The sequence below is a fragment of the Nitrobacter sp. CN101 genome (assembly GCF_055390255.1).
Window position 1 is genome coordinate 115,109 of record NZ_AP038833.1, and the last position, 228,672, is coordinate 343,780.

The 228,672-nt window shown below is 61.1% G+C and carries 204 protein-coding genes, 2 tRNA genes and 1 pseudogene (2 of these 207 only partly in view); 111 read left to right on the plus strand and 96 right to left on the minus strand.

Going from position 1 to position 228,672, the window contains the following annotated elements; genetic code table 11:
* The 3 genes from ACZ5IL_RS00515 to ACZ5IL_RS00525 all read left to right on the plus strand — a co-directional run.
* Positions 1 to 3,512, plus strand: the 3' portion of a protein-coding gene (locus tag ACZ5IL_RS00515; protein WP_464594524.1) for a S8 family serine peptidase. It extends 46 nt beyond the left edge of the window; only the last 3,512 of its 3,558 coding nucleotides appear in the window; its start codon lies beyond the left edge, outside the window; the stop codon is at positions 3,510 to 3,512.
* Between the two features lie 148 nt (positions 3,513 to 3,660).
* The gene (locus tag ACZ5IL_RS00520) at positions 3,661 to 4,971 is read left to right on the plus strand and encodes an MBL fold metallo-hydrolase (RefSeq protein WP_464594525.1); all 1,311 of its coding nucleotides are present in this window, start codon (positions 3,661 to 3,663) and stop codon (positions 4,969 to 4,971) included.
* A 41-nt stretch (positions 4,972 to 5,012) separates the two neighbouring features.
* Positions 5,013 to 6,122 (plus strand): T6SS phospholipase effector Tle1-like catalytic domain-containing protein, encoded by a 1,110-nt coding sequence (locus tag ACZ5IL_RS00525; protein ID WP_464594526.1) that lies wholly within the window; start codon positions 5,013 to 5,015, stop codon positions 6,120 to 6,122.
* Positions 6,123 to 6,390: 268 nt separating this feature from the next.
* Here ACZ5IL_RS00525 and ACZ5IL_RS00530 read toward each other — a convergent pair whose 3' ends face one another.
* Together ACZ5IL_RS00530 and ACZ5IL_RS00535 are read right to left on the minus strand one after the other, a co-directional pair.
* Positions 6,391 to 6,711, minus strand: a complete 321-nt coding sequence (locus ACZ5IL_RS00530) for a hypothetical protein (protein ID WP_464594527.1) — start codon at positions 6,709 to 6,711, stop codon at positions 6,391 to 6,393.
* Positions 6,650 to 6,952, minus strand: coding sequence for a hypothetical protein (locus tag ACZ5IL_RS00535; RefSeq protein ID WP_464594528.1), 303 nt, complete (start codon positions 6,950 to 6,952; stop codon positions 6,650 to 6,652). The genes ACZ5IL_RS00530 and ACZ5IL_RS00535 overlap by 62 nt, the downstream gene beginning before the upstream one ends.
* A gap of 24 nt (positions 6,953 to 6,976) precedes the next feature.
* On the opposite strand from ACZ5IL_RS00535, the pseudogene ACZ5IL_RS00540 reads away from it, so the two are divergent.
* Positions 6,977 to 7,114 (plus strand): annotated as a pseudogene (locus ACZ5IL_RS00540) (IS110 family RNA-guided transposase); the annotation flags it as partial.
* 381 nt (positions 7,115 to 7,495) lie between these two features.
* Here ACZ5IL_RS00540 and ACZ5IL_RS00545 read toward each other — a convergent pair.
* The 3 genes from ACZ5IL_RS00545 to ACZ5IL_RS00555 all read right to left on the minus strand — a co-directional run bounded on the left by ACZ5IL_RS00545 (position 7,496) and on the right by ACZ5IL_RS00555 (position 9,223).
* The gene (locus tag ACZ5IL_RS00545) at positions 7,496 to 8,197 is read right to left on the minus strand and encodes an ImmA/IrrE family metallo-endopeptidase (protein ID WP_464596966.1); all 702 of its coding nucleotides are present in this window, start codon (positions 8,195 to 8,197) and stop codon (positions 7,496 to 7,498) included.
* Between the two features lie 67 nt (positions 8,198 to 8,264).
* Positions 8,265 to 8,696: a hypothetical protein gene (locus ACZ5IL_RS00550; protein ID WP_464594529.1), complete on the minus strand. Its 432-nt coding sequence runs from the start codon at positions 8,694 to 8,696 to the stop codon at positions 8,265 to 8,267.
* Positions 8,693 to 9,223: a hypothetical protein gene (locus tag ACZ5IL_RS00555; RefSeq protein WP_464594530.1), complete on the minus strand. Its 531-nt coding sequence runs from the start codon at positions 9,221 to 9,223 to the stop codon at positions 8,693 to 8,695. The genes ACZ5IL_RS00550 and ACZ5IL_RS00555 overlap by 4 nt, the downstream gene beginning before the upstream one ends.
* A gap of 174 nt (positions 9,224 to 9,397) precedes the next feature.
* On the opposite strand from ACZ5IL_RS00555, the gene ACZ5IL_RS00560 reads away from it, so the two are divergent.
* Together ACZ5IL_RS00560 and ACZ5IL_RS00565 are read left to right on the plus strand one after the other, a co-directional pair.
* Positions 9,398 to 10,534, plus strand: coding sequence for a ComEC/Rec2 family competence protein (locus tag ACZ5IL_RS00560; protein WP_464594532.1), 1,137 nt, complete (start codon positions 9,398 to 9,400; stop codon positions 10,532 to 10,534).
* Positions 10,535 to 10,536: 2 nt separating this feature from the next.
* The gene (locus tag ACZ5IL_RS00565) at positions 10,537 to 12,792 is read left to right on the plus strand and encodes a ThiF family adenylyltransferase (protein ID WP_464594533.1); all 2,256 of its coding nucleotides are present in this window, start codon (positions 10,537 to 10,539) and stop codon (positions 12,790 to 12,792) included.
* 783 nt (positions 12,793 to 13,575) lie between these two features.
* On the opposite strand, the gene ACZ5IL_RS00570 is transcribed toward ACZ5IL_RS00565, so the two are convergent.
* From ACZ5IL_RS00570 to ACZ5IL_RS00580, 3 genes are all read right to left on the minus strand, one after another.
* Positions 13,576 to 15,456, minus strand: coding sequence for a hypothetical protein (locus ACZ5IL_RS00570; protein ID WP_464594535.1), 1,881 nt, complete (start codon positions 15,454 to 15,456; stop codon positions 13,576 to 13,578).
* Complete coding sequence (locus ACZ5IL_RS00575; RefSeq protein WP_464594537.1) at positions 15,456 to 17,060, minus strand: hypothetical protein; 1,605 nt, start codon at positions 17,058 to 17,060, stop codon at positions 15,456 to 15,458. Before ACZ5IL_RS00575 ends, ACZ5IL_RS00570 begins: the two co-directional genes overlap by 1 nt.
* 116 nt (positions 17,061 to 17,176) lie before the next feature.
* Positions 17,177 to 18,325 carry a tyrosine-type recombinase/integrase gene (locus ACZ5IL_RS00580; protein ID WP_464594538.1) on the minus strand — a complete coding sequence of 383 codons (1,149 nt, stop codon included), beginning with the start codon at positions 18,323 to 18,325 and terminating at the stop codon, positions 17,177 to 17,179.
* Between the two features lie 504 nt (positions 18,326 to 18,829).
* Here ACZ5IL_RS00580 and ACZ5IL_RS00585 point away from each other — a divergent pair.
* Positions 18,830 to 19,786: a hypothetical protein gene (locus ACZ5IL_RS00585; RefSeq protein ID WP_464594539.1), complete on the plus strand. Its 957-nt coding sequence runs from the start codon at positions 18,830 to 18,832 to the stop codon at positions 19,784 to 19,786.
* 566 nt (positions 19,787 to 20,352) lie between these two features.
* Here ACZ5IL_RS00585 and ACZ5IL_RS00590 read toward each other — a convergent pair.
* On the minus strand, positions 20,353 to 21,201 hold the full coding sequence (locus ACZ5IL_RS00590) for a hypothetical protein (protein ID WP_464594540.1): 849 nt from the start codon (positions 21,199 to 21,201) through the stop codon (positions 20,353 to 20,355).
* A 158-nt stretch (positions 21,202 to 21,359) separates the two neighbouring features.
* Between ACZ5IL_RS00590 and ACZ5IL_RS00595 the strand changes: the two genes are divergently transcribed.
* The 5 genes from ACZ5IL_RS00595 (at position 21,360) to hemA (ending at position 26,789) form a co-directional block, all read left to right on the plus strand.
* On the plus strand, positions 21,360 to 21,671 hold the full coding sequence (locus tag ACZ5IL_RS00595; protein WP_464594542.1) for a hypothetical protein: 312 nt from the start codon (positions 21,360 to 21,362) through the stop codon (positions 21,669 to 21,671).
* Between the two features lie 85 nt (positions 21,672 to 21,756).
* Positions 21,757 to 23,025: a tyrosine-type recombinase/integrase gene (locus ACZ5IL_RS00600; RefSeq protein WP_464594543.1), complete on the plus strand. Its 1,269-nt coding sequence runs from the start codon at positions 21,757 to 21,759 to the stop codon at positions 23,023 to 23,025.
* Positions 23,026 to 23,446: 421 nt separating this feature from the next.
* Positions 23,447 to 24,133 (plus strand): outer membrane protein, encoded by a 687-nt coding sequence (locus ACZ5IL_RS00605; RefSeq protein WP_464594545.1) that lies wholly within the window; start codon positions 23,447 to 23,449, stop codon positions 24,131 to 24,133.
* A gap of 176 nt (positions 24,134 to 24,309) precedes the next feature.
* Positions 24,310 to 25,335 (plus strand): biotin synthase BioB, encoded by a 1,026-nt coding sequence (gene bioB, locus ACZ5IL_RS00610; protein ID WP_464594546.1) that lies wholly within the window; start codon positions 24,310 to 24,312, stop codon positions 25,333 to 25,335.
* A gap of 224 nt (positions 25,336 to 25,559) precedes the next feature.
* A complete protein-coding gene (hemA, locus tag ACZ5IL_RS00615; protein ID WP_425907463.1) occupies positions 25,560 to 26,789 on the plus strand; it encodes a 5-aminolevulinate synthase in 1,230 nt (409 codons plus the stop codon).
* Between the two features lie 193 nt (positions 26,790 to 26,982).
* On the opposite strand, the gene ACZ5IL_RS00620 is transcribed toward hemA, so the two are convergent.
* Both ACZ5IL_RS00620 and ACZ5IL_RS00625 read right to left on the minus strand, forming a co-directional pair.
* A complete protein-coding gene (locus ACZ5IL_RS00620; protein ID WP_464594547.1) occupies positions 26,983 to 27,633 on the minus strand; it encodes a response regulator transcription factor in 651 nt (216 codons plus the stop codon).
* A gap of 268 nt (positions 27,634 to 27,901) precedes the next feature.
* Positions 27,902 to 28,429, minus strand: a complete 528-nt coding sequence (locus ACZ5IL_RS00625) for a hypothetical protein (RefSeq protein WP_464594548.1) — start codon at positions 28,427 to 28,429, stop codon at positions 27,902 to 27,904.
* A 423-nt stretch (positions 28,430 to 28,852) separates the two neighbouring features.
* On the opposite strand from ACZ5IL_RS00625, the gene ACZ5IL_RS00630 reads away from it, so the two are divergent.
* From ACZ5IL_RS00630 to ACZ5IL_RS00650, 5 genes are all read left to right on the plus strand, one after another.
* Entirely contained in the window at positions 28,853 to 29,236 is a 384-nt protein-coding gene (locus ACZ5IL_RS00630; protein ID WP_079445314.1) for an AtpZ/AtpI family protein, read from the plus strand.
* A gap of 68 nt (positions 29,237 to 29,304) precedes the next feature.
* Positions 29,305 to 30,048 carry a F0F1 ATP synthase subunit A gene (locus ACZ5IL_RS00635; RefSeq protein WP_464594549.1) on the plus strand — a complete coding sequence of 248 codons (744 nt, stop codon included), beginning with the start codon at positions 29,305 to 29,307 and terminating at the stop codon, positions 30,046 to 30,048.
* Positions 30,049 to 30,105: 57 nt separating this feature from the next.
* A complete protein-coding gene (locus ACZ5IL_RS00640; RefSeq protein ID WP_009796340.1) occupies positions 30,106 to 30,333 on the plus strand; it encodes a F0F1 ATP synthase subunit C in 228 nt (75 codons plus the stop codon).
* Between the two features lie 63 nt (positions 30,334 to 30,396).
* Positions 30,397 to 30,954 (plus strand): F0F1 ATP synthase subunit B family protein, encoded by a 558-nt coding sequence (locus tag ACZ5IL_RS00645; RefSeq protein WP_464594550.1) that lies wholly within the window; start codon positions 30,397 to 30,399, stop codon positions 30,952 to 30,954.
* A 7-nt stretch (positions 30,955 to 30,961) separates the two neighbouring features.
* On the plus strand, positions 30,962 to 31,447 hold the full coding sequence (locus tag ACZ5IL_RS00650; protein WP_464594552.1) for a F0F1 ATP synthase subunit B family protein: 486 nt from the start codon (positions 30,962 to 30,964) through the stop codon (positions 31,445 to 31,447).
* 198 nt (positions 31,448 to 31,645) lie between these two features.
* Here ACZ5IL_RS00650 and ACZ5IL_RS00655 read toward each other — a convergent pair whose 3' ends face one another.
* From ACZ5IL_RS00655 to coxB, 10 genes are all read right to left on the minus strand, one after another.
* Positions 31,646 to 32,341, minus strand: coding sequence for a hypothetical protein (locus ACZ5IL_RS00655; protein ID WP_464594553.1), 696 nt, complete (start codon positions 32,339 to 32,341; stop codon positions 31,646 to 31,648).
* 134 nt (positions 32,342 to 32,475) lie between these two features.
* Positions 32,476 to 33,060 carry a GNAT family N-acetyltransferase gene (locus tag ACZ5IL_RS00660; RefSeq protein ID WP_425907453.1) on the minus strand — a complete coding sequence of 195 codons (585 nt, stop codon included), beginning with the start codon at positions 33,058 to 33,060 and terminating at the stop codon, positions 32,476 to 32,478.
* Positions 33,061 to 33,096: 36 nt separating this feature from the next.
* Positions 33,097 to 34,386, minus strand: coding sequence for a M16 family metallopeptidase (locus tag ACZ5IL_RS00665; protein ID WP_464594555.1), 1,290 nt, complete (start codon positions 34,384 to 34,386; stop codon positions 33,097 to 33,099).
* Positions 34,383 to 35,813, minus strand: coding sequence for a threonine synthase (gene thrC / locus ACZ5IL_RS00670; protein WP_464594557.1), 1,431 nt, complete (start codon positions 35,811 to 35,813; stop codon positions 34,383 to 34,385). The genes ACZ5IL_RS00665 and thrC overlap by 4 nt, the downstream gene beginning before the upstream one ends.
* A 317-nt stretch (positions 35,814 to 36,130) precedes the next feature.
* The gene (locus ACZ5IL_RS00675) at positions 36,131 to 36,985 is read right to left on the minus strand and encodes a cytochrome c oxidase subunit 3 (RefSeq protein ID WP_464593596.1); all 855 of its coding nucleotides are present in this window, start codon (positions 36,983 to 36,985) and stop codon (positions 36,131 to 36,133) included.
* 95 nt (positions 36,986 to 37,080) lie between these two features.
* Positions 37,081 to 37,731: a cytochrome c oxidase assembly protein gene (locus ACZ5IL_RS00680; protein ID WP_464593598.1), complete on the minus strand. Its 651-nt coding sequence runs from the start codon at positions 37,729 to 37,731 to the stop codon at positions 37,081 to 37,083.
* Between the two features lie 6 nt (positions 37,732 to 37,737).
* Positions 37,738 to 37,908, minus strand: a complete 171-nt coding sequence (locus tag ACZ5IL_RS00685; RefSeq protein WP_079448469.1) for a CoxF protein — start codon at positions 37,906 to 37,908, stop codon at positions 37,738 to 37,740.
* Positions 37,909 to 37,923: 15 nt separating this feature from the next.
* Positions 37,924 to 38,862 carry a heme o synthase gene (locus ACZ5IL_RS00690; RefSeq protein WP_464593600.1) on the minus strand — a complete coding sequence of 313 codons (939 nt, stop codon included), beginning with the start codon at positions 38,860 to 38,862 and terminating at the stop codon, positions 37,924 to 37,926.
* A gap of 54 nt (positions 38,863 to 38,916) precedes the next feature.
* A complete protein-coding gene (gene ctaD / locus ACZ5IL_RS00695; RefSeq protein WP_464593602.1) occupies positions 38,917 to 40,542 on the minus strand; it encodes a cytochrome c oxidase subunit I in 1,626 nt (541 codons plus the stop codon).
* A gap of 114 nt (positions 40,543 to 40,656) precedes the next feature.
* The gene (gene coxB, locus ACZ5IL_RS00700; protein ID WP_464593604.1) at positions 40,657 to 41,511 is read right to left on the minus strand and encodes a cytochrome c oxidase subunit II; all 855 of its coding nucleotides are present in this window, start codon (positions 41,509 to 41,511) and stop codon (positions 40,657 to 40,659) included.
* A gap of 452 nt (positions 41,512 to 41,963) precedes the next feature.
* On the opposite strand from coxB, the gene ACZ5IL_RS00705 reads away from it, so the two are divergent.
* From ACZ5IL_RS00705 to ACZ5IL_RS00720, 4 genes are all read left to right on the plus strand, one after another.
* Positions 41,964 to 42,500: an invasion associated locus B family protein gene (locus ACZ5IL_RS00705; protein WP_464596967.1), complete on the plus strand. Its 537-nt coding sequence runs from the start codon at positions 41,964 to 41,966 to the stop codon at positions 42,498 to 42,500.
* 149 nt (positions 42,501 to 42,649) lie between these two features.
* Complete coding sequence (gene tldD / locus ACZ5IL_RS00710) at positions 42,650 to 44,077, plus strand: metalloprotease TldD (protein ID WP_464594558.1); 1,428 nt, start codon at positions 42,650 to 42,652, stop codon at positions 44,075 to 44,077.
* 362 nt (positions 44,078 to 44,439) lie between these two features.
* Entirely contained in the window at positions 44,440 to 44,961 is a 522-nt protein-coding gene (locus ACZ5IL_RS00715) for a hypothetical protein (RefSeq protein WP_464594559.1), read from the plus strand.
* A gap of 232 nt (positions 44,962 to 45,193) precedes the next feature.
* Positions 45,194 to 46,114 carry a pirin family protein gene (locus ACZ5IL_RS00720; RefSeq protein ID WP_464594561.1) on the plus strand — a complete coding sequence of 307 codons (921 nt, stop codon included), beginning with the start codon at positions 45,194 to 45,196 and terminating at the stop codon, positions 46,112 to 46,114.
* 63 nt (positions 46,115 to 46,177) lie between these two features.
* On the opposite strand, the gene ACZ5IL_RS00725 is transcribed toward ACZ5IL_RS00720, so the two are convergent.
* Positions 46,178 to 47,179, minus strand: coding sequence for an adenosine kinase (locus tag ACZ5IL_RS00725; RefSeq protein WP_464594562.1), 1,002 nt, complete (start codon positions 47,177 to 47,179; stop codon positions 46,178 to 46,180).
* Positions 47,180 to 47,292: 113 nt separating this feature from the next.
* Here ACZ5IL_RS00725 and murJ point away from each other — a divergent pair, with 113 nt between their 5' ends.
* The 4 genes from murJ (at position 47,293) to ACZ5IL_RS00745 (ending at position 51,401) form a co-directional block, all read left to right on the plus strand.
* Positions 47,293 to 48,852, plus strand: coding sequence for a murein biosynthesis integral membrane protein MurJ (gene murJ, locus ACZ5IL_RS00730; protein ID WP_464594563.1), 1,560 nt, complete (start codon positions 47,293 to 47,295; stop codon positions 48,850 to 48,852).
* A gap of 98 nt (positions 48,853 to 48,950) precedes the next feature.
* The gene (trpS, locus tag ACZ5IL_RS00735) at positions 48,951 to 49,994 is read left to right on the plus strand and encodes a tryptophan--tRNA ligase (RefSeq protein ID WP_464594565.1); all 1,044 of its coding nucleotides are present in this window, start codon (positions 48,951 to 48,953) and stop codon (positions 49,992 to 49,994) included.
* 135 nt (positions 49,995 to 50,129) lie between these two features.
* On the plus strand, positions 50,130 to 50,624 hold the full coding sequence (locus tag ACZ5IL_RS00740) for a universal stress protein (RefSeq protein WP_464594567.1): 495 nt from the start codon (positions 50,130 to 50,132) through the stop codon (positions 50,622 to 50,624).
* Between the two features lie 213 nt (positions 50,625 to 50,837).
* A complete protein-coding gene (locus ACZ5IL_RS00745) occupies positions 50,838 to 51,401 on the plus strand; it encodes a NifU family protein (RefSeq protein WP_079445072.1) in 564 nt (187 codons plus the stop codon).
* A 129-nt stretch (positions 51,402 to 51,530) separates the two neighbouring features.
* On the opposite strand, the gene ACZ5IL_RS00750 is transcribed toward ACZ5IL_RS00745, so the two are convergent.
* Positions 51,531 to 52,625, minus strand: a complete 1,095-nt coding sequence (locus ACZ5IL_RS00750) for a DUF2778 domain-containing protein (protein WP_464594569.1) — start codon at positions 52,623 to 52,625, stop codon at positions 51,531 to 51,533.
* A gap of 302 nt (positions 52,626 to 52,927) precedes the next feature.
* Here ACZ5IL_RS00750 and tsaB point away from each other — a divergent pair, with 302 nt between their 5' ends.
* The 18 genes from tsaB (at position 52,928) to pnp (ending at position 73,022) form a co-directional block, all read left to right on the plus strand.
* Positions 52,928 to 53,626: a tRNA (adenosine(37)-N6)-threonylcarbamoyltransferase complex dimerization subunit type 1 TsaB gene (tsaB, locus tag ACZ5IL_RS00755; RefSeq protein WP_464594570.1), complete on the plus strand. Its 699-nt coding sequence runs from the start codon at positions 52,928 to 52,930 to the stop codon at positions 53,624 to 53,626.
* Positions 53,623 to 54,105, plus strand: a complete 483-nt coding sequence (gene rimI, locus ACZ5IL_RS00760; RefSeq protein WP_464594572.1) for a ribosomal protein S18-alanine N-acetyltransferase — start codon at positions 53,623 to 53,625, stop codon at positions 54,103 to 54,105. The genes tsaB and rimI overlap by 4 nt, the downstream gene beginning before the upstream one ends.
* A 144-nt stretch (positions 54,106 to 54,249) precedes the next feature.
* The gene (locus ACZ5IL_RS00765) at positions 54,250 to 54,699 is read left to right on the plus strand and encodes a Fur family transcriptional regulator (RefSeq protein ID WP_464594573.1); all 450 of its coding nucleotides are present in this window, start codon (positions 54,250 to 54,252) and stop codon (positions 54,697 to 54,699) included.
* Positions 54,700 to 54,907: 208 nt separating this feature from the next.
* On the plus strand, positions 54,908 to 56,329 hold the full coding sequence (miaB, locus tag ACZ5IL_RS00770; protein WP_464594574.1) for a tRNA (N6-isopentenyl adenosine(37)-C2)-methylthiotransferase MiaB: 1,422 nt from the start codon (positions 54,908 to 54,910) through the stop codon (positions 56,327 to 56,329).
* A 4-nt stretch (positions 56,330 to 56,333) separates the two neighbouring features.
* A complete protein-coding gene (locus ACZ5IL_RS00775) occupies positions 56,334 to 57,383 on the plus strand; it encodes a PhoH family protein (RefSeq protein WP_464594576.1) in 1,050 nt (349 codons plus the stop codon).
* A gap of 83 nt (positions 57,384 to 57,466) precedes the next feature.
* Entirely contained in the window at positions 57,467 to 57,955 is a 489-nt protein-coding gene (gene ybeY / locus ACZ5IL_RS00780; protein WP_464594577.1) for an rRNA maturation RNase YbeY, read from the plus strand.
* Entirely contained in the window at positions 57,956 to 59,083 is a 1,128-nt protein-coding gene (locus tag ACZ5IL_RS00785) for a hemolysin family protein (protein WP_464594578.1), read from the plus strand.
* A 2-nt stretch (positions 59,084 to 59,085) separates the two neighbouring features.
* Complete coding sequence (lnt, locus tag ACZ5IL_RS00790; protein WP_464596968.1) at positions 59,086 to 60,687, plus strand: apolipoprotein N-acyltransferase; 1,602 nt, start codon at positions 59,086 to 59,088, stop codon at positions 60,685 to 60,687.
* Positions 60,688 to 60,898: 211 nt separating this feature from the next.
* Positions 60,899 to 61,315 carry a helix-turn-helix domain-containing protein gene (locus tag ACZ5IL_RS00795; protein ID WP_309773349.1) on the plus strand — a complete coding sequence of 139 codons (417 nt, stop codon included), beginning with the start codon at positions 60,899 to 60,901 and terminating at the stop codon, positions 61,313 to 61,315.
* 19 nt (positions 61,316 to 61,334) lie between these two features.
* Positions 61,335 to 62,084 (plus strand): tRNA (guanosine(46)-N7)-methyltransferase TrmB, encoded by a 750-nt coding sequence (gene trmB / locus ACZ5IL_RS00800; RefSeq protein WP_464594580.1) that lies wholly within the window; start codon positions 61,335 to 61,337, stop codon positions 62,082 to 62,084.
* A gap of 386 nt (positions 62,085 to 62,470) precedes the next feature.
* On the plus strand, positions 62,471 to 63,250 hold the full coding sequence (gene rimP, locus ACZ5IL_RS00805) for a ribosome maturation factor RimP (RefSeq protein ID WP_464594581.1): 780 nt from the start codon (positions 62,471 to 62,473) through the stop codon (positions 63,248 to 63,250).
* Positions 63,251 to 63,253: 3 nt separating this feature from the next.
* Entirely contained in the window at positions 63,254 to 64,861 is a 1,608-nt protein-coding gene (gene nusA / locus ACZ5IL_RS00810) for a transcription termination factor NusA (RefSeq protein WP_464594582.1), read from the plus strand.
* 262 nt (positions 64,862 to 65,123) lie between these two features.
* Positions 65,124 to 65,789, plus strand: coding sequence for an RNA-binding protein (locus ACZ5IL_RS00815; RefSeq protein ID WP_464594584.1), 666 nt, complete (start codon positions 65,124 to 65,126; stop codon positions 65,787 to 65,789).
* 68 nt (positions 65,790 to 65,857) lie between these two features.
* A complete protein-coding gene (gene infB, locus ACZ5IL_RS00820) occupies positions 65,858 to 68,476 on the plus strand; it encodes a translation initiation factor IF-2 (RefSeq protein ID WP_464594585.1) in 2,619 nt (872 codons plus the stop codon).
* Between the two features lie 152 nt (positions 68,477 to 68,628).
* Complete coding sequence (gene rbfA, locus ACZ5IL_RS00825) at positions 68,629 to 69,042, plus strand: 30S ribosome-binding factor RbfA (protein WP_464594586.1); 414 nt, start codon at positions 68,629 to 68,631, stop codon at positions 69,040 to 69,042.
* A gap of 5 nt (positions 69,043 to 69,047) precedes the next feature.
* A complete protein-coding gene (gene truB, locus ACZ5IL_RS00830) occupies positions 69,048 to 70,274 on the plus strand; it encodes a tRNA pseudouridine(55) synthase TruB (protein WP_464594587.1) in 1,227 nt (408 codons plus the stop codon).
* Positions 70,275 to 70,276: 2 nt separating this feature from the next.
* Complete coding sequence (rpsO, locus tag ACZ5IL_RS00835; RefSeq protein ID WP_079445085.1) at positions 70,277 to 70,546, plus strand: 30S ribosomal protein S15; 270 nt, start codon at positions 70,277 to 70,279, stop codon at positions 70,544 to 70,546.
* A 322-nt stretch (positions 70,547 to 70,868) separates the two neighbouring features.
* Positions 70,869 to 73,022, plus strand: coding sequence for a polyribonucleotide nucleotidyltransferase (pnp, locus tag ACZ5IL_RS00840; protein WP_464596969.1), 2,154 nt, complete (start codon positions 70,869 to 70,871; stop codon positions 73,020 to 73,022).
* Between the two features lie 195 nt (positions 73,023 to 73,217).
* Here pnp and ACZ5IL_RS00845 read toward each other — a convergent pair whose 3' ends face one another.
* Entirely contained in the window at positions 73,218 to 74,132 is a 915-nt protein-coding gene (locus ACZ5IL_RS00845; RefSeq protein ID WP_464594588.1) for a LysR substrate-binding domain-containing protein, read from the minus strand.
* A gap of 253 nt (positions 74,133 to 74,385) precedes the next feature.
* On the opposite strand from ACZ5IL_RS00845, the gene katG reads away from it, so the two are divergent.
* The gene (katG, locus tag ACZ5IL_RS00850) at positions 74,386 to 76,578 is read left to right on the plus strand and encodes a catalase/peroxidase HPI (RefSeq protein WP_464594589.1); all 2,193 of its coding nucleotides are present in this window, start codon (positions 74,386 to 74,388) and stop codon (positions 76,576 to 76,578) included.
* A gap of 250 nt (positions 76,579 to 76,828) precedes the next feature.
* Positions 76,829 to 77,425: a glutathione S-transferase family protein gene (locus ACZ5IL_RS00855; RefSeq protein ID WP_464594591.1), complete on the plus strand. Its 597-nt coding sequence runs from the start codon at positions 76,829 to 76,831 to the stop codon at positions 77,423 to 77,425.
* Between the two features lie 53 nt (positions 77,426 to 77,478).
* Here the strand turns inward: ACZ5IL_RS00855 and fabI are convergent, their stop codons facing one another.
* The 3 genes from fabI to fabA form a co-directional block, all read right to left on the minus strand.
* Positions 77,479 to 78,312 (minus strand): enoyl-ACP reductase FabI, encoded by an 834-nt coding sequence (gene fabI / locus ACZ5IL_RS00860; protein ID WP_425907395.1) that lies wholly within the window; start codon positions 78,310 to 78,312, stop codon positions 77,479 to 77,481.
* 177 nt (positions 78,313 to 78,489) lie between these two features.
* Positions 78,490 to 79,713 carry a beta-ketoacyl-ACP synthase I gene (fabB, locus tag ACZ5IL_RS00865; protein WP_079445090.1) on the minus strand — a complete coding sequence of 408 codons (1,224 nt, stop codon included), beginning with the start codon at positions 79,711 to 79,713 and terminating at the stop codon, positions 78,490 to 78,492.
* An 82-nt stretch (positions 79,714 to 79,795) separates the two neighbouring features.
* Entirely contained in the window at positions 79,796 to 80,320 is a 525-nt protein-coding gene (gene fabA, locus ACZ5IL_RS00870; RefSeq protein WP_464594594.1) for a bifunctional 3-hydroxydecanoyl-ACP dehydratase/trans-2-decenoyl-ACP isomerase, read from the minus strand.
* A gap of 494 nt (positions 80,321 to 80,814) precedes the next feature.
* On the opposite strand from fabA, the gene irrA reads away from it, so the two are divergent.
* Positions 80,815 to 81,321: an iron response transcriptional regulator IrrA gene (gene irrA, locus ACZ5IL_RS00875; protein ID WP_464594596.1), complete on the plus strand. Its 507-nt coding sequence runs from the start codon at positions 80,815 to 80,817 to the stop codon at positions 81,319 to 81,321.
* A gap of 109 nt (positions 81,322 to 81,430) precedes the next feature.
* Here the strand turns inward: irrA and ACZ5IL_RS00880 are convergent, their stop codons facing one another.
* Positions 81,431 to 81,934, minus strand: a complete 504-nt coding sequence (locus ACZ5IL_RS00880; protein WP_464596970.1) for an SH3 domain-containing protein — start codon at positions 81,932 to 81,934, stop codon at positions 81,431 to 81,433.
* A 394-nt stretch (positions 81,935 to 82,328) separates the two neighbouring features.
* On the opposite strand from ACZ5IL_RS00880, the gene ACZ5IL_RS00885 reads away from it, so the two are divergent.
* Positions 82,329 to 83,330 carry a 2-hydroxyacid dehydrogenase gene (locus ACZ5IL_RS00885; protein ID WP_464594598.1) on the plus strand — a complete coding sequence of 334 codons (1,002 nt, stop codon included), beginning with the start codon at positions 82,329 to 82,331 and terminating at the stop codon, positions 83,328 to 83,330.
* Positions 83,331 to 83,487: 157 nt separating this feature from the next.
* Here ACZ5IL_RS00885 and ACZ5IL_RS00890 read toward each other — a convergent pair whose 3' ends face one another.
* Positions 83,488 to 84,288, minus strand: coding sequence for a HesA/MoeB/ThiF family protein (locus ACZ5IL_RS00890; RefSeq protein ID WP_464594599.1), 801 nt, complete (start codon positions 84,286 to 84,288; stop codon positions 83,488 to 83,490).
* 117 nt (positions 84,289 to 84,405) lie between these two features.
* On the opposite strand from ACZ5IL_RS00890, the gene ACZ5IL_RS00895 reads away from it, so the two are divergent.
* Entirely contained in the window at positions 84,406 to 85,740 is a 1,335-nt protein-coding gene (locus ACZ5IL_RS00895; RefSeq protein ID WP_464594601.1) for a serine protease, read from the plus strand.
* Positions 85,741 to 85,772: 32 nt separating this feature from the next.
* Here ACZ5IL_RS00895 and mutM read toward each other — a convergent pair whose 3' ends face one another.
* The gene (gene mutM, locus ACZ5IL_RS00900) at positions 85,773 to 86,654 is read right to left on the minus strand and encodes a bifunctional DNA-formamidopyrimidine glycosylase/DNA-(apurinic or apyrimidinic site) lyase (protein ID WP_464594603.1); all 882 of its coding nucleotides are present in this window, start codon (positions 86,652 to 86,654) and stop codon (positions 85,773 to 85,775) included.
* Positions 86,655 to 86,686: 32 nt separating this feature from the next.
* Positions 86,687 to 87,067 carry a glyoxalase superfamily protein gene (locus ACZ5IL_RS00905; RefSeq protein ID WP_464594604.1) on the minus strand — a complete coding sequence of 127 codons (381 nt, stop codon included), beginning with the start codon at positions 87,065 to 87,067 and terminating at the stop codon, positions 86,687 to 86,689.
* 122 nt (positions 87,068 to 87,189) lie between these two features.
* Between ACZ5IL_RS00905 and ubiE the strand changes: the two genes are divergently transcribed.
* The 4 genes from ubiE to dut all read left to right on the plus strand — a co-directional run bounded on the left by ubiE (position 87,190) and on the right by dut (position 91,471).
* A complete protein-coding gene (gene ubiE, locus ACZ5IL_RS00910; RefSeq protein WP_464596971.1) occupies positions 87,190 to 87,948 on the plus strand; it encodes a bifunctional demethylmenaquinone methyltransferase/2-methoxy-6-polyprenyl-1,4-benzoquinol methylase UbiE in 759 nt (252 codons plus the stop codon).
* Positions 87,945 to 89,513, plus strand: coding sequence for a 2-polyprenylphenol 6-hydroxylase (gene ubiB / locus ACZ5IL_RS00915; protein WP_464594606.1), 1,569 nt, complete (start codon positions 87,945 to 87,947; stop codon positions 89,511 to 89,513). Before ubiE ends, ubiB begins: the two co-directional genes overlap by 4 nt.
* A 66-nt stretch (positions 89,514 to 89,579) precedes the next feature.
* The gene (coaBC, locus tag ACZ5IL_RS00920) at positions 89,580 to 91,016 is read left to right on the plus strand and encodes a bifunctional phosphopantothenoylcysteine decarboxylase/phosphopantothenate--cysteine ligase CoaBC (RefSeq protein WP_464594608.1); all 1,437 of its coding nucleotides are present in this window, start codon (positions 89,580 to 89,582) and stop codon (positions 91,014 to 91,016) included.
* Positions 91,013 to 91,471 (plus strand): dUTP diphosphatase, encoded by a 459-nt coding sequence (gene dut, locus ACZ5IL_RS00925; protein WP_464594610.1) that lies wholly within the window; start codon positions 91,013 to 91,015, stop codon positions 91,469 to 91,471. Before coaBC ends, dut begins: the two co-directional genes overlap by 4 nt.
* 2 nt (positions 91,472 to 91,473) lie before the next feature.
* Here dut and ACZ5IL_RS00930 read toward each other — a convergent pair whose 3' ends face one another.
* Positions 91,474 to 91,734, minus strand: a complete 261-nt coding sequence (locus tag ACZ5IL_RS00930; RefSeq protein ID WP_464594612.1) for a hypothetical protein — start codon at positions 91,732 to 91,734, stop codon at positions 91,474 to 91,476.
* 370 nt (positions 91,735 to 92,104) lie between these two features.
* Between ACZ5IL_RS00930 and ACZ5IL_RS00935 the strand changes: the two genes are divergently transcribed.
* The 7 genes from ACZ5IL_RS00935 (at position 92,105) to trxA (ending at position 104,705) form a co-directional block, all read left to right on the plus strand.
* Positions 92,105 to 94,621 (plus strand): sensor histidine kinase, encoded by a 2,517-nt coding sequence (locus ACZ5IL_RS00935; RefSeq protein WP_464594613.1) that lies wholly within the window; start codon positions 92,105 to 92,107, stop codon positions 94,619 to 94,621.
* Positions 94,618 to 96,141 carry a tRNA (adenosine(37)-N6)-threonylcarbamoyltransferase complex ATPase subunit type 1 TsaE gene (gene tsaE / locus ACZ5IL_RS00940; protein ID WP_464594614.1) on the plus strand — a complete coding sequence of 508 codons (1,524 nt, stop codon included), beginning with the start codon at positions 94,618 to 94,620 and terminating at the stop codon, positions 96,139 to 96,141. Before ACZ5IL_RS00935 ends, tsaE begins: the two co-directional genes overlap by 4 nt.
* Positions 96,142 to 96,243: 102 nt before the next feature.
* Positions 96,244 to 96,564, plus strand: a complete 321-nt coding sequence (locus ACZ5IL_RS00945) for a PilZ domain-containing protein (protein WP_425907372.1) — start codon at positions 96,244 to 96,246, stop codon at positions 96,562 to 96,564.
* A 275-nt stretch (positions 96,565 to 96,839) separates the two neighbouring features.
* Positions 96,840 to 97,562 (plus strand): nucleotidyltransferase family protein, encoded by a 723-nt coding sequence (locus tag ACZ5IL_RS00950; protein ID WP_464594615.1) that lies wholly within the window; start codon positions 96,840 to 96,842, stop codon positions 97,560 to 97,562.
* A gap of 75 nt (positions 97,563 to 97,637) precedes the next feature.
* Entirely contained in the window at positions 97,638 to 100,790 is a 3,153-nt protein-coding gene (gene addB, locus ACZ5IL_RS00955) for a double-strand break repair protein AddB (protein WP_464594616.1), read from the plus strand.
* Positions 100,784 to 104,287: a double-strand break repair helicase AddA gene (gene addA / locus ACZ5IL_RS00960; RefSeq protein WP_464594617.1), complete on the plus strand. Its 3,504-nt coding sequence runs from the start codon at positions 100,784 to 100,786 to the stop codon at positions 104,285 to 104,287. The genes addB and addA overlap by 7 nt, the downstream gene beginning before the upstream one ends.
* A gap of 97 nt (positions 104,288 to 104,384) precedes the next feature.
* On the plus strand, positions 104,385 to 104,705 hold the full coding sequence (gene trxA, locus ACZ5IL_RS00965) for a thioredoxin (RefSeq protein WP_011313390.1): 321 nt from the start codon (positions 104,385 to 104,387) through the stop codon (positions 104,703 to 104,705).
* A 163-nt stretch (positions 104,706 to 104,868) separates the two neighbouring features.
* On the opposite strand, the gene ACZ5IL_RS00970 is transcribed toward trxA, so the two are convergent.
* The 11 genes from ACZ5IL_RS00970 to ACZ5IL_RS01020 all read right to left on the minus strand — a co-directional run bounded on the left by ACZ5IL_RS00970 (position 104,869) and on the right by ACZ5IL_RS01020 (position 115,030).
* Positions 104,869 to 106,197, minus strand: a complete 1,329-nt coding sequence (locus ACZ5IL_RS00970) for a bifunctional folylpolyglutamate synthase/dihydrofolate synthase (RefSeq protein WP_464594619.1) — start codon at positions 106,195 to 106,197, stop codon at positions 104,869 to 104,871.
* Positions 106,194 to 107,153 carry an acetyl-CoA carboxylase, carboxyltransferase subunit beta gene (accD, locus tag ACZ5IL_RS00975; RefSeq protein WP_464594620.1) on the minus strand — a complete coding sequence of 320 codons (960 nt, stop codon included), beginning with the start codon at positions 107,151 to 107,153 and terminating at the stop codon, positions 106,194 to 106,196. Before accD ends, ACZ5IL_RS00970 begins: the two co-directional genes overlap by 4 nt.
* Positions 107,154 to 107,492: 339 nt before the next feature.
* The gene (gene trpA / locus ACZ5IL_RS00980) at positions 107,493 to 108,323 is read right to left on the minus strand and encodes a tryptophan synthase subunit alpha (RefSeq protein WP_079445108.1); all 831 of its coding nucleotides are present in this window, start codon (positions 108,321 to 108,323) and stop codon (positions 107,493 to 107,495) included.
* Entirely contained in the window at positions 108,320 to 109,564 is a 1,245-nt protein-coding gene (gene trpB, locus ACZ5IL_RS00985) for a tryptophan synthase subunit beta (RefSeq protein ID WP_464594622.1), read from the minus strand. The genes trpA and trpB overlap by 4 nt, the downstream gene beginning before the upstream one ends.
* Positions 109,565 to 109,714: 150 nt before the next feature.
* Complete coding sequence (locus ACZ5IL_RS00990) at positions 109,715 to 110,392, minus strand: phosphoribosylanthranilate isomerase (protein ID WP_464594623.1); 678 nt, start codon at positions 110,390 to 110,392, stop codon at positions 109,715 to 109,717.
* 172 nt (positions 110,393 to 110,564) lie between these two features.
* The gene (locus ACZ5IL_RS00995) at positions 110,565 to 110,912 is read right to left on the minus strand and encodes a LapA family protein (RefSeq protein WP_464594624.1); all 348 of its coding nucleotides are present in this window, start codon (positions 110,910 to 110,912) and stop codon (positions 110,565 to 110,567) included.
* A gap of 85 nt (positions 110,913 to 110,997) precedes the next feature.
* Positions 110,998 to 111,303 carry an integration host factor subunit beta gene (locus ACZ5IL_RS01000; protein ID WP_009796612.1) on the minus strand — a complete coding sequence of 102 codons (306 nt, stop codon included), beginning with the start codon at positions 111,301 to 111,303 and terminating at the stop codon, positions 110,998 to 111,000.
* Positions 111,304 to 111,469: 166 nt separating this feature from the next.
* On the minus strand, positions 111,470 to 112,447 hold the full coding sequence (gene sppA / locus ACZ5IL_RS01005) for a signal peptide peptidase SppA (RefSeq protein WP_464594625.1): 978 nt from the start codon (positions 112,445 to 112,447) through the stop codon (positions 111,470 to 111,472).
* A gap of 175 nt (positions 112,448 to 112,622) precedes the next feature.
* On the minus strand, positions 112,623 to 113,360 hold the full coding sequence (locus ACZ5IL_RS01010; protein ID WP_464594626.1) for a sulfate transporter family protein: 738 nt from the start codon (positions 113,358 to 113,360) through the stop codon (positions 112,623 to 112,625).
* 231 nt (positions 113,361 to 113,591) lie between these two features.
* Entirely contained in the window at positions 113,592 to 114,080 is a 489-nt protein-coding gene (locus ACZ5IL_RS01015; protein ID WP_464594627.1) for a peroxiredoxin family protein, read from the minus strand.
* Complete coding sequence (locus ACZ5IL_RS01020) at positions 114,077 to 115,030, minus strand: YiiX/YebB-like N1pC/P60 family cysteine hydrolase (protein WP_464594628.1); 954 nt, start codon at positions 115,028 to 115,030, stop codon at positions 114,077 to 114,079. Before ACZ5IL_RS01020 ends, ACZ5IL_RS01015 begins: the two co-directional genes overlap by 4 nt.
* A 324-nt stretch (positions 115,031 to 115,354) precedes the next feature.
* Between ACZ5IL_RS01020 and ACZ5IL_RS01025 the strand changes: the two genes are divergently transcribed.
* Together ACZ5IL_RS01025 and ACZ5IL_RS01030 are read left to right on the plus strand one after the other, a co-directional pair.
* Positions 115,355 to 116,791, plus strand: coding sequence for a flavin monoamine oxidase family protein (locus ACZ5IL_RS01025; RefSeq protein ID WP_464594629.1), 1,437 nt, complete (start codon positions 115,355 to 115,357; stop codon positions 116,789 to 116,791).
* Entirely contained in the window at positions 116,788 to 117,456 is a 669-nt protein-coding gene (locus tag ACZ5IL_RS01030) for a Dph6-related ATP pyrophosphatase (protein ID WP_464594630.1), read from the plus strand. Before ACZ5IL_RS01025 ends, ACZ5IL_RS01030 begins: the two co-directional genes overlap by 4 nt.
* A gap of 51 nt (positions 117,457 to 117,507) precedes the next feature.
* Here the strand turns inward: ACZ5IL_RS01030 and pheT are convergent, their stop codons facing one another.
* From pheT to infC, 6 genes are all read right to left on the minus strand, one after another.
* Positions 117,508 to 119,946, minus strand: coding sequence for a phenylalanine--tRNA ligase subunit beta (pheT, locus tag ACZ5IL_RS01035; protein WP_464594631.1), 2,439 nt, complete (start codon positions 119,944 to 119,946; stop codon positions 117,508 to 117,510).
* A complete protein-coding gene (pheS, locus tag ACZ5IL_RS01040) occupies positions 119,943 to 121,049 on the minus strand; it encodes a phenylalanine--tRNA ligase subunit alpha (protein ID WP_464594632.1) in 1,107 nt (368 codons plus the stop codon). Before pheS ends, pheT begins: the two co-directional genes overlap by 4 nt.
* A gap of 5 nt (positions 121,050 to 121,054) precedes the next feature.
* On the minus strand, positions 121,055 to 121,555 hold the full coding sequence (locus ACZ5IL_RS01045; protein WP_464594633.1) for a DinB family protein: 501 nt from the start codon (positions 121,553 to 121,555) through the stop codon (positions 121,055 to 121,057).
* Between the two features lie 33 nt (positions 121,556 to 121,588).
* Positions 121,589 to 121,948, minus strand: coding sequence for a 50S ribosomal protein L20 (gene rplT / locus ACZ5IL_RS01050; protein WP_079445120.1), 360 nt, complete (start codon positions 121,946 to 121,948; stop codon positions 121,589 to 121,591).
* A 71-nt stretch (positions 121,949 to 122,019) separates the two neighbouring features.
* Positions 122,020 to 122,220 (minus strand): 50S ribosomal protein L35, encoded by a 201-nt coding sequence (gene rpmI, locus ACZ5IL_RS01055; protein ID WP_011508684.1) that lies wholly within the window; start codon positions 122,218 to 122,220, stop codon positions 122,020 to 122,022.
* A 407-nt stretch (positions 122,221 to 122,627) separates the two neighbouring features.
* Positions 122,628 to 123,167, minus strand: a complete 540-nt coding sequence (gene infC, locus ACZ5IL_RS01060) for a translation initiation factor IF-3 (RefSeq protein WP_425909852.1) — start codon at positions 123,165 to 123,167, stop codon at positions 122,628 to 122,630.
* Between the two features lie 202 nt (positions 123,168 to 123,369).
* On the opposite strand from infC, the gene ACZ5IL_RS01065 reads away from it, so the two are divergent.
* Entirely contained in the window at positions 123,370 to 124,146 is a 777-nt protein-coding gene (locus ACZ5IL_RS01065; protein ID WP_464594634.1) for an alpha/beta hydrolase, read from the plus strand.
* A gap of 99 nt (positions 124,147 to 124,245) precedes the next feature.
* On the opposite strand, the gene ACZ5IL_RS01070 is transcribed toward ACZ5IL_RS01065, so the two are convergent.
* Together ACZ5IL_RS01070 and ACZ5IL_RS01075 are read right to left on the minus strand one after the other, a co-directional pair.
* On the minus strand, positions 124,246 to 126,486 hold the full coding sequence (locus tag ACZ5IL_RS01070) for a DUF2235 domain-containing protein (RefSeq protein ID WP_464594635.1): 2,241 nt from the start codon (positions 126,484 to 126,486) through the stop codon (positions 124,246 to 124,248).
* Positions 126,487 to 126,714: 228 nt separating this feature from the next.
* Positions 126,715 to 128,403 (minus strand): PAS domain-containing protein, encoded by a 1,689-nt coding sequence (locus ACZ5IL_RS01075; protein WP_464594636.1) that lies wholly within the window; start codon positions 128,401 to 128,403, stop codon positions 126,715 to 126,717.
* 138 nt (positions 128,404 to 128,541) lie between these two features.
* On the opposite strand from ACZ5IL_RS01075, the gene ACZ5IL_RS01080 reads away from it, so the two are divergent.
* The 6 genes from ACZ5IL_RS01080 (at position 128,542) to ACZ5IL_RS01105 (ending at position 135,672) form a co-directional block, all read left to right on the plus strand.
* On the plus strand, positions 128,542 to 129,039 hold the full coding sequence (locus tag ACZ5IL_RS01080; RefSeq protein WP_464594637.1) for a hypothetical protein: 498 nt from the start codon (positions 128,542 to 128,544) through the stop codon (positions 129,037 to 129,039).
* Positions 129,040 to 129,157: 118 nt separating this feature from the next.
* Positions 129,158 to 130,432, plus strand: coding sequence for a tyrosine-type recombinase/integrase (locus ACZ5IL_RS01085; RefSeq protein WP_464594638.1), 1,275 nt, complete (start codon positions 129,158 to 129,160; stop codon positions 130,430 to 130,432).
* Complete coding sequence (locus ACZ5IL_RS01090; protein ID WP_464594640.1) at positions 130,425 to 131,075, plus strand: hypothetical protein; 651 nt, start codon at positions 130,425 to 130,427, stop codon at positions 131,073 to 131,075. Before ACZ5IL_RS01085 ends, ACZ5IL_RS01090 begins: the two co-directional genes overlap by 8 nt.
* A 47-nt stretch (positions 131,076 to 131,122) precedes the next feature.
* The gene (locus tag ACZ5IL_RS01095; protein WP_464594641.1) at positions 131,123 to 131,380 is read left to right on the plus strand and encodes a helix-turn-helix transcriptional regulator; all 258 of its coding nucleotides are present in this window, start codon (positions 131,123 to 131,125) and stop codon (positions 131,378 to 131,380) included.
* A gap of 127 nt (positions 131,381 to 131,507) precedes the next feature.
* A complete protein-coding gene (locus ACZ5IL_RS01100; RefSeq protein WP_464594642.1) occupies positions 131,508 to 133,760 on the plus strand; it encodes a VapE domain-containing protein in 2,253 nt (750 codons plus the stop codon).
* Between the two features lie 619 nt (positions 133,761 to 134,379).
* Complete coding sequence (locus ACZ5IL_RS01105; protein WP_464594643.1) at positions 134,380 to 135,672, plus strand: hypothetical protein; 1,293 nt, start codon at positions 134,380 to 134,382, stop codon at positions 135,670 to 135,672.
* 330 nt (positions 135,673 to 136,002) lie between these two features.
* Here ACZ5IL_RS01105 and ACZ5IL_RS01110 read toward each other — a convergent pair whose 3' ends face one another.
* The 7 genes from ACZ5IL_RS01110 to ACZ5IL_RS01140 form a co-directional block, all read right to left on the minus strand.
* Entirely contained in the window at positions 136,003 to 136,707 is a 705-nt protein-coding gene (locus tag ACZ5IL_RS01110; RefSeq protein ID WP_464594644.1) for a M48 family metallopeptidase, read from the minus strand.
* A 3-nt stretch (positions 136,708 to 136,710) separates the two neighbouring features.
* Positions 136,711 to 139,911, minus strand: coding sequence for a type I restriction endonuclease subunit R (locus ACZ5IL_RS01115; RefSeq protein ID WP_464594646.1), 3,201 nt, complete (start codon positions 139,909 to 139,911; stop codon positions 136,711 to 136,713).
* Positions 139,908 to 141,101: a restriction endonuclease subunit S gene (locus ACZ5IL_RS01120; RefSeq protein WP_464594648.1), complete on the minus strand. Its 1,194-nt coding sequence runs from the start codon at positions 141,099 to 141,101 to the stop codon at positions 139,908 to 139,910. The genes ACZ5IL_RS01115 and ACZ5IL_RS01120 overlap by 4 nt, the downstream gene beginning before the upstream one ends.
* Positions 141,094 to 142,644, minus strand: a complete 1,551-nt coding sequence (locus ACZ5IL_RS01125; protein WP_464594650.1) for a type I restriction-modification system subunit M — start codon at positions 142,642 to 142,644, stop codon at positions 141,094 to 141,096. The genes ACZ5IL_RS01120 and ACZ5IL_RS01125 overlap by 8 nt, the downstream gene beginning before the upstream one ends.
* Before the next feature lie 85 nt (positions 142,645 to 142,729).
* Positions 142,730 to 143,026, minus strand: a complete 297-nt coding sequence (locus tag ACZ5IL_RS01130) for a hypothetical protein (RefSeq protein WP_464594652.1) — start codon at positions 143,024 to 143,026, stop codon at positions 142,730 to 142,732.
* An 89-nt stretch (positions 143,027 to 143,115) separates the two neighbouring features.
* Entirely contained in the window at positions 143,116 to 143,658 is a 543-nt protein-coding gene (locus ACZ5IL_RS01135) for a restriction endonuclease subunit S (protein WP_464594653.1), read from the minus strand.
* A 604-nt stretch (positions 143,659 to 144,262) separates the two neighbouring features.
* Positions 144,263 to 144,337 (minus strand) — tRNA-Gly (locus ACZ5IL_RS01140).
* 284 nt (positions 144,338 to 144,621) lie between these two features.
* Between ACZ5IL_RS01140 and ACZ5IL_RS01145 the strand changes: the two genes are divergently transcribed.
* The 3 genes from ACZ5IL_RS01145 (at position 144,622) to ACZ5IL_RS01155 (ending at position 146,788) form a co-directional block, all read left to right on the plus strand.
* On the plus strand, positions 144,622 to 145,557 hold the full coding sequence (locus tag ACZ5IL_RS01145) for a tetratricopeptide repeat protein (RefSeq protein ID WP_464594655.1): 936 nt from the start codon (positions 144,622 to 144,624) through the stop codon (positions 145,555 to 145,557).
* Between the two features lie 214 nt (positions 145,558 to 145,771).
* Complete coding sequence (locus tag ACZ5IL_RS01150) at positions 145,772 to 146,446, plus strand: LON peptidase substrate-binding domain-containing protein (protein ID WP_079445126.1); 675 nt, start codon at positions 145,772 to 145,774, stop codon at positions 146,444 to 146,446.
* Between the two features lie 141 nt (positions 146,447 to 146,587).
* A complete protein-coding gene (locus ACZ5IL_RS01155) occupies positions 146,588 to 146,788 on the plus strand; it encodes a Trm112 family protein (protein ID WP_079445127.1) in 201 nt (66 codons plus the stop codon).
* A gap of 112 nt (positions 146,789 to 146,900) precedes the next feature.
* Here the strand turns inward: ACZ5IL_RS01155 and ACZ5IL_RS01160 are convergent, their stop codons facing one another.
* From ACZ5IL_RS01160 to tesB, 5 genes are all read right to left on the minus strand, one after another.
* Positions 146,901 to 148,250: an ammonium transporter gene (locus ACZ5IL_RS01160; RefSeq protein ID WP_464594656.1), complete on the minus strand. Its 1,350-nt coding sequence runs from the start codon at positions 148,248 to 148,250 to the stop codon at positions 146,901 to 146,903.
* 37 nt (positions 148,251 to 148,287) lie between these two features.
* Positions 148,288 to 148,626 carry a P-II family nitrogen regulator gene (locus ACZ5IL_RS01165; protein ID WP_464594658.1) on the minus strand — a complete coding sequence of 113 codons (339 nt, stop codon included), beginning with the start codon at positions 148,624 to 148,626 and terminating at the stop codon, positions 148,288 to 148,290.
* A gap of 371 nt (positions 148,627 to 148,997) precedes the next feature.
* Positions 148,998 to 150,314, minus strand: a complete 1,317-nt coding sequence (locus ACZ5IL_RS01170) for an ammonium transporter (protein ID WP_464594659.1) — start codon at positions 150,312 to 150,314, stop codon at positions 148,998 to 149,000.
* A gap of 168 nt (positions 150,315 to 150,482) precedes the next feature.
* Positions 150,483 to 150,821, minus strand: coding sequence for a P-II family nitrogen regulator (locus ACZ5IL_RS01175; RefSeq protein ID WP_425907325.1), 339 nt, complete (start codon positions 150,819 to 150,821; stop codon positions 150,483 to 150,485).
* A gap of 283 nt (positions 150,822 to 151,104) precedes the next feature.
* Positions 151,105 to 151,965 (minus strand): acyl-CoA thioesterase II, encoded by an 861-nt coding sequence (gene tesB, locus ACZ5IL_RS01180; protein WP_464594660.1) that lies wholly within the window; start codon positions 151,963 to 151,965, stop codon positions 151,105 to 151,107.
* 166 nt (positions 151,966 to 152,131) lie between these two features.
* On the opposite strand from tesB, the gene ACZ5IL_RS01185 reads away from it, so the two are divergent.
* From ACZ5IL_RS01185 to ACZ5IL_RS01205, 5 genes are all read left to right on the plus strand, one after another.
* Complete coding sequence (locus ACZ5IL_RS01185) at positions 152,132 to 153,352, plus strand: ubiquinone biosynthesis hydroxylase (protein ID WP_464594661.1); 1,221 nt, start codon at positions 152,132 to 152,134, stop codon at positions 153,350 to 153,352.
* Between the two features lie 254 nt (positions 153,353 to 153,606).
* The gene (locus ACZ5IL_RS01190) at positions 153,607 to 154,857 is read left to right on the plus strand and encodes an aminotransferase class I/II-fold pyridoxal phosphate-dependent enzyme (protein ID WP_464594663.1); all 1,251 of its coding nucleotides are present in this window, start codon (positions 153,607 to 153,609) and stop codon (positions 154,855 to 154,857) included.
* 12 nt (positions 154,858 to 154,869) lie between these two features.
* Positions 154,870 to 157,356: a DNA translocase FtsK gene (locus ACZ5IL_RS01195; RefSeq protein WP_464594664.1), complete on the plus strand. Its 2,487-nt coding sequence runs from the start codon at positions 154,870 to 154,872 to the stop codon at positions 157,354 to 157,356.
* 512 nt (positions 157,357 to 157,868) lie between these two features.
* Entirely contained in the window at positions 157,869 to 158,621 is a 753-nt protein-coding gene (locus ACZ5IL_RS01200; protein ID WP_464596972.1) for an outer membrane lipoprotein carrier protein LolA, read from the plus strand.
* Positions 158,622 to 158,850: 229 nt separating this feature from the next.
* Positions 158,851 to 159,666, plus strand: coding sequence for an exodeoxyribonuclease III (locus ACZ5IL_RS01205; RefSeq protein WP_464594666.1), 816 nt, complete (start codon positions 158,851 to 158,853; stop codon positions 159,664 to 159,666).
* A gap of 83 nt (positions 159,667 to 159,749) precedes the next feature.
* On the opposite strand, the gene ACZ5IL_RS01210 is transcribed toward ACZ5IL_RS01205, so the two are convergent.
* Together ACZ5IL_RS01210 and ACZ5IL_RS01215 are read right to left on the minus strand one after the other, a co-directional pair.
* Positions 159,750 to 160,199, minus strand: a complete 450-nt coding sequence (locus ACZ5IL_RS01210; protein ID WP_464594668.1) for a cyclic nucleotide-binding domain-containing protein — start codon at positions 160,197 to 160,199, stop codon at positions 159,750 to 159,752.
* Positions 160,200 to 160,352: 153 nt separating this feature from the next.
* Positions 160,353 to 161,039, minus strand: a complete 687-nt coding sequence (locus ACZ5IL_RS01215; protein ID WP_079445151.1) for a response regulator transcription factor — start codon at positions 161,037 to 161,039, stop codon at positions 160,353 to 160,355.
* Positions 161,040 to 161,276: 237 nt separating this feature from the next.
* On the opposite strand from ACZ5IL_RS01215, the gene ACZ5IL_RS01220 reads away from it, so the two are divergent.
* Positions 161,277 to 161,825 carry a L,D-transpeptidase family protein gene (locus tag ACZ5IL_RS01220; protein ID WP_464594670.1) on the plus strand — a complete coding sequence of 183 codons (549 nt, stop codon included), beginning with the start codon at positions 161,277 to 161,279 and terminating at the stop codon, positions 161,823 to 161,825.
* A 42-nt stretch (positions 161,826 to 161,867) separates the two neighbouring features.
* Here ACZ5IL_RS01220 and ACZ5IL_RS01225 read toward each other — a convergent pair whose 3' ends face one another.
* Together ACZ5IL_RS01225 and ACZ5IL_RS01230 are read right to left on the minus strand one after the other, a co-directional pair.
* Complete coding sequence (locus ACZ5IL_RS01225) at positions 161,868 to 162,542, minus strand: YggS family pyridoxal phosphate-dependent enzyme (protein WP_464594671.1); 675 nt, start codon at positions 162,540 to 162,542, stop codon at positions 161,868 to 161,870.
* Positions 162,539 to 163,243: a glutathione S-transferase N-terminal domain-containing protein gene (locus tag ACZ5IL_RS01230; RefSeq protein ID WP_464594672.1), complete on the minus strand. Its 705-nt coding sequence runs from the start codon at positions 163,241 to 163,243 to the stop codon at positions 162,539 to 162,541. Before ACZ5IL_RS01230 ends, ACZ5IL_RS01225 begins: the two co-directional genes overlap by 4 nt.
* A 142-nt stretch (positions 163,244 to 163,385) precedes the next feature.
* Here ACZ5IL_RS01230 and leuS point away from each other — a divergent pair, with 142 nt between their 5' ends.
* The 3 genes from leuS to holA are packed head-to-tail and all read left to right on the plus strand — an operon-like array spanning position 163,386 to position 167,632.
* A complete protein-coding gene (gene leuS / locus ACZ5IL_RS01235) occupies positions 163,386 to 166,022 on the plus strand; it encodes a leucine--tRNA ligase (protein WP_464594673.1) in 2,637 nt (878 codons plus the stop codon).
* The gene (gene lptE / locus ACZ5IL_RS01240; RefSeq protein WP_464594675.1) at positions 166,009 to 166,593 is read left to right on the plus strand and encodes an LPS assembly lipoprotein LptE; all 585 of its coding nucleotides are present in this window, start codon (positions 166,009 to 166,011) and stop codon (positions 166,591 to 166,593) included. Before leuS ends, lptE begins: the two co-directional genes overlap by 14 nt.
* Positions 166,594 to 166,603: 10 nt before the next feature.
* Positions 166,604 to 167,632 carry a DNA polymerase III subunit delta gene (holA, locus tag ACZ5IL_RS01245; RefSeq protein ID WP_464594676.1) on the plus strand — a complete coding sequence of 343 codons (1,029 nt, stop codon included), beginning with the start codon at positions 166,604 to 166,606 and terminating at the stop codon, positions 167,630 to 167,632.
* A gap of 64 nt (positions 167,633 to 167,696) precedes the next feature.
* Here holA and ACZ5IL_RS01250 read toward each other — a convergent pair whose 3' ends face one another.
* The 5 genes from ACZ5IL_RS01250 to mnmE all read right to left on the minus strand — a co-directional run bounded on the left by ACZ5IL_RS01250 (position 167,697) and on the right by mnmE (position 173,926).
* A complete protein-coding gene (locus ACZ5IL_RS01250) occupies positions 167,697 to 168,578 on the minus strand; it encodes a ParB/RepB/Spo0J family partition protein (RefSeq protein WP_309773413.1) in 882 nt (293 codons plus the stop codon).
* Between the two features lie 148 nt (positions 168,579 to 168,726).
* Entirely contained in the window at positions 168,727 to 169,584 is an 858-nt protein-coding gene (locus ACZ5IL_RS01255; RefSeq protein ID WP_464594677.1) for a ParA family protein, read from the minus strand.
* Positions 169,581 to 170,279 carry a 16S rRNA (guanine(527)-N(7))-methyltransferase RsmG gene (gene rsmG / locus ACZ5IL_RS01260; protein WP_464594678.1) on the minus strand — a complete coding sequence of 233 codons (699 nt, stop codon included), beginning with the start codon at positions 170,277 to 170,279 and terminating at the stop codon, positions 169,581 to 169,583. Before rsmG ends, ACZ5IL_RS01255 begins: the two co-directional genes overlap by 4 nt.
* A gap of 238 nt (positions 170,280 to 170,517) precedes the next feature.
* Positions 170,518 to 172,392 carry a tRNA uridine-5-carboxymethylaminomethyl(34) synthesis enzyme MnmG gene (mnmG, locus tag ACZ5IL_RS01265; protein WP_464594679.1) on the minus strand — a complete coding sequence of 625 codons (1,875 nt, stop codon included), beginning with the start codon at positions 172,390 to 172,392 and terminating at the stop codon, positions 170,518 to 170,520.
* A 163-nt stretch (positions 172,393 to 172,555) separates the two neighbouring features.
* Positions 172,556 to 173,926, minus strand: a complete 1,371-nt coding sequence (gene mnmE / locus ACZ5IL_RS01270; RefSeq protein WP_464594680.1) for a tRNA uridine-5-carboxymethylaminomethyl(34) synthesis GTPase MnmE — start codon at positions 173,924 to 173,926, stop codon at positions 172,556 to 172,558.
* Between the two features lie 104 nt (positions 173,927 to 174,030).
* On the opposite strand from mnmE, the gene ACZ5IL_RS01275 reads away from it, so the two are divergent.
* Entirely contained in the window at positions 174,031 to 176,061 is a 2,031-nt protein-coding gene (locus tag ACZ5IL_RS01275) for a thioredoxin domain-containing protein (protein ID WP_464594682.1), read from the plus strand.
* Between the two features lie 172 nt (positions 176,062 to 176,233).
* Here the strand turns inward: ACZ5IL_RS01275 and rho are convergent, their stop codons facing one another.
* Both rho and hemJ read right to left on the minus strand, forming a co-directional pair.
* The gene (rho, locus tag ACZ5IL_RS01280; protein ID WP_009796565.1) at positions 176,234 to 177,499 is read right to left on the minus strand and encodes a transcription termination factor Rho; all 1,266 of its coding nucleotides are present in this window, start codon (positions 177,497 to 177,499) and stop codon (positions 176,234 to 176,236) included.
* A gap of 279 nt (positions 177,500 to 177,778) precedes the next feature.
* Entirely contained in the window at positions 177,779 to 178,201 is a 423-nt protein-coding gene (hemJ, locus tag ACZ5IL_RS01285; RefSeq protein WP_079445165.1) for a protoporphyrinogen oxidase HemJ, read from the minus strand.
* Positions 178,202 to 178,627: 426 nt separating this feature from the next.
* Here hemJ and ACZ5IL_RS01290 point away from each other — a divergent pair, with 426 nt between their 5' ends.
* The 4 genes from ACZ5IL_RS01290 (at position 178,628) to dnaQ (ending at position 181,561) form a co-directional block, all read left to right on the plus strand.
* A complete protein-coding gene (locus tag ACZ5IL_RS01290; protein WP_464594684.1) occupies positions 178,628 to 179,470 on the plus strand; it encodes a pyruvate, water dikinase regulatory protein in 843 nt (280 codons plus the stop codon).
* A gap of 7 nt (positions 179,471 to 179,477) precedes the next feature.
* Complete coding sequence (locus tag ACZ5IL_RS01295) at positions 179,478 to 180,086, plus strand: Maf family protein (RefSeq protein ID WP_464594685.1); 609 nt, start codon at positions 179,478 to 179,480, stop codon at positions 180,084 to 180,086.
* Positions 180,087 to 180,102: 16 nt separating this feature from the next.
* Entirely contained in the window at positions 180,103 to 180,702 is a 600-nt protein-coding gene (gene coaE / locus ACZ5IL_RS01300; protein WP_464594686.1) for a dephospho-CoA kinase, read from the plus strand.
* 124 nt (positions 180,703 to 180,826) lie between these two features.
* The gene (gene dnaQ / locus ACZ5IL_RS01305; protein WP_464594688.1) at positions 180,827 to 181,561 is read left to right on the plus strand and encodes a DNA polymerase III subunit epsilon; all 735 of its coding nucleotides are present in this window, start codon (positions 180,827 to 180,829) and stop codon (positions 181,559 to 181,561) included.
* A gap of 49 nt (positions 181,562 to 181,610) precedes the next feature.
* On the opposite strand, the gene secB is transcribed toward dnaQ, so the two are convergent.
* Positions 181,611 to 182,096: a protein-export chaperone SecB gene (secB, locus tag ACZ5IL_RS01310; RefSeq protein WP_079445169.1), complete on the minus strand. Its 486-nt coding sequence runs from the start codon at positions 182,094 to 182,096 to the stop codon at positions 181,611 to 181,613.
* Positions 182,097 to 182,517: 421 nt separating this feature from the next.
* On the opposite strand from secB, the gene ACZ5IL_RS01315 reads away from it, so the two are divergent.
* The 3 genes from ACZ5IL_RS01315 to ACZ5IL_RS01325 are packed head-to-tail and all read left to right on the plus strand — an operon-like array spanning position 182,518 to position 185,283.
* The gene (locus ACZ5IL_RS01315) at positions 182,518 to 183,219 is read left to right on the plus strand and encodes a Tim44/TimA family putative adaptor protein (protein WP_464594689.1); all 702 of its coding nucleotides are present in this window, start codon (positions 182,518 to 182,520) and stop codon (positions 183,217 to 183,219) included.
* Positions 183,143 to 184,705 (plus strand): murein transglycosylase A, encoded by a 1,563-nt coding sequence (gene mltA, locus ACZ5IL_RS01320; RefSeq protein WP_464594690.1) that lies wholly within the window; start codon positions 183,143 to 183,145, stop codon positions 184,703 to 184,705. The genes ACZ5IL_RS01315 and mltA overlap by 77 nt, the downstream gene beginning before the upstream one ends.
* On the plus strand, positions 184,702 to 185,283 hold the full coding sequence (locus ACZ5IL_RS01325) for a Smr/MutS family protein (protein WP_464594692.1): 582 nt from the start codon (positions 184,702 to 184,704) through the stop codon (positions 185,281 to 185,283). Before mltA ends, ACZ5IL_RS01325 begins: the two co-directional genes overlap by 4 nt.
* A gap of 219 nt (positions 185,284 to 185,502) precedes the next feature.
* Here the strand turns inward: ACZ5IL_RS01325 and hslU are convergent, their stop codons facing one another.
* On the minus strand, positions 185,503 to 186,804 hold the full coding sequence (hslU, locus tag ACZ5IL_RS01330) for an ATP-dependent protease ATPase subunit HslU (protein ID WP_079445173.1): 1,302 nt from the start codon (positions 186,802 to 186,804) through the stop codon (positions 185,503 to 185,505).
* A 147-nt stretch (positions 186,805 to 186,951) separates the two neighbouring features.
* Positions 186,952 to 187,506 carry an ATP-dependent protease subunit HslV gene (hslV, locus tag ACZ5IL_RS01335; protein WP_464594694.1) on the minus strand — a complete coding sequence of 185 codons (555 nt, stop codon included), beginning with the start codon at positions 187,504 to 187,506 and terminating at the stop codon, positions 186,952 to 186,954.
* Positions 187,507 to 187,870: 364 nt separating this feature from the next.
* On the opposite strand from hslV, the gene hisB reads away from it, so the two are divergent.
* From hisB to coaA, 7 genes are all read left to right on the plus strand, one after another.
* Positions 187,871 to 188,464 carry an imidazoleglycerol-phosphate dehydratase HisB gene (gene hisB / locus ACZ5IL_RS01340; RefSeq protein WP_079445175.1) on the plus strand — a complete coding sequence of 198 codons (594 nt, stop codon included), beginning with the start codon at positions 187,871 to 187,873 and terminating at the stop codon, positions 188,462 to 188,464.
* Between the two features lie 26 nt (positions 188,465 to 188,490).
* Positions 188,491 to 189,015 (plus strand): DUF2628 domain-containing protein, encoded by a 525-nt coding sequence (locus tag ACZ5IL_RS01345; RefSeq protein WP_464594695.1) that lies wholly within the window; start codon positions 188,491 to 188,493, stop codon positions 189,013 to 189,015.
* Entirely contained in the window at positions 189,012 to 189,662 is a 651-nt protein-coding gene (gene hisH, locus ACZ5IL_RS01350; RefSeq protein ID WP_464594696.1) for an imidazole glycerol phosphate synthase subunit HisH, read from the plus strand. Before ACZ5IL_RS01345 ends, hisH begins: the two co-directional genes overlap by 4 nt.
* Positions 189,650 to 190,399 carry a 1-(5-phosphoribosyl)-5-[(5-phosphoribosylamino)methylideneamino]imidazole-4-carboxamide isomerase gene (hisA, locus tag ACZ5IL_RS01355; RefSeq protein ID WP_464594697.1) on the plus strand — a complete coding sequence of 250 codons (750 nt, stop codon included), beginning with the start codon at positions 189,650 to 189,652 and terminating at the stop codon, positions 190,397 to 190,399. The genes hisH and hisA overlap by 13 nt, the downstream gene beginning before the upstream one ends.
* A gap of 15 nt (positions 190,400 to 190,414) precedes the next feature.
* The gene (gene hisF, locus ACZ5IL_RS01360) at positions 190,415 to 191,191 is read left to right on the plus strand and encodes an imidazole glycerol phosphate synthase subunit HisF (protein WP_079445179.1); all 777 of its coding nucleotides are present in this window, start codon (positions 190,415 to 190,417) and stop codon (positions 191,189 to 191,191) included.
* A 77-nt stretch (positions 191,192 to 191,268) separates the two neighbouring features.
* Complete coding sequence (locus tag ACZ5IL_RS01365; RefSeq protein ID WP_079445180.1) at positions 191,269 to 191,592, plus strand: phosphoribosyl-ATP diphosphatase; 324 nt, start codon at positions 191,269 to 191,271, stop codon at positions 191,590 to 191,592.
* 83 nt (positions 191,593 to 191,675) lie between these two features.
* Positions 191,676 to 192,632 (plus strand): type I pantothenate kinase, encoded by a 957-nt coding sequence (coaA, locus tag ACZ5IL_RS01370; protein ID WP_464594699.1) that lies wholly within the window; start codon positions 191,676 to 191,678, stop codon positions 192,630 to 192,632.
* 63 nt (positions 192,633 to 192,695) lie between these two features.
* Here coaA and ACZ5IL_RS01375 read toward each other — a convergent pair whose 3' ends face one another.
* From ACZ5IL_RS01375 to rsmI, 5 genes are all read right to left on the minus strand, one after another.
* On the minus strand, positions 192,696 to 194,954 hold the full coding sequence (locus ACZ5IL_RS01375; RefSeq protein ID WP_464594701.1) for a response regulator: 2,259 nt from the start codon (positions 194,952 to 194,954) through the stop codon (positions 192,696 to 192,698).
* A gap of 243 nt (positions 194,955 to 195,197) precedes the next feature.
* Positions 195,198 to 196,736, minus strand: coding sequence for a YifB family Mg chelatase-like AAA ATPase (locus ACZ5IL_RS01380; RefSeq protein ID WP_464594702.1), 1,539 nt, complete (start codon positions 196,734 to 196,736; stop codon positions 195,198 to 195,200).
* Between the two features lie 92 nt (positions 196,737 to 196,828).
* On the minus strand, positions 196,829 to 197,770 hold the full coding sequence (gene gshB / locus ACZ5IL_RS01385) for a glutathione synthase (protein ID WP_464594703.1): 942 nt from the start codon (positions 197,768 to 197,770) through the stop codon (positions 196,829 to 196,831).
* Between the two features lie 48 nt (positions 197,771 to 197,818).
* A complete protein-coding gene (locus ACZ5IL_RS01390) occupies positions 197,819 to 198,226 on the minus strand; it encodes a YraN family protein (RefSeq protein WP_464594704.1) in 408 nt (135 codons plus the stop codon).
* On the minus strand, positions 198,213 to 199,166 hold the full coding sequence (gene rsmI, locus ACZ5IL_RS01395; RefSeq protein WP_464594706.1) for a 16S rRNA (cytidine(1402)-2'-O)-methyltransferase: 954 nt from the start codon (positions 199,164 to 199,166) through the stop codon (positions 198,213 to 198,215). The genes ACZ5IL_RS01390 and rsmI overlap by 14 nt, the downstream gene beginning before the upstream one ends.
* A 268-nt stretch (positions 199,167 to 199,434) precedes the next feature.
* On the opposite strand from rsmI, the gene ACZ5IL_RS01400 reads away from it, so the two are divergent.
* The gene (locus ACZ5IL_RS01400) at positions 199,435 to 200,655 is read left to right on the plus strand and encodes a penicillin-binding protein activator (RefSeq protein ID WP_464594707.1); all 1,221 of its coding nucleotides are present in this window, start codon (positions 199,435 to 199,437) and stop codon (positions 200,653 to 200,655) included.
* Positions 200,656 to 200,885: 230 nt separating this feature from the next.
* Here the strand turns inward: ACZ5IL_RS01400 and hemW are convergent, their stop codons facing one another.
* The 3 genes from hemW to rph form a co-directional block, all read right to left on the minus strand.
* On the minus strand, positions 200,886 to 202,046 hold the full coding sequence (hemW, locus tag ACZ5IL_RS01405; RefSeq protein WP_464594708.1) for a radical SAM family heme chaperone HemW: 1,161 nt from the start codon (positions 202,044 to 202,046) through the stop codon (positions 200,886 to 200,888).
* Positions 202,033 to 202,668 (minus strand): RdgB/HAM1 family non-canonical purine NTP pyrophosphatase, encoded by a 636-nt coding sequence (rdgB, locus tag ACZ5IL_RS01410; RefSeq protein ID WP_464594709.1) that lies wholly within the window; start codon positions 202,666 to 202,668, stop codon positions 202,033 to 202,035. The genes hemW and rdgB overlap by 14 nt, the downstream gene beginning before the upstream one ends.
* Positions 202,669 to 202,816: 148 nt before the next feature.
* A complete protein-coding gene (gene rph, locus ACZ5IL_RS01415; RefSeq protein ID WP_079445208.1) occupies positions 202,817 to 203,530 on the minus strand; it encodes a ribonuclease PH in 714 nt (237 codons plus the stop codon).
* A gap of 172 nt (positions 203,531 to 203,702) precedes the next feature.
* Between rph and hrcA the strand changes: the two genes are divergently transcribed.
* Positions 203,703 to 204,791 (plus strand): heat-inducible transcriptional repressor HrcA, encoded by a 1,089-nt coding sequence (hrcA, locus tag ACZ5IL_RS01420; protein WP_464594710.1) that lies wholly within the window; start codon positions 203,703 to 203,705, stop codon positions 204,789 to 204,791.
* Positions 204,792 to 204,892: 101 nt separating this feature from the next.
* Entirely contained in the window at positions 204,893 to 205,486 is a 594-nt protein-coding gene (gene grpE / locus ACZ5IL_RS01425; RefSeq protein WP_464594711.1) for a nucleotide exchange factor GrpE, read from the plus strand.
* A 201-nt stretch (positions 205,487 to 205,687) separates the two neighbouring features.
* Here grpE and ACZ5IL_RS01430 read toward each other — a convergent pair whose 3' ends face one another.
* Positions 205,688 to 206,626 carry a hypothetical protein gene (locus ACZ5IL_RS01430; protein ID WP_464594713.1) on the minus strand — a complete coding sequence of 313 codons (939 nt, stop codon included), beginning with the start codon at positions 206,624 to 206,626 and terminating at the stop codon, positions 205,688 to 205,690.
* A 396-nt stretch (positions 206,627 to 207,022) separates the two neighbouring features.
* Here ACZ5IL_RS01430 and dnaK point away from each other — a divergent pair, with 396 nt between their 5' ends.
* From dnaK to ACZ5IL_RS01460, 6 genes are all read left to right on the plus strand, one after another.
* Complete coding sequence (gene dnaK, locus ACZ5IL_RS01435) at positions 207,023 to 208,921, plus strand: molecular chaperone DnaK (protein WP_464594714.1); 1,899 nt, start codon at positions 207,023 to 207,025, stop codon at positions 208,919 to 208,921.
* A 154-nt stretch (positions 208,922 to 209,075) separates the two neighbouring features.
* The gene (dnaJ, locus tag ACZ5IL_RS01440; protein WP_464594716.1) at positions 209,076 to 210,212 is read left to right on the plus strand and encodes a molecular chaperone DnaJ; all 1,137 of its coding nucleotides are present in this window, start codon (positions 209,076 to 209,078) and stop codon (positions 210,210 to 210,212) included.
* Positions 210,213 to 210,304: 92 nt separating this feature from the next.
* On the plus strand, positions 210,305 to 210,907 hold the full coding sequence (locus ACZ5IL_RS01445; RefSeq protein ID WP_464594717.1) for a class I SAM-dependent methyltransferase: 603 nt from the start codon (positions 210,305 to 210,307) through the stop codon (positions 210,905 to 210,907).
* Positions 210,908 to 211,175: 268 nt separating this feature from the next.
* Entirely contained in the window at positions 211,176 to 211,754 is a 579-nt protein-coding gene (locus ACZ5IL_RS01450; RefSeq protein WP_079445291.1) for an NADPH-dependent FMN reductase, read from the plus strand.
* 94 nt (positions 211,755 to 211,848) lie between these two features.
* Entirely contained in the window at positions 211,849 to 212,661 is an 813-nt protein-coding gene (dapB, locus tag ACZ5IL_RS01455) for a 4-hydroxy-tetrahydrodipicolinate reductase (RefSeq protein ID WP_079445215.1), read from the plus strand.
* 24 nt (positions 212,662 to 212,685) lie between these two features.
* Complete coding sequence (locus ACZ5IL_RS01460; RefSeq protein WP_464594719.1) at positions 212,686 to 213,309, plus strand: 2,3-bisphosphoglycerate-dependent phosphoglycerate mutase; 624 nt, start codon at positions 212,686 to 212,688, stop codon at positions 213,307 to 213,309.
* A 113-nt stretch (positions 213,310 to 213,422) separates the two neighbouring features.
* Here ACZ5IL_RS01460 and ACZ5IL_RS01465 read toward each other — a convergent pair whose 3' ends face one another.
* Positions 213,423 to 214,322 carry a methylated-DNA--[protein]-cysteine S-methyltransferase gene (locus tag ACZ5IL_RS01465; RefSeq protein ID WP_464596973.1) on the minus strand — a complete coding sequence of 300 codons (900 nt, stop codon included), beginning with the start codon at positions 214,320 to 214,322 and terminating at the stop codon, positions 213,423 to 213,425.
* 53 nt (positions 214,323 to 214,375) lie between these two features.
* Positions 214,376 to 214,900: a DUF2244 domain-containing protein gene (locus tag ACZ5IL_RS01470; protein WP_464594720.1), complete on the minus strand. Its 525-nt coding sequence runs from the start codon at positions 214,898 to 214,900 to the stop codon at positions 214,376 to 214,378.
* A 23-nt stretch (positions 214,901 to 214,923) separates the two neighbouring features.
* On the opposite strand from ACZ5IL_RS01470, the gene nth reads away from it, so the two are divergent.
* On the plus strand, positions 214,924 to 215,814 hold the full coding sequence (nth, locus tag ACZ5IL_RS01475) for an endonuclease III (RefSeq protein ID WP_464594722.1): 891 nt from the start codon (positions 214,924 to 214,926) through the stop codon (positions 215,812 to 215,814).
* A gap of 160 nt (positions 215,815 to 215,974) precedes the next feature.
* On the opposite strand, the gene rpsA is transcribed toward nth, so the two are convergent.
* The 3 genes from rpsA to aroA all read right to left on the minus strand — a co-directional run bounded on the left by rpsA (position 215,975) and on the right by aroA (position 220,081).
* Positions 215,975 to 217,678, minus strand: a complete 1,704-nt coding sequence (rpsA, locus tag ACZ5IL_RS01480) for a 30S ribosomal protein S1 (protein WP_464594724.1) — start codon at positions 217,676 to 217,678, stop codon at positions 215,975 to 215,977.
* Positions 217,679 to 218,099: 421 nt separating this feature from the next.
* Positions 218,100 to 218,738 (minus strand): (d)CMP kinase, encoded by a 639-nt coding sequence (gene cmk, locus ACZ5IL_RS01485; protein WP_464594725.1) that lies wholly within the window; start codon positions 218,736 to 218,738, stop codon positions 218,100 to 218,102.
* The gene (gene aroA, locus ACZ5IL_RS01490) at positions 218,735 to 220,081 is read right to left on the minus strand and encodes a 3-phosphoshikimate 1-carboxyvinyltransferase (protein WP_464594727.1); all 1,347 of its coding nucleotides are present in this window, start codon (positions 220,079 to 220,081) and stop codon (positions 218,735 to 218,737) included. The genes cmk and aroA overlap by 4 nt, the downstream gene beginning before the upstream one ends.
* A 145-nt stretch (positions 220,082 to 220,226) precedes the next feature.
* Here aroA and ACZ5IL_RS01495 point away from each other — a divergent pair, with 145 nt between their 5' ends.
* From ACZ5IL_RS01495 to ilvD, 5 genes are all read left to right on the plus strand, one after another.
* Positions 220,227 to 220,643, plus strand: a complete 417-nt coding sequence (locus ACZ5IL_RS01495; protein ID WP_079445221.1) for a TIGR02300 family protein — start codon at positions 220,227 to 220,229, stop codon at positions 220,641 to 220,643.
* A gap of 69 nt (positions 220,644 to 220,712) precedes the next feature.
* A tRNA-Ala gene (locus ACZ5IL_RS01500) sits at positions 220,713 to 220,788 on the plus strand.
* Positions 220,789 to 221,135: 347 nt separating this feature from the next.
* Positions 221,136 to 221,561: an Hsp20 family protein gene (locus ACZ5IL_RS01505; RefSeq protein ID WP_464594729.1), complete on the plus strand. Its 426-nt coding sequence runs from the start codon at positions 221,136 to 221,138 to the stop codon at positions 221,559 to 221,561.
* Positions 221,562 to 221,660: 99 nt separating this feature from the next.
* A complete protein-coding gene (locus tag ACZ5IL_RS01510; protein ID WP_079445222.1) occupies positions 221,661 to 221,927 on the plus strand; it encodes a BQ00720 family protein in 267 nt (88 codons plus the stop codon).
* Positions 221,928 to 222,103: 176 nt separating this feature from the next.
* Positions 222,104 to 223,948: a dihydroxy-acid dehydratase gene (gene ilvD / locus ACZ5IL_RS01515; protein WP_464594730.1), complete on the plus strand. Its 1,845-nt coding sequence runs from the start codon at positions 222,104 to 222,106 to the stop codon at positions 223,946 to 223,948.
* 317 nt (positions 223,949 to 224,265) lie between these two features.
* Here ilvD and ptsN read toward each other — a convergent pair whose 3' ends face one another.
* From ptsN to ACZ5IL_RS01535, 4 genes are all read right to left on the minus strand, one after another.
* A complete protein-coding gene (ptsN, locus tag ACZ5IL_RS01520; RefSeq protein ID WP_079445225.1) occupies positions 224,266 to 224,727 on the minus strand; it encodes a PTS IIA-like nitrogen regulatory protein PtsN in 462 nt (153 codons plus the stop codon).
* Between the two features lie 238 nt (positions 224,728 to 224,965).
* Positions 224,966 to 225,562, minus strand: a complete 597-nt coding sequence (gene hpf / locus ACZ5IL_RS01525) for a ribosome hibernation-promoting factor, HPF/YfiA family (protein ID WP_079445226.1) — start codon at positions 225,560 to 225,562, stop codon at positions 224,966 to 224,968.
* Between the two features lie 56 nt (positions 225,563 to 225,618).
* Entirely contained in the window at positions 225,619 to 227,259 is a 1,641-nt protein-coding gene (rpoN, locus tag ACZ5IL_RS01530; RefSeq protein WP_464594732.1) for an RNA polymerase factor sigma-54, read from the minus strand.
* 88 nt (positions 227,260 to 227,347) lie between these two features.
* On the minus strand, positions 227,348 to 227,737 hold the full coding sequence (locus tag ACZ5IL_RS01535) for a DNA-directed RNA polymerase subunit N (protein WP_464594734.1): 390 nt from the start codon (positions 227,735 to 227,737) through the stop codon (positions 227,348 to 227,350).
* A 164-nt stretch (positions 227,738 to 227,901) separates the two neighbouring features.
* Between ACZ5IL_RS01535 and ACZ5IL_RS01540 the strand changes: the two genes are divergently transcribed.
* Complete coding sequence (locus ACZ5IL_RS01540) at positions 227,902 to 228,198, plus strand: hypothetical protein (protein WP_464594735.1); 297 nt, start codon at positions 227,902 to 227,904, stop codon at positions 228,196 to 228,198.
* A gap of 58 nt (positions 228,199 to 228,256) precedes the next feature.
* On the opposite strand, the gene lptB is transcribed toward ACZ5IL_RS01540, so the two are convergent.
* Positions 228,257 to 228,672: the final stretch of an LPS export ABC transporter ATP-binding protein gene (gene lptB, locus ACZ5IL_RS01545; RefSeq protein ID WP_464594736.1), read on the minus strand. 601 nt of this gene lie beyond the right edge of the window; the window shows 416 of its 1,017 coding nt (coding positions 602-1,017); its start codon lies off the right edge, out of view — the gene reads right to left on this strand; it ends in the stop codon at positions 228,257 to 228,259.

A 228,672-nucleotide genomic window follows, 5' to 3' on the forward strand; every position in this document is an offset into this window, starting at 1 on the left:
AGGGGCCTGTATCCGAAATGCCTATGGCACTCGGCCTAAATGGCCCGCCGGTCAGATTCAAGGTCAAGCCTCTTTTCGAGAGCATCGGCACGACCGATGCGAAGGGGGCTGCACCGGCATCCGAATGGCACATTGTGGAAACGGAGCTGCCTGCATCTGGTATGAGCCAATGGGAGCTTTGTCACGCCATGATGCGGCATGGCCAGTCCCTAGCACCCGGAGGGATCGAGATCGTCGAGCCTGATCTGGAACAGCGTTGGCCGATCGGCCCCACCGCTCGCCTCGAAGCGAACTTCGCCGTAAGGGACGGAGATCCGCACCCGCAAGATCCAAGTTTTCCGCATGAGCGAAACGACTATTGGTTCAGGGATAAGACGCACGGTCAGTTCGATGATTTGGGACAGCTTACAGATCCCGGCCCGGGCAACCGGATCCGCATTGCGCATCTGGATACGGGGTTCGATCCAACGCATTCGACGGTGCCACAATTCGTAAGCGTTCGCGAGCAACGGAATTTCGTCGACGAGGATTATCCGAACGACGCCACGGACCGTTCAAGCGGCATATTCAACAACTTCAGCCATGGCACTGGGACGCTGAGCATTTTGGCAGGCTCGGCAGCGACGGGGGAGAAGAAGTTCGGCTGCGCGCCAACAGCCGAAATCATCCCAATTCGCGTCGCCAACCGGGTCGTACTGTTCAGAAACAGCGCCGTGGCAAAGGCATTGGACTACGTTCATAGCCTGTGCCGCAAGAAAGAAACGTTTGTACACGTCGTGACCATGAGCATGGGCGGACTTCCGTCCCAAGCCTGGGCCGACGCAGTCAACGCGCTTTACGACGCCGGCGTCTTCGTTGTGACCGCCGCCGGCAACAACTATGGCAATCTACCGTCCCACTTCATCGTTTATCCCGCGCGCTTCAACCGGGTCGTCGCCGCCTGCGGTACGATGGCTGACGGAAATGCATATGCGGACCTTCCTCTCACCCAGATGGCTGGTGATTACGGTCCGGACCGAAAGATGGAAACCGCCATCTCGGCCTATACTCCTAACACCCCTTGGGCGAGGTTTGGCGAAGCCAAAGTGATCGATTTTGACGGCGCCGGCACTTCCGCCGCGACGCCGCAGATCGCGGCGGCCGCCGCCGTGTGGATCCAAAAGAATCGCACGAAATACGAAGCGTACGATAAACCCTGGAAGAGGGTTGAAGCGGTGCGCGCCGCATTGTTCGCGACCGCGGACATGAAGCACGCCGGCAAAGATCATTTCGGAGCGGGCCGGCTCAAGGTAAACGATGCTGCTGGTCACGTACCGGTCGAGCCGCGGGAGATGCAACCACCCGACGACGCGGGCGGAGGCTTCCTGGACGTTCTGCTAGGTACGGGGGTTACGAGTCCTAATCCTATGATCGCGCTCGAACTTGCGCAGGTGCTGCAGGCGACGGGACTCGAAGCCAAGCTTGAAAAAGCCGGTGCCACGCCAGCAGACCGTGCGGCGGTGCTTGCACAGGTCCTTTCCATTCCAACGATTTCCTCGCAACTTCGATCGGTGCTGTCACATGCGGACGTGACTGTGCAATCAAGGCCGGCGGTTCCTGACGCTCTACCACCGAACGCGAGACCTTCCGAGCGCCTCAACGCCGAACTTGCCATGGCGCCTGAGATCCCGGCACCGCACTCGAGGAAGCTTCGGGTGTTCGCGTACGACCCCTCGCCGCAGACCGATCCTCAGTTATTTGGAATCAACGAGGCGGTGGTTTCAGTACCTTGGGAAAAGGATCTTAAGCCCGGCCCGATCGGCGAATACATCGAGGTCGTAGACGTGGATCCCGCCAGCCGCTGCTGCTACGCGCCGGTTGACCTCAACCATCCACATCTGCTGGCGAACGACGGCCACGCGCCGTCAGAGGCCAACCCGCAATTCCACCAGCAAATGGTCTATGCGGTAGCCATGAGGACTATATCCCGGTTCGAGCGCGCACTGGGCCGCAGGGCGCTTTGGGCGCCAAAGTACTTCCGCGATGCAAATGGAAACTTCGTGAACAGCACTTACGTTCAGCGCCTGCGCATCTACCCGCACGCGATGCGCGAACGGAACGCGTATTATAGCAGTCAACGCATGGCGCTTCTGTTCGGTTACTTCGTGGCCGACACAAACTATGCAGGCAACGCGCTGCCAGGATCGCAAATTTTCACCGCGGTATCGCACGACATCATCGCCCATGAGACGACGCATGCGTTGCTAGACGGACTGCACCCGAGATTCCAGGAGGGCACGAATCCAGACGTACTCGCCTTTCATGAGGCTTTTGCAGACATCGTGGCGCTGTTCCTGCACTTCACCATGCCGGAGTCGCTACTGCAGCAGATAAAGCGGACTCGGGGCGACCTTTTCCAAGAAAGTTTGCTGGGGCAGCTCGCCGTCCAGTTCGGCGAATCCAGCGGAATGCACGGTGCGTTGCGAAGCGCCATAGGAAGCGAAGACGATAACCACCAATGGCAACAAGCCAAGGCGAGCCGGTCCGATTACGATGACGCAAGGACGGAAGGCGAACCACACTCGCTCGGATCCATTCTCGTCTCGGCCGTGTTCGCCGCTTTCGTCACGATCTACCAGGCGAGAAGCGCTGATCTCATGAGACTTGCAACAAACGGCACCGGCATCCTGCCGGCCGGCGAGATCTCGCAAGACCTTGCGACGCGATTGGCACGTGAGGCCTCATCCGTGGCCGACCAGGTACTCAATATTTGCATTCGTGCCCTCGACTACGTCCCTCCGACGGATATCACCTTCGGAGAATACTTAAGGGCGCTCGTCACAGCTGACCGCGATCTCGTTCCTAACGACGAAAGGGGCTACCGAGTGGCGTTCATCGCCGCATTCCGCGATCGAGGAATTTTCCCCACCGACGTCCGGCATCTTGCGGAAGACAGTCTCGTCTGGCTACAGCCTCCGATCAATGCCGGCTGGGCCAGTGAATTCGCCTCGTTGGTGGCGAAGCTGAAGCTTGACTGGAATCTCAATTCCGATCGGCGAACAGCGTACCTGACCTCGCAGGAAAATCAGAAGGAGGTCTACAGATGGATTGTTCAGGAGGCCAGAAAGCCTTTCTTAGACGCCATGGGATTCGAGCCGGCAGCTAAGAACACGAGGCTCGGGACCATGAACGGCGAAATGAGGCCGATCGAAGTCCATTCGGTCAGGCCGACCCGACGAACAGCCCCGGATGGGTCCAGTCACGCGTGGCTCATAGTCGAGATCACGCAAACATTCAGGACGGAGCCCGAAGGCGAAAGATATCGCGGAGGCTGCACGCTCATTGTTGACTTGAACACCAACGAGCCGAAATATTTTATCCGCAAACGACTGCGCGGATCCGCCGGCGCTGAGGTCCAGCGTGCGGCAAGAGAAGTCGCTGCGGCGCGTGCGGCTGAACGAGGCGTGGGCTACGTTTCGCCAGGCGATGCCGCCGCAAATCGTGAAGCCTTCGCGCTTCTTCACCGCGCTTGAGGAAAAATCGATGGCGAAGAAAGCAAAGAAAGCAAAAAGCAAAGCTAAGAATAGGAAACAGTCCGAGAGCTCGAGGAAGTCCAAACCCGCATCGAAAACAGGTGCCTCCCCCGTTCGATCCGGTCGCGCAACGAAGCGCGACCCGGAAATGGGTGCCCTTCGGCCAACAGTCCGCATCTACCGCCAAGGATTGGGCGACTGCATTCTAGTCCGGCTCCCCAGAAAGGACGAACCGGATTTCACGCTGATGATCGATTGCGGCGTCGCGGTAGCCACGCGGAATGCGTCCGAGATGATGACGAATGTCGTCAAAAACATCCTAGACACCGTTGGCACGCCGGCGAAAGTCGACGTGCTGGCTGTGACGCATGAGCATTGGGACCATGTTTCCGGCTTTCAGCAGGCTGCCGACGCATTTGGAAGACTCGGTGCCGACGAAGTCTGGCTTGCATGGACCGAGGACTCGAAGGATCAACTGGCGAAAAAGCTCAAGAAGGATCACGCACAGGCATTTGCAGCACTCTCGCGAAGCGCAGCCGTGCGCGCGATGTCGGGAGATCCCGCTGGCGGCGCGGATCTTCTTCAGATGGCGGGGATGCTCGGCGCAGCTGGCGAGAAGACGAAGGCGGCACTCGACATCGCGAAGGCGAAGGCGGATCCGCGTTATCTCAAACCCACAGATATGCCTATTCCGGTCCCCGGTACGGGTGCGCTCATCTACGTCCTTGGTCCGCCGCACGATGAAAAGGCGATAAAGAACTTCAAGCCTTCCAAACGGAACCCTGAGGTGTATGAGCTCGCGCTTGACGGCTCCGGCATCCTGGGTGCCGGCGTGTTTACAGCGCTGGCAGTGGGTGAAGATGTTCGACCTTTCGCAGACTCGTATAGCATTTCTGTAGAATCAGCGCAGGCGATACCGTTCTTCCAGCAAAGTTACTGGGGCACGCCCGGCGACGCATCGGGATGGCGGCGGATCGAAGGCGACTGGTTGGGCGGTACCGACGAGCTGGCACTGATGCTGCAGGCCGCGACAAACAACACGAGCCTCGTCCTCGCCATCGAGCTGGAGGACGGAGACGTGCTGCTATTCGCGGGCGACGCGCAGGTTGGAAACTGGTTGTCTTGGCAGGATCTCACATGGACTTTACCGGACGGACGCGTTGTGACTGGACCGGACCTGCTGGCTAGAACGGTGTTTTACAAAGTGGGACACCACGGAAGTCACAACGCCACACTGCGCCAGCAGGGATTAGAACAGATGAAGCGCCTGAAGACCGCTGTCATTCCTGTAGACGAGGTAGTTGCCAAGAAAATGAGATGGGGCGCCATGCCGTTGAAAGGGCTCATCGCGGTACTCGATGATAAGACGGGAGGCCGCACTTTCAGAACCGACATTGACGCTGCGGATGGCACTCCTCAACTGACGGCGGACCCGCTTTTCTTCGAGTTCCAAATCTAGGAGTCGTTCCATTTGAACACAGCAGCGGATTAGGACGCAAGATGACCGATAAAGGTCCCAGAAACATCGTTCTTTGTTGCGACGGTACCGCCAACGAGTTCGCGGCCGACCGCACGAACGTCGTAAAATTGTATTATTCGCTGGTGCAGGGCCAGAGCCAACAGCTCACATATTATCATCCGGGTCTTGGCACCATGGAACCCCCCGGCGCTCTTACGGCAGTGGCGAGAAGGACGACGCGGCTCCTTGGAAAGGCTGTCGGTTACGGGCTGGAAGCGGATATCCGTGACGCATACGTCTTCCTGATGAACAATTTTCAGCCAGGCGATCGTGTATTTCTTTTCGGGTTCAGCCGAGGTGCCTATACGGTCCGATCCGTGGCGTCGCTGCTCAAGATGTTTGGTCTTTTGCCACCTGATAACGATCCATTCGTCCCCTATGCGATCCGCATGCTTACGGCTCTCGATCGGTCGGAAAATGCAGACAATAACCGTTACTTTTCCCTAGCCGGCCAATTCAAAGAGGCCTTCGACGCGGCTGGATCCTGCAGACCGCATTTCGTGGGAGTTTGGGACACGGTGAGTTCGGTGGGATGGATCGAGAACGCGCTCCATCTTCCCTATACGGCCAGCAATTCCGACATTGCGATCGGACGCCATGCGATCGCTATCGACGAGCGCAGAGCTTTTTTCCGGACGAACCTGTGGCGTCCTTCCACCTCCGGTGTATCGGGGCCGAAAGACCTCAAGCAAGTCTGGTTTCCCGGAGTGCACGCCGACGTGGGCGGTGGATATCCGGAGGCGGAAAGCGGCCTATCCAAAATCGCTCTCAAGTGGATGATCGAAGAGGCGGAAACGGCTGGTCTTTTATTCGACAACGAGCGGCGCGAGAAGATCCTAGGCAACCGCGGCGCCCCTTATGTACAGCCAAATCCTAAGGCAGATATTCACGTCTCGCTCGATGCCGGATGGTGGCCTGCAGAGTTTATCTGGAAGAAGCACTACGACCAAGCTACAGGAAAGATCGGCCGACAGATGAACCTCGGACGGCCCCGGACCATTCCGCCGCGCTCGCTGATTCACTCTTCTGCCTATCAGCGCAGCGATGCGTACACATCGAAACTCCCGAAGGACGGTATAAAGATCGTTTAGGTGTCGGCGTTTAACTCCACACCGGGAAGCGCGAAGACGCCGGCTAAGTCTTCAGCCGCGGCTCCATGCGGCTGAAGAGACCGTAGCGAATATGTCTCTTGCCCTGTCATCCTGCGTCACGTCCACAGCGCGCATCTTGTCGTCTAAACGTCGGCCCGGGCAGCCATCCTCGCTGTTCAAGTATGGACGCCGCACATGCGAATTTCGGACAGCCGTATCCGCAACTAAGGTCGCCAGCATCTGCACTCGCTGTGCATGACCGTCGAATTCATACTCGTGCATGGCTCCGAGACTGATTATCTGCGCTTACCTCTGAAGCCGGCGCCGTATTCAGCCTTGTGCCAGTCGCGGCAAGGATTCGATAAACCTCATCACCGGTGATGCGGCGGTACTTCATCAAGCGCTCGGCCACATTCCTCAACGCCGGCCTATGGTTTTTAAGGATCCGCATCGTTTCGTCGAAGGCGGATGACAGCTCCTGATGCACGGCGGCCCGCACGTGATGATAGGCGATGATATCGGTGGTCTCACGGTAATCCGCGAGATAGAGCAGCGGATGGGGGCCGCCATGACCAAAACTGCCGATCATAGCGGCGGGCAACACGAGTCGCATTTGCCAAGTCTGATCCCGCCACACCTCCAGCACCGTTGCCGGCCGATCCAAATTCGAGCTCTTCCGCCGCGCGACCAGCCATGCCTATTTGTATCAGACGACGACAGTCTTCAGCCGTACCGGCATTGACGTTATCGTTGAACGAAGCGACGAAGCCTCGTGATTCACGACCGTTCGCGATGACTGCGTGAGTGTTCGACGGCCCGTTGTGCAGCACGCTGACGAGGATATGGCCGGCCTCGCTTGGGGGATGAAGCTCGCAAAGCGGGTCGGCATGAAGAAGGCAAAGGTTGCCGTTGCCCGCAAGATCGCCGTCATTCTGCACTGCATCTGGGTTGATGGTACTTCCTTTGAATGGGGACAGGCCGGCGCCGCCTGATCTCTACCGGCAAGTTCCTGGCCCGGCTTGCTGGGCTGGCGATGTCCCCGCTGGGACGGCAGTTGCGGCGACCTCGTTTATTCGGCTGGTGGCGGCTCGTCCGCACCCCGCTGCAGACGTTGAGGCGTCCGACCCGGACATCATCATGAGGCGCTTGGCGACCTCGGAAAGGACCATGACCCCAGTGCCGGCATCTCGAGGAAGCTTGACAACATCACGCAATAAAAGGGCCGAATAACAGGATTCTGCGTGAGTTTGTTGACTGCTGTATCTTTGTCGACGCGTCCGACACCCCGATGGGGGAATCTTGACTGCGAATTCTGGCGCAGGAATATCTCGCCGCCGACCTAAACCTCGGCGTCACTCCACCCCTCAGGTCTTTTACCCGTAGATATTGATCATCTTTGCGTCGAGAATACGTAGCAACGTGAGCGCTTCGCCCTCAGCCGTGCGCACGCTCTGCACCCGGACGTCAAATTGCTCGACGTGCCTCCGATCGAACCAATAGCTGGCTGGCTCCTTCTTCGAGGCGCCGATTTTAGTTACGCCTGCCAGCGCGACGGACACGCTTGATCGTAAATCGATGTCTTCGCGCACTCTCAGACTTCCGACGGTTATGCTGGGCCATTGCCATCGTTCTCCAGCCATATCTTGAGCGACCAATATAAGGGGCTCGCGCGTCATCCTCATCACCCGGATCGCGGCCGCGGTAAGGCTCGTCTTGAACTCCTGCGAGAGACCGATGATTCCATCCAGCGTCACCTCACCCATCCCCTGCAACCGCGGCACGATCATGAACGGCGGAAGAATGAGGTCAGCGGAATAGGCATCCGCGACGCGTTCGGCGTTTTTCGATCGATCGTCCGTGGGACGACCGATGTCTTCGGAACGGCAGACGAACGATTGACCACGGTGATGGTGCCAGTGGCCAAGCTCATGCCCGGTGCTGAACCGGCGCCTTTGAGGCTTCGTCGCGTCGCTCACGTATATGATGGCCCGGTCCTTGAAACCGATGATCTCGGCTTCGCATCCGACTAGGCGTCGGAATTGGACTTCCGCTCCCACACAGTGGGCGATCGCCACCAAGTCAATGTCCTTAGCTTCGGAGATCCCAAGCTCAAGCAGCAATCGTTCGGCGGGACGCAACAGGTCATTCCTTCAGGTTGCCGCTTTCGTCGATGACTCCGAGACGGAGCCAAGCCTCAAGCAGGCTGTCTAAGTCATCCTCCGACTCGATTCGTCGATTTCGAGCGGCAATCGTCATGTCGCCGGTCGCATCGGCGCGCTTCTTGACCGTAGCGAAGATTTCGCGCTTCCGCGCGGAGTCGAAAGAAAGTATCGAGGGGTTCGGCGCGTCGGTCGCGGCCTGCGAGCGCCTTCTGGCGACCTCAAACATTCGGCGCTTTGCAGCTATCTCGGGATCCTGAAAGACGGCATCGAAGCTCGCCAGCAAATCATCCGGATCTAGGCCCAGTTCGAGTAAATACGCATCCAGTTCTGACCCATTAAGCAAAAGCAGATTCTCAACTATCCCGTCCAAGAGCTCTTCGCGGAGGGATGATTCCCGATCGGTCTTCATCATATCTTCCCTTCCTTGAATAGGCGCGCGCCCCACTTCTTCATCCTCTTCTTGACGGTTTCATACCGGGTAATGTTCCATCCGAGTTCAGAAAGGATTTCTGCGCGGGACGCGTTATCGTCCTGAAGGAGCAGAAGCTCTTGCACTTCATCGTCCTCGCAGAGCGCATAAATCTGTTCGCGGAGGTAGGCATCCTCTGGGGAGGCTCCCCTATCCGCCGCAGCTTCGACCGGATCTGGGCTGTCGACGGACACTGCCACGAGCCGCTGCCCCTCCATTCGGCGAACCGTTGCCTGACGGCGCCAATTGTTAGATGCGACACTGTTGATCGCGCCTATAAGGAATTCGAAGGTCGCATCTGCGCCTTCGGCCGGCATGTCGGAATTCAACCACCGCTTACGCGCTTCCTGCAGAAGATCGTCCGGCTCGAGCAAACTACCGCGCGCTTTCACACGCGCCAGCGCGGCCAGCTTCTTTCGCTGGTCTGGGGTCAGCATCAACAACGCAGTCGACTTGATAGACTGATCCACCAATTTGCCTCCTTCCGAAAAGCATAGCTCGCGAATCTCGCCGAGTCGGAACGAAGATTATTCGAAATTTTGCTTCCGACTCTGCGTGGGTCGCGAGCTTTTGGGTTTAGAGGCCAACTTTGGGCCGAAAACCTCGTAGAGCCGCGCACCGTAAGCGGAGCAAAGGAGACCTAAATGACCGCAAAACTGACCTTTCACCCGCTGGGCAACGCCGATTGCACCCGCATCGACATGGCGGACGGCCGCAAGATGCTAGTCGACTATGCCGATATGCGGAATCCCGACGACATGTGGGATGCCCGCATCGACCTTCCCGAAGTGCTCAAGGCAGATCTGCGTGCCGCCAAGCGCACCGATTACGACGTGGTCTGCTTCACCCATCTCGATGATGACCACTGCTGCGGCTCCGGCGACTTCTTCTGGCTGGAACATGCACGCAAGTATCAGGGCGAAGGTCGGATTAAGATCAAGGAGATGTGGGTCCCAGCCGCGGCAATTCTGGAGGACGGATGCGAGGACAGCGCCCGCATCATCCGTCAGGAGGCACGGCACCGCCTTCGTGAGGGAAAGGGTATCCGCGTTTTCTCGCGCCCAACCAAGCTCAAGAAATGGCTTGAGGAGCAAGGCCTAACGCTGGAATCCCGCGCTCATCTGATCACAAATGCCGGCCAGTATGTCCCCGGCTTCTCGATGTTCGGTGCCGAGAGCGTCCAGTTCTTCATTCATAGCCCGTTCGGGTGGCGGCAGAATGAAACGGAAGTCCTCGACCGCAACCAGGACAGCGTCGTGTTCCAAGCAACCTTCCTCGAGGGTGGCCGTGAGACCCACGCGCTCTTCATGTCGGATATCAACTACGATTCCATCAACCAGATCGCGGCCACTTCCAAACGCCACGGTAATGAGGATCGGTTGCTGTGGGACATCTTCAAGGTGCCCCACCACTGCTCGTACACAGCGATCGGACCGGAGAAAGGCAATGATGTCACCAAGCCGACCGATGAGGTTAAGTGGCTGTGCGAGACACAAGGCCGCGAACGCTCGATCATTATGTCTACGAGCTGGTCGATCCCGTCCAAGGGGAGCGCGGAGGACGAGGATCCGCAGCCGCCGCATCGTCAGGCTGCGAACTACTACAAGACCGTCGCCGAGCTTAAGGACGGACAGTTCAAGGTCACTATGGATCTGCCGTCCAAGAGCAAGCCCAAGCCGAGCACGATCGAGATCACCGCTCGCGGGGCTCAATTGCTGATCGTTTCCGCAGTTACCACCGGTGCCGTCAGCGTCGCGGCGACCCCAGTCCGCGCGGGCTAGGTATGTCGATCCATGGATGGTGGACCGCCTTCGGCCAAGCGACGACAATAGACGCTTTGGCCGCAGGTCGGGCTCGCTCGTTCGCCGAGCACGTGCTCGCCGGCATGCCGGCGATTACGCTCGTCGAGATCAAGGAAGACAAGCCAACCGGGTATGTCGCCCTCCATGTCGAAGTCGATGTGGAGCGTCCCCAAGATCTTGCCTACCCGATCCGCGCCCAGGAGCCCATCGGCATCCTCTTCGCTCCTCGGCAAATCCGCCCGTCAGTGCTCGCCTTGCGGGATGGCTTTCCTCACACGATGCATCAGAACGGCGTGCCGCCGGGCATGCCGTTCTCGCTTTGCGTGGACGACCGTCCTTGGTCCGAGGCCTGCCTGACTTACACGCCGGCTGAGCTCTCGCGTCTCATCCAGCTCTGGCTTGCTAAGGCGGCGCGCGGGGAGCTCCATGATCCCGCCCAACCGCCCGACCCCTTCTTCTACGCCACCGAAATGTCCTTACTGCTGCCGCGTAGCGTGTTTGATGCTGGCGCCGCGGCGGCCGAGTTCGCCGGTTTTATGCATCGCGAAAACCCAGGCTTGGTCATCGCGCGTCCGGTCACTACGCAGGGCGGCATCCATTTGACGGTCATGGCTTTCGCGCTGCCACCGCAAGCCATGACCTTGATGAGGCATTTGCCCCAAACCCTCGAAAGCTTGGGAGAGGAGCTTGCGCCTACAGGCCTCCAACTCCTCGACGAGATCAAGGACAGGTTGAAAGCGTGGACAGGCATTGGGGGCGAAGGAGCAAGACGGATGGCAGGACGTCTGGCGATAGTCGTCGGCCTCCCCGTCGCCGCCGACGGCGGCCGGACGGCCAATGATTTCCGTGCCTTCGTCACGGACAATACAGCAGGCGAAATCGGGATCCTTTTGGGTGTGCTGCATGAAAACAACAGTAACGTCGGCAAGGGGTACGTCCGCGCAGTCATCGAAAACCCCATTGCGGGTGCCTCGTTGCCGGTCGTGCCGGCGCACGTGCATCTCGCCTTCGACCGCGACCTTGCGGCCTCGATTGCCGGCACGGAGGTCGCGGACCGACGCAAAGCGGTCCTGGTTGGCGCCGGCTCACTTGGCTCCCAGCTCGGCATGTATCTCGCCCGAGAAGGGGCATACGAGTGGACCGTCGTCGATAACGACGCGCTGCTTCCGCACAATCTGGCGCGGCACGCTCTCCTTGCCCCGGAGATCGGCTCCCCAAAAGCGACCGCTCTGGCCCGCCAGATTGGGCTCCTTCTGAACGAGAAACAGTCCGCAATCGTTGCCGACGTGCTCAGGCCAGATGCCAACCAGCAGAAGGAGCTTGAGGCAGCCTTTAGCGCCGCCTCTATTATCATTGATGCATCCGCTTCGGTGGGAGTCGCGCGCCATCTGAGCGATCTGCCCTGTACGGCGCGTCGCGTTTGCGCGTTTTTCAATCCCTCAGGCACGTCGGTCGTGCTGCTTGCGGAAGACGCACAGCGCAACATCACTATGCGGGACCTGGAAGCGCAGTATCACCGCCTCATCCTCACCGAACCTTCTCTGGCCAAGCATCTCAATGCGTCGCACGGAGTGCGCTACAGCGGCTCGTGCCGTTCCGTGACTAACAAGATTCCAGCCACGCGTGCCGCTATTCTAAGCGCGTTGGCAGCCCGCGGCATCGCCGACGCACTTCAGAGTGATGACGCCCAAGTGACGGTCTGGACCATGGAGGCCGATGGGTCGGTAGCGATCGTACGGCGCGCCGGCGAACCCACCACCTGTATTACGATCGGCAATTGGCAAGTAAGTTACGATCGGGGCTTTCTCGCCCAACTTTCAACGTTGCGCGATCAACGTCTGCCCAACGAGACCGGCGGTGCAATCGTGGGGATTGCCGACACGAGCCGCAACACCCTTCATCTAGCACATGCGTTTCCCGAGCCAGAAGATAGCCGGAGCAGCCCGACACGCTTCGAGCGCGGTGTCGTCGGTTTGGTTGAGTCGATCGATGACGTGACCCAGCGTTCGATGCATCAGGTCCGCTATCTTGGCGAATGGCATTCCCATCCGCGCTACGCGAATGCCCTTCCGAGCGGTACTGACCTTGCCCAGCTCGCACACCTGGGCGGTGAGCTTGCAGCCGATGGCTTGCCCGGCCTGATGGCAATTGCCGCCCACTATGGAGATTTCTCCATAATCAGCTTCGATCCGACGCAGCGTCCGCCAGGCCGAGCCCACAGGGCGCATTCTCTATGACGTCCGCATCCTGCTCCGCCGAAGCGGTATCCACAATTTCCTGATTTCCCACTCTGGCGCGCGACCTCGGTGCTGCCAGCCTGCGCAACGTCGCTGGCTGGCTCGCAGGGGTCAACAGTTCATCGCGCTTGGCGGCACATCCTGATATTTTTATAGACTGCGGCCATGGTTCATAGGACCACGCCGGGTCCCGGCAATGTTTGGGGAACGGGTCGGCCGGCGCGATTTGGAGGTTCGACCGAGACGAATGCCGGCGTGGGAAAGGAGTTCTTCAATCTGTTGCCGCGCTTCTCGAAGTTCGCTCGAAAGCTTGTCGATCTCCGTCTGCTTGCGAATGCGAACTGCTTCCGCCTCCTGAGCGTTGACCGAAATGCGCTCATAATAGGTCTGGCGTTGAGGCCTGATGGGGACCGCTTTCCCTAACGCTGCGTGAGCTCGCTTCAAGAATTGATCGACTAGGACCAACTTTTCCGCCTGCGCTTTTCCGAAGAGAGTTTTACGATCCACCCCTGCGCGCCTGATTATGTCCGCATAGGTCGGAATTCGATCGAGTTCGCCTCCAACAAGCTGCGCTTCGAACTTGTCGAGAGCCTTTTGGATACGTTCGGACGTCGCCGTAGCCCGCGATCGCGCACCGGCCTGCTGCCACGGAAGAGCCTCGATTCGCCCTACAGCCCTCGCCATCTTTCTCCGTTTTTCCGGCATTTACACCACCCTCCGCACGATGCACATGTACAGATGCATGTATATTGTTTTGCTCACAAGGAGGACCTGTCGGCTTGGTTAACCGAACGCTCCCGCGCTTTCCCGAGTGTCCAAACAGAGGGTCTCAAGGAGACCGCCAAGCCGTGCCGATAAGTCATTTTCGGCGCCGGGGTGATGGATCGAGATCCTGATGGCTTCGCTTTCGAACCAACTGGCCAAGATCGGACGGCTTCGCACGTCCCTGCGCAAGGCGCGCTCAAGCGCGTAGCGAAGGGCTCCCGGATCGGAGGGCGCTTTTGCCTCGATGTCTGCGGACGACTCTGCAAAGGCGATGACGTCAGGAGCGAGAATTCTTGCGACCATGCCACGTGCCTGCTGGTCTATGAGAATATTCTCGAGCGTTGCGACATCCAGGTCGCCATCGCGCCGTTCGATACGAAGGTCACCGGTGTCCGTATGCGGCAGCTCTCGCAGGCCACGAAGTGCTATTGCGAGGTCAGCCTGCAGGTAAGGATTCATCTGAAGATAACTGAGCGTGGTCTCAAGGTTTCCGTGCCCCAACGCTCGTTTTACGAGATGCGGATGGCCCTTCTCTGCGGTCATCAGAAGCAGTGCCATTGTCGGTCTGAAACGCTGCACGTATGCCGTGCCACCAGGGCCGACATCAAGCTCGTGGGCCATTGCAAACCTTTGGACCTTGCCGGCAGTCCCCGATCCGAGACGGCCATCGATCCTCTTGAACGGCATGCCGAGCCAAAGGTAAGGACTATCTGCTGCCGCAGCAAGACGCTCCTGTGTTTTGACGGCTCGTGCGGAGGATGTGCTCACCGGCCAGCCGATGGAGTCACCCCCTGGGACGGACGAATTCTTGTATCGGCGCGAAGAGATGAAATCGACTTCCGCACTCCCCAGCAGGATTTTCGATAGGCAGCCCTGCTCCATCCAGAGCAACTCGCCTTCGCGACCCGCGTTGCTCATCGCCACGCGCTGCAAATTTCCGATCTGCAGCATCATCGCAAGAGTGATCAGGTCAACCGAATTGACGACGGGATAGCGATAGTGATGAACAAAAGGAAGACTCTCGGCCCGGAACGGATTCTCCTTTAGGAATTCTTTATAACGCTGGCGTGCCAGGTATTTGCTGCGGGCATAGAGTTTGCCGAACTGTTTCACAAATTCTGGCTCTTCTCTCTGGTATTTGGCGAGTTCAGAAATGTGAAGGCAGATATCCTCTGCCAAGCTGGACATATAGAAGTCGTGAATCTCCAAGAAGCTTAGACAGTATTCGTTGGAGAAGGGTCGAGCGCTGAATCCGTTAGGATCCTCGTCTTTCTTCGGCTTGTCCGCAGCACCATCAGGGTATTCCTCCCCCGTCAGCATCATTATCGCTGCGTATGTCTTTTCGTCGAACCTGTCGTGGATGTAACCCTCGACGCCGAGCCTCTGAATTTCCTTTATGCGCGAGCCCAAACGTTCGAGTGTTTTCGAACCAGGGCGCCAATTGGTGCTGACCGAACGCACGAAAGCTTCCCCATCCTGCGGGGTAAGCGCGGCCAAGGTTTTCCGGCCTTCCTTCCATGGCCCGCTTGCGACGAAAGCGACCAAGTCCAGCACCACAGCGAGATTGGCCTTAACCGTGGCCAGCGATAGATGTCTAAACCGACCCAACTTGTTCATGAACGCAACGCCGAGACTCTTGGATAGTCTCAAAAGATCGTCATATTGAGGGGCGGTTAGACAGCCGTCGCAGATCCTTACATCCCATTCAATCCGTCGGAGCCATTGGTTCGGCGATCCCGTGAGCCGCTGGTCGAAGTACCACACGTTATCTCCGACCACGGAACCCTCCGGTTTCTCCGGAGTCGCTCCAGACGTCTTTTGCACCAAGAACGCGGGATCATGCGCGTCACTGTTCAGCCTCATCCAGATCTTACGAGTCTCACTGACGATCTTGCTCATCAACTCTTCCTGTCCGTCCGAACATCGGCCTCAACTCCGCTGAGCAGCCCAGCGTCTCTCGCCCACTCCACGCCCTTCGGCATTACCAGAACCGTCATACCGCGGCCGCACGGTGGACTGCAGACCTCCGCGTCCACTCGTTCAGGCCAATACGATGCACGTGTTGCGGGATTATCAGTAAGCTGGGCAACTCTTTCGTAGATCATCAAGCTCTGCTCGATGGTGAGTTCGGGCTGCTCGAGATACCAAGCGGCCGTCCCCACTCTCTTGTGCTTCAACTTCCTCTGAAGCGCCTTGTACGAGAAATTCGAGCTCACGTGCACTTTTGCAGCGAAGTCGTCGCGCACACGCTTGGCGCTCCACCTCACGGGCTCGCCGTTTTCCAACACCTCGTGCCGCCGAAGAATCTCGCTGGCGATGTCGTGAAAGGGGTCGCGTTCCGGATTCATTCCGATCGGACCGATATGGGCTACGTTGAAGCCCACCCAGACGAATCCCCTCAATTCCAGCAACCGATCGATCTTGGCCTTCAACTTCAGTGTTTTGGGAGCTGCCGAGAGTTTCGCTAGTTTCGCTTCGACGTACTCGTGCATGACTTCAGTCAACTCGATTGCGCTCTTAATGATGTTATAGAGCGAGTTGGGATCGTCGATCGATGAGTCCCATTCCACGTTCTCCCCCCGCGATCGCGCCTTACGCGAGTAGACGACCACCATTCCGGGGCGCGGGCCCATGCGGTACCAATCGTGCCGGTCGATATCGAGAATGGAGGCGAGATTGCCGCCCGTGATGTGGACGGCTTCCGTGATGAAAGGCACGAGATCAAACTGAGCCGGCAGAAACCAACGATACAGCGCGGCAAAGCCGAAGCCGGAACCGTCTTCCCTACGCAAGGCGGACTTTGGGTTCGCCTTCTGCGTGAGTCTGACAGGCATGGCGTCGGGCGGCTGACCCATCTTTCGCGGCTGGAATCCGTAGCAATCCACGAACTCGGTGAAGTTCGGAATCCACGAAAGGAGCTCGTGCTTCACGAAATGCAAGACGTTCGGACGCGTAACAGACGGGCGGTATTCGCGGAACGACCAGTCGTCGCGCGAGATGTAGTCTAAAAGATTGTCGGTATGATCAGCCGCGAGTTCGTTGGCCAACTTGACTCTGGCCTGGACGCGCTGCCGCTCCTGTCTGAAAACCTCTACAATCTTGGCATTCATATCTTCGGAATAAGGGACTTCAACAGCACGTCGCTTACTCGGAACCTTTGTATCGTGATAATTTACAGGAAGTCTGACCTGCACGCCAGCTTTCGAACACGCGTCTGTGACTGTATCGCTACAAAGGATGTAGATTTCGGCCTTCTTCGTGATCTCATCATCGTTGTCTAGATGCTCACAAAATGCGTCCCATATCTCACCGGGAATGCGGCATACATCGTCGACACGCTTGATCGTCGGGTTGGATGCCTCAATGACATCTAGCGTGTGCCACAAGTATGAAAGCGAGCGAGCCCACGCATCTGCGCTCTTGCGTCCGCGCATCGCCATGGATTGCCGCTTTGCGGAGACGCACTGTTTGGCAAGTACGGGGCGACCGGTGTGGCCGCGCATGTTCGTCCCGGCCGCTTTGCGGCCCTTGCTAAGATGACTGAGGTCTAAAACTTTCGCGCGGTAATGCCGACCGGAGCGCGAACGCCGACTCCTGATGGAGATGGTTAGTTCGTGAATCACGGTTCGATCTCCAGGGAGGCTAGTGCGTGCGTGATGGCGTGCCGGACGGTTGTGAGGTAGATCGAGGTCGTCTCGATCTGCGCGTGGCCCATAAGCGTCATGAGTTCGACCTGGCCGACCGTCATCAACGCGTCGATGTCGGTCTGCCCCACGGTCCCGCCTGCGTGGAGGAGCGCCTTGAGCCGATCGACCACGACCTTGGCCATGTGGTCGCAGGCGTAAGCATGACGAGCCCAGTGGAGGCGCGCTTTCACACCGACGATGCCACACGCCTTGGAGAACGCTGCGTACAGACCCTGGTACGAGATCGGTTCGCCGAATTTGCCGTTCAAGAGAAGGTGGGTGGATTCGGTGCCATGCCTTTCACGGAATTTTCGAGCTCGCGCAGAACGCACCTCGAAACGGTAATGGTTGATGTCATCTAAGAGCGTTGGATCGATTTCGGGGTATCGTCGTTTGTCGCCCTTGCCCATTACTGAAAAGGTGTCCCGCCGGTAAGCCGAGGCGTTCGAACGATGGGGCATGTCGCCATCCTCAATGACACCGGGTTCGAACGGTCGAAGCCCGCTGCCAAAGCCCAGCCTTACGGCTATCCGATATGCGGGGTCCGGAATGGCGTTCCAAATGGCGTGGGCTGTCTCCGGATCGATGTACTCGATGGGACGCGCGCGCCGCTGCTTACGGACAACAGGATTGCTCACACCCTGATGTCCCGAGATGGGGTTAGAGGTCATTTCGAGCGGCGGACGCTTCCCCTCCCATACCGCCCATTGGGCGCAGTACATGATGCTCGACTGAATAGCCCCAATGGTTCCGGTCTCAAGCTTTTGATGCTCGAGGTCCTCGCCGAGTTCGTCGAGGTTTTCTTCGGTGACGTTCAGGATGGAGAGATTGCGAGCTTCGAGCCAGCGTAGGCCGCGTGACAGATCGCCGGCGTGGGCGCGAAGCGATCGGGGTTTCGGGCGAAGTTTCCTGCCCCTGCCCATCCACGCAGGCGCTTCCTGACGTCTCTTCTGCGCGAACTTCCTTGTGTAGCGGGCGTAAAGGTATGCGTTGGCCTCGGATCGATCACAGCCCGTCTCACACAGGAAGTACGCTCCCTCCAGATTCGGATCGACCCCGCAGGCAATACCTGCACGCCCCATGCGAAAGACAGCTTGCGCGTGGCGACGGCACGAGTGCTTGGTCGAAGATCGGGACTCGACCTTACTGCGAGATCTGCCCGGCATTTTCCGCGCCCAATTCTTGGGACCGACGCGCTTCGAGCTGCAGCATCAACATCCGGGACGGGCTGCGACGGGCAGCGTTGAACTCTGTGCAGATCGCCGTCGCCGGGTGCGCGATTCGGATTGGTGCGAACCGCTTATAATCTCGGTCTTGCTTCAGATTGAGATTGCTTGACATGCCTGCTGCTTTTTATGCATCGCTACATTATTGATGCACATTCTGCACAGCATCGCTAGTTTTACAATGCAGATGCGATGGTATAGTTAAAGTTTCGTTGGCATGAATTCCAAAAATCGACTTCCGGTTACGCCAAATGGCTCAAAAACAACGGAAAAGTCGTGAGACCTCTGTTGCGGCTTGCAAGACCTCGGCGTAACGCAGGTTTACGGTGCTAATGTGCATTCTGGTGCAGGAGGGCTGCGATGACCGATCCAATCGAGGCGTTGCGAGGAGCAAAGAAGGACCGAAGGTCTTGGATGGACGTCGCCGCCACTTTTCGTGCAATCGGAAAGGACGGTGGAACGGACCGACACCGGTTGGAGCGGGCAGCCGCGATCGCGTCGGGTTACACCACCGGCATCCTGAAGAGGTTTGTGGTTGCGCTCAATTTTCTAGAATCCGGGATTGTGGCACACGAAAGCCGGCCCAAGCAGCACGTGCTCGACTCCTCCTTCACCGCCATTGAGCTTATCGAGCGGATTTCGCGTCAGAGTCCCGGACGGGCCATGGAATTAATGGCCGAGATTGGAGAGCGACGTCTCAGGGTCGAATTCTTGAGGCGCGAACTCTCGGAATTGCGCGGATCGCTCGAGCCGGCGCTGATGCCGATCTCACCGATCTCCGGGCGCGACCAGTCGGTGCGCGTTGGTACGGTGTCCCAACCGCCGAGGGCCTACGCCGCTTCTGCGCGGCGCGTGCGTGAAGAGACGACGTTCACCCGCGTTGAGGAACTCCTACCCAAGGTGAGCGGTCGGATCGAGCTGTTTCATCGGCCGCTCGGAGTGCCGGTCGCCCCCCTCCGCTGCGATGCTATCGCGTGGATTGATGATCGTTATCAGGAAGCCGACGGCTTCGAATTCATCTACGCGCCTACTTCCATGACCGAGGTCCTGTTTTCCGATCAGCTTGACCGAGCGATTGTGGCCTCAAGCTTTTTCCGGCGACACTACGTCGTGTTCACTGACGACTCGGATCCCAAGTTCGCTGCCCGGGCGGAAAGCATCATCCACATGCTCGGCATTCGTTCGATGGGTGTGATTGCCCTCGATGACAAGAAGCCGGTTCGGCTTGCTGCCCAAGCGAAGGCCGCTCCAGAGCCCGACCGCCGACATCTTCTGAAGACATTGTGCCCGAAGGGACGGTGGGCCGACGTCTACTGAGTAAATTGGGACGCCGCCGCGCGCAAGGTGAACCAAAGATTCTCCAGTCACCTTTCGTGTGGATTGATAGCCGATACGCGGCGCACTTACCCTTCGATATCGAAAGTCGAGTGGAAGCGTGTACCCCGCTTGGCGACCGCCAATCCTTGCAAGAATCCTCTCCGCCCGCTTTTCCCGCAGCGCCGGCTTACGCACTTCTCGCGGCGATCTAACCCGCGTAGGGAATCCTGTAAAACCCCTGCAAATTACTGTTTTCCTCATTGGCAACATAAACAAAGTCTACTTTGTTTATGTTGTGAGCACTTTGAGGAAATCAGCATTTCTAAGCGCCGGCCAGATCAACGCGCGAACGGATGGTCGCGTTGCCCGGGGATGGGGTGGTCAAATCCAACGCGCCGCCGTCGAACTTGCTCATCAAAATTAAAGCTGTGGCCGCTACAAGACCATGGAGAAATCAATTGAGGGTTAGGCGCGGTGTCGCAACAACGCAGGAGCGAGGATCCTGAGGTTTATGCAGAGAAGCGGAATACTTGTTCGCACGCCTCAACCGCCTTGTGGATCAAGCATCACATCTTCAACTGATCCAACCGGGCGGAATCCCTAGGATCGAGTGAATCAACTTCGATGTGAACGGCCTCGACTCTCGGGCCTCTAGCCTCGTCAGACGTCGCACCAACACGATATCGATGTGCCGCCTGCGCAACCGATCTCGCGCGATCCCTGTATGCCTCGAGATACTCCACAACCGGCAGCGCAAGGATCACACGGTCAACGACCCAAGCAAGCCCGAATGCGCGCGCAATCCACTCGTCGCACCTATCTCGGTACAGTTTCCTGTTTGTGTAGGGGCCGACAATGAGAACGACAATTCTCTCACGCCGGTCTTGCGAGGAGACTTCGAATAAGAAATCGAATTTAAGCCCGGAGGCAGGATCTCGGTCCCGTTCTCTCAGTGAATCGATCTCTGAACCTGTCAAATCCCTGATGACTAAAGTCACGGGCTTAAGCGCAGATGCCCGGTACGCGCGATCGCGGGCCCCCCCGACCTTCCCTCCGTGCCCTTTCGGCAAAGCTTCTTCCATTGCCCTGCGCAGCGATTGGACAGTCCCCCGACCCTGTGCCCAATTCCTCGCCGCGCCCAAGGCTTGCTTCTGATTGGACGCGTACCACCGTGCGATTAGCTCGGCGATGGAGAGCGGCACTCCCGCAAGGCCCTCGTATTCTTGCGGATGCGCCACCCGCAACTTCTCAAGAAACTCGAAGGCTCCGATCGCACGTCGCAACGAGGACGGGTCGTCGGATTTATTGCCGAAACGATGTGCGAGCGCCCGCAGCCCAGATTCGCGATCGCCATACTTGGCGTCTTGAAGCTCCTCGATCGCAGTCTGGGCCTCCTTCCGCCAATTTCGACGCATCGCTTGTCTCACGTAAATGGCGCGCCGTTAACGTCTATTAACTAAGCGCGAATCGCCGTTGGGAGAATGCCACCTCTTGCTTGACATGTAAATCACTTGATTCTAGTTATAATTGCATAAACGGATGCGTAGACTCTGGTCATCAGGGAGGACGGGACTTGCTTACGGCTCGACAGGTCGCAATTCGGCTCGGGACTTCCATCTCAACGCTAAACGGGTGGCTGGCCGACGACGAGATGCGGGAGCAGCCTCAGCGGCTGTTCGAGTTTCACCGATGGCGCGGCAACAAGCGGATGTGGAGCGAAGAAGGCTTCGAAAAACTCGAAATGGCCATCCACCGGGAGAGCCAAAGAGGAATCCTCGCCCATGGCCGTACGCGTGAGAAGACCGGGCGTGAATCTCCACCTGATCCAGATGCCGAAGCCGCCCTTGAGGAAGTGCTCGGTGCGAAGCACACGAGAACGTATTGATGCAAGCGACCCGGGCGTCCCGAACGACGTTGACCACTGGCCGGAGCGTTTCGCGCCCTCCCAACTAACCGCGCGAAATCCGAAGATGAAACGGCCCAAGAAATCCAATTCGAAAATCGAGCCGTGGCAATGCGGTGGCCTGCTCATTTCGGTGCGCAACAACACCTTCAGAGCCACAGGCACACTCAAGGTCCCCGGACGAGGTAAGAAACTTGTCCGGGAGTCGCTGCATATACCTGCGGCAAAGGACAACAAGGCCACCGCCGAGCGGCGAGCGAGAGAGCTCGAGGCGACGTACCGTGCCGAACTTGGCGGAGGCGTCGTTCGCAGGAGCGTCGCCACCTTGGCGTCAGAACGTTTGAAATCGTCCATCGGGCCGAGCGATGCCCGTATCCTGAGAGACTTCACGGCTGAGTTCACCACCCGCATCCTTTGGGACGTACCTCCCGAAGAGATCATCGCCTTCGTCGACCGGCGCCAAAGCGGCAACACGGCTGGAACACGTGAGCGTTACATCTCGGGGCTTTGCGCGTTCCTGGTGCTCAAGATCGCGGGCGGCCAGTATCCGGCGTTGCCGGCCTTCGTGCGCGATCAGAAGGCGCGCAACCCGCAACGCCGGACTCGGCGGGCCGTGGTGCAGTTTCGCATCGACCTCGTGGAGGCTCTTGTGGAAGCCGCGCACCTATCACTCGCGATCCAAATCCGGGTGGCATGGGTAGGCGGCACCCGAGTGTCATCGATCCTGCAGGGCTGCTCTTTGGGCGATCTCGACTTGGGGACGATGACGTTGACCTTCCGCAACACCAAGAACGGCGACGACGTGCCGGTGGCGTTGCCTGAGTCCATCCGGACGCCGTTTATCGACTACCTGCAGTGGCGCACGTTGCAGGTGAGGCGGGGGAAGATCGGTCCCGGCTCCGACGAACCGTTGTTCCTGCACTACAAGGGTAAGCCCTACAAACCCAATGGAGGCGCGTGGGGGACCCAGAACAAGACCGCCTTCAACGCGGCGAAGCGACGAGCGCTCAAGAAGATCGAAGCAGACTACGACGAGAAGATCGCCGCTATGCGGTCCGCCGGCGACCGCACCGAAGTCGACCGCCTCAGGCGAATGAAGGCAGACGACCTGAAGATACTGCGCGCCATCACCCAGCACTGGTTTAGGCACAAGTTCGCCACCGACGTCGGACGCCGCGATCCTCGCGCAGCGATGAACCAGGGCGGATGGCGCGACATCCGCTCACTCAATGGTTACATGATCTGCGACGCGGAGCATCAACGCGCGCTCGTGGACGAACGCGGTTCGCCTGGCACGAATTTGGCACAGGCACAGACCAAAAAATCAGCTAAGTAATTGATCGGACAGTCGATCCTTGGGGTCCGACCACTCCATTGGTAATGGAGAGGTCGACAGTTCAATCCTGTCTGGCAGCACCATTCTTTATCTTTCTTGAAGAGCGCGAACGATCCTCAAGTAGCGCGAATCGAAAGGTGATTCGCAGAGTTGCGGCTCCGAGACCGCCCGAGGAAAAGCTTCAGCAGCCTTGTTGCTTGCCCAAAATTGGCGGAAAGGCACGGGAATTAAGGCTCCATTTAGCTTTTATTAGGGCGGCATTAAGCTTACAAGATCCGATGCCTTCTTGCTGCCCCTCAACGGATTGCGAACGTTTCAGAGTGTGGCGTCTCAGTGACAGCTTTTTTCGGCAAATCGATCTAGGGTCCAAATGACGGGGCCGACGAACGGCTGCTCGGAACTTGAATTCCTGGAGAATACAATGAAAAAGATTTTGCTCGCTTCTGTAGCCTTCCTCGGTATGGCCGCGATCGTGCCAGCACAAGCCGCCGATCTCGCGGCGCGCCCCTACACCAAGGCACCGGCCTACACGCCCGCGCCGATCTATAACTGGACCGGCTTCTACATCGGTGGTCACATCGGCGGCGCTTTCGGTGGCAGCAATAACGTCCTTGCACCGGGCTTTATCACCAACAACAACGATGGCCGGTTCATGGGTGGTGTGCAGGTCGGCTACGACACGCAGTTCTCCCCGAACTGGGTGTTCGGCATCGAAGCCAACTACAGCTTCCTCGACACCGGCAGCAATTTCGCTAACCGTGGCCTCGGATCGGTCACTGGCCGGCTCGGCTACACCTGGGGTCCGGCGCTGCTGTACGTCAAGGGCGGCTACGGCTGGGCTGACTCGCGCTTCTCCAACGGTTTCGGCGGCAACGGTGGCCGTGACGGCTACACCGTTGGCGGCGGTCTTGAATACCTGTTCACCCAGAACTGGTCGGGCAAGGTCGAGTACCAGTACTACGATTTCGGCACTGTGAACTTCGTCGGTCCGGCTCCGGCTTTGGTCGCCGGCAGCTTCCGCAACGACCAGCACACCATCAAGGTCGGCCTGAACTATCGTTTCAACTGGGGTGCTCCGGTGGGCGCTCCGCTTGCTCCGGGATACTGATCACTTCCGAACCTCACGGTTCTGAAGTACGAGAAAGGCCGGCATCTTATGCCGGCCTTTTTTGCTCTCGGGGCTTGATCTCATTCGCGATTCGCAGCGCACATGGTATCTGTGCCAAGCGGCAAACCGGTTCAAAGACCCGATTCCGCATGACGAGAGCACACGGGAATCGCGCCATGGACTCAGCCTCGGTTTCGTTCGACAGCACCCATGATTCGGTCGCGCGCACGCGCCACGATTGGACGCGGCTCGAAGCCGAAACACTTTATAATCTCCCGTTCCCAGATCTGCTTTTTCAGGCACAGACCATCCATCGCCGCAATTTCGATCCTAATCACGTCGAGACCGCGAGCCTGCTCAGCATCAAGACCGGCGGCTGCCCGGAAGACTGCGGATACTGTGCGCAAAGCGCGCATTACGACGCCGGGGTCAAAGCCACGAAGCTGATGGATAGGGAAGCGGTCATTGACACCGCCCGGCGGGCAAAGGATGCCGGCGCCGGCCGGTTCTGCATGGCGGCGGCCTGGCGCAATCCGAAGGACAGGGATCTCGATCGGATCTGTGACATGGTCAGCGCCGTCAAGGAACTGGGCATGGAAACTTGCGCGACGCTGGGGATGCTCACCCCCGAGCAGGCGCGGCGGCTGCAGAAGGCCGGACTCGATTTCTACAACCACAATGTCGATACTTCCCCCGAATTCTACGGCCAGATCATCACCACCCGCACCATGCAGGACCGTATCGACACGCTCGCCAATGCACGCGAGGCTGGGCTGAAGCTCTGCTGCGGCGGCATCATCGGCATGGGAGAGCAGATCGGCGACCGCCTCGGCATGTTGATGCTGCTGGCCAATCTCCCGGCGCATCCGGAAAGCGTTCCTATCAACATGTGGAACGAGGTCCAGGGGGTGCCGGTCAACGCCACGGCCGAGCGACCGGATCCGATAGCGCTGGTCCGCATGATCGCGGTGGCGCGGATCATGATGCCGAAGAGCGTGGTAAGGCTGTCAGCGGGCCGGCAATACATGACCGATGAACTGCAAGCCCTGTGCTTCGTGGCCGGCGCCAACTCCATTTTCATAGGCGACCTTTTGCTCACCACGAAGAATCCGCAGACCGTGCGCGACGCGGCATTGCTCGACCGCCTCGGCATGAGGTCCCCGCTGGACAGTGCGAAAGCGCCTGCCGCCTCGCTGATCTGATCGGGAGAACTACCTCGGTTGCGGCGCAACGAGGGGTCATCAGCTTGCTCGCATGACGCGAGCGGGCAGCCGGTTGCAGGGCCGCTTTGTTCCAGCGCAAAATTAATGGCGATTTTTAACCCTCAAGCCGGCGCTTTTGCGGATTCGGCTCGACAGCCCCGCTGGAAAGGCTCTAAAAAGGTTCTGATCGGTCCGGCGTACCGGGCTTTTATCCGGATGTTGTCATGGATTATAGCAAGTTCTTCAGTAACGCGCTGGATCGCCTTCATGACGAGCGGCGCTACCGTGTTTTCGCCGATCTTGAGCGCATCGCCGGTCGGTTCCCCTATGCCACGTTGCACACGCCCAAGGGCCCGCGCAACGTCATCATCTGGTGTTCGAACGACTATCTCGGCATGGGTCAGCACCCGAAGGTGGTCGGCGCCATGGTCGAGACAGCGACCCGTATCGGCACCGGCGCCGGAGGCACCCGCAATATCGCTGGAAACCATCATCCTCTGGTCCAGCTCGAACAGGAGCTTGCCGATCTGCACGGCAAGCCGGCGGCGCTCGTGTTCACGTCCGGTTATGTCTCGAATCAGACCGGTATTTCGACGCTCGCAAAGCTGATTCCGAACTGCCTGATCCTCTCTGACGCACTCAACCACAATTCGATGATCGAAGGCATCCGGCAGTCCGGCTGTGAACGTGTGGTTTTCCGCCACAACGACCTTGCCCATCTCGAGGAGCTGCTTCGCGCCGCCGCCCCAGATCGTCCCAAGCTGATCGCCTGCGAAAGCCTGTATTCGATGGATGGCGATGTCGCGCCGCTTTCGAAGATCTGCGACCTCGCCGAACGCTACGACGCCATGACTTATGTCGACGAGGTGCACGCCGTCGGCATGTATGGCCCGCGCGGCGGCGGCATCGCAGAGCGCGAAGGCGTTATGCACCGCATCGACGTCCTTGAAGGCACGCTCGCCAAGGCCTTCGGCTGCCTCGGCGGCTACATCGCCGGCAATTCCGAGATCATCGACGCCGTGCGTTCCTATGCGCCGGGCTTCATCTTTACCACCTCATTGCCGCCCGCGATCTGCTCCGCGGCGACCGCCGCGATCCGACATCTCAAATCATCAACTTGGGAACGCGAACGCCATCAAGAGCGGGCCGCGCGAACCAAGGCGAGCCTGATCGCGGCAGGTCTGCCGGTGATGGTCAGTTCGACGCATATCGTTCCGATTTTCGTCGGCGATCCCGAGCGCTGCAAGCAGGCCTGCGATATGCTGCTGCACGACCACAACATCTATATCCAGCCAATCAACTATCCGACCGTTGCCAAGGGAATGGAGCGGTTACGAATCACGCCGTCGCCGTACCACGACGACGCGCTGATCGATCAGTTGGCCGAAGCACTGCTTCAGGTGTGGGAGCGTCTCGATCTGCCGCTGCAGGCAAAATCCATGGCAGCCGAGTAAGAACCTGTCGGAACGTTTCGCGTTTAACGGAAACACAAACGCGTTCTCGTTCGAGGTGGGGTATTTTTCCGCGTGAACCGCTACCCCTCCTCCGCTAAGCGGAGGAACGGCTGAGCTGGAAACTATCCAGCTGAGGGGGTGCGATTGCCGCAAAGTTTTTTCAAGCAGAACCCGCCTCAGCAGCGGAAGGGCTCTAGGACGCGGAAAGCTGCCGCCGAGAACTCGCCTCCGAGAACACGATCCGAATCAGATCGGCGGTGTTTTTCGCCCCGAGCTTGTCCATGATCCGCGCGCGATGAACCTCGACGGTGCGCGGACTGATGCCAAGTCTCCTCCCCGCTTCCTTGTTCGAAGCACCCCTGGCCACCTGGGATAGAACCTCGCGCTCTCGGCAGGTCAATAGATGGCGGCCGGGAAAGCTGGCGAGGCCGCCGTTCTCGCTCCCGCGCGTCTCTCGCCAAACCTTCACCGCGGCACGAACACGGTCGACGATGGCATCGGAGGAAAACGGCTTCTCCAGGAAGTCAAGCGCGCCATGCTTCATGACTTCGACAGCCATTGCAATGTCGGCTGCGCCCGAGATCACGAGGATAGGCGAGGCAACTTTTTCGGCGGCGAGCCTGCGCAGGACTTGAAATCCCGATTCGCCGGGAAGATGCAGGTCGAGAATGACACAGGCGGGAGATGCGCTGCGAACCTCCTCAAGAAACGAAGCGCCGTCGCTAAAGCCTTGCGCGGCATACCCCTCGATTTTCAAAAGGAGAACCAGCGTTTCACGTACCGACGAATCATCGTCGACGACAAAAACCGGGACATCCGACACAAAAGGCAAAAGCTTTCCCATCCGCGGCTTCCTCACGAGCGAAAGGCGAGTTACCGCAACTTATACGTGTATAATCTGATTCGTGTGGGGTCCGCAATCATCTCGGCAGAGTGGTCCGCGAGGCAGTTTGATTTTGACGGTGAGAGCAGCGGCCATCAGAAGCAGGCTTCAAGGGCAAGCCCTGCGACACACAATGTGGGACTGGCGTGATCGCCGCCGCCATCGGCTATATCGGCGAACGGCAGCGCAAGCCTTGATTCGAATCAAATGCCTTCAGCTGACCCGGGCATTAGATTCCTGAAGTATCGCGCTGGACGCGGCTCGCCATCTCGATCAGCCGCCGCCAGGCGCGCTCAACGAATGACATCAAGCGGCCCATATCGCGATCGCTCGGGAGTGGAATCTCAATGCTGTTACGGTTGACGTCCGCGGATTTCGGTCCGTCAGCCTTTGGCGCAGCCGGCCCCGGCTCACCCGACCCCTGTTGTTGAGACAAATCTTTCTGAATCTTGCCGGCCAGCTCGCGCGCAGCGAGCTGCGCCTTCAATTTTTCGTTCTCCGCCTGCAGCCGGCCGATTTCCTTATCCAGCGCGGCATGCTCTTCAGGCAATACGTAGCACGCCCAACCCGAGCCCTTGTTCTCGCAATGGGAAACCACGCCGGTAAGCGTATCCAGCCTGACAAAGCCGCCGCTCATCGGCACGAGCGTATAGCGTCCTTTCTCCGCCTCCTGCGCAAGCGCCGGAACAACCAGGCAAAAGAGCACCGCGGTGATCGCGGAAATCCGCAACAGTCTGAACGGTATCGCCGCGTACATGCACTGCTCCGTCGAGACCGAATTCGCTTCACCCGAGCGGGCGCTCTGTCATCGACCTATAGCGCCCACCACCCGATTTCAACGCGTCGGCAGTCCGTTTCGGTCCACGTCCACCCTCAACTATCCTGCCGCTGCGGCGCGTCAGACAACCCTCGAGATACCCCAAGTCGCCAGCTTTCTTGCGTTGCGAGCGCGCCCGCAACGCTTAGCCAGCCCGCCGCCTTTCGCGAAGACCGCTTTTGCAGCGCGGCAACTAAGCGCAGCCGCTTTGATTTTCTAGAATAAAGCCAGCCAATTCAACGCTATAGTCCACCGCGACACAATCTTGACTTGACCTTGGGCCGTCAGTATGGTCCGCGCGGCTTCTGAGGGTAACGGGCGTAATTTCCTGAAGATCGCGGCGTTGTGTCGGGTGTCGAGAGCATGGCTGACGGCACGGACAAAAACAGCAGCGGGCACGGAGATCGCGAGCATTCGGCTCCCGACGAAGCTGCGCTTTCCGAAAGGCTCGGAAATCTCGATCAACGGCTGTCCAAGCTTCGTGGGCACCGCAAGAACGAGACTGACCAATCCGGTGATGGAAGCGGAGACGGAGCTGCCAGGGCCTCGGCAATGGCGCGTGGTTTCCGCCTATCCTCCGAATTGATCGCGGGCGTTGCTGTCGGGGCGTTGATAGGCTGGGGATTCGACCGCTTGCTGTCGACCTCGCCCTGGGGGCTGATTGTGTTTTTCCTGCTTGGCTTCGCAGCCGGCGTGATCAACGTGATGCGGTCGGCGGGCGTGATTCCCGAGCAGACAGACCGATGACGGATGGCCGTCTGGACGATTGAGTTGCTTGAACGCCGGCCTGCCGGCAGACTGAAAGTTGCACGCGGATGATGGACCCGATCCACCAGTTCAACATCGAGAAGATTTTCACGATCGGCCATATCGGCGGCCAGGAAATCGCCTTCACCAATTCCTCCGCCTACATGCTGCTCGCCGTCGTGCTGACGTCGCTTTTGATGCTGGGCACCGGTCGCAAGCTCGTGCCCGGGCGCATGCAATCGATCGCCGAGATCAGCTACGAGTTCGTCGCCGACACCATACGCACCACCGCCGGCAAGGACGGCATGAAGTTCTTCCCCTTCGTGTTCTCAATCTTCATGCTGGTGACCGTCTCAAACCTCGTCGGCATCATCCCCTACACCTTTACGATCTCGAGCCACATCATCATCACGGCCGGGCTGGCATTCCTCGTCTTCTTCACCGTGCTGATCTACGGCTTCTATAAGAACGGCCTGAGATTCTTCAAACTGTTCGTGCCGTCGGGCATTCCGATCGCGATCCTGCCGCTGGTGGTGGCGATCGAGATCATCTCGTTCTTGTCGCGGCCGGTCTCGCACAGCGTGCGTCTGTTCGCCAACATGCTGGCGGGTCACATTACGCTGAAAGTGTTCGCGAGCTTCGTCACCATGCTCGGCGCCATGGGAATCGTCGGCGTGTTCGGCGCCGTGCTGCCGCTGGCGCTGGTGGTGGCGCTCACCGCGCTCGAGTTATTGGTCGCGTTCCTTCAGGCCTACGTCTTCACAATTCTCACCTGCATCTACATCAACGATGCGATTCATCCCGGTCACTAAGACCGGTACACCCCCCTCCAAAGTCACTCTCACAAGCCTCAGCAAGGAGTTTGTTTCATGGATCCGATTGCCGCGAAGTACATTGGCGCTGGTATTGCCTGCATCGGCATGGGTGGCGCCGGCGCCGGCGTGGGCATCATCTTCGGCAACTATCTTGCCGCCGCGGTGCGCAATCCTTCGGCCGCCCAGGGCCAGTTCGGCAACCTGATCTTCGGCTTCGCGGTGACGGAAGCGCTCGGCATCTTCTCGCTGCTGATCGCCCTGTTGTTGCTGTTCGCACTTTAAGATCACTGACCGGCTGACGGGACCTGGAAAGCCGGGTCCCGATCGACCGCAAAGGAGAAGCCCGTGGCTGAAAGTCATGGCAACGCACAGGGCACGACGGCCCACACCGAAGCCGACGGCGGCCACAAGGCTCCGTTCCCGCCGTTCCAGAAGGATACCTTCGCGTCCCAGCTGGTATCGCTGACGATCACGTTCGTTGCGCTCTATATGATCTCGTCGCGAGTGGCCTTGCCGCGCGTCCGCCAGACCATCGATGACCGGCAGAACACGATCGAGGGCGACCTCACGCGGGCACAAAAGCTGAAGGACGAGTCCGACGGCGCATTGAAGGCCTATGAGACCGAACTCGCGGCCGCGCGGACACGAGCGCAGGCGATCAGCAACGACACCCGCGAGAAGCTGAATGCAGCGGCAGACGCCGAACGCAAGGCTCTCGAGGAACGGTTGTCCGTCAAGCTCGCCGACGCCGAGAAGACCATTGCCTCAACACGCGCGGCGGCGATGAGCAACGTCCGTGGCATTGCAAGCGATGCGGCAACGGCTATCGTGCAGCAACTGACCGGCGCAACGCCCGATCCCAAGCTCGTTGACGGCGCCGTCGAAGCCTCGATGAAGGGATGACGAGACCATGTTTGCCCAACCGGAAACCTGGGTTGCCATAGCCTTCCTGATCCTGATGGGCGTCTTCGCCTATGTGGGGGTACACCGCACGGTGCTGGCGACGCTCGATCGTCGCAGCGCGCGCATCAAGGGCGAGCTCGACGACGCGCGTCGCCTGAAGGATGAAGCCGCGAAGCTGCTCGCCGACTACAAAGCCCGCCATGCGAGCGCCGAGCAAGAGGCGCAGGACATTATCGCCTCGGCCAAAGCCGAAGCCGAGCGCATCGCGGCCGAAGCAAAGGTCAAGATGGAAGATTTCGTTGCACGCCGCACCAAGAGCGCGGAAGGCAAGATCGCCTCGGCAGAAGCCCAGGCTATCGCGGATGTCCGCGCCGCCGCTGCCGACGCCGCTGTCGCTGCTGCCTCCTCAATCCTGTCAAATTCGGTAAAGGGACAGCTTGCCGACGATTTGCTCGCCAAAGGCGTCAGCGAAGTTCGGACCAAGCTCAACTGAGTTCTTTACAAACGCGACGAAAGCCGGCGCGACGTGCTCCGCCGGCTTTTTTGTTTCCCGGACTGTCGCCGGTGAGCTGTCAAACGGGTATCATCAAACACGGAAGCGTGGCCACAATCGCAACGACCGCTGCGTATTGAATATCCGCGTGCGCGAATTGCTGCCGACGGATCGCGCGCAGCGCAACCGCTGTGTCCGTTATCTCTGCGATTTCGGCCGTTTGCGATCCGAGTGCGGTTCAGGCTTCAGCGCCTGCGGATCGAATCCGACGTAAAACACGTAGCGGTCGGCGGCCGCGCTCTGCGGCGCCGGATACGAAATGTCGTCCGAAACAAAACTGTAGGTTCCGCCTTCGTTGCCCGACAGGCTCACCGTAATCGTATAGGCCTTGGTGGCGATCGTTTTCGCGGAAACGCCATCCTCAACCACCGCGATGCGCAACGGCACCTCCACGGACGGCGGCGCCCCCGCCGGCCCCACGATGACCCGCCCGCGAATACCGACCTTGATTGCGATCTGATGCGTGTCGGTGTTGTAGTCGCATTCTCGCGCGGTATCGCCGATAGTCGCCTGATAGCGGACATCGGTACCACTCGCCGGCTGGCCCGAGGCGCCGACCGTGTAGGTCGATGCGCCGGCACGGATGGAGACGGTCGGACAGGTAAGATCGCCGGGCACAGAAGCCACGTCGCCGGATGCCGGCGCCGCTCGCTCCGGCTGCGATTTGACGCCGAACATTTCCTTGAAACGATCCCCGAGCGACTGCGATTGCGCTGGGGAAGCGGCAACTATCCAGCAGCCTGCGGCCATAGTCATCAGGCGCAACGGAAAGCTGACCAAGTGCCTGACAGGAACTGGTTCATCCACCTCGGTGGTGCCCGCAACATTAAGCATTCACGTCGTCCGATCATTGTTTCCACGCGCGGCTTTATAACAAGCCAATGGCCGCAAGCCAAAGGTGGGGGCTTCGTCAGACGGAAATGACGGGCGATCTCGGATCGACTCCGATTCTTTCAGAAAGAAAATGTCTAGCCGTGGAAATCGTCGTGCAACATGCCGAACAGCAGGTGATCCTGCCAGATTCCGTTGATGCAAAGATAGCGGCGCGCCAGCCCCTCCCGCGTGAAGCCGCACTTTTCCAACACGCGAATGGACGGCATATTGCTGGGAATGCAGGCAGCCTCAATGCGATGCAGGTTCAGTTCGCCAAACAGGATCGGAAGCAGCACCCGCAACGCCGCGGTCATATAGCCTCGCCCCGCATAGGGCTCGCCTATCCAGTATCCGATGGTGCCTGCCTGCGAGATGCCGCGACGGACATTGGCGAGCGTGACCCCACCCAACATGATGCCGTCGGATTCGCGAAACACAATGAATGGGTAGGACCTGTCGCCGGCGATATCCTCTGCGTAGCGGCGTAACCGCCGCCGAAATCCCGCGCGGGTCAGGTCGTCCGATGGCCACATCGGTTCCCATGGAGTCAGATAGGCGCGGCTGTGCTCACGAAGCTGTCTCCATTGCAAAAAATCGGACATCTCAGGCGCGCGCAGCAACAGACCGTGCCCTCGCGGCACAAGCGCTGGCGCGCTGGACGGCAAACGAAATAGAGCCATGGCCGTTCCTCGACCCCGAATCCCACCAGCCTGTGGCTAGTGGAGCAAAATTCGGGCCTTCGACTGCGACAATCCTTCCGCAAAAGCGACCGCGGAGTCCAGCCCCCTGCCGCTGCCAAGCGCGACGACCGCGGGACGGCTGCGCGCCAGCAGGACGCGCGCCGCGTCGCGCGTTGAGTCGACGCTGACAGCATCGATCCTAGCCATCAATTCGGGAACGCCCTGGGGCCGTCCATAGACGAGCATATGCCGCGCCAATTGTTCGGCGCGGGCGCTGCAACTCTCCAAAGCCATCAGCAGGCCGGCTTTCATCTGCGCTTTCGCGCGCGCGATCTCAGCTTCCTTCAGCGTTTCCACAGCCTCGCTGATAACGTCGACGACGACTTCCATCATTTCCGGCGCGTCGCTCGGATCGGTGCCGGTGTAGAGCCCAAAGAAGCCAGTGTCGGCATAGGGTGCATGGAAGGTGTAGATTGAATAGCACAGACCGCGCTTCTCACGGACTTCCTGAAACAATCGCGAGGACATGCCGCCCCCCAGAACATTGGTGAACACCTGCAACGAGAATAGCGAGGCATCGGTCTGCGACACCCCTTCCAGCGCAAGCGTCAGATGCGCCTGCTCGAGGTCGCGATGCACCACTTTGGAGCCACCGCTGCCGAATTTCGCCGCCGGCGGCTGCGGAGCCGGCGCGGCATCCAAACTTGCAAAGCAACGCTCGACCTCGGCCACGACCGCCTTGTGCTCGATCGCACCCGCCGCCGCTACCACCATGTCCGGCCCGCGATAATGCGTTTTGAGATACCCATGCAGCATGTCGCTGTTGAACCGCTTCAGCGTCTCCGGCGTGCCGAGCAGCGAACGCCCGATCGACTGGTCCGGATAGCAGAGCTCGTTGAGATGCTCGAAAACGACGTCGTCAGGAGTGTCTTGCGCCGCACCCATTTCCTGCTCGATGACGCCTTTCTCGCATTCGAGTTCCTTCGCGTCGAAGCTAGGATTGGACAGGATATCGCTCAGCACGTCGAGCGCGAGCGGAACGTCAGCCTTCATCACCCGCGCGTAATAAGCCGTCGTCTCAACACCGGTAGCGGCATTGAGATCGCCACCGACTGCCTCGATCTCCTCGGCGATCTCTCGCGCCGAACGCCTAGTGGTTCCTTTAAATGCCATGTGCTCAAGTAAATGCGAGATGCCATGCTCGTTTGGCTTCTCGTCGCGACCGCCAACCCCAGTCCAGACTCCGAGCGCTGCGGTTTCCAGATGCGGCATGGCATCAGTGATGACCGTGAGGCCGGAAGACAGTTTCGTCATATCGACACTCATCCGGCAACTCCGTGCTTGGCGGCGCGGCTGACGGACAGCGCGAACCGTTCGATTTCTGCCTGATCGTTGTTCACGACCGTGATCCGCTCGGGCCGAGTCATCAAGCCGTCGAGCCAGGCCGGTAATGGAGGCCGCACGCCGCAGGCGGCTTCAACCGCGTCAGGGAACTTTGCGCCATGGGCGGTCGCCAGCACGATATTAGGAACACGCGAGTCGGGCGCGTCGCGATCGGCCACTGTCAGCGCAACAGCCGTATGCGGGTCGACCAGATCTCCGGCTTCGCGCCACGCTGTGCGGATCGAGGCAGCGGTCTCTGTTTCGTCGGCGCGCCCGGCATCGAAGTCGGCGCGCATCGCGGCCAGCACCGAATCCGGCAGCGCGAAGCGACCGGATTGCTGCAGCGACGCCATCATCGCGCGCACCTGCGCGGCGTCGCGCCCCGTCGCCTCGAACAACAGCCGCTCGAAGTTCGACGACACCTGAATGTCCATCGACGGCGAGGTGGTAGCGTGAACTTCGCGCACTTCGTAGATGCCGGTCTTTAGCGTGCGCGGCAAGATATCGTTGATGTTGGCGGCGATACGCAACCAGCGTATCGGCAGACCCATGCGCTTTGCGACGTAGCCGGCAAAGATGTCACCGAAGTTGCCGGTCGGCACGGTAAAATCGACGGCCCGTGCCGGCGCGCCCAGTGCGACCGCCGAGGTGAAGTAATACACCACCTGCGCAACAATTCGTGCCCAGTTGATCGAGTTGACACCGGAAAGCGACACCTCGTCACGAAAGCGGTGGTTGTTGAACAACCCTTTCACGATCGCCTGGCAGTCGTCGAAGGTGCCTTTGACGGCGAGCGCATGAACATTTGGCGCGGCCGTCGTCGTCATCATGCGCCGCTGCACTTCGGAGATGCGGCCGTCCGGGAACAGCACGATCAGATCGACATTGGTGCTGTTGGCGAATGCGTGGACCGCAGCGCCGCCGGTGTCGCCCGAGGTTGCGACGACGATCGTGGTGCGCTGGCCTCGTTGTGCCAGAACATGGTCCATCAGCCGCGACAACAACTGCATCGCCACGTCCTTGAACGCGAGCGTCGGACCGTGAAACAACTCCAGCATGAACTGTTGAGGACCGATCTGATCGAGCGGCACCACCGCCGGGTGCCGGAACGTCGCATAAGCCTCGTTGGCCATGCGGCCGAGATCGGCCTCAGCGATGTCTCCAGCCACGAACGGCCGAACTACCTCCACGGCCACCTCCCAGTACGGCCGGCCGAAGAAGCCTGCGATCGTGTCGGGCGTTAGCTGCGGCCAGACTTCGGGCACATAAAGACCGCCGTCACGAGCGAGGCCGGCCAGCATCACATCGGAAAAGCCGAGTTTCTGGGTTTTCCCCCGTGTCGAGAGATAATGCGTCAAGCCGGCCTCCAACGGCGGAGTATGTTGCGAGATATTTGATACTGCGAGTTATCCATGTCGCCATCGGCGATGGTCGCCGCGTACCATAAAGCGTTTCGGGACAAAGAGGAAATCGAAGGGAGAAAAACCGCGCCGCCCAATGCAGCTAAACGTTGCGTTGAAGCGTCTCGCGCCTGGAGGTCAGCGCGGGCATTTGCAGGCGAGCCCGCCCAGGATGGTCTGGGACAATGTCGGCCGAGCGAGATGGGACATCAGCGTTTCTTCCGAAAGAGAAAAGGGCGGCCCGTCGGCCGCCCTTGATCTTGATGTATTGAGCGGGCTGGTCCCGGTCAGTGCGCGGCGTGCGCCATGGCCGCGGCGCCGTTGCCCCAGACATAGATACAGACGAACAGGAACAGCCACACCACGTCGACGAAATGCCAGTACCAAGCGGCGAATTCGAAGCCGAGGTGCTGGGAGGGCGTGAAGTGGCCCGCATTGGCGCGGAACAGGCAGACGATCAGGAAGATCGTGCCGACCAGCACGTGGAAGCCGTGGAAGCCGGTCGCCATGAAGAAGGTGGCGCCGTAGACGTTGCCGGCGAAGCTGAAGGCGGCGTGATGATACTCATAGGCCTGCACGCAGGTGAAGACGGCGCCGAGCGCAATGGTCAGGATCAACCCCCACTTCAACCCCTTGCGGTCGCCATTGAGCAGGGCATGGTGCGCCCAGGTCACGGTGGTGCCCGAGGTCAGAAGGATCAGGGTGTTGAGCAACGGCAGGTGCCAGGGATCGAAGGTCTGGATGCCCTTGGGCGGCCAGACACCGCCGAACAGCGCGTCGCGCGTCATATGCACGGGATCGCCCGGGAACAGCGCGGAGTTGAAGAAGGCCCAGAACCAGGCGACGAAGAACATCACCTCGGAGCAGATGAACAGGATCATGCCGTAGCGATGGCTGATCTGCACCACGCGGGTGTGATCGCCCTTGTGCTGGGCTTCGCGGATCACATCCGCCCACCAGCTCGCCATGGTGTAGAGCACGCCGATCAGGCCGGCGCCGAAAATGATCGGAGCCGCCGCGGTCAGATGATGCATCCACAGGATCGCGCCGACGGCCATGATGAAAGCCGCGGTCGCGCCTACGATCGGCCACGGACTCGGGTCGACCAGGTGGTAATCGTGCTTGACTTGCGCCGTAGCCATTGCGGTCTCTCTCCGTTAGCGGTGCCGGCGGTATTGGGCACCTATTGATCTCAAAACAAAACGCGTCGGTAACAAAACGCGTCGGCCCTCAAAGCTCAGATGCTTCCCCCTGGCCTGTCCGGCTCGTTGGCCGCCACCGGCTTGGGCGCGGCCTTCTTCACCGGAAAGAAGGTATAGGACAGGGTGATGGTATTGACGCCGTCGTTCTCGCTGTCGGCGGCGAAAGCCTGATCGACATAGAAGACAACGGCCATCTCCCGCTTCTCACCGGGCGCCAGGGTTTGCTCGGTGAAACAGAAGCAGTTGATCTTGGTGAAATAGGATCCGACTGTCAGCGGCGTGACGTTATAGGCCGCCTGCCCCATGGTGGTCGCCGCCACCTCGTTGGTGATGGTGTAATGGACGGTGGTGACCTCGCCGACCCGGACCTTTATCTCGGTCTGTTCCGGCTCGAACTTCCAGGGCAGCCCGCCGGAGACGTTGGAGTCGAAGCGTACGGCTACCGTGCGCTCCAGCGGCTTGGACCGGGGGGCCTCCCCCGCCACCTGCGTCGTTCCGTTGAAGCCGGTGACGCGGCAGAACCAGTCGTAGAACGGCACCGACGCATAGGCAGCGCCGACCATCAGGGCGACCACCAGGCCGCAGGCGGCGCCGACCTTCACGTCGCGACCAACGCGCGACGTCGCCTTCGGCCGGGCCGAGGCTGCGGTGGCGGGTTGCTGCGGGTGCTGCGGCGCGTCCGTCATCTCAAATCACATCGGACGGACGAGAACGCCCGGCCCCTTGATGAAGGTGACCGCGAAAAACAGCAGGACCATGAGCCCCAGCGCCCAGGCGATCGCGATCGACCGTTCGCGCCGGCGCTTCTTCTGGGCCTCGGTGAGAACGATCCCGTCTCCGTCCGGCTTGTTGTTGCTGTCCATCGGTCCATGCGCCCTCTACCAGATCAACGGCGCGATGGCCTTCGCAACCACATCGAGCAGCAGAACGGCAAACAGCGCGAACAGATAGAGGATCGAAAAGGCGAACAACCGCCGCGTGGCGCGCAGCGCTGTGCTGCCGGTGCGATGGCGATAGACATTGATCGCGAACACCAGCATGCCGGCGCCGAGGATCAGCGAAGTGACGCCATAAATCCAATCGAAGTAGCCAAGCGGCCAGGGCGCGGCGGCGACCGCCACCAGCACGATGGTATAGAGCAGGATCTGCAGCCGGGTCGCATCGGGACCGGCAACCACCGGCAACATCGGCACGCCGGCGCGGGTGTAGTCGTCGTTGCGGAACAGCGCCAGCGCCCAGAAATGCGGCGGCGTCCAGAAGAAGATGATCAGGAACAGAAGCAGCGGCTCCACCGACAGCGACCCCGTCGCAGCCGCCCACGCCACCACCGGCGGCAGCGCACCGGCGGCGCCGCCAATCACGATGTTCTGCGCGGTCCGCCGCTTCAGTCCCATCGTGTAGATCACAACATAAAAGAAGATCGTGAAGGCGAGCAGGCCACCGGCATACCAGTTGACCAGAGCGCCGAGCGTCATCACCGAGAAGAACGACAGCGTGAGGCCGAACCCCATCGCCTCGCCGCGGGTGATGCGGCCGCGCGGGATCGGCCGGTTGGCCGTGCGCGACATCAGCACGTCGATATCGCCTTCCAGCGCCATGTTCAGCGCGCCAGAGGCACCGGCTCCGACCGCGATGCAGAGGATCGAGATGAAGCCCAGGACCGGGTGAACATGGCCCGGCGCGATCATCAGCCCAACCAGCGCGGTGAAGATCACGAGCGACATCACCCGTGGCTTCAGCAGCGCGAAGTAATCGGCGACACTCGCCTCCGAGATCCGGGGCGGCAGTTCAACGGCTTTTTGATCAACAACCGACACGATACACCCGCTTGTTGGGTGCGCGGCGCGTCGAGCGCGCCGCGCACAGTCACATTACTGCACCTTCGGCAGGGTGGAGAACTGGTGGAACGGCGGCGGTGACGACAGCGTCCATTCCAGCGTGGTTGCACCTTCGCCCCACGGATTGTCCGCCGCCTGCTCCTTGCGAGCGAAGGCGTCGACCAAGCCGTAAAGGAAGACCACAGCGCCAAACCCAGCGATAAAGGCACCGTAGGACGAGATCTCGTTCCAGCCCGCGAACGCATCCGGATAGTCGACCGAGCGCCGCATCATGCCCTGCAGCCCAAGGAAGTGCTGCGGGAAGAACAGGACGTTGGCGCCGATGAACATCAGCCAGAAGTGCAGCTTGGCGATGGTCTCGTTGTACATGTAGCCGGAGATCTTCGGGAACCAGTAGTACCAGCCCGCGAAGATCGAGAACACCGCGGCAATGCCCATCACGTAGTGGAAGTGCGCGATGACGTAGTAGGTCTCCTGCATCACCCGGTCGACGCCCGCATTGGCCAGCACCACGCCGGTCACGCCGCCAACCGTGAACAGGAAGATGAAGCCGATCGCAAACAGCATCGGCGCCTTGAACTCGATCGAGCCGCCCCACATGGTGGCGATCCACGAGAACACCTTCACGCCGGTCGGCACCGCGATCACCATCGTGGCGGCGACGAAGTAAGCCTGCGCCGTCGACACCATGCCGACCGTGTACATGTGGTGCGCCCACACGACGAAGCCGATGCCGCCGATCGCGACCATCGCATAGGCCATGCCGAGATAGCCGAAGATCGGCTTCTTCGAGAACGTCGAGATCACATGGCTGATCATGCCGAAGCCCGGCAGAATCAGGATGTACACCTCGGGATGACCGAAGAACCAGAACAGGTGCTGGAACAGCACCGGATCGCCGCCGCCGTCGGCAGCGAAGAACGTGGTGCCAAAGTTACGATCGGTCAAAAGCATGGTGATCGCGCCCGCCAGAACCGGCAGCGACAACAAGAGCAGCCACACCGTCACCAGGATCGACCAGACGAACAGCGGCATCTTGTGCAAGGTCATGCCAGGTGCGCGCATGTTGAAGATCGTGGTGATGAAGTTGATCGCGCCCAAAATCGAGGAGGCGCCGGCCAAATGCACCGCGAGGATCACGAAATCCACCGACGGTCCGGGATGGCCGCTCGTCGACAGCGGCGCATACAACGTCCAGCCCGTGCCCGCGCCCGACGCGCCCGGCTCACCTTCCACGAACGTGGAGGTCAACAACAGCGCAAACGCCGCTGGCAGCAGCCAGAACGAGATGTTGTTCATGCGCGGAAACGCCATGTCGGGCGCTCCGATCATCAACGGCACGAACCAGTTGCCGAAGCCGCCGATCATCGCAGGCATCACCATGAAGAAGATCATGATCAGGCCGTGCGAGGTCACAAAGACGTTGTAGGTATGCGCAGGATCAAAAACCTGCACGCCGGGATACATCAGTTCCGCCCGGATGCCCATCGACATCAGGCCGCCGATGATCCCCGCGACGATGGCGAACACCAGGTACATAGTCCCGATGTCCTTGTGATTGGTCGAATACGCAAAGCGCCGCCACCCTGTCGGGTGGTGCGCATGGTCGCCATGATCGTCATGGCCGTGGTCGTGAGCATGTGCTGCGGTTGTTGCCATTGTCTAATCCTGTCTTTCGTCCCTTGAAGTCCTTCGAACGAACCTTGGCGATGTCCCTTGGGGCGAACGTCCCTTTAGCGGTTGTCGCCCCGTCGAAATCGCCCAACGCGACGCCTAGCGCATCACGTCGGCAGCTGACGCCACCGCGTTCGCCGGGTTCGAGGCAAACTTCTTCTTCGCGGTTTCAATCCAGGCCGCAAAATCCTGCTCGCTCACCACACGAACCGCAATCGGCATGAAGGCGTGATCCCGCCCGCACAGTTCCGAGCACTGGCCGTAGAACACGCCCGTCTTGGTGGCCTTGAACCAGGTCTCGTTGAGACGGCCCGGGATCGCGTCCACCTTGATGCCGAACGCCGGAACGCCAAACGAATGAATGACATCGGCCCCGGTCACCTGAACCCGGACAATCTTGTTCACAGGAACAACCAGCTCGTTGTCCACCGCAAGCATCCGCGGCTGCTTCTCATGCGCCATCAGCGAGTCAAACTCGAACTTGCCGTTGTCCGGATACGCGTAGCTCCAGTACCACTGCTTGCCGACCGCCTTCACCGTCAGATCGGCCTTCGGAAGGTCAAGCTGCTGAAACAAAAGCCGGAACGACGGAACCGCAATGCCAACCAGGATCAAAACCGGAATGATCGTCCACGCAACTTCGATCATCGTGTTGTGGGTCGTCTTCGACGGAACCGGATTGGCCCGCGCGTTGAAACGCAACATCGCCACAACCAGCAGACCCGTCACAAACAGCGTGATCAGCGTGATCACAATCAGAAGCCCGCTATGCATGCTCGCGACGCTCTCCATGACAGGCGTCACACCCGTCTGAAGTCCAAGCGCCCACGGATGCGGCACACCCAGCTCCTCCGCCGATACCGCACCACTCGCGGCAAGCGCCGCTCCGCCAAACGCTAATCCCAGAAACCGGCGGCCAAACCGGCGGCCAAACTGGCCCATCGACATCTTCATGCCGCTCGCGCTCCTTGTCATAAATAAACCCTAAACAAGCCCCTAAGCAGTTCCCGCCGAGGGCGAGCCTGCCGCTCCTCTGACACTTCCGCAAACAGCCTGCGCGCCGTTTAGCTAGAATGCGTCCAAAGCCGCCCCTCTCAAACCATAATTTGTCGCGCCTCGCAAGGACCAAGGACAGCGAGTTGAGCGATGCTTAAAATTGCCGTGCGGCGCGTGGGCTATAAACGCATCGGGCCGACGAAGCGGAGCGCAACACGGGGTTCACGGCAGGGCGCCGCTTGACAGGCGGATTGTCCGATGTAGGCACAGGCACGGCCGCTTCGCAGATTCGGCCGTGGTTCGGGCTAATCCGGGCCGGGACCGCCTTCAAGGCGCCGTCATTGACCGTCAGGCGGCGAGGCATGGTCGAAAGCAGGGGATCGACCCGGATGGAGCCTTCTAAACAACATATGAGATATGCATTCCCGCGCATGGCGGCCCGGCGGCCGCCACTCCGCGCTTTGGCGGGCTTCGCCGCCGCACTTCTCGTGGTCGGCTTTACCAATGCGGCCGAGGCCCAGGGAGCCGTCAAATCTGTTCATGGCGATTGGCAAATCCGCTGCGATACTCCTCCCGGAGCGAAGGCCGAGCAATGTGCCTTGATCCAGAGCGTGGTGGCGGAGGATCGCTCCAATGCCGGTCTGACCGTGATTGTGCTCAAGACTGCCGACCAAAAAAGCCGGCTGATGCGCGTGGTGGCGCCGCTCGGCGTGTTGCTGCCCTCCGGCCTCGGGCTGAAGCTCGACAACGTCGACGTTGGCCGCGCCGGTTTCGTGCGCTGCCTCCCAAACGGCTGCGTCGCCGAGGTCGTTCTGGACGACAAGCTGCTTGGGCAATTGCGCAGCGCAAAGACAGCGACATTCATTATCTTCGAAACGCCCGAGGAAGGCATTGGCTTTCCGCTCAGCCTGAACGGGCTCGGCGAAGGTTACGACAAGCTGCCCTAAGCCCGAATCTGAAGCTCGCCTCAGCGAGTAGCGCGACGCCACTCGAGAAGTTCGGCAGAAAAAGCCTCCCATCTGGCGGTAATCATACCTATCTTGAACTTCTGTCCGCCTGAACCATACGGAACGGGCACGTTGCACCTGGAGTTCGCATGACCAGCCCCACTAGCACATCTCTGCTCGAGCGCGCGGATCTCGACCGCGATTCCGTACGCAACGAAGTTGCGCGGGGCCTCAAAGGCGCGGACGATGGCGAACTGTTTCTCGAATATAACCAGAGCGAAGCTCTGATGTTCGACAACGGCCGGCTCAAGCAGGCGACCTATGATACCTCGCAAGGCTTCGGCCTTCGCGCCGTCAAGGACGACGCCGTCGGCTACGCCCATTCGTCCGACGTTTCGCTGCCCGCTCTGATCCGCGCCGCCGACGCCGTCGGCGCCGTGCGCGGCGGCTATCAGGGCACTTTCGCGGCCGCTCCCTCCCATACCAACGTACGGCTTTACGGCGATGACAATCCGCTCGATGGCCTCGGCTTCGAGACCAAGGTCAAGCTGCTTACTGAGATCGACGCCTATGTCCGCGATAAGGATCCGCGGGTGCGCCAGGTGTCCGTCAGCCTCGGCGCGACATGGCAGGTCGTTGAAATCATGCGGCCGGACGGCGAAAGCTATCGCGATGTCCGTCCGCTGGTGCGAGTGAACATCTCCGTCGTCGCCGGACAGGGCGACAGGCAGGAAACCGGCAGCCAGGGCTATGGCGGCCGCGAAGGCTATGCCCGCTTCATCGAGACCAAGGCATGGCGGTCAGCTGCGGAGGGCGCGATCCGTCAGGCGCTGATCAATCTGGAATCGATCCCTGCGCCCGCCGGCGAGATGGACGTGGTGCTCGGCCCGGGCTGGCCCGGCGTGATGCTGCACGAAGCGGTGGGACACGGCCTCGAAGGCGACTTCAACCGCAAGAAGACGTCCGCTTTCGCGGGGCTGATGGGTCAGCAGGTCGCGGCCAAAGGCGTCACCGTGGTCGACGACGGCACCATTTCGGCCCGACGCGGCTCCCTTTCCATTGATGACGAGGGCACGCCGACCAACCGCACCGTGCTGATCGAGGACGGCATCCTGGTCGGTTACATGCAGGATCGTCAGAACGCGCGGCTGATGGGAATGAAGCCGACCGGCAATGGCCGCCGTCAGGACTATGCCCACGTACCAATGCCGCGCATGACCAACACCTATATGCCGGCGGGCGATCGCGATCCGGCGGAAATCCTCGCGTCGGTGAAGAACGGCATCTATGCGGTCAATTTTGGCGGCGGCCAAGTCGACATCACCTCGGGCAAATACGTGTTCCAATGCACCGAGGCCTACCTGATCGAGAACGGCAAGATCGGCGCTCCGCTGAAAGGCGCCATGCTGATTGGCAACGGGCCAACCGATTTGCACCGCATCACCATGGTCGGCAACGATGTCGCGCTGGACGACGGCATCGGCACCTGCGGCAAGAACGGTCAGGGCGTACCCGTTGGCGTCGGTCAGCCGACCTTGCGAATGGAGCGAATAACGGTCGGAGGAACGGGCGGATAACGCGGATACGTCCGCATCCGCCGATGACGCCAATCAGCCAGAGCATTTTCGCTTCCGATTGAACCAGAGGCGAAGCTCCAGATTGTTGTTTTGACGCGCTTTCTTCACGCGAACTGAATCCACTTCGTTCGAAAACGCGATAGCCGCGTGCGAACATGAGCAAACGGCGACGCTCATCTGCATCACAAGGATTGCCGTCGGTCATCCGACAACTGGCGGCTCGCGGTCGTAAGTCGTTGTTCCCGGCGACGAACACGCGCGTGTGAACCATATTTCCGATATTCGCTTGAACCCGAACCCATCATCAGGAACCTAATCGTACGGATCGCGTTTTTGGTTCTGAGTGTGCGTTGGTGGGTATGATGCCGATCTTCCGTTATTTTGTGGTAATGGGTTGCTGCCTTGCAGGCCTGCTTTTTGTCGCTGGCTTGCTGTGGCCCAGTGATCGCGTGGAGATTGCTGATACCCCCGCAGCGGTCATTAACGCGGAAGCGTCATCGACAGAATCCGGATCTGCGAGCCAGGCATCGTCCGAAGGACAGACGGTTCTCAATACGATAGAGAATTGGCGCCGGTCCGAGAAACGTTTCGAGCGGGCGAAGCAACATCCCCACCCTGTCTTCTATCCGAACGTCGCCACGCTGGCGCCAACCCCCGATCGTCTGCAGTGGGAGCGCCACCTCCGTTATCTGCCGGCGGACCACGTCTACGAAGCGCGGGCGGAAATGCCGAAGGAAGCGACCGCGGAACGGTCCAAGGTCGCCGCGAAGCCAGCGACGCGTAAGCATGTTGCCCATGCCCGCCCGGCAAGGATCGCGCAAGAGGGCGAGCGCCCACGCTATGCCCGCAACGCCGCGTGGAATCCGTTCGGTCTGTTCGACTGATGCCGGGGGCCGGCGGCCTCACGAGCCCGCCGTTATCCGTTATCGCAATAGCCACCGGAAGGCGCGGCGCAACCGACCGACCGACCGCTCACGATAATTCAGAGCATGGCCCCGAGAAGTAGAAACCGGTTTTCGGACAAGATCATGCTCGGTCAAAGAATCAAAAGAGTTTGATTTCAACGCAGCTGAATCGACCTTTAGGGTTCAATCGTTATTGCCTGATGGAGACATCATGAGCTGGCTTCCTTCCAACGATCCCACCCTCGGCGATCCCAAATCCTGCGATGCGCTCGAACTTGTCATCGTGCCGCGCACCCGAGATCTCGGCGACGGATTCGCCGTGCGCCGAGCGCTGCCTCATGGCAGGCGGCAGATGGTCGGCCCGTTCATCTTCTTCGATCATTTCGGTCCGGTGCAGTTCGTCTCCGGCAAGGGCATGGACGTGCGGCCGCATCCGCATATCGGACTGGCCACAGTCACTTACCTGTTCGACGGCAGCATCATGCACCGCGACAGCGAGGGTAACATCCAGGAAATCCAGCCGGGCGCCATGAACCTGATGACCGCGGGACGCGGCATCGCGCATTCCGAACGCACGCCCGATGCGCAACGTGCCAGCGGGCAGATGATGCTCGGCCTGCAAAGCTGGATCGCGCTACCGCACAACAAGGAGGAGATCGCGCCGTCCTTCCAGCACTACGGCGCTGCCAGCCTGCCAACGGTGCAGGACAAGGGATTCCGCGCCCGCATCATCGCCGGCCGTTCGTTTGGCGCAACCTCGCCGGTCGAGATGGTGTCACCGTGGTTCTACGTCGAGGTCGCTCTCGAGGCCGGCATGAGCGTGCCGCTCGACGCGGACCACGAAGAGCGCGCGATCTATATCGTTGACGGCGAGATCGAGATCGCGGGCGACCGATACGAAGCGCCGCAGCTGCTGGTTTTCCGCCCCGGCGACCGCATCACGGTACGCGCGACAAAGCCCGCGCGTATGATGTTCCTCGGCGGCGACGCGCTCGAAGGACCGCGGCACATCTGGTGGAACTTCGTCTCCTCCAGCAAGGAGCGTATCGAACAGGCGAAAGACGACTGGAAAACCGGCCGCTTCGCACCCGTGCCGAACGAGCACGAGTTCATTCCGCTGCCGGAAAACTGATCTTTGTTTTGACGCGTTTTCGTTACGCGAACAGGTCACCACTTCGCTTGAAAACGCTATAGCTTACACCGGCAAGCCGTTCGCTTGTGCCAGTTCCTTGAGCGACACCTGCGGCCGTGCGCCGATGTGCTGAATGACCTCTGCCGCGGCGAGCGCGCCGAGCCGCCCCGCGTCTTCGTGGCTCGCGCCGCGCACCAGCCCAAACAGGAAACCCGCGGCGAACAGATCGCCGGCTCCCGTGGTGTCGACCAGCGTGTCGATCGGGCACGCCGGGACCGCCGTTGTTTCATCCTTCGTCACGACGACGCAGCCCTTCTCGCTGCGGGTGACAATGCCGAGCCCAATGTCCTCGCGCAATTGCGCCAGCGCCGTTTCGAAGTCGGAGGTCTGGTAGAGCGAATGCAGTTCGGTCTCGTTGGCGAAGATCAGATCGACGGCGCCGCTTCGCATCAGTTGCAGAAATTCGTCCCGGTAGCGATCGACGCAAAACGCATCCGATAAGGTCAGCGCGACTCGTCGCTTGGCGTCATGCGCGATCTGCGATGCCTTGAGAAACGCCTCCTTGGCGGCTTTGGGGTCCCACAGATAGCCCTCGAGATAGAGGATCGAGGCGGCGGCGACGGTGTCCGGATCAATGTCCGCCGGCGACAAATCCTGCGCCGCGCCAAGATAGGTATTCATGGTGCGCTCGCCGTCCGGCGTCACCAGTATGTAGGAACAGCCGGTGGCGGAGCCGTCGGATGCCGGCGGCGTATCGAAGGCCACCTTGGCGGCGCGAATATCATGGGTATAGAGACGGCCGATTTGATCGTCCTTCACCTTGCCGACATAGGCGGTGCGAGCCCCGAACCCCGCAAGACCGACGATGGTATTTGCGGCCGAGCCGCCCGACATCTCGGTCGCGGGTCCCATGTCGGCATAGATCGAGGCCGCGCGCGCCTCGTCGATCAACGCCATGCCGCCCTTGGTCATGCCGTGGGCGGCGAGAAAGCCCTCATCGGTCCGCACCAGAACGTCGAAAATCGCATTGCCGATCGCAAGCACGTCGTATTTCGCTGCAGCCATTAAGAATATCCTGTCGCGGCAATTGCGGGAAAGCGAGGAATCCGGTCAACCTGTGAAGGTGCCGCGTATCACGGCACCTCCATGCCATCAAGCACGGTACGGCCAACCTCGCGATGATCCGCTCCGTCCTCACAGTCTCCTCAGGCACCCTGGCCTCGCGGCTGCTTGGTTTCGCGCGCGATGCGCTGACCGCGGCACTGCTCGGCGCGGGCCCGGTCGCCGACGCTTTTCTGATGGCGTTTCAGCTCATCAACGTGATCCGCCGGATGCTCGGTGAAGGTGCCCTGAATGCGGCGCTGGTGCCGGCGTGGATGCGCCTGCGCGACGGCAGCGGCCTCGCCGCCGCATCGGCCTTCGCCGGCGCTGTGCTCGCAACCGTAAGCGCAACACTGATTGTGCTGGCCGTCATCGCCGGCGTGGCGATGCCGCTTCTCATGAGGGTGCTCGCGCCGGGTTTTGTCGGTAGCGAGAGCTTGCAACTCGTCGTCACCGACGCACGGCTGATGCTGCCCTATCTCGCTTTCGCAGGTCCCGCGACGGTCATCATGAGCCTGCTGAACGCAAGACATCGTTTCGCGCTCGCCGCGTTCTCGCCGCTGCTGTTCAACGTCGCCCTGATCCTCGTCGCCGTGCTGCTGCTGTTATTGCATCGGGACTCACATTTTGCCGCGGTGGCGATGGCTGCAACTGTGGGCGCGGCGGGATTGCTGCAACTCGCGGTGCTTGCGCTCCTGACCCGCCACGACGATCTCGCAAGTCCCTTACGAATATCGTTCGACTCCGGGATGCGGGATTTTGCCCGTAAGGCCGTCCCCGGCATGATCGCGAATTCAGGGCCGCAACTGCTGATCATAGCCGGCGCGATCATCGCGTCGACATCGCCGTCGGCCGTGGCGTGGCTTTACTTCGCAAACCGCCTGATCGAGTTGCCGCTAGGAATGGTGGGCGTCGCCATCGGCACCGTGCTGGTGCCCGAAATGACCCAAGCGCTCAACAAGGGCGACAGAGCGGCGACGGTCAATGCCGAGTCACGCGGAATCGAGCTGGCGGGAGCTCTCGCCTTGCCCGCGGCGGTCGGCTTGATCGTCCTCAGCGAGCCGATCGTGCGGGTGCTGTTCGAGCACGGCGCGTTTACTGCGGCCGACACGAGCGCAACGGCGCTCGCGTTGGGCTGTTTTGGCTTCGGCCTCCCCGCCTATGTCCTGATCAAGGCGCTGTCTCCGGCGTTCTTCGCACGCGGCAATACAATGACGCCGCTTATGGCCGCACTGAAGGGCGTGGCCGTCGCGATGGTACTCGCGTTCGTATTCGGACGGCTGTTCGGGGTCGCGGGAATAGCTGTCGCCGTCGCGCTCGGTGCATGGAGCAACGCGGTGAGCCTCGTCCGCAGCATTGCTATAACCTTTGGATTTTCCATCGATGCCGAAGCGCGTCGGCGTCTGCCACGCATTGGGCTGGCGGCGCTCGGGATGGGTGGCGTTTTGTGGTTCGCCGTTCGGCTACTATACCCAATGTCCAGCGCGCACGGGTTGCTCCAGGCCGCCACGCTGGTCGTCCTGATCGCCGCAGGCGTCGCGATCTACGGCCTGCTGCTGTTGACGTTCAGGGTCATCGATCGGAACGACATACAAGCCGCGCTGATGCGATCGCGATCCGGCGACTTGCGCGCTTAGATTCCGCGTGGCAATGGACGGCGCGCCGGACCGAAGGCATGAACCCCGCGTTTCGCCGCATGTTTCCGAATCGCGCGCGGGCAAGCAGGAACCAAACGATGACGACACGGGTTTTTTCAGGCGTTCAGCCGACCGGCAATCTGCATCTCGGCAACTATCTCGGCGCCATCGTTAATTTCGTAAAATTGCAGGCTGACCACGAGTGTCTCTATTGCGTGGTCGATCTTCATGCCATCACCGTGCCCGTCGCCGTCTGGGGCGGGCCCAATGAGCTCCGCCGCGCCACCCGCGAAGTGACGGCAGCCTTCATCGCGAGCGGGATCGATCCGAAGCAGCACATCATCTTCAACCAAAGTCAGGTGGCCGGGCACGCCGAGTTGACGTGGGTGCTCAACTGCGTGGCACGGCTCGGCTGGCTCAACCGCATGACCCAGTTCAAGGAAAAGGCCGGCAAGGATCGCGAGAACGCGTCGGTCGGGCTTTACGATTACCCGGTTCTGATGGCGTCGGATATCCTCGTCTATCGCGCGACGCACGTTCCGGTCGGCGAGGATCAGAAACAGCACCTCGAACTCAGCCGCGACATCGCGCAAAAATTCAACAACGACTTTTCGGAATCGATCGCCGCCAACGGTCATGGCGACACATTTTTTCCGCTGCCGGAGCCCGTGATCACGGGACCTGCGACGCGCGTGATGAGCCTGCGCGACGGCACCAAGAAAATGTCGAAGTCGGATCCGTCCGATTATTCGCGCATCAATCTGACTGACGACGCCGATGCCATCGCGCAAAAGATCCGCAAGGCGAAGACCGATCCCGAACCGCTGCCGTCGGAGGAAAAGGGGCTGGAAAACCGCCCCGAGGCCGACAACCTGGTCGGCATCTATGCGGCGCTCTCAGGGAAGCCCAAATCCACGCTCCTCGCAGAGTTCGGTGGCGCGCAGTTCTCGGGCTTCAAATCCAACCTCGTCGATCTTGCGGTCGCAAAGCTATCGCCGATCGCTCGCGAGATGAAACGGCTCACCGACGATCCGGCCCATGTCGACCAGATTCTGATCGAGGGCGCCGAGCGCGCCAGCGTGATCGCATCGGAGACCGTGGACGCGGTGAAGGACATCGTCGGTTTCATCCGCAGGCGCTAGAGCCTTTGCGTTTGCGAACCGATACCCACTTCGCTTGAAAACGCTATAGCATATCGCGGTCCGGAACCTGCTTGTCGAGGCAGCCGGTGCCGTGGCAGCATAGCGACGGGTTGCTGATTCAGCATCGGGACATGCATGAGCGCACAACGTCGAAGCTACGAGAGCGGTCACAAGCCAAAATATCTGGTCGTGGTCGATGACAGCGCTGAATGGGATCGCGCCGTTTATTACGCAAGCCGCCGCGCCATCCGCGTCGGCGGAGGCATCGTGATGTTGCGGGTGGTGGAGCCGGAAGACCGCAATCAGGAATGGCTCGGTGTCGCCGAAGTGATGCGGGCTGAGGCCTACGAAGGTGCGGATGCGGCGCTCGATCGCGCCTCTGGCCGGGCCAACGGGATCGCCGCGATTACGCCCGAACGAATCATTCGCGAAGGCGATCCGCTTGAACAAATTCTGGATGTCATCGAGAAGGACGTGGATATTTCGATGCTGGTGCTCGCCGCCGCCGGCGGTCCCGAAGGTCCCGGCCCGATCATCACGACGCTGGCCAAGACCGCTGGAAACTTTCCGATTCCAGTGACGATCGTGCCCGGCACCCTGACTGACGACACGATCGACGCGCTGTCCTAGAGCATGATCCCGAAAAGCAGGAACCGGTTTTCGGACAAGATCATGCTTAATCAAAGAAGGGTGATTCCACGAAGTCGGATCAGGCTCCAGGCTATTTCCGTCCATTCGGCCGCGGAACGGCTGCCCCGCTGGCGCCCTTGATCGTGCCTTCGTGATCGCTATCTGCTAGAGAACCCACGCGCCGGCCTTGAACCGGCGGCGACGGAGAGATCGATGTTCATTCAGACCGAAGTCACCCCCAATCCCGCCACCTTGAAGTTCCTCCCGGGCCGCACCGTGCTTGGCAAAGGAACAATGGAATTCACCGACCCCAGCACGGCCGGCCGCTCAATGCTCGCCGTAAAGCTGTTTGCCGTGCACGGCGTCACCGGCGTTTTTTATGGCTCGGATTTTATCACGGTGACGAAGGACGACAGCGACTGGCAACATCTCAAGCCGGCCATCCTCGGCGTCATCATGGAACACTACATGTCGGGCGCGCCGCTGTTGACGGACGGCGAGGGCGAGACGAACACAGACAACGACGTTGAATTTTTCGATGAAGCAGACGCCGAGACTGTAACCTTGATCAAGGATCTGATCGAGACGCGGGTGCGGCCGGGGGTCGCCGATGACGGCGGCGACATCACCTTCCGCGGCTTCAAGGATGGCGTCGTCTACGTGAACATGAAGGGTTCGTGCTCGGGATGCCCGTCATCGACCGTGACCTTGCGGAACGGCATCCAGAACCTTCTGAAACATTTCGTGCCCGAGGTCGTCGAAGTGCGGCCGGTATAGAAGAGAGCCTCTTTTCGCAGACGGCTTTGGCCTTTCCGCTTTCTGATGAATTAGAAGCGGGCTCTCTGATTTTTATTGGATGCGTTCTTCACGCGAGGCGACACAGTCTGGCTCGAAAACAGCTATAGTTCAGAGTTTGGCAACGACAACCAGCCGCTTGATTTTGCCGCTCTTATAGGCGTTCAGAAACGCGTGGTAGTTCTTGAACGACACGCAGCCGTTGGAGGCGCCGCTCGGCCCAAGCATGTAGGTGTGTGCCAGCAGCCCGGTGCGCCCGTATATCTTGTCCTCGCCGCCGATCGGTTTCAGCCTGATCGCTTCCACGCCGTGGAAAAGGCGTTCACGCAACGACAGATCGTAGGTGTGTGGCGGCGTCACGCCGCGCATTCTCCTGTCGGCAGAACGCGGATCGTCCATCATGTTGCCAAGCCCGGAATGCGCCTCAAGTGTATTGCCGTCCGGGAGGTAGACCTTACGCGCAGAAATATCATAGACGGCGGTGAATTGGTTGTATTGCGGGATGCGGCCGAGCGTCAGGCTCTCACCGTCGCTGGTCACCCCGCCGTCCGGTGCAGCGAACGCCAGTTGCAGGCCGGCCGCGGGCCTGCCGAACAGTCTCTCGAAGATCGACGGTTTCTTCGGCTCCGGCTCGGCAGCGGCTTGCGCGACCTCGCGGGAAGAGCTGGCAGCCTGCAGCTGACGCAGTTCGGACGGACGCGGGGCCGGCATCGGAACAATCGCGGCGACTTGGGGTGCCGGCGGGAGCGGCAGGGTCTCAGGTGCGGTCTCGACCGGAATTGAGGCTACGGTCTGCGGGGCATCCTGAGCCGGCTCAAATGAGCCGGGCGGCGGCCCGAGGAAGCGCGGACCATAGAGCCATGCCGTGCGGGCCCGCGCTTCAGGATCTTGAGCACGGACCTTGGCCACAGGCGTTCCGGTGGTCGCCCTCGCCACACGCGGCGCGGGCATTTCCCCCAATGCCTCGTAGGCCGCCGCGATGCGACGAACCGGTTCCACCGAAAGCCTGGATGCAAGCGGCGGTAACGATGCGGTAACCAACTCCGTGGGTCCGCCGGACACATGGGTATAAAGGGTCCAGGCGCAGGCCAGCCCGATGCAGGCGAGCGCGGCGGCGCCCAGAATATTTTGCGGGACCGCCTTGCGGGGCGAGTCGGCGGAATAGGCCGCCACATCATAGTAACGTCTGCCCGTAACGTATGTCATTCGCCCCACGTCCAGAGACACTCTACTTCCGATCCCTGCAGGCAGTGCTCGATAGTCTGCACGCCGCCGGCATGTCCGGATCAAGACTGCGCATGGCTGATTCGGTAACCCCAAGTTCCAGCGAAGCTGTTTGCAGACTCGCTGAGCGCCATTAAGGCGACTTTTAGTTAAATGCGGATTAAATCTGAGCCGGACCCCGAGACCACGGTAAACAGCCTGATCGCGGCAATCTGGTGTCTAAAACTCGGGTTCCTTCGTCCAAACCGCAGGTAAATCCTGGGCAGAGGTGCTAATCTGGCCCCATGCTCGTCCTTGCGATCGACACCGCACTCGATGCCTGCGCCGCTGGCGTCCTGGACACAGACGCCGGCCGCCTGATCGCTCAGGAAACGCTACCGATGAGGCGCGGCCACGCAGAAACTCTGATGCCGCTGATCGCCAGGGTCATCGAATCTGCCGGGATCGCCGTTGCGGCGCTGGACCGCATCGTCGCGACCACCGGTCCCGGCAGCTTCACCGGCCTGCGGGTGGGGCTGTCGGCCGCGCGCGGCATCGCGCTTGCCGCCGACAAACCGGTGGTGGGCGTGACCACCCTGGCAGCCTTTGCCGCACCTGTTATCGGCGAAAACCGCAAGCCGCCGGTGATCTCCGCGATCGATGCCCGACATGATCAGGTTTATTTTCAAACGATAAGTGGTGACGGTGCCACGCTGGTCGAACCGCGTGTCGCGCCGATCGAGGAGGCGCTCTCTGAGTCGCGCTTCGGCGCGCCGCATCTGGTCGGGAATGCCGCAAAACTTCTCGCCGACCGCTGGCCGACGCACCTAGCGCCCCCGGTCGCGGTGGATCCGCAGCCCGCACCTGATATCGCCTGGGTGGCATGGCTCGGCGCAGCAGTCAGTCCGAACGCCGCGCCGCCCCGCCCGTATTACCTGCGCGCGCCCGACGCTAAGCCGGCCGGCAATTTCTTGCTTAAAACACAGACGCTGGCCGCATCATGATGAATTGGTTCCCAGGCAAAGAGCGCGCCGCTCCAGTTGTCGAGCCCGCGAGCCCAAACGACACGGCGCGCCTTGCGGCGATTCACGGCGCATCGTTTCACCGCGGTTGGGGCGAAAGCGAATTCGAGGCCATGCTCGCCGAGCGCAACACGCTGGTTCAGCGTCTGCGCCTGCGATCGAACGTGATCGGGTTTGCCGTGTCACGCATCGCTGCGGACGAGGCTGAAATCCTGTCGATCGCAATCGACGCCGGCTATCGCGGCCAGGGATTTTCGCCCGGTCTGCTGTTCACGCACCTTGGCCACCTCGCCGGACGCGGAGTGCGGACCGTATTTCTCGAAGTCGAGGAAAATAATCAGCCGGCGCGACGTCTCTATGAACGCGCGGGCTTTGCCGTTGTCGGACGCCGCGAACGCTACTATCGCGAGGCGGGTGGTCAGGAACTGAACGCATTGGTGTTGCGCCGTAACTTGTCGTAATATCCAAGCGGTGGCAAAAGGAACTAGGAAAACCATCGGCAACGGTGCATCGGTTTTTTGTCCGGTCGCACTCCCTTCTATCGTTCGCGCGCATTATCTACGTTTCTGTGAGCGGATCATGCGCCATCGGAACCGGACACTTTGATGACGGCTCTTAAATCAACGTCCGTGCAGAAGCCTACCAAAATTGAGGAGCGTTGCGCGGCGACGGGAATGCGTATGACCGAACAGCGCCGGGTTATCGCGCGCGTGCTGGCGGAGGCCTCCGATCACCCGGACGTCGAGGAACTCTATCGACGCTGCGTCGCGGTAGATGACAAGATCTCGATCTCGACAGTCTATCGCACGGTGAAGCTGTTTGAGGACGCCGGCATCATCGAGCGGCACGATTTTCGCGAAGGACGCGCCCGCTATGAGACGATGCGCGACAGTCACCACGATCATCTGATTAATCTGCGCGACGGCAAGGTTATCGAATTCACGTCGGATGAAATCGAGGAGCTGCAAGCTGAAGTCGCGCGCAAACTCGGCTACAGGCTGGTCGATCATCGTCTCGAGCTCTATTGCGTTCCGATGGACGACGATAAGTCCTGAGTGCCTGTCGAAACGATGCTACGCCGTATAAGCTCCTCAAGTGCGAAGTCATTTCGAGCGGGGCTCGTGCCGCCATGTTGACGCAAAGACAAGCGTCGGGCGCGACTTCATCGGTATCGGACAAGGGACGGGCGCTGGATTTTCGCTGCCCTCGCCTATAAGTGAACAGGGCGCCAATAAGCGCGCCGGGTCCACCGAGCCAGGTTCCATGACGCCGCCGCGCAAGCTGCACATCAAGTCTTACGGTTGCCAGATGAACGTCTACGACGCCCAGCGCATGGCGGACACGCTGGCGCCGGAGGGATATGTCGAGACAGCCAGCGTTGAGGATGCCGACCTCGTCATTCTCAACACCTGCCACATTCGCGAGAAGGCGTCCGAGAAGGTCTATTCCGAACTCGGCAGGCTGCGCGCCGCCAAAGATCAGGCGGCGCGTGATGGCCGCGGCATGAGCGTTGTCGTCGCCGGTTGCGTCGCGCAGGCCGAGGGCGAGGAGATCATTCGGCGCGCGCCGGTGGTCGATGTGGTGGTGGGTCCGCAGAGCTACCATCATTTGCCGCAATTGCTCTTGCGCGCAAAGACCGACGGCCGCGCGCTGGAGACCGAATTTCCGGTCGCGGACAAATTCGGCTTTCTGCCGCAGCCGTCACGGCAGGCAATTCGTTCTCGCGGTATCTCGGCGTTCGTGACGGTGCAGGAAGGCTGCGACAAGTTTTGCACCTTCTGCGTCGTGCCTTATACGCGCGGCGCCGAAGCGTCACGTCCGGTGGCGAAGATCATCGAGGACGTGGAGCGCCTGGCAGGCAACGGCGTGCGAGAGATCACCCTCATCGGGCAGAACGTCAACGCCTATCATGGCGACGGTCCCGACGGGCAACCCTGGCCTTTCGGCAAGCTGCTGTATCGTCTCGCCGAAATTCCGGGCATCGTCCGGTTGCGCTACTCGACCAGCCATCCGCGCGACGTCGAGGACTCTCTCATCGATGCCCACCGCGATCTCGACGCGCTGATGCCGTTCGTGCATCTGCCGGTGCAGTCCGGGTCCGACCGCATCCTCGCCGCCATGAACCGCAGACATACCGCTGATGACTATCGCCGGGTGATCGACCGGTTTCGTCATGTCCGGCCGGACATCGCGTTCTCGTCGGACTTCATCGTCGGCTTCCCGGGCGAAACCGAGGAAGATTTCGCCGCGACCCTCGCGCTCGTCGGCCAAATCGGATACGCTGCCGCCTATTCGTTCAAGTACTCGCCGCGGCCAGGAACGCCGGCGGCGGAAATGCAGGAGACGGTGTCAACGGCCGACATGGACGAGCGACTGGTGCGGCTTCAAAACCTGATCGACAGCCAGCAATCCGCCTTCAACCGGACCGCGCTGGGCAAGACGGTTGACGTGCTGTTCGACCGTGCCGGACGCAAGCCGGGCCAGATCGCCGGCCGCACCCCCTATCTGCAGCCCGCCCATGTAGATGCATCCGACGCCATCATCGGACAGGTGCTGCCCGTAACCGTGGCGAGCCTGGAACGTTACAGCCTGCTCGGAACGCTGGCGCCCATGCCGGCATTCCACGCGCAGTTAAAGGATGCCGCGCCGGCCGGCGCACAGTTCCAGACAACCGCCGGAGTCTGAACCCTTGCCCAAGAGCGCATCGGATTCCCCTCCACTTGCTCCCAGCCGGAAACCCGACATGCACGGCCCGCCCGAAACGCAGGTCGTCATCGATTTCGAGGACAATCGTGCGGTATCCGCGCTGGTCGGCCCTTATGGACAGAATCTCGCACAGCTTGAACGGCGACTCGGAGTGGTCGTCGATTCGCGCGGAAACCACATCACCATCACCGGATCGCGCGACGGCTGCGACGCGGGACGGCGCGTGCTGGAAATGCTCTACACCCAGGCGGCGCAGGGCCATGATCTCTCGCAAGGCGAGGTCGAGGGTGCGATTCGCGCCGTGATCGCACAAGGCTCGCTGTTCGAATACGATGCCAAGGCGCCACCCTCGACGTTTGAGGCCATCAACCTGCGCAAGCGCCCGGTGCGGGCCCGCACAGCCGCGCAGGACCTCTATATCCGTGCCCTGAAACGTCATGAACTGGTATTCGGCATCGGTCCCGCGGGCACCGGCAAGACCTGGCTCGCGGTGGCGCAGGCCGCGCAACTGTTCGAGCGCAAGGAGGTCGATCGCATTATCCTGACGCGCCCCGCAGTCGAGGCCGGCGAACGGCTGGGCTTCCTGCCGGGAGATCTGCGCGAAAAGGTCGACCCGTACCTGCGGCCGATCTACGACGCACTATATGATCTGATGGACTCCCGCATCGTCGAGCGCGCGCTGCAAAGCGGCGAGATCGAGATCGCTCCGCTCGCCTTCATGCGTGGGCGCACCCTGACCAATGCGGCGATCATCCTCGATGAGGCGCAGAACACCACCTCGATGCAGATGAAGATGTTTCTGACACGACTGGGCGAAAACAGCCGCATGATCGTCACGGGCGATCCCTCGCAAGTCGATCTGCCGAACGGTCAAACATCGGGACTGGCGGAAGCGACACGGCTGCTCGAGGGTGTCGAGGGCGTAGCACAGGTGAGATTTACCGCCGAGGACGTCATCCGTCATGAACTGGTCGCACGGATCGTCGCCGCCTATGAAGGGTTGTCACGGCGGCCGGCCACCGGAAAAACCTGATGCCGGACATGAGTGTAGAGAAGGGCCGGCCTGCGCAAGGCGCTGGCGGCGAAAAACATACAATGATCTGCTCCGCTTCTCCCATGACTGAAATCCTTGTGGTCGCCGATTGCTGGCGAGCGGAGGCGGATGCCGAGGCTATCATTCACCGCGCCATCGAGACCGCTGCCGGGATGGTCGATGAGGACACCGGCGATGCCGAGCTCGCGATCATGCTGACCGACGACGCCGGCATCCACACGCTCAATGCCAACTGGCGCGGCATCGACAAGCCGACCAATGTCCTGTCATTCCCGGCGCTACAGCCTGCGGGTCCGTCCCTTCCCGACGATCCGCCGCGTATGCTCGGGGACATCGCGATCGCCTATGAAACTCTGCGCCGCGAGGCCGATGACGAACACAAACCGTTCAGCCATCACCTCAGCCATCTGGCTATCCATGGGTTTCTGCATCTGATCGGTTACGACCACGAAACCGATGGAGAAGCAGGAGAAATGGAAAACCTCGAGCGGAGAATTCTGGCGCGGCTCGGGATCCCAGATCCCTACGCGCCCCAAGAACGGACGACGTGAGTGCCTTCGGAGGACCAACCCAGCGATAACCCACCGGCGCAGGATAATCGCAACCTGCCGGTACCCGTACATAATGGCGAGGTGCTGCGCCCGGCCCCCGAGCGCTGGCTGATGCGTGCGATCCGCTCGCTGTTTGGATGGAAGGCGGGATCGGTCCGAGCCGACCTTCAGGTGGTGCTTGACGCCTCGACGCCGGACGAGGCCAGCTTCACCGCCATTGAGCGCACCATGCTGCGCAATATCCTCAGCCTGCACGAACGGCGCATCGCCGATGTGATGGTCCACCGCGCCGATATCGTCGCGGTCAGGCGCGACATTCCGCTCGGCGAACTGATCAACCTCTTCGAAAGCGCGGCCCATTCCCGTCTGGTGGTTTATCACGAGAACCTCGACGATCCCGAAGGCATCGTTCACATTCGCGACCTGCTGGCTTTCATGGCTGCGCGCGCGCGCGCCACACTGCCGTCCACGGCGAAACGCAAAAAGAAACCGCCGCCTGCCGGTCTCGATTTGCGCGCCGTTGATTTGGCGCTGCCGCTGAGCGAAGCCAACATTATTCGCAAGTTGCTTTACGTGCCGCCGTCCATGCCTGCGATCGACTTGCTCGCGCAGATGCAGGCCTCGCGAATCCATCTGGCGCTCGTGGTCGATGAATATGGCGGCACCGACGGCCTGGTGTCGATCGAGGACATCGTCGAGCAGATCGTCGGCGAAATCGATGACGAGCACGATGGCGATGAGCCGCCATCGATCGTGCGCCAGACCGAGAATTCCTTCATTGCCGACGCCCGCGCCAGCCTCGAGGACGTCTGCGCCATGATCGGCGAGGCGTTCGAAACCGGCGAAGCGGGCGAGGAGGTCGACACGCTCGGGGGCTTTCTCGTCACGTATGTCGGTCGCCTGCCGGTGCGGGGGGAGGTCATTTTAGGGCCGGGACCGTTCGAGATTGAAGTGCTCGATGCCGACCCTCGCCGCGTCAAGCGGCTGCGGATCGGACTGCGCAAGGAGCGTCCCCCCGTTCGACCGCGCGACGGGCGACGACGAGAGAACGCGTCGGATATAACCTCTCAACCGCACGGCGATTCGGCCTCTCTTTCACCGCCGGGCGATGGAGGCGAAACCCCGTGAGCATGAGCATCGCAGGCAGCGCCAGAACGGCGGGCCTTGCCATCACGTTGTCATGGGGTTGGAAGCGTGCCCTCGTTGCGCTTGTCTCCGGCGCCCTCTCCTCGCTTGCCATGGAGCCTTTCAACGTCTGGCCGTTGCTGTTCATAACCTTCCCGGTCGTAACCTGGCTGATCGACGGATCGGCCGCCGGCCGTCTCGGCGGCGTGCCGGCCGCGGCGCTCGCCGGCTGGCTGTTCGGGTTCGGTTATTTCGTTCCGGGACTCTACTGGATCGGTAACGCCTTTCTGGTCGATGCACAGACTTTCGCATGGCTGATGCCGTTCGCCGTCATTGGCCTGCCGGCCTATCTCGCACTCTTTACGTCGCTTGGTTTCGCCCTCGCGCGTTTGATTTGGCCCAAGGACGCTTCGCGCATTCTCGCACTCGCCGCCGCGCTTACGGTCGGCGAATGGCTGCGCGGACACGCTCTGACAGGGTTCCCTTGGAATGCATTCGGCTATGCGCTGACTGAGCCGCTGGCCCTGGCGCAAACCGCCTCACTGATCGGCCTGTGGGGTTTGACGTTCCTTAGCGTCGCCATCTTCGCGAGCCCCGCCGTACTGATCGATGGCTGGAGCCGCGGTCGCCGGCCATGGCTCGCCCCGGTCATCGCGGGCCTGCTGCTCGTCGCCATGAGCGTCTACGGTTCAGTCCGACTATCGCAGCATCCGACGGAATTCACGGATAACGTCAGGCTGCGCATCATGCAGCCCAATTTGGCGCAGGACGCGCGGTTCAACTATGCCGCCAAGCAAGCGGTGATGCAGAGATATCTGGCACTCTCGGACCGTGCCACCGGACCGCAGTCGACCGGCGTCAGCGGCGCAACCGTTCTGATCTGGCCGGAATCGGCTTTCCCGTTTTTTCTTACCCGCGAAGCCGACGCGATGGCGGAGATCGCCGATCTCTTGCCGAAAGGAACGATCCTTATTACCGGTTCGGTCCGCGCGCCCGACCTGCCGCCAGGCGCCAGGATCACACGGGCGTATAACTCGATCTATGTTATCGGCGATGATGGCGGCATCCTGTCGATCTACGACAAGCTCCACCTGGTGCCGTTCGGCGAATTCTTGCCGTTTCAGGGGCTGATGGAAAAGTTGGGCTTCGTTCAACTCACCAAGGTCCAAGGCGGTTTCATTCCGGGAACCGGCCGACGTACCATCGAACTTCCAAACGCGCCGAGCATGCTTCCGCTGATCTGCTACGAGGCGATCTTTCCGGGTGATACCGGATCCAGAGGCGGCCGGCCGGGCTGGATCGTCAACCTCACCAATGACGGCTGGTTCGGGATCAGTACTGGTCCTCACCAGCACCTTCAGCAGGCGCGGCTGCGGGCCATCGAGCAAGGTCTGCCCCTTGTGCGAGCGGCAAACACCGGTATCTCGGTGGTCACGGACCCCGTAGGACGTATTGTCGCACAGCTCGATCTCGGCGTGGAAGGCATACTGGATTCCCGCCTGCCCGCTGCCGTTACGGCAACACCCTACGCCCGCGCTGGCGATATTCCCGCCGCAATCATGGTGATCATCGCGTTTGTTCTGGTGATTCGACGGCGTCGCGACTAGCCGCGGCGCGTGAATAATTTCATGCGAGTTCCGCTACAGCGCTTCCAATCGCACGATCGATATAGTTCGTGTAACAATTTGCGCGAGTGGTATAATGCAGCCGACTGAGGGATTAACTTCGAATTTTTATCATGTGACTGAGTTGAGTTTGACGATCATGGCACCGGGAGCGTATTCAAAGATCGCGGCCCCCTTCGAGGAGACCCAGGAGATGTCGACCAAGGCGCCCAATCCTGTTGACAAGCATGTCGGCAGCCGTGTGCGCATGCGCCGCATCATGCTTGGCATGAGCCAGGAGAAACTCGGCGAAGCTCTGGGACTGACATTCCAGCAGGTTCAGAAATACGAAAAAGGCACTAATCGCGTCGGTGCCAGCCGCATCCAGCAGATTTCCGAGATACTTCAGGTTCCGGTTTCGTTTCTGTTCGAGGGTAGCCCCACGGGCATCTCCAAGGCCGAGGGTCTGAGCGAGGCGCCATCCCCTGCTTACGTCTCCGATTTTCTTGCAACATCCGAAGGTCTCGCGCTGACCCGCGCATTTACCCGGATCACCGATGCAAAGCTGCGCCGCAGCATCGTTGATATGGTTGAACAAATTGCGGCCAAGGAACCGTTAGACCAGCGCTAGGCCTTCACCGAGCGTTGTGATGATGGCTGCCGCTTCCGACCTTCACGATCCGTGTCGTATTGCCGACGATACATCGCTTCGCCGTGAGTCCGGTCACGGCTCGTTTTTCGGACGCCGCAAGGGACACAAGCTGCGATCACACCAGAGCGACCTGATCGCGCATCTGTTGCCGCGCCTTAGTTTCGATCCCGCCAAGATCGGACTGCCCAACCTGACCGCGCTGTTCGGCGGCCGGGTTGATGAGATGCGCATTGAGATCGGTTTTGGCGGCGGCGAGCATCTCATCGCCGAAGCGCTAGCCTTTCCGCATACCGGTTTCATCGGTTGCGAACCCTACGTCAACGGCATGGCCAAGATCCTCGCGCAGATCGAAGCGCGCGGTATCAGCAATATCCGCCTGTTCGCCGGCGATGCATCGGAACTGCTGGCGTGGTTGCCTGAAAGCTCGCTTTCGCGGATCGATCTGATCCATCCCGATCCGTGGCCGAAGCGCCGTCACTGGAAACGCCGTTTCGTCCAGGACGCGACCATTGCGGCGATAGCGCGCGTACTCCGGCCGGGCGGCGAATTCCGCTTCGTCAGCGACATCGCCGACTACTGCGCATGGACGCTATCGCATCTGGCGCGATCGCCGGATTTCCTCTGGCTCGCCGAACGTGCCGCCGACTGGCGCAACCCATGGCCGGGCTACACCATGACGCGCTACGGTCGCAAAGCCACGCGCGAAGGCCGCCGCGCAACGTATTTGCGCTTTCGGCGTACAGACTGATCATTACGGACGTCGCTGGCGCCTGAGGGCAGAGCGTAGGTTTTCTTTGGCGGGATTGGCTGGGGGGTATCCCGCCTTATCTCCAGTTATCTCCAGCGCCGGCCGAAGAGCCGCAAACGATGAAATTCGCCTCTCACGCCCTCGCCGGCCTTGCCGGGGAGCACGAACACGGCTATATTTGTGGAAACTTTCTCATACGAGCGCGTATCGAGAGTGGGACCCGTCGGGACCCGCTCTTTTTTATTACCTGAACGGGCCTCATGCGCCGCGGCGTATCCAGGTTCCATCAGTCAACAACGCCGACCCGGACGACAGGAGTGGGCGGCACAGCCCGTGACCGGCAGCCCCCTTATTTATACCTTGCAGAGCGATCCTTGAACTTGGATATGACCGATCCCGTTGCCCAGATCCCGGATCACGACCTGCTCGACGAGCCTCGTCTCGTGGTCGAGCCGGGCGTCGCCGCGCGGGTCTCGTCGGTGGTCGCCCCGGTTCTGCAAGGCATGGGGTACCGTCTGGTCCGCATCAAGGTGTCAGGTGAAGCCGGCTGCACGGTGCAGATCATGGCCGAGCGGCCAGACGGATCGATGCAGATCGAGGATTGCGAGGCGATCTCGAAGGCGCTGTCGCCGGTGCTCGATATCGCCGATCCAATCGACAAGGCCTATCGGCTGGAAATCTCGTCGCCCGGCATCGACCGGCCGCTGGTGCGCCGATCCGACTTCGAACGCCACACCGGTCACCTCGCGAAGGTCGAGATGGCGGTCGCCCATCAGGGTCGCAAGCGGTTCCGCGGCATTCTTCGGGGCGTCGAGGATAACGCGGTGCGCCTCCATCGGGACGACGTCCAACAGGGCGACGATGCCGATGTCCTGCTGATCATGGAGGATATCGCCGACGCGCGGCTGGTTCTGACCGACGAGTTGATCGCGGAATCGATGCGGCGGGGCAAGGTCGCGGAGCGCGAGATGAAACGGAATCTCGGCGTTCTGCCTCCGCCTCCGCCGCACGCGAAAAACGATCTATCGAAACGCAATGCGCCGAAACGGAAACTCAAAAACGGCTCAAAAACCCCCGGGAAAAAGCCGCCGAAGAACACCAAGGAACATCGCCTGACCGCAGAAGGACTGCGGCGCGGCGACATTGATCCCATCGAAGGAGACTAAGTGATGGCCGCTGTCAGCGCCAATAAACTCGAACTGCTGCAGATCGCGGACGCAGTAGCGCGAGAAAAATCCATCGACCGAGGCATCGTGATCGCCGCGATGGAAGACGCGATCGCCAAAGCGGCGCGGGCGCGGTACGGCAGTGAGACCGACGTTCATGCGGAAATTCATCCGAAGACCGGGCAGCTCCAGCTCACCCGCCACATGCTGGTGGTCGATCAGGTCGAGAACGCCGCGAACCAGATCTCGCTGAAGGACGCTCAGCGAGCCAATCCGGGCGCGCAGATCGGCGACACCATCGCCGACACGCTGCCGCCGCTGGAATATGGCCGCATCTCCGCGCAATCCGCTAAACAGGTGATCGTGCAGAAGGTGCGCGAGGCTGAGCGTGACCGGCAATATCAGGAGTTCAAGGATCGCATCGGCGATATCGTCAACGGCATCGTCAAGCGTGTCGAATACGGCAGCGTGATCGTTGACCTCGGCCGCGGCGAGGCCGTCATACGCCGCGACGAGATGCTGCCGCGCGAGGTTTTCCGCAACGGAGACCGCGTCCGGGCCTATATCTTCGACGTGCGCCGCGAAACTCGCGGTCCGCAAATCTTCCTGTCGCGCACTCATCCGCAGTTCATGGTGAAGCTGTTCGCGCAGGAAGTGCCGGAAATTTACGACGGCATCGTCGAGATCAAGGCGGTGGCGCGCGACCCGGGTTCCCGCGCGAAGATCGGTGTGGTGTCGAGGGATTCCTCAGTCGATCCGGTTGGGGCTTGCGTCGGAATGCGTGGCTCGCGCGTTCAGGCGGTCGTCAACGAGTTGCAGGGCGAAAAGATCGACATCATCCCGTGGTCGCCCGATATCGCGACGTTCGTCGTCAACGCGCTGGCGCCGGCGGAGGTCGCGAAAGTCGTGATCGACGAAGATCGGGAGCGGATCGAGGTTGTAGTCCCCGATACCAACAACCAATTGTCGCTCGCGATCGGGCGGCGCGGACAGAATGTGCGGCTCGCCTCGCAACTGACCGGCTGGGATATCGACATCCTGACCGAGCAGGAGGAATCGGAGCGACGCCAAGCGGACTTCGAGAATGCGACTCGCATGTTCATGGAAGCGCTCAACGTCGACGAGGTCGTCGGCCAATTGCTGGCGTCGGAAGGTTTTACCTCTGTTGAAGAACTGACGCTGGTCGATACGCGGGAACTCGCCGGCATTGAGGGATTCGACGATGAAACCGCGGGCGAATTGCAGAACCGCGCCCGCGAATATCTCGAACAACTCGAGGCTGAACTGGAAAGCAGGCGAAAGGAACTCGGCGTGGACGACGCTCTGAAGACGGTACCTGGCGTGACATTGAAGATGCTGGTCAAACTTGGCGAGAACGACGTCAGGACAGTCGAGGATCTGGCCGGTTGCGCCACCGACGATCTGGTCGGCTGGACCGAACGCAAGGAAGGCGAAGCGGTCAAGCACACGGGTTATTTCGACGGCATCGAGATTTCGCGCGAGGATGCCGAGGCCATCATCATGCAAGCCCGCCTGATGGCCGGCTGGATCAGCGAAGCTGACCTGGCGAAACCGGCAGAGGCCGCCGCCGCTGAAGATCAGCCGGCATAGCGCATGATCCTGAAAAGTGGGAACCGGTTTCGATAGATCATGCTCGTTCGTAGGATTTAGGCTGGAGTCTGATCTCAATGCAGGGATTCACACTCCAGAACATTTTCCGGCTAAGTGGGTTTGGTTAGCGTGAAGAAAATGCTCACAACCAGTAACTTGCAGTCACCGCTTCTGCGGAACGTGCGCCAGGACCTCTTCCGCGAAAGCAGACTCGGCTTCGCGGGAAGACCTCGCCGCTGATGACAAGGGGAATGTTCACGACATGCTCGCCATCGCCGACCCGGCAGATCTTGACGACGGACCGCGGACCAACAAATCCGCGACGACGCGGATGTGCGTGGTTACGCGCGAGGTGCGCCCGATCGGCGACTTGATCCGGTTCGTGGTCTCGCCCTCGGGCGAGGTTATCGTGGATCTGAAACGCAAGCTTCCCGGCCGGGGCCTCTGGATTTCAGCCTCGCATGCTGCTGTTGCAGAGGCGGTCCGCCGCCACCAGTTTAGCAAGGGCTTCAAGCGGGACGTTCACGTATCGGCCTCTCTGGTTGAGAAGACCCGGCAGTTGATGGTCCGCAGCGCAATCGACGCGCTGGCGGTCGCCGCCAAGGCCAGTCAGGTCGTCGCCGGTTTCGCAAAAGCGGAGGACGCGCTGCTTCGTCATCAGGCGGTTGCCCTGCTTCACGCCGCAGACGGCGCCGCAGACGGAATTCGGAAATTGGATGCTACCGTCGCGAAAATAGCCGTTCAGTCCGGTAAAACGCGGGAAATCCCGGTTGTCACCAGCCTGACGTCGGCAGAATTGGATTTGGCACTTGGCAGGGCAAATGTGATACATGCAGCCCTGCTCGCAGGCCCGGCGAGCAAGACTTTCCTGCAGCGCAGCCAGATCCTGGTTCGATACCAGGATGGCGGGCAGCGGCAAGGCAGCTGAACACGGCAAGAATTCTAACGACACCACCTGTGCGATCGCGTACAGCGCAACAAGATTGGGACCGCTGAATGGTTGATACGAAAAATCCTGGCGACAAGACTCTGAGCGTCAGCCCGTCCAAGACCTTGACGCTCAAGCCTCGCGTCGAGCAGGGCACCGTGCGCCAGAGCTTCAGCCACGGCCGTACCAAACAGGTGGTGGTCGAAAAACGCGGCAAGCGTCGAATCGGCGGCGACTCTCCCGGCCCGGAACCGACGGGAACCTCGGAGCCGGTCGCCCCCAGGGCGCAGGCTGCCAAGACTCCACCGGCTCGCGCCGCGACACCCGCCGCTCCGCGCTCGGGTTCAGGCGTCGTGTTGCGGAAACTGACCGAGGACGAGCGTAGCGCGCGCGCGAGCGCCCTGGCGGGAGCCAAAGTGCGCGCCGAAGAAGAGCGTCGTATTGCGGAAGCCGAAGCTGCGCGGCGCAACAGCAAGGAAGGCATCGAACAGGCCGAGCGCGAGGCCGCCGAGGCTCGCCGCAAGGCCGAGGAAGAGCGCCACCGTCAGGAAGAGGAAGCCAAGCGCAAGGCCGAACTCGAAGCCAAGCGCCGGTTCGGCGAAACTGAGACCAAGGCTGCACCGGCCAAAACCACGACCACCACCACGCGCGCAGCGCCTCCGGCGCGGCCGGCCGCTGTCGCCGCCGACGGCAGCGACGAGGACGAGGCTCCGCGCCTGGTCCGTCGTCCCGGCGGCGGCCCCGCCCGTCCTGTGATCGCACCGAAGCCGGCTGCCAAACCGGCGCCCGCCAAGCAACGCGGCCGTCTGACGCTAGCGACGGCATTGAGCGCCGACGACGTGCGCGAACGATCGATCGCCTCGTTCCGCCGCCGCACCCAGCGCCTGAAGGGTCATGCCTCGAATGAACCGAAGGAAAAGCTGATTCGCGAGGTCATCGTGCCGGAAGCGATCACCATCCAGGAGCTCGCCAACCGCATGGCCGAGCGCGCGGTCGACGTGATCCGGATGCTGATGAAGCAAGGCGCGATGCACAAGATCACCGACGTGATCGATGCCGACACCGCGCAACTCATCGCTGAAGAACTGGGCCATACCGTCAAGCGCGTCGCCGCGAGCGACGTCGAGGAAGGCTTGTTCGATGTGGTCGACGATTCCACCGATACCGAGCCGCGCTCGCCGGTCGTCACCGTGATGGGCCACGTCGATCACGGCAAAACCTCGCTGCTCGATGCGCTGCGTCACGCCAATGTGGTGTCGGGCGAAGCCGGCGGCATCACCCAGCACATCGGCGCCTATCAGGTCGCCTCGCCGGAGAGCGGCAAGAAGATAACCTTCATCGACACGCCAGGCCATGCCGCGTTCACCGCAATGCGCGCCCGCGGCGCCAAGGTTACAGACATCGTCATCCTCGTCGTCGCTGCGGACGACGGCGTCATGCCGCAGACCATCGAGGCCATCAATCACGCCAAGGCCGCCAAGGTCCCGATGATCATCGCGATCAACAAGATCGACAAGCCCGACGCGAAGCCGGAGCGCGTGCGCACCGAATTGTTGCAGCACGAGGTACAGGTCGAATCGATGGGCGGCCAGGTCGTCGACGTTGAGGTATCAGCGAAGAACAAGACCAACCTCGACAAGCTGCTTGAAATGATCTCCCTGCAGGCGGACCTGCTCGACCTCAAAACCAATGCCATGCGCCCCGCCGAAGGCACCGTGATCGAGGCCAAGCTGGATCGCGGCCGCGGCCCTGTGGCCACCGTGCTGGTCCAGCGCGGCACCCTGCGGGTCGGCGACATCATTGTCGCCGGCGCCGAAATGGGCCGTGTCCGCGCACTGATTTCGGATCAGGGCGAAACGGTCGACGAGGCCGGCCCGTCGGTACCGGTCGAAGTGCTTGGATTCAACGGACCGCCGGAAGCCGGCGACCGCCTTGCCGTCGTCGAGAACGAAGCCCGCGCCCGCCAGGTCACAAGCTATCGCGCTCACCAGAAGCGCGAAAACGCCGCCGCCAGCGCCTCCGGCATGCGCGGCTCGCTCGAGCAGATGATGTCGCAGCTCAAGACCGCGGGCCGCAAGGATTTCCCGCTGATCATCAAGGCCGATGTGCAGGGCTCGCTGGAAGCCATCCTCGGCTCGCTGGAAAAGCTCGGCACCGACGAAGTCGCCGCGCGCATCCTCCATGCGGGCGTCGGCGGCATCAGCGAATCCGACGTCACGCTGGCGGAGGGTTTCAACGCCGCGATCATCGGCTTCAGCGTTCGTGCCAACAAGGAAGCCGCGGCCGCAGCCAAGCGCAACGGCATCGAGATCCGCTACTACAACATCATCTACGACCTCGTGGACGACGTGAAGAAGGCGATGAGCGGACTGCTCGCGCCGACGCTGCGCGAAACCATGCTGGGCAACGCTGAGATCCTGGAAGTGTTCAACATTTCGAAGGTCGGCAAGGTGGCTGGTTGCCGCGTGACCGACGGAAACGTGGAACGCGGCGCCAACGTCCGTCTGATCCGCGACAATGTCGTGGTGCACGAAGGCAAGCTGTCAACGCTGAAGCGTTTCAAGGACGAAGTGAAGGAAGTCCAGTCGGGCCAAGAGTGCGGCATGGCGTTCGAGAACTACGGCGACATGCGCGCCGGCGACGTTATCGAGTGCTATCGCGTGGAGACCATTCAGCGCTCGCTGTGAGTCCGAATCTCACAAGAGAGCTGCGTTAATTGGGATACGGCGTCATGGCCGGACGCGTTCCGGCCATCCACGTCTAAAGCCAGATATCTCGAGAAAGACGTGGATGCCCGCGACAAGCGCGGGCATGACGACTGTTTGAAAGACGCCGTTTCATGCCGCGCCATCATCAGCAAGCTAAACAACCCGGTGCCTCGCAACGCCAGTTGCGCGTCGGTGAGACCGTGCGTCACGCGATCGCCGAAATTCTCACGCAGGGTCACGTGCATGATCCCGTGCTTGAAGGACATCTCATCACGGTGCCCGAAGTCCGCATGTCACCCGACCTCAAGCTCGCGACGATCTACGTGATGCCGCTCGGCGGCCGCGATACCACCGACGTGATCGAGGCGCTCGACCGCAACAAGAAATTCCTGCGCGGCGAGATTGCGCGGCGCGTTAACCTGAAATTCGCACCTGATATCCGCTTCCGCGCCGACGAGCGATTCGACGAAGCGGAACGTATCGAGAAATTATTGAGAACACCTGCGGTGCAGAGAGACCTCGCACCGGATTCGGACGAAAGCTGACGATCATGACGACGCAAAACGGCGCATTCGATTCGCCAATTGGCGAATCGGACGGGCCCGAGAAAAATAATTCTGATCGCGGAAATAATTTTTCCGACACATCGCCACATGACGAGGACACCTCCCTCTCCCGCTCGGAGCCCGAGGAGAGCGGAACTCGCTCCGAGCGGATTGGGGTGGGGGAGTTTTCCTCGGCGACCCATCGCACGAGTGAGGTTCGCCACCCCACCCCGCAAGCGGGAGAGGGAAGAAAGAAACAGAACAACCAGCCGCGCCGCGACAGGCGCGACGTGCATGGCTGGGTGATTCTCGACAAGCCCATCGGCATGACATCGACCCACGCGGTGGCGGTTGTGAAGCGGCTGTTTTCGGCCAAACGCGCCGGGCACGCCGGCACGCTCGATCCACTGGCCTCGGGCGGTCTGCCGATCGCGCTTGGCGAAGCCACCAAAACCGTTCCTTTCGTCATGGACGGCCGCAAGCGCTACCGCTTCACGGTGCAATGGGGCGAGGAGCGCGATACCGACGACAGCGAGGGCCGGGTTACGGCGACGAGCGCGAACCGCCCCGACGCGGACGCGGTCCGGGCGCTGCTGCCGCGCTTCACCGGCACGATCGAGCAGACCCCGCCGCAATATTCCGCGATCAAGATCCAGGGTGAACGGGCCTATGACCTCGCCCGCGACGGCGAGACCGTCGCTTTGCAGCCGCGACAGGTCGAAATTCACCAACTGACCGTTGTGGAACACACCGATGATGGCCGGTCCGCGTTCGAGGCCGAGTGTGGCAAGGGTACCTATGTGCGGGCGCTGGCCCGCGACATGGGACGGATTCTTGGCTGTTACGGCCACATCAGCTCGCTACGGCGGACGCTTGTCGGCCCGTTCGGCGAGGCGGACATGATTCCGCTGGAAGAATTGGAAGCTTTGTGCAATAGAGCCGCGTCCGGCGAGGGAAACCTCGCGGACGCTCTTCTGCCCGTTGAGACCGCGCTGGACGACATCCCGGCGCTGGCCGTCACTCGGGCTGATGCGGCAAGGCTCCATCGGGGCCAGGCCGTTTTGTTGCGCGGACGGGATGCACCCCAGAGTAGCGGCGTTGTCTATGTCACGGTGGCGGGCCGGTTGCTGGCCCTCGCCGAACTGGGGCACGGCGAACTCATCCCCAAGCGCGTATTCAACCTGACCGGGCTGACAGCCAGTTCCGGCCGCAACGAAAACGAAAGAGGCTGACGATGTCGGTGACCGCCGAACGCAAAGCGGAAATCATCAAGTCCAGCGCCCGCAAGTCGGGCGATACCGGTTCGCCGGAGGTTCAGGTCGCGATCCTGTCGGAACGCATCTCCAACCTTACGAACCATTTCAAGAGCCACACCAAGGACAATCACTCCCGTCGTGGTCTCCTGAAGCTCGTCTCCACGCGTCGTTCCCTTCTCGATTACATCAAGAAGAAGGACGAGGCGCGTTACAAGGCTCTGCTCGAGAAGCACAATATCCGTCGTTGAGCAAAGTCCGCGCGCATCCTTGCGCGCTTGATGCGTGGACTGAATGTCCGCGCCATGTGTGTGACCTGCAAAAAACGGAATGCGCTTTTTGCAAACAGATCACGCCCAAGAAGAGCGTGTCCAGCAGCAATCCGGCGGCTGGGCGATGACGGGTCAAATGCCCGTACCATCGGAAGGATGGACGCCATTCAAGACCTGAAGACCATGGCAGGATCGCCGGACGCTGACACAGCTACGATCGTTGTGGCCAGCGTCCCGCAATCTTGCGCATGGTCTTTGCGTCTGGCGTCCGTGCTTTCGTGAACCCATGAAAGACAACAAGATGTTCAACAAGCATTCAGTCGAGATCGACTGGGGCGGGCGTCCGCTCAAACTCGAAACCGGCAAGATCGCCCGTCAGGCCGACGGCGCCGTGATCGCCACTTACGGCGAGACCGTCGTGCTCGCTACCGTCGTCGCGGCCAAGGCGCCGCGCGAAGGCGTCGATTTCCTTCCGCTCACAGTCGATTATCAGGAGAAGACCTACGCCGCGGGCCGCATTCCCGGAGGCTACTTCAAGCGCGAAGGCCGGCCGACCGAAAAAGAGACGCTGGTTTCCCGCCTGATCGACCGCCCGATCCGTCCGCTGTTCGCCGACGGCTGGCGCAACGAGACCCAGGTCATCGTCACCGTACTGTCGCACGACATGGAGAACGATCCCGACGTCCTGGCAATGGTGGCCGCGTCCGCCGCGTTGACGCTTTCCGGCGCCCCGTTCAAGGGGCCGATCGGCGCGGCGCGCGTCGGCTTCATGAATGACGAATACGTGCTCAACCCGACGCTGGACGAAATGGTTGATACCCGGCTCGAACTGGTTGTCGCCGGCACCGCCGACGCCGTGCTGATGGTTGAGTCCGAAGCCAAGGAGCTGAGCGAAGACATCATGCTCGGTGCCGTGATGTTCGGCCACCGTCACTTCCAGCCGGTCATCAACGCCATCATCGAGCTGGCCGAGAAGGCTGCGAAGGAGCCGCGTGAAGTCAGCCAGGCCGACGACAGCGCGCTCGAGAAAGACATGCTCAGCCTGATCGAAGCCGACCTGCGCCCAGCTTACGCCATTGCCGACAAGCAGCAGCGCCAGAATGCCGTTGCCGCCGCCAAGGCCAAGGTCATCGCGCATTACTTCCCGGAGGGCCAGGAGACGAAATACGACAAGCTTCGCATCGCCGGCGTGTTCAAGCACCTCGAGGCCAAGATCGTGCGCTGGAACATTCTCGATACCGGCAAGCGTATCGACGGCCGCGACGTCAAGACCGTGCGCAACATCGTCGCCGAAGTCGGCGTATTGCCGCGCGCCCACGGTTCAGCGCTGTTCACCCGCGGTGAGACCCAGGCGATGGTCGTGACGACGCTCGGCACCGGCGAGGACGAGCAGTACATCGACGCGTTGTCGGGAACGTACAAGGAAACCTTTCTGCTGCACTACAACTTCCCGCCCTATTCGGTCGGCGAGACCGGACGCCTCGGCGGCACCAAGCGCCGCGAGATTGGTCACGGCAAACTGGCGTGGCGCGCGATTCATCCGGTGCTGCCGCCGCATCACGAGTTCCCCTACACCATCCGCGTCGTCTCCGAGATCACCGAGTCCAACGGGTCATCGTCGATGGCCTCGGTCTGCGGCGCCTCGCTGGCGCTGATGGATGCCGGCGTTCCCTTGAAGCGGCCGACAGCGGGCATCGCCATGGGTCTCATTCTCGAAGGTAGCCGCTACGCGGTGCTGTCGGACATTCTCGGCGACGAGGACCATCTCGGCGACATGGACTTCAAGGTGGCAGGCACCGAAAGCGGCATCACCTCGCTGCAGATGGATATCAAGATCGCCGGGATCACCGAGGAGATCATGAAGGTCGCGCTCGGTCAGGCCAAGGACGGGCGCATCCACATCCTCGGCGAGATGGCGAAAGCTCTGACCAACGCCCGCGCTGAGCTCGGCGAATACGCGCCGCGCATCGAGACCTTCAAGATTCCGACCGACAAGATCCGCGAAGTGATCGGCACCGGCGGCAAGGTGATCCGCGAGATCGTCGAAAAGACCGGCGCCAAGGTCAACATCGAGGACGACGGCACCGTGAAGGTGGCCTCGAACGACGGCGAAGCGATGAAGGCCGCGATCAAATGGATCAAGTCGATCGCTTCCGATCCGGAGGTCGGCCAGATCTACGAGGGCACCGTGGTCAAGGTGATGGAGTTCGGCGCCTTCGTGAACTTCTTCGGCGCCAAGGACGGCCTCGTCCACATCAGCCAACTCGCGGCTGGCCGCGTGCAGAAAACCTCCGACGTCGTCAAGGAGGGTGACAAGGTCAAGGTCAAGCTGCTCGGCTTCGACGATCGCGGCAAGACTCGGCTGTCGATGAAGGTGGTCGATCAAGAGACCGGCGAAGATATCGAGGCCAAACAGAAAGCCGAGGCGCCGGCACGCGAGGCCGCAGGCGAGTAAGGCGTCGGCAGGCGTAGCCAAAGTTACGAAAGGGCGGCTTTCGAGCCGCCTTTTTTGTTCCACTAATGTGTTTTCAGGCGAAGTGGGCACCGGTTCGCGTAATGACACCGCGTCAGAAAAATCATAGAGCGCTTCTTTCGATGGAAACGCTTCATCGGAATACAGCCAGCTCCCTCTCCCGCTTGCAGGGCAGGGTTAGGAGCCGTTCGTCGCAACACAATCCTTAACCACATCGCCCAACGCCTCGAAATCAGCCTTGCGCGGAGAGGTCTTGCGGAAGGCCAGTCCGATGCTGCGGCCGGGTTGCGGCTCTTCCAGCCGTAGAAATTTCACGCGGCTGTCGCGCGCCTCGACATCGGCGGCGATCTGCGGGATCAGCGTCACGCCATAACCACCAGCGACCATCTGCATCACCGTGGCAAGGCTGGAGGCGCCGAATGTCATGCCGGTCGCGCCCGGCGTCGGCCCACGCGGGATCGTGGCGCAGAACGCCAGAGCCTGATCGCGCAGGCAATGGCCGTCCTCGAGCAGGATCAGGCGCGACTGATCGATGTCGCGCGCCGCCACGCGGCGTTCGCAAGTGCGCGGATCGCTTGCCGGCACCGCCAGCAGGAACAGGTCGTTGAAAAGTTCGAGCGTATCGATGTCCGGCTCGCCGAGCGGCAGCGCCAGCATGGCGGCATCGAGCACGCCACCTTTGATCTCCTCGACAAGCAGCCGCGTCTGCGTTTCCCGCAGTTCAAGCTGCAACTCGGGAAACTTCGATTGCAGCGCGGGCAGGATATGCGGCAGCAGATACGGCGCCAGCGACGGGATGATGCCAAGCGTCAAGCGTCCCGTCAGAGGGCTTGCACGATGGCGGGCGAAATCGACGAGATCGCGCGCTGACGCCAGCACGTCCTCCGCACGGCGGGAAATCTCCCGGCCGAGCTCGGTCAGCAACACCTCGCCGGGACGCCGTTCCACCAGCGTGACGCCAAGGAACTGTTCCAACTCCCGAATCTGCATCGACAGCGCCGGCTGGGTGATGGCGCAGGCCTCCGCGGCGCGTCCGAAATGACAGTGGCGCGCGAGCGCGGCAAGGTAGCGGAGCTGTCTGAGCGTGACCATTTCCGATCAGATTAGCTTATCACGGTGTGAAGGCAAATCGACTGGACCTTATCAAAAACTTCTCCCAAACTGCGCTCATCCTCGTGTTGCCGGAGGACTGCGGCACCGTCGGGTCTAACCTTTGTCACCATCAGCGCCGGCGCACCCGAACGGACAAGCATGGTTCCGCGTTGACGCCTCCATCGGGTGACCGCGGCTTCTGGGTTGCCAAGGCGGCCATCGGCAACACGACAGCACAGCATCGGAGACAATCATGGACGCAAAGACCAATGACAAAGGCGCGGGCAAGTGCCCTTTCGCAGGCGGTCGCGGACACAGCAATCGTGACTGGTGGCCGGAGCAACTGGACGTTCAGGTTCTTCATCAGAAATCGAACCTGTCCGACCCGATGGGCAGGGACTTCGACTACGCCAAGGAGTTCGCCAGCCTCGACCTGAGCGCCGTCATCAACGACTTGAAAGCACTGATGACCGACTCCCAAGATTGGTGGCCGGCCGATTTCGGCCATTACGGCGGGCTGATGCTCCGCCTGGCATGGCATAGCGCGGGAACATACCGCATCACCGATGGCCGCGGCGGCGCCGGTGGCGGTCAGCAGCGTTTCGCGCCGCTCAACTCGTGGCCGGATAACGTGTTGCTCGACCGCGCGCGACGTCTGTTGTGGCCGATCAAGCAGAAGTACGGCCGCAAGATTTCCTGGGCCGATCTCTACGTTCTCGCCGGCAACGCCGCGCTGGAATCGATGGGCTTCAAGACCTTTGGGTTTGCCGGTGGCCGTGCCGATGAATGGGAGCCGCAAGAACTGTTCTGGGGTCCGGAAGGAACGTGGCTGGGCGACGAGCGCTACAGCGGCGAACGCGAGCTTGCCGAGCCGCTCGGCGCCGTGCAGATGGGCCTGATCTACGTCAATCCGGAAGGACCGAACGGCAAGCCAGACCCGATCGCAGCCGCCAAGGACATCCGCGAAACCTTCTTCCGCATGGCGATGAACGACGAGGAGACCGTCGCGCTCATCGCAGGCGGCCACACCTTCGGCAAGACCCATGGCGCAGGCGATGCATCGCTGGTCGGCCCGGCACCGGAATCGGCCGCGATCGAGGATCAGGGCCTCGGCTGGAAAAGCAAATTCGGCTCAGGCAAAGGCGCCGATTCAATCGGCAGTGGCCTGGAAGTCACCTGGACGCAGACGCCGACGAAGTGGGACAACAACTTCTTCGATACGCTGTTCAAATACGAATGGGAGCTGACCAAGAGCCCGGCTGGCGCTCATCAATGGCAGGCGAAAGACGCGCCCGCGATCACGCCTGATGCCTTCGACGGATCGAAGAAGCACGTGCCGACCATGCTGACCACGGACCTCTCGCTGCGCTTCGATCCCATCTACGGGAAAATCTCAAAGCGCTTCCACGAGAACCCGGAGCAGTTCGCGGACGCCTTCGCTCGCGCCTGGTACAAGCTCACCCATCGCGACATGGGACCGCGCCAGCGTTATCTCGGTCCGCTGGTGCCGAAGGAGGTGCTGATCTGGCAGGATCCGATTCCTGCCGTGGACCACGAAGTCGTCAACGACAACGACATCGCCGACCTAAAAGCGAAAATCCTCTCATCCGGTTGCACCGTGGCGCAACTGGTTTCGACCGCCTGGGCCTCGGCCTCGACCTTCCGCGGCTCCGACAAACGTGGCGGCGCCAATGGAGCGCGCATCCGCCTCGCTCCGCAGAAGAACTGGGAGGTCAACCAGCCGGCCCAACTAAAAGCAGTGCTGGCGAAGCTCGAAGAGATCCAAACCAAATTCAATGGCGCGCAGACGGGCGGCAAAAAGATCTCGCTCGCCGACCTGATCGTGCTCGGCGGATCGGCTGCGGTCGAGAAGGCGGCCAAGGATGCCGGCATCGACGTGAAGGTGCCGTTCACCCCAGGACGCATGGATGCATCGCAGGACCAGACCGACGTCGACTCGTTCGCTCCGCTCGAGCCGCGAGCCGACGCCTTCCGCAACTACACCAACAGCAAGAAGCAGCAGTTCATGGCGCCCGAGGAAGCGATGGTGGACCGCGCGCAATTGCTGAAGCTGACGGGCCCCGAGCTGACCGTGCTGATCGGCGGTCTGCGCGTGCTCGGCGCCAATGCCGGCGACTCCAGGCACGGCGTCTTCACCACCCAGCCGGGCAAGCTAACGAACGACTTCTTTGTCAACCTGCTCACCATGAATACCGAGTGGCAACCGGTTGCCGGTCAGGATGGCGTGTTCGAAGGCCGCGACCGCAGGACCAATACGCTGAAATGGACCGGCACCCGCGTCGATCTGATCTTCGGCTCGCACTCCCAGCTCCGCGCGTTTGCAGAAGTCTATGCCTGCGCCGACTCCAGCGAGAAGTTCGCGAACGACTTCGCCGCCGCATGGGCCAAGGTGATGAACGCCGACCGCTTCGATCTGAAGCCCTGATCGCAGCGATCACGCGGCGCGGCGATTCTTGTCGCGACATGAAGTTCAATACGAAGCCCCTGTGATCTCATCGCAGGGGCTTCGTCATCGATTTCGATATTTGAGAGCGGGATGCGGGCGGAAAACCGCTGCACACTTTTCCTCATCCCGCTCCAGTGTCGCGATATGGCCATCCCGTTCACGTACAAGGGGCTATCCAGCCCGCCACACCAATGGCCAAACGATCGCTGGAGAAGAGGATAACTATTCGATGATGAAACTCTACTGGTCGCCGCGCTCGCGTTCGTTCACCACGCTATGGCTTATGGAGGAAACCGGACAACCCTACGAGCGGGTTTTGATCGACATCTCGACCGGCGCGCAGAAAGCGCCGGAATTTCTCGCCATCAATCCGATGGGCAAGGTGCCCGCACTGACTGACGGCGACATTGCGACCGCCGAGGTGGCGGCGATCTGCGCCTATGTCGCCGAGCGTTTTCCGGATGCGAAGCTGGCTCCGCCGCTCGGCGATGCGCGCCGGGCAAAATATCTGCAATGGCTGTTCTTTGGACCGAGCTGCATCGAGCCGGCATTGATCCAAATTTTCACCAAGCTCGAGGTGCCGTCGAGCACGGCCGCGTGGGGGAACGCCACTCAGGTGTTCGATGTGCTCGACAAGGCGCTGGAAAAGGGGCCGTGGATTCTCGGCAACGACTTCTCCGCCGCCGACATCGTAATCGGCTCCGGACTGAACTTCGCGATCTGCCAGTTCAAGATGGTGCCATCGCGGCCAGCCTTCGATCGCTACATCGACCGCTGCATGGCGCGGCCGGCGTTTCAACGTGCGGAGAAAATCGCGGCAGGATGATTCAGCTTTTCCGCTTGTGAGCGAAGACGCGACTGACGCGCCGCTTCAGAGCCCTACTTCGCCGCATCGTTCGACGCGCCGTTGCTCATGCCATCGCCGCGCAGCGCGTCGGGCTGCGGCATCGCAATGATGTTGTAGCCGGAATCGACGAAATGAATCTCGCCGGTAACCCCGCCGGACAGATCCGACAACAAATAAAGCCCGGCGCCGCCAAGCTCATCGAGACTGACGCCACGTCCGCGCGGCGAATGCTTCTGCTGGAACGCAAACATGAAGCGTGCATCGCCGATCCCGGCCCCGGCCAGCGTGCGGATCGGACCCGCCGAAATGGCATTGACGCGGATGTTCTGCCCGCCGAAATCGACCGCCAGATAGCGCACCGATGCTTCCAGCCCTGCCTTGGCGACGCCCATCACGTTGTAATTCGGCATCGCGCGGTCGCCGCCGTTATAGGTCAGCGTGAGCATGCTGCCACCGTCCGGCATCAGGGCAGCGGCGCGTTTCGCGGCTTCGGTGAAGGCGAAACACGAGATCAGCATGGTGCGCGCAAAATTCTCGCGCGTGGTGTCGGCGTAACGGCCATTCAGTTCGCTCTTGTCGGAGAACGCGATGGCATGAACCAGGAAATCCATTTTGCCCCAGGCCTTGCCGATATCGGCGAACACCTTGTCGACAGAGGCGATGTCCTCGACATCGCACGGCAGCACCATTTTGCTGCCAACCGATTCGGCGAGCGGCCTGACCCGCTTGGCCAGCGCCTCGCCCTGGTAGGTGAAGGCCAGTTCCGCGCCGTGCGCAGCCAGTGTCTTGGCGATACCCCAGGCGATCGAGTGGTCGTTGGCGACCCCCATGATCAAGCCGCGCTTGCCTTGCATCAGGTGTGTCATGCGAGACTCCGTCATGCCCGGCCCCGTGCCGGGCATCCACGTCTTAGCGACGTGGACAGGTTAAAAGGTTTGGATGGCCGGGTCATCCGCGCAAGACATGCTTCGCGCTACGCCCGGTCTTGACAATATCGATATCGCCGCGACGCCGTAGATCTTCAGCGCCGCCGCTCAAACCGATTACGCATCTAGTCGTTTGAACACCAGCGTGGCATTGGTCCCGCCGAAACCAAACGAGTTCGACATCGCCGTGCCAATTTTGGCGTTGTCGATACGCTTACGCACAATCGGCATATCCGCGAACACCGGATCAAGTTCGGTGATGTTGGCGCTTTCGCAAATGAAGCCGTTGTTCATCATCAGAAGCGAATAGATCGCTTCCTGTACGCCAGTCGCGCCGAGCGAATGTCCCGTCAGCGACTTGGTAGCGGAAATCGGTGGGCACTTGTCACCCGTGCCGAACACCTTGCGGATCGCCTCGATTTCCGGCGGATCCCCCGCTGGCGTCGAGGTCGCGTGCGGGTTGATGTAGTCGACTTTCGTTTTCACCGTCGACATCGCCATTTTCATGCAGCGCTCGGCGCCCTCGCCCGACGGCGCGACCATGTCGTAGCCGTCAGACGTGGCGCCATAGCCGACGACTTCGCCGTAAATGCGTGCGCCGCGGGCCTTCGCGTGCTCGAGTTCTTCCAGAACCACGACACCGGCGCCGCCGGCGATCACGAAGCCGTCGCGACTGACGTCATAGGCACGCGAGGCTGTCGCCGGCGTATCGTTGTATTTCGAGGACATCGCGCCCATGGCGTCGAACAGCACCGAGAGCGACCAGTCGAGTTCCTCACAACCGCCGGCGAAAATGATGTCCTGCTTGCCGATCTGAATGGTCTCATAGGCGTTGCCGATACAGTGGTTGGACGTCGCGCAGGCCGATGAAATTGTGTAGTTGACCCCCTTGATCTTGAACCAGGTGGCGAGCGTCGCCGACGCGGTGGATGACATCGCCTTGGGCACCGCGAACGGACCGACGCGCTTGGGGCCTTTGCTCCGCGTGATATCAGCCGCTTCCACGATTGTACGAGCGGACGGGCCACCGGAACCCATGATGATTCCGGTTCGCTCGTTGGAGATGTCATTCGGCTCCAGACCCGAATCGCGGATCGCCTGCTCCATCGCAACGTGATTCCATGCCGCGCCTTCGGCGAGGAAGCGCATCGCGCGACGATCGATCACGTCGGCTGGATTCAGCGTCGGCGCACCCTGCACCTGAGAGCGAAAACCGAGCTCCGCATACTTCTCCGCGCGCGTGATGCCGGATTTGGCCTCGAAGAGACTGGACAGCACTTCCTGAGTATTGTTTCCGATCGACGAGACAATGCCCATCCCCGTGACGACCACCCGCCTCATGATCGCCTCGCATCAAAGTCATGTTGTCTCATGAAACGTCCTCGTCAAAAACCCAACCTGCATCATCCGGCGACCTCGGCCGTCACGTCCCCGGTTTTGCATCCTGCTTGAACAGGCCGACCTTCAGGTCTTTCGCGCGGTAGATAATCTCATCGTCGGCGGAAAGCCACCCGTCCGCGATTCCGAGCACGAGCTTCGAGCGCATCACCCGCTTGACGTCGACATTGTAGACGACCTTGCGAATGTGCGGCAGCACCTGACCGGAGAACTTCAGGTCGCCGATACCGAGCGCACGTCCACGGCCTTCACCGCCCGTCCAGCCCAGAAAAAATCCGACCATCTGCCATAGCGCATCGAGGCCAAGGCAGCCGGGCATCACCGGATCGCCCTTGAAATGGCAGCCGAAGAACCAGAGGTCGGGTTTGACGTCGAGTTCGGCGCGAATCAATCCTTTTCCAAACTCCCCGCCATCTTCAGTGATGTCGGTGATGCGATCGAACATCAGCATCGGCGGCAAAGGCAACTGGGCGTTTCCCGGCCCGAACAGCTCCCCCCGGCCGCAAGCCAGCAAACCCTCGTAATCATAGCTGCTGCGCCGGTCCTGCATGCTGCGTGGCCTTTCTCTCTGTTGGGCAATGATGGTTGGAAAGGCGCACGAGACGTGTGCTTTTTCAACTGAGACGGGACACTGATCCTAACGATCAGTGGCCATCGTGGCTCTCTAACACAGGGTCCGGAGGGGGCAAAGAGCGCCCGTTTCGCGTGAGCGTCTGGCGATCATATGTGATGCTGGCGATGATTCGAGAGAGGCGGGCAACCGTGCGATTCGCCTGACCTGCCAAGCCAATCGTAAGGTGGCGGTTACGGGGACCGCTAACCTTCGTCCCAACTTGCGATCCGGTCAAAAACAGTAACTTTTTGATAAATATATATAATTTTTACTCCGCCGGCGTCAGGCCCGCTGAAAAGCGCGGAACTCGAATACGAGTTTTGAGCCGTTCTAGTTGCGAAAAACTTGCATCTAAGGACCTTCTTTCCTATAGTTAGGTGAGAGTGAGCTCCCTTGGGGAACGGTTGACGGTTGGATTAAGAGTTTTTCGGATGCATGGCGTGAGTACAAGCGAGAACATCGTAGTTGTGACCGAGGACGAACATGATGTATCGGCGGTCGGTCATGGGCGGCAGCCGACTCTGACCGGCTGTCCTTGGCACGATGTCAACGAAATGCTGCAATCAGTCGGGCTGCGGCCGACACGGCAGCGTATGGCGCTTGGCTGGCTGTTGTTCGGCAAGGGCGCGCGCCATCTTACGGCGGAAATGCTTTACGAAGAAGCGACTCTCGCCAAGGTTCCTGTTTCGCTTGCCACCGTTTACAACACGCTCAATCAGTTAACCGACGCCGGACTGCTGCGCCAGGTCAGTGTCGACGGCACCAAGACGTATTTCGATACCAACGTCACCGCCCATCACCACTTCTATCTTGAGAACAATCACGAACTCGTCGACATTCCAGATCCGCATCTCGTGATGCCGAAGATGCCGAACGTGCCGGAAGGTTACGAGATTAGCCGTATCGATATGGTTGTGCGTCTGCGCAAGATGCGCTGATCCGACTCGCAGTTTCGAATGATGTTTCTGCTGCCCGGCTTTGCGCCGGGCATTTGTTTTTATGAGAGGTGCTCAGTCCAACGTTCCGGCGAACGCGGCCGGACGACGATCAGTTGATTTTCTCGTCGGCATAGACGCCCCAGAGTCGCTGCTGCTCGATCCAGCCGTCGAAGCCGTCACCCGCAACATGGCACCATCCCGACGCGCAATGTTTGACCTGCGCCACGACGCCAGCCTGCAAGCGGGCCGCCACATTGCCTTGAACATCCGCGCGATCATACAGCAGCGCGAAGTCGTTCTTCGTCTTCATCGTGACGACTGCGGTGCGACGGCCTGACAGCAGCGAGTGATAGACCCAACCCTCGGCTCCCTCGGAGTCCCGGATGCGGCGCCAATTCTCGAATTCCGCAGTGATTTCGACGGGGAGGCCGGCCTTGGTATAGACCCAGGCGACGTCGTTATCCTTGGTCGGACCGGCGCGGACGTTCACGTGGTCGGACTTCAGGCTCACATAACGCGGAACCGGCAGCCCGCTGGTGGATAGCGCGGAGTCCTTGGCGGCGGCGGTGGTTTCGACCCCGGCCGCACACAGCATCGCTGCTGCGAACACCATGGAAATAGTGCGCCATTTCACCATCATCACCTGCCCCCGAGACGTCCACCATACCACCCGAACCGGCCGCCCCGTCTTCCGGACCCGTCTTGCCTTGGCACGACCTTCTGCTAGAGAGGATCAAACCCAGGATGACCGGGGAAAGTGCACGGAAGATGCGAGGGACCCGGGATACCAGGGAGACAGCCGATATCAGCCAGCGACTGCAGTTTCGAACGTGTGGGTTAACAGGGACTGAACGGTATGTCCGCAGAACCTGATTCGCTTGGATTGTGGGTTTACACAGGCAGTTTCCGAACTCGAACGCGTGGTGTCACCGCGTCACTCCGACGTTTCATCAAAGGTTGCCGCAGGGGTCTACGAATTTCGAAAATCGGAAACTAGAGAGCATCAAATGTCGATCAAGAAAAAGCCTCTGGTTGTCGTCACGCGCAAGCTGCCGGACTCGGTCGAGACCCGAATGCGCGAACTCTTTGACGCGCGGCTCAATCTTGACGACCGGCCGATGACGGCTGAACAGCTCATGGACGCCGTCCGCACCGTCGACATCCTGGTCACGACGGTGACCGACGATATTAACGGGACCGTGCTGAAACAGCCGGACTGCAAGCTGAAGCTGATCGCGCAGTTCGGCAACGGCGTCGATAATATCGATGTTGTCGCCGCGCACGAGCTCGGCATCACCGTCACCAACACGCCGAACGTTCTTACCGAAGACACCGCCGACATGACCATGGCGCTGATTCTCGCAGTCCCGCGCCGCTTCATTGAGGGTGCCGCGCTGCTGACCGCGGGCGGCGACTGGCCGGGCTGGTCGCCGACATGGATGCTCGGCCGGCGGCTCGGCGGCAAGCGGCTCGGCATTATCGGCATGGGCCGCATCGGTCAGGCCGTGGCGCGCCGGGCCCACGCCTTCGGCCTGCAAATCCACTACCATAACCGCAAGCCCGTGACGCCGAAGATCGCCGACGAACTCGGTGCGACCTATTGGGATTCGCTCGACCAGATGCTGGCACGGATGGACATCATCTCGGTGAACTGTCCGCACACCCCGGCCACCTTCCACCTCTTGTCGGCGCGCCGCCTCAAGCTGATCCGCAAGGACGCCTACATCGTCAACACCGCGCGCGGCACTGTCATCGACGAGGACACGCTGACAAAACTGATCGAGGCCGGCGAAATCGCCGGCGCGGCGCTCGACGTGTTTGAGCACGAACCCGCCGTCAACCCCAGGCTGGTCCGCCTCGCCAAGGCCGGCAAGGTCGTGCTGCTGCCGCATATGGGGTCCGCCACCATCGAGGGCCGCGTCGAGATGGGCGAGAAGGTCATCATCAACATTCGCACCTTCCTCGATGCGCACAAGCCGCCGGACCGCGTGTTGCCGAGCACGTTGTGAGACAGCGCGCCTTGCTTTTTCCTCTCCCATTGCACGAAGGGAAGAAGCTCTGCGACTAGATTCTTTCACCGCTTCACGGAAACGGTGAAAGAATCTAGCTATTTGATTTGACGCGTTTTCTTCACGCGAACCGAATTTCACTTCGCTCGAAAACGCTCTAGCGATACGCGCTTAAATCCCTGATGCTCGGATGATCGCCGTTGAGCGGATTCGACGGATCGCGCCTGTAATTCAGCGTCTCGAACCGCATCGCGCGCGCATCCACCATCAATAAACGCCCGACCAGCCCCTCGCCGAATCCAACGATCTCACGGATCACTTCCAACGCCGTCATCGAGCCGAGCACGCCGGCCAGCGCGCCGAGAATGCCCGCTTGCTGGCAGCTCGGCACCGTGCCCTCCGGCGGCGGTTCGGGGAACAGGCAACGGTACGTCGGATTGAACTCGCCATCGGCATTCGTCTCGTGCGCGCGGATCGTCGTCAGCGAGCCGTCGAACACCCCGAGCGCGGCGGTCACCAGCGGCTTCTTCGCCAGATAACAGGCATCGGCCACCAGATAGCGCGTGGTGAAATTATCCGAGCCGTCGGCGACGACGTCGTAGTCTGCAAACAGTGACAACGCATTCGCCGCATCCAGCCGCATGTGATGGGCGTGGAATGCGACGTGCGGGTTGAGCGCGCGGATTTTGTCAGCGGCGCTCTCGACCTTGGGACTGCCGATATCCGGCGTCGCGTGAATGATCTGGCGCTGCAAATTCGACAGCGTCACCACATCGTCATCGATGACGCCGAGCGTACCCACGCCCGCGGCCGCCAGATACATCAGCGCCGGCGCGCCGAGACCCCCGGCTCCAATCATCAGCACGCGCGCATTGCGCAGCGCGTTCTGGCCGGGGCCGCCGACTTCGCGCATCACGATGTGGCGGGCATAGCGTTCAAGTTCGTCGGCGCTCAGCATCGTCCTGCCGTTCTCGTCTCGATCCAGCGCCGCACGCGGCCAGAACCTCAGTGGCTGCTGTTACCGACCAAGCAGATGTGTTTCAATAGCGCCGTTTCAACGGAGGCGAAAGCTGCCATGCGAGCGACGATGGCCGCGGCATTGATGATCGTGGCCACCACGATGTATGCCCAGGCGCAAACCGGCGGCACTGCCGGAAGCGCGAAAAACAAACCGGCAGCCGCCCGCCCGCCGGCGCAAACCCCGGCCGATACCGTGAGCGCGATGGCACCCGCGACGCTTCAGGCACTTCAATCCGACCTGGCATGGACCAGCCACTATAACGGCCTCATCAATGGCGAGGTCAGCGACAGGCTCATCGCTGCGATCAAGGCATTCCAGAACGATCAGGGCGGCAAGCAGACCGGCGTGCTTAACCCGCAGGAACGCGGCGTTCTCGCCGCGGCGGCGCGGAAAGCGCGCGCGAATGTCGGCTGGAAGATCGCCGCCGATGCCGCTATCGGCGTTCGGTTGGGCCTGCCGGCGAGGCTGGTGCCGCAGCAATCGAGCGAGGGCGAAGGCACGAAATGGAGTTCTTCAACCGGCACGATCCAGATCTTCGTCATGCGCCGCAAGGAAGCCGGCCTCACAACCGCAAGGCTTGTCGACCACGAACGCAAGCAGCCCGCCGGTCGCAAGATCGACTATAGCGCCGTCAAACCGGATGTCTTCGTGCTGTCAGGCACACAAGGTCTGAAGAAGTTCTACATGCGCGGCCAACTCCGCGATAGCGAGGCGCGCATCCTGACCATTCTCTACGATCAGGCCACTGAAGGCGTCATGGAGCCGGTGGTGATCGCCATGTCGAGCGCATTCGACCCGTTTCCGGCGAACGGTCCGACGCTTCGCAAGATGGTGGAATATGCAAGCGGCGTGACCGTCAGCAGCGACGGCGCGATCATCACCGGACGCGACGCCACCGACGGATGCCGGTCGATTGTCGTCGCGGGCCATGGCAATGCCGACCGGATCGCCGACGACAAGGATCGCGGCCTCGCGCTGCTGCGCATCTACGGCGCACATGGATTGCATCCGATCGCGCTCGGTCGCGATACGGCAAAAGGCGGCGTCGATCTGGTCGGCATCACCGATCCGCAAAACCAGGGCGGCGGCTCCGCCGTCAGTCGCGTCAAGGCCTCGGTGACGCAGGGCGGCGATGAATTGATGCTGACGCCGGCGCCGGCCTTGGGTTTTTCCGGCGCGGCGGCGCTCGATGCAAACGGAAGGCTCGCAGGGCTTGCACTCCTGAAGCCGGCGGACATCGCCGGGCTTTCGGATGCGGCGACGACCGCACAGGCCGTACTCGCTCCAGTTGAAGCCGTCCGCGATTTTCTGAAAGCAAACGATGTGACGTCCGACGGAACGCTTGATGCAGAAGCCGCCGTGGTTCGCGTCATCTGCGTACGGAGATAAGTCGGCACATCCACTCGGATGGCTGAACCGGGTTACGTCTGGCAACCCGGACACCAGAACGTCGAGCGTCCGTTCTGGGTGAAGCGCCTCACCGTGCCCTTGCATGTCGGCGTCCGGCACTTGTCGCCCTCGCGGTCGTAGACCCGAAACGAATGCTGGAAGTAACCGAGTTCGCCGGTGGTCTGACGATGATCGCGAAGCGAAGAGCCTCCCGCCTTGATCGCCTGATTGAGCACGTCGTGAATGGCAGCGACCAGTCGTTCGGCGCGCTCAGACGGCGCGCCTGTTTTCAGGGCAAGCGTCGAGGCGAGACGGCGCGGCGAAAGCCGCGCGCGAAACAGCGCCTCGCACACATAGATGTTGCCGAGCCCCGCGACCACGCGCTGATCGAGCAGCGCGGCCTTCAGGCTGGTCTTCTTGTCGCGGCACGAACGCGCCAGCATCGCCGCGTCAAATTCATTCCCAAGCGGCTCCGGGCCGAGTCCTCTCAGTAGCGGCTCGTCGTCGAGCGCTTCGCGTGCGACAACCTTCATGTACCCGAAACGGCGCGGATCGTTGAACACGATCTCGACGCCGGAGGACATCGTAAAGCACACATGATCGTGGGCGCGACCCTCATTGCGCCGATGGTGAAAATCGCCCGGAGCCGCGGCTCCAGCCGCATCGATCACGCGAAACGATCCGGACATGCCGAGATGCATCAACAGCACGTCGCCGGATGCGAGATCCGCCAGCAGGTACTTTGCCCGCCGCCCGAGCCCGGTCACGACCTGGCCCTCCAGGCGGGCGACGAAATCGGTCTGGAACGGAAACCGCAGGTCCTTGCGCCGGGTCTCGGCGCGGACGATGGTCGCTCCCTCCATCGCTGGCTGCAAGCCGCGGCGTACGGTTTCGACCTCGGGAAGTTCAGGCACCGCTGCGCTCGTTTCGTGGGCTCTCCGGCGTTCTAAGCCGGGGTCTCGTTTTCTTCGCTGAAGACCAGGCAGTTATAGAACGGATCGGTCACCGTCATGGTGGTAGCGCCCCAGGGCTGGCGCTCCAATCCCGGCCGGGCATAGCCGTAACGCTTGGCAAGCAGCCCAGCCTGATAATCCGCAAGCCCCGTCGTCTCGATGATGATCCGTGCGCCGGGCGAGCAGCCTCCATGGTGTTCGCTGAGATGCAGCACCGCCGAGCCCAGCGATATCCCCATGTAGAGCGGCAGATCCGGCTCGAACCGATGTTCGAAATCGACCTTGAAGCCGAGAAAATCGAGGTAGAACTCCCGCGCCTTGTGGACATCGAACATCCGGAGGGTGGGGGTCACTCTGGCAAACTGTGGAGACATGGACGCTTCCCTCTTGATGTCGCCGGTTAACCACTCTCCGAGGGCGATCCATCTTCAGATCGACCTGGCTTGTAGCGCAGCGCAGCATGGCAGGCTATGGTTCGGTCATGGAGAAAACGGGCATGGATCGAGAGGACCAGACGCATTTCGGCTTCAGGGACGTCCCGCTGGCGGACAAGCAGACGCTGGTGAACGACGTCTTCCACAGCGTAGCGCAGCGTTACGACCTGATGAACGATCTGATGTCCGGCGGACTGCACCGCGTCTGGAAGGATGTGATGATCACGGCGCTGAACCCGCCGCGCAGCGATGCGCCGTTTTCGCTGCTCGACGTCGCAGGCGGCACCGGGGACATCGCCTTTCGGGCCGCCAAAGCCGCAGGCCACGGATTTCGCGCCACCGTCTGCGACATCAATCCGGATATGCTCGCGGTCGGCCGGGAGCGCGCCATCAAGACGTATCTCGATCATCAGGTGTCGTTTGTCGACGGTAACGCCGAATCGCTGGCGTTCGCGGATCGCAGTTTTGACGCCTACACCATCGCTTTCGGCATCCGCAACGTGCCACGCATCGACGCCGCGCTGCGCGAAGCGTTTCGGGTGCTAAAGCCGGGCGGCCGGCTTCTCTGTCTCGAATTCTCGACGGTCGATGTGCCCGGACTCGACAAAATCTACGACCTGTTCTCTTTCAAGGTGATCCCGCCGCTCGGCCGCACCGTCACAGGCGACGCCGACTCCTATCAGTATCTGGTCGAATCAATCCGCAAATTTCCGAAGCCGAACGCCTTTGCCGACATGATCCGTGACGCCGGCTTCGCCCGCGTGACCTGGCAGGCGCTCTCCGGCGGCATCGTCGCACTGCACTCGGGCTGGCGTTTGTGATCTCCGCATTATCCCACGTCGCGCGGCTGGCACGCGCCGCGTTTGTGTTCGCGCGCGAAGGCGTGTTCGGCGTCGTCGATCCCTCGCTGGTGCCGCCGCCCGGACAGCTCGCGCTGCGCATGGCCCGCCTCGTCGAGCGCCGCGGCGCGAAATCCGGCTCGCGGCTGACGCGCGCGCTAACGCGACTCGGGCCAGCCTATCTCAAGCTTGGACAATTCCTGGCCACGCGCCCCGATGTCATCGGCGTCGCCATGGCTCGCGATCTGGAAAGCCTGCAGGACCGCTTGCCGCCGTTTTCACAAGCGGAAGCTGAAGCGGTGGTCGCGGCGTCACTGGAAAGACCCGTGACACAGGTTTTCGCAAGTTTCGGACCGCCGGTGGCGGCAGCCTCGATCGCTCAGGTCCATCGCGGCGAGGTCGAGAAGAACGGCGTCCGAAAGCAGGTTGCGGTCAAGGTGTTGAGGCCCAACGTCGGCGCACGCTTTCGACGCGACCTCTCGGACTTTTTTTTCGTCGCCAACAAGGCCGAAGCGCATTCGGCCGAAGCACGGCGCCTGCGCCTCATCGAAATCATCAACACCATGTCGCGATCGGTCGCGATGGAAATGGACCTGCGGCTGGAAGCGGCCGCCCTGTCGGAGATGGCGGAGAACACCCGCGACGATCGGGACTTTCGCGTTCCCAACGTGGACTGGGACCGCACCACTCACAACGTGTTGACGATGGAGTGGATCGACGGCATCGCGCTGAACGATCATGCGCGTCTTGCGCAAGCGAAAGCCGATCTGCCCGAGCTCGGCCGCAAGGTGATCCAGAGTTTTCTGCGCCACGCGCTACGCGACGGCTTCTTTCACGCGGACATGCATCCGGGCAACCTGTTTCTCGACGATTCGGGCCGGCTGGTCGCGGTCGACTTCGGCATCATGGGACGGCTGGGATTGAAAGAGCGGCGTTTCCTTGCCGAAATTCTGCTCGGCTTTATCACGCGTGACTACCGCCGCGTCGCCGAGGTGCATTTCGAGGCCGGATACGTGCCGGGTCATCACTCGGTGGAGAATTTCGCGCAAGCGATCCGCGCCATCGGGGAGCCGATCCACAATCGCACCGCCGAGGAAATCTCGATGGCCAAGCTGCTAACGCTGCTGCTTGAGGTCACCGGCCTGTTCGACATGCAGACGCGCCCCGAACTGATCCTGTTGCAGAAGACCATGGTGGTGGTCGAAGGGGTGGCGCGCAGCTTCGACCCTAAATTGGATATCTGGACAGTGGCCGATCCGGTCGTCCGCGAATGGATTACGGAGAATCTCGGCCCGATCGGACGGATGCAAGGCGCGATGGCCGGCGCCGGCGAGCTTGGCCGCCTGTTCGGCGGGTTGCCGGCGATCGCCTCGCGAACGGTCTCTCTCATCGAGCAGTTCGAGGCGATGGCGCGCGAAGGGCTGACATTGGGGCCTGACACCATTGCTGAGATCAAGCGGGCTGAAGAACGCAGTCAGCGCTGGAATATTCTGGCGCTCTGGGTCATCGCCGCGGCGCTTTTGGGCCTGCTTTGGACCGCGCACTGATCGACTTGATTGCAGTGATATCAATCTGATGGTATCACTGCTGTCATAAGTGATCGCAGGACTATCATGGCCAGCCTGACCATCCGCAAGCTCGACGACGCCATCAAGGCCGGGTTGCGGATGCGGGCCGCCAGCAACGGCCGTTCGGTCGAGGACGAGGTCCGCGTTATCCTGCGCGAGGCTGCAACTCCCGCTGCGCCGACGGTCACCACCGCCAGCAATGTATCCCGCAACGCAGCAATCCCACGCACGCAGAACTTACGGCGCAATCTCAATAGTTTACTTAGAATAACACTGATCATTGGCGGCGGGATCGCCGCTTATAAGTCGCTCGATCTGATCCGACGATTGAAGGAGCGCGGTTTTATTGTGCGGTGCGTCATGACAAATGCTGCGCAGCAATTCGTCACGCCGCTGAGCGCCGGAACACTTTCGGATGAGCGTTGCTATACTGACCTGTTCGATCCCGGGAGCGAATTCGACGCGGGCCATATCCGGCTCGCGCGGGATTGTGACCTCATCGTGGTAGCGCCTGCAACAGCCGACCTGATGGCAAAGATGGCACACGGCCACGCTGACGATCTCGCAAGCGCCATTTTACTCGCCGCCGACAAGCCGATTTTGCTGGCGCCGGCGATGAACCCGCTGATGTGGAACAACCCGGCGACACGTCGCAACGTGGCACAGCTCGCGCGCGATGGCGTCGCCATGATCGGTCCTGAGGCCGGTGAGATGGCGGAAGCGGGTGAGGCCGGCGTCGGCCGCATGGCCGAGCCTGTGACGATCGCGACCGCCGCCGAGCGGATTCTCAGGCCGCCGCAGGCGCAACCATTGAAGGGCCGCCGAGTCCTGATCACTGCCGGACCGACCCTCGAGCCGATCGATCCCGTGCGCTATATCGCCAACCGCTCCTCGGGCAAGCAAGGCTTTGCCATTGCAGCGGCGGCGCAGGCAGCTGGAGCTGAGGTGGCGCTGATTTCCGGTCCGGTCGACCTCGATGACCCCGCCGGCGTCACCGTGGAGCATGTCGAATCCGCGCGGGAGATGCTGGCGGCTGTGGAAGCCGCGCTGCCCACCGACATCGCGATTTTCTCGGCTGCGGTTGCCGACTGGCGCGTCGCGCACGAAGGCGTGCAGAAATTGAAGAAGACCACGGCCGGGATTCCGCCGCTGCAACTGACAGAGAACCCGGACATCCTCGCAACCATCTCAAACCTGCGCGACAAACGCCCGCCGCTGGTGATCGGCTTCGCCGCCGAAACCGAACATCTCATCGAGAATGCCAAGGCAAAATTCGCACGCAAAGGCTGCGACTGGATCGTCGCCAACGATGTCTCCCCCGGAACCGGCGTAATGGGCGGCGACCGAAACACGGTACATCTGTTGACGCGCGGCGAAGACGGCGAGATCAAGACCGAGTCCTTCACCGTCATGACCAAGGAAGAGGTGGCCGCAATGCTGATCGAACGCATCGTCTCAACCGTGACGGCTTCGTCGAAGTGAGCAGCCCTATCAAGGTTGAGGTCGTGCAACTGCCTCATGCCGAGGGTCTTCCGCTGCCTTGCTACCAAAGCAGCCAGGCGGCCGGCCTTGATCTCGTCGCTGCGATTCCCGAACAGGCGCCGCTGGTTCTCGTCGCCGGACAGCATGCGATGGTTCCGACCGGGCTGATCATCGCATTGCCCGACGGATTCGAGGCGCAGGTGCGGCCGCGCTCCGGCCTCGCTGCCAAGCACGGGGTTACCGTGTTGAATTCGCCCGGCACCGTGGACGCCGATTATCGGGGCGAGATCAACGTCCTCCTCGTTAACCTCGGAACGGCATCATTCACCATCCGCCGCGGCGAGCGCATCGCGCAGATGATCGTGGCGCCAGTGACCCGCGTCGAACTCGCGCGCGCTGTGTCGTTGTCGGCAACGACCCGCGGCGGCGATGGATTCGGTTCGACCGGACGCTAGCTTCACGGATGCGCGGACTCATCGTTCGAGCGCGGGCTCGTTTGCTTTGGCAGCACCACGATGACGCCAGCGTTGGGGTGACGATCTTCGGCGGGCGTTCCCCGCCGGACGCCATCACCCGGCATCCGTCCATCAAATAGGAACGGCCGTGTCCCATCCGCGCTGCTAACGGCCGGCGTGTGCGATTGTCCAGACTTGGTATCTTGCGCGTTGGCCGCGGTCGCGGCCAGTGCCAATACAAACGCGATTGCTAATCGTGACATGACGGCTTCTCCTCTTGCGCGCGGGAAGAAGCGCGCGGCGACGCGACGCAGTTTCGGCCACCGTCGGGAGGAACCGGGCGCCAGGATGACGGCCATCCACGTCTTTGGTGGGATTCATATGTCAAGACGGGATGTCCGGCATAAAACCGGGCATGACGATTCAATCAACCATCATCCCGCTCTAGCCCCTGCCCCGCGTCTTTAAGAAAAATAGTTTCGAAAATGTCGCGGCCGCCCATTTTTCCATCGCCGGGTTCCCGTTCACGGTCTGGACTCTTACCCCCCGAGTCCGCTTAAGCATAATGGTGGTCGATTCGTGAACGGCGAACGGTCTGCCGGTCGAACATCGTCGTGCGGTTTTGGGGCAAAGATGTCAGGCGTAATCGGCGTGATGCGTCGGACCTTACTGTCATGCACCTCGCTGGTGCCGGGCGGCATCGCCGGTGCCGGCGCTGTCAGCCTCATTGACATATCGCCCGCTTGGGCAGCCGAACCAGCGCTGGCCGAACGGCTGCTCCAGACTTTCATGAATCTCAGTCGGCAGGATTTGACTGCGCTGGCGATGGCGCTCGGTGTGCTGAGTTTCTCGGTGGTCGCCGCTATCCTGCTGATGCGCACGCGCATCCGCGCCGCCGCGAACGAACAGCGGCTGCGCGCCGAAATCCGCGAACTTCAATCGGAGGCCGACCGCTTTCGCGCCCTTCTATTCGTGGAACCGCAGATTTTGATTTCGTGGGGCGCGGGCGAGGACCGTCCCCAGGTCAGCGGCGATACCGCGCTGCTGTTACCGCAGGAGCCAAAACAGCCCTTGCGGGTTTTGGCGTTCGGAACCTGGCTGCTGCCTGAGCCGGCGTTGCAGATGGATCACGCGGTCGATGCGCTGCGCAATGCCGGAGAAGGCTTTCTGCTCAATCTGGTCACGTCAGCCGGACGCACCGTAGAAGCGATGGGCCGCGCCATCGGCGGCCAGGCCATCGTGCGTATCCGCGATCTTGGCGGTTTGCGGCGCGACCTCGCCGAGATGACGCTGCGTCATAACAATCTCCTGGCAGAAACAGAGATGCTGCGGGCCTTCGCAGCCGCAGCGCCATGGCCGCTCTGGGCTAGAGGCGAAGACGGCAATATCTCCTTCGCCAACGCGGCCTATGCGCGCGCCACCGAAGCCGCCGACGCAACCGACGCCATCCAGCGCAATCTCGAACTGCTCGACAGCGAGGACCGTATCGCGATGGCGCGGGCGCTGAACGATCATGCCACTTTTACCGCGCGGTTGCAGATCGTCATCGGCGGCGAGCGGCGCATGCACGACATCCACGCACTGCGGACCACCGGCGGGAGCGCCAGCGTCGCGCTCGACGTCAGCGAGGCTACGGAGCTAAGGCAGGCGCTGACGCGGATGGCGGATGCACATCGCCGAACCCTCGACCAATTGTCATCCGGCGTCGCCGTGTTCGACGGGCAGCGGCGGCTCGCTTTCTACAACGACTCCTACCGCCGACTGTGGGATCTCGACCGCCCCTTTCTCGATGGGCATCCCGACGACTCCAGCGTGCTCGATCGCCTGCGCGCGGCGCGCCGATTGCCGGAACAGCCGGACTTCCGTGCATGGAAAGCACGCCTGCATGAAGCCTATCGCGCCAACGAGGCCGTCAAGGACGTGTGGTATCTGCCGGACGGGCGCGCACTCAGCATCGTCACCACGCCGAATCCGGAGGGCGGTGTCACCTACCTGTTTGACGATGTCACGGAAAGCCTGAATCTGGCTCGGCGATATGACCGGCTCATCACCGTGCAGCGCGAGACCCTCGACAGCCTGACCGAAGCAGTCGCGGTATTCGGCAGTAACGGACGCGCGCAACTTTTCAATCCGGCCTTTGCGCGGATGTGGAAGCTTTCGCCCGAGGCCCTCTCGCAGCAGCCGCATATCGATACGGTCGAGGCGTGGTGCAAACCGTTATTCGACGACAATGACGCCTGGCAGACGATCCGCAGGGCGGTCACCGGCATCGACAATCGCACCTCAGTGCCGCTCAAGCTCGAGCGCAAGGACGGTAGCATCCTGGACTGCATGACCATGCCGCTTCCCGACGGCGCCACCATGCTGACCTTCCATGACATCACAGATAGCGAGAACGTGGAACGCGCGCTGCGCGAGCGCAACGATGCGCTCGAGACCGCCGATCAGATGAAAATCGATTTCGTCCATCACGTCTCGTACGAACTTCGCTCGCCCCTGACGACCATCATCGGCTTCGCGCATCTGATGAACGATCCCGGCACGGGGCCGCTCACCGAGAAGCAGGCCGAGTATGTCAACTACATCACCTCGTCGACCGACGCGCTGCTGGCGTTGACCAACAACATCCTCGACCTCGCCACCATCGACGCCGGCGCCATGACGCTTGAGCTCGGGCCGGTCGATGTCCGCAAGACCATCGCGGCGGCGGCGGAAGGGATTCAGGACCGCCTGACCCGCGATCGAATCATGCTGAATGTCGATGTCGATCCGGACATCGGCAACTTCATCGGCGACGAGCGCCGCATCGTTCAGGTTCTCTATAATCTGCTTGCCAATGCCGCCAATTTCTCGCCGTCGGACGCCGTGATCACGGTGAGCGCCCGGCGCGCCGAGCACAACGTGAGATTTGCCGTGATGGACGAAGGTCCCGGCATTTCGCCCGACGTCAAGGACAAGGTATTCGACTGGTTCGAAAGCCACGCGAACGGATCGCGCCATCGCGGCCCCGGTCTGGGCCTCTCGCTGGTGCGCTCCTTCGTGGAGCTCCATGGTGGGCGCGTGCATTTCGATTCCACCACCAAGAGCGGCACCCGGGTCGTGTGTGATTTTCCGCTTGACCAAACCGCCCACCGAAACGCCGCCGAATGAGTGGCCCGTCGAGATTCGCGACCGCGCTCCTCAACGAGACTGCGACCGCGCATCTCATGGCCGACCTCGCGCTCCTGATCGGTCCCGGGGACGTCATCACGCTGTCCGGCGATCTCGGCGCAGGCAAGACCTCCGCCGCCCGCGCCATGATCCGGTATCTCGCGGGCGACGACACGATCGAGGTGCCGAGCCCGACCTTCACGCTGGCGCAACACTACGATCTGCCGCCCTGTCCGCTGCTCCACGCCGACCTCTATCGCATCAGTGGCCCCGATGAACTTGAGGAGATTGGCCTCGCGCCGCTGCCCGAAGACACGTTGGTCCTGATCGAATGGCCAGACCGCGCAGCCGGTGGCCTGCCTGCTGATCGGATCGACATCGCCATCAGCCACAGTCCGGCACTCGGATCAGCCGCGCGCGCTGCCGAAATCACCGGATATGGCAAAGCCGCCTCTCAGGTTGCGCGGCTTGCCGCGCTGCGCCGATTCCTCGACGATGCCGGGTGCTTGGATGCGGAGCGGCGCCGCTTGCCCGGAGACGCTTCGACGCGCTCATACGCCCGGATAATCTCCAGCGATGGCAGTTTCATCCTGATGAACGCGCCACGGCGACCCGACGGACCGGCGATCCACGACGGCAAATCCTACAGCGCGGCGGTGCATCTTGCCGAAGACATCAAGCCCTTCGTCGCGATTGCCCGCGGCCTGCGCGACCATGGCTTCTCCGCGCCGGTGATCCATCATGCCGATCTGGAGTCGGGATTCCTGATTACCGAAGATTTCGGCAGCGCCAGCTTTGTCGAAGGCACGCCGCCGACGCCGATCGTCGAGCGTTATCAAACGGCTACAGATCTACTGGCCGCGCTGCATTGTCAGACACTGCCCGACACGCTTCCGGTGGCGGCGAACATCGCCTACACCATTCCGGTGTTCGATACCGAAGCGATGCTGGTCGAGGTCGGCCTGATGCTGGACTGGTATCTGATCGACCGCGGCATTGAACCGAGCGAAGACCTGCGCGCGGAGTTCACGACAATCTGGCGCGCATTGCTGGCGAAGCCGAGTGCTGCGTCCAGAACCTGGGTGTTGCGTGATTTCCACTCGCCCAATTTAATCTGGTTGGAGCAACAGCGAGATATCCGAAAGGTCGGCATCATCGACTTTCAGGACACCGTGCTCGGTCCCGCCGCCTACGATCTGGTCTCGCTTTTGCAGGATGCGCGGGTGGACGTTCCCGAATCGATCGAACTCACGTTGCTTACCCGCTACGTGAAGGCGCGGCTGGAATCGGAAGCGCGGTTCGATCCCGCCGGTTTCGCCGAGCTGTATGCCATCATATCGGCACAACGCAACACGCGGCTGCTCGGCACGTTCGCGCGACTCAATCGGCGCGATGGCAAACCGCACTATCTGCGACATCAACCCCGGATCTGGACCTATCTCACCCGCTCGCTGGCTCACCCGGCGTTATCAACGGCCCAAGAGTGGTATCAGAATCACGTTCCGCCTCCGGCGGGTTGAACCGTTTTATTTTACGCCTTTTTAGAAGTAGCACCGTAGCTTCGGAGCCTGGATCTATCCTGCGGATCGCGGCAGAGTCGTCATTCCAAGGCGGAGCACATCATGGGTGTAGAACGGCGCAAAGGCGAGCGCGTCACCTTCGAGCGCGGTTACAGCGCGCGCATGATGGGCATCGACGGCACCTGGCGCCGCGACTGCACCATCGAGGACGTATCGGAAATCGGCGCCAAGCTGACTATCGAAGGCTCCATCGAAGGCCTGCATCTCAAGGAGTTTTTTCTGCTGCTGTCATCCACGGGCCTCGCCTATCGCCGCTGCGAACTGGCTTGGGTCAATGGCGACCAGGTTGGCGTCAATTTCCTGAAGCAGAGCGACAAAAAGAAAAAGACAGGTCGGCAAAACAGCGTCACGGCGGACACCTGATCCTGGAGCGAATGAAGACAAGCGCGGTGCGGTTTCCGCCCGCATCCCACCATCCAATCCGGCAGCCCCTCCGCTATCATGGGCGCGTCATCATCTCGGGCGCATATCACCGGAGTTATCAGTGCGATTCGCAACGCGACGTGATACGCTTTTGATGGAATCAGAAGCGTGGCCCTATGACTCTGATTTGACGCGTTTTCTTCACGCGAACCGGGTATTCACTTCGCTCGAAACCGCTATAGTTCGCTGAATCGACGATGTGCGTGAGCTAAGACATGCCAGTTACTCCTACCAAAGCCATGGTGCTCGCCGCGGGCCTCGGCCTGCGCATGCGGCCGCTGACCGAGCGGATGCCCAAGCCCATGGTGCCAGTGGCCGGCAAGCCGCTGCTCGATCACGTGCTGGACAAGTTGGCGGAGACCAGCGTCGAAGAAGCGGTCGTTAACGTGCGCTATCTTCCCGATCAGATCATCGATCATGTCGCGCACCGCATCAGGCCGCGGATCGTTATCTCCGACGAGCGCAATGAGGTGCTGGGCACCGGAGGCGCCGTGGTCAAGGCCCTGCCGCTGCTCGGCGAGGCGCCGTTCTTCCATCTCAATGCCGATACGATGTGGATCGACGGCGCGCGTTCCAACCTGATACGGTTGACCGAGGCCTTCGATCCCGCGCGCATGGACATTCTGCTGCTGATGGCGCCGACCGCGAACAGCATCGGCTACAGTGGCAGCGGCGATTACGCTATGCTCTCCAACGGAACGCTTCGCAGGCGGAAAGAAAATCAGGTCGTGCCGTTTGTCTATGCCGGCGCCGCCATTATGTCGCCCGCGTTGTTCGCCGGCACGCCCCTAAGCGAGTTTCCGCTGACGAAGGTGTTCGATCTCGCCAATGAGCGGGACCGGCTGTTCGGACTGCGGCTCGACGGCCTCTGGATGCATGTCGGAACACCCGATGCCGTCCAGGAGGCCGAGAAAGCGGTCCTCGCGGGCGTCATCTGACGCCTGCCTTTCAACCGGTCGCCGCTCCTCTCCCGCTCATGTCATGATATGCCTGATCTCGAATCAGGATTCCTCATGCGCGTCCGCAACGTCCCCGCATCGGCACCGTTTCTACATACCGTCATCACCGCACTGGTCGACGGCGAACTGATCGAGGGATTCCGTCCGCGCGCGCAGCCCGAACGACTTGCCGAGGCCACGCTCTACCTGCCGACCCGCCGCGCCGGCCGCATGGCGCGCGATATCTTCCTCGACGTACTGGATGTCGACGCCGTGATCCTGCCGCGCATCGTCGCGCTCGGCGGAATCGATGAGGACGAACTGGCTTTCGCGCAGGCAGTCTCGCTGTCGCCGGAGACGCTCGAATTGCCGCCGGCGCTCGACGGGCTCGCGCGCCGCCTCGCGCTCGCGCAGCTTATCAATGCATGGGCGAATCGGCTGAAACCCGGTGAGCCGGCGCAGGCGCCGCTGGTTCTCGGCGGCCCGGCCTCGACGCTGACGCTTGCCGAGGATCTCGCGCGACTGATGGATGACATGGCGACGCGCGGCGTGGACTGGCGTGCGCTCGACGGGCTCGTGCCCGAGGCGCTCGACCGCTATTGGCAGCTCACGCTCGATTTCCTGAAGATCGCGCGGGACTACTGGCCGGCTCACCTTCAGGAAAACGGGCGGATCGAACCGATCGCGCGTCGCGATCGCCTGATCGAAGCCGAAGCCGCGCGTCTCCTCGCCCATCATGCGGGACCAGTGATCGCGGCCGGCTCCACCGGCTCGATGCCATCGACTGCAAAACTGCTGCATATTATCGCCACTCTGCCGCAGGGCGCCGTCGTGCTGCCGGGACTCGATACCGACCTCGATGAAGACGCATGGCAACTGATTGGCGGCCGCAAGGATAAAAGCGGCGCATTCATCACGCCGCCCGCCGCCGGTCATCCCCAGTTCGCGCTGCACGGCCTGCTCGCGCGGTTCGGCATCGCGCGACGCGACGTGAGAGCGCTCGGCACCCCTGCGCCATACGGACGCGAGATGCTGGCGTCCGAGGCAATGCGGCCGGCGGAGGCGACCGCGCAATGGCACACCCGGCTTGCCGAGCCCGAGGTCGCCGAGAAAATCGCGGCCGGACTGCAAAGCCTCGCCGTAATCTCGGCCGCCAATCCGGAAATGGAAGCGCTCAGCATCGCCGTTGCCATGCGCGAGGCTCACGACCTGAATAAGACCGCGGCGCTTGTGACTTTCGACCGAGCGTTGGCGCGCCGTGTGATGGCGGCGCTCGGCCGCTGGAATCTCGCCTTTGACGATTCGGGCGGCGACCGGCTGATGGACACATCTACGGGAATCTTCGCACGGTTGGTCGCCGAAACGGCGTGCAACGGTCTGGAGCCGCCGACCCTGCTGGCCCTGCTGAAGCATCCGCTGTGCCGGCTCGGTCGCTCCGCTGGAGGATGGGCGCGCGCGATCACGACACTGGAGCTCGCGATCCTGCGCGGCACCCGGCCGCCGCCGGGCAGCAAGGGACTCGCGGATGAGTTTGCGCAATTCTGCGGCGAACGCGACAAGCTCGATCGCGGCGAGAATTCTTCTCTGCATCGCAGCGAGCCCCGCGCCGCGCTGAAACCGCATCATCTTGACGAAGCCCGCGACCTGATCGCGGCCTTGCAGAACGCACTCACGCCGCTCGAAAGCGACGGAACATCGCGATCGGCGGACTTCACCGTCCTCGCCGAACAGCATCGAGAGGCAATCGACGCGCTGTCGCATGACGATCAAGGCGTTGCCGTCGCATACGACAACCACTCCGGCTCTGCGCTCGCCGAGGCGTTCGGCGATTTGCGCGAGGCAGGCGACCGCAGCGGTTTGACGGTCAAGATCGCGGACTATCCGGAAACGTTCGAGGCCGCGTTCGACGACCGCGTCGTGCGCCGGCCGCAGACCGCGACGGCAAGCCTGCGTATCTACGGGCCGCTGGAAGCGCGCCTCACCCAATGCGACCGCGTCATTCTCGGCGGGCTCAATGAGAGCGTATGGCCGCCCGCGCCGCCGACCGATCCCTGGCTCAGCCGGCCGATGCGACACGAACTCGGGCTCGATCTTCCGGAACGGCGCATCGGACTTTCCGCGCACGATTTCACTCAGCTTCTCGGTGCCGAGGATATCATCCTCAGCCATGCTGCCAAGGCCGGAGGCGCGCCGGCAGTTGCATCCCGTTTCCTGCATCGGCTCGAAGCCGTCGCCGGCACGACACGCTGGACGGCTGCGAAACAGGCGGGAGCGCGATACATTCAATATGCGGAAGCACTCGATCGGCCCGACGAGGTCACACCGGTCGCGAAGCCCGAACCAAAGCCGCCGCGTACGGCGCGGCCGACGCACTTGTCCGTGACCGCGATCGAGGACTGGCTGCGCGATCCCTACACCATCTATGCCAAATACATTCTGAAGCTCCTGCCGCTCGATACCGTTGACATGCCGCTGTCGGCGGCGGACCGCGGCTCGGCGATTCATGACGCGCTCGGCGATTTCACAAAGCTGCATCCGGCAAACCTGCCCGACGATCCACAGGACGTGTTGCGCGCCATCGGCGAAAGCCGTTTCGCGCCGCTCATGCAGCGGCCAGAGGCGCGCGCGCTGTGGTGGCCACGCTTCCAGCGCATCGCGGCGTGGTTCGCGGAATGGGAAGCGTCGCGACGGACGCAACTGGTCAAGATCGACGCCGAGGTTAGCGGCAAGATCGAGATCCCGATCGACGGTGATCGCAACTTTATTCTGTCGGCGCGCGCCGACCGCATCGAGCATCTCATCGACGGCCGCTTTGCCGTTCTCGACTACAAGACCGGCAGCCCACCGAGCAACAAGCAGGTGCGGCTCGCTTTGTCGCCACAGCTTACGCTGGAATCCGCGATCCTGCGCAAGGGCGGCTTCGCGGGCATTCCCCCGGGCGCATCGGTCAGCGAGCTGGTGTATGTCCGGCTTAGCGGCAACAACCCACCCGGCGAGCCACGTCAGATCGATCTCAACAACAGCAAGACCGACAAACAATCGCCGGATCAGGCCGCCGATCGCGCTCTTCAAGAACTCACCGCGCTGATTCGTGCTTTCGACGACGAGCAACAGGGCTATGCATCGCTCGACCTGCCGATGTGGAAAACACGCTACGGTGCCTATGACGATCTCGCACGGGTCAAGGAATGGTCGGCGGCGGGCGGGCTGGGGTTAGAGGAATGGTGAAGGCGTCCCGCCCCGTTCATCCCGACGCCAGCGCGCGCCAACAGCGTGCGTCCGATCCGGCAACCTCGGTGTTCGTGTCCGCCAACGCCGGATCGGGCAAGACTCACGTGCTGGTGCAGCGCGTGATCCGGCTGTTGCTCAACGACGTTCCCCCGGCGCGCATCCTTTGCATCACCTTCACCAAGGCCGCCGCCGCGAACATGGCGGAGCGGGTGTTCTCAACGCTGGGTCACTGGGTCACGCTCGACGACGAGGCGCTGGACGCAGCGCTGCGCGGCGTCGGTATCGCGCAGCCTGACGTGAAATGGCGAGAACGGGCGCGCAAACTGTTTGCATCCGCGCTGGAAACGCCGGGCGGCCTGAAGGTACAGACCATCCACGCGCTGTGCACGCGGCTGTTGCAACAGTTTCCGTTCGAGGCGCAGGTGCCGGCGCGCTTCACCGTGCTCGACGAGCGCGACCAGACCGAGATAATGGAGCGCGCGAGCATCAGTATCATGCTTGATGCTTCGCAAAATCCGGACAGTCCGGCCGGGCGAGCGCTGCGATACGCCATGGGCGCGGCCGCTGATTCGACGCTGCGGGACGTCGTCAACCAGGCCTGTCTCAGCCGCGATCACGTCATGCTCCGGACCGAGGACCGCGGCATCGAGCAGACGATCCGGGATGTTGCCGATGCGCTCGGTGTCGATCCAGCCGAGCTCGTCGAGGATGTCGAGCGCGAGATCGTCGATGGGCCGAACCTACCGCGCGCGCAATGGCTTTCCGCAACTGCGGTGTTTGCGACCGGCAGCTCCTCCGATCAGGATCAGGCGAAACGGCTGCGCGAGGCGCACGCCATGGTGGGAGACGCCGCGCAAGCCGATCGCTATCTCGACGTCTTTTTGACCGGGGATGGCAGCCGGCGCAAATCCCTCGTTACAAAGAAGATCAGCGATGTCCGGCCAGACATCGCTGAAATGCTCGCTCGCGAGTGCACCCGTGTGATCGCGCTGCTCGAACGCAGACGCGCCATCAACATCCGCGACCGCACGCAATCCCTGCTGATCATCGCGACCGCAGTCGCCTCCAACTACCAGCGCGAGAAGCGCGAGCGCAGCCTTCTTGATTACGACGACTTGATCGACAAGACGCTTCGGATGCTGGAGCAGACATCGCCGGGATGGGTCCACTACAAGCTCGATCGCGGCGTGGATCACGTGCTGATCGACGAGGCGCAAGATACGAGTCCAAAGCAATGGGACATTGTCGAGCGCATCATCGCCGAGTTCACCACCGGCGAAGGCGCGCGCGAAGGCGTCAAGCGAACCGTGTTCGCGGTCGGCGACGAGAAGCAGTCGATCTTCTCGTTCCAGGGCGCGGCGCCGCGCGAATTCGACGAGCGGCGATGCAAGCTGGAGCGGAAATTTACCGATGCAAAGCTTCCGTTTCGCAAAGAGGATTTCATCTACTCGTTCCGCTCAGGGAAGACGATCCTCGAGTCGGTCGACCATGTGTTCCGCGATCCGAATATCTATTCCAGCATCCATGCGGTCGGCGCCCATCCCGTGCATGAATCGCTGGCGGACGCCGCACCCGGCATCGTCGACCTCTGGAATCTGGAGGAGCGCGACCCGCGCGAGGAGATCGAGGGCTGGCGCGCGCCGTTCGATCAGGTCACCGCAACCAGCCCCGAGGTCAAACTTGCACGGCGCATCCGGGCCGAGATCAAGACGCTGATCACGCAAGGCACCATGACCGGGCATCTGGGCAACCGTCGCCCACTCGGCTATGGCGATATCCTGGTGCTGGTGCGGCGACGCGGCAACACCTTTGACGCCGTCATCCAGGCGCTGAAGCAATCCGGCATTCCCGTGGCCGGCGCCGACCGCCTCAAGCTGACCGAGCACATCGCGATCATCGACCTGATGAACCTTGCGGATGCGCTGCTGCTGCCGCGGGACGATCTGGCGCTTGCAGTGGCGCTGAAAAGCCCGCTGTTCGGCCTCGACGACGACGACCTGTTCACGCTGGCATGGCAGCGCAAAGGTTCGCTGCGCGACGCACTCGCCGAGCATGCGCCAACTAACGATAAACTCCGTGACGCACTCGAGCGCCTCAAGCGGTGCGAAAGTCGCGCCACACGCGAGACGCCGTTCGCGTTTTTCGCGTGGCTCCTGGGCGGCCAAGGAGAGATCGATGGCGGACGACGGCGCATCCTGCGCCGGCTCGGCCATGAAGCCAATGATGCACTCGATGAGTTTCTTGAACTGGCGCTGACCTATGAGCGCAAGGCCCCCGCGTCGCTGCAAGGCTTCATGGCGTGGTTGCGCGCTGCGGATACCGAGGTGAAGCGCGACATGGAAATTTCGCGCGACGAAGTGCGCGTGATGACCGTGCATGGCGCGAAAGGACTCGAAGCCTCGGTGGTGTTTCTCGCCGACACTTCGACATCGCCAGCCGACACCGAGCGTCTTAGCCTGATTCATATGGCGCGCGGCAATGCTCCCGCCGGCGTTGCCGGCGTGACGATATGGGCCGGCAAGAAGGCCGAGGATCCGCCTTGCGTGGCGCAAGCCCGCGCGGCCATGACCGCGGAAACCGAACACGAATATCGCCGTCTGCTTTACGTCGCGATGACGCGCGCGGCGGACCGCCTGATCATCGGCGGCTGCAAGCCAGGAAACCGCAAAGATGTCCGAAAGTTCTCCTGGTACGACCTGATCGAGACAGGTCTGGGCAATTCCGGCCTTGCGATGCAGGAGTTCGAAACCGCGGCTGGCAAGGTCAAGCGTTTCGCCCGGCCGGGGAAAGCCGAATCGGATGCCGCAGGGCCAGCGCTGCCGGCCGCCGCCGAGATTACGTTGCCGCCGCCCTGGCTGCATCGCATGGCCACGCCGGAAGTGCCCGTAAGCCGAGCGCTACAGCCCTCGGATACTGACGAGGCCACGCTTCACCGCATCCGGACCGACGCCCCCTCCGATCAGCGCCACCGCGCGCGACTGCGTGGCACGCTGGTGCATCGCCTCCTGCAATCCCTGCCGGACTTGCCGCGAGATCGCCGTCGAGACACGGCACTTTCCTATCTCGCGCGCAACGCGAACGACTGGAGCGCCGCCGAGCGCGACGCGCTGGCGGCGCAGGTCATGGCGGTGCTCGATGATGCGAGGTTTGCGCCCGTGTTCGCGACGGGCAGTCGGGCGGAGGTCGCGATTGCCGGAAGGTTGGCGACGCGGCGGGGCGATCCCGTGCTGGTATCCGGTCAGATCGACCGACTCGTAGTAACTCCCGACGAGATTCTGGTCGTCGACTACAAGACCAGCCACGCACCACCCCCGAACGTTGCCGGCGTTCCGCCGGCCTATATCCGCCAGCTCGCGCTCTATCGTGCGGTGCTCGCGAGCCTGTACCCGGAACTGCCCGTCAAGGCGGCGCTACTCTGGACCGAGACGCTTGAAATGATGGAGATTTCAGCCGCGGCGCTGGATGCTGGCTTGGAAGCGATCATCTCGGTGTGAGAAACCTTGACCCGGGAAGATCGCCTTCTTACCTTGATCCGCAGTTCACGTGCATTCGTTCGTAGCGCACGATCTCATCGACACAACGAGGTATTCCATGGCTGTTGGCAAGGTTTCGGACGCCAATTTCGAAGCGGAAGTGCTCAAGGCGACTGGCCCGGTCGTGGTGGATTTCTGGGCGGAGTGGTGCGGCCCTTGCCGCATGATCGGCCCGGTGCTGGACGAAATCTCCAGCGCAATGGGCAGCAAGGTCAAGATCGTGAAGCTGAACGTCGACGAGAGCCCGAGGACGGCCTCGAAATACGGCGTGATGTCGATTCCAACGCTGATGATCTTCAAGGACGGCGAGCTGGCCTCGCGTCAGGTCGGCGCCGCACCGAAGCAAAAACTGGAGCAGTGGATCACCGCCACGGTCTGATCTTTTCGCACCGAATCCCACAAACGGCCGGCTCAGCGCCGGCCGTTTTGTTTGCGTCTGGAGTTTGACGCGTTTTCTTCCCGCGAACCGGATTCCACTTCGCTCGAAAACGCTATAGCAGGTGTCGCGCTTTTTCCTTTCCCTTGCGAGAGGGGACAGGGAGTCAGATGGGCGGCGTGCCGTTCTCCGCCAGCACGTGGCCGGCGAGATACAGCGATCCGGCGATCAGAATGCGCGGCGGAATTTCGTAGGCGAGACGCGCAACCGATTGCAGCGCGGCCCCAACGCTCGCCGCGGTTTCGGCGCGCATGTCGAGCGCGCGCACCGCTTCCGCCAGGACCTCCGGAGACATCGCGTTCTCCATGTTCGGAATCGGCACGGCAATGACATGGCGCGTCAGGCCGGCGAAGTTGGCGAGAAAGCCCCGCGCGTCCTTGTTGCCCATCATGCCTGTTATCACCACCAGCGGACGCGACAGCCGCTCCTCAAGATCGCCGAGTGCCGCCGCCGCGACCCGCCCGCCATCGGCGTTGTGGCCGCCGTCGAGCCAAAGCTCGGCGTCGCGTGGCGCCTGATCCACGATCCGACCGGATGTCAGCCGCTGCATCCGCGCCGGCCATTCCGCGCCGGTAACGCCGCGCTCGAACGCCGTTGTCTCGATGCTGAACCGGTCCTGCGCCCGCAGCGTCGCGATCGCAAGGCCCGCATTGTCGAATTGATGCCGGCCGAACAGCCGAGGGGCGGCAAGGTCGAGCAGACCGCGTTCGTCCTGATAGACCAGTCGCCCGTGTTCCACGTGGACGTGCCAGTCCTGGCCGGCGGCGTGCAGCGGGCTGCGCATCTGCTTCGCCCGCTGCTCGATCACAGCCTGCGCCTCCAGCAATTGTTCGGCGGAGATCACCGGCACGCCACGCTTGATGATGCCGGCTTTCTCGCCGGCAATCTGCATCAGCGTTCCGCCGAGAAACTCAACATGATCGATGCCGACCGGCGTGATAACGCTCGCCAGCGGCGTTTCGACGACGTTGGTGCTATCGAGCCGGCCACCGAGGCCGACCTCAAGCAGCAGCACGTCGGCGGGATTTTTCGCAAACAGCAGAAAGGCCGCCGCCGTTTTCATCTCGAAAAGAGTAAGCGGATCGCCGCCATTAGCGCGCTCGCATTCAAGCAGCGCGTCACGCAATGGGTCATCGGCGACCAGCGTTCCGGCCAACCGCACGCATTCGTTGATCCGCACCAGGTAAGGCGAGGTAAAGACGTGCACGCGCAAACCTGCAGCCTCGAGAATCGCGCGCAGGTAGGCAATGGTCGAACCCTTGCCGTTGGTGCCGGCGACATGAATGACCGGCGGCAGCTTGCGTTCGGGATGACAGAGCCGGTCGAGGATGCGCCACATCCGACCGAGCGTGAGATCGATCTTTTTCGGATGCAGCTTCGAGATCCCCGCAACAACGTCGTCGAGCGGCGTTTGGCGGGGCGGAACGGCGCTCACGCCGGAGGTGCGGCTGGCGTCGCCGGCGGAGTCTCCGGAACGGCAGCCGGTTCGGCCGGCTCATCCGGCTCGACAGGAGAAGCTGGTTCTGGCGCCGCCTCGATCGTTTCCGGCGCCTTGGTCAACAGCCGGCACAGCCGCGCCAGCGTCGGCCGCAACTCGTGACGATGCACCACCATGTCGATCATGCCGTGGTCGCGCAAATATTCGGCACGCTGAAAACCCTCCGGCAGTTTCTCGCGGATGGTCTGCTCGATGACCCGGGCTCCGGCGAAGCCGATCAGCGCGCCGGGCTCCGCGATCTGAACGTCCCCGAGCATCGCATAGGAGGCCGTGACGCCGCCGGTGGTCGGATTCGTCAGCACCACGATATAGGGCTGGCATGCCTCGCGCAGCATCTGTACCGCGACCGTGGTGCGGGGCAGCTGCATCAATGACAGCACGCCTTCCTGCATCCGCGCGCCGCCCGAAGCCGCGAACACGATGAAGGGGCATTGTTTTTCGACCGCAAGTTCGAGACCTCGCACGATCGCCTCGCCCGCCGCCATGCCGAGCGAGCCGCCCATGAAATCGAAGTCCTGCACCGCGACCACGACGGCGGCGCCTTCCAGCTTGCCGAACCCGACCTTCACGGAATCATGGAGCCCGGTCTTGGCGCGGGCGTCCTTGATGCGGTCGACATACTTGCGCTCGTCGCGGAATTTCAGCGGATCTGCAGGCACCTCCGGCAACGCCACATCGTACCAAGTCTCGTTATCGAAGATCGAGCTCAGCCGCGCATCCGCGCTCATGCGCATGTGATAGTTCGATCCGGGGATGACGAACTGGTTGCTCTCGACGTCCTTGTAGAACACGAGCTGCCCGGTGTCGGGACACTTGATCCAGAGATTATCCGGCGTTTCCCGCTTGAGGATATTGCGGATTTTCGGCCGGACGACGTTAGTCAACCAATTCATCGAAGACGCTCCATAAGCGAGCAGCAATACCCCCGGTGCGGTAGCGGCCGGCGCAAGGCAAAGGGGCGCTCCGCCGGAGTTTTCTAGAGCATTTCGCTCTGATTGAATCAGAAGCTCTAGATTGTTGTTTTGACACGCTTTCTTTACACGAACCGGTATCCACGTCGCTCGAAAACGCTATAGCTTAAATAACGCGAAGGAGCGACCCCTCTCGGCCTTCTCGCGCATAGATGCGGCTTGGGTCCCTCTTCCGCAAGGGAGTGTTGAAACCGGTATTTTCGGGCCTTCCGTCCCAATTCTGATAGAGGGATGGCGCCGAAAATCCCTACACACCTTTCCTCAACCGCTTTTGGCGGACCGTACGCCCTCGGCCAGCGACGCCGCGAGACCGGCGACCGCGTTGACCGTTTCGGCCGTCGCCTTGCCTTCGGCGTCAAGGCTGCCGCTGAGCACATCCACCAGCGCCGAGCCGACCACCGCGCCGTCGGAGCGTTCGGCGATACCACGCGCCGCATCCGGGGTGCGAATGCCGAAGCCGACGCAGACCGGCAGGCTCGTATGGCGCTTGATGCGCCCGACCGCCTCGCCGACTGCCGCCGAATTCGCCGCCGCGCTGCCGGTGATCCCGGTGATCGAGACGTAGTACACGAAGCCGGACGTATTCGCGAGCACCGCCGGCAACCGCTTGTCATCAGTCGTTGGCGTTGCGAGGCGAATGAAATTCAACCCGGCTTTCATCGCCGGGATGCACAATTCGGAGTCTTCCTCCGGCGGCAGATCGACGACGATCAGACCGTCGATGCCGGCTGCCTTCGCATCGTCAAGAAATTTCTCGACGCCGTAGATGTAGATAGGATTGTAGTAACCCATCAGCACGATCGGCGTCGAATCGTCGTCTTTCCGGAAATCGCGGATCATCTGGAGGGTCTTGGTCAGCGTCATGCCCGCCTTCAGCGCCCGCAGGCCCGCGGCCTGGATGACCCGACCATCCGCCATCGGATCGGTGAAGGGCATTCCGATTTCGATGATATCCGCGCCGGCCTTGGGCAGCGCCTTGATGATAGCGAGCGAGGTCACGGGGTCGGGATCGCCCGCCATCAAAAAGGTGACGAAGGCCGAGCGGTCCTGCTTCCGCAACTCAGCAAAGCGCGTGTCGATACGGGTGGTCACTTCTTCCTGCCCTTCAGAATGTCGCCGACCTGCGGCACGTCCTTGTCGCCGCGGCCCGAGAGGTTGACCACCATCAGATGATCCTTCGGTCGCTCGGGTGCGAGTTCGATGACCCGCGCGATCGCATGCGACGATTCCAGCGCCGGGATGATGCCCTCCAGCCGCGTGAGCAGCTGAAACGCCGCCAGGGCCTCCTCGTCGGTCGCGGAGAGATACGTGACGCGACCGGTCTCGTGCAGCCACGAATGCTCCGGACCGATGCCGGGATAATCCAGCCCCGCGGAAATGGAATGCGCGTCCTGAATCTGGCCGTCGTCATTCATCAAGAGATAGGTGCGGTTGCCGTGCAGCACGCCCGGCCGTCCACCTGTGAGCGAAGCCGCATGCAGCTTATCGAGGCCGTGGCCCGCGGCCTCGACGCCGAAAATCTCCACCGAGGATTCGTCGAGGAAAGGATGGAATAACCCCATCGCGTTGGAGCCGCCGCCGATGCAGGCGACCAGCGAATCCGGCAAACGGCCCTCGGCCTCCTGCATCTGCTGGCGGGTTTCGTCGCCGATGATCGACTGGAAGTCGCGCACCATCATCGGATAAGGATGCGGCCCCGCCACCGTGCCGATGCAATAGAAGGTGTCGTGCACGTTGGTCACCCAGTCGCGCAGCGCCTCGTTCAGCGCATCCTTCAGCGTGCGGGTGCCGGACTGCACCGGCACCACTTTGGCGCCAAGCATTTCCATGCGGATGACGTTTGGCTCCTGCCGCGCCACATCCACCGCACCCATATAGACCACGCAGTCGAGGCCGAAGCGCGCGCATAGCGTTGCGGTGGCAACGCCGTGCTGTCCGGCTCCGGTCTCGGCGATGATGCGCTTCTTGCCCATGCGCCGCGCCACCAGAATCTGGCCGAGCACGTTATTGACCTTGTGCGAACCTGTGTGGTTCAGCTCCTCGCGCTTCAGGTAGACTTTCGCGCCGCCTGAGCGACCCGAGGCCGCGGCAATCTCCCGAAGATGCTCGGTGAGACGCTCGGCGAAATACAAGGGCGACGGCCGGCCGATGTAGTCCTTGCGATAGCGCGCCATGTCGCGCTGGAACGAGGCGTCGACCCTGGCATCGGCATAGGCCTGCTCAAGATCGAGGATCAACGGCATCAGCGTTTCCGCCACAAAGCGACCGCCGAATATGCCGAAGTGCCCGCGTTCGTCGGGGCCGGACCGGAAGGAGTTGGGGAGGGAATTCATTTTCACCCTTCGTCATGGCCGGATTTATTCCGGCCATCCACGTCTTGCTTGCTGTGAATCTCGATAGAGGTTGATGCCCGCGGCGCAGACAAATTTACGCAATCTACGACTGCTCTGCGCGAGCATGACGGCTGCCGTAGTGCTCCGGGACTACTCCACATGCGAGGTCACTTCGCGCAAACTGGTTTCCGCCGCTCGCGCGGCACGAATGAAATCTCCGATCATTCCAGCATCCTTGACCCCCGGCGAGCTTTCCACGCCTGACGAGACATCGACCCCGCCAGCGCGGGTGATGCACACCGCATCGTGAATATTGCCTGCGGCCAGACCTCCCGACAGCATGAATGGCACTTCGAGGGACAGATGTTCCAGAAGGCGCCAGTCGAAGGGCATGCCGAGTCCGCCCGGCCGGGTCGCGTCCTTTGGCGGACGCGCATCGAACAGCAGGCGGTCGGCGACGGCGGCATAGCCCGGCAGCTCTGCAAGATCGGCGGCGGTTTCAACGCCGATCGCCTTCATCACGGGCAGGCCGAACAGCCGCTTGATCTCGCGGATACGGGCAACGGTTTCCTTGCCATGCAGTTGCAGCAGATCCGGCCGCATGGCCTCGATGATTCCACTCAACGTCGCATCGTCGGCGTCGACGGTCAGGGCCACCTTGCCCGCCCGGCCTCGCACCTGCGGGCTGAGCTCGCGCGCGCGCTGAAGCTCAAGATGCCGCGGCGACGGTGGAAAGAATACGAAGCCCACCATATCGGCGCCGGCTTGCAAAGCAGCGTCAAGCGTCTCAATGGTGGACAGGCCGCATATCTTGACGATCAGGGGCATGGTCTCGAATGATCCGGCGCAAGCCGGCCGATCGCCGCTATCAAGCGCGATGGGAGTTCTACAACGTCGCAAGCGGCTTGTCTCGCCCGGGCGAGAACGCCATTTGAACGTTCTTTTCCTTGCGGCCGGAGGCCAATCACAATGATTTGGATCGAATCGATCCAAAAGGGCGCTATCCGGTCCGCCGGGTTAAGTCCGGCAACCGCGACGTCTCACGCGACTCGTAGCGTGATCGCAGATCGGCCAGTTCCACGCGCGCTTCTCGCGCATCCGTCTCGTACTGGCGAGACGTATGCCGCCAACGGCGCTGCCTGAGCCAAGTCGCGACGCTCCCGGCTACCACGCCGAAAATCGCAACCGCGATAATGAGAATGAACAGCGGCAGCGTGACGCCGGTCTCAGGGTCTTTTCCACCGAAGGGATCGAACGTCACCGTCACCAAGTGGCGATTGGCGAACGCGAACACGATGAAAAGGACACCAAGCGGAATCAGGATCAAGCCGGTGAGGAATTTGCGCATGATCTCTCTCGCGACGCAGCGTCAGTCGGCAATCGTGCTGACAGGGTTCACTCGCCGATTGATGGGGCCGCTCCCCTGAACGTTTCTACGCGCTCGCTTCGCTCGTCGCATTCTCGCGATTGAGCCGCTCACGCATCTCCTTACCGGTCTTGAAAAACGGTACACTTTTCTGATCGACCGGGACGTGTTCTCCCGTACGCGGATTACGGCCCGCGCGGGCAGGACGATGTTTAACTGAAAACGCACCAAAACCACGCAACTCGACGCGATCACCCCGCGCAAGAGCGGCGACAATCTCATCGAGGATCGCGTTCACGATGTTCTCCACATCCCGCTGGTAGAGGTGCGGGTTGTGTTCGGCGATGCGTTGAACGAGTTCGGATTTGATCATCGAGACTGAGGCCCGTGCGTGGGAGGCCCATTTCCTTGGAAATGGTCAGGACTGTCAAGACGCTAAATGCGATTCGGGCCGTTAGAGAAACCCGCCGCGATGCCTTGCATCGCAGCATCCGAGGTTCCTCGTGGCGCAAAATGCCCGCTCACGACCGGCTCGGACCTCAGTTCGACGGTGCGGGCTGCCATAATGCCAGCATTCCATTGAGATTAAGGCGATCTGCCGCTCCCACGATACCGGTCTGCTCAACCTGTCGAGCGATACCGCTCAATCCCAGCGCGTCAAACGCCACCGACGCGGCGGTGCGAATAAACGTCAGATCGGTCAAACGCGGCGACAACTTGAAATCGCGCACCGGCAGGTCGGGCGCGACTTTCTTTTCCGCCACAAGCCACGCGATAGCAGCCTTTTCGTCGCCAAGCTGATCGACCAACTTGAGGTCTACCGCCTGCCGTCCGGTGAAAACGCGCCCATCGGCGACTTTCTCGAGCTGCGCATCATCCATGCCGCGCCGGTTCTGCACCAGACCGCGAAACCAGGCGTAGGAATCCTTCACCAGGGCATCGATCGCGGCCCGCGCCTCTGGACTGGTCGGTTCAAATCCGTTCGGGGCCGCTTTCAGCGGCGACGATTTCACCTCCTCAACCTTGACCCCGACGGTTTTCAGAAGGTCGGTGAAATTCGGATACTGAAACAACACGCCAATCGAGCCGACCAGCGCTGTCTGCTGCGCAACGATGTGATCGGAGGCGAGCGCCGCGATATATCCGCCCGACGCGCCGAGCCCTTCCACCACCACGACCATCGGTTTCTTGGCCTTCAGGCGCGTCAGGGCGTCGTAAAGCTCTTCGGACCCGGCGGTGGTGCCGCCCGGCGAGTTGATGTGGACGATGACCGCGGGTGCGTTCGACTTTCCGAGTCGCTCCAGCGCCTCGACTCGCTTCTGGTCGCTGCGAATCAGACCGTCGATGCTGACACGCTGGATCGCGGAGGCGCCGGTCAGCTTTCCACCCCAAGGCGTGGCGTAAGCGCCGACTGCGACGACAGCGCCGATCACGATCAAAGCCGACGCCACGCGCCAGAAGGTAAGCTTGCGGCGCAACCTGCGGCGATCGACGATCACGTCGGATTCCATCGACATCGACATTTCTCCTCAACGACTATTGCGGTCGATCACACCGTCGCCGGTGCATGACATTTGGGCTCGTCAAACTACACCAATCGCGGCGTAATATGAAGAAAGCATGGCCGGCTCCGATCATGCGCCGGAACGTGAAACCGCGCCGTTTCACCTGGCCGTTTGACCTGGCTCCCGGCTAGCGGCTGCGCCGGTCCGGCGTGATTAACTCAGGTCGCGGCCCCGACAACCGCTTGTGCAGGTGGACCATGAAGGCCATGCCGAACAGCGGCGTAGCCAGATTGACGATCGGAATCGCCACGAAAGCTGCGATGACGAGGCCGGCCACAAACACTGTAGAGGCGTTATCGCGACGCATCGCCTTGGCCTCCGCCGGTGAACGGAACCGCATCGCCGCAAGCTCGAAATATTCCCGGCCGAGCAACCACGCCGTTGCAACGAAGAACACGATCACGCCCACGCCCACGAACACGAACGGCAACGCAATCAGATAGACGAGCAGCGTCAGCAGTGCTGTCTTGACGCCCTCGGCCATCGCAAGGCCGATCGGCAATGCCGCGCCTGAACGGTCGGCTGGATAATGCTCGTGCTCGACGATCTCCGCGACGTCGTCGACGAACACGCCAGCAACCAGCGAGGTGATCGCAGGCATCAGAAACACCGCGCCGAACACGATGCCTAAGCCTGCGGCAATTGAAAGGACCCAGGCGAGAATATTGAGCGGTGTGTGGAAGGCCGGCCCCAGCATGGTTTCCGCCCAGAGTTCGCTCGATCCGGCAAGCCAGCTCAAGAGCCGCTGCAGTCCGACTGAGACCACGACGATCAGCACAAGCGCAAGCCCTATCGCGCGCCACAGAATGGCGCGCATCGGCGGCGACAGTATTTGCATAAGGGCGTTGACAGCAGCGCCGATCATGAGGGTGCGTTTCCCCAAGGAATCCTGCGCTCAGATAAACACCGCGATCCGCGCCGGCAAGAGCACGGAACGACGACGACCGCGTCGAGGAGCGCGAATGCTGCAAGCGAGATGCGAACTTCGGACTGGGGCACAAGAGCGGGATGAGAAAAGTGTGGAGCGGCTTTCCGTAAAACGCGTCAGATAAAACCGTAGAGCCACGCTTTTGATTCTTTCAAACGCGGAAAGGCTCTAGGTGGCGTAGGTCTGCGCGCCCGCGAGTTCGGCCGCGACCATGGCGCCAAGCGCCATGTCACTCTGCTGACCGAAGCCGTGATGAACAATGCGGCCGTTACGGCCGATCAGGATGCTGGTCGGCGTGCCCTGCATTCCATATCGGCCCATGGTGACGGGCAGCGGGGTGCCGTCGCCCGCGACATCGACGCCGATCGGAAACGTCAGCCGGTATTCGTGAATAAAAGCCTGAAGCGAAATCGGCGTCATTGCAGCATGATGTTCGAATACCGTGTGCAGACCGATCACCTGAAGATCGGTCGCTTTAAACAACTCATAGGCGCGCTGCGTCTGCGGCGTGCCATGCGCGACACAGCCGGGACATAGCATCTGGAAAGCATGGAGCAACACCGGGCGGCCGCGCAGTGCAGCCAGCGTCAGGGGCTCGGCCGTGTTGAACCATTGCGAGACGGCAAGTTCGGGAGCGGTGATGTCGGCGTCGGTCATGGAATTGCCTCGCGAGGCCATTTGAGGACCGGATTCGGCACGCTCTCCGCGTCGGATGTTGCGGCGGGCACGCAGGACTGATGTCGCGGCCGCGGCGAGGAGCTTTCGTCGGCGATCATTTCTTCGACCGGCGCGGGAGCGAACGACGGAGCGCCTGCCCCGACTTGAATCGGGTCCAAAACACCCGCCACTTCCGCGAGCGGCTTCTGCTTGTCGGCCCAATGGAGCGAGAGGTAATCGAACCCCCGCACGATCGTGGGCTTGACGATCTCGAAATAGGGCGAGATGTCGAAATCTCGCGGCATATAGAGCGAGGAATCGCGAATATGCAGAATCTCGCGCCGGGCGTTGCGACTGCCGGCGCGGGTGATCTTCGGCAGGATCGGATAGCGCACCGCGCCGAACGCCTGCGCAATCAACGCCGAGCAGATAATTTTGGTCGGATCGCCGGACCCGAACGCGATCATGCGCCGCCGCCAACGCTGCGGCACCGGCAGCGGAATCAGGTAACGCATCAGATCAATGATGTTCTTGGTGTCGTAGCCGAAGCCGATCCGGTTGATGGCGTAGCGGCACACCGTGACGCGATCCTCGTGCGACAGCCCGACCGGGCGGCACAACCGGGTATGATACGGAAGATATTTCGATAGCGGCGCCGAGATGACGCCTTCGCCGACATTGGCCTCGATCAGCACATGCGACTCGCCATCGGGCTCACAGGCGCCGTCGATCGGGCCGACATAAAGCGCGGCATGCGACCATGTCGATTGCGTCAGATACTTGATGATGCCGGAAATACGGCTATTGCCTTCGACCAGGAGAACGTCGCCCTCCTGAATGAGGCCGCGCACGCGCTCCGGATCGCTCGGCGTGAACGGCTCGTACCCCGGCAGCTCCTTCTGGAGGTACGCCGCAATCCATTTTCCGACCGTATCGAGCACGAAACCCATGGCAGTCTCTCTCCGCCTTTCGACCTGACCGGTTTTCCCTCCTTACCATGGCCAAAACCCGTTGCAATTCGGTTCATAGCTGCGATCGCGAAATAACCATCGATTCACCATGAACAGTTGCCGCAGGCTGATTGATGCGGCAAATTCGCCGTGTCCCGAATCCGAAGCCTGCCAGACCGTCGGATTCGAAAAGAACACTGAAAATCTACGATTCTCTTGTGGCATGGATTCAGACCGTTCGCTTTGGGACATGCAAAACGGAAAGCGATTTTTTTTAGACCACCACATCGGTCATTCCTGCATTTGAGTCTTGGAAACCATGCTATGAGAATGACACGCCGCGATTTCCTGTCGACATCCGCCGCATGTGTGGCAGGAATGGGCATCGGCCGTGCGCCGGCCGCGCCGCTGCCGCGCGATGCCGAGATCATCGTGATCGGTGCAGGCGCCGCAGGCATCGCAGCGGCGCGACGGATTCAGGCCGCGAATCGAACCGTGCTTGTGGTCGAAGCGGCAGACAGGATCGGTGGACGCTGTCACACCGATACCAGGACTTTCGGAACGCCGTTCGATCGCGGCGCACGCTGGCTGTTTGAGCCCGATACTAACCCGATCATCAAGCTAGCGCGAAGCGTGGGTACGGACCTTTTTCCGGCCTCGCTCGGCGAGAAAATCCGCATCGGGCGGCGTAACGCGCGTGCCGGCGAAACCGAGCAGTTTCTCGCGGCGCTGGTGCGCGCACGGCGCGCCATCGGCGAGGCCGCGCGCGGGAGGATCGACGTCGCCTGCGCCTCGGTGCTGCCCGGCGATCTCGACGTTTGGGCTCAGACGATCGATTTCGTGCTCGGCGCCAGCGCCACTGGAAAGGATCTGAAAGATCTTTCGGTGATCGATCAGGCGAGTGCGCCTGAGCGCAACGCCGCGATCGATTGCAAACAGGGCCTCGGCGTACTGCTCGCGACGCTCGGCCAAGCCATACCGGTGAGTTTGTCGACGCCTGTCAGCCGGGTGACCTGGGCCGGCCGCACCATTGGAGTCGAGACACCTGCGGGTCGTATCGACGCACGCGCCGTCATCGTCACCGTATCCGTCAATGTGCTGACCGCAGGCAACATCCGCTTCACGCCCGACTTGCCGAAGCGCTCGCTCGACGCGGCTGCGAAATTGTCGCTCGGCAGCTACGATCGCATCGCGCTGTGGCTGCCCAACAATCCGCTCGGCCTTGGACGCAATGAAGTGATGATAGAACAGAGCAGCGACGGAAAGACCGCGCTTCTCGTGGCGAACGCGGGCGGATCGTCGTTGTGCACGATTGATATCGCAGGCAGCTTCGGCCGCGATCTGTCGGCGCAAGGAGCAAGCGCGATGACGGCCTTCGCCACGGAGTGGTTAACAAAGTTGTTCGGTAGCGATGCCGCGGCTGGGGTAAAGCAGTCCGCCGTGACCAGATGGAACGCCGACCCCTATGCGCTCGGGGCGATGTCGGCCGCAGAACCTGGCGGCCACCCCTCGCGGAGAATCCTGATGGAGCCGCTGGGCAACCTGTTTCTCGCCGGTGAAGCCGCGCACGAGACGCTGTGGGGTACCGTCAACGGCGCATGGGAGAGCGGCGAGCGAGCGGCTGACGCCGCGCTGCGGAAAATCGGCGCGAGCAAGGAGCCAGCACAGCCGTCAGCGTCAAAGCACAAGCCATCACTACACGACAGACGAACGCCGTCGCGAAGCGCAAACGACGCCTTCGGCTTTCCAACGCCCCGATGACGCGACCGAGGGCGCTGATTTCATGGTCGTCAGGCAAAGATAGCGCCTTCGCCCTGCATGAGATTCGCCGCGAGGGCGCGTTCGATGTCGTCGGCGCACTGACCACGGTGAACGAGAGCTTCGGCCGCGTCTCGATCCACGGCGTGCGCGAAAAGCTCTTGCACGCGCAACTCGCGTCCGCAGGACTGCCGCCGCTCGTCGTGCCGATTCCCAATCCGTGCTCGAACGATGCCTATGAAGAACGCATGACGCGGGCGATGGCGGATGCAAAGCGGTCCGGCATCACGCATGTCATCTTCGGCGATTTGTTTCTCGCGGACATCCGCGCCTATCGCGAACAAAAGCTCGCCGGCACTGGTATCACGCCGGTGTTTCCATTGTGGCGTCGGCCGACCTCGGCGCTTGCGCGCGAGATGATCGCGAGCGGACTGGAAGCGCATCTGGTCTCGATCGACCGAGCGAAACTCGACCGTTCGTTTGCCGGCCGCAACTTCGATGAGAGGCTACTGAAGGGCCTTCCAGCCGGAATCGATCCGTGCGGCGAGAACGGCGAATTCCACACTTTCGTTTTTGCCGCGCCGATATTCTCGCAACGAATCGAGGTCGTACGCGGCGACATTGTCGAGCGCGAGGGATTTGCCTACTGCGATCTTGTACCTGCGTAATCGTTCCAGTTTTCTTGATGCGAACCGGTATCCGCTTCGCATCAAGACGCTTTAACCGCGCAAGCTCCCGCCGGTTCTTTTCGCGACTTCGGCAACAACTTTCGCCGCCACCGCGTCGATCTCCTGATCGGTCAGCGTCTTGTCACGCGGCTGCAGCGTCACCGCGATAGCAACCGATTTCTGGTCCGCATCGATGCCCTTGCCTTCATAGATATCGAACACCGTGACGCCCGAGATCAGCTTTCTGTCCACGTTTTGCGCCGCGCGCACGATATCGGCCGCTTTCACAGCGCGATCGACGATGAACGCGAAGTCGCGCGCCACAGGCTGGAACGGCGGCAATTCCAGCACCGGTTTTGCGCGCGTCGGTTTCTGCTTGGCCTCCGGGATGCGGTCGAGAATCACCTCGAATGCGAGTAGCGGACCATCGGCCTTCAGCGCTTCAAGCACGCGGGGATGCAGTTCGCCGAAATAGCCGAGCACGTTCTGCGGTCCGATCTGGATCGCAGCCGATCGTCCCGGATGCAGCCACGCCGGAAAGTTTTTCGATTCGCTACCGGCGACAATCTGCAACGCCTGTGCCGGCGCACCGGCGGCAGCCAGCACGGCGAACGCATCGGCCTTCACATCAAGCGCATCCGCGGTGGCCGCGCCCGACCAGTGCCGCCCGAGACCTGCCGACGAGGCCATGCCGCGGCGAAGCCCGGCGGCGGCCATGAATTGATCCTGCGGACCGTCGCCTTTGAAGATCTGTCCGACCTCGAACAGCGCGACGTCGGGAAAGCCCCGGTCGGCATTGGCCTGCGTGATCGAGACGAGACTCGGCAGCAGGCTCGGCCTCATGTCGGAAAGATCGGAGGCAATTGGGTTGGCGAGCGCCAGTTCCTTACTTCCGCCGCCGAACAGCTCGGCCTGCGGCTTGGCGATGAACGACCAGTTGACGGCTTCGACCATGCCGCGCGCCGCCAGCGCACGCCGCGCGCGTCGGGTGCGTGACTGGATCGGCGTCAGCACAGGTTTGCGCGGCGCGTCACCCCGATCGAACGGCGTCATCGGCACTTTGTCGACGCCGACGATGCGCACGATCTCCTCGACGAGGTCGGCCTTGCCCTGAACGTCAGTGCGCCAGGTGGGGATAGCGACCTTCACAACGGGCCCGCTGCCGGCCACCATGAAACCGAGATGGCCGAGAATGCGCCGCACTTCGACCAGAGGCACATCGATGGCCGCCAGCCGCTTGATTTCGCTCAAGGGGAAATCGATCACGCGGTCGTCGGGCAGCGCCTGTCCGGCAACGACGTTCTCCGACGGCGTGCCGCCGCAAAGCTCGATCACGAGCCGCGTCGCCATCTCAAGCCCGGGCACCATGAAAGCAGGATCGACACCGCGCTCGAAGCGATAGCGCGCGTCTGAATTGATGCCGAGCCTGCGGCCGGTCTGCGCGATGTTGATCTCGCTCCACAGCGCCGATTCGATCAGCACGTCGGTGGTGGTCTCGTCGCAGCCGGATTGCTCGCCGCCCATGATGCCGGCGAGCGATTCGACGCCCTTGTCATCGGCGATGACGCAGACATTCGGATCGAGCGTGTAAGTGCGGCCGTCGAGCGCCAGCAGCGTCTCACCGTCGCGGGCGCGACGGATCGAGAGATTTCCGTGCACCTTCTTCGCGTCAAACACGTGCAGCGGGCGGCCGCGGTCGTAGGTCATGAAGTTGGTGATGTCGACCAGCGCGTTGATCGGGCGCAGACCGATCGAGGTCAGGCGCTTTTGCAGCCATTCCGGCGACGGACCGTTCTTCACCCCGCGCACAAGGCGCAGCGCGAAACCCGGACACAGCGCGGCATCCTCCACCGTCACCTTCACCGGACAGGGAAATTCGCCCTTGATCGGCTTGATGGTCGGGTCCTTGAAGCGGCCCATGTCGGCAGCGGACAGATCGCGCGCGATGCCGTGCACGCCCGTGCAATCCTGCCGGTTCGGCGTCAGGTTGATCTCGATCACGGGATCGCCGAGCCCGGCCCATTCCGCATATCCCACACCGACCGGCGCTTCCGCCGGCAATTCGATGATGCCGTCGTGATCCTCGGAGATTTCAAGCTCGGCCGCCGAGCACAACATGCCGCGGCTTTCGACGCCACGGATGGTGCCGACGCCGAGCGTGATGTTCTTTCCCGGAATGTGGGTACCAGGCGGCGCGAACACGCTGACGAGCCCATCGCGCGCGTTCGGCGCGCCGCACACCACCTGGATATAAGCGGGCTCACCCTTGTCGCTGGTCTCGCCGGTATCGACCATGCAGACCCTGAGACGATCCGCGTTCGGATGCTGCGCGGCGGAGACCACGCGCGCGATGGTGAACGGCGCGAACGTCTTCGATTTGTCCGCGATGTGCTCGACCTCCAGCCCGATCATGGTGAGCTTGTCGGCGAGCTTGTTTAGCGGCTCGTCGGTGTCGAGATGTTCTTTCAGCCAGGAGAGGGTGAATTTCACGACGACAATCCCCCCGCGAGCGTGGGGATCTCAAGCGGCTTGAAGCCGTAGTGAGTGAGCCAGCGCACGTCGCCTTCGAACAATTGCCGCAGATCGGCGATGCCGTATTTCAGCATGGCGATGCGGTCGATCCCCATGCCCCAGGCAAAACCCTGATAGACTTCGGGATCGATGCCGCACAGCTTCAGCACGTTCGGATGCACCATGCCGCAGCCGAGAATCTCCAGCCAATCCTCGCCTTCGCCGAAGCGAATCTCGTTCTTGTCGCGGCGGCACTGGATATCGACTTCCAGCGATGGCTCTGTGAACGGGAAGAACGAGGGACGGAAACGCATGTTGACGTTGTCGACCTCGAAGAATGCTTTGCAGAATTCGTGCAGGATCCATTTGAGGTGGCCGAGATGCGATGACTTGTCGATCACCAGCCCCTCGACCTGATGGAACATCGGCGTGTGGGTCTGGTCCGAGTCGCTGCGATAGGTGCGGCCAGGGCAGATGACGCGAATCGGCGGTGTCTTGCTCAGCATGGTGCGCACCTGCACCGGCGAGGTGTGCGTTCTCAACAAGAGGCGCGAAGGCTTTTCTCCGGCCTCCGAGCCGGCTGCCTCCTTCGGATTGAAGTAGAAGGTGTCGTGCATCTCCCGCGCCGGATGGCCTTCGGGGAAATTCAGCCGCGTGAAATTGTAGTCGTCGGTCTCGATATCAGGGCCTTCGGCGACAGCAAAGCCCATGTCGGCGAAGATCGTGGTGACCTCGTCCCACACCTGACTCAGCGGATGGATGCGGCCGGCTTCCGCGGGCGTCTCGCGCAGCGGCAGCGTGACGTCGATCGTTTCCGACGCAAGGCGCGCATCGAGCGCGGCGGATTTCAGCACCTCGCGGCGTGCGTTGATGGCGGCGGCCACCCGATCCTTCAGCATGTTGATCGCAGCGCCGCGCGTCTTGCGTTCGTCCGGGGACATCGCGCCAAGCGTCTTGAGCAACGCCGTCACCGCGCCGTTCTTGCCGAGCGCCGCGACGCGCACCGCCTCCAGCGCGGCCTCGTCGCCTGCATTGTCGACAGCGCCGGTCAGCTCCTGTTCGAGAATCTCGATGTCGGCCATCCCTTTTACTCCGGCATGATGAACAAGTCGGTCTCGCGCGGCTTGCCGCCCGCCTGCGTCAGCATCGCGTGAACCTGCCCGCGATGATGGGTCTGATGATTGAAGAGATGCATCACGAGCTGCCAGCGCGGCTTGGTCACGTTGCTCCCGGTCGCGCCGGAGAACCAGGTAAGATCTGCCTTGATCCAATCCGGATCGAGACCGTCGGCCCACTCGATCAGCCGGGCGTCCGCGGCGCGACGCTCGCGCTTGAGTTCGCTCCAGTCGGGAACAAGCGTCGGCGACTCGCCGATCCCGCAACCGGGCCTCGGCCAGTCCGAGAACCGGCTCATCCACATGCGGTCCGCCCAAAGCAGATGATTGAGCGTGCCGTGGATCGAGCCGAAGAACGCGCCGCGATCGCGGCGGCGTTCGCCGTCCGACAGCCCGTCGGCCACCGTGTAAAGATTGTCGTTCTGCCAGCGGTTGTACCGGGCCATCCGCCGGGCATAGCTGATCTCGATCATCCGTCGCTCCCGACGGCCGACCGTCGCGAAGGCTCAGGCCGCGAGCGCGGCCTTGGCCTTCTCGGCGATCGCCTGGAACGCGGCGGGCTCGTTGATGGCGAGATCCGACAGCACCTTGCGGTCGACCGTGATGCCCGACTTCGACAGGCCGTCGATGAAGCGGCTGTAGGTCATGCCGAACGGCCGGACGGCGGCGTTGAGGCGCTGGATCCACAGGGCGCGGAAGGTGCGCTTCTTGCGCTTGCGGTCGCGGAAGGCGTACTGGCCGGCCTTGTCGGCGGCGGCCTTCGCGGCGCGAATGGTGTTCTTCCGGCGGCCGGAAAAACCCTTGGTGATCTTGTAGACTTTCTTGTGCTTGGCATGAGCCGTCACACCGCGCTTGACGCGAGCCATGACCGATCTCCTTCGAAGTGACTGGTGAATTTGACGCCGCTCGGCGCGGCGGGATTGCAACAGGTCGGCCGTCAGGCGTTCGGCAAGAAGTACTTCTTGATGTTGTCGCCGTCGGTCTTGAACAGGATGCGGGTACCGCGAAGCTGACGAATCTGCTTCTTGGTCCGCTTGATCATGCCATGTCGCTTACCGGCGTGGGCGGACACCACCTTGCCGGTTCCGGTCACCTTGAAGCGCTTTTTAGCGCCCGATTTGGTCTTCAACTTGGGCATTTGGCTCTCCTGTTGCCACGAAAAAATGCGCCCCAAGGGGCGCTTTTTGCGGCGAAATGCTCGCTAGAGCGTTGAAAATGCTCGACCATATCTGAAATGACATCGCCGGCATGGTCGTCGCCACGGCAGCCCTTGAATCAGCCGGGCGGCGAAGATCGGGCTTATGGCAGAGGATGGCCGGATTGGCAACGATTTACGGAAAGAACGATCGCTATTCCCCGCCGAAGGGGCTTTCCGGGAGAGACGTGCCCCGCTTAAAAAATCGCTGGAGGCAAGTCGCCTGGAACAGACACGGCGCGCTCCCTCTCCGCTTGCGGGTTGGGTCTTACAGAGGCTCGTCGAAACTGGCCCGCCAGATGTCTAGCGAGCCAATTTTTGTTCGAACTCTTAAAGAGATGAACGCAGCCTCAGCGCGGTGCCAGCACCATGACGACCTGACGGCCCTCGAACTTGGCGTCCTGCTCGACCTTGGCGTAGGCGGCGACGTCGGCCTTCACCTTGTCGAGCAGCTTGGTGCCAATCTCCTGGTGAGCCATCTCACGGCCGCGATAGCGCAGGGTGATCTTGACCTTGTCGCCCTCCTCGAAGAACCGCTGCATCGCCTTCATTTTCACGTCGTAGTCGTGATCGTCGATCATCGGACGGAGCTTGATCTCCTTGATCTCGACGACCTTCTGCTTCTTGCGGGCTTCGGCGGCTTTCTTCTGGGCCTGAAACTTGTATTTCCCGTAGTCCATGATCTTGCAGACGGGAGGACTGCTGTTCGGGGCAATCTCGACCAGATCCATACCGGCATCCATGGCCATCTTGATGGCGGCGATCGTTTCCACGGTACCTTGGTTGGTGCCGTCCTGATCGATCAATTGAACCTGGGCATTGCGGATTTCATCGTTGGTGCGCGGTCCGTCTTTCGCGACGGGCATTGGCGCTCTACTGGGACGGCGAATGGGTGGCTCTCCAATGTTGTGAAAGAAGCGCCTACTCTGAAGGAATAAGCGGCTGCGGGCAAGCGGGGGAATTTAACGCGGGGCAAAACCATCGAACGCGAGGTATTTTGGTCACGCCGGACGACCCGCTACTTGTTCCGCATCGAGCAGGCATTCAAATGGGGGAACGGCACTGCCGGAAATACGCAAACGGACGGACGCCATGACGAGCGAGACGGCAGCGCAATTTATTGAGGTCGGCGGCGGCGACGCCGTGCGCCGGATCGCAGTGCAGGCGCGGCGCGGGGACTCCCCGGGCCTGTTCTGGCTCGGCGGCTTCAAATCCGACATGGCGGGCACCAAGGCGCTGGCGCTCGATTCGTGGGCGGCCGACCGCGGTTTGGCGTGCGTGCGTTTCGACTACTCCGGTCATGGGACTAGCGGCGGCGAGTTCACCGATGGCACCATAGGACGCTGGCTCGAGGAAAGCCTCGCGGTGTTCGACGCTTTTTGCGAGGGACCGCAGGTGGTGATCGGTTCATCGATGGGTGGCTGGATGGCGCTTCTGCTCGCGCGCAAGATCGCGCGACGGGCATCCTCTCGCGCCACGCTCACCGGCCTCGTGCTGATCGCACCGGCGCCGGATTTTACCGAAGAGTTGATGTGGAAGACCTTTTCGCCGGAGGCCAGACATGCCATCGAAACTGATGGCGTCTGGCTACGGCCATCCGACTACGGCGACCCCTATCCGATCACGCGCGAACTGATCGAGGAGGGACGCAACCATCTGCTGCTTGACCGCAGCATCTCGACCGGCTGCCCGGTACGCATCCTGCAGGGCGCGCAGGATCTCGACGTGCCGTGGCGTCACGCCTTAACGCTGACCGAACGGTTACCAAGCGATGACGTGGTGCTGACCATGATTCAGGACGGCGACCACCGGCTGTCGCGTCCACAGGACATCGCGCGCATTTTGGCGGCGGTGGCGGAGTTCTTCTGAATCAGCGGATGGCCGATCATGCCCGGCCGTGGCGAGCATCCTCCTCATCTCGAAACGTTCCTCGGCGGGCTAACCGGCTCGAGCAACCGGAAGGCCGCTTTATCTGCGCTTAACTGTGAGTTTGGCGGAGCCTTCATTGTTGCGATAGAATGCGTCGTAGAATCCGGGAATGCCAAGCACCGCATCGTTGACGAACACAAGCAACTCGCCGCTGCGCGTCGGCCGGATCACGGCCTCGATGGTGCCGTCTTCCGGATCGGGATCGAGAAACACCTCCTCGCCGCCAACCGCGCCGTAGCGCAACACCAGGCGAAACCACGGCCGCGTCAGTTCGCGGCGCAAGGGAACGCCGAGCACCAGCGCCAGCTGCTGATACCAGTTCGGCGCATCGGTCGAGTAGAATCCGCCGAGCGGGGACCGAATGCCGCCGTCCCGGAACGGCTCGGTGGTCTCCACCTTGACCGCATAGCGCGCGCCATTGCCCTGGACGAAAATCCCGGTGTTGTTGCACAGGCCGGATGTGGCGAAGGTCACACTGGTCTCCTCGCCGCGAGTTAGCGCTTTCGCTTGGGGGTTTTCGCGGCAGGTGAAGCCTGCAATGTCCTGAACGTTGTAAAGAAGGTGGCTCGTCAATGTGACGCCGAGATAGACAAAAAGAAGCGCAAAGAATGCCGGCGCGCCGCGCCGCTTCAGCCAGTCGTGAAAAGCGACGTAGATGCGGCTGGTGCGCAGCCGATAAATCCAGTTTGTCGGTCCCTTGGTGGGCGCACACGGGGCGCGCCGCCAGATCGCGCCCATCGTATCCGAGATGCCAGCCGCGAGTCGTGCGCTCCAGGCGATCAGCACAATCACGGCGGCGAGCAGGAGTGAGAACTGCACCGGGCTGCGGGCGTAGCCGTCGATCCAGGTCTGCGCGAATCCGGGCAGGAAGCCGCCGACCAGGTGGATGATGTCCGAGATCCAGCGGACCGGGCTGAGATACTCGTCCTTGGCAGGCAGCTTGCGCAACAGCGGGTAGAGCGCGAGCCAAAGCGAAACGCCAACAGTAAGGAAATAGACGATGCGGCGCTTCCACACCTGGTTCCAGACATGTTCTTGCGTTTCGGCGCGTTTCGCTGCCTCATCCGAGGTTTCAAGCCCGAACGCATCGGGCGTGATGATTCGCCCATCGTAAGTCGCGATATCGTAGACCGCGGGAAGCCCCACCGGCGCATAGGCGTGGGCGCGGCTTGCGATTCGGCACAAAGCGCTCTCGTGAATCTTCGGTCTCGCCACCGACACTACGTCCCGTTTCGTGTAGGCGTAGTTGGAGAGAAGCTCAATCTTGCGCGGCCCGTAACGATAGTAGCCGCCGAGACCCTTGCGCGGATCATAGAGCCGGCCATCCTTGTCGCACATTGCGACGGCATGCTTGAAGGTGTCGGGATCGGCTGGCGGTGCCCCCTGATCCGACTTGAAGCGCAAACCGCAGGCCTGCGCTTCCCGCAGCATCCAGACCAGTGAGATATAAGCCAGTGAATCGTCCGGATAGCCGCCGCCGACGTTGGAATGAACGCCAGGAAACCAGACCTGACTCACCTGCTCGTCGGCAAGATAGCGCTCACCATCCCCGCGAAGCCGGGCGGACTGTGCTCCGCTCTCATCCCACAATTCGGGATGGAAAGTGGTTCGCTCCTCGTCGATCGACAGCGCCTGGCAGGCCCGCATCACCCGCGTCAGATCGAGCTTGTGGTCGGGCAATTGCAGTGGCCAGATGAAGCGGCTGACGCCTCGCGTCATCTCGTCGATCGGCAACCCGTAGGCGGTGACAGTATCCCACACGCCAACGAAGCGGATACGCTGGATCACGCGATTGTCCGCCTTGTTGTAATCGTCGCGCCAAACTAAATCGCGCAAAGCCCTGAACAGATGCTCGATGCGCCAGACCGTATGATAGCGTTCGCGGCGATAGGCGCGATAGGCTGCGCGCGCCTTGCGATCCAGTTCTTCCTCGGTGGCGGCGGCAATCAGTCCTTGATTAAGGATCAGCCCCATCACCACGCGAATGGTGAAGGCGCCCCGGCTAAAGCCAAAGCCGAATATCTGGTCACTCTCGTCAAGCCAGTTGCGGCAGGCGAACTTGTAGATATCGATAACGTTGCGTTTCAGCCCGAAGCCGAACGCGCCGCCGAGCACGGCGAGCGGCTTGAACGACGACGTGCCGACGCCGTCATCGTAGAACGCCACCTGATCCGATCCGGAAAGATCAAGCCCTTCGAATGTGCGCCAGACGTTGGTGCGCCAGACCTTCGCCGCGGAATTTCCGGTGCCATCAGAGAGCAGAACGATTTTCCGGCCCATGCCAACTCCCGGAACGATGTCGCCCGACGTTGATCCGCCTTCTCTCGAAAGCCAACGACGCCCGCAGCGGGCGTCGCTTCTCTTAGCGTCAACTCAATCGCGGCCAGTTAGCCTTGCCAACTGAGGGAGGAAAGTTGGCAACGGCTAACTCATTCCCGTGACATTCACGATGGGTTCGAGGTCATCGCATCGACCATCAACCCCATCGTTCTTCTGATCAACCAATCGTCACAAGAAATTGGCGACAGCTTTCGTCGAGGATGCCATCGCGGAGCTAAATCCCGCGCGAAGGCTTGTCAGGAACTGGGCGAGGGGCGACGGACCGACGCTCTCGCTCTTGCGACGGGTCTCCAGCCGCTCCATGCTCAAGCTCGACGCTTCAGCCTGATCAGCCAACGACACAGGCGCCTCCTGCACCATCTCTTGACCACGGTCAGATTCGATCACCGTGGCGTATTGGACGACCTTAATCGCCTTGCCCTTGGCGTCGAGGACCGGAATGTACGAGGCCCGGATCCAGACTTCCTTGCCGTTCTTCCCGATGCGCTTGTATTCGGCCGATTGAGCCTCGCCGCGATTGAGCTTGGCCCAGAATTCGCGATAGGCAGAACCTGCACGCTCCGAAGCCTCCACGAAGATGCCGTCATTCTTGCCACGAACGTCGCCGAGGGTGTAACCCATCGCCTTCAGGAACTTGTCGTTGGCGGCGATAATCGTACCGTCCGGTTTGAATGCAGCCATTGCCTGGGCGCGTTCAATGGCGGCAAGCTGATCCGCATTTTCCAACGCCTCAAGCTTCCTGGCGGTGATATCGGTCGCGACTTCAATAACCTTCGTGGGCTTGCCCCTCGAATCCAGCACCGGATTATAAGAAGCCTGCAACCAGACGATCTTGCCGTTCTTGCCGATACGCTGATACTCGGCTGACTGAGACTCGCCGCGATTGAGCTTGGCCCAGAATTCGCGATAGGCGGCGCTGGATCGTTCGCCGGCCTCCACGAACATGTGATGGTGATTGCCCTGGACCTCGTTGAGGAGAGAGTAGCCAAACGCTTTCAGGAAGTTATCGTTCGCGGTAACGATCTTTCCATCCATTCCGAATTCGGCGACGGCCTGCGACTTTCCGATGGCCGTGACCTGGCCCTCCAGCTCAGCCGCCTTCAATTTCTGTTTGGTGACGTCAGTCGTGAACGCGACAACCTTGAACGGCTTTCCGGTCTCGTCCACGATCGGATTGTAAGTCGCGAGAATCCAGACTTCTCTCCCGCCTTTACCAAACCGCCTGTACTCGGCCGATTGAGTCTCGCCGCGATTGAGCTTGGCCCAGAGTTCGCGATAGGCTGCACCTGACCGCTCCGACAGCTCCACGAACATGCCATCATGCTTCCCCTGCACTTCGCTAAGGGCGAAGCCCATCGCGTTAAGGAAGTTTCTGTTCGCGGTAATGATCGTGCCGTCCAATTTGAATTCAACCACTCCCTGCGCGCGTTCGATGGCGGAAACCTGACCCGCGTTTTCCAGATTCTTGATTCTTTTCGCGGTGATATCGGACGCGAGCGCGATAACTTTTGTCGGATTCCCCCTCGAATCCAGCACCGGAATATAGGACGCCTGAACCCAGACTTCCCGGCCGTGATTGTCGATGCGTTTGTACTCGGCCGATTGGGTCTCGCCCTTATTCAACCTGGCCCAGAAGTCGCGGTATGCGGCGCCGGACCGTTCGTCGGTCTCCACGAACATGCCGTGGTGCTTTCCGCGAACCTCCGCCAGCGTGTAACCGAGTATGCTGAGAAACTTCTCGTTAGCCGTGATGACGGTTCCATCAATACCGAGCTCGATGACGGCTTGAGACTTGCTGATCGCTGCGGCTTTCGCGGCATTTTCTTTCGCGATCGACCATTTTTTGAAGAAAAACATTGATCCTCCCCAGGAGTTAGATCCAAGACTACCAAAGCTCACGACTCGCGGGCGAAGCTTGGTAACCTGATGATGAATGGAATCGGTTAAAACGAGGTTAATCGGCCTGGATCGCGAAGGCATACCCGCAACTCTTCGGTGTCAGAGAGCTTCGTCAGCCGCCCGGACTTTCAATTTTTCTTAGTTTTTTCAACGGCTAACGCTTCCCCTGGTATCGGCGACGAAGCAGCCGGCGAAGGTTATCCGCCTTTGTTGCACCGCGATGGCAGCGGCCGTTTCCTGAAGAAGTACGACATTCATAACCGACGCCTGCGGCGGCCTCGGTATGCATTGAGTCGCATGAGTCTCGTCCAGACTCATGCGGTCAGAACGCCATCAAAGACGCCCCCGCAGGCCGTCAGCATGGTGCGCTGCAATTTCGAACACTTCGAGCTGGAACAAAGAACCATCTGGACCAGCGACAAATCCGTTCCGCACGGGATTGTCGCCTATGGTCTGGCATGTTCCGTTAGCCTGTTGCCGAGGGCCAACTGGAACGCGGACACAGGAAAATTGGAGCGGGCGAAGGGATTCGAACCCTCGACCCCGACCTTGGCAAGGTCAGGCGAAACTGAACGGGCTGGTAGCGACGAGTAAGTAATTGAGAGCTCAACCATTTGATTTTGCTATATGATTCCTTCCAGATAGTTCGGGCGAGTTCGCGTGGAAATCCTGCGATCGAACTCCCCGGACGCTCCCCCAGCAGGAGGTTTGGATGGCGGATTTGCGCAACAGGAAGCGATTCACTGAGCAGGGTATCGAACGCCTGCTGTACGATAGCAACGCGGCACCGCCGAGCGGTCGAATGGAGATAGAGGACGAAGTTTGCCCTGGGTTGCTACTCCGGGTTACGCCGCGTGGTGTGAAGTCCTTCAGCGTCATCTACCGGGTGCCCGGCGAAGGCGGGGTAAGCCTCAAAGGTCGATTGCTAGCTGGCAAACAGCATCGAATAACCCTGGGAAGCATACCGCTTCTCGGCTTGAAGGACGCTCGGGACCAAGCTCGCCGGATCATTCAGGCTGCAACAGAAGGTCGCGACCCTCGTCACGAGCGGCGTGAAAAGAACCTGATCCGGCACGCCAACACATTCGATGCCGTCTTCCGGCGATTCATTGACCTGGAGATTAAGCCCAATGTGCGGGCCTGGGCCAATGTGGATGGGGTGTTGCGGCGTCATGTGTTGCAGGAATGGTCGGATACGCCGCTGACCGACATCCGTCGTTCCGATATTCACGAGTTACTGGACGGGTTGATCGAACGTGGCCGGAAGGGCACTGCGCGAGAGGTCCGAAAGCATCTGTCTCGCTTCTTCAATTGGGCCGTAGACCGGGAAATAATTCAGGATAGCCCAGTGCATGGGCTGAAGCGCGGCGACCTCGAAACAAACGAGGAGGCCGGACGAGCCTTGTCTGACACAGAGCTCAGGTTCATTTGGAGTTCAACTCACGCCTTAGGTTATCCGTTTGGCGCGCTGTATCGCTTACTTATGCTGACAGGACAGCGCCGCAACGAATGGGCCAACGCATCGCGGTCCGAGATCGACAGTGAGCAACGCATATTCGAAGTGCCTAAGCGGCGATACAAGGGTCGTCGCGATCACATCGTGCCGCTGTCTGACGAAGTTTGGTCGATTTTCAACTCACTCCCGTCATGGGGCGAGGGTGAATACTATGTTCTGTCGTCACGTGACGGGAAGGCGCCCGTTTCAGGTTTTTCAAAGACGAAAGCGCGCTTGGATGAGTACGTGCTCACCGCCATGCGGCAGAATGATCCCGGTGCGCAGTTAACTCGTTACCGCATTCACGACTTTCGTGTCACCTGTGAAACGCGGTTGGCAAATTTGGGCTTCAACCAAGAAGTCCGTGATGCCGTTCTCGGGCATGCTAAACTAGGCTTGCAGAAGACCTACAACAAGCACGACTATCTGGAAGAAAAGAGGACAGCCTTAGCTGCCTATGCCAAACATCTCATGCAGGTCGTGAATGAATGAAGCAGAAAGCGAGCGTAAAGAGCTTCAAGAATTTGCCGCGTACCTTGCTCTGCGATTGCAGGAACCCACTAGAAAGCCGAACGGACTGAAGTTTGGCAGAGGAAAGGATTTATCAGAGCATCTATCGTCGCTCGTTTCATTGCTTGAAGATGTCGCTGACACCTTCCAGGTAGCAAAAGACGATTTTGATGCACGAGCCGATCCCAACAAGCCAAAAAGGAGCTTGGAAGAAAATTGGCCTAAAACAGAAGAGGATGAATCTCCGTTTGACTATGGAGCGTTGACAGGGGCCGGCCTCGAAGACTGGAGCGAATACTGGGAGCGCCACTACGCGCGCGATGCCAAAAATCCTGGCACCAATCGCCGGAAAACGCGTCACCCCGACCGAAAGGGTTTACCTCCGATCAAGCCGCTCCATTCCGTCTACTACGAGATTTGCCATTGGTGGATAAACGTTGCCAGACTCGGAGCCTTCAATCCGAGCTTCGGTTACGAGGTCGAACTTCCCTATCAGTTCGAATATTGCAACCCCTCTGCGAGACTTCTCATTCTCATAGCGCAGTGGCTGGACCGCGGTTACGGGATATCCAACGCCGCGAGCGTTCACGACCACATGAGACGAAATAAGCCCCCAAAAATCTAGCTGCCCGATCTGGCACCATCTGAACCGAAGCAGTTCGGAGGTTGCAGATGGCCGATCGTTTTCTCAGCATGAAGCAGGTTGTTGACAGATCATGCTTGTCGAAAACCGAAATTTACGAGCGCATGAAAGCAGAAACGTTTCCTCGTTCGATTGCCTTGGGACCTCAAAAGGTCGCGTTCCTTGAGTCGGAGGTTGATGCATGGATGTCGGCCAAGGTCGCTAGCCGCAACGACGGAAACGACGCGCGAACGATTAAGGCTCACAAGGCGCTTGGCTCGAGGCGCGACCGCGGCGCCGTGTCGTGAAAAGACCTGCAGCGACAGTCGGCCTACGCAGAGTATTTGCAAAATCGCGCATGCCCGTGTTCAACCTTTTTCCGTCAAACAACGCCTGGGGTCCCTGGGTTGTCTTCCGCCGAGCGGGAGTTTGGCCATGAACATTCAGCCAGACAATATGGCTGCAGTTGACTTCCTGCGCACGTGGGCGCCGCTAGGACCGTGGGTTGTTACGGCCATTCATCCCGACACCAAAAGAATTAACACCGCAACGTTTGATCCATCGAATATTGCGGAACTTGGGCGTTGGCTCGCTGAGTTCAACGGTAATCGCAACCTCTATTTTGAGGTAAACCCACCTATCCGGCCGCTTAACAAGAAAGCGGAACGGCGGGACATCAAAGAACTGGCTTGGCTTCACGTCGATATCGATCCCCGAGTTGGGGAAGATTTGGCCAGCGAACGCCTTCGCTGCAGAGCCTTGTTCATGAACAAGCTTCCGGACGGAGTTCCGCCACCGACAGCACTGATATTCTCGGGGGGTGGATATCAAGCATTCTGGCGGCTAGCGGACCCGTTTCACATTGGAGGAGACCTCGAATTGGCGGAGCAAGCCAAGCTGTGGAACCTTCAGCTTGAGCGGATTTTCGGCGGCGACCATTGCCATAACGTGGATCGGATCATGCGACTGCCGGGCACGGTGAACTTGCCCGACGAACGTAAACGGATAAAGGGTCGTGAAGCCGCGCTGGCGCAGCTGATCAGTTTTGATCCGCAACACGTATATCATCTTTCACAGTTCGCGCCCGCGGAAGCCGCTTCGCCGACAACAGTTGCTGTGCGTTTGGCCGAGGTGGATACGAACGCTGCGCGTCTCGATCGAGTAAGCGATCTTGATCAATGGAAGGTACCCGATCGGATAAAAGTTATTATAGTCAATGGACAGCACCCAGACGAGCCAAAACCAGCCGGAAAGGACAACAGCCGATCGGGATGGTTGTTTGATGTCACGTGCAATCTGGTTCGCTGTGGTGTGCCTAATGAGATCATTTACTCGGTCATTACAGACCCGAAATGGAAAATTTCTGAAAGCGTGTTAGGCCAGCAGCATGCTGCAGAGAAGTACGCCAAACGGCAAATCGCAAATGCTCACCAGAAGGTTCTGCTTGATGAAGCAGAGTTTCAAGTCGGCGAGTCAAACAAGGTACTCAGCAATCAGCACAATATCCGATTGGCTCTGCACAAACTTGGCGTATCCGTCCGACGCGACATTTTTCGGGACAAGCTCCTAATTGACGGATTGCTAGGCCAAGGCCCGCGTTTGGATGAGGCTGCAGTGGTTCGCCTATGGCTGCTCATTGAGGAGCGTTTTGGCTTTCGGCCCAATAAGGACTTCTTCATCGATGTCGTTGCCGATGCAGCACGCGCGACACCTTTTCATCCGGTGCATGACTATCTCCATGCGTTGTCTTGGGATGAACAGCCCCGGCTCGATAATTGGCTTTCAGTATATGGGGGAGCAGAGGATAACGAGTACACACGCGCTGTTGGCGCGTTGTTGCTCGTAGCCGCGGTCCGTCGGGTGAAGCGGCCCGGCTGCAAGTTCGACGAGATGGTCGTACTTGAGAGCAGCCAAGGGACGAACAAATCCTCAGCCCTTCGGATCATGGCCGTAGAGGACGATTGGTTTACCGATGATCTTCCTTTGAATGTAGAAAGCAAGGTGGTAATCGAAAGGCTAGCGGGTCGCTGGATTGCCGAAGCGGCAGAATTAAAGGGAATGCGCAACGGGCAAGTCGAGCATCTGAAAGCCTTTCTATCTCGGCAATCAGACAGCGCGCGATTGGCGTATGCCCGCCTGGTGGTCGAGGTTCCTCGCCAATGTGTTATTGTTGGCACCACAAATAGCGATCAGTACTTAAGAGACGGCACCGGTAACCGACGCTTCTGGCCTGTTAGAATCGCAGGCTTTGATCTGGAAGCGCTTCGTCGCGATCGAGATCAGCTTTGGGCGGAAGCAGCGAAACGAGAAGCTAGCGGTGTCAGCATTAGATTAGACCCTGCGCTATGGGCATGCGCGGCGGAACATCAGGAAGCGCGAAAGGTAGATGACCCCTTCGCCGAGACCTTTGGTGCAGTCTTGCGCGGCCTTGAAGGAAAGATAAAGGCCGAAGATGCTTGGTCCATCCTCGGCATTCCAACTGGGCATCGAACCCAGGAACTAAACGCTCGGTTGGGTGAAGCAATGCGCTCCCTCGGCTGGAAGCGCAAAAAGCTCAGGTTTGGGGGGACTAATCCCGAGTGGGCTTACGTTAGGGGTAATGACAAACATCCGAAGCGAATAATCGTGCGCTCGAACACGGATGTCGGCATAGATGCGTTTTGCGAAGGGGAGCCCGTTCCGTTTTGACGTTCCCCTCAATAATGACCGTTCCCCCGTTTCGGCAGGGAGGGCACGCAGTAAAGCGTGAAAATCGCAGAACTTTTTGAGGTCGTTCTCCCGTTCCGCGCCAATCGCCTGACTAGAGCTTTTCTCGACCGCGTCGAAGCGCTTTTTTTCTGCTAGATTCTAAATCGGGGGAACGGGAAGGAACGCTTTGAAAATGGCACGTTTAGCTTCGCTTAGGCGTTCCTCGGTCCAGGAACGTCACCGGGAACGGCAAGCGGGTCGGGTTGTATCATTTGGGCTATTTACGGTCCTATCGCGCGCGCGCGAGGGGCTCGGGTCGGTTGCGAAAATGAGAAACGTTGCTTGCGCGTTAGGGTATGTTCGACCTGTTTAGTAGTTCTTCCCCCTCCGCTCCCCCAAGCGTCAGGTTGCCCCTATTTTTTTCAGAAACCCAATCGCTTCGCTGAGTCGATCGTCACCTTCTCGAGGTTAGGCTGCTGAGATTAAGAAATGCCGCCTTTACAAATGCTGCATCTTGCTAGCGACGGCGTTCGGACAATAGCAGGCTGCGGGGTCAGAACCGCTACCATGTACCGTCGGGAGAACGACGAAAGTAGAAGTCGAGAGGCGGCGACCATTGATGAACGAGATCGAGACGTTTCAGGCTGGAAAATTGCAGGTCGATTTCATCGACCTCGTGCTGATCCAGAACACGGCCACCAACCCAATTCAGTACCGCGGAACAGGTTACATCCGGCAAACAGAGGACGACGCCCTCACGCTCACGCTCTACGCGGGAGAAACAAAAAACACGGATTTCGCTTCCGACTTCAACACTATGGGAAGCATCAAGCAGGGCACCCTCTACAAGGACAGTGACTATTTCACACTAACCGGCACATCCATCGACGGATCGGTATGGTCCGCACAGAATCTCTTGCCGCAATGCCGCTGGCTAGCCTCTAACTCCAATCCAGTCGTCAATGCGGCTGTCGGGGCGTGTGAACGCGGTCAACGAAGCAATAAGCGCCGCGGAATACGGATGCATTATTTCGGCAAAGCGGATATTCCCTGCCTGATTGACCGAGCCAAGTTTGTGGCGTGCAGCTTCGATTTCGATGTTCACAAGAAGGACGATAGCTTCACGATCGAAGTTCGCTCGGAGACCGCGTTTCCCGAGAATTTTGAGATGAAGGTCGAGGAGGCCATGCGCTTCCTCCTCGCCAAATCTGTGAGCTGCCGCGTTGTCGAAAGCCGCAACCATCTCATACTGTATTCCCGATCGCACTCCTCTCATCGCACCCGTTTGATGCCGCCGATATCGCGGGGCAGCGCGGCCTTTAACGGAAATTCGTGGCAGCTATTTGAATGCTATCTGGCGTATGTACTGACCGGATCGGAGCCCTACTGGCACACCTGCTCGAACCATTTGCACAATGCGTGTGAGGCAAGCGCGAACGCCCTCGACGCATGGGCGATCGGGCTTGGGGTCGCGGTAGAAGGCCTAGCCGGACTTCTTCCCAAACAACTCGATCCAAACTTGAACACGAGATTGAAAGCCCTGCAAGATTTCATCAACGACCAGGTATCGGGCAGCCCCGATCACAAAGCTTTCGCACCGCGTATCGCCGGAATGGTGAACGGCCTTACAACCATTCGCGCCCATGATCGGATGAATGAACTTGCCGGAAGGGGCGGCACATTGCCCGCGCTCGTGAAAGATTGGCAAAAGCTTCGCAATAGCGGAGTCCATCCGAGCAAGCGCAGCGGCGATCTATCGCAAGCGGACTACCAGCGCCTGACCGACCAAGTCTTTCATGTGACCGCGCTGATGTATCACATCGTTTTCGCGCTAATCGGATACAAAGGCCCTTATACCGACTACGCGGAGCCCGGCTTTTCGGAGCGGACGTATCCTCCGCACATGTCATAGCCTCAACTACCGCCGGTACATCGTCACCGCAGCCGAGCCGCACGGCTCGCGCCGCTGCGCTTTGAAAAAATCAGGGAAAGGAGGGCGTTAAAAACGCTGCCTCCGCACCGCGACGGTCAGCGGAGTCCGTAGCAAATAAAAAATCGCGCACCTCCGCTAAGGCTACAAAGGGCGTCGCGTCGCGAAAGCGGAAGCCGTCGGGTAGTCGGTAGCGATCCGCACAAATTCAGTGCGAATATTTGATTCATTCGACCCAATGCGTCTTGGGTACAACGTGATGGCACGAACGCTCAAAAACGGTAGGTTATGAATTTCGAAGCACAATCTTATTCAAGACAGCATGCGTTCTAGGACAAGTTTGCGCCTCTCCCAGTCGGGCATCATTTGGCTGAGCAGGTCAAAGAAAGCGCGGCCGTGATTCGAATGACGGCTATGGGCCAGCTCGTGGACAATAACATAGTCGATACAGTGCAAGGGCGCGCGGATGAGGTCGCAGTTGAGCGTGATGCGGCCTTTGCTGCTGTAGCTGCCCCAACGCCGCCGCATGGGCCGAATTGCAATTATGGGTGTCCGGGACAGCTTTCGCGAGAAGCGTTTCCTGATTGCCTCAAAGCGTTCGCGCATCTTGCTTTCCGCGTGCTCGCGGTACCAGCCTGCCAGGAGAGTGCGGACGCGCTCGCGTGACGGCTCGCCTGCGACCGTGACGCGGAAATAGCCGCACGTTAGACGGACCTTGTCTTCGTCTCCGCTCTTGACCTTCAATCGGTATTGCCGACCGAGGTAAAGGTGTGTCTCACCGCCGACGTACTGTCGCTCAGGCGTTCGCGGCAGAAACTGCTCGAAATAACGGTGTTGCCGCAGTACCCATCCCGCGCGGCGCAGCAAGCGTTGCTCGATAGCCCGTTTGTCGGTGCCCACCGGCGCAATAACTTCGACCACGCCGTCTGGATGGACAGAGATTGCAAGCGTCCTTCGTTCCGAGTGTCGCGCGTAGTAGTCGATGCTCTGGCCGGCATAGGCAATCGATCCACGCATCGGTCAGGCCATTCGCGCCCGCGCGACCTTGAGCACGCCATCGACGATCGCGTCAATCTGCTCCGGCACTAAATCGATCCCGTGCTGGTCGCGGATAATGTCGAAGAAATAATCGTCCATGCGATTTCTCATGGCGTTCTGAACGTCCACGTTTTCGATCCAGTTGACCACCTTCACGGTCTTAACGATCGATACCAGTTCCAGTGCCGCAGCGGCAAGTGCGGGCCGGACGTTGCTGCCGCCCTGCGGTCCGGCGATCCTTCCCATCGCATTGTCGAGAAAATTGAACACAGCGATCGCATGCTCGTCGATTCTTACCTCCGCGGGTACGTCGTCATGCTTAGGTCGACGGACCTGCTCGGCAGCCTCTCTTATCCTAGAGAGGTATTCGTTATTGCTTAGGCGCTTCGCTCGGTGCTCGGCGATAGCCTCGGCGATGAGATCGGAAATCTTCTTGAAGAAGACGGGGTCTTCCTCCATTCGTTCGGTGATCGTGCGCTTAGTCTGACTGGCGATCAGATCGGCCTTCGAAGCTGGCGTCGTTTGCTCAGCCACAGCCCTGTCGAACGCCGCCGTGTCGAAGATGTTGACAGCCTCTGTGACCACCTCGACGGCATCGGCGCTAATGTGGGTATCGAGCAGCTTGCGAATGCGGGACTCGTACTGCTCGAAGTCGATCGCCTCCCGGTAACGGTTGCGGACGGCCGTACGTAGCTTCTGATAGCGGCGCAAATCGTCCTTGTAGAGCCGAGCCTGAGGCTCGTTCTTGGGATCGTTCGCCCAGTCGGACGCAGCGAGTGCGGTTGCCAACAGTCGGGCGAATTCGGCGAGCAGCTCGTAGAACTCCTTGCGCAGCGCCTCGTCGGCCAGGAAAACCTCGTAGGCTTCCTCGTCACGCACCTTATCGACGCCCTTGAAGTGGTTCACAAGGTTTGCATGCGCCTGGGGAAGCTCGGCGATCCGAGCCTGCACATCGACGATCGCATGCCCGACGTCGAGGTCGTCGGGCTCGAACTCGGCGAGCGCGGAGTAGGTACGCATCGCCACGTCCAGCTCGCCCAACACGCCGGCATAGTCAACGATGTATCCATACTCCTTGTCCTCCTCGACGCGGTTCACGCGAGCGATGGCCTGGAGCAGATTGTGCCCGGTCAGTGGCTTGTCGATGTAGAGCACCGTGTCTACGGGGGCGTCGAAACCGGTCAGCAACTTTGATACCACAATCAAAAGCTCAGGCACCTCTCGCTTTTTGAACCCCTCAGTGATCTGGCGGTTGTACTCCTCCTCCCCGCCGTACTTAGCCATCATGGTTTTCCAAAATCGGACAACTGGCTCGGTAACCTCCTCGGCGGGATCGTCGCCCGTCGACCGGTCGTCGGGAGCAGACATGATAACCTCGGCGGAGATGTTTCCCATCTCGTTGAAGATCTCGTAATATTTAACAGCAGCGGCGCGTGATCGGACGGCAAATTGGGCTTTCCAGCGCGTCCCTTTCCAAAACTTCACGAAGTGCTCGGCGATGTCGTAGGCGACCGCGGAGATGGTCTGATCGCCTTGGGCGATCTCGCTGTAGCGGGCCAATTTGCGCTTCAAGTCGGTGCGTTGCTGATCCGGCAATTCGCGGGTGACCCGCTCGAACCACGTGTCGATCCCGGTCTTGTTGACCTCCTGAGCAACTTGCCTGCCTTCATAGATTAGCGGCAGAACGGCCTCGTCCTCGACCGCCTGATCGATGGTGTAGGCGTCGATGATGCCGCCGAAACGCGCAGCCGTGCTCTTCTCCGCCTTCATCAGTGGCGTGCCGGTGAAGCCGATGTAGCATGCGCGCGGGAAGACGCGCTTCATGCGCGTGTGCATCTCGCCGTACTGGCCACGATGGCTTTCATCGACGAGCAGGAAGACCTCAGTCGACCCGTCCTTAAAGTCCCGCTTCGCGATCGCGGCTTCAAATTTGTTAATGACAGTTGAGATGATCGCAGCTTTGTCGCGCGCGATAAGGTCGAGCAGGTGCGATCCGGTTTTCGCCTGGATCACGTCGGCGCCGCAGGCCTTGAACGTGTCCCGTAACTGGTCATCAAGATCGATGCGGTCCGTTACCAGAACAATGCGGCGGTTCGTGATCGCGCGGTCGAGGCCCAGGGCCTTAGCGAGCATGACCATCGTGAGCGATTTGCCCGAGCCCTGAGTGTGCCAAACGACACCGCCGCGCCGAGCTCCGTCCTCGTCACGACCGGCCTTCACGCGATCCATGATCTTGCGAACAGCGAAGAACTGTTGATAGCGCGCAACTTTCTTGATGCCGAGATCGAACAATGTGAACCGGCGGGCGAGGTCCAAGAGCCGATCGGGACGGCAGAGAGCATAGATGAGGCTATCCTGTTCTGTGACAATACGCCCCTCGTCGCGCCGTGCCTCGAAGGGCGCCTGTTCTTCGGCGAAACCGCCGCCAAAGGTACGTCGGGTCTGCTCAGCATTGAGCGGAGCATTTACGAGTTGGCCAACCGCTTTATCGTCAAACTCCTGTTCTTTCCATACGGCCCAGAATTTTGCGGCTGTACCGACGGTTGCGTATTTGGCCTGCGCCGGCTTCGCGGCCAGAACGAGTTGTACGCTGCGGAAAAGATGCGGGATCTCATCCGCGCGTTGGTAGGTGATCATTTGGCCGACGCCGGCGCTAAGCTCTACATGTGGCGCCTTACATTCGATAACCGCGAGCGGGATGCCATTGACGAACAGCACGATATCGGGACGGCGGGTTTCGTGACTGTCATTCTTCTCGATATCGAGCTCGGCAACGGCGTGGAAGGCGTTGTTAGCAGGCTCGTCCCAGTCGATGTAGCGAAGCGAGCGGCCGCGATTGACGCCTTCGATCGTCTGGTCGAGCGACGTACCGAGTTGCAGGAGGTCGGTCGTTTTCTCGTTTAGTGTCATCAGCCCGAGCGGCTCCGGCGTGCGCAGCCGCTCGATCGCCGTACGAATGTTGGCCTCGGAAAAGGGGTGGAAGCAGCCATCTTGCTCGATCCGGTTCAGCTTGGCGAGCTGAGCGGCGAGAACGTCCTCCAGCAGCACATTGCCGGGTCGGCTCCTTCGCTCGCGGTCCACTTCGGCCTTGGTTAGCAGCGTCCAGCCCGGACTCATCATTTGGAGCAAATGGAGGACAGACAACTGGGAGTTATGTACTTCGCCGTCGCGGAAGGTGCTCACTCAGCAGCCTCCCGCGGCTGGGCTATTTTCACCGACCACTCCCCGGTGAGCAATTTCTGAATCAAGCCGTGCTTTTGCTTGGCAAGCGCGTCCCGCTGCTGTTCGAGAATGACAATCTCTCGGTCAGCGCCGTCGCAAATCCGGGCGATAGTAATCTGCTTATCGAGTGGCGGAACGGGAATCCGGCACGTGAAGAACTCCTCCGCGGTGATATTCAGCAGGCCGTTGTTGCGGACGCCCGAGTTGATTAATCGATACAGTTGATGGTTCAGGAAGCCTGACCGGCAGAGATGCGCGAAATAGTCAGAATCCAGACTGGCTTTGGTCAAGCGGAAGGACACGTAGACATGCGGAACCAGACCGCTTTCGTCGTCGAGCCTATAGACGCATCCTTGGGGATATGTCTTTGAGTTGCCCTTGTTGTAGGAGAACTCTCCGCGCTTCAAAAGGGTGTAGTCTTCCACGCTTTTTCCGGCCATGAAGCGGCCGTACTTCTCGTCCTGTCTAAGAAATCCTGCCTTGCCCGAGATTGTCAGCACAGGATGGCCACCACCGTCGTCCGGCGTGCGTACCCGGCTTGAAAGATCGGACAGCGCGAGAAAGTCCGGGCGCTTGTAGGCTCCGTGCCCACTCCCGATGATAGCTCTGTGGATGGCACTACGCGCAGCATTCTTTGCAACGATTAGTCGATCGATCTCCTCGATGGCCTCATCCCAGGTGCGCAAGAGTTGGCCGATACGGCGTTGCTCATCAAGCGCAGGCACATCAATGATCTGATCTGTGACCTCCCCTCTCTGAACATGAAGCAGGCTTGCTTTGAAGCCATGCGCCTTCGCCTCAATCCGCGAAGTGACAAGTCTTAGGGCTCCGTAGAGCCAGTAGAGGTCGACTTCTTCCTTGGGCTCTACTCGGAAGATGTGCTGGTTAAGCACGCCTTTCGGGCCGGGCCAAATGCATGGCCCAAAGGAGACGCCCTTTACCCCGGCCCAAGCGAAGAGGATGACGCCCGGTTTCACGATCCACCTGTCACGAACCGGCCCGTCGTAGTAGTTGAAGTCGGTCGACCCATTGAGGTTTTGAATTCGGATTATCGGAAGACCCTGACTTCGCCACTGTTCGGGCTTGAAGCCGTTGCCATTGATAAGATCGCACAATTCCTCAAGCCGCATCGTTCGATATTGCCTACGCATCAGCGCCAAGCCCCTTAAGGTAGCCCGCCATGCGCTTCTTGATTTCGACTAGCTCAGCTTCGAGCTTCTCAATCTCCGTCCGCAGCGCTTCCACATCGATCTCGGCTTCGACCTCGAAGGCGTCGACGTAGCGCGGAATATTGAGGTTAAAGCCGTTCTCTGCGATCTCGGTCGCTGGCACGACGCGCGCGTACTTTTCGACGTCCTTGCGCGCCTTGAACGTGTCGATAATCCGGGCTGTATCCGCGGCCTCCAGGATGTTCTGCGTCTTGGCCTGCTTGAAGTCGCGGCTAGCGTCGATGAACAGCACGTCGGTCGTCTCGGCACGAGCGCCGCCCTTCTCACGACGCCGGTCGAACACAAGTACTGCGACTGGGATCGCGGTCGACTGGAACAGATTCGGCGGTAGGCCGATTACTGCATCGAGCAAGTTTTCGCGGATCACTGCCTCGCGGATCTTGCCCTCTGAACCGCTGCGGAACATCACGCCGTGAGGGACAACAACCGCGACGCGGCCGAACTTCGGCTTCGCCGTCTCGATCATGTGGGTGATGAACGCCCAGTCCGCCGTGCTTGGAGGCGGAAGTCCGCGATGCCAGCGATTGAAGCGATCGGGTTTCGGCTTGCCGTCCTCCGTCTTCTCATCACCGCCCCACTTTTTCAGAGAAAAAGGGGGATTGGCCACCACGACATCGAACACCGAGAGCCGGTCGTCCTCGATCAGCAGGGGGTTGTTGAGGGTATTGCCCCATTCGACCCGCGCACCGTCGATGTCGTGCAGGAACATGTTGAGCTTGGCGAGCGCGTGCGTGCCGCCGTTCACCTCCTGCCCAAATAGGGCGAAGTCCTTGCTACCGATCTCGTAAGCCGTCTCGATCAGGAGCGAGCCCGAGCCGCATGCTGGATCGCAGATCCGCTCTCCCGGCTTCGGCGCCACCAGCTTTGCGAGAAGACGGCTCACCTGCAAAGGCGTGTAGAATTCACCCGCCTTTTTCCCGGCCTCGGAGGCGAAGCGCTCGATGAGGTAGATATAGGCTTCACCAATGGCCTCATCCTCGACGACATGGCCCGGCCGGAGATCGAGCTTGGCGAAGTCTTCGAGCAGGTTCTTGATGCGGCGATTCCGATCTTTCGTCTCGCCGAGCTTAGTAGCCGAGTTGAAGCTCACATTGCGGAACACACCGCCGAGTTTCGCCTTGTTCGTGCTCTCAATCGCTTCCAGAGCGATGTCGACGCGCTCGCCGATGTTGTTCGCGTCGCGCGCAGCATAGAGTTCATCGAAGGTCGAGCCCTCGGGCATGACGAAGCGCTCGCGTTGCATGCGTCGCTGCACGCGGACTTCGTCACCCTTGAGATCGCGACGGTTGTCGTCGAGATGCTGCTTCCAAACATCCGAAATGAATTTCAGGAACAGCATGATTAGGATGTAATCTTTGTACTCGGCTGGGTCGATCAACCCGCGGAAAGTATTACAGGCCGCCCACGCGACACGTTTAATGTCGTCCATTGAGGTTTTCTCCGCTTGAGTAGTCTTGTCGGTCACGCGATTTTCCTCTCATTTGACCCGACATCTGAGTGGCGAGGGGCGCATGTCACGCATCGCCCCTGCCAGAGTCGTGGTGGTTTTCTCAGCGGTCCCCACAAGGCGGACGGTACCGAGCCCGCAATTCGCGCTCGATCCGCATGCGCGAGGTCTCATCACAGTAGAGTGCAGCATAAGAGAGCAACAGCCCTTGCCGCGCCCATGCCTGAGCGCGGTCGTGTGCCTGAACCCGGGTCCGGATCCAGCCCGACTCGCCGATGTCTACGACCTTCTTGCCGTTCATCGTGGCTCCGAGCACGGCGTAAACGCCGGATCGGTCGGACAGATGGATGGGTGACGAATAGCTGCCGTCGAACGTGTAGTTGCCGATCGTGATTGCCATCTATAGATACTTCCTGTCTTAGCAGTCCTAGGACATGGCCTGGGGGCGCGCTAACGCCTAACCAGACCGGTGAAGGAACCGAGTACGAGCTAACGTCCTCGGTTCCTCTCCGCCCTCTCCTCAAGGAGTGCGCGAAGCTGGATGCGGCGAAGTTCGGCGAGTCGAGCTTCGATCCGCGATTGTTGGCGCAAGGTTTCTCCCAGCGCGACGATCTTCTTCTGATCCTCCAATGACGGTACGAGCACTTCCACTTGCTCAAGTTCACTTTTCTTCAGATTGGCAATGGTGGCGCCAGTTGCGCGCGCACGCAGATCGACCTGGGTAACTGGATCGTTGAGATAATGCGCGAGATAGGCCGGACACACGACAGCGCTTGGGGTGATGACGAGCACGCTCGCGCTAGCAACCATCGGCGCCTTGTGGGACGGCACGACCCCAGCTCGGTGGCTTTGGCCGCGCGACTGAAGCAGCACTTCCCCGGCTACCAGGACCGGAAGCTCGCCCTGAACCGGCAAAGCGGAAACTCGTAGCAAATTTAAAGGATGGACGAGGCCGTCCGGAGTGATGTCACCGGATTGGACGACGGCGATGGGAGCACCCTCGACGTGGCGGATAGCTTCCCGGAAGGCCATTCCGGAGCGGACGCTCGCGATGCTAGCTATTGATGTTTTCAAAACAGTACAGCCTTTCGGCAATATCAATGTGCCGCTCGCTACTATCGCGATTCATCCGTTCTGTCAAATATATCTGAAGTAGGATCTTTCCTGAAAACTTTCCGAAGGGGGTTGAGGGTTGGTCAGGTGGACTCAACCCGAGGAGAGATCGATTATCGATCCCACGCCCGCGCCCGCGGCAAAACGAAGGTGGTGCGATCAGTGACGAGCCTCAACGCCGAATTGTTGGAACTCAATTGAATCGACTGACCTTCTTTTTGCCCTCGCGGCCGTGGACCACCGCTGGCAGCTCGGGGGCTTTCGCGCTGCTGCTGGTCGCGATCTACTTCCGGGCATCAGGGCGAGCGAACTATTGAAAGCAAACGCTTCCGCCGGGAAGCAACGATCAATGCGGAGCGCATCTCCAAAATCTGGGAGGACCATCTCCTCTACCTGCAGGCGTCGGGGTGCCGCGATGGGGTTTAGCTCGGTGGGCTCGCTCCCCCCTGCACTCCCCCGGCCCAAAAATAAAACAGCCGCCCTTCGGCGGCTTTTCGTAACTAACAGTTTTATCGAGCCAATTTGGAGCGGGCGAAGGGATTCGAACCCTCGACCCCGACCTTGGCAAGGTCGTGCTCTACCCCTGAGCTACACCCGCATCCGAAAACAGGCAGCCAATCATCGACCGCCGAAGGGCAGAGCTATGCCAAATGCGGCGCGCGAATGCAACAGCCAGATATGACGTCGTCTGCCCTAAGTCCCCTCCATGCTGGATGGCAGCCGCGATACCGGAGCCATTCCGGGACGGAACGATGCTCCGCCCGCCAATTGCAATATTTCCGCGCAGGGACCAATTTATGGGCCCGGATCGTGCTAGCTAAGGATATGCGAACTTTGGGACGGCGCAGACCGCTCCTTCCGGGGACATCAGGCGAGGATCACGTGACCATAGTCGAGCACGGCAGCGAGCCGCCACCGCAGGCGTCGGATCTGATCAACGAGACGACGACCCAGACCTTCATGAAGGATGTCGTCGAGGAATCGATGCGCCAGCCGGTGCTGGTCGATTTCTGGGCGCCGTGGTGTGGACCATGCCGCCAATTGACCCCGATCCTGGAAAAGGCGGTGCGCGCCGCCGCCGGCAAGGTCAAGCTGGCGAAGATGAATATCGACCAGCATCCTGCCATTTTTCAGCAGCTTGCGGCACAAACCGGTAATCAGTCGATTCCGGCGGTGTTCGCTTTTACCGGTGGGCGACCGGTCGACTTCTTCATGGGCGTTGTGCCCGAGAGCCAGATCAAGAGCTTCATCGACAAGCTGACGCAAGGCGCGGGAGCGGCGCCCGGCACTCCGAATATCGAAGAAATCTTGCAAGAGGCAGAAGCCGCGCTCGCCGCAGGCGATCCGACCACGGCGGCCGAGGTCTATGCCGAGGTTCTCGGTATCGACGCCGCCAATCTTCCGGCGATCGCCGGACTTGCGCGTTGCTATGCGACCACCGGCGCGATCGACAAAGCCAAGCAAACACTCGCGCTGGTGCCGGAAACGAAGCGCGGCGACGCCGCCGTGACAACCGTGCAGGCCATGATCGACCTCGCCGAACAGGCGAGTTCACTCGGTCCGGTCGTCGAACTCGAGCAGAAGGTTGCGACCAACCCGCTCGATCATCAGGCGCGATTCGATCTGGCTACCGCGCTGAACGCTGGTGGCCAACGCAGCGAGGCCACCGATCACCTGCTGGAAATCGTCAGGCGCGACCGCAAATGGAACGATGATGCCGCCCGCAGGCAGCTCGTGCAATTCTTCGAAGCGTGGGGCGCCGCGGACGAAGCCACCGTCGAGGGACGCAAACGCCTGTCGACGATCCTGTTTTCTTAAGCGGTCCGGTCTCACATTTGCGTCCGTTCAGCGAACGGCCTGCGAATGTAAGACAGGGAAAGACCGCTACAAGCTTTGCCCGTGAGAACATTTTCCGGCTAAGTGGAATCCGGTTAGACGTTAGAAAATGCTCTCACTTTAATAACTTGCGCTTATTCTCATCGCAAAACCGGTATCCACTTTTGCGGAATACGCGCTAGCACCGGACTCGTTCATGCCCATCAATGCCGAATACCGCGGACCCGGTGACCTTCCCGAAGTGATACCAGTGTTCCCGCTGCCCGGCGCACTGCTGCTGCCGCGCGGCCAAATGCCGCTCAACATCTTCGAAATGCGCTATCTCGCAATGGTCGACGACGCGCTCCGGGACGGCCATCGCTTGATCGGCATGATCCAGCCCGACATCGCCCATTCTGCGAGCGAGGACAAGCCGGAGCTGTTCCATGTCGGCTGCGTCGGGCGCATCACGCAGTTCGCCGAATCCGGCGACGGCCGTTATATCCTCGAGCTCACCGGCGTCTCGCGTTTCAAGGTCGTGGAAGAGCCGACGGTGTTGACGCCCTATCGCCAGTGCAAGGTCGATTTCTTTGCTTACGCCGATGATCTGACCGCACGCAAAGGCGAGGACGCCGTCGACCGCAAACGGCTGCTCGAGGTGCTGAACGATTTTCTCAAGGTCAACGACTTGAAGGTAGACTGGAGCGACATCGAAAACGCCCCGAACGAGGCACTGGTCAACGCGCTGGCGATGATGTCGCCCTATGGCCCGTTGGAAAAGCAGGCGATGCTGGAGGCAACCGACCTTAAAACGCGCGCGGAAATCTTGATCGCGGTGACCGAAATGGACCTCGCAAAAAAACGCACCAGCGGCGACCCCGGATTGCAGTAGCTAACGAAGCGTCTCAACTGGTGGAGTGGAGTGGATTGGACATTCGCCACCGACGTGCGGCAAACTCGGCAAGCGAATGTCAGATTCAACCACAACCCACATGAACCCACCCGCCCGACTTGATCCTTTGAAGAGACCCGCATGACGCCGCCCCCCTCCGATCGTCCCGAAGATACCGTCGATCCAAAGCTTCTGGAGATTCTGGTCTGCCCGGTCACCAAGGGACCGCTGGAATTCGACGGCAAACGGCAGGAACTGATTTCGCGCTCGGCGAGACTAGCCTACCCGATCCGCGACGGCATTCCGATCATGCTGCCGGAAGAGGCCAGGAAGATCGAGTGAGGGTATATCGAGCGAGGATGATGCACGCCGCCTGGCTCTTCATTTCTCATCGGAAGAGGCATCGTCCTGACGGCGGCGACGCCACTCGGAGCGCCGCAGCCGTGCTCTCGCGTCATTGCACCATCTCGCCGTGCTGGCTGATGTCGAGACCTTCGCGTTCGTTCTCGCCGCTGACCCGCAGACCGATCACCGCCTTGATGGCAAGCAGGATGATCAGGGTGACGATGGCGTCGTACACGATCGTGGCGAGGATGCCGTAGATCTGGACGATCACCTGATGGGCGTTGCCGTCGATCAGGCCCGTGCCGGCCTTGTTGATGGCGGTGCGGGCGAACACGCCGGTGAGCAGCGCGCCGATGATGCCGCCGACGCCGTGGACGCCGAAGGCGTCGAGGCTGTCGTCATAGCCCATCATGTGCTTGAGGCCGGTGGCGCCCCAGTAGCAGCCGATGCCGGCGACGGCGCCGATGACCAGCGCGCCGCACGGATCGACGAAGCCGGAGGCCGGGGTGATGGCGACGAGACCGCCGACCGCGCCGGAGCAGATGCCGAGCGCGCTCGGCTTGCCGCGCAAGCCCCACTCGACGACCATCCAGGCCAGCGCCGCGGCGGCGGTTGCGATCTGGGTCACCGCCATCGCCATGCCGGCCTGTCCGCCCGCCGTCACCGCCGAACCGGCGTTGAAACCGAACCAGCCGACCCACAAGAGCGACGCGCCGATCATGGTCAGCACCAGGTTATGCGGCGCCATGTTCTCGCTGCCGTAACCCTTGCGCTTGCCGAGCACCAGCGCGCAGACGAGGCCCGCGACGCCGGCGTTGATATGGACCACGGTGCCGCCGGCGAAGTCCAGCACGCCGAGACCGCCGAGGAATCCGCCGCCCCAGACCCAGTGCGCGACCGGCGCATAGACCAATAGCGACCACAGGCCCATGAACCACATCATCGCCGAGAACTTCATCCGATCCGCGATCGCGCCGCAGATCAGCGCTGGCGTGATGATCGCGAACGTCATCTGGAAGCACATGAACACCGATTCCGGGATCGTCGGCGCGGCGGCGGCGATGGAGTCCGTGCCCATGCCCATCAGCAGCATGCGCGAGGCGCCGCCGAGAAGGTTCGTACCCTCGGTGAAGGCCCAGCTATAGCCGATCACCATCCAGAGCACGGTGGCGAGGCAGGTGATGGCGAAACTCTGCATCACCGTGGCGAGCACATTCTTCTTGCGCACCATGCCGCCGTAGAACAGTGCGAGGCCGGGGATCGTCATCATCAGCACGAGCGCGGTGGAGGTCAGCATCCACGCGGTGTCGCCCGAATCCAGTTTGGGCGGCGGTGGCGCGGCAGGGGCGACCGCTGCGGCGCTCTGGGCAAACGCGACGTCGGCAAATCCCGCAAGGCCGGCTGCGGCGAGTATCGCCGCGATGGCCAGTCCCGCGCGGGCCGGGCGTTCGAACGTCATGTGCTTTACTCCTGATTGAGGAAGGATGAGCGCGAAATCAGATCGCAGCGGCATCGAGATCGCCGGTGCGGATGCGAACCGCATGCTCGAGATTGATGACGAAGATCTTGCCGTCGCCGATCCTGTCGGTTCGCGCCACCGAGGCGATGGTTTCGACGACCGCATCGACCAGGCCGGAATTGACCGCGACCTCGACCTTGATCTTCGGCAGAAAGCTCACGGTGTATTCGGCGCCGCGATAGATTTCCGTATGGCCTTTCTGGCGGCCGTATCCCTTGACTTCCGTCACCGTCAGACCGTGCACGCCGATCGCGGTCAGGGCATCGCGAACCTCTTCGAGCTTGAAGGGCTTGATGATCGCCATAACGATTTTCATGTGTCCGGCTCCCCCTGGGCCCGGCTGCAACATGCCGGGCTCCGCGCCGGGAAGGTCGCGGCGCAGGCGCAGCCGCAACCAGGGAATCAAATGCTGTGCCAAACCGGCCCAATTGCTTAACGACCTGTGAATTCAAGGCTTTTTGGCTCGGCTGCCACGCGGTGCGACATCGGGCGGAACGCTCCGCTCAAAGCCTGACCACATCTGCTCAAAAGAAAGGCAGCATCCGGATTTCAGGATGTTTTGCTCAAGGGGAAGGCATCAGGAGTGCGTTCGAGAGGTTCGAAACACCGGTACCGATCAGAAAAAGCCCGGTTCTGAAACCAGAACCGGGCCAAGGAAAACGCCGTCATATCGAAGTCGTCATGCAGCTATTGCAGCGCCTCGCCGTGCTGGGAAATGTCGAGTCCTTCCAGCTCGTTCTCGCGGGAGACCCGTAGCGCCACGAAAGCGCCGACCAGCTTGAGGAGGCCGTAAGTCACCGCACCTGACCAGAGCAGGGTGACGGCCACGCCATAGAACTGCAGCAGCAACTGGCGCGGGTTGCCTTCGAGCAGGCCGGGCACGCCGCCGATCGACGAGGTCGCGAACACCCCGAGCAGCAGGGTCCCGGTCATTCCGCCAATGCCGTGGACGCCGAATACGTCGAGCGAATCGTCATAGCGGAAGCGATGCTTGAGGCTAGTGCAGGCCCAGTAGCAGATCAGGCCGGCAACGATTCCGATGACGATGCCTTGCAGGGGCGTGACAAAGCCGGAGGCCGGCGTGATCGTGCCGAGACCCGCAACCGCGCCCGAGATCATGCCGAGTACGGAGGGCTTGCGCCGCGTCGCCCACTCGATGGCTACCCATGTCAGCGCGCCCGCGCAGGCGGCGAGATGCGTGGCGATAATCGCCATCACCGCGCGCGAATTCGCAGCCAGCGCGGAGCCACCGTTGAATCCGAACCAGCCGACCCACAAAAGCCCCGTGCCCATCACAGCGAGGGACAAATCGTAGGGCGACAAATTGTCCGAACCATAGCCGTGACGGCTACCGAGGACTTTCGCCGCGACCAGCCCCCCTACGCCGGCGCTGAGATGCACCACCAGCCCGCCCGCGAAATCCTGCACGCCGGCAGCGCCGAGGAAGCCGCCGCCCCACACCCAATGCGCAAGCGGAATGTAGACAAAGATAAACCAGCCGATCGAAAACAGCAGATAGGCTGAGAAGCGCATCCGGTCTGCCACCGAGCCCGCCACCAGCGCCACGGTGATGATCGCGAAGGTCATCTGGTAAAGCATGAACAGCGCTTCGGGGATGGTCTTTGCCGCAGGATTGACGGCGTCCATGCTCATACCGGCCAGAAACATGCGGCCGAACGATCCCAGCCACGGCCCGTCGCCTGTGAACGCCAGCGAGTAACCGAACGCCACCCACAGAATCGAAATCACCGCAACCGCTGCGAGACTTTGCGCCATCGTCGCCAGCACGTTCTTTTTGCGCACCATTCCCGAATAGAACAACGCCAGCCCCGGGATCGTCATCATCAGCACGAAGGCCGTGGCGACGATCATCCATGCGGTATCGGCGGCGTTCACCGTCGGAGCATCGCTGGCCGCGAGGCTCGGTGTGCCTGTTGTTGCCAAAATTGCAATTGCAAAGACCGTCGTCGCAGCGCGTGCTGCCCAACGCGAAAGTGCCCCCATTGTCGTTCCTCGGTCTTCGCTTCTCTTATTTGCTCAAACAAGACTTATGTCCCGGAGGCGACGCAGCGTTCTTCACACTGTTCCGCAGAGCCGGGACTGTCTCAAGCCCTATCTTCGTTACGGCCCCGGCTCAGCAGCGCAGTATCCGGGGTAACGCGTTCAACATCGTCAGAGCGCGTCACCGTCGGTCTCGCCGGTGCGGATGCGCAGGGCGTGATCGATCGGAATCACGAAGATCTTGCCGTCGCCGATCTGGCCGGTGCGCGCGGCCGCGGTGATGACCTCCACCGCTTTGTCCGCAAGCTCCGACGACACCGCGACCTCGATCCGTAGCTTAGGCAGGAAGTTTACGACGTATTCGGCGCCGCGATAGATCTCGGTATGGCCCTTCTGGCGGCCGTAGCCTTTGACCTCGGTCACGGTCATGCCATGCACCCCGATCGCGGTCAGCGCTTGGCGGACCTCGTCGAGCTTGAAAGGTTTAATAACGGCGACGACGAATTTCATGATGACGCTTCCGCTCAATGGACAATACGTTAGCTGACTTCGCACGATTGAGTCTGGCATCTTTCCGTGCAACTCGCACAAAAAACTTGCAGCCCGGACGAAAAACATGCCGAGGGTTTGTCACAGTGTAGAGACCTCGGCACAGAACGGGCCGGTTTTTCGCCTGAACCAGGTTCGCGTCGTTGCGACTAACGGAGGTCCGCCGGCAAGGCCGATGGCGGCTTGGGGAAATTCATGCCGAACCGTCTGTGGTTTTTGCCTCGGGAAATGCGCTGACACCGCTCTAGCGCCGCTCGCGCACCGAGCCTTCCTGCACCACGGACGCGACCAGCGTGCCGTCCTGCCTGAAGATCAGGCCGCGGGCGAGACCACGGCCGTTCTGGGCGCTCGGCGAATCCTGCGCATAGAGCAGCCACTCGTCGGCGCGGAACGGGCGGTGAAACCACATGGCATGATCGAGCGATGCGGCCATCATATGCTTGTCGAACAGCGTGCGGCCATAGCGCGCCATCACCGCATCCAGCAGAGCGAAATCCGACGCATAGGCCAGCGCACACATGTGCAGCGCCGGGTCGTCGGGCAGACTCGACGCGGTGCGGATCCAGACATGGACACGGCCGTCCTCGATCTTCTCGCCGAAGTAGCGGTTGAGTTCGACCGGGCGCAGTTCGATCGGCCGGTCCGATTCATAGTAACGGCGGATGAACTCGGGCACTTCCTTGAACATCGGCTGCTTGACGAATTCCTCCGGCGAGAGGCTCTCCGGCGGCGGCACGTCGGGCATCCGGTCCTGATGATTGAAGGCGCCTTCCTCTTCCGCATGGAACGAGACCATGAGCGAGAAGATGGCGCGGCCATGCTGGATCGCGGTGACGCGCCGCGTCGAGTAGCTCTTGCCGTCGCGCAACCGCTCCACTTGATAGATGATCGGGATCTCGGGGTCGCCCGGTAGAATGAAATAGCAATGCAGCGAATGCGGCAGGCGGCCTTCGACGGTGCGGCAGGCCGCTACCATCGCCTGCGCGATCACCTGCCCGCCGAATACCCGCTGCCAGCCCGTCTTCGGGCTGTTGCCCCGGAACAGGTTTTCCTCGATCGGCTCCAGATCAAGGATCGCGATCAGATCGATCAGACTTTTGGACATCGCGACGCCTTCATCATGAACTCATGCGTTGTCATACCGTTAATCCCGGGTTCGCGGCCTCCAGCGTCCTGGAACGACGACACGGGCCAAGTGGTCGCTAAAGAAGCAACGTTTGGAAACCGGTTTCGCCCGGCTATACTGCGGCGGCACAGAAGCAAGGCGTACCATGACGACACAACAGAGCATTGTCATCTGCGGCGGCGCTTTCGCGGGACTGGCGCTGGCGCTGGCGCTGCGCCAGGGGCTGGGCGCCGGGGTTCCGATCGTGGTCGCCGATCCGGCGCTGGCGAACCGGCCGAGCCGCGATCCGCGCGCCACCGCGATCGTTGCCGCCTGCCGCCGCCTGTTCGAGACGCTCGGGGTCTGGAACGAGGTCGCCGGCACCGCGCAGCCGATCCTCGATATGGTGGTCACGGATTCCAAGCTCGAGGACGCCACCCGCCCGACATTTCTGACGTTTACCGGCGAGGTCGAGCCGGGCGAACCGTTCGCGCACATGGTCGAGAATCGTTATCTGATCGAGGCGCTCGCGTCTCGCGCGGAAGCGGCAGGCGTCGAGTTGCGCGCGACCGCGGTGACGGGAAACGACGTGCGCCCGGGCGGAGTCATGGTCTCGCTGGCCGACGGCTCGACGATTGACGCGAGCCTTCTGGTGGCGGCCGACGGTGCGCGTTCAAGGCTGCGCGAACGCGCCGGAATCGCCACCCACGGCTGGGAGTACGACCAGTCCGGCATCGTCGTCACCGTCGGCCACGAGCGCGATCATCAGGGCCGCGCCGAAGAACATTTTCTCCCCGCCGGGCCGTTCGCGATCCTGCCGCTGACGGGCAAGCGCTCGTCGCTGGTGTGGACCGAGAAGCGAGCGGATGCCGCACGCATCGTCGCGCTTGCCGAAGAAGAATTTCATGCCGAGCTGGAGCAGCACTTCGGCCTGCACCTCGGCGAGATCAAGGCGCTCGACAAGCCGCGCGCATTTCCGCTTCATTATTTCGTCGCGCGCTCTTTCATCGCCGAACGGCTGGCGCTGGTCGGCGACGCGGCGCATGTGATTCACCCGATCGCGGGTCAGGGCCTCAACCTCGGACTGAAGGATGTCGCCGCGCTGGCGGAAACCATAGTCGACGCTGTCAGGCTCGGCATCAATCCGGGGCAGGCCGATGTGCTCGAGCGCTATCAGCGCTGGCGGCGCTTCGACACCATGGCGATGGGCTTCGCCACCAACACGCTCAATGTTTTGTTCTCGAACGAATCGGCGCTGCTGCGCGGCATGCGCGACATCGGCCTCGGTCTGGTCGACCGTATGCCGCCTTTGAAGAATGCGTTCATCCGGCAGGCGGCGGGCCTGACCGGCGAGGTGCCACGGCTGTTGAAGGGCGAGGCGCTGTAGGGCGGCAAGTCGGTGGTCTCCCGCAGACGCTGGGGGACCTCGTTCCTCGGTATTTGTTATTTCGGGAAACAAATCCGGTCGCGGTACACGGGCCACCGCAATGTCATTGCGCATTAACAAGAACATAACAAGAAAATCCGCCCTCCCACCGATGGTTAATCGCGTCTTAACCTCGCCGTACCTATGGTACTCAACTGTCTTTCGTCCGGCTATTGGGTGCGGCCGAACGTCTTGAAAGTGTTGACGCTTAACCGATGGCAACCACCGCTTCATCGCGCGCGGCGCCAGGCGCCGTCAGTCCGGCCGAGTCCGCCGCCAGCAGAGCTGCGTCCACAACGCCGGGCGAGCGGTCACCGTTCGCGCGGACGGCGGAGCTGCTTGCGCCCTACGAGCCCGGACAACCTCTGATCACGTTGTCGCTGGGCGAGCCGCAGCACCCGCCGCCCGACTTCGTCGCTCCGATATTGTCTCAATATATCAACGAGTTTCGACGCTATCCGATGGCGCGGGGGATCGAGCCGTTCCGCCGCACGGCCGCGAACTGGCTGTCGAGGCGCTTCGCCCTGCCCCGTGCCGTCGATCCCGAGACCGAGATTCTGGTGCTGAACGGCAGCCGCGAGGGGCTGTTTTTCGCCGCGATCGCCGCCGCCCGCTACGTCGCGCCTCGCATGGGCACGCCGGCCATCCTGATGCCGAACCCGTTTTACCCGGCCTACAGCGCGGGCGCACGCGCTGCACATTGCGAAACCATCTTCCTGCCGACCACGCGCGCCAACGGTTTCCTGCCCGACCTCGATTCCATCGATGAGAGCACGCTGGCGCGGACGGTCGCGATCTATCTTGCCTCCCCCGCCAACCCACAGGGAACGACGGCCTCGCGCGATTACCTCTCGCGCCTGATCGCGCTGGCGCGCCGTCACGGCTTCCTCGTGTTCTCGGACGAATGCTACTCGGAAATCTATACGCGGGACGCACCCGGCAGCGCGCTGGAATGCGCGGGGCCGGATTTCGCCAATGTCGTCGCGTTCCAGTCGCTGTCGAAACGCTCGAACCTGCCGGGGCTACGGGTCGGTTTCGCGGCCGGCGATGGCAAATTCCTTTCCGCCTTTCATGAATTGCGCAACGTCGCGTCGCCTCAGGTGCCGGTGCCGCTGCAGCATGTCGCGGTGGCGGCCTATGGCGACGAAGCGCATGTCGAGGAGAACCGCCGGCTCTACCGGCTCAAATTCGACCTCGCCGACCAGATCCTCGGCCATCGTTACGGCTACAGCCGCCCGGCCGGCGGCTTCTGCATCTGGCTGGATGTCTCCGCTTATGGCGGCGATGAGGCCGTGGCCGTCAGGCTCTACAAGGAAGCCGGCATTCGTGTCGTGCCCGGAAGCTATCTGGCGCGTCCGCAAGCCGACGGCTTAAATCCCGGCGCGGGCTACGTCCGTCTGGCGCTGGTAGCGGACACTGAAACAACGGCCGAGGCATTGCATCGGCTGGTGAAAACTCTCGATTAATCGCGGGATCCCATGAGCATGGCAGCGATCGAACGCTTTTTTCCCATCGTCGATCATATACCGCCGTCGATCCGCGAGCCGCTTGGCCGGCGCTTGCGCGAACTCACCGGGCTCGGGATGATCGCATTGTCCGGCGCTGCTGCGGCCGCCTTGATGACGTGGTCGGTACAAGACCCGAGCCTCAGCCACGCCACCTCGCGCGCGATCCACAACGTCCTCGGCTATCCCGGCGCGATCGGCGCAGATCTTCTGATGCAGATTCTCGGTCTCGGCGCGATCATGCTGATCCTGCCGGTGGCGATCTGGGGATGGCGGATGCTGACCCATCGCCCGTTCGACCGCGAGGCCACGCGCCTCGGCTGCTGGATTCTTTGCACCATAGCCGCCGCCGGCTTCGCCAGTTGCTGGCCTCACAACGGCGCATGGCCGCTGCCCACCGGTCTCGGTGGCGTGGTCGGCGACGCGCTGGTGCGGGCGCCCGCGATTCTGTTCGGCCCGGCGAGCGTGGTGCAAAGCATCGTGCTCGGCGCGATCTTCCTGCCGGTCATGGCCGCGACATTCCTTTGGGCCAGCGGAATCAGATCGCGGCCCGCCGACGAGTCGCGCGAAATCGAGGACGACCGGCCGTTTGATGAGGGCAGCGACCACGCCTCGGTCTCGCTGGGCTGGGCGGTTCACGCGATGATGAGCGCGAAAGCACGATTCAAGCGCCTCAGGTTCGGGGCACTGCTCGCGCTGGCCTATAAGTCGCTGGTGTCGAGCGCACCGCAGAAATCGGGGGCGCTGGCGTTCGAGCGTCAGGAACCGAACCTCGGCGGCGGACATATCGCTCCCTCCCTGGCGCCGGCCCGGAGCGACCTCGACGATGACCTTGACGACGACGAGGAGGACGAAGCGGACGAGGAGGAGAGCGATGATGCGCCGGTTGTCAGCACGCCGCGCCGGAAGGCCGCTCCCCGTCAGCCAGCGAAGAAATTCGGCAAGTTCGAATTGCCTTCGGTCAACGTTCTGAGCGCGCCGCGCGCCTCCGACCACCAGCCGCTTAGCAAGTCCGAACTGGAAACCAATTCGCGGGCGCTGGAAGGCGTGCTTGGCGACTTTGGCGTGCGCGGCGAAATCGTGAAAGCCAATCCCGGACCGGTGGTGACGCTGTATGAACTCGAGCCCGCGCCCGGCATCAAGTCGTCACGCGTCATCGGCCTTGCCGACGATATCGCGCGTTCCATGAGCGCGCTGTCGGCGCGCGTCGCAGTGGTCGCCGGCCGCAACGCCATCGGCATCGAACTGCCGAACGCGCACCGCGAAAAAGTTTACTTGCGCGAATTGCTCACCGCGAGGGAGGCGACCGACTCGGTCGCCAAGCTGCCGCTCTGCCTCGGCAAGACCATCGGCGGCGATCCGGTCATCATCGATCTCGCGCGCACCCCGCATATGCTGATCGCCGGCACCACCGGCTCCGGCAAATCGGTCGCAATCAACACCATGATTCTCAGCCTGCTGTACCGGCTGCGGCCCGATCAGTGCCGTCTCATCATGGTCGATCCAAAGATGCTCGAACTCTCGGTCTATGACGGCATCCCGCATCTGCTGACACCGGTGGTGACCGATCCGAAGAAGGCGGTGGTCGCGCTGAAATGGGCCGTGCGCGAGATGGAAGAGCGCTACAAGAAGATGGCCAAGCTCGGCGTGCGCAATATCGACGGCTACAATACCCGCCTCGTCGAGGCGAAGGCCAAGGGCGAGGAACTGACGCGCACTGTGCACACCGGCTTCGACAAGGAAACCGGCAAGGCGATCTACGAGGCAGAGAAGCTCGAATTCGAGCCGCTGCCTTTCATCGTCATCATCGTGGATGAAATGGCCGACCTAATGATGGTCGCGGGCAAGGATATCGAAGGCGCGGTCCAGCGTCTTGCTCAGATGGCGCGCGCGGCCGGCCTCCACGTCATCCTCGCGACGCAGCGTCCGTCGGTCGACGTCATCACCGGCACCATCAAGGCCAATTTCCCGACCCGCATCGCCTTCCAGGTGACGTCCAAGATCGACAGCCGCACCATTCTCGGCGAGATGGGCGCCGAGCAACTGCTCGGCCAGGGCGACATGCTCTACATGGCGGGCGGTGGCCGCATCTCGCGCGTGCACGGGCCGTTCGCATCCGACGAAGAAGTCGAGAAGGTGGTTCGCCATCTCAAAACCCAAGGTGCTCCCGAGTATCTCGAGGCGGTCACGGCCGAAGAGCCCGCCGAGGGCGAGGACGGCGCGGTATTCGACGGCACGAGCATGGGCAGCGATGGCGGCGGCGATCTGTTCTCGCAAGCGGTCGCAATCGTGAAGCGCGACCGTAAGGCTTCGACCAGCTATATCCAGCGCCGTCTTCAGATCGGGTACAACCGCGCCGCTTCGCTGATGGAGCGCATGGAACTCGAAGGCATCGTCGGGCAGGCCAATCACGCAGGAAAGCGCGAAATCCTGATCGAGGAAGAAGAAGGCCACTTCTGATCCATGACGGTATGACGATGATCGAGTTTCCGGAGCCGCGAAATCGCCACAGCACCAAACTAGATCACGATGATTCTGGATCGAATCGATCCAAAATCATGAACATGATCGATTCCGACATTATGAGAAGCGGAATGCGGGCGGAAAACCGCACGACACTTTTCCTCATTCCGCTTCTAGGGGCCCGGTTCAAACTTGCATATCGTTGCAGCCACCTTCCGCTTGAGCATGATGTCTGAAAACTGGAAGCAGATTTTCAGACGAGATCACGCTGGATCAGAGAGATGCGATGGTATCGGGTTCAGCGCAGTTGAGGCGAACTCCCGCGCGGCGGCCATCCCTCGGATCCGGTCGGAGAAAAAAGCGATATCCGCGACGCCGCGAAGCACTGTAGAAGGAACGCCTCCGACGAACAGGACGAAACATTGAGCAGAGACGTGACACATTCATCCGCGGCCAGTCGTCTGATCCGCGCGCGCCTCGGCGTGGTCCGGCTCGCGGCGGCGCTGACCATGGGTCTTCTTGTTCTTGTTCCGCCTGCCCTCGCCGAGGCCGTTCCGCTCCCGCAACCGGCCCCTAAGGCCCGCAACGGAGCACCCGCGGCGATGGTGGTGCAAACGGCCCAGCCGGAGGTGACCGGAACCACGCGGCCGCCGGACCCAATCATTCCCGATCCGCGCCGCAACGTACCGGCCAATATTTTTGCAACTTTCAGCGCGGATCAGAAAGCAGCGGCGGCACGAGTCAGTGCCTATCTATCCTCGCTGCGGACGCTTGCCGGAAATTTCGTGCAGGTCGGCCCTGATGGCAGCCGATCAACCGGCGAATTTTACATCCAAAAGCCGGGCAAAGTACGGTTCGAATACGACCCTCCGTCACCGATCGCGATGATTTCCGACGGCTCGTCGCTCGTTGTTCGTGACACCAAGCTCGCGACCCAGGATGTGTACCCGCTGGCGCAAACGCCGCTGCGCTATCTGTTGTCGGATCGCATCGACCTGATGAGGGATACCAACGTCGTCGCCGTGACATCGGACGATCTCTACATCAGCGTCACCATCGAAGAGAAGCAGGCGCTGGTCGGCACCTCCCGGCTCATGCTGATGGTCGGCGTCAAGGACGGCAAGCTCAAGCAGTGGACCATTACCGATCCGCAGGGCTACGACACCACGGTGGCGATCTACAATCTCAATGCCACGGCGAAGCTCGATCCCGCTCTGTTCAAGATCGATTATACCAATTATCCGACATCAACGAATAACTGAGGCGCAATCACGCGCGGAGTTCTCACGGGGTGCAGTGAGCTGAATTTGACGGTCGCTGCCGACGTTGCATCAACCCAGGTAAGCGGTCTCAAATTAAACTCCCCTGACGTCCAATATTGCTGGTCGTCTTTTGGTTCTGACATTTGTACCCAGATCGATTATTGATGGATACGCGGGTCAGGCCCGCGTATGACGGCACATAGACCTGTCGACGTCTTCACCGGAATTCATGCATCTCACCTTCACCACCTGGAATATCAATTCGGTGCGGCTGCGCATCGATCTGGTCGCCAAGTTTCTGAAAGCGCAACGGCCGGACGTGTTGTGCCTGCAGGAGACCAAGTGCCCCGATGACGCCTTTCCGCTGAAACGCTTCCGCCGACTCGGCTATGAGCACGTCGCGCTCAACGGGCAGAAGGGATATCACGGGGTGGCGGTGGTCTCGAAGCTGCCATTTGACGCCAGCAACATCCGCACGTTCTGCGACAAGATCGACTCCCGCCACGTCAGTGTGATCTTCGGCGGTCAGGCGGGTCTCGCCGCGCCGCTGGTGCTACATAACTTCTATGTGCCCGCGGGTGGCGACATTCCCGATCCCGTGCTCAATCCGAAGTTCGCCCACAAGCTGCAATTTCTCGACGAGATGAAAGCCTGTGCGCCGCTGCATCCGGGCAACGGCGACCGGCATGTGCTGGTCGGTGATCTCAATGTCGCGCCACATGAGAACGACGTCTGGTCGCACAGGCAGCTTCTGAAAATCGTCTCGCATACGCCTATCGAATGCGAGAAGCTGCTCGGCGTGCAGAATCACGGCAACTGGATCGACATCGCGCGCGCGCGGATTCCGATGTCGGAGAAAGTCTATACGTGGTGGAGCTATCGCGCCGCCGACTGGGTTGCCGCCAACCGCGGCCGCAGACTCGACCATATCTGGGTCTCCGAAGCGCTGCGCGGCGGAATCCGGGACTTCCGCATCACCCGCGACGCCCGAGGCTGGCAGCGTCCATCCGATCATGTGCCGGTGACGGCGGTGATCGAGGTGTGAGTGCCGACGCCACGATGGCAGCCGCACCGCCTTCAGCCGGATCGCTGATACGATCCGGTCTCTCCTCGTGGGAGAAACATGCTCTAACTACTCAGTTTCGCCGATGCCATCAGGATGTCGCTGGTCGTTTGCCGGGTGCGGTTGGCGAGTTCGTCGCGAAGGCGGTGGGCGGCGGCGGGATAGCTGTCAAGCACGCGCAAAAACAGGGTGCGTGAAACGCGGATCACCATCGAATATTCCCGCGCGATCACGGTGGCCTGCCGCGATATCGGGACGATCAAAGCGAGTTCCCCGATCAGCGTGCCGCTCTCGGCGATGACTTCCCGATCGCCGCGATCCGGGACGTGGATACGAAAGCTGCCCTCCTGAACGACGTACCCCCCATCCGCCTCGTCACCGGCGCGAAACAGGATCGAGCCGCTGGCGAACTGCTGCTGTTCGGCGCCGATGGCAAGCACGCGCAAAGCCTCGGCGCCCAGCAAGCGCAGGGTCGGGACGCGCTCAAGCAGGACAACGTCATCGTCGATCGACATGCAAAACCGGTCGGCTCCGGATCACCCAAAGCTGTTTTGACGGGAGCTGATACGAGTCGTCAACCTATAGCGTTTTTGGACGAAGTGGATACCGGCTCGCGGAAAGAAACGCCTCGAAACTACCATAGCGTCTCGCTTCCGATTCCATCAGAATCAGGGCACCAGCTTGTAGCCACCCGCTTCGGTCACCAGAATCTCCGGATTGGCAGCGTCATTCTCGATCTTCTGGCGCAACCGGTAAATGTGAGTTTCCAGGGTGTGCGTGGTGACTCCGGAGTTGTATCCCCAGACCTCCTGCAACAGGGTCTCGCGTGACACCGGAATCTGCCCGGCCCGGTAGAGGAAGCGCAAAATCGCCGTTTCCTTCTCGGTCAACCGTACCTTCTTGGCATTGGCGGTCGTCAGCATTTTGGCGCCGGGCCGGAAACTATAGGGTCCGACCGAAAATACCGCGTCCTCGCTGGCCTCATGCTGACGCAATTGTGCTCGGATGCGCGCCAGCAGCACCGCAAAGCGGAACGGTTTGGCGATATAGTCATTGGCGCCGGACTCAAGGCCCAGGATCGTATCCGAATCGGTGTCGTGACCGGTCAGCATGATGATCGGCGCCTTGAAGCCGCCCTTGCGCAAACTGCGCACCACTTCGCGACCATCCGTGTCGGGCAGGCCGACGTCCATCAGCACGAGATCGGGCGAATGAGCTTTGGCCGCGCTGGCGCCCTTCGCGCCGGTATCAACGGCGGACGCCTCGAATTCCTCATGCAGCGACAGTTGCTCGACCAGCGTATCGCGCAGATCGTTATCGTCGTCCACGATCAGGATTTTGCGGGCGTTGGCCATCTATGCAATCCTCCTGGCGGCTGAAACACCCGGTGGGCGCGCCAGCTACCTTCATCAGGTATTTAAGTCCCGATTCGTCGGGGCGCATGAACTTGCAGCGATTCATCGTCCAAATGGAGTCTACTCCAGACTGGGGAGAATTTGGATGAATGTTCCCTGTCATGACACGCAGGATCGACGTTTCGGCTGAGAGAATGCGCGGGGCTTCCTCATTCCATATAAAGCTAAGACTTTTCAATGCCTTGCACGACACATTCCTGTGATCGACCGCTCGCGACGATCCACGTTCGGGCCGCCGCCGGGCGACCGCAGCAAGGCTGGCTGATCGCGGAAGGGCGGACAATTGCGGTGGCGCTTGGCCGCGGCGGTATCCGGGCCAACAAACGCGAGGGCGATGGCGGCACCCCAAAGGGGATTTTTCGGCCCATACGGGTGTGGTGGCGACCCGATCGGCATCCACGGCCACAAACATTTCTGCCGGTTCGCGCGATCACACCCGCTGATGCCTGGTGTGAGGATCCGGCCGACCGGCGCTACAACCGGCCGATTCGGCTGACGCAGAGCGCAACTGGCGACCGGCTGACGCGCGAGGATCATCTCTACGACTTCATCATCGAAATCGATCACAACACCCGCCCCCGCATCGCAAGGCGCGGCAGCGCTGTGTTCCTGCATCTGGCGCGCGACAACTTTGGCCCGACCGCCGGATGCGTGGCGATGACGCAACCCGCCATGCTGCGGCTGTTGCGGCGGATCGGTCCACGCACACAAATCATGATCGGGTGAAGCTGAAGAGCTTTCCTTCTCCCTTGCGGGAGATAGGAAGAATCACCGCGTCCCGAAGATCGCCGAGCCGATCCGCACATGCGTCGCGCCGAGCGCAATCGCTATGGCGAAATCCGCGCTCATCCCCATCGACAGCTGCGTGAGCCCGTTGCGCTTGGCGATTTTTGCGGCAAGCGCAAAATGCGGCGCCGGCGCATCATCCATCGGCGGAATGCACATCAAGCCTGAGATCGTGAGACCATAAGTGTCGCGACAGCGCGCGATGAAGTCGTCGGCATCCGCTGGCGCGACGCCTGCCTTCTGCGGCTCCTCACCGGTGTTGATCTGCACGAACAGATCCGGCCGCCGGTTCTGAGTCTTGATCTCTTTTCCCAACGCCTCGCAAAGGCTCGGGCGGTCGACCGAATGGATGGCATCGAACAGGGCCACGGCGTCCTTCGCCTTGTTGGACTGCAGCGGGCCGATCAGATGCAGCGCGAGACCGGGATGCGCCACTATCAAGGCAGGCCACTTCCCCTTGGCTTCCTGCACGCGGTTCTCCCCAAACACGCGCTGGCCGGCTGCGATCACCGGCGTGATCGCCTCCGCGTCGAAGGTTTTGGACACCGCCACCAGCGTCACCGAGGAGCGTTCGCGGTGCGCATCCCGGCACGCGCGGACAATCCCGGCTTCCACGGAAGCAAAGCCATCGATCGGCGCCGCCTCATCAGTGGTCATTGTCGCGCCGGAATCGCAAGGCCGCGCAGCACCGCCGGCCGCGCAAGACCCCGCTGCAGCCAGCCGTCGACATGACGAAAACGATCGAACCCGACGATATCGCGCGCATCATAGAACCCGATCAGGTTGCGCACCCAGCCCAGCATCGAAATATCCGCGATGGTGTAGTCGTCGCCCGCGAACCACCGATGCGTCGCCAAATGCGCATCCATCACGCCGAGCAACCGCTTCGATTCCGTCACATAGCGGTCGCGAGGCCGTTTGTCCTGGAGATCCTTGCCTGCGAACTTATGGAAGAATCCCACCTGCCCGAACATCGGCCCGACGCCGCCCATCTGGAAGTGGAGCCACTGGAGGGTCTGCCAGCGCAGCGCCGGATCGGCCGGCAGAAACTGTCCGGTCTTCTCGGCGAGGTATTGCAGGATGGCGCCCGACTCGAACAAAGCGAGCGGCTTGCCGCCGGGCCCATCGGGATCGAGGATCGCGGGAATCTTGCCGTTGGGATTGAGTGAGAGAAATTCACGACTCCTCTGTTCATCCCTGCCGAAATCGACGAAATGCGGCTCATAGGGCAATCCGGTTTCTTCCAGCATGATCGAGACCTTCACCCCGTTGGGCGTCGGCACCGAATAGAGCTGCAGACGCTCCGGGTGGGCCGCCGGCCAGCGGCGGGTGATCGAAAAAGCGGAAAGGTCGGCCATCGTCACTCCGGAAGGCGGGAAACGTTCCCCGCTTACACCGCAAAACCACACCGCTTGCAAACCGTCCGCCCGACCCGTTGACCCCCGGTCCGCTTCATGGCCTAGTCGAGCGGCTGCAAATCACGAAAAACATTGCAATTCCATGACCTCAGAACGTTACAACGCCCGTGACGCCGAACCGCGCTGGCAAGCCGAGTGGGACAGGCAGGCGATCTTCGCCACCAAAAACGATGACCCGCGCGAAAAATACTACGTGCTGGAGATGTTCCCCTACCCATCCGGGCGCATCCACATCGGCCATGTCCGCAACTACACCCTCGGCGATGTGATCGCGCGCTACATGCGCGCCAAGGGCTACAACGTACTGCATCCGATGGGCTGGGACGCTTTCGGCCTCCCGGCCGAGAACGCCGCGATCGAGCGCAAGATCGCGCCGAGGGCGTGGACCTACGACAACATCAAAGCCATGAAGAAGCAGCTCCGCTCGATCGGGCTATCGCTCGACTGGGCCAGGGAGTTCGCGACCTGCGATCCCTCCTATTACAAACACCAGCAGAAGATGTTTCTGGACTTCCTGCGCGCCGGTCTCGCCGAGCGCGAGAAGCGCAAGATCAACTGGGATCCTGTCGACATGACCGTGCTCGCCAACGAGCAGGTGATCGACGGGCGCGGCTGGCGCTCCGGCGCCGTGGTCGAGCAGCGCGAGATGAATCAGTGGGTCTTCAAGATCACGAAGTATTCGCAGGATCTGTTAGAGGCGCTCGGAACGCTGGATCGCTGGCCCGACAAGGTGCGGCTGATGCAGCGCAACTGGATCGGCCGCAGCGAGGGCCTGCTGCTGCGCTTCGTGCTCGACCCGGCGACGACGCCAAACGGTGAGAGCGAGCTGAAAATCTTCACCACGCGCCCGGACACGCTGTTCGGCGCGAAATTCATGGCGATCGCGCCGGATCATCCGCTCGCGCTAGCGGCAGCGAAAGACAATCCCGCGCTCGCCGACTTTATCGCCGAGTGCAAGCGGCGCGGTACCGCGCAGGCCGAGATCGACACCGCGGAGAAGATGGGGTTCGACACCGGCATCCGCGCGTTGCATCCGTTCGATGCGAACTGGAAGCTGCCGGTCTACGTCGCCAACTTCATCCTGATGGAATATGGCACCGGCGCCATCTTCGGCTGCCCGGCGCACGACCAGCGCGATCTCGACTTCGTCAACAAATATGGACTTGGGAACACGCCGGTGGTCTGCCCCGAGGGACAAGAACCGTCGAGCTTCGTCATCACCGACACCGCTTACGACGGTGATGGCCGCATGATCAATTCGCGTTTCCTCGATGGTATGACCGCTGATGCGGCAAAGGAAGAAGTCGCCAAGCGCCTGGAAGGCGAGACGCGCGACAAAACCCCGGTCGCCGAGCGCAAGGTGAACTTCCGTCTGCGCGACTGGGGCATTTCGCGTCAGCGTTACTGGGGCTGTCCGATCCCGGTGATTCATTGCCCGGCTTGCGACGTCGTTCCGGTGCCGGACGAGAATTTGCCGGTGACGCTGCCGGAGGATGTCACCTTCGACAAGCCCGGCAACGCGCTCGATCATCATCCGACCTGGAAGCATGTCGATTGTCCGCGATGCGGGGCGAAGGCCACCCGCGAAACCGACACCATGGATACCTTCGTCGATTCGTCGTGGTACTTCGCGCGCTTCACCGATCCGTGGAACGACAACGCACCGACCACGCGCGCAGTCGTCGACCGGATGCTACCGGTGGACCAGTATATCGGCGGCGTCGAGCACGCGATCCTGCATCTGCTCTATTCGCGCTTCTTCACCCGCGCGATGAAGGCCACCGGTCATGTCAGCATGGACGAACCGTTCAAGGGCATGTTCACGCAGGGCATGGTGGTGCACGAGACTTACCGCAAGCCTGACGGCGGCTGGGCCTCGCCCGAGGAGGTGCGGATCGAGGTCGACGGCAACAACCGCCGCGCCACGTTGATCGCCACCGGGGAGCCGGTCGAGATCGGCGCGGTTGAGAAGATGTCGAAGTCGAAGCGCAACACCGTCGATCCCGACGATATCATCGGCAGCTACGGCGCCGACACCGCGCGCTGGTTCATGCTGTCGGATTCGCCGCCGGATCGCGACGTGATCTGGAGCGAGGAAGGCGTGCAGGGTGCGGCGCGCTTCATGCAGCGGCTATGGCGACTGGTCAATGAATACGCCGAAGCCGGCAAGACCGCGCCGCAAGAGAGACCAGCGGCATTCGGCACCGATGCTTTGGCGCTACGGAAGGCGGCCCATGGCGCGCTCGACAAGGTCTCTACAGGAATAGAGCGGCTGCACTTCAACGTCTGCCTCGCCAATATCCGCGAGTGCGCCAACGAACTGGCCGACGCCCTTGCTCGCTCCCGCAGCAACAAGTCCGCCCCCGCACCGGATTTGAGTTGGAGCCTGCGCGAGGCAGCCATCATTCTGGTGCAGGTGTTCAGCCCGATGATGCCGCACCTCGCCGAGGAATGCTGGCAGGCGCTCGGCCAGGCTGGCCTGGTCTCGGAAGCCCGTTGGCCACAAATCGAGCCCGATTTGCTGGTTGAAGACGCCCTCACGCTGCCGGTGCAGGTGAACGGCAAAAAGCGAGGCGAGGTGACCGTGGCCAGCGGCGCGGGAAATCCGGAAATTGAGGCTGCCGTTTTGGCGCTCGATGCGGTAAAGCAGGCCTTGGGCGGCAAGCAGGCTCGAAAGATCATTATCGTTCCGCAGAGGATCGTGAATGTGGTGGGGTAGTTTGTCGGGTCGCCGGGCTAGAAAATGGGCCAATCCGCGCCTCGCAGCCCGGCTGAGCATCATTGCCGTGCTGGCCGCGCTGACGGCCGGCTGCTTCCGCCCGATGTATGCCGAACAGGCCGACGGCAGCCCAGCGCTTCGCGACAGGCTGATGGGCGTTGAACTGCTGCCGATCGATAAACCCAATGGGTCTCCGGATGCACGGATCGGTGTCGCCCTTCGTAACGCGCTTGCATTCAAGCTTTACGGCGGCGCCACCGGAGCGCCCCCGACACACCAGCTTCAGATCCGCTTCACCACTAACCGCTCGTCGCTGATGCTCGACCCAAGCACCGCGCTGCCCTCCAACGAGCAATACGGTATCAATGCGAGCTACCAGCTGATCGAGGTTGCCACCGGCAAGACCGTCCTGAACGCGACCACCTTCTCCCGCACCTCCTATGACATTCCCGGCCAGCTCCAGCGTTTCGCCCGCGCGCGTGCCTATCGCGATGCGGAAGACCGCGCCGCGCAGCAAATCGCCGAGAATATCAACACCCGGCTGGCGGCGTTCTTTTACGCCGGCTCTTGATCGCCGGCGAATGGTCGCGCTGCGCGGAAAGGACATCGACAGCTTTCTCGCCCGGCCCGATCCGGCCCGCCCGATCATCCTGCTCTACGGTCCCGACGCCGGTCTGGTGCGCGAGCGCGCGGACGCGTTGATAACGTCGGCCGTCGACGATCCCAACGATCCGTTTTCGCTGGTTCGGCTCGACGGCGACGATCTCGCCAGTGAGCCGTCGCGTCTCGTCGATGAGGCGATGACGGTACCGCTGTTCGGCGGTCGCCGCGCGATCCGGATCAAGGCGGGGTCACGCAGCTTTGCCAGCGGCGTCGATGTGCTGGCGAACTCCGCGATCCAGGATTGCCGGATCGTGATCGAAGCCGGCGAGCTGAGGCCGGAATCACCGCTGCGCAAGGCTTGCGAGCGCGCGAAGAACGCGGTGGCAATTGCCTGCTATCCCGACACCGAACGCGATCTGGCGCGGTTGATTGACGAGGAGTTGCGCCTCTCGAGCCTGAAGATCGCGCCCGATGCCCGCGCGGCGCTGATGTCCCTGCTCGGCGGTGATCGTCAGGCTTCGCGCAATGAGCTGCACAAGATTGCGCTCTATGCTCATGGGCAACGCGAGATCACGCTCATCGACGTCATGGCCGTGGTCTCTGACGCATCCGACTTCAAACTCGATCCCGTCATCGACGCCGCATTCGCCGGACAGCCGGCGGTGGTCGAAACCGAATTCGCCAAGGCCATGGTCGCTGGCACCTATCCGGGCCTCGTCATTTTGGCCGCGCAGCGTCAGGTCGCCGCCCTGCACAAGGCTGCGCTTTTAATGGAGGGCGGCGCGTCCGCCTCATCGGCCGCCGATAGCGGATTTCCGCGATTGCATTTTTCGCGCAAGACGACCGTGGAAACGGCGTTGAGCAATTTCAGCGCCGCGCGGCTGATTCAGGTGATGGATCAGCTTGCCGGCGCCGCATTGGAAACCCGCAAGCAAGCGGCGCTGGCCTCCGCGATCGCGCAACGCGCTCTGATGTCGATCGCGGTGAATGCACGGCGGAGAGGGTGACGCAAAGCACAAAGACCTCTCTCCTTCGTCTCGCATATGCGGGACGATGTGAAAGCAATTCGTCTCACCCCTTCGAATCCAGCCTTTTCAAAATCTCGTCAAGCTGTTCGAGGTCGCGATAGCGTATCTGCACGACGCCGCCGGGATTTTTGTGATCGACCGTCACCGCAAGGCCGAGCGCGTCGCTAACGCGCTTTTCCAGCGCCAACGTATCGGAGTCCTTCTGCGCTTTGTCAGCGCGGGCCTTCTGCGGCTTGCGCTCGGCAACGCCCTCCTCATGCGCAAGCGCCTCAGCCTGCCGCACATTGAGACCTTCCGTGACGATGCGCCGCGCCGCCGCGGAAGGATCGGGCACGCCGATCAGCGCGCGCGCATGGCCTGCCGATAACTCGCCGGAGGTGATCAGCGCCTGCACATCGTCCGGCAGTTTTGTCAGCCGCATCATATTTGCGACATGGCTGCGGCTCTTGCCGACGATCTTCGCAATGTCATCCTGAGTGTGTTTGAATTCATTGGCGAGCGCGTGATAGCCCTGCGCTTCTTCCATCGCATTGAGATCTTCGCGCTGCACGTTCTCGACGATCGCGATTTCGAGCGCGACATGATCGCTGACCTCGACCGGAACGATCGGAACCTCGTGCAGCCCCGCGGACTGCGCCGCGCGCCAGCGGCGCTCGCCTGCGATGATCTCAAAGCGATCCTGCGTCCCCTTCACGGCCCGCACCACGATTGGCTGGATGACGCCGTGCTGTTTGATGGAGTCGGACAACTCGCCGAGTTCGACATCGGAAAACGCGCGGCGTGGATTGCGCGGATTCGGTTTCAAAAACTCGATCGGCACCTTGCGCTGCACGCGCGGACGCTCGGCATGGGCGGCCTCGCCACCGACGTCGCCGATCAGACTTGCAAGACCGCGTCCCAGTCGAGAACGCGCTTCGTCGGCCATCGCCAGCTCCCTTGGATTCACGCGCTGCACTCCAGACTTGAAGGAAACATAAGGTCACTCTTCTCTCCCCTCGTGGAAGAGAGCAGGTTGCGCATCGTGGCAGCGCTCATCGAGTTACTCACGCGTCCCACGACCCGACTTCCGATTCTCAATGCGCCGTGCGCAGCTCGCGCTCGCGCTGAATCACCTCGGTCGCAAGTTTCAGATAGGCTTCGCTGCCGCTGCACTTGAGATCATAGACCAGCACCGGCTTGCCGTAGGACGGCGCTTCCGAAATGCGCACGTTGCGTGGGATCATGGTGTCGTAGACTTTCGAGCCCATGAACTGGCGCACATCGGCGACCACCTGGTTCGACAGGTTGTTGCGCGAGTCGAACATGGTGAGCACGATGCCGTGGATCGACAGATTCGGATTGAGCGTTGAACGCACCTGCTCGACAGTCTGCAACAGCTGCGACAGACCTTCGAGGGCGAAGAACTCGCATTGCAGCGGCACAAGGATCGCATCCGACGCCGCCATCGCGTTGACAGTGAGAAGATTGAGCGACGGCGGACAGTCGATCAGCACATAGGTGTAATCGGCAGCATCGGCGGCATTGCCGTTGAGCGCGGTGATCGCGTCCCGCAGACGGAAGGCACGGTCCTTTGTGGTTCCGAGCTCAAGTTCCAGACCGGAGAGGTCCATGGTCGAGGCGGCGATGTGCAGGCGCGGCACCGCGGTCGGCACGACGGCGTCACGCAGCGGTGCTTCGCCGATCAACACATCATAAGTGGAAACGTTGCGATCGCGCCGGTCGATGCCGAGACCCGTGGAGGCGTTGCCTTGCGGATCGAGATCGACGATCAGAACGCGCTCCCCGATCGCGGCCAGTGCAGTGCCAAGATTGATCGCGGTCGTGGTTTTGCCGACACCACCCTTCTGATTGGCGAGCGAAATGATGCGGGGATGGCGGACGTGAGATTCGCCTCCGTCTTCGTATCGGTAGACTTCATCAATTACCGTCATGCACCACGCCATGCCTGTTTTGCCTGAGGACGATCACGCCGCTCGATATGATCGAGTTCCACGATCCAGCCTTGTCCGCCGGTGCAACTTGAATGAATCCGAGGCTTAATGTTCCAATATTTAGTAGCTTCCGTCAATTCAGCTTCTACATCTTGGCCCTTGAGAAACAGCGCGGTGGCGCCCTTTGTTACGAAGGGTTCTGCGAAGCCGAGCAGCACTTGTAGAGGCGCCAACGCACGCGCGGTCACGCAATCGATCCGATCGTCCAATCTGTCCACATAATCCCCGATATCCATCAGATGAATAATGCCCGGTGACGCGGTGACCCGCACGGCCTCGCGCAGAAATGCCGCTTTTTTAGCGTTGCGCTCGATTAGATCGACACGCGCGCCCTCAACGCCCGCAAGCGCGCAGGCAAGCACGACACCGGGAAAGCCGCCGCCGCTGCCGAAATCAGCCCAGCGTTTTGCATTCGGAGCCAGCGTCAGAAGCTGAAGGGAATCTGCAATGTGGCGGGTCCAGAGCTGCGGCAGCGTGGACGACGCGACGAGATTGGTTTTTGTCTGCCATTGGACCAGCAGATCGACATAGGCGTCTAGCCGCGCCTCGATTTGACGTGAAACGGGGGTAAGCGCCAACGCGGCCATCTTGTCGGTAGCCGAGGTTGGGGAGCGTTCTCGTTCGGGCGTGGGCATCGGGGCCAACATAGACCCGCCTCTGATTCCTTACCAGACGCGGTTTGGATTAGTCGGCCATTGGCCTACAACAGTCGGGGAATCGGGAGATGCCGCCGATCATCGTCCGCTGGCCTGGTCCAGATCGGGTTAGAAATTGTTTCACGTGAAACAAGTCGCCGGTGCGGAATCATCTTCGTCGTTGATGCAAGACTCGTTTGCCCGATGTTTCACGTGAAACATTTCTGATCGAATCTGATCATCGCGCGGAAGCAGCCGCTCTCCTCCGCGTTTCCCGACGCAGATAGGCGGCGAGAATCCCCAGCGCGGCCGGCGTGAGTCCGTCGAGACGGCCCGCCTGCCCCACGGTGCGCGGCTGGGCCTTTTCCAGCCGGTTTCGGGCTTCATTGGAGAGGCCGGGCACCGCACCGTAGTCAATGCCGGTGAGAACCAGACTCTCGTCGCGACGGAACGCCTCGACGTCGGCGGTCTGACGCTTCAGATAGACGTCGTATTTGGCATCGATCTCGAGATGCACAGCGATTCCCGAATCAACGGCCAACAGCTCCGGCCAGATCGCGGCCACGTCATGCCAGCCGATCTCCGGATAAGACAACAACTCGAACGCAGACCGCCGATGGCCGTCGCGATTGAGCGAGAGTCCGTAGCGGGCAGCCTCGTTCGGCGTCACCGACAGCGACATCGCCAACGCCTTTGCCGCGCGCAAGGCCGCCATCTTGTCCCGATGATGAGCCGCGCGCCCTGCCCCAACGCATCCGATGGCAATGCCCTTGTCCGTCAGCCGCTGGTCGGCATTGTCGGCGCGGAGCGTCAGCCGATACTCGGCCCGGGAGGTGAACATCCGATAGGGCTCGGTGATTCCGCGCGTCACAAGGTCATCGATCATCACACCGAGATAGCCGTCGGCGCGGTCGAACACGACCAAATCGCCGCCGCCCGCGGCCAATGCCGCATTCAGCCCCGCAACAAGCCCCTGAGCCGCCGCCTCCTCGTAACCGGTCGTGCCGTTGATCTGGCCGGCCAGAAACAACCCGGGCATTCGCCTGGTCTGCAAGGTCGGTTCAAGTTCGCGAGGATCGACATGGTCATATTCGATGGCATAGCCCGGACGGGTCATCCTGACCTTCTCCAGGCCGGGAATGGTCGCAAGTATCGCGAGTTGCACGTTCTCCGGCAGCGAAGTCGAAATCCCGTTGGGATAAACCGTGCTGTCGTCGAGGCCTTCCGGCTCGAGAAAGATCTGATGTCCGTCACGGTCGCCGAAGCGGACCACCTTGTCCTCGATCGAAGGACAATAGCGCGGACCCGAGCTGGTGATCTGGCCGGAATAAATTGGCGAACGATGCACGTTGGCGCGGATCACCTCGTGCGTCGCCGGCGTGGTGCGCGTGATACCACACTGGATTTGGGGCGTTGTGATCCGCTCGGTCATGACCGAGAACGGCTCCGGCGGATCATCCCCCGGCTGCATCTCGACCGCGGCCCAGTCGATGGTGGCGCCATCGAGCCGTGGCGGGGTTCCGGTCTTGAGTCGGCCAAGGGCGAAGCCGATCCGCTCGAACGACGTGGACAGGCCGAGTGCAGGCGCTTCATCGACTCGCCCTGCCGGCCAACTCTTTTCGCCGAGATGGATTAAACCGCGTAGAAAGGTGCCGGTGGTAACGACGACCGCGGCTGACGTGAAGTGCCGGCCATCGATCAGTCGAATGCCGACGATCCTGCCGCCGGAAACAATCAAGTCATCCGCCTCGCCTTCGATCACCTCAAGATTTGCGGTGTCGCGAATCGCCGCCTGCATGGCCGCGGCGTAGAGCTTACGATCCTGCTGGGCTCGTGGACCACGGACGGCTGGGCCCTTGCGACGATTGAGCATCCGGAATTGGATACCGGCAGCATCGGCCATACGCCCCATCAGACCGTCGAGGGCATCGACCTCGCGGACCAGATGGCCCTTGCCGAGTCCTCCGATCGCTGGATTGCAGGACATCGCGCCCACGGTACTAAACCGATGGGTGACCAGCGCGGTTCGCGCGCCGGTTCGCGCGGACGCGGACGCGGCCTCGCAGCCGGCGTGGCCACCCCCGATCACGATCACGTCGAATGCTGATGCCATAGAGCTCTCGGCTTCTCGCAATACCCGATGCGACTTCTATCTCAGGCTCGCAGAATCCGAAAGTTCGTCCTTCGGACACAAGGGCAGGTGTTTCACGTGAAACACCGCATCACCAAACCTCCCGGGCAAACTTGCCCCACACTAAGAAATGAACATTTCTTCACTATTTACCGACGCAAAATTCTGAAAAGAGTGAATCAAGAATATCGTCTATGTCGACGCGACCGAGCAGCCGCCCCATAAAATGAACGGCAATTCGTAGCTCCTCGGCGACAAACTCGTCGCCCCGACCGGCCAGCGCCTCTGCCTTTACAAGCGATGTTGCAGCATCCCGCAATATGTTGCGATGCCGCAATCGCGTGATTGCGCCCGTCTCACCCTGTCCAAGCCAGACGCCCGCGAAAGCCGTGAGCGCCGCCACCAATTCATCGACGCCATCACCCCGCGCCGCCGAAATCCGAAATTGCCGCGTCGGGGCGCGTTGCTCCATTTTCGTTTCGACCTGCCCCAGGTTCGCCCCACCATTCTCCGGGTTAGAAAGGTCGATCTTGTTTCGTATCAGCCAGAATGAAACGTCGCCGTTGACGATCGATTCGTCCGGCTCGGCGCTGTGATCGCCCGAAAGCCACAGCACCAGATCGGCCGACGCCGCCCGGTCGCGGGCTCGCCGCACGCCTTCCTGCTCGACGGGATCGTCAGTCTCGCGAATGCCGGCCGTGTCGATGAGCGTCACCGGATAGCCATCGAGATCGAGATAAACTTCGATGGTGTCACGCGTCGTTCCCGCGTGCGGCGACACAATCGCCGCTTCGCGACGGGCAAGACGATTGAGCAGCGTCGACTTGCCGGCGTTCGGCGGACCGGCGATCGCCACCGTCAGACCGTCGCGCAAGCGTTCACCTTGTGCCGATGTCGCAAGGGTTTGTTCGATCTCGCGACGGAGCTGCGCGATCTTCTCCAGCACCGGTTTCAGCAGGTCTTCCGGTACATCGCCTTCATCGACGAAATCGATTCCGGCTTCGATCAGGGCCGAGGCATCGATCAGCTCCTTCCGCCAACCTCGCGCGCGATCGCCGAGCAGGCCCTGCAACTGACGCAAGGCCTGACGGCGCTGCCGGTCGGTGTCGGCATGAATCAGATCATCGAGACCTTCGGCTTCAGTGAGATCAATCTTGCCATTCTCGAAGGAGCGCCGGGTAAACTCTCCCGGTTCCGCAGTTCTCGTATTGTCGATCGACGACAACGCCGCGAACAAGGCATTCAGCACAGCGCGGCCGCCGTGAATGTGAAACTCCGCGACGTCTTCACCGGTTGCGCTCGCAGGCGAGGGGAACCACAAGATAATAGCATCATCAATTGCTTCACCGGCCCGGTCGCGCAGCAATACGCGCTTCGCCATACGTGCAACGGGAATTGCACCTGCGATGTCTCGAAGTGCAGTGCCAGCCTCCGGGCCGGACACACGCACAACAGCGATCGCCGACGGCGGCCGACCCGACGACAGCGCAAAGATCGTTTGTTCCCGCGGATGCATGACTTATGTCTTGGACTGCTTCGATGATCTGAACTTCAAAGCTATTGCAACGAACCCAGCCGTACGTTTTCCGTTATCGCAGATTCGCAGAAGGACGCTCCGATATGAATCACGTCGCTACGGGGTCAGACCGCCCTGCGAACCGTCTGGCTGCGGAAACCAGTCCCTACCTGCTGCAGCACAAGCACAATCCCGTCGACTGGTGGCCATGGGGACCCGAGGCGCTCACTGAGGCGCAGCGGACCAACCGTCCGATCCTGCTCTCCATTGGTTACGCAGCCTGTCACTGGTGCCATGTCATGGCGCACGAAAGCTTCGAAGACGACGAGGTCGCCGCAGTGATGAACGAACTGTTCGTCTGCATCAAGGTCGATCGCGAGGAGCGCCCTGATATCGATCAGATCTACATGAGCGCGCTGCACCATCTCGGCGAGCAGGGGGGCTGGCCGCTAACGATGTTCCTGTCGCCCGATGGATCGCCGTTTTGGGGCGGCACCTATTTTCCGAAGCTGCCGGACTTCGGCCGCCCGGCATTCACCGACGTTCTGCAATCGGTGGCGCAGGTTTTTCGCGATCAGCCCGACAAAATCGCGCGCAACCGCGACGCGCTGATCGCGCGGCTTTCCGAACGCGCCAAGTCGAAAAACCCGGCCAATCTCGGCGTTGCCGAACTCAATAACGCAGCCGTCGCCATCACGCGTTCAACCGACCCGGTGAACGGCGGCCTGCAGGGCGCACCAAAATTCCCGCAGTGTTCGGTGCTGGAATTTCTCTGGCGCGCCGGTGCGCGCACCCACGACGACCGCTTCTTCTCGGCCACAACGCTGACCCTGACCCGGATGAGCCAGGGCGGTATCTACGATCACCTTGGCGGCGGCTATGCACGCTATTCGGTCGACAACAGATGGCTGGTGCCGCACTTCGAAAAGATGCTTTACGACAACGCGCAGATCCTTGATCTGCTCGCGCTCGACTATACACGTAACAATAATCAGTTATACCGCGACCGCGCGATCGAGACGGTCGATTGGCTGCGCCGGGAAATGCTGACGGCCGAGGGCGCCTTTGCCTCTTCACTCGATGCGGACTCCGAAGGCAAGGAGGGCAAGTTCTACGTTTGGTCTCTGAAAGAGGTCAATGAGGTGCTCGGTCCTGCCGACGCCGCCGATTTTGCCGCGCGCTATGACATCACTGCAAACGGAAATTTCGAAGGTCACAATATTCCCAACCGTCTCAGAAGCATCGATGTGGGCAGCGACGACATCGCTCACATGCGGGCGCTGCGCGAAAAGCTACTGGCGCACCGGGAAAGCCGGGTTCGTCCTGGACTCGATGATAAAGTTCTCGCCGACTGGAACGGCTTGATGATCGCCGCTCTCGTTCACGCCGCTTGCGCCTTCGACAAGCCTGACTGGTTGCAAATCGCGCGAACGGGATTCGAGTTTATTCGAACCAACATGACCCGCGACGAACGGCTCGGTCATTGCTGGCGCGAAGGCAGACTTTTAATTCCGGCGCTCGCGTCCGACTATGCCGCGATGGGACGCGCCGCGCTCGCTCTGTTCGAAGCGACCGGCGACAACGCATATCTCGCGCAGGCGTTACGCTGGCAATCCACGCTAGACACGCACTACGCCGATGTCGACCATGGCGGCTATTATCTGACGGCCGACGACGCCGAAGGGCTGATCGTGCGGCCACATTCGACGGCCGATGACGCCATCCCCAACCACGACGGACTGATCGCGCAAAACCTGGTGCGGCTCGCCGCGCTGACCGGCGCCACGAAATGGCGCAACCGCATCGACAACCTCTTCGCCGCCTTGCTGCCGAGCGCGACCGAGAACGGCTTTGGCCAGCTGTCGCTCATGAATGCGCTTGATCTTCGCCTCAGCGGCGCGGAGATCGTCGTGGTCGGCGAGGGCGCACAAGCCGAGGCGTTGCTCAGCGCCGCGCGAAAACTGCCACACGCGACAAGCATCGTGCTGCATGCGCCGCATGCCGATGCGCTGCCGCAGGATCATTCAGCGCGAGCAAAGATTACGGCGGTGACGCAAAGCGCCGCTTTCATCTGCCGCGGTCAGTCCTGCTCGCTGCCGTTAACGCATCCCGAGGCCCTTAGCGGGATTTTATAGCGTTTTCGAGCGAAGTGGTGACCGGTTCGCGTGAAGAAAACGCGTCAAAACGATAATCCAGAGCTTCGCTTCTGATTCAATCAGAAACGATAATGCTCTAGGAAACTCGAAAGCGGGATGAGAATCCAAACACTCTCGCTTGCGCGAGAGCCGCGCACTCAAACCCGAATAATCAAGTATTCATCGACTCGAAGAACTCACCGTTGTTCTTGGTGTTACGCAGCTTGTCGAGCAGGAACTCGATCGCATCCATGGTACCCATCGGGTTGAGGATGCGCCGCAGCACATACATCTTCTTGAGCAGTTGCGGATCGGTGATCAGCTCTTCCTTGCGCGTCCCGGAGCGGGCGATGTCGATCGCCGGGAAGGTTCGCTTGTCGGCGACCTTGCGGTCTAGGATTAGCTCCGAATTACCGGTACCCTTGAACTCTTCGAAGATCACTTCGTCCATACGGCTTCCGGTATCGACCAGCGCGGTGGCGATGATGGTCAGTGAGCCGCCTTCCTCGATGTTGCGCGCCGCGCCGAAGAACCGCTTTGGCCGCTGCAAGGCGTTAGCATCGACGCCGCCTGTCAATACCTTGCCGGAGGAGGGCACCACGGTGTTGTAGGCGCGGCCCAGACGCGTGATCGAATCGAGCAGGATAACGACGTCGCGACCGTGTTCCACCAGACGCTTGGCCTTTTCGATCACCATCTCGGCAACCTGGACATGGCGCACCGCCGGTTCGTCGAAAGTGGAAGACACGACTTCGCCTTTCACCGAGCGTTGCATGTCGGTGACTTCCTCGGGACGTTCATCGATCAGAAGAACGATCAGATAGCATTCGGGATGATTGGCGGTGATGGAGTGCGCGATGTTCTGCATCAGCACGGTCTTGCCGGTCCGTGGCGGCGCCACGATCAAGGCGCGCTGACCCTTACCGATCGGAGCGACGATATCGATAACCCGCGCCGACAGATCCTTACGAGTGGGATCTTCCAGCTCAAGCCGGAACCGCTGATCGGGGAACAAAGGCGTCAGGTTGTCAAAGTTGACCTTGTGCTTGGACTTCTCAGGATCCTCAAAATTGAGCGTGTTGACTTTCAACAACGCAAAGTAGCGCTCGCCCTCTTTAGGGCTGCGGATATGCCCTTCAATGGTATCTCCGGTTCGCAGGCCGAAGCGGCGAATCTGCGATGGCGAAACATAAATATCGTCCGGACCAGGCAGATAGTTAGCGTCCGGCGAGCGCAGGAAGCCGAAGCCGTCCGAGAGCACCTCAACGACACCCTCGCCGATGATATCGGTTTCCTGGATGGCAAGCTGCTTCAGAATCGCGAACATCAACTCCTGCTTGCGCATGGTGCTGGCATTTTCAACCCCAAGCTCTTCCGCAAACGAGACGAGTTCAGCTGGAGTCTTGGCTTTGAGGTCTTGAAGTTTCATTTCCCGCATTGGGAGAAGTCCTGTGGAATGCTTGAGGAGGATTGCCAGGCGGTTTCGTGAAGATGCGGACGACGACCGAAAGAAAAGTCCGCAGTCCTGCCCGTACCGGGAAAAACCTCGAGCGAGGAAGGGCACCGAAAGGCTTCAAACCTGACGTGGCGACCGGTTCGATTTAGAAACCGGGGCGCGACCACATCCGCCTGCGTAGGGTGGGATGCACACAATATAGAAAATTGATTGCCTCCGCGCAAGGAGGTGCTGACAGACTCTTGCCGGCCGTTTTCCGGCCTAAGATGGCTTGACGATGACCAGAATAACGATGCCTATCATGAGGGCTGTTACAACCTCATTGATAATACGATAGAATTTCTGACTCATCACATTGCGGTCGGCCGCGAAATCGCGTACGCGACGGGCGAAATAGCCGTGAACGGCGGACATCAGGATGACGAGCGCCAATTTACCCTGAAACCAGCCGACCGAATACCACTGACGCTCCCACATCATATAAAGTCCGAGTCCCCAGGCCACCATCATTGCCGGATTGATGATGGCCTTGAAGAGCCTGCGCTCCATGATCTTGAACGTCTCGGATTGCTTCGAGCCGATCTCCGCATCGCAGTGATAGATAAACAGCCGCGGCAGATAAAGCATTCCCGCCATCCAGGAAATGATCGCAATGACATGAAAGGCTTTGATCCACTCGTACATCGATCGTCTCGTTCAGGTCTCGGTTTTACGATCTGCCGCGCGTCCAGTACCTGCCAGAATCGGAGCGATATCCGCAAGCGACTCTTTCTAAAGAAAATCTTAAGATTCTTCAGTTTGAGTCTAAGTGACGGTGAATTGGGCGAACGCAATGTCGTCCCCGTCTTTTCCGTAACTTGCCCACATAGGCACGAGATTCCAAGGTATTCACGATCAATCAAAAGATCGTCGTGGAGCCAGATACTTACCCCGTATTCGCACGTGATTATCAAGAGACAAGTCCACACAGCCCTACTATCTTCCGAGACGGCGGACAGAGTTTTGCCTTCAGGAGACCTGTGAAGAAAAATCGAGGTTATCCCGTAGCTGTCGCAGAACAAGCGAAATTGCGGCTAGGTCTCCACAACGATACACAGGGTATGCAGGTCCATGGCACCCGTGACCGGCCGCAATTTTCATCTTCATCTTGTCTCCGATTCGACTGGCGAGACGCTGATCACCGTTTCACGCGCGGTGGCCGCCCAATATGCCGATGTCACGCCGATCGAACACGTCTACCCTATGGTTCGCAGCCAGAAGCAGCTCGATCGCGTTCTTGCGGAAATCGAGGAAGCGCCAGGAATCGTTCTGTTCACACTGCTGGAAAAGGATCTGGTGGCGCGCCTCGAGGCTAAGTGCCAGGCGATTAACAGCCCAAGCCTTTCGATTATCGGCCCAGTCATGCAGCTGTTTCAGGCCTACCTTGGCGCTGATACCACCGGCCGCGTTGGTGCCCAACACACGCTGAACGCGGACTATTTCAAGCGTATCGACGCCTTGAACTACACGATGATGCATGACGACGGGCAGCATGTCGAAGGTCTGGAGCAGGCGGACGTCGTTCTGGTCGGTGTGTCGCGCACCTCGAAAACGCCAACGTCGGTCTACCTTGCCAACCGCGGCATCCGCACTGCGAACGTTCCGCTAGTGCCGGGCATCGCGATTCCGCGTCAACTCGAATCGTTGAAGAACCCCTTGGTTGTCAGTCTTCATGCAACACCCGAGCGCCTGATTCAGGTCCGGCAGAACCGGTTGTTGAGCATCGGGGCAGGACCAGGCAATGAGGCCTATACCGATCGCCAATCTGTTACGGACGAAGTGATCCACGCCCGCCGCCTGAGTGTGAAGCACGACTGGGCTCAACTGGATGTTACACGCCGGTCGATCGAGGAGACAGCCGCGGCGATCATGAAGCTGGTTGCCGACAGGCGCCGGCAGCGTGGTCCGGGGTAGGCGGGCAATGGCGATATGGCGCGAATCAAAACCCCTGATACTGGCGTCGCAAAGCCGGGTGCGACAACTATTGCTCGCCAATGCAGGTCTGTCATTCGAGACAGTCCCGGCTGCGATCGACGAGCGAACCGTCCAGCAAAGTTCCGGCCTCACGACCGCCAGTGAGATCGCGGCCCGTTTGGCCTGTGAAAAAGCTCGTGAGGTTTCGCTGCGCTCACCCGGACGCTACGTCATCGGCGCGGATCAAACGCTTGAATGCGATGGCTGTCTATTCAACAAGCCAGTGAGCCGCGAGCGCGCGGTCGCACATCTGCGTGCGCTTTCTGGGCGGACTCATCTTTTGCATGCCGGCGTCTCGGTCGTGCGCGACGGTAAGCCGCTGTTTGAAGATGTTTCAGTCGCGCGGATGACGATGCGGGAACTGAGCGAGGACACGATCAGGGTGTATTTGGACGCGGTTGGCGATGCGGCTTCCTCCAGTGTCGGCGCCTATCAGCTCGAAAGCCTCGGCATCCATCTATTTAGCCTGATCGAAGGAGATCATTTCACCATTCTAGGCTTGCCGCTGTTGCCGCTGCTTGCTTTTCTGCGCTCTCAAGAGTTGCTATCGCTGTAACAGCGGATGTTCGGATATGCTGGTGCTTGGGCTGACCGGCTCAATCGGAATGGGGAAATCGACCACCGCCCGACTTTTTTCGGAAGCGGGGATTCCAGTTTACGATGCGGACGCGGCCGTTCACGCCATCTATGAAGGAGAGGCGGCCCCGGTGATTGAGGCCACGTTTCCTGGAACGACCATCGACGGCAAAGTCGACCGTGAGAAATTGTCGGCAAAGGTCGTGCACGATACCGCAGCCATGAAGCGGCTTGAGGAGATCGTGCACCCCATGTTGCATGTCTACCGTCGCGCGTTTCTCGAGCAGGCTGAGCGGTCAGGTGCAGCGGTAGCGGTGGTTGATGTGCCGTTGCTGTTTGAAACCGGCGGCGAGCAGGATGTCGACGCGGTCGTTGTCGTCACGACAACGCCTGACGTTCAGCGTAAGCGCATCATGGCCCGCAACAACATGACGAGCGAAAAGCTGGAGGCGATTCTTGCCCGGCAGTTGCCGGATGCCGAAAAGCGCACGCGGGCGGATTTCGTAGTGGATACCTCGCACGGTCTTGATCACGTGCGCGCGCAAATTCGGGAAATCTTGGCCGCAGCTGTTAAGATGCCGCGGCGGCGGCTCTGATTCTTCTGAGCCGTTTCGCTTCTGAGGGAATCAGAAGCGAGCACCATGATTTTGATTTGACGCGTTTTCTTCACGCGAACTGGCCTCCATTTCGCTAGAAAACGCTCTAATATCACGAAAGCGCATGCGCGAAATCGTTCTCGATACCGAAACCACCGGCCTGGATCCGCTGCGAGGCGATCGTCTGGTTGAGCTCGGTTGCGTTGAGATATTCAACCGCATGCCGACGGGGCAAACGTTCCACCGCTACATCAATCCGGAACGCGACATGCCGCAAGAGGCGTTCGCGGTACATGGCCTGTCGAGCGAATTCCTTGCCGACAAACCGCTGTTTGCGCAGGTCGTCGATGAGTTTCTGGAATTTATCGGTGATGCGCCTCTGATCATTCACAACGCATCGTTCGATATCAGCTTCATCAATGCCGAGCTTGATCGCCTCAAAAGGCAGGCGATCGGCCGCGATCGGTTGGTAGATACGCTATTGATGGCGCGTCGAAAACATCCCGGCGTCTCGAACCGGCTGGACGACCTGTGCTCGCGCTATGCCATCGACAATAGCCGTCGGACCAAACACGGCGCATTGCTGGACGCCGAGCTGCTTGCGGAAGTCTATATTGATCTCATCGGCGCGCGCCAGTCGCAACTGATCCTGGCTGAAACCACATCCCGCCAATCCGGCGGAACTTTGGAACTGCCAAGACGTCAGCGAACGGTGCCGCTGTCCTCGCGCGTGACCGAGGACGACCGCATTGCGCATCGGGATTTCGTCGCTACCCTCGGCGAGAAGGCGATCTGGACGGAATTCCTCGCACAGGAATCCGAAAAGCTGAAGCCGGCCCTGGAACGGGCTGGCGTCTGATTCACGTATTTGAATCACCCTTAAGGGCGACGGCCTCGCTTGCGGTGGATTAGCTTGGCTTTTGTTGCGCCGCGGCGGCGGCCTGACGCTCCATGTTTTGTCGATACAGGCTTACAAAATCGATTGGGTCGAGCATCAGTGGCGGAAATCCGCCGCCACGAACGGTTGTGGCGACAATTTCGCGAGCGAATGGGAACAGCAGCCGTGGGCATTCGATCATGACCAGGGGGTGAAGATTTTCCTGGGGGACGTTGACGATCCGGAACACGCCCGCATAGGCGAGCTCGAAACTGAACATCAGCTTGCCGGTATGTTCAGCCTTGCCTTCGACTTTAAGCACCACCTCATAGTCGTTCTCCGCCACGTTGCTGGCGCCCACATTGATCTGAACGCTGATCGACGGAGGCTGTTGCTGAGGCGCGAGGGAGGCGGGCGCGTTGGGATTCTCGAAAGAGAAATCTTTGGTGTACTGGGCCAGCACGTTCAATTGGGGTGAAGGGGCTGCCTCGGGAGGCGTGCCGTTGCCGTTGGTCATGGATCTCTCTCCTAAAACTTCAAGCCGACTTGTCAGACGATGCGCCTGCTTGAAGAGCGAAGTGCCGCGTCGGGGCGAGTGGCTAACATAAGCCTGCCGCTGTCCACAAGGACGGCGGACGCGCCAGTGAACCCGGGGCGTCCCTCGGTCGCACCACAGGCCTTTCGCCCGTGCCATCAAACTGTTGAGGGAATGCGCTTTCTGCCTGCAATCTGACTTTCCCCTTTGATCGGAAACGCGCTATGTTTGGTCAACTTGGCAAAGGAGGCACCCTCCCTGGTCCGCTCGTTATGCTAAAATCCGCCCTTGGCCGGACTATGTTTCGTACTTAAATAAATCCGGCCGTCCGATGCGAACCTGGCCCACGGCCGGACGTTTGTTCGCAGGTCGTGATCCTAGCCGATCAGAAAGTGAAGACGACGTGGATATTTACACCATCATTTTCCTGGCGCTGGCGGTCTTTATTTTCCTGCGTCTGCGCAGTGTTCTCGGGCAGCGGACAGGAAGTGAGCGTCCGCCTTATGATGCTACGCGGGAAGTCCTGCGTGGTACCCAGGACAACAACGTCGTTCCGGTGCCAGGAACCGTGATCAATCAGTCATCCGCGACGCCCACCGCCGATGTGGGGCCAAATTCCGATCGCTGGAAGAATTTGGCTGAACCGGGCACGACACTCGCTTTAGGGCTCGATGCTATTGCGGCCCAGGATTCCTCCTTCGATCCCGGGCATTTCCTGAGCGGCGCACGCAGTGCCTATGAGATGATCGTACTGGCATTCGCCAACGGGGATCGCCGGACTTTGAAGGACCTGCTGTCGTCGGATGTCTATGAAAGCTTTGATGCGGCTATCAAGGATAGAGAGAGACTCGAGCAGAAGACCGAAACGCGATTTGTATCAATCGATAAAGCCGAGTTGATCGGTGCAGAATTGCGAGACGGCGCCGAGCAACTGACGGTCCGCTTCATTTCGCAGATGATTTCTGTCACCCGCGACAGGACTGGAGTGATCGTCGACGGAAACCCTGAGAGAATTTCCGATATTACCGATGTTTGGACGTTTGCCCGCGATATCTCGTCGCGCGATCCGAACTGGAAACTGGTTGGCACCGGAAGCGCCAGCTGATCTTTATCGGTTAAGAAGGTGCGCAGTTGGATTGTGCATCGCCGCTGCGATTGTGCCTGTCGCCGTCCAGGCTCACGATAGCCGTCATCGTTCGGCCGGGCCGCTCGAGATCGTTGGTGGTCAATACTCGCCGGTTTCCTGGGCTGGCATCGCTGGCTGGAACAACGACAATCATCTTGACGCGTTCAAGGCTTTTCGCGCCAGCTGCCGCGCCGTAACGGTGCAGCGTATATCGGCCGTCGATCAGAAGGCGCTCGGCGCAACCTTGCGGGAGCCGTGCCGAGCGGCGAAGACGGCCAACATCTCAGATGACGCCAAAGCGAGAGCCTTCTTCGAAAACCATTTCCGGGCCGTGCGCATTTCACGCCTCGGCGAAACGGACGGCTTCGTTACCGGCTATTACGAGCCAATCATCGACGGATCGCGCGCCAGAACGGATGTCTACACCGTCCCGGTTTATCGGCGTCCTTCGAACCTTTTTGTCCGGGGATTCACGCAAAGCGCGCCGAGCCTGCCCAACAGCGGGCCGGTGTATCGCAAGATTGGCCGCCGAAAGCTGGTCCCCTACTACGATCGCGCCGAAATCGAGGATGGCGCGATCGAAGGCCGCGGTCTCGAAATCTGCTGGCTCAAGAGCCAGACCGATCTGCTCTTCACGCAAATCCAGGGCTCAGCGCGCGTTCGGCTCGAGGATGGCTCTACCTTACGCATCAACTATGATTCCTATAACGGATATCCATATACCGCGGTCGGTCGTATTCTGATCGAACGCAACATCATCCCGAAGGATCAGATGTCGATGCAACGCATCCGGCAGTGGATGACTGAAAACCCGGATGGCGCCAAGGAATTGCGCCGTCAGAACCGCTCCTACGTGTTCTTTCACGAGGTGAAGCTCTCGGACAACGACGAGGCGATCGGAGCACAGGGTCTGCCTTTGACGCCGGGCAGGTCGATTGCGGTCGACAAATCGTTGCATGTCTATGGCACGCCTTTCTTCATCGAAGGCGAGTTGCCGATCGAATCCGAACAGGCGAAAACGCCGTTTCATCGACTGATGATCGCGCAAGATACAGGCTCTGCCATTGTTGGTCCGGCCCGCGCGGACCTTTACTTCGGCGCCGGTTCGGAAGCGGGGCGGGTGTCGGGCCGTCTGCGACACCATTTGCACTTCGTCATGCTCGTCCCGAACAGCCTTGATCCGGTAGCTCGCGCCAGAACCATGCCGCTTCCGCAAACACGACCCTCGGCAAGAATCGCAAAGCTTTTTCCGCCCAAGGATCAGAAGCCGGCCAACACCCCGCATTCCTCCGCGCCCTCTTCTTTTCCCGCGGGTGAGCAAGCCGGGGCTGCTCCCGTGCCAGCGGCGAAAGCCGCGCCATCGGACACTACCCGGCCACCCTCGGTGCGGCCTGACGTCAGATCCGTGCATAATCCGCGGCATCGCACCCATTACCGCCGCCGCTGGCATCGCTGGGCGCGATGAAACGCCGCTTGTCGCCCGACGCATCCGCGCGGCCGAGCTGCCAGCGCGTACTTACGGACGAGGAGCGCCGTTTGTGGGAAAGCGTTGCGGGGCAAGCCAAGCCATTGCGCAAACGACCTCGGCCAGATCCATTGCAACCCCGGTTTGAAGTGAAGTCCGCCAGGATTGCGAACCCCGCGACGTGGTCCGAATCAAACTCAATCAAAAAAACGGCCAGATTCAATAGCCCGCAGCCGACGCCGCTCACCCGCCGCGAGCGATCGCAATTGTCCCGAGGGCGGAAAGACATCGATGCTCGGATCGACCTGCATGGCATGACGCAAACGCGGGCATATCGAGCCCTTCTGCAATTTTTGCAAAACGCGTCGGGCGATGGCCTCACCTTCGTGCTTGTCATTACCGGCAAGGGCCGCGCGAGGGGGCTGGACTCCGAGCGGGGCGTACTGCGCCGGCAGGTCCCGCAATGGCTTGCTCTCCCCGAGTTTCGCTCGCTGGTCGTGGGTTTCGACGAGGCGCACTCCGGCCATGGCGGCGAGGGCGCGCTTTACGTGCGGTTGCGACGCCGAGTCAGAGCATAATCCCGAAAACGAACCGGTTTTCGGGATTGGATCATCCGCGATCAAAAGGCGCGATCAAAAGCCAGCGCCCGAGTCTGATGTCGGAATCAGTCTCCATAGCGTTTTAGAGCGAAGCATGTCCTCGGGCTTGACCCGAGGATGGAATTCGGTTCGCGTGAAGAAAACGCGTTAAAATAAAAGATAGAATCTTTCACCGTTTCCGTGACGCGGTGACAGACTCTAGAGGATGAACCTGCTCAAATCGGCATTCTTGGCCAGATCCCCAATATGCTTCTGGACATATCCGGAGTCGATGCGGACCGTCTCGCCTTTGCGGTCAGGGGCCGTGAACGAGATGTCATCGAGCACCCGCTCCATGACGGTCTGCAACCGTCTTGCACCGATGTTCTCCACGGTTGAATTCACCGCAACCGCGATATCCGCGAGCGCGTCGACGGCATCATCGGTGATGTCGAGCGTGACCTCCTCGGTCTGCATCAACGCGACGTATTGTTTGATGAGCGAGGCCTCTGGCTCGGTCAGGATGCGCCGCAAGTCATTGCGTGTCAGAGCCTCCAGTTCGACGCGGATCGGCAGCCGGCCCTGCAATTCGGGGAGCAAATCGGAAGGCTTGGCAATATGAAACGCGCCTGACGCGATGAACAGGATATGGTCGGTCTTCACCGCGCCATGCTTGGTCGAGACCGTCGTTCCTTCGATCAGCGGCAGCAGGTCGCGCTGCACGCCTTCGCGCGAGACGTCGCCGCCGCTGCGCCCGTCACGCACGCAGATCTTGTCGATCTCGTCGAGAAACACGATGCCGTTATTTTCGACCGCAGCGATCGCTTCCAGCGTGAGCTGATCGCTATCGAGCAGCTTGTCGGACTCCTCGTTGATCAGGATTTCATGAGAGTCAGAAACGGTCAGCCGGCGGGTCTTGGTTCGTCCGCCCATCTTGCCGAAGATATCACCGATCGAGATCGCACCGACCTGTGCTCCCGGCATGCCGGGAATCTCGAACATCGGTGCTCCGCCGGATGATTGCGTCTCGATCTCGATTTCCTTGTCATTCAGTTCACCTGCCCGCAGTTTCTTGCGAAAGGAATCACGCGTTGCGGCGCTCGAATTGGCGCCGACCAAGGCGTCCAGAACGCGCTCCTCGGCGGCAAGCTGCGCGCGTGCCTGAACGTCCTTGCGCTTGCGCTCGCGGGTCTGGCCGATCGCGACCTCCACAAGATCACGGACGATCTGTTCGACGTCGCGTCCGACGTATCCCACTTCGGTGAATTTAGTGGCCTCCACCTTGAGGAAGGGGGCGTTTGCAAGCTTCGCCAGCCGTCGCGCGATCTCCGTCTTGCCGACGCCGGTCGGGCCGATCATCAAAATGTTTTTCGGCAACACCTCCTCGCGCAGTGGTCCGGTCAATTGCTGGCGCCGCCAGCGATTGCGCAACGCGATGGAGACGGCGCGTTTGGCGTCGGTCTGGCCAACTATGAAACGGTCGAGTTCGGAGACGATTTCGCGAGGAGAGAAGTTCATCATGTTCTCGAAGATATGTTGGATCGTTGGGGGAACAAGCGGTCAAATGATGGGCCGCCCGGCCTGCCAGTGACGCCGAGCTGGATAGATTGGCACGACGACGGTTGTCACGAATACTCCGACAAGAGCCTCCTGCAGGAGCCGACGTGCTCAATCCGTGGACAGCATCTCGACCGTCAAGTTTCGATTGGTATAAACGCAGATATCGGCGGCGATATCGAGAGAACGGCGGACAATGGTCTCGGCGTCGTTGTCGGAGTCGACCAGGGCCCTTGCGGCGGCAAGCGCGTAATTCCCGCCAGAGCCGATCGCCATCACGCCGGATTCGGGCTCCAGAACGTCTCCGGTCCCGGTCAGCACCAGCGAAACGTCTTTGTCCGCAACGATCATCATGGCTTCCAGCCGCCGCAGATAGCGATCGGTTCGCCAGTCCTTGGCGAGTTCGACGGCGGCGCGGGTGAGTTGGCCAGGATACTGTTCGAGCTTGCTTTCCAGCCGCTCGAACAGGGTGAAGGCATCGGCGGTGGCGCCGGCGAAGCCGCCGATGACGTCGCCTTTTCCAAGCCTCCTGACCTTCTTCGCGTTGGATTTGATGACGGTCTGTCCGATCGAAACCTGACCGTCTCCGCCAATGACCACTTTGCCGCCCTTGCGGACGGTCAGGATCGTGGTGCCGTGCCACACCTCCGGCTGTGATGCTTGCATATGAACCCCTTGATGACCCGCCAGATTTAGGCATTGCCGCGCCGCGTTGCAATCGGCGTTGGATTCCGTTCCAGTGGTCCAAATTCCAACATTCGCATCTCGGTGCCCGCGGCAAATGGGTGGCGAATGTCAAATCCTTCCACTAGTCACCATGCTCGAAGAACACCAGCAAAATGCATCATCCCGCAGTAGCGAAGGGGACCTGAGCCTGTTAAAAGAGCCGCGTTCTATCAGAGCGCGGTCAGCAGGAATGGATATCGATTTTGTGTCCGACGCGCTCAGATCGTTAGATGGCGCGTGATCTTGTTGCCCAACCGCTTACACTCTGGCGGAGGCGGATCATGCGCGAGGCAGAGAGCTTTTCATGCGCACGGCGAGCATCAAGCGCAAGACCAAGGAAACGGACATCGAGGTCGCGGTCAACCTCGATGGCTCCGGTGTGTCGAAGGTTGCAACCGGCATCGGCTTTTTTGACCACATGCTGGATCTGCTCGCCCGCCATTCGCGGATCGACATCACGGTCAAAGCCGTCGGCGATCTCCACGTCGATTACCACCACACGACGGAGGATGTCGGCATCGCGCTGGGCCAGGCTGTGAAGCAGGCGCTCGGCTCGATGGTTGGCATCAGCCGGTATGCCAGCGTCTATATGCCAATGGACGAAACGCTGTCCCGGATCGTGATCGATATCTCCGGCCGGCCGGTGCTCGTGTTCAAGGTCGATTTCCCCCGCGACAAGATCGGTGAGTTCGACACCGAACTGGTGCGCGAATGGTTCAATGCCTTTGCCGTCAATGCGGGAGTGACTTTGCACGTGGAGACGCTATATGGCGAGAACAGCCATCATATCGCCGAATCCTGCTTCAAGGGTCTGGCGCGAGCGCTTCGTGCAGCGGTAGCGATCGATCCGCGCGCTGCGGACGAAGTGCCATCAACAAAGGGTCAGCTCGGCGGCTGACCGTTTCGTTGTCAGCGGAGAGTGCAATGTCGGTTTATACAGTCCATGCGCCACCGGTCGACGGGCCAGACGTGCGCGGCACCACGGACAATTTCGTGTTCGTTCGCGATGGCTTTTCGTTCGGGGCTTTTGTGTTCGGTCCATTGTGGCTGCTTTACCAACGACTTTGGTTGGCGCTCGGTGCGTATCTGGTTCTGTCGATCGCGGTGGAAGCCACGATGACGCTGCTGCGCGTCAGCGGGGGGACACGCATGGCGGTGATGGCCGTGATCGCCGTGCTGATGGGATTGGAAGCGGCGAGTTTGCGGCGCTGGACGTTGTCGCGGCAAAAGTGGCGTCCGCTCGATGTCGTTGTCGCAGACGATGAGGAAGCCGCTGAGCGGCGCTTTTTCGATCGCTGGCGAGCGGAGCGGGGCGCGGATTTCGATCCCTTGGCAATCGATCGCGGCGCGCCGCCTCCGACCCGAAGTGCTTCGGACCACTCCCTTCCGCCGTCGACGCTGCGCGGCGACATCGTCGGCCTGTTTCCTCAACCCGGGTTCAGGCGGTGACGGCCGCGATTATCGACTATGGCTCCGGTAATCTTCATTCGGCCGCCAAGGCATTTGAGTGCGCGGCGCGCAACATGGAAGGTTCGGAAAAGATCATCGTGACGCGCGATCCGGATGTGGTGTTCCGGGCCGATCGCGTGGTACTGCCCGGTGTCGGCGCGTTCGCCGATTGCCGCAAGGGCCTTGATGCGCTCGACGGCATGGTGGAGGCCATGACGGAGACGGTACGCGATAAAGCGCGTCCGTTTTTGGGCATTTGCGTCGGGATGCAGCTGATGGCGACGCGGGGCAGGGAGCACGTGACAACGGACGGGCTAGGCTGGATCGCGGGCGACGTCGAGAAAATTTCGCCGCGCGACGAGAGACTGAAGATTCCCCACATGGGCTGGAATACGCTCGATCCGGTGCGGGAGCATCCGGTGCTCGAGCGTCTGCCATTGGGACCGAAGGGCCGTCACGCCTATTTCGTGCACTCCTACCACCTGAACGCCGCCAACGAGACCGACGTGCTCGCGCGCGCCGACTATGGTGGTCCGGTGACGGCGATCGTCGGCAAGGACACCGCGATCGGCACTCAGTTTCATCCCGAAAAGAGCCAGCGATTCGGGCTGGCTCTAATCGCCAATTTCCTGAGATGGAAACCGTGATCCTCTTCCCCGCCATCGATCTCAAGAACGGTCAGTGCGTTCGCCTCGAGCAGGGCGATATGGCGCGCGCGACCGTCTTCAATCTTGATCCCGCCGAGCAGGCGCGCGCATTCGCCGCACAAGGCTTCGAGTATCTGCATGTGGTCGATCTCGACGGCGCGTTCGCCGGTAAGCCCGTGAACGCAGATGCGGTTGAGCGGGTCTTGAAAACCGTTGCCCTGCCGGTTCAGCTCGGCGGCGGCATTCGGGATCTGAAAACGGTCGAAGCCTGGCTCGGCAAGGGTGTTGCGCGCGTCATCATCGGCACGGCCGCGGTGCGCGATCCTGTTCTGGTCAAGGAAGCCGCCAGGGCGTTTCCGGGGCGCGTTGCGGTCGGTCTCGATGCGCGTGACGGCAAAGTCGCGGTGGACGGCTGGGCCGAGACATCGGAAGTGTCGGCGCTCGACATCGCGCGACGATTCGAGGACGCTGGAATCGCGGCGATCATCTTCACAGACATTGCCAGGGATGGCTTGCTGAAGGGCCTGAACCTCGATGCCACGATCGCGCTCGCCGACAGCATTTCAATTCCGGTGATTGCGTCGGGTGGCTTCGCCTCCCTCGCGGATGTAAAGGCGCTGCTCGCGCCGCGTGCGAAGAAGCTCGCAGGCGCCATTGCTGGACGGGCGCTCTATGATGGCCGGCTCGATCCCGTTGAAGCGCTGAAGCTGATCCACGCCGCACGTGCGGCGGCTTGAGAGTATCGGGCGACGATGTTCAAGGTCCGTGTCATACCCTGTCTTGACGTAAAGGATGGACGGGTCGTCAAGGGCGTCAACTTCGTGGACCTGCGGGATGCGGGCGACCCCGTGGAAGCGGCGGTCGCATACGATGCCGCCGGCGCCGACGAACTCACCTTTCTCGACATCACCGCAACGCATGAAAATCGCGGCATCATGTTGGATGTGGTTCGGCGTACCGCGGAAGCCTGCTTCATGCCGGTGACCGTGGGCGGCGGCGTTCGCACCATTGAGGATATCCGTACCTTGCTGCGCTCCGGAGCGGACAAGGTCTCGATCAACAGCGCAGCGGTGAGCCGGCGTGAGTTCGTCAAAGAGGCCGCGGAAAAGTTCGGCGACCAGTGCATCGTGGTCGCCATCGATGCCAAACGGGTGTCGAGGGCCGGTGGCGCGGACCGTTGGGAAATCTTCACTCATGGCGGACGCAAATCCACCGGCATCGATGCGATCGAGTATGCGCAGGAAGTGGTGTCGCTCGGCGCCGGCGAGATCCTGCTGACGTCGATGGACCGCGACGGCACCCGCCAGGGCTTCGATCTGCCGCTGACCCGGCGCGTGGCCGATGGCGTTTCCGTGCCCGTGATCGCGTCTGGCGGTGTCGGAAACCTCGATCACCTGGTCGATGGAATTCGCGAAGGCCATGCCACGGCGGTCCTTGCGGCATCGATCTTTCATTTCGGCGAATTTACCATTCGCGAAGCCAAGGAGCATATGGTTCGCGCCGGGTTGGCCATGCGGCTCGATCCCTGACGACTTTGGATCGCATAAGTGCTAGGTATTCAACAGTTGTCGCGTGCCTAAAGTACGACCGGACGAGTAGACGGATTATGCCGCGTTTCACGATCCATGATCTTGCTGCCATCATTGACGCCCGGGCTGCATCCGGGGGCGATGCGTCCTACACGCGAAAGCTGCTCGACAAGGGCCCCGTACATTGCGCCAGGAAGCTCGGCGAGGAAGTTGTTGAGACGGTCATCGCGGCGGTCGAAAATGATCGGCATCATTTGATCGCCGAAGGTGCTGATCTCCTGTTTCATTTCCTTGTGCTGTTGAAGGCCAGGGATGTGACGCTGGAAGATGTCGAAGCTGTTTTGGCGCAACGCACGACGAGATCGGGACTCGAAGAGAAAGCCGCCCGCAATCGCGACTAGAGTCCGATTCAACTTGAGCATGATTTTTTCCGAAAGCCGGTTTTCACTTTTCGGGATCATGCTCCAGTCCCGAGGCAAGCTTCATGGATTCGCGGGCAGAACAGCAGCAATATAATCCGTATCGGGTTTTCCCCCGTGCCGAATGGGCGAAACTCCGCCACGATATGCCGATGACGCTTGCCGCGAATGAAATCGCGGCGTTGCGGTCGATGCATGATCGACTCGATCTCGTGGAGGTCGAGGAAATTTATCTGCCTTTGTCCAGGTTGCTGTCGATCTATGTGGCCTCGATGCAGCGTCTCTTTGTTGCTCAGCGTCAGTTTCTCGGCATTCATGATCGCAAGGTGCCGTATATCATCGGTGTTGCCGGGTCGGTTGCGGTTGGAAAATCAACGACGGCGCGCGTGTTGCAAGCGCTGCTCGCACGATGGTCGCCGCGCCCCAAAGTCGAACTCGTCACGACTGACGGATTTTTGTTTCCGAACGCGGTGCTCGAGCGACGCGGCTTGATGCAGAAAAAAGGTTTCCCGGAGAGTTACGACTTGCCGGTTCTGCTGTCGTTTCTCAGTGACATCAAGGCCGGCCGTGCGCCGGTGCGCGCACCGGTTTACTCGCATCTGACTTACGACATCGTCCCTCATAACTGGATCGAGATCAGTCAACCCGATATTCTGATCGTCGAAGGCGTCAATGTTCTGCAGACCGGTCCGCTGCCGCGCGACGGCAGGGCCGTTCCGGTTGTCTCCGATTTCTTCGACTTCTCTGTCTATCTCGATGCCGAAGAGCCGGTGCTGCGCGACTGGTACGTGACCCGCTTTCTTGCCCTGCGGGATTCGGCCTTTCAGGATCCACGGTCCTATTTTAATCGGTACGCGCTGCTGTCGGACGATGAAGCGATCGCAACGGCAATTGCAATCTGGGAGCGCACCAACCGTGCCAATCTGGAGGACAACATTCTGCCGACGCGGCCCCGTGCGAACCTGATCCTCACGAAGGGGGCCGATCATGTCGTCGAGCAGGTCGCGCTAAGGCGGCTTTAGAGATTTCTCGCGCGCAAACGTAGGTCTCATTGGCAGCGAGACGTGCGCACTGGTGCAGTTACCTCAGGCCGGGACGCGACGAGCGGCCGTCAATCCCGCAAGCGCTTCGGTCAGCCTGTCGCGATCGAGCGGCTTGACGAGAAAGCCATCCATGCCGGCCTCGAAGCAGGCATAACGATCGTCAATCAGCGTGTTGGCGGTCAAGGCCAAGACGGTCGTGCGGCGGCCGAACTGGGCGGCTTCCCGTTCGCGAATTTTCCTGGTGGTCTCAATACCGTCGAGGGTCGGCATCTGGACGTCCATCAGGACGAGATCGTAGGGCTTACCCGCGGCTAGGGCGGCGTCCCACGATTCCAGCGCTTCTTCTCCGTTTGCGGTGACGATGACGTTATGCCCGAAGCGGGTCAGGAGTGATCGCGTCAAGAGCGCATTGATCTCATTGTCCTCCGCGACGAGAATTGAAAGGCTTGATGCGGAAGTTGTGGTCGATGTCTCGGGTCTTTCAAGACTGTCGCAATCAGGCTTGCTGTTAGTGGTGCGAAGGAAGGTCGAGTCCTCGGTCGGCGCAGACAATCGCGCTGCGATCGACGCAGCTCGCAAAGGCTTGACGAGATAGCCCGTAAACGCCGCGGCGCCGGTGGCCTGAAGATCCTGCCTTGTGGATGGCGTGACCATGACAATCCGGCGTGCCGCATGATGGCGGGCAGCCTGACCGAGCCGCCAGATATCATCTCCGCCCATCGCATGATCGACAAGCACGGCGTGCCACGCTCGCTCCGGAAGCAGCGCGTAAGCAACTGCGAGGTCCGATGTCGTGCAGGTCTCGGCCCCCCATCGCTCCAGACGCCGGGCGAGCAGCGATGTCTCGATGGTCTGAGGCGCCACGAGCATGACCGGACGTCCCGCCAGATCCGGCGCGACAAAGCGCTTTCGTTCTGGTGCGCTCTCGTGAGCAGGAAGAGGGATTGAGACCTCGAATGTCGAACCGGTACCCGGCTTGCTCTGCAGCGTGATGCGCCCGCCCATCCGTTTGGCGATGCGATCGCTGATACTTAACCCCAGTCCCGATCCGCCGTAATTGCGCGCAATTTGGTCGTCGGCCTGCTCGAAATCACGGAAAATCCGAGCTTGCGCATCCGGCGCAATGCCAATTCCAGTGTCACGGACCATGAAGCGGATATCGTCGTGCCCGACGCCGGGGGCGACGGTCAGCGCAACGCCGCCGGACGACGTAAATTTGATTGCGTTGCCTGCAAGATTGAGCAGCACCTGGCGCAAGCGCGCGGCGTCTCCGATTACTTCGGTTGGCAGGGCCTCATCGATATAGGCGGCGATTTCAAGCTGCCTGGCCTGCGCGCGCGGCGCCAGCAGTTCGGTGATGTCCTCGATCAGATCGGACAGGATGAAAGGGCGGCGTTCCAGGTCGATCTTCCCGGCCTCGATCTTGGAATAGTCGAGCAACTCCTCGATCAGCGATAACAATGCATCTCCGGATGCCTTCACTGCCTTGACATATGTCGTCTGTTCGGGCGTGAGCGAGGTTTCCAACAGCAATCCGCTCATGCCGATGATGCCGTTAAGTGGTGTGCGAAACTCGTGCGACGTCATCGCCAGGAAACGCGATTTGGCCTGGTTGGCCGCGTTCGCGTGATCCCGCGCTTCACCGAGCACACGCTCGGTCTCGGCACGATCGGTGATGTCGCGGCCGACGCATTGCAGTTCTGCTGGATGGTTGGCGTCGATCCGCATCAAGGCTTCGCGCCATGCAATCCAGCGGGGGCCCCGTGCGGTTTCGACGCGCTGATCGTAAATGCGCGTGCCGTTCGATTCAATCACGCTCTCGCTTTGCTTGAGAACGGGGAGCGCGAACCGACTGCCAAGCAGCTCCGTCCGCGATCGCTGAGCCAGGATGCAATAGGCATCATTCACCGAAGTGATGGTGCCGGTTCCATCGCGCAAAACGATCAGATCGCCCTGCGACTCGAAAAGGCAGCGCGCGCGCTCCTCCGCTTCCTTCAGCTCCCAATTGCGATCAGCGAGCGCTTCATTATGGAGAGCAATTTTGCGAACTTTCTTGCGCATCCTGCGCAAGCGCATGCTCTGGATCGCCAGCGCGACACAAGCAAGCGCGAACAGAAAGCTGATGCCGATTGCGAAGGCGTGAGGGTCGTAATCGGCGCTTCGGCTTCCGGAAATGAAACCGTAGGCACCTCCGAACGCGATTGAAAAGGTCATGAAGGCTCGAAAAGCAACATTCAGCCGGGGATGTTGCCGGATCAGCCCGCGCAGGCGCGCCCTCATCCAGAATAATCGCGCTGCCATCGACCTTCCCGAATTTCCTGCAGCGCTCGTCGGAGGCGATTGCCGCCAACGAAAGTACGCGCAGCGTGTGTGTCCCATGTCAGCATGAAAGCATGACCTTGCGGAAGTCCTCGAGGGCCGCGCCGGAAACGGTTCGGATGCGAACAAGGTTAACGAGGTCTTATCGAGACGTCGCAGGACCGGTGTCGCGAGGCAAATCGCGGCGGCAACTTGGTGATCCGTCGCGGACGGAGACGAGCGCTGTCAGGCCGCGCGTTTGATGTCGTCGGCGAGCGCGCGATAGGACAGAGCTTCGGCAAGGTGCAGCCGGCCGATCTTGTCAGCGCCATCGAGGTCCGCGAGCGTGCGGGCGACGCGTAGCACCCGGTGATAGCCTCGCGCCGACAAACGCATGCTTTCCGCGGCGTCGCGGAGCAGCTTCAGCCCTTGTGCATCCGGTTGCGCGATGTCTTCCAGCGCGGCCGCCGGGGCTTCGGCGTTGGTCCGGATATTCGGAAGCCCGAGCGCCGCATAGCGCGCTGCCTGAATGTCACGTGCCGTGGCAACACGAGCGCCGACTTCGGCCGAACCTTCCGACGAAGGCGGCAGAATGAGATCGGAGGCGGTCACAGCCGGCACTTCGATGCGCAAATCGATGCGGTCCAGGAGAGGTCCCGAGATGCGCATTTGATAGTCTGCGGTGCAGCGGTCGATGCGGCCGCGCTTGCAGGCATAGCCAGGCTCAAAGGCATGGCCGCAGCGGCATGGATTCATCGCCGCCACCAGCATGAAACGCGCGGGATAGGTCACGCGATGATTGGCGCGGGACACCGCGATCTCGCCGTTCTCGAGCGGCTGCCAGAGCGAATCCAGCACGCGCGGATCGAACTCCGGCAACTCGTCGAGAAACAGGACGCCGTTATGCGCGAGCGAGATTTCACCGGGTTTGGCGCGCGTGCCGCCCCCCGTCAGCGCGGCCATGCTGGCGGAATGATGCGGGGCGCGAAACGGCCGGTGCGAGGTGAGCGCCCCGCCGTCGATTGCGCCGGCAACCGACGCGATCATCGACACTTCCAGCAGCTCGGCCGGCGACAGCGGTGGGAGAATCGAAGGCAGGCGTGCCGCGAGCATTGATTTGCCGCTGCCGGGAGAGCCGACCATCAGCAGATGATGTCCGCCGGCGGCTGCGATCTCGAGCGCACGCTTGGCGCTCTCCTGCCCTTTGATGTCGCGAAGATCAAGAGCGCTACCTTGGGTTTCACGAATCCGGGGCTGCGGGCGAGACAGAACCTGAGTTCCCTTGAAATGATTTGCGATCTGAATGAGCGAACTGGCGGCGACGATCTGGATGTCGGGGCTCGCCCAGGCTGCCTCCGCGCCGCAGGCTGCGGGGCAGATCAGCCCTTCATCGCGCGCATTCGCACCGATCGCAGCGGGCAGAACCCCCGCTACCGCCGCAATCGATCCGTCGAGGCCGAGTTCGCCGAGTACCGTAAACCCTGACAACGCGTCGGAGGGAATCGCTCCGATCGCCGCCATCAGGCCGAGCGCAATCGGGAGATCGTAGTGACTGCCTTCCTTGGGCAGATCGGCCGGAGCCAGGTTGACGGTGATTCGTCTCGCCGGCAGCGCAAGACCTGAAGCGATCAGGGCCGCCCGCACCCGCTCCCGGGCCTCGGACACGGCTTTGTCTGGCAAGCCCACAATATTGAAGGCGGGCAGGCCGGGAGCGACCTGCACCTGCACGTCGACCGCGCGCGCCTCGATTCCTTCAAATGCGACGGTGGATACCCGCTGAACCATGGCAGCCCCCTTTGCCACGGCGAAGCTAGCTTACAACTTCCCGATGTACAAGAACATTAAGGGAACACAGGCTGCAGGATTTCTAGGTGAGCCTATTGGCGCTTCGCCTCGATCCCGTCCCAGATTTTTCCGGCGACATCCGGGCCGCCCAATGCGGCAATCGCCCGAATTCCGGTCGGCGAGGTAACGTTGATTTCGGTGAGCAAGCCGTCGATGACGTCAATGCCAACAAACAACAGACCGCGCTCGCGCAGCGCCGGACCAATGCGCTTACAAATCTCGCTCTCGCGGGGAGAGAGGTCGGTTGCCCGCGCCGCACCGCCACGCACCATGTTGGAGCGCAGATCGTCAGCGGCAGGCACGCGATTGACAGCACCTGCGAATTCGCCGTCGACGAGGATGATGCGCTTGTCGCCGTGTTTGACCTCGGGCAGGAAGCGCTGGATTACCCACGGCTCGCGAAACGTCACCGAGAACATGTCGAACAGCGATCCGAAGTTCATGTCTTGCGGCGTGACGCGAAACACTGCGGCTCCGCCGTGACCATGCAACGGCTTCATGACCACCGCACCATGCTCGTCACGAAACGAATTGATCTCGTCGAGATTGCGCGAAATCAACGTCGGCGGCATCAACTCCGGAAAATCCATCACGAACAGCTTTTCCGGCGCATTGCGCACGCTTGCCGGGTCGTTGACCACGAGCGTCTTCGGATGAATGCGCTCGAGCAAGTGAGTCGTCGTGATGTAGGCGAGATCGAACGGAGGGTCCTGGCGCAGCAATACGACGTCGAAGGATTCTAGGTAAGAGCGCGTTGCTTCACCGAGCGTATAATGGTCGCCCTCCTGATCCCGAACGGTCAACGGCTGGACCCATGCAACCACGTCCTTGCCGCGAAGCGATAGCTTATCCGGCGTGTAGTATGAGATTTCGTGGCCGCGTCGCTGTGCCTCCAGCAACAGTGCAAAAGTTGAATCGCCGCGAACGTTGATGCGCGCGATCGGGTCCATCTGAACGGCGACTTTCAGTTTCATCTTGTTGGTCCGGGTTGTGTCAATGCGAAAGCGTCTGAATACGTCAGGCTATGTGCTGGCGTCGAATGCACCTAACAGATGACGCGGCAGACGTCGCGGCGCAATCAGCATGGCGTCAAAGCGGAATTCGAAAGTCGCATGTTCGGGGTGCGCCATAAGCCAGGCTTGGGCTGCGTTGACGATCCGCTGTTGTTGTCTCTGCGTCACTGCATAGGCAGCATCATCGAGGCTGCGACGGGCTTTGACTTCGACGAAAGCGAGAAGTTGCCGCCGGCGGGCCACGATATCGATCTCGCCATGAGGCGTGCGAAACCGGCGTGCCAGAATCCGGTAGCCCTTGGCGATCAGATAGGCTGCGGCGAGACCTTCCGCCGAAAGACCGGTGCGAAACGCCGCGACGCGCTCGGGCGCTGCCGCCTCTGGGCCGTTTCGGGAACGGTCCTTACCTGCTGTCATTGTTGTCACGGTCCCTCATCTGTCCGGCGAGCTCAAGCGCGCGGGCATAGATTTGACGTCGGGGGAGGCCCGAGATTTCGACCGCGTGAGCCACGCTGTCTTTGACGCTGCCCTCCCTCAACAACGTCAGCAGCAGATCGTCCAGCTCGTCGGAGGACATCGTGCCTGCATCAGCCGTTGGTGGTCCGACGACCAGGACGAATTCGCCCCGTGTTTCCAGCGTTTCGGCCGCTTGCGCGAGCTCCGTGAGGGTCGCGCGGCGGATATCCTCGTGCAGCTTTGTCAGTTCGCGGCAGATCGTGGCGTCGCGATTGCCGAGGATGGCCGCGAGGTCGTGCAAGGAATCCCGGATACGACTGCCGGACTCGAACATGACCAGCGTGGCATCGATCCTTGCGAGTTCGGCAAGGCGCGTGCGGCGCGCGACCTCCTTTGCCGGCAGAAACCCCTCGAAGAAGAACCGGTCCGTCGGCAGCGCTGCTATGGACAGCGCCGCTAGCACCGAAGATGGTCCCGGAACCGCGATCACCTGATGACCAGCGGCACACGCTTCACGTACCAGTTTGAAACCCGGATCGGAAATCAGCGGTGTGCCGGCATCGGAGACCAGGGCGATGGAGGCGCCTTGTGCCAGCTGCGCCAGGATTTTCGGACGCGCTGTCGCAGCATTATGCTCGTGGTAAGGCTTGAGCACGCCTGTAATCGCGTAGCGTTCGGTGATGCGGCGGGTGATGCGGGTGTCCTCGCAGGCGATGATATTGACGCCTGCGAGGGTCTCAAGCGCTCGTAAGGTGATATCTCCGAGATGACCGATCGGCGTGGCGACCAGGTGAAGACCGGGCGCGGCCGTCGGGGCAACCAGTTGATGGCCCGCTATGGAAAAGGTCCGGGTACCCGGGGTTTCGATGTCCGATTTCAAAGAGGCGGATTTTGCACGCATACTGCGACTTCTATAACATTTTCGAGAAAAATGAGTTCGGCTCGTGTCAAGAAGCGTCTTCGGCGCCGAAGCCGGATAACACAAAGATTGCGTGCGAACGGGTCCGTCCCATGCTTTTCGATGTTCCGCGGTATCCAAGGTTGGGTATGGAGCTAAATTCGGGGCGGACACGATCCGTTTGTTTTGGTTAACTGGCGGCATCGGCAATATGGCTGATTCCGCGGGGCTTGTGCCCGGACCTGTCCGGAATGGGTGCACTGCAAGGATAATGATGAAGGATCCCTTCGAACCGAAATCTGAGCGCCTGGGAGCGACTCGGCGAGCCGCGCTGGGCCTTGTCATCGGCGCGCCTCTGCTTGGCGCCTGCTCGGGCGTCCAGCAAACGCTGACGAACAATTTTTCCAGTTCCCCCGGTTCTTCTCCGCAGCCAGAGGCGGCCGGTCCGCCTCAGCAGGCAGCTACAATCGGTACGGGTCAGGTCAAGGTCGGTTTGCTCCTTCCGTTGTCGGCCGCAGGCAATGCGAGCGTTGCGGCGCAGTCGATGAAAAACGCGGCCGAGATGGCGCTGTCGGAATTTCAGAACCCGAATGTCCAGTTGCTGGTCAAGGACGCCGCCGGTACGGCGCAGCGTGCGCAACAGGGAGCGCAACAAGCGCTCGATGAAGGAGCCGAAATCATTCTCGGTCCGCTGTTCGCAGCATCTGTTCCGGCGGTTGCTCAGGTGGCGCGGACACGCGGCACCTCGGTGATCGCGTTCTCGACTGATTCAAGCGTGGCGGGCCGGGGCGTCTATCTTCTGAGTTTTCTCCCTGAATCGGACGTCAACCGGATCGTCGAATATGCCACCAGCACCGGAAAGCGCTCGTTTGCTGCCTTGGTGCCCGAAAATGCCTATGGCAATGTCGTCGAGGCTGCCTTCAAACAGACAGTTGGCCATCGCGGCGGGCGTATCGTCGCATTCGAGAAATATGGCGCCGATCGCGCCAGTGCGGCACGGAAGGTGGCGCAGTCGCTCCGCTCGGCTGATGCGCTGCTGATCGCCGATGACGGCGATGCGGTGGTTTCGGTCGTTGACGCGCTCGCCACGGCGGGTGCGAATCTGCGCAATGTCCAGCTTCTGGGTACCGGTCTGTGGGACAATCCTCGCGTTTTCGCCAGCGCGTCGCTGCAGGGCGGCCTCTATGCCGCCCCTGATCCATCCGGTTTCCGTAGCTTCGCAGGGCGCTACCGCTCCAAGTATGGCGGCGATCCGGTACGTACGGCCACCCTTGCCTATGACGCCGTCGCGCTGGTGGCGGCTCTTGCTCGCACCCAAGGCCCGCAGCGCTTCGCGGCCGAGACGCTGACCAATGCGTCAGGCTTCGCCGGCATCGACGGTCTGTTTCGGTTCCGTTCCGACGGCACCAACCAGCGGGGCCTCGCCGTCATGCGAGTCGCATCCGGCGGCGGCCAGCCGGCAGCAGGTTCGCCGAAAAGTTTTGGCGCCTGATCTGTAGCCCGCGTCGTCAGATCACGATGACTTTGGATCGAATCGATCCAGAATCATGAACGTGATCGATTCCAGTATTTGAGAAGTGAGATACCGGCGAAAAACCGCACCACACTTTTCCTCATCCCGCTCTATAGCGTTTTCGAGCGAAGTGGGTACCGGCTTCGCGCGAAGAAAACGCGCCAAACAAATGCTGGAGCCCAGCTTTGACTCCATCAAAGCCAGCATAGCTAGGCGGCGAGATCGGCCACCACGGCATCGAGGAGGGGAAAGCCATCCTGCGTGACGCGCAGGCGGCCATCGGTGCTGATCGTAATCGCGCCTTCGTCACGGAGGATTGCGATTCGCCGCGGATCAAGAGAGCGGCCCGATAGCGCCGCGTAGCGCTGTGGATCGATGCCCTCGCGCAAGCGCAGTCCCATGAGCAGGAATTCGTCGGCGCGCTCTTCGCTGTTGAGCAGATCATCGGCGACGATTCCGTTGCCGATCGCCTCGACCCGCATGAGCCAGGCTTCCGGCCGCTTTTCCGTGGCGACGGCATGCCTGATGCCGTCGATGTCAAGGCGACCGTGCGCCCCGGGCCCGATTCCCGCATATTCCTGACCGCGCCAGTAAAGCAGGTTGTGCCGGCATTCCGCGCCGGGCAGCGCATGATTTGAGATCTCGTAGGCTGGCATGCCGTGACGCGTGCAAACGTCCTGCGTGACGTCGTACAGCGCGCGCGCAATCGCTTCGTCGGGGGTCCTGAGTTTCCCGGCTGCGTGCAGGTCGAAAAACGGCGTACCCTCCTCGATAGTCAACTGGTAGAGCGACAGATGCTCCGCCGCTTCCGAGATCGCCTGCCGCAGTTCCTCGGTCCACATCGCTGGCGTCTGGCCGGGACGTGCGTAAATCAGATCGAAGGAATAGCGATCGAAGACGGAGCGTGCGATCGCCACCGCCTCCAGCGCCTCGTGCGCGGTATGCAGGCGTCCGAGAGCCTTTAGCGAGGAATCGTCGAGCGCCTGCACGCCGAGCGACACGCGGTTGACGCCCGCTGCGCGATAGCCGCGGAATCGCGTGGCCTCGACGCTGGTCGGATTGGCTTCCAGCGTGACCTCGACGTTATCAGCGACGCCCCAATATTTTCCGATTGCGTCGAGGATCGCGCCAACGGTCTGCGGCTGCATCAAGGACGGGGTACCACCGCCGAAGAAAATGGAGGACACCTCTCGGCCGCGCGCGCGTGCGGCGGTGGTCTCGATCTCGCGCTGGAAAGCACGAACGAAGCGCTCTTCATCGATCGGCGCGTGGCGCACATGACTGTTGAAATCGCAATACGGGCATTTCGACAGGCAAAACGGCCAGTGCACATAGATGCCGAAGGCAGTGGTCGGATTAGCGCCGATCAAGAGCAATCTCCGCCAGCTTCACGAACGCGCGGGCGCGATGCGACAGGCCAAGGCCCCGCGGCGGAAGCCCGTGCTTTTCAATGCCCGTCATCTCGCCGAAGGTGCGCGTATGTCCGTCCGGGAGGAACGCAGGATCATAGCCAAATCCGGCCGTGCCCCGCGGCGGCCATACCAGCGTGCCGTCGACTCGTCCGTCGACTTCCTGGAGATGGCCGTCCGGCCACGCGACGCAGAGCGCCGAAACGAAGTGAGCCTTGCGCTTCTCCGCGCTCGTTGCGCCACGCTCCTGCAGCAGGCGCTCGATCCGGGCCATTGCTGCGGAAAAATCCTTGGTCTCGCCAGCCCAGCGCGCGGAGTGGATGCCCGGTGCGCCATCGAGCGCATCGACGACCAGACCGGAATCGTCGGCAAAAGCCGGAAGCTTTGCGCTCAGGGCCGCAGAGATAGCCTTGATCCGGGCATTGGCGCGAAAATCATCGCCTGTTTCCTCAGGCTCGCTGAGACCGAGCTCGCCTGCGGAGATCGCCTCGACGCCATACGGCGCAAGTAGCTCGCGCATCTCGGCGAGCTTGCCGGGATTGTGGGTGGCGATCACGAGCTTGCCGGCGATCCGACGATTCATGGCCGATCCTAAAGCCATTCCGACTTTGACGGAATTCAAAGTCAGGCTCCGGTTTCTTGTGTTGACGCAGTTTCTTGACGCGAACCGGTCCCCACTTTGCTCGAAAACGCTATTGGAGGAGCGTCCCGCGGAGCACGCCCAGAACGAATCACGCCAACGCCATTTTCTGCAAATCCACCAGCCGCGCGACTCCTTTTTTTGCCAGCGCCATGAGCGCAAAAAATTCGTCGTCGGAAAAAGGTGTCTTCTCGGCGGTTCCCTGCACCTCGATGATGCGTCCCTCGCCGGTCATCACGAAGTTTGCATCGGTGTCGGCTTCCGAATCTTCTGCATAGTCCAGATCGAGGACGGGCGTGCCATTGTAGATACCGCATGAGATCGCCGCGACATTGTCTCGAAGCACGCTCGCCTTGAGCATGTTGCGGGCCTTCATCCAGTTGACGCAGTCGGCTAACGCGACCCATGCGCCGGTGATCGATGCGGTGCGCGTGCCGCCATCGGCCTGAATGACGTCGCAATCGACTGTGATCTGGCGTTCGCCGAGCGCCTCGAGATCGATTGCGGCACGCAAGGAGCGGCCGATCAGGCGCTGGATTTCGACGGTCCGGCCGCCTTGCTTGCCAGCGGAGGCCTCGCGCCGGGTTCGCTCCAGCGTGGCGCGCGGCAGCATTCCGTATTCGGCCGTCACCCAGCCCCGACCCTGGCCCTTGAGCCACGGCGGCAGCCGCTCCTCGAGCGTCGCGGTGACCAGCACATGGGTATCCCCGAATTTCACCATGCAGGAGCCTTCGGCGTATTTGACCACGCCACGTTCCAGCGACACGGCGCGCAGTTCATCCGGTGCACGGCGGCTAGGCCGCATGGGAACCCTCCAGCTATTCTATGAAAATCGTCGTGCCGTGCTTTTAGGGGTGAGGAGCCGCACCGGCAAGGGTCAGAACTGCGATTGCCAAAGGCTGCTTGTAACTGGTGCGCCGGAGAGACAAACTAGATCCGGTCCCAGGCGCAACAGTCAGTATACGCGGGAGATATCGTTGGCCCATCACGATCCGATCGGTCTGATTGCGCCGAACGCCGGGCTTGCCCAGTTGAACGAGCGGTCGCGCGACATTTTTCGGCAGATCGTCGAAAGCTACCTTGCAACGGGCGAACCGGTGGGTTCCCGCAACGTTTCCCGCCTCATCACGGTGCCGCTCTCGCCTGCGTCGGTCCGCAATGTGATGTCGGACCTCGAACAGCTCGGGCTGATTTATGCACCGCATACCTCGGCCGGCCGCTTGCCGACCGAGCTCGGCCTGCGGTTCTTTGTCGATGCCTTGATGCAGGTCGGCGATCTGACCGAGCCGGAGCGCCAGTCGATCCAGACTCAACTCGCATCGGTGGGCAAGGCGCAATCGGTCGAGGCTGCATTGGGCGAGGCATTGACACGGCTGTCCGGATTGACCCGGGCGGCGGCGGTGGTTCTGACGGCGAAATCCAATGTACGGTTGAAGCATATCGAGTTCGTCAGGCTGGAGCCCGACAAGGCGCTGGTCGTGCTGGTCGCCGAAGACGGGCAGGTCGAAAACCGCGTGCTGACGCTCCCCTCCGGCGTCCCGGCTTCGGCGCTGACGGAGGCGTCAAACTTTCTGAACGCTCGAATTCGCGGCCGGACGCTGGCCGAGGCAGGGCTCGAGCTTGAGACCGCGTTGACGCAGAGCAAGGCGGAGCTCGATCAGCTCACACAAAAGATCATCGCGGCAGGAATTGCGAGCTGGTCTGGCGGTGACAGCGACGACCGGCAATTGATCGTGCGCGGCCATGCCAACCTGCTCGGAGATTTGCATGCGATGGAGGACCTTGAGCGCGTGCGGCTGCTGTTCGACGACCTCGAAACCAAGCGCGGCGTGATCGATCTGCTTGGCCGCGCCGAACGCGCCGACGGCGTCAGGATCTTTATCGGTTCGGAGAACAAGCTGTTCTCGTTGTCCGGTTCCTCGACGATCATCGCGCCCTATAGCGACGGCGCCGGCCACATCGTCGGCGTTCTCGGAGTGATCGGACCGACCCGGCTGAACTACGCGCGCGTGATCCCGATGGTGGATTATGCGGCCCGCATTGTCAGCCAGATGCTCGGCGGCTGAGCCCGCCCGCCGCCCCTGCGCGCTTGATTTTTGCGCCTGAACCACGATATCCCGCACGACCATCCCTTTTAATTCGAGACCATGTGCAAGAAGGCTGTGTAATGACCGATTCCGACGGCAAATCAAATAATTCCGGCGATCCGGCTCCGGAGGCCGAGCCAGTGGTATCCAAGCCTTACATCATGCCCGACGATCCCGAGGAGGGGGCGGTCGAGGCACTGACCAAGGAGGTCGCGGACGCCAAAGACCGGATGCTGCGCACGTTGGCGGAGATGGAAAACCTGCGCAAGCGCACCGCGCGGGAGGTGTCGGACGCGCGAACCTACGGCATCTCGGGGTTCGCTCGCGACGTGCTGGATATTGCCGACAATCTGCAACGCGCGCTTGATGCGGTGCCCGCCGAGGCACGCGCGGCCGCCGACCCCGGACTCAAAGCCCTGATCGAGGGCGTGGAGTTGACCGAGCGCTCGCTGCACAACGCGCTGGAAAAACATGGTGTTAAAAGATTCGATCCGGCTGGCGAAAAATTCGATCCCAACGTTCATCAGGCCATGTACGAAGTTCCCGATTCGTCCATCCCCGTCGGCACGGTCGCGCAGGTCATTCAGGCCGGCTACATGATCGGCGAGCGGGTGTTGCGTCCGGCGCTGGTAGGTGTTGCGAAGGGCGGAGCCAAGGCAGCCGCGTCCGAATGAATCCGCCCGTTCGCGGACTTAAATACTGCGATGTCAGCCGACTGAATGCGCTTTAGAGCGTCTCGAGCGAGGTATGTCCTTGGGCTTGAATGCGAGAATCAAACACCACTGGCCGATATTGGTTGCTGGTCGAGTTTTGAATTCGACATTCACGCCCGGGACGCGCGTGTTAGGTGGGGCGCGAATGTCAAATTCACTCCACTAGCGCGGCCGAATACCGTCACGAACCGCGCGGAAGCGCGAAAAAGCTTCAGACCACCCATCCCGCGGCGTACTTCCGATCAGACGCATTGCCGTTTTTCCGCTGCCAAACACCAGCCACTGCACGACCGTCACTGGCGTATTCGTTCGTGTGTTAGTACCGTCGATCCGCGTTTCAAAACCGGGCGATCCGTTGATCCGCATCGACTCCGACATGGTGATACGTCCCTCACGCAGGTTCGGGATCGTGGCCGCGATATCGCGCGCAAACCTGTCCCGATCGTCCGGTCGTTCCGGGACTGAACCGATCGGGCTGATAATCATAAAGGCTTTGCTGTCGATGTCGTTTTCCGCTTCTGCGTCGGAAAGCAGGACAACTGCTCCTGGTGCCAGCGTGCGGATCAATTTGAAGGAGCTCAATTCGCTCAGCTTGAAGGGTAGCAGGCCGAGCTGCTCCTCGACCGGTACGTCCTTGCGCAAGGCGACCGTTGCGAACATCTTTCGCACCGCTTCATCGGAATAGATCTTTCCGACGTTCTCTGGCACCTGCGCTGCGACGTATCCGGAAAATGTACCGCCCGAAATCACCATTGAATAGCGCCGGACATTGTCGTCGCCGTTCTTGGCCGCCTCCACGACGAAATAACCCTGTCCGCTCGCGGTCTCGAGGCCTTGCGGCTTTTGGCCTCGAGGGTCGGCCACGTTCGATTTGGCGACGTTTTCCACGTCTCTGAAGGCGGTCACGGGGAGTTCGGCGACGATGACCTTGACCCGCTGATCCGCTGTTTCGAAGCCCGGAAATGTCTTTGCCGGGGTCAGACCTATCAGCGGAACCAGCCCGATCCGGCTGCCCGGCGCATAGACCACGTCGTCGGCGAGGGCCGGATTTGCGCCGCTCAGTATGCAAAGAGCGATCAGTACGTGCAGAAGGTGTCTCATGCGCGCTTATTGGATTTGCATTAAGGCCGTTCAATGATCGCCGGTCGGCGGTTCTGGAAGGGGATTTGGCCGCCGCCTCAAGCGCATGATTCGTCGGCAATCGGCCGAACCTCTCGTCGCTGTTGTGCGGCGACCTACCACCGTTTTGATTATGAGGCCAAGGTGTCCAGTGAGGCTGGGTTAATTATCTGCTTATTCGGGCCGTCCCTGGCTGTCCGGGATTGCAAAAGAATTGCGTTTTCATCCGGTGGAGAGTGGTCTGGTCCTTGCAGCCCCCACCCCCCCTCCTATATGAGGCTCACCGTCGCTAATCGCGAGTAATTGATATCTGGGGGTCTGGATGAGGGTGCCGCCAGGGCCTGGCCGGACTGCCGCAACAAGAAGGATATGAGGACCATGGGAAAGGTCATTGGGATCGACCTCGGCACCACGAATTCGTGCGTGGCGGTAATGGACGGCAAGGCGCCGAAAGTCATCGAAAACGCGGAAGGGATGCGGACCACGCCGTCCATCGTTGCCTTTAGCGATGATGGCGAGCGTCTCGTCGGGCAGCCGGCCAAGCGCCAGGCTGTGACCAATCCCGAGCGTACCATTTTCGCCGTCAAGCGTCTGATCGGCCGGCGGTACGACGACCCCACGGTTGAAAAGGACAAGAAGCTTGTCCCTTACAAGATCTCGAAAGCCGGCAACGGCGACGCCTGGGTCGAGGTCGACGGTAAGACCTATTCGCCGTCGCAGATTTCAGCCTTCACGCTTCAAAAGATGAAGGAGACTGCCGAGGCTCATCTCGGTCAGAAGGTTGATCAGGCTGTCATTACAGTTCCTGCCTATTTCAACGACGCGCAACGCCAAGCGACCAAGGACGCCGGTAAGATCGCGGGCCTCGAAGTGCTGCGCATCATCAACGAGCCGACCGCGGCCGCGCTTGCCTATGGCCTCGACAAGTCGAAGGCCGGCACCATCGCCGTGTATGACCTAGGCGGCGGCACCTTCGACGTGTCGATCCTCGAGATCGGCGACGGCGTGTTCGAGGTGAAGTCGACCAACGGCGATACGTTCCTGGGCGGCGAAGACTTCGACATGCGCCTGGTCAACTATCTGGCTGACGAATTCCAGAAGGAGCAGGGCATCAACCTGCGCAACGACAAGCTGGCCTTGCAGCGGCTGAAGGAAGCCGCCGAGAAGGCCAAGATTGAGCTGTCGTCGACCACGCAGACCGAAATCAACCTGCCGTTCATCACCGCTGACCAGTCAGGTCCGAAGCATCTGACGATGAAGCTCACCCGCGCCAAATTCGAGGCGCTGGTCGACGATCTGGTTCAGAAGACGATCGAGCCGTGCCGCAAGGCGCTGAAGGATGCCGGCCTGACGGCGGGCGAGATCGGCGAAGTGGTGCTGGTCGGTGGCATGACCCGCATGCCGAAGGTCCAGGAAGTCGTTAAGCAGTTGTTCGGCAAGGAGCCGCACAAAGGCGTCAACCCGGACGAGGTTGTCGCGATCGGCGCGGCGATCCAGGCCGGCGTGCTGCAGGGCGATGTCAAGGACGTGCTGCTGCTCGATGTCACGCCGCTGTCGCTCGGCATCGAGACGCTGGGCGGCGTGTTCACCCGCATCATCGATCGCAACACCACGATCCCGACTAAGAAGAGCCAGGTGTTCTCAACAGCCGAGGACAACCAGAATGCCGTCACCATCCGCGTTTTCCAGGGCGAGCGTGAAATGGCGGCCGACAACAAGGTTCTCGGCCAGTTCGATCTGATGGGCATTCCGCCCGCTCCGCGCGGCATGCCGCAAATCGAGGTGACGTTCGACATCGACGCCAACGGCATCGTCAACGTCTCGGCGAAGGACAAGGCGACCGGCAAGGAACAGCAGATCCGTATCCAGGCATCGGGAGGTTTGTCGGAGGCCGACATCGAGAAGATGGTCAAGGACGCGGAAGTGAACGCAGCCGAGGACAAAAAGCGACGCGAGTCCGTCGACGCCAAGAACCACGCTGACAGTCTGGTACACTCGACCGAGAAGGCTCTCACCGAGCACGGCTCGAAGATCGAGGAAAGCGAACGCCGCTCCATCGAGGATGCCGTCAGCGATCTGAAGGAGGCGCTGAAGGGCGACGACGCCGAGGCGATCAAGGCCAAAACCAACACGTTGGCGCAGGTATCTATGAAACTCGGCGAGGCCATGTACAAACAGCAGGCGGAGGCCGATGCGGCCAAGGACGCCGCGAAGGACGATGTCGTCGATGCGGAGTTTACCGAAGTCGACGACGACAAGAACAAGAAGTCTGCTTAAACGGCAGGGATGACCATGGCCCCGGCCCCCAAGGAGTGCGCAGCGCGTCTCGGAGGACGGGGTCATGTTTGTTTAGGTGGGACGCTGCATCCAGCGACAAGCGAATTTCTGACGCGTTGTCCGGGATAAAACGACGTTCGGGCGGAATGGACTGATGTCGACCAAGCGCTGTTACTACGAAACCCTTGAGGTCGAGCGGAGTGCGGACGACACCAAACTCAAGGCGGCCTTCCGCAAGCTGGCGATGAAATGGCACCCGGACAGGAATCCGGGCGACGCCTCGAGTGAGGTGCGCTTCAAAGAAATCAATGAGGCCTATGAAGTTCTGAAGGACGGCAACAAGCGGGCGGCTTACGACCGCTTCGGTCATGCCGCGTTCGAGCAGGGCGGCATGGGTGGCGGTGGCCCCGGGTTCGGAGCCGGCTTCGCCTCATCATTCTCTGACATCTTCGAGGACTTGTTTGGAATGGCCGGCCAGCGCGGTCGTACCGGCGGTCGCGAACGAGGCGGAGATCTTCGATACAACATGGAGATCACGCTGGAGGAGGCTTTTCAGGGTAAGACTGCTCAGGTCGAAATCCCAGTCTCGGTGACTTGCGAATCCTGCTCAGGCACGGGCGCCAAGGCCGGGACCAAGCCGAAGAACTGTTCGATGTGCGGCGGTGCTGGCCGAATCCGCCAAGCCCAGGGTTTCTTCACGCTGGAGCGCACGTGTCCTGGCTGTCAGGGGCGGGGCCAGATGATTGAGGATCCCTGTCCGTCCTGCGGTGGGTCAGGCCGCGTCAACCGGGAACGCTCGCTATCGGTCAATATTCCCGCCGGCGTCGAGGATGGCACCCGCATTCGCCTGGCCGGCGAGGGTGAGGCGGGAATTCGTGGCGGCCCCCCGGGTGATCTCTACATTTTCCTCTCGCTGGCTCCGCATGAGTTCTTCCAGCGAGACGGTGCCGATCTGCATTGTCGCGTTCCGATCTCAATGGTCACTGCCGCGCTTGGTGGAGAACTTGAGGTGCCGACCATCGACAAGAGCAAGACCAAGGTGAGGGTGCCGTCGGGGACCCAGTCAGGCCGCCGTTTCCGCGTTGCAACAAAGGGGATGCCAGTGCTGCGCTCCCGTCAGACCGGCGACATGTATGTGCAGATGGTGGTCGAAACGCCGCAAAATCTGACCAAGAGGCAACAGGATCTCTTGGCCGAGTTCGAAAAGCTATCTTCGGGTGAGACTCAACCCGAGACGGCAGGTTTCTTCACTAAGGTCAAAGACTTCTTCGGTACTCGCGCGACTCCGTAATGACCGTTTTGCTTGACCGTGTCGATTGTCGGTTGTACCTGTGTATAACTTAAGCCTGACTTCCTGCCAGTAGTGACCCACCTGGGTGCGAAATGACTTTGCAATTGTCCGCGCGTGCGTCGAAGAAGCCCCTTCGTCTTGACGATGAGGTACGCTTTCTCCGCTCGTGGATTGAAAAGCCGCTCCATATGGGTGCCGTCATGCCGTCCGGCCGCATCCTGGCACGCACGATGGCGCAGTATGTCGATGTCCGATCGACCGATCCGGTCATCGAACTGGGACCGGGGACCGGTGCGATCACAAATGCGCTGATTGAGCACGGCGTCGATCAGAAGCGTCTGGTGTTGGTTGAATACGATCCTGGTTTTTGTGCGCTGCTTCGCGACCGCTATCCGCAGGCAACGGTTGTGCAGGGTGATGCCTATACGCTGCGCGATTCGCTCTGGAACGTGCTGAGCGCACGCGCCTCGGCGATTGTCTCTGGCCTGCCGCTTGTCACCAAGCCAATGTTGACCCGGCTCAAGTTGATCCGGGATGCCTTCGCGACGCTCGCCCCCGGCGCCCCATTCGTGCAGTTCACCTATTCCGTCGTCCCTCCCATTCCCAAATCTCTCCCCGGTATTTCGACCGAAGCGTCCGAGCGGATTTGGATGAACCTCCCTCCTGCACGCGTCTGGGTGTATCGCAAGGGCTGATCTCTGCGAGCGCGTCAAGCGGACTTCTGAGCCAAAACCATATTATAGCGTTTTCGAGCGAAGTGGGATCCGGGTAGCGTGAAGAAAACGCGTCTAATCAATAGACGAAGTCTTTCACCGTTTCTGTGAAACGGGGAAAGAGAGTGATGCACTTGCTAATGTCCTTTCGAATCTGAAGTCCGCTCCGGAAGGCGCCGCACAATGAGGCAAACTTCAGATTCAGGGCACGAGCGCGGCGGCTGGTGTCCCTGCAATGCGATCGACAGTTCTGTTCGCACCGAAAATTCTCATCATTCCCGGCTCGCTTCGCACCGGCTCGCAGAATGCAAGGCTTGCCGCCGTCGTAGCCGAGGAATTTGTTCGAGCCGATGTCGAGGTCACCCGAATTTCGCTTGGAGACTTCCCGCTGCCGATCTACGACGCTGATCTACAGGCAAATTCCGGCGTGCCCGCAAGCGCCATCAACCTCAAGCAGATGATCGGGGCGCATCATGGGATTCTTATCGTGACGCCCGAATACAATGCTTCGCTGCCGCCATTGCTCAAGAATGCGATCGACTGGATATCGTGCGTACAAAGTCCGCACGAAGCACGCGGTCAGGTCTTCCATGAACGCGCGTTCGCGATCGCCTCGGCCTCCGCGGGCCGGTTTGGCGGCGCAAGATGTCTGGCTCAGTTGCGTCTGATACTTACGGCGTGCGGGGCGATGGTGATTCCCAATCAGCTGGCGCTGTCGTTCGCCGGCGAAGCCTATGATGATATGGAACGGTTGAAGCGTTCGGCGGATGCGGATGCGCTGAAAAAGATGGTACGCCAGTTGATCACCATCGCCGGGGATATGCGATGAGGCCGCGCCTGATGTGAGGCACTGCGCTGATGTAGACCTGATCGGTTGCCGCGAAACGCAGCCCCCGCTATACCCGAAGAGCATTTGAGGAGTCGTGGCTGACATGCGTTTGATCGTTGCAGGAGCAGGCGGCCGGATGGGCCGCGCGCTGGTGCGCGCGATCGCGGAAACCGGTGACGCAGTGCTGGCCGGCGCGCTTGAGGCGCCCGGATCCGAGCTGATCGGGAAAGACGCCGCCGTCCTGGCCGGACTTCCCGCCAGCGGAATCGAAGTGTCGGCAGATCTCTGGTCATTATCGGCAAATGCCGACGGTATTTTGGATTTTACGGTTCCGGCTGCGACCATCGCGAACGTTGCCGTCGCTGCCGAGCGGGGCCTGGTTCATGTCATCGGCACCACCGGACTCTCAGCGTCGGATATGGCGGTGATCCGAAGCGTGACCTCACGCACGGCGGTTGTGCAGTCGGGCAATATGAGTCTGGGCGTCAATCTGCTCGCTGCGCTGGTGAAGCGGATGGCGCAATCACTCGACGAGAGTTTCGATATTGAGATTCTCGAGATGCATCACAGAGCCAAGATCGACGCGCCTTCGGGCACCGCGCTGATGTTGGGACAGGCGGCGGCTGACGGCCGCAAGATCGGGCTGGATGAGCGCGCGGTACGCGGGCGAGATGGCCTTACCGGCGCCCGCAAAGCGGGCGACATCGGTTTTGCCTCGCTCCGTGGCGGCTCCGTGTCCGGAGATCACAGCGTCATCTTCGCGGGTCCGTATGAGCGCATAACGTTGTCGCATCACGCCGAAGACCGGATGATCTTTGCCCATGGTGCGTTGAAGGCCGCGAAGTGGGCGCGCGGCAAGGCGCCCGGGCTTTATTCAATGGCCGACGTGCTTGGGTTGGGCGTTTAGAATTTGAGAAACGGAGCAGGCAGAATGAGCGAACGTCTTCTGGTGCTCGTGCGTCACGGCCAGAGCGAATGGAATCTGAAAAATCTGTTCACTGGCTGGAAGGATCCGGATCTGACGGATCTTGGCGTGACTGAAGCGAAGGATGCAGGGCGCAAGCTGAAGGGGCAGGGCTTTGTTTTCGACGTTGCCTTTACCTCGACCTTGATCCGCGCCGAGCACACGCTCGACCTTGTGCTGAAGGAATTAGGCCAGACCGGAATTCCGGTCAGGAAAGATCAAGCGCTGAACGAACGGGACTATGGCGATCTTTCGGGTCTCAACAAGGACGAGGCTCGCAAGAAATGGGGTGACGAACAGGTGTTGATCTGGCGCCGCTCGTATGACGTGCCTCCGCCCGGCGGCGAGAGTTTGAAGGACACGCTGGCGCGTACGCTGCCGTACTTTGTGCAGGAGATTCTGCCGTGCGTACTGCGCGGCGAATGTACGCTCGTCGCGGCGCACGGCAATTCGCTGCGCGCGCTCGTCATGGTGCTGGAAAAACTATCGCAGGAGCAGATTCTCAAGCGCGAACTGGCAACCGGTGCGCCGGTGATCTATCGGCTCAATGCCGATGCGACAGTGGCCTCGAAACTTGATCTCGCGGCCTGATAAACTTCATTCTCGAGTCTTTTCGTCGCTTCACGGAACCAGTGAAAGACTCCAGCTTTTTGATTTGACGCATTTTCTTCCCGCGAACCGGAACTCCCCGTCGCTCGAAAAGGCTATAGGCCGATCTGTCCGGCTTCCCACCCCAGCATTGCTTGCTTGCGGGTGAGTCCCCAGTGATACCCGGTCAACGCGCCACTTTTGCCGAGCACGCGATGGCAGGGCACGACGAACGATACCGGGTTCTTGCCGACGGCGGCGCCGACGGCGCGCGAGGCGTTCGGGCGATCGACATTGGCAGCAATGCTCGAATAGGTCGTGGCCTTTCCCATGGGAATCCTGAGCAGGGTTTGCCAGACCCGAACCTCGAAATCCGTTCCGATCAGAACCACACGCAGCGGCTGATCTGCTCGCCAGAGCCTCGTATCGAACACGCGCTGCGCCAGCGCACCGGTGCGACCGGCATCCTCGACATAGGTTGCATTGGGCCACCGCCGCTTCATGTCGGCCAGCGCGGTCTGCTCCTCGCCTGGGTCGGCGAAAGCGAGTCCGGCGAGTCCACGGTCGCTGGCAATCACGATCGCGATGCCGAAGGGCGAGGGATGAAAGCCGAAAGCGAGCTTCATGCCGGAGCCGCCATTCTTCCATTCGCCGGGTGACATCGCTTCATGCGTGACGAACAAGTCGTGCAGGCGCCCCGGACCGGAGAGTCCGGAGTCGAGGGCTGCATCGAGCACGCTGGCGGAATTGCGCAACAGCCCCTTGGCGTGGTCGAGCGTCAGCGCCTGCATGAACAACTTCGGAGTCAGGCCTGCCCAGCGCCGGAACAGATGATGCAGTTCGTCGGACGTCACTCCAGCGGAGTCAGCCATCGCCGCGATGGGAGGCTGCGAGCGCCAGTTTTCCGAGATGAAGGCGATAGCTCGCCGGACGGCGTCGTAGTCGCGCAATGCGGCACCCGGCGCGTCCGTGATGCAAGAATCACTCGGAGCGAGATTTTTCGTGAGCGTCATCATGGCCAAGATGTAGAACGGCTGCCGTCTCGCGGCCACCCGATTTACCGCGGCCCTCAGGTCGCCAGATTGTAGGTCGGTCCGCGTTTTGCGAGCTGGAGCGCTGCTGATAAGGCTTTAACGAAACTCAACTTCTCGTCCGGACCAAGAAAACTTGCGATCGAGATGCGGCGGCCGCGCGAAACCAGATAAAGCCGCTCAATGCCATATTCCTCGTGGATTTTCTGGTCGAGATGCACCCACAGCGGATTGGAAACCCACTCGACGATGTGACCGCGGTGACTGGTGCGGCGCACCCGCAACTCGTAATGGGTGATGGAGATTTCCTCGGTCGCTTGGGCGCGCCGGAAGCTGACGCGGAAAGCCCAGTAGATGGCGAGGACGTCGAGACCTAAAAAGCCGAACACCGGCCAGGCGCCCATCATCAGGAATATCATTCCCGCGACAAAGCTTCCCACGGTCACAATCGTCATCATCACAAGAAACCCGGTTTGAGACAACGAGCGATGGGGCGTTAGCAGCGCTGAAAACAGCGTCTGTTCGGGCAACTTCGGACCAGCCTGGTTATGGTCTAATGTCATTGGAAATCCACTATACCACGATCATGTCCAAAAACACCCGCCACCCCGTTGCAAGGCTGAAGCCCGCTGGCGCCGGGACCGACAAACCACCCTCGAACAGCCCTGCGGCGAATTCTCGGCAGCAAAAAACCGCTGCGGCGAAATTGGAGCCGCTCCCGGCGGCAAAGAAAAAGAAGATCGGAAAACCGGCGGGGCCGATCTGCAAGGCCAAGCAGCCATCCAGGGCGTCGCAGGGGTCCGCGGTGCTCTCGCCACCCCTTAAGCCCTGGACGCCGGCCGAAGTCCGCGAAGCCTTTGTGCGCTTCCGCAAAGCCAATCCCGAGCCCAAGGGCGAGCTCGAGCACCTCAACCCCTACACGCTGCTCGTCGCCGTGGTGCTGTCGGCTCAGGCGACCGACGCCGGGGTCAACAAGGCCACTCGGGCGTTGTTCGCTATCGCCGACACGCCAGCCAGGATGCTGGCGCTCGGGGAGGAGAAGGTCCGCGACTTTATCAAGACCATCGGGCTCTATCGCACCAAGGCGAGAAATATCATCGCGCTCTCGGAAAAACTGCTTGCGGAGTTTGATGGCGAGGTTCCGCACAGCCGGGCAGGGATCGAATCGTTGCCCGGCGCGGGACGCAAGACCGCCAATGTCGTGCTCAACATGGCCTTCGGGGAGCACACCATGGCGGTTGACACTCATGTTTTCCGCGTCGCCAACCGCACCGGTATGGCGCCAGGCAAGACGCCGCTTGACGTCGAACTTGGGCTCGAGCGCGTCATCCCTCACGAATTTATGCTGCATGCGCATCACTGGCTGATCCTGCACGGACGTTACACCTGCCTTGCGCGATCGCCGCGCTGCAAGGTGTGCCTGATCAACGACCTGTGCCGTTGGCCCGAAAAGACGATGGAGGACTCACGGTCATAGTCGTCCTGCTTTGCAGATACCTATATTCTCAACAGTAACAAGATACCCCGCACTAAGTTCCCGTGAATTCGGATCGGCAGCGCATGCCTTCGCGAAAAAACGAAAAGGCCCCGGCGGCGAACCGGGGCCTTTGACGTGAGGTAGGACTTTTTTGCTGCGCTTATTTGGTGTCGGTGCGCTGTTTCAGCGCGGTGCCGAGGATGTCGCCCAACGTCGCGCCAGAGTCGGAAGAGCCATACTGCGCGATGGCTTCCTTCTCTTCGGCCACTTCGAGCGCCTTGATCGAGACCTGCACCTTGCGGGCCTTCTTGTCGAACTGGATGACACGGGCATCGACCTTTTCGCCGACGGCGAAACGCTCGCTGCGCTGGTCGTTGCGGTCCCGCGCCAGTTCCGAGCGCTTGATGAAGGTCTGGAACTCGGTGCCGGAAATCTGCACCTCGATGCCGCCGTCCTTGACCTCAAGCACCTCGCAGGTGACGACCGCGCCCTTCTTGACGTCGCCCGGTTCGGCAAACGGGTCGCCCTCGAGCTGCTTGACGCCAAGCGAGATGCGCTCCTTCTCGACATCGACGTCGAGCACGACGGCCTTGACCATGTCGCCGCGCTTGAAGTTGTCGATGACCTGCTCGCCCGGCTGCTTCCAGTCGAGGTCGGAGAGGTGGACCATGCCGTCGACATCACCCTCCAGGCCCAGGAACAGGCCGAACTCGGTCTTGTTCTTGACCTCGCCCTCCACGGTCGATCCGACCGGGTGCTTCTCGACGAATGCCTCCCAGGGATTGCGCATGGTCTGCTTGAGGCCGAGCGAGATGCGGCGCTTGACGCTGTCGACCTCGAGCACCTGCACCTCGACTTCCTGTGAGGTCGAGACGATCTTGCCCGGATGCATGTTCTTCTTGGTCCAGGACATTTCCGAGACGTGGATCAGACCCTCGATGCCCGGCTCCAGCTCCACGAAGGCGCCGTAATCGGTGATGTTGGTGACGCGGCCGGTGAAGCGGGCGTTCAGAGGATACTTCGCTTCGATGCCCTGCCAGGGATCGTCGAGCAGCTGCTTCATGCCGAGCGAGATGCGGTGGGTCTCGTGGTTGATCTTGATGATCTTGACCTTCACCGTCTGGCCGATCGCCAGCACTTCGGTCGGATGGTTGACGCGGCGCCAGGCGATGTCCGTGACATGGAGGAGGCCGTCGATGCCTCCAAGATCGACGAAGGCGCCGTAGTCGGTGATGTTTTTCACCACGCCGTCGATCACCTGACCCTCTTCGAGGTTCTGCACCAACTCTTGTCGCTGTTCGGCGCGGGTCTCTTCCAGCACCGTGCGGCGGGAGACCACGATATTGCCGCGCCGGCGATCCATCTTGAGAATCTGGAACGGCTGCGTGTTGTTCATCAGCGGACCGACGTCGCGAATGGGACGGATATCCACCTGGGAGCGCGGCAGGAAGGCGACGGCGCCGTCCAGATCGACGGTGAAGCCGCCCTTGACCTGATTGAAGATGACGCCGTGCACCTTCTCGTTATTCTGGAATGCTTTTTCGAGCTTGCCCCAACTTTCCTCGCGGCGCGCTTTGTCGCGCGACAGCACGGCTTCGCCGAGCGCGTTCTCGATGCGATCAAGGAACACCTCGACCTCGTCGCCGACCTTCAGGGCGCTCTCGCGACCGGGTCCGGAGAATTCGCGCAGCGCCACGCGGCCTTCAGTCTTGAGGCCGACATCGATGACGGCCATGTCCTTCTCGATCGCGACCACCTTTCCCTTGATGACGGAGCTTTCCTGCAGGCTGCCGCCAGCGAAAGACTCATCGAGCATCGCGGCGAAATCGTCACGGGACGGATTGAGGGTATCAGTCGAAGCCATGTGTTCTCCAATGCGGGGTACTTGCCGGCCGTTCGGGTTGATGTGCGTTTCGCGCGGGAAGGGTCAGGGTCCGCAGTCCTGACGACCGTCGTGCAGAGAGCAACAACGGGCCGGCAGAAGCCTTCACGATCGAGACGATGATTTGGTCCGGAGCCTGATACGAGCGATCAATCGTTAGGACGATCGACATGGAGACTGAGCGGGACGTTCCTCCAATGGCGGCGGGAACTTGAAATTCCGGCCGGTCCGCTCGGACAGCCTCGACACTTCGACGATGGTCCGGATGCCGTAGATATACCGCCAAAGCCGCAAGCGAACAAGGCTTTTGTAAAACGTCCTACAGCGGTTTCGAGGGAAGTGGATGCCGGTTCGCATGAACAAACGCGTCAAATCAAAATCATAGAGTTCCGCTTCCGATGAATCACGCGCGGCCGGAACCGACCCTCACAGCCTCGACGATCGCAATCGCCGCTTTCAGGCCGGCCTCGATGTCAAGATGGGAGTTGTCCAGCACATGGGCGTCCGCGGCCGGCTTCAGCGGCGCGACGGGACGATTGCGGTCCCGTTCGTCGCGCTTGAGGATATCAGCCAGAACCACCGCCTCATCGGCCTCCTCGCCGCGCGCCCGCGCTTCCAGCGTGCGCCGCCGGGCCCGCACGACAGGATCGGCCACCACGAAAATCTTCACGTCGGCGTCCGGGCAGATCACGGTTCCGATGTCACGGCCGTCAAGCACCGCGCCGGGCGGCTCGGCTGCGAATTGGCGCTGGAAGGTCAGAAGCGCCTCGCGCACTCCGGGAAACGCCGAGACCACCGAGGCGGCCTCGCCGATCGCCCGGGTTTTCAGGGCCGGATGGCCGAATTTTTCCGGGTCGAGCTCATGCGCGGCCGCGACCGCGTGTGCCTCGTTGGCCAGGTCCGCGCCGATGTCGAGCAGGGCCTTCGCGACCGCACGATAGATCACCCCGGTATCGAGATGGCGGAAGTGATAGTGATGCGCCAGCCGCTTGCCGAGCGTGCCTTTTCCCGAAGCGGCGGGTCCGTCGATGGCTATGATCATGCGAAATCCGCTCCCAGCCGCTGCATCATCGGAACGAAATCGGGGAAGCTCGTGGCGATGAAGGCGATGTCGTCGACCCTGACCGGTGTATCCGACGCACAGCCCATGACCAGCGCCGACATCGCGATGCGATGATCCATGTGGGTGGTGACGAGACCGCCCCCGGGCACGCGGCCACGGCCTTCGACGATCAGGTCGTCGCCGACGATCTCGACTGTGACGCCGCCCGCGCGCAGCATTGCTGCGGCAGCTTCGAGGCGATCGGATTCCTTCACGCGCAATTCGTGCAGGCCGCGCATCACGGTGGTGCCTTCGGCAAAGGCTGCGGCGACCGAGAGCACGAGATACTCGTCGATCATCGACGGCGCGCGCTCCGCCGGCACCTCGATCCCGCGCAGCTTAGATGCGCGCACGCGCAGTTGCGTCATCGGTTCGCCGGCATCAAGGCGTGTTTCGCTCTCTTCGATCGACGCACCCATCTCGCGCAGCGTGACGAACAGGCCGGTTCGCAACGGGTTTGTCATCACGTCGTCCAGCACGATGTCGGAGCCTGGCGTGATGAGCGCAGCAACGATCGGAAACGCCGCCGATGACGGGTCGGCCGGCACGGTGACCCCTGCGCCGTGCAGCTCGGGCTGTCCGGTCAGCGAGATTTTGCGCCCATGTGCGCCGTCGGCAACGGAGACGATATCGGCGCCAAAATGCTTCAGCATCAGCTCGGTGTGGTCGCGGCTGGCTTCGCGCTCGATGACGGTGGTGACGCCCGGAGCCGACAGTCCCGCAAGCAGCACCGCCGATTTGATCTGCGCCGAGGCCACCGGCGTGCGGTACACGATCGGCAGCAGATCGCGCGCGCCCTCAAGCGTCAGCGGCAGGCGGCCGCCGTCGCTTTGCGAGATCACCCGCGCGCCCATCAATTCCAGCGGATCGAGAATGCGCCGCATCGGCCGCGAGCGCAACGAGCCATCGCCATCAAAGGCTGCCCTGATAGGGCAGCCGGCCACCGCGCCCATCACCAGGCGGCATCCAGTGCCTGAATTGCCGAAATCAAGCGGCCCTTGGGGTGTCGCAAATCCGCTGGTGCCGACGCCGCGCACCGACCAGGCGATCCCGCCTTTGTCGTCCGTCCGTTCGACCTTCGCTCCCAGCGCCTGCATCGCCCGGGCCGTGTTAAGCACGTCCTCACCCTCGAGAAGGCCGGAGATTCGGGTTTCACCAACCGCCAGCGCGCCCAGAATCAGCGCCCGGTGGGAAATCGATTTATCTCCGGGCACCCTGACGCGCCCGGTCAATGACCGGCATTTTCGCGCCTCAAGCGGCATGGTCTGGCTGGAAACAGTCAAGCTGCACGTCCCCGTTGTGGCGGCTGGTATCACAGGGACGACGGCGCGTCACGCCTGCAAGCCGGTCTGCAAAGCGCTATTGACAGGGCCGCCGCAACTAGCCAAGTGAAGCACCGTTTTTCAAGAACTCCCGGGATTCCAACACGTGGCCAAATCCGAGCTCGGAACCAAGCGCATTTGCCCGACGACTGGCAAAAAGTTCTACGATCTGAACAAGACCCCGGTGATCTCGCCCTACACCGGCGAGGTCGTGCCGATCGTCGTGGCGCCGGTTCGGGGGCGAGGCGAGGCCGCCCGCGCCGCCGCTTCTGCGCCTTCCACATCCGACGCTACGCCGGAGGCCGAGACCGAAGAATTGGTTTCGCTGGAGGAGGCCGATGCCGAGGAGAACAGCGGAAAGGTCAAGAAGGCCGTCGTCCCGGAGTCCGAGGATGATATCGAAATCGACGACAGCCTCGACGACGACGAGGACGATGACTCCACCTTCATCGCCGACGAGGAAGAGGGCGACGAGGACGTCACCGATATCATCGGTGACGTAGGAGATGACGAGGAGACTTGAGATCGGCCCTGAACTGTGGTTCAGGGTCTTTGTAGATCGCGCCGCTCCCATTAGGTGCGGGTCGGTCGAGGGGCCATAGCTCAGCTGGGAGAGCGCTTGCATGGCATGCAAGAGGTCGGCGGTTCGATCCCGCCTGGCTCCACCATATGCCGTCATCTTCCAAGGCGTGGCGATGTATGCCGGCGCCGGACAAGCGACATCCCTTCTAGCGCCTGTGAGGACAAATGGCGCGATCCTGACCTAATTCCAAAGCCTTAAAGGGTACGTCGCACATCTTGAATGGCGTGCAAATCATGCCATATTTTGAGTTGACCGGCTGGGAGCACCAGTCGGTCAAGCGGGGGTGCCGCAAGGGCCCTACGCGTTGATCCGCCGAAGTGTGGGCGGTTTGGCGATCCGGATCATGCGCCAAAGTTGGCGCGCGACCGGACGCAAAACCGGTTTCACTTTTGCTGGTCGCGCGCGTCAAAGTCGCTTCGAGAGGACTTTGTAATGTCTCGTGTTCCTTCGTTGTCCAGTCCGTTCCTTTTGGGATTCGACGAGATCGAGCGGGCGCTCGACCGCGTCGTCAAAGGCGCCGACGGCTATCCTCCCTACAACATCGAGCGGTGCGACCGTGACAGCGGAGAGCCCGAACGCCTGCGGATCACGCTGGCGGTGGCGGGATTTACCCGCGACCAGCTTGATGTGACCATTGAGGAAAATCAGCTTGTGATCCGGGGCCGGCAACAGGAGGATAAAGCCCGGCAATATATCCATCGCGGCATTGCCGCGCGCCACTTCCAGCGTACCTTTGTGCTGGCGGAGGGGATGTTGGTGCTGGGCGCGGACCTCAAAAACGGGCTATTGTCTGTCGATCTGGCCAGGCCGGAACCTGAAAGGGTCGTTAAGACAATCGCGATCAATGAACACGAATGATGCATGACCCGAAAAAAGACCGGTTATCCGGCAAAAAAAGCTTTCGGGTGCAACGCGTAGCGGACTCGACCGCTTAGTCTAGCAAAAGGAGTCGAGACCATGAGTGAAGTGATTTCTACGTTCCGACCCGAAAACGTTTCGACCGAAGCGCTGGCGCAGCTTGGCGAGGGCCACATTGCCTATGTGAAGCAGGTCCGTTCCGAGGACGTGCCGGATCTGTTTCCGCAGGCTCCGAAAATCGCGCCCGGTCTCATGCTGTTCGCACTGCATGCTGCTGACGGCACGCCGATCATGCTCACCGATTCGCGCGAGGCCGCGGTCGCGAGCGCCTGGAGCAACGAATTGCAGGCCGTCAGCGTTCACTAGAGGGGCGCAAGAGGCGCGCCGCCGTCGCGCGACAGAGTTAGCGGAAAGCGGCGGTGCGAAGAGCGCTGCCACTTTTCTGTTTGCGGCCCCCAGCGGCCGCCGCTTGGAGGTTGCATTTGACCTCGAGCGGCCGGCCTGTATGGTCACGCCAAGCTGTTGAACCTTTGGGAAAAACCATGCCTGCCTATCGCTCACGCACCTCCACCCACGGTCGCAACATGGCCGGCGCCCGCGGTTTGTGGCGCGCCACCGGTATGAAGAACGAGGACTTCGGCAAGCCGATCATTGCGGTGGTCAACTCCTTCACCCAATTCGTCCCCGGCCACGTTCACCTCAAGGATCTCGGCCAGCTGGTGGCGCGCGAGATCGAGAAGGCCGGCGGCGTTGCCAAGGAATTCAACACCATCGCGGTGGATGACGGCATTGCGATGGGCCACGACGGCATGCTCTACAGCTTGCCCTCGCGCGAGGTCATCGCCGACAGCGTCGAATACATGGTCAACGCGCATTGCGCTGACGCCATGGTCTGCATCTCCAATTGCGACAAGATCACGCCCGGCATGCTGATGGCGTCGCTGCGCCTCAACATTCCATCGGTGTTTGTCTCCGGAGGCCCGATGGAATCGGGCAAGGTCACACTCAACGGCAAGGTCAAGTCCGTCGACCTGATCGACGCCATGGTCGCCGCCGCCGACGACAATGTGAGCGACGCCGATGTCGAGGCGCTCGAACGCTCGGCATGTCCGACCTGCGGCTCGTGCTCGGGCATGTTTACCGCCAACTCGATGAACTGCCTGACCGAAGCGCTCGGCCTCGCATTGCCCGGCAACGGCTCTGTGCTCGCCACCCATGCCGACCGCAAGGGTCTGTTCGTCGAGGCCGGACATCTCATCGTCGATCTCGCGCGGCGCTATTACGAACAGGACGACGAACGGGTGCTGCCGCGTTCGGTCGCGAGCTTCAAGGCGTTTGAAAACGCGATGACGCTCGATATTTCGATGGGCGGCTCCACCAACACCGTGCTGCATCTGCTCGCCGCGGCCTACGAAGGCGAGGTGCCCTTCACCATGAAGGACATCGACCGGCTGTCGCGCCGCGTGCCGGTGTTGTGCAAGGTCGCCCCTTCCGTGCCGGACGTGCATCTGGAAGACGTGCACCGCGCCGGCGGCATCATGGGCATTCTCGGCGAACTCGATCGCGCCGGCCTGATCGACGCCGGCCTGCCGACGGTTCACAGCACCTCGCTGAAGGAGGCGCTGGAGCGCTGGGATATCAAGCGGACGAAAAGCGAGAGCGTGCGCACCTTCTACATGGCCGCGCCAGGGGGGGTCCGCACCGAAGTCGCGTTCAGTCAGGACAAGCGCTTCGAGGAGCTCGACGCCGACCGCGCCAAGGGTTGCATCCGCGATGCCGAACACGCCTTTTCAAAGGACGGCGGTCTCGCCGTGCTTTACGGCAACATCGCGCGCGACGGCTGCATCGTGAAAACCGCGGGCGTGGACGACAGCATCCTGATCTTCTCAGGTCCCGCGCGTGTTTTCGAAAGCCAGGATGCAGCGGTGGACGCCATCCTTGGCAACAGAATCAAGCCAGGAGACGTGGTGTTGATTCGCTACGAGGGGCCGCGCGGCGGCCCCGGAATGCAGGAGATGCTGTATCCGACCAGCTATCTGAAATCGAAGGGGCTAGGCAAGCAGTGCGCGCTGATCACGGACGGCCGCTTCTCCGGCGGCTCGTCGGGTCTGTCGATCGGCCATGTCTCGCCGGAAGCAGCGGAGGGTGGTGCGATCGGTCTCGTCGAGGAAGGTGACGTCATCGCGTTCGACATTCCGAACCGGAAGGTTCATCTCGACGTCAGCGACGCTGAGCTGGAGCGCCGCCGCGCGGCGATGGAGTCGAAGGGCGAAAAGGCGTGGAAGCCGGCCGCTCCGCGCAAGCGCCGCGTGACGATGGCGCTGAAGGCCTACGCTGCACATGCCACCAGCGCCGCGCTCGGCGCTGTGCGTGTGGTGAAGGAATAGCGTGCTCGGGTTGACGTTTTTCGTCATGGTCGGGCATTGCCGTTCACCGAACGGCGAACGTTGTCCGCCTATGGCTGAGCATCCATGTCTTCGAACGCCCGAGACAGAACGACGTGTGCGTCTGACCCAAGATCGGGCATGACAGATCCAGTTCCTGTCGTGAATGTTTGCCCGAAGCGTTAGAGCCTTCTTTCCACGGAAACGATGAAGACTCCGGCTTTTTGATTTGACGCGTGTTCTTCACGCGAGTTCGCAATGTCGGAGTGGTCCGTTCCGTCAAATAAGAATCGCTCCAGGGTTTGCTGGATTCGCAGCGATCAGGGGACTGTCGCCGGCGGCAGCGCCAGCACGGAATAGATCGCTTGCGCATCGCGGGAGGCGCGCAGCTTGTTGGCGATGTCCTGATCGCGTAGCAGCCGTGCGATCCGCGCCAGCGCCTTCAGATGATCCGCGCCGGCGCCCTCGGGAGCGAGCAGCAGGAAGACGAGATCGACCGGCTGCCCATCCATTGCTTCAAAATCGATCGGACGGTCGAGTCGCGCGAAAAGACCGAATATCTTGTCGAGCTTTTGCAGCTTGCCGTGCGGGATCGCGACACCGTAGCCGACAGCCGTGGTTCCGAGCTTCTCGCGCCGCAACAGCACCTCGAAAATCGCGCGGTCGTTCTGTCCCGTCAATTCAGCGGCACGCGCGGCCAGTTCCTGCAGCGCCTGTTTCTTGCTGTTGACCTTCAATGCAGGAATGATCGCCTCGGGTGCGACCAGGTCGGTAATCATCATATGACGTTCCGAGGTGAGGTTTGCCGTCAGGTTGCGAAAGACACGTCAGACAAGCAGCAACAAACGTGAGCCCACATATGGGCGAACGCACACGCTAAGCGGTTCGCGGCCCTCCGGCCAGGATGACCGGCCTTATAGTCTAACGCGAGCCCGATGCCAATTCCCGAACTTTTATGTAGATCGATCGGGAAGGCCGTGGCCCGTATGGATCGTCGTCCCAAGCGTCAATGGCAGCAAGTCAGGCCGCGCCGTTGACGGACGGCGGGTCGATCCAGCCCACATTGCCATCAGGTCTGCGATAGATCATGTTTACGCGACCGCTGGAGCCATGCTGGAACACCAACATGGGCGCGCCGGTGAAATCGAGTTCCATCACCGCTTCGCTGACCGAGAGCCGCCTCAGCGATGTGACGGTTTCTGCGATGATCACCGGATTGAAGGCGGTGACCTCGTCTTCGCCGTCCACAGCTGGCGCCTCGATAACGTAGCTCGGCGCGTCGAGCCCGGCGATCGCCTCCGCAGCGGCGTGCGCTTTGCGCGCCGAGCGATCCTTGAGACGGCTCTTGTAGCGGCGCAGACGCTTTTCGATTTGCAACAGCGCCTGATCGGCGCTCGCATAGGCATCCGCGGCATTAGATTCAGCCTCGAGCGTTACTCCAGAATCCAGATGCAGCGCGCAGTCGGTGCGGAATCCGAAACCGTCCTTGCTCAGCGTGATGTGACCCGAATATTGTCCATCAAAGTATTTTCGGAGAACCTCGTCGGTACGGTTGTTGAGGCGCCCTCGCAGCGCCTCGCCGACGTTAATGCTCTTGCCCGAGATTCGAAGTGTCATGACAAGCCTCATCGATCATGAGTGGGGAGAGATTATCGGGTGTCGCGGGTGCGCAATCAAGCCGGTGCGGCATCGCGCGAGCGGTTCGGCGACGGAGCAGACGCCGTCTGCGCGCCGCCAAGCAGATTCTGCTTTTCGCGGCGGCGCTGCACTGAAGAAGGGATTCGCAGCGCTTCGCGATATTTAGCGACGGTGCGGCGGGCGATGTCAATTCCGGCTTCGCGCAATCTTTCCACGATGGTGTCGTCGGACAGAACAGCCGACGGCGCTTCTGCATCGATCAGTTGCTTGATGTGGTGACGGACCGACTCCGCCGAGTGGGCGGAACCGCCGTCGGCCGCGGCGATCGAAGCCGTGAAGAAATACTTTAACTCGAAGACGCCGCGATTTGTCGCCATGTATTTGTTAGCGGTGACGCGGGAAACGGTGGACTCATGCATCTGGATCGCTTCCGCCACGATCTTGAGATTGAGTGGTCTCAAATGGGCGATGCCATGCGCGAAAAAGCCGTCCTGCTGCCGCACGATCTCGGTCGCCACCTTGAGAATGGTGCGGGCACGCTGGTCGAGTGCGCGGACCAGCCAGGTCGCATTTTGCAGGCAGTCCGTGAAATAGGTCTTGTCGCCGTCCTTGTGGATCGTCTTCGACAATTCGGCATGGTACGTGTGGTTGACCAGCACGCGCGGTAGCGTATCGCTGTTGAGTTCCACGAGCCAGCCGCCGTCCGGACCGGGTCGCACGTACACGTCCGGCACCACCGTCTGCGTGCGCGTGGTGCCGAACCTCAAGCCTGGCTTGGGATCGAGATGACGGATTTCGCCGACCATCTCGGCGAGGTCGTCGTCGTCGACGCCGCAGATCCTGCGCAAGGCTGCGAGATCACGCCTCGCCAGCAGCTCGAGATGTTCGACCAGCGCCTGCATCGCCGGATCGTAACGGTCCTTCTCGCGCAACTGGATCGCAAGGCATTCGCTTAAGCTGCGGGCGCAGATGCCGGGTGGATCGAAAGTCTGCAGCACCGCGACAGCGGCCGCCACCTCGCTTTCGCTGGCGCCGAGCTTGTCGCCGACTTCACTAAGGTCGGCAGGCAGGTAACCAGAGTCGTCGACGAGATCGATCAGATACCGTCCAATCATGCGCTGCGCCGGCACCGTGACGGCCACCGCAAGCTGTTCGGCGAGATGTTCGCCGAGCGTTATCTCCGCCGCGACGAAGGCTTCGAGATTGTAGCTATCATCGCTGGAAGCACCGCCGCCCCATTCCGTGAACGTGACCGGTGCGGCGTCCTGCGCGGTCCGCGCCGCCGCCTCGGCCGGTTCTTCCGGAAAAACGTTTTCCAGGCCGCTGTCGAAGGTCTGTTCGATCTCCGCGCGGCTGCCGAGATCGCGATTCATCCATTCGTCGGGCGCGGGTTCCAAATCCTGACCACCGGTGCCCTCGCCTGCGCCATGGTCCGCGAGTGCCGCCGCGTCGTCACCTTCTGAATATTCAGTGTCGCTTACGGCCGACCCTCCGGCGACCGGCGGGTCGGGGTCCTCGCTCGCGCGCTCCAGCAGAGGATTCCGCTCCAGTTCCTCCTCAACAAACGCCGAAAGGTCCAGATTCGACAGTTGCAGCAGCTTGATCGCCTGCATGAGTTGCGGCGTCATCACCAGCGACTGGGACTGTCGAAATTCGAGTTTCTGCGTTAGCGCCATGCCAAGAGCGGTCCAAAATGGTCCGATTCTTGCTTAGCTTTTTTATGGCCGGATGTACACGCTTTACGACGACAATCCGACCTTCGCTCTAGTAATCGAGGGCTTGTACCGGAGGCAGCGCTACTTTCGGGGGAACCGCACGCGGTTCAGCGGCCATCGCTGCTGTAGATGTCGCGGTCCGGCTTGCCGTCTGCGCATCGGGTGCGCGGCCACCGCTATCGGTCACGGTCGTTCGTCCCCGATGCTCTCGTTTGGAGGATTGCCGTCGCGACTTGGTCGATGAGTGGCGCAACCCCCACGAACGCGCGATCGACGGCCCCGCAGTATAGCCAACCACCGCGCCGGCGACCGCCCCGACCGGACCCAACACCACCGCGCCCGACAACGCGCCGAGCGCAGCGCTGCCGGCACGTTCCTGCGCCTGCGCCGCCGACGATAGCAGCGCGAGCGAGGCAATTGCAGCAAGGACTGTCTTCATTTCACGCTCCCCATTTTGTCGACGAGAAAGAACGAAGAATGCGGCGAGACGGGGGTCGGCCGGCCGCCGATACGCCCGCGGAAGTTCCCAATTCGGCCATCGGCGCGGTTCAGCTTCGGGGCGTTGGCCGGCCGCCGCCGCGCAAAGCACGCGAGGAAACTGATATGTTCAAGACCAGCCTTCTTGTTGCCGCCGCAGGCTTGTTTTTCGCGCTCCCCGCGCTTGCCGCGGATTTCTCCTTCACCGGCGAAGCCCCGCAGATGATTTGCGACGACGACGGGAATTGCTACCGCACGCACGCGCCGCCGTTCGTCGAACGCTGGCAGGATGATGATGACGATGATGGCGTCTATGAGCGCCCCGGTTATCGTTCCCGCTACGGGGCGCCAGGTGCCGACGTCTATCGCAACTTTGACGACGGTCCGGCAATTGATGTCGATGTCAATGACGACCCCTGGTGAGGGGTCGAATCGCGCGTAGCGTTGCAAGGATCGAGCGGAAAAGTCTGGCGGCGACTATCTACAACCGGAATTCCTCGCCCAGATACAGGCGCCGCACGTCGGGGTCGTTGACGATCGCCTCAGGGCTGCCCTCGGTCAGGATCTCGCCCGCATAAACGATATAGGCGCGATCGGTCAGGCCGAGCGTTTCGCGGACGTTGTGGTCGGTGATGAGCACGCCGATGCCGCGATTGGTCAGATGGCGCACGAGATCTTGAATATCACCGACCGCGATTGGGTCGATGCCGGCGAATGGTTCATCCAGCAGCATGTAATTCGGGCGCGTCGCCAGCGCGCGCGCGATCTCCACGCGCCGGCGCTCGCCGCCGGACAGCGCGATCGATGGCGATTTCCGCAGGCGCGTGATATTGAATTCCTCGAGCAGCGCGTCGAGCTCGGCTTCGCGTTTCTTCTTGCTTGGCTCGACGACCTCGA

Excerpts from the sequence above, each read along its gene's own strand:
- ACZ5IL_RS01165 (WP_464594658.1), bottom strand. The coding sequence starts at position 148,626 with ATGAAAATCGTTATGGCGATCATCAAGCCCTTCAAGCTCGAAGAGGTT.
- ACZ5IL_RS01380 (WP_464594702.1), bottom strand. The coding sequence starts at position 196,736 with ATGGTTCAGCGGGTATCCACCGTCGCATTTGAAGGAATCGAGGCGCGC.
- ACZ5IL_RS01345 (WP_464594695.1), top strand. The coding sequence starts at position 188,491 with ATGTCGGTTTATACAGTCCATGCGCCACCGGTCGACGGGCCAGACGTG.
- ACZ5IL_RS00560 (WP_464594532.1), top strand. The coding sequence starts at position 9,398 with ATGACCGCAAAACTGACCTTTCACCCGCTGGGCAACGCCGATTGCACC.
- ACZ5IL_RS01095 (WP_464594641.1), top strand. The coding sequence starts at position 131,123 with ATGGCCGATCGTTTTCTCAGCATGAAGCAGGTTGTTGACAGATCATGC.
- ACZ5IL_RS01190 (WP_464594663.1), top strand. The coding sequence starts at position 153,607 with ATGGCAACCACCGCTTCATCGCGCGCGGCGCCAGGCGCCGTCAGTCCG.
- ACZ5IL_RS01020 (WP_464594628.1), bottom strand. The coding sequence starts at position 115,030 with ATGGGTTTCGTGCTCGATACGGTCGGAAAATGGATTGCGGCGTACCTC.
- ACZ5IL_RS00530 (WP_464594527.1), bottom strand. The coding sequence starts at position 6,711 with ATGATCGGCAGTTTTGGTCATGGCGGCCCCCATCCGCTGCTCTATCTC.
- ACZ5IL_RS00745 (WP_079445072.1), top strand. The coding sequence starts at position 50,838 with ATGTTCATTCAGACCGAAGTCACCCCCAATCCCGCCACCTTGAAGTTC.
- rpoN (WP_464594732.1), bottom strand. The coding sequence starts at position 227,259 with ATGGCGCTAACGCAGAAACTCGAATTTCGACAGTCCCAGTCGCTGGTG.
- ACZ5IL_RS00580 (WP_464594538.1), bottom strand. The coding sequence starts at position 18,325 with ATGGGGCGTGCAGGTATTGCCTGCGGGGTCGATCCGAATCTGGAGGGA.
- ACZ5IL_RS00660 (WP_425907453.1), bottom strand. The coding sequence starts at position 33,060 with ATGGCTCTATTTCGTTTGCCGTCCAGCGCGCCAGCGCTTGTGCCGCGA.
- gshB (WP_464594703.1), bottom strand. The coding sequence starts at position 197,770 with ATGAAACTGAAAGTCGCCGTTCAGATGGACCCGATCGCGCGCATCAAC.
- ACZ5IL_RS00600 (WP_464594543.1), top strand. The coding sequence starts at position 21,757 with ATGAAACGGCCCAAGAAATCCAATTCGAAAATCGAGCCGTGGCAATGC.
- rpmI (WP_011508684.1), bottom strand. The coding sequence starts at position 122,220 with ATGCCCAAGTTGAAGACCAAATCGGGCGCTAAAAAGCGCTTCAAGGTG.
- nth (WP_464594722.1), top strand. The coding sequence starts at position 214,924 with ATGTCCAAAAACACCCGCCACCCCGTTGCAAGGCTGAAGCCCGCTGGC.
- ACZ5IL_RS00930 (WP_464594612.1), bottom strand. The coding sequence starts at position 91,734 with ATGTCACGATTAGCAATCGCGTTTGTATTGGCACTGGCCGCGACCGCG.
- ACZ5IL_RS01030 (WP_464594630.1), top strand. The coding sequence starts at position 116,788 with ATGACGCGACCGAGGGCGCTGATTTCATGGTCGTCAGGCAAAGATAGC.
- ACZ5IL_RS01175 (WP_425907325.1), bottom strand. The coding sequence starts at position 150,821 with ATGAAATTCGTCGTCGCCGTTATTAAACCTTTCAAGCTCGACGAGGTC.
- trxA (WP_011313390.1), top strand. The coding sequence starts at position 104,385 with ATGGCTGTTGGCAAGGTTTCGGACGCCAATTTCGAAGCGGAAGTGCTC.
- ACZ5IL_RS00635 (WP_464594549.1), top strand. The coding sequence starts at position 29,305 with ATGATGGACCCGATCCACCAGTTCAACATCGAGAAGATTTTCACGATC.
- ACZ5IL_RS01445 (WP_464594717.1), top strand. The coding sequence starts at position 210,305 with ATGACTTTGCAATTGTCCGCGCGTGCGTCGAAGAAGCCCCTTCGTCTT.
- trmB (WP_464594580.1), top strand. The coding sequence starts at position 61,335 with ATGATGGCTGCCGCTTCCGACCTTCACGATCCGTGTCGTATTGCCGAC.
- ACZ5IL_RS00890 (WP_464594599.1), bottom strand. The coding sequence starts at position 84,288 with ATGCTGAGCGCCGACGAACTTGAACGCTATGCCCGCCACATCGTGATG.
- ACZ5IL_RS01170 (WP_464594659.1), bottom strand. The coding sequence starts at position 150,314 with ATGGGGGCACTTTCGCGTTGGGCAGCACGCGCTGCGACGACGGTCTTT.
- ACZ5IL_RS01065 (WP_464594634.1), top strand. The coding sequence starts at position 123,370 with ATGACGAGCGAGACGGCAGCGCAATTTATTGAGGTCGGCGGCGGCGAC.
- trpB (WP_464594622.1), bottom strand. The coding sequence starts at position 109,564 with ATGAATTCCCTCCCCAACTCCTTCCGGTCCGGCCCCGACGAACGCGGG.
- tesB (WP_464594660.1), bottom strand. The coding sequence starts at position 151,965 with ATGTCCAAAAGTCTGATCGATCTGATCGCGATCCTTGATCTGGAGCCG.
- irrA (WP_464594596.1), top strand. The coding sequence starts at position 80,815 with ATGCATGGCGTGAGTACAAGCGAGAACATCGTAGTTGTGACCGAGGAC.
- grpE (WP_464594711.1), top strand. The coding sequence starts at position 204,893 with ATGACCGATTCCGACGGCAAATCAAATAATTCCGGCGATCCGGCTCCG.
- ACZ5IL_RS01215 (WP_079445151.1), bottom strand. The coding sequence starts at position 161,039 with ATGGCCAACGCCCGCAAAATCCTGATCGTGGACGACGATAACGATCTG.
- hisB (WP_079445175.1), top strand. The coding sequence starts at position 187,871 with ATGCGCACGGCGAGCATCAAGCGCAAGACCAAGGAAACGGACATCGAG.
- ACZ5IL_RS01295 (WP_464594685.1), top strand. The coding sequence starts at position 179,478 with ATGGCGATATGGCGCGAATCAAAACCCCTGATACTGGCGTCGCAAAGC.
- ACZ5IL_RS00950 (WP_464594615.1), top strand. The coding sequence starts at position 96,840 with ATGCCAGTTACTCCTACCAAAGCCATGGTGCTCGCCGCGGGCCTCGGC.
- ACZ5IL_RS01210 (WP_464594668.1), bottom strand. The coding sequence starts at position 160,199 with ATGTCGATCGACGATGACGTTGTCCTGCTTGAGCGCGTCCCGACCCTG.
- ACZ5IL_RS00885 (WP_464594598.1), top strand. The coding sequence starts at position 82,329 with ATGTCGATCAAGAAAAAGCCTCTGGTTGTCGTCACGCGCAAGCTGCCG.
- ACZ5IL_RS01390 (WP_464594704.1), bottom strand. The coding sequence starts at position 198,226 with ATGACAGCAGGTAAGGACCGTTCCCGAAACGGCCCAGAGGCGGCAGCG.
- mnmG (WP_464594679.1), bottom strand. The coding sequence starts at position 172,392 with ATGGCATCAGCATTCGACGTGATCGTGATCGGGGGTGGCCACGCCGGC.
- ACZ5IL_RS01185 (WP_464594661.1), top strand. The coding sequence starts at position 152,132 with ATGACGACACAACAGAGCATTGTCATCTGCGGCGGCGCTTTCGCGGGA.
- dnaQ (WP_464594688.1), top strand. The coding sequence starts at position 180,827 with ATGCGCGAAATCGTTCTCGATACCGAAACCACCGGCCTGGATCCGCTG.
- rbfA (WP_464594586.1), top strand. The coding sequence starts at position 68,629 with ATGCCGCGCCATCATCAGCAAGCTAAACAACCCGGTGCCTCGCAACGC.
- ACZ5IL_RS00585 (WP_464594539.1), top strand. The coding sequence starts at position 18,830 with ATGACCGATCCAATCGAGGCGTTGCGAGGAGCAAAGAAGGACCGAAGG.
- ACZ5IL_RS00590 (WP_464594540.1), bottom strand. The coding sequence starts at position 21,201 with ATGCGTCGAAATTGGCGGAAGGAGGCCCAGACTGCGATCGAGGAGCTT.
- coaE (WP_464594686.1), top strand. The coding sequence starts at position 180,103 with ATGCTGGTGCTTGGGCTGACCGGCTCAATCGGAATGGGGAAATCGACC.
- ACZ5IL_RS01070 (WP_464594635.1), bottom strand. The coding sequence starts at position 126,486 with ATGGGCCGGAAAATCGTTCTGCTCTCTGATGGCACCGGAAATTCCGCG.
- ACZ5IL_RS00945 (WP_425907372.1), top strand. The coding sequence starts at position 96,244 with ATGGGTGTAGAACGGCGCAAAGGCGAGCGCGTCACCTTCGAGCGCGGT.
- mltA (WP_464594690.1), top strand. The coding sequence starts at position 183,143 with ATGTTTGGACGTTTGCCCGCGATATCTCGTCGCGCGATCCGAACTGGA.
- tldD (WP_464594558.1), top strand. The coding sequence starts at position 42,650 with ATGACCAGCCCCACTAGCACATCTCTGCTCGAGCGCGCGGATCTCGAC.
- hslV (WP_464594694.1), bottom strand. The coding sequence starts at position 187,506 with ATGCAAGCATCACAGCCGGAGGTGTGGCACGGCACCACGATCCTGACC.
- ACZ5IL_RS01325 (WP_464594692.1), top strand. The coding sequence starts at position 184,702 with ATGAAACGCCGCTTGTCGCCCGACGCATCCGCGCGGCCGAGCTGCCAG.
- trpS (WP_464594565.1), top strand. The coding sequence starts at position 48,951 with ATGACGACACGGGTTTTTTCAGGCGTTCAGCCGACCGGCAATCTGCAT.
- rdgB (WP_464594709.1), bottom strand. The coding sequence starts at position 202,668 with ATGAATCGTCGGATCGCCGGCAAGCTCGTGATCGCCACCCACAATCCC.
- ACZ5IL_RS01015 (WP_464594627.1), bottom strand. The coding sequence starts at position 114,080 with ATGACCGACGCCGACATCACCGCTCCCGAACTTGCCGTCTCGCAATGG.
- infB (WP_464594585.1), top strand. The coding sequence starts at position 65,858 with ATGGTTGATACGAAAAATCCTGGCGACAAGACTCTGAGCGTCAGCCCG.
- ACZ5IL_RS01465 (WP_464596973.1), bottom strand. The coding sequence starts at position 214,322 with ATGATGACGCTCACGAAAAATCTCGCTCCGAGTGATTCTTGCATCACG.
- murJ (WP_464594563.1), top strand. The coding sequence starts at position 47,293 with ATGATCCGCTCCGTCCTCACAGTCTCCTCAGGCACCCTGGCCTCGCGG.
- ACZ5IL_RS01200 (WP_464596972.1), top strand. The coding sequence starts at position 157,869 with ATGGGTCTTCTTGTTCTTGTTCCGCCTGCCCTCGCCGAGGCCGTTCCG.
- secB (WP_079445169.1), bottom strand. The coding sequence starts at position 182,096 with ATGACCAACGGCAACGGCACGCCTCCCGAGGCAGCCCCTTCACCCCAA.
- fabA (WP_464594594.1), bottom strand. The coding sequence starts at position 80,320 with ATGCAGGACCGGCGCAGCAGCTATGATTACGAGGGTTTGCTGGCTTGC.
- ACZ5IL_RS00550 (WP_464594529.1), bottom strand. The coding sequence starts at position 8,696 with ATGATGAAGACCGATCGGGAATCATCCCTCCGCGAAGAGCTCTTGGAC.
- ACZ5IL_RS01230 (WP_464594672.1), bottom strand. The coding sequence starts at position 163,243 with ATGGCCGACCTTTCCGCTTTTTCGATCACCCGCCGCTGGCCGGCGGCC.
- rsmI (WP_464594706.1), bottom strand. The coding sequence starts at position 199,166 with ATGCGTGCAAAATCCGCCTCTTTGAAATCGGACATCGAAACCCCGGGT.
- ilvD (WP_464594730.1), top strand. The coding sequence starts at position 222,104 with ATGCCTGCCTATCGCTCACGCACCTCCACCCACGGTCGCAACATGGCC.
- ACZ5IL_RS00520 (WP_464594525.1), top strand. The coding sequence starts at position 3,661 with ATGGGTGCCCTTCGGCCAACAGTCCGCATCTACCGCCAAGGATTGGGC.
- ACZ5IL_RS00705 (WP_464596967.1), top strand. The coding sequence starts at position 41,964 with ATGAGATATGCATTCCCGCGCATGGCGGCCCGGCGGCCGCCACTCCGC.
- ACZ5IL_RS01135 (WP_464594653.1), bottom strand. The coding sequence starts at position 143,658 with ATGGCCTTCCGGGAAGCTATCCGCCACGTCGAGGGTGCTCCCATCGCC.
- ACZ5IL_RS00665 (WP_464594555.1), bottom strand. The coding sequence starts at position 34,386 with ATGAGTGTCGATATGACGAAACTGTCTTCCGGCCTCACGGTCATCACT.
- sppA (WP_464594625.1), bottom strand. The coding sequence starts at position 112,447 with ATGTCGATGGAATCCGACGTGATCGTCGATCGCCGCAGGTTGCGCCGC.
- ACZ5IL_RS01220 (WP_464594670.1), top strand. The coding sequence starts at position 161,277 with ATGCCTTGCACGACACATTCCTGTGATCGACCGCTCGCGACGATCCAC.
- rho (WP_009796565.1), bottom strand. The coding sequence starts at position 177,499 with ATGCGGGAAATGAAACTTCAAGACCTCAAAGCCAAGACTCCAGCTGAA.
- ACZ5IL_RS01105 (WP_464594643.1), top strand. The coding sequence starts at position 134,380 with ATGAACGAGATCGAGACGTTTCAGGCTGGAAAATTGCAGGTCGATTTC.
- ACZ5IL_RS00725 (WP_464594562.1), bottom strand. The coding sequence starts at position 47,179 with ATGGCTGCAGCGAAATACGACGTGCTTGCGATCGGCAATGCGATTTTC.
- ACZ5IL_RS01375 (WP_464594701.1), bottom strand. The coding sequence starts at position 194,954 with ATGGCAGCGCGATTATTCTGGATGAGGGCGCGCCTGCGCGGGCTGATC.
- ACZ5IL_RS00765 (WP_464594573.1), top strand. The coding sequence starts at position 54,250 with ATGACGGCTCTTAAATCAACGTCCGTGCAGAAGCCTACCAAAATTGAG.
- ACZ5IL_RS00685 (WP_079448469.1), bottom strand. The coding sequence starts at position 37,908 with ATGGACAGCAACAACAAGCCGGACGGAGACGGGATCGTTCTCACCGAG.
- ACZ5IL_RS01275 (WP_464594682.1), top strand. The coding sequence starts at position 174,031 with ATGAATCACGTCGCTACGGGGTCAGACCGCCCTGCGAACCGTCTGGCT.
- ACZ5IL_RS00795 (WP_309773349.1), top strand. The coding sequence starts at position 60,899 with ATGTCGACCAAGGCGCCCAATCCTGTTGACAAGCATGTCGGCAGCCGT.
- ACZ5IL_RS01290 (WP_464594684.1), top strand. The coding sequence starts at position 178,628 with ATGGCACCCGTGACCGGCCGCAATTTTCATCTTCATCTTGTCTCCGAT.
- ACZ5IL_RS00815 (WP_464594584.1), top strand. The coding sequence starts at position 65,124 with ATGCTCGCCATCGCCGACCCGGCAGATCTTGACGACGGACCGCGGACC.
- ACZ5IL_RS01460 (WP_464594719.1), top strand. The coding sequence starts at position 212,686 with ATGAGCGAACGTCTTCTGGTGCTCGTGCGTCACGGCCAGAGCGAATGG.
- rpsO (WP_079445085.1), top strand. The coding sequence starts at position 70,277 with ATGTCGGTGACCGCCGAACGCAAAGCGGAAATCATCAAGTCCAGCGCC.
- tsaB (WP_464594570.1), top strand. The coding sequence starts at position 52,928 with ATGCTCGTCCTTGCGATCGACACCGCACTCGATGCCTGCGCCGCTGGC.
- ACZ5IL_RS00720 (WP_464594561.1), top strand. The coding sequence starts at position 45,194 with ATGAGCTGGCTTCCTTCCAACGATCCCACCCTCGGCGATCCCAAATCC.
- ACZ5IL_RS01255 (WP_464594677.1), bottom strand. The coding sequence starts at position 169,584 with ATGACGGTAATTGATGAAGTCTACCGATACGAAGACGGAGGCGAATCT.
- fabB (WP_079445090.1), bottom strand. The coding sequence starts at position 79,713 with ATGAGGCGGGTGGTCGTCACGGGGATGGGCATTGTCTCGTCGATCGGA.
- ACZ5IL_RS01090 (WP_464594640.1), top strand. The coding sequence starts at position 130,425 with ATGAATGAAGCAGAAAGCGAGCGTAAAGAGCTTCAAGAATTTGCCGCG.
- ubiE (WP_464596971.1), top strand. The coding sequence starts at position 87,190 with ATGGATCGAGAGGACCAGACGCATTTCGGCTTCAGGGACGTCCCGCTG.
- ACZ5IL_RS00740 (WP_464594567.1), top strand. The coding sequence starts at position 50,130 with ATGAGCGCACAACGTCGAAGCTACGAGAGCGGTCACAAGCCAAAATAT.
- ACZ5IL_RS01535 (WP_464594734.1), bottom strand. The coding sequence starts at position 227,737 with ATGAAGACAGTCCTTGCTGCAATTGCCTCGCTCGCGCTGCTATCGTCG.
- ptsN (WP_079445225.1), bottom strand. The coding sequence starts at position 224,727 with ATGATGATTACCGACCTGGTCGCACCCGAGGCGATCATTCCTGCATTG.
- ACZ5IL_RS00855 (WP_464594591.1), top strand. The coding sequence starts at position 76,829 with ATGATGAAACTCTACTGGTCGCCGCGCTCGCGTTCGTTCACCACGCTA.
- ACZ5IL_RS01075 (WP_464594636.1), bottom strand. The coding sequence starts at position 128,403 with ATGTTTTTCTTCAAAAAATGGTCGATCGCGAAAGAAAATGCCGCGAAA.
- rsmG (WP_464594678.1), bottom strand. The coding sequence starts at position 170,279 with ATGCCCACGCCCGAACGAGAACGCTCCCCAACCTCGGCTACCGACAAG.
- mnmE (WP_464594680.1), bottom strand. The coding sequence starts at position 173,926 with ATGCATCCGCGGGAACAAACGATCTTTGCGCTGTCGTCGGGTCGGCCG.
- ACZ5IL_RS00845 (WP_464594588.1), bottom strand. The coding sequence starts at position 74,132 with ATGGTCACGCTCAGACAGCTCCGCTACCTTGCCGCGCTCGCGCGCCAC.
- ACZ5IL_RS01505 (WP_464594729.1), top strand. The coding sequence starts at position 221,136 with ATGTCTCGTGTTCCTTCGTTGTCCAGTCCGTTCCTTTTGGGATTCGAC.
- addB (WP_464594616.1), top strand. The coding sequence starts at position 97,638 with ATGCGCGTCCGCAACGTCCCCGCATCGGCACCGTTTCTACATACCGTC.
- leuS (WP_464594673.1), top strand. The coding sequence starts at position 163,386 with ATGACCTCAGAACGTTACAACGCCCGTGACGCCGAACCGCGCTGGCAA.
- rimP (WP_464594581.1), top strand. The coding sequence starts at position 62,471 with ATGACCGATCCCGTTGCCCAGATCCCGGATCACGACCTGCTCGACGAG.
- ACZ5IL_RS00935 (WP_464594613.1), top strand. The coding sequence starts at position 92,105 with ATGTCAGGCGTAATCGGCGTGATGCGTCGGACCTTACTGTCATGCACC.
- ACZ5IL_RS00625 (WP_464594548.1), bottom strand. The coding sequence starts at position 28,429 with ATGTACGCGGCGATACCGTTCAGACTGTTGCGGATTTCCGCGATCACC.
- ACZ5IL_RS01045 (WP_464594633.1), bottom strand. The coding sequence starts at position 121,555 with ATGATCGAGATCAGCTATGCCCGGCGGATGGCCCGGTACAACCGCTGG.
- ACZ5IL_RS00995 (WP_464594624.1), bottom strand. The coding sequence starts at position 110,912 with ATGCGCAAATTCCTCACCGGCTTGATCCTGATTCCGCTTGGTGTCCTT.
- ACZ5IL_RS00575 (WP_464594537.1), bottom strand. The coding sequence starts at position 17,060 with ATGCGCGGCCACACCGGTCGCCCCGTACTTGCCAAACAGTGCGTCTCC.
- ACZ5IL_RS01100 (WP_464594642.1), top strand. The coding sequence starts at position 131,508 with ATGAACATTCAGCCAGACAATATGGCTGCAGTTGACTTCCTGCGCACG.
- ACZ5IL_RS00715 (WP_464594559.1), top strand. The coding sequence starts at position 44,440 with ATGCCGATCTTCCGTTATTTTGTGGTAATGGGTTGCTGCCTTGCAGGC.
- rph (WP_079445208.1), bottom strand. The coding sequence starts at position 203,530 with ATGCGGCCTAGCCGCCGTGCACCGGATGAACTGCGCGCCGTGTCGCTG.
- ACZ5IL_RS01250 (WP_309773413.1), bottom strand. The coding sequence starts at position 168,578 with ATGGCCGACGAAGCGCGTTCTCGACTGGGACGCGGTCTTGCAAGTCTG.
- hslU (WP_079445173.1), bottom strand. The coding sequence starts at position 186,804 with ATGATGAACTTCTCTCCTCGCGAAATCGTCTCCGAACTCGACCGTTTC.
- katG (WP_464594589.1), top strand. The coding sequence starts at position 74,386 with ATGGACGCAAAGACCAATGACAAAGGCGCGGGCAAGTGCCCTTTCGCA.
- ctaD (WP_464593602.1), bottom strand. The coding sequence starts at position 40,542 with ATGGCAACAACCGCAGCACATGCTCACGACCACGGCCATGACGATCAT.
- ACZ5IL_RS01205 (WP_464594666.1), top strand. The coding sequence starts at position 158,851 with ATGCATCTCACCTTCACCACCTGGAATATCAATTCGGTGCGGCTGCGC.
- ACZ5IL_RS01025 (WP_464594629.1), top strand. The coding sequence starts at position 115,355 with ATGAGAATGACACGCCGCGATTTCCTGTCGACATCCGCCGCATGTGTG.
- ACZ5IL_RS00990 (WP_464594623.1), bottom strand. The coding sequence starts at position 110,392 with ATGCCCCTGATCGTCAAGATATGCGGCCTGTCCACCATTGAGACGCTT.
- nusA (WP_464594582.1), top strand. The coding sequence starts at position 63,254 with ATGGCCGCTGTCAGCGCCAATAAACTCGAACTGCTGCAGATCGCGGAC.
- ACZ5IL_RS01365 (WP_079445180.1), top strand. The coding sequence starts at position 191,269 with ATGCCGCGTTTCACGATCCATGATCTTGCTGCCATCATTGACGCCCGG.
- ACZ5IL_RS01130 (WP_464594652.1), bottom strand. The coding sequence starts at position 143,026 with ATGGCAATCACGATCGGCAACTACACGTTCGACGGCAGCTATTCGTCA.
- coxB (WP_464593604.1), bottom strand. The coding sequence starts at position 41,511 with ATGAAGATGTCGATGGGCCAGTTTGGCCGCCGGTTTGGCCGCCGGTTT.
- ACZ5IL_RS00620 (WP_464594547.1), bottom strand. The coding sequence starts at position 27,633 with ATGGGAAAGCTTTTGCCTTTTGTGTCGGATGTCCCGGTTTTTGTCGTC.
- ACZ5IL_RS00880 (WP_464596970.1), bottom strand. The coding sequence starts at position 81,934 with ATGGTGTTCGCAGCAGCGATGCTGTGTGCGGCCGGGGTCGAAACCACC.
- ybeY (WP_464594577.1), top strand. The coding sequence starts at position 57,467 with ATGACTGAAATCCTTGTGGTCGCCGATTGCTGGCGAGCGGAGGCGGAT.
- ACZ5IL_RS00675 (WP_464593596.1), bottom strand. The coding sequence starts at position 36,985 with ATGGCTACGGCGCAAGTCAAGCACGATTACCACCTGGTCGACCCGAGT.
- addA (WP_464594617.1), top strand. The coding sequence starts at position 100,784 with ATGGTGAAGGCGTCCCGCCCCGTTCATCCCGACGCCAGCGCGCGCCAA.
- ACZ5IL_RS01470 (WP_464594720.1), bottom strand. The coding sequence starts at position 214,900 with ATGACATTAGACCATAACCAGGCTGGTCCGAAGTTGCCCGAACAGACG.
- rimI (WP_464594572.1), top strand. The coding sequence starts at position 53,623 with ATGATGAATTGGTTCCCAGGCAAAGAGCGCGCCGCTCCAGTTGTCGAG.
- lnt (WP_464596968.1), top strand. The coding sequence starts at position 59,086 with ATGAGCATCGCAGGCAGCGCCAGAACGGCGGGCCTTGCCATCACGTTG.
- truB (WP_464594587.1), top strand. The coding sequence starts at position 69,048 with ATGACGACGCAAAACGGCGCATTCGATTCGCCAATTGGCGAATCGGAC.
- lptE (WP_464594675.1), top strand. The coding sequence starts at position 166,009 with ATGTGGTGGGGTAGTTTGTCGGGTCGCCGGGCTAGAAAATGGGCCAAT.
- ACZ5IL_RS01120 (WP_464594648.1), bottom strand. The coding sequence starts at position 141,101 with ATGCGTAGGCAATATCGAACGATGCGGCTTGAGGAATTGTGCGATCTT.
- hpf (WP_079445226.1), bottom strand. The coding sequence starts at position 225,562 with ATGACACTTCGAATCTCGGGCAAGAGCATTAACGTCGGCGAGGCGCTG.
- ACZ5IL_RS00650 (WP_464594552.1), top strand. The coding sequence starts at position 30,962 with ATGTTTGCCCAACCGGAAACCTGGGTTGCCATAGCCTTCCTGATCCTG.
- ACZ5IL_RS01160 (WP_464594656.1), bottom strand. The coding sequence starts at position 148,250 with ATGACGTTCGAACGCCCGGCCCGCGCGGGACTGGCCATCGCGGCGATA.
- bioB (WP_464594546.1), top strand. The coding sequence starts at position 24,310 with ATGGACTCAGCCTCGGTTTCGTTCGACAGCACCCATGATTCGGTCGCG.
- ACZ5IL_RS01400 (WP_464594707.1), top strand. The coding sequence starts at position 199,435 with ATGATGAAGGATCCCTTCGAACCGAAATCTGAGCGCCTGGGAGCGACT.
- ACZ5IL_RS00565 (WP_464594533.1), top strand. The coding sequence starts at position 10,537 with ATGTCGATCCATGGATGGTGGACCGCCTTCGGCCAAGCGACGACAATA.
- coaBC (WP_464594608.1), top strand. The coding sequence starts at position 89,580 with ATGGCCAGCCTGACCATCCGCAAGCTCGACGACGCCATCAAGGCCGGG.
- holA (WP_464594676.1), top strand. The coding sequence starts at position 166,604 with ATGGTCGCGCTGCGCGGAAAGGACATCGACAGCTTTCTCGCCCGGCCC.
- ACZ5IL_RS01110 (WP_464594644.1), bottom strand. The coding sequence starts at position 136,707 with ATGCGTGGATCGATTGCCTATGCCGGCCAGAGCATCGACTACTACGCG.
- ACZ5IL_RS00750 (WP_464594569.1), bottom strand. The coding sequence starts at position 52,625 with ATGACATACGTTACGGGCAGACGTTACTATGATGTGGCGGCCTATTCC.
- ACZ5IL_RS01540 (WP_464594735.1), top strand. The coding sequence starts at position 227,902 with ATGTTCAAGACCAGCCTTCTTGTTGCCGCCGCAGGCTTGTTTTTCGCG.
- coaA (WP_464594699.1), top strand. The coding sequence starts at position 191,676 with ATGGATTCGCGGGCAGAACAGCAGCAATATAATCCGTATCGGGTTTTC.
- cmk (WP_464594725.1), bottom strand. The coding sequence starts at position 218,738 with ATGATCATAGCCATCGACGGACCCGCCGCTTCGGGAAAAGGCACGCTC.
- miaB (WP_464594574.1), top strand. The coding sequence starts at position 54,908 with ATGACGCCGCCGCGCAAGCTGCACATCAAGTCTTACGGTTGCCAGATG.
- pnp (WP_464596969.1), top strand. The coding sequence starts at position 70,869 with ATGTTCAACAAGCATTCAGTCGAGATCGACTGGGGCGGGCGTCCGCTC.
- ACZ5IL_RS01085 (WP_464594638.1), top strand. The coding sequence starts at position 129,158 with ATGGCGGATTTGCGCAACAGGAAGCGATTCACTGAGCAGGGTATCGAA.
- ACZ5IL_RS00640 (WP_009796340.1), top strand. The coding sequence starts at position 30,106 with ATGGATCCGATTGCCGCGAAGTACATTGGCGCTGGTATTGCCTGCATC.
- ACZ5IL_RS01195 (WP_464594664.1), top strand. The coding sequence starts at position 154,870 with ATGAGCATGGCAGCGATCGAACGCTTTTTTCCCATCGTCGATCATATA.
- ACZ5IL_RS01155 (WP_079445127.1), top strand. The coding sequence starts at position 146,588 with ATGACGCCGCCCCCCTCCGATCGTCCCGAAGATACCGTCGATCCAAAG.
- fabI (WP_425907395.1), bottom strand. The coding sequence starts at position 78,312 with ATGACACACCTGATGCAAGGCAAGCGCGGCTTGATCATGGGGGTCGCC.
- pheS (WP_464594632.1), bottom strand. The coding sequence starts at position 121,049 with ATGGCCGACATCGAGATTCTCGAACAGGAGCTGACCGGCGCTGTCGAC.
- ACZ5IL_RS00655 (WP_464594553.1), bottom strand. The coding sequence starts at position 32,341 with ATGCTTAATGTTGCGGGCACCACCGAGGTGGATGAACCAGTTCCTGTC.
- ACZ5IL_RS01010 (WP_464594626.1), bottom strand. The coding sequence starts at position 113,360 with ATGATCGGCGCTGCTGTCAACGCCCTTATGCAAATACTGTCGCCGCCG.
- hemA (WP_425907463.1), top strand. The coding sequence starts at position 25,560 with ATGGATTATAGCAAGTTCTTCAGTAACGCGCTGGATCGCCTTCATGAC.
- ACZ5IL_RS00605 (WP_464594545.1), top strand. The coding sequence starts at position 23,447 with ATGAAAAAGATTTTGCTCGCTTCTGTAGCCTTCCTCGGTATGGCCGCG.
- rpsA (WP_464594724.1), bottom strand. The coding sequence starts at position 217,678 with ATGGCTTCGACTGATACCCTCAATCCGTCCCGTGACGATTTCGCCGCG.
- ACZ5IL_RS00895 (WP_464594601.1), top strand. The coding sequence starts at position 84,406 with ATGCGAGCGACGATGGCCGCGGCATTGATGATCGTGGCCACCACGATG.
- ACZ5IL_RS01225 (WP_464594671.1), bottom strand. The coding sequence starts at position 162,542 with ATGACCACTGATGAGGCGGCGCCGATCGATGGCTTTGCTTCCGTGGAA.
- ACZ5IL_RS00525 (WP_464594526.1), top strand. The coding sequence starts at position 5,013 with ATGACCGATAAAGGTCCCAGAAACATCGTTCTTTGTTGCGACGGTACC.
- accD (WP_464594620.1), bottom strand. The coding sequence starts at position 107,153 with ATGAATTGGTTGACTAACGTCGTCCGGCCGAAAATCCGCAATATCCTC.
- hisA (WP_464594697.1), top strand. The coding sequence starts at position 189,650 with ATGGAAACCGTGATCCTCTTCCCCGCCATCGATCTCAAGAACGGTCAG.
- hemJ (WP_079445165.1), bottom strand. The coding sequence starts at position 178,201 with ATGTACGAGTGGATCAAAGCCTTTCATGTCATTGCGATCATTTCCTGG.
- tsaE (WP_464594614.1), top strand. The coding sequence starts at position 94,618 with ATGAGTGGCCCGTCGAGATTCGCGACCGCGCTCCTCAACGAGACTGCG.
- ACZ5IL_RS01150 (WP_079445126.1), top strand. The coding sequence starts at position 145,772 with ATGCCCATCAATGCCGAATACCGCGGACCCGGTGACCTTCCCGAAGTG.
- ACZ5IL_RS00905 (WP_464594604.1), bottom strand. The coding sequence starts at position 87,067 with ATGTCTCCACAGTTTGCCAGAGTGACCCCCACCCTCCGGATGTTCGAT.
- ACZ5IL_RS01000 (WP_009796612.1), bottom strand. The coding sequence starts at position 111,303 with ATGATCAAATCCGAACTCGTTCAACGCATCGCCGAACACAACCCGCAC.
- dnaJ (WP_464594716.1), top strand. The coding sequence starts at position 209,076 with ATGTCGACCAAGCGCTGTTACTACGAAACCCTTGAGGTCGAGCGGAGT.
- ACZ5IL_RS00680 (WP_464593598.1), bottom strand. The coding sequence starts at position 37,731 with ATGACGGACGCGCCGCAGCACCCGCAGCAACCCGCCACCGCAGCCTCG.
- dnaK (WP_464594714.1), top strand. The coding sequence starts at position 207,023 with ATGGGAAAGGTCATTGGGATCGACCTCGGCACCACGAATTCGTGCGTG.
- ACZ5IL_RS00630 (WP_079445314.1), top strand. The coding sequence starts at position 28,853 with ATGGCTGACGGCACGGACAAAAACAGCAGCGGGCACGGAGATCGCGAG.
- ACZ5IL_RS01510 (WP_079445222.1), top strand. The coding sequence starts at position 221,661 with ATGAGTGAAGTGATTTCTACGTTCCGACCCGAAAACGTTTCGACCGAA.
- hisF (WP_079445179.1), top strand. The coding sequence starts at position 190,415 with ATGTTCAAGGTCCGTGTCATACCCTGTCTTGACGTAAAGGATGGACGG.
- ACZ5IL_RS00570 (WP_464594535.1), bottom strand. The coding sequence starts at position 15,456 with ATGAGCAAGATCGTCAGTGAGACTCGTAAGATCTGGATGAGGCTGAAC.
- ACZ5IL_RS01430 (WP_464594713.1), bottom strand. The coding sequence starts at position 206,626 with ATGAGACACCTTCTGCACGTACTGATCGCTCTTTGCATACTGAGCGGC.
- rplT (WP_079445120.1), bottom strand. The coding sequence starts at position 121,948 with ATGGCTCGCGTCAAGCGCGGTGTGACGGCTCATGCCAAGCACAAGAAA.